Raw genomic sequence first — 226,741 nt, 5'->3', positions numbered from 1 at the left:
TGACACGACGAATGGCGGGGTCGAGGCCGCCAGCGCGGCGAGTGCTGAGCAGCCGCGGTCGAGGAGTCCGCCGCGGCGCATCCCGATCACCGCGCCGAGCACCAGGGAGATCGCAGCGGCGAGCAGGAGGGAGATCAGCGCCATGGAGAAGGTGAACGGCAGTCGTTCGGCGAGCACGGTGGTGACCGGCTGCGACTGCGTCGAGGAGAACCCCAGCCGGCCGTGGAACAGGTCGACCCACCACTGCCACCAGGCGGCGACCCAGCTCTGATCCGTGTGGTAGGCCGCGGTCATCATTTCCCGCTGCGCCACGGTGGCGTTCTGGTAGCGACCGCCCAGGTACGCGGTGAGCGGATCGAAAGGCGACGCCGCGGCCACCGCGAAGATCGCGAAAGAAATAGCGACAACGGAGGGGATCGCGAGGAGTGTGCGGCGCGCAAGTAACCAGCCCGTTCGCCGCGCCCGCCAGAAGCGGCTGCGCGGAGGCGCTACAGCGGCGGCTGTGGTCTCCTCGGTGTCGAACGGACCGCTGAGTGCGGGTGCGGACCGGACGGACGGGGTTGTCATGATCCGCTCGGGTGCCAGGACGGCAGGTTCCACCACGGTCCCCAGACGACTCCGTGCGCGTGCGGCTCGAGTATCGGTGCAGCGTGGGTCCAACCCGCGCTGCGGGCGGCGTAGGTGTGCCGCAGAAAGACCAGGAAGACCGAAGACGGCTGCTCGGCGTACAGGGTTTGAATACGCCGGTAGCGGGTATCGTTTGCCGGGCCGGCGGCGCTCCGGCGTGCCTGCTCCAGGAGCTCATCGAGCCCGGGAGCGGTGAAATCTCCCGGGTTGGAGTATCGCGAGCCGCCGGGCACCTGGGTGTGCAGCGCGTCGTAGATCTGCGAATCGATGCTGTACGGAGTCTCGCCGCCGCCGAGCATCACGGCGTCGTCGTTGAGACGAGTATCGATGGCATCCCAGCTGACGCCCTTGGGCTCTACCCGGATCCCGATCGGCTTCATCGCCGCGGCGAAGGCGACGGCGAGGTCCCGGCGCAGCGTGTCGTCGGCGTTATAGAGCAGGGTGAAGCGCGCCGCTGTGCCGTCCTTGGCCCGGATTCCGTCGCGGCCGGCGCGCCAGCCCGACTCATCGAGCAGCCTGGCGGCAGCCCCGGACTCGAATCCGAACTGTGCGCGCGGTTCGTAGGCCGGCCCATAAGCCGGCGAGATGGGCGTGCTCGCCGGGGCGCCGGCTCCAGCCAGAACCCCGTCGACCAGGGCCGCGCGGTCGACGCCAAGGTTCATCGCTCGTCGCGCCGCAGGATCGGCGGCGAAGGCGTTACCGCGGGGAAGGCTCACGCCGCGCCAGTCCGCGCTGTTGACCGAGACGACGTCGATGCCGGATCGCCCGCGCAAGCTCTGGGCGAGCCTGGGTGGCAGGCCGGCGCCGTCGATCTCCCCGGCCGCGACGCGTTGTGCGCGTGAATTGTCATCCGGCGCAGCGGTGTACACCACTCGGCGCAGCGTCGGCTTACCGCGCCAGTAGTCGTCGCGGGCGACGAGCACGGCCTGATCTGGACGCAGTGAATCGAGCCGGTACGGCCCGGTGCCGACCGGCGAGGTGTTGAGCGCCCATTGCGCGGCGGGTCGCTTCTCCACGCGTTCGGAGGGCACGATGCCGACCAGCAGGTAGGGAGAAGGGTCGGCCTCGGTATCCATTCGCACGATGACCGCATCGGGGCCGTCGGCCGTCACCTCGGAAACGGGTCCGGCCTGGGTCGAGATGTCCGCGGCGACCGCCGGGTCGGTCATCGCCGCGTAGGTCGCCACTACATCGGCGGAGTCGAAGGCCGTGCCATCGGAGAACCGGATCTTATCGCGCAGGCGCACCCGCCATGTACGCGGTGCGGTCTTGATCGGCTTCTGCGCGGCGAGTACCGGAACCAGGTCCGGGATGCGCTCGTCGTCGGACGCCGACGGTGCCAGCAATGATTCGTAGATCGGCGAAACGCCGAGCGACCCGTATCCGAGCATAGGGTTGTACCGGCCAAGGTCGTAGGCATCGGCGAGAGTCAGCTGGTCGTTGCGGCTTTCGGTGTCACCGGCGCAACCGGTGAGGATGAGCGCCGCCGCCATGAGGGTAGCCAGCAGCGGCTTGGTGGGGGGTTTGGTGATCCACACACGTATATGTCTACACGGACATATGTGCCTTCGGTCAGATATTGCGGAACCGGTCTCGATCCGGTCAGTATGAGGCGGACAAGAGGAGGTCTCATGGCGCACAGCGGCGCGGCCGACGCGGCTGAAACAGCCGACACGGCCGACACGGCGGCGGTGCGGTCTGCCGCGCAGCTGACTGCCGACGAAGTGGAGCATTGGGCTGCGCGATTTGCACTCCTGAGTGATCCGACCCGGCTGGCCCTACTGATCGAGATGCACGCACTCCCTGACTCCTCGGTGTCGGAGTTGGCGGCTCGTGTCGGGATCACCGAGAACGCCGCCTCCCAGTCCCTTCGGGCGCTGCGTGATCAGGGATGGGCCCTGGCCGACCGGGACGGCCGCACCATGCGCTACCGCATGCGGCCCGACGCCGTGGTACATCGGATCCTGCACGATGTGGTCGGCGTCGGACATCTGCCGCCGATGCAGTGAAATGAGCCGTAAGTCCGCGGCGGACGAGCGGTCGACGGTTGTTCTCGCACGCCCCGCATCTGCCGGTCTAGAGAGCTATGTCGTTCCCGTTGCCCTCTCGTCATGCCCTCTCGTGAGGCCGAGTCAGTCGCCGACGCGAGCGATCTTCATCTCGAAGACAATGGTGTCGCCCGGCTTGATCGAGCCGTCCGGCGTGCCCTGTGGGTAACCGTCCTCCGACGGGATGACCGCGCCGACGTGTGAACCGCCCTTCTGGCCGACGAGGGCCTTGACAAATCCGGGGATCACACCACTCTGCGTGGCGCTGGGCTGCTGAGCGGGAAAGCTGGTGGCCTCGCCGCGCCCGTAGCTGGAGTCGAAGACGTCGCCGGTGCGGCCGTTGACGCCCTCGTAGCAGACGTAGACGGTGTCGCCCTCCTTGACGACCGGGCCATCGCCGGTGGTGAGGGTCTGGACCTGGGTCTCGTTCACGGCGAACGGGGTGGTGACGTTGATGACGGGGCCGTGCTCGTCGGTGCCTGCGGCGATCCGCGCCTCGCCGGTGGTGCCCTTCACCGTCCACTGCGTCTTGGTGTTGTCCGGCGCGTCGGTGCTGGGGCACGACGTGTTGCTCGGGTCGTACGACTTGGCGTGATCCGAGGAACACCCGGTGAGCAGCAGTGCACAGGCGGCGGGAACCAGCAGGAGGGAGGTCTTTCTCATGGGAGGCCACCTTACCGGGCGGTCAGGGTGCGGCGTCGGTCGGCGAGGTGTTCGGTGCCGGAGCCGTCCGGTGTCACCGGGCAGGAGGTCGTTCGCAGCGTTCGGTGAAACTTATCGATCGCTGCCCACTCTGAGCGACAACGTGCCGCGGCGTTCGTGGTTGTCGCTCAGAGTGAGCAGTCGCTGTCTTTGATACCGGATCAGCCGCCGGCGCCCGGGCACGACCCGCCCGGCAGCAGGGTCAGGTTGTCGCCCAGCCAGTGGCCGACGGTGTTGAGGGCGATCGCCCCGGCGTCGAAGGTCATCTTCGGCTCGTGCGCGCTCATCGAGACCGCGACCCGCTTGCCGTCGTTCAGCGTGGTGAGGCCGATCTGACGGACCAGATAGCCCTCGTCGCCCTCGTCGACGCCCCAGCCGCCCTTGACAGCGGTGCGGTCGCCGGGAATCTTGTTCAGGCCCCAGTCCTGGGTGGGTGCGACATGCGCCATCAGGTCGAGGACGTGCTCGCTGCCCGGCATGCACGGAAGGTGCGCGGTCCAGACGGCGGAGTCGGTGAGGGTCCAGGTGGTCTCGCCCAGGTGCGGCCACTCGCCGTCGTCGGCGGCCGGCTGCACGACGGTGCCCCGGTCGCCGCCCTCCCGGAGGACGTCGGTGACGGCCGCGGTGGCCTCCGCCGGGGTGCCGAGCGAGCGGGTGAGGAGGCGCGCCGAGCGGTTGTCGGAGTCGATGACCGCCTTGGTCTCGGTGCGGTTCTCGCCGTTGCGGCGTTCGGCGGCGAGCGCCAGGGGCACCTTGATGGTCGACCACGCGTCCTGCGGTTCCTGGTCGCCTAGAAGGATCGGGATACCCCCGCCGCCGACCGGCACGATCGCGACGCCGACCGGGACCTTCAGGTCGAGGGCGGCGAATCCGGCCTGCAGTTGCCTGCGAGCCTCGGCGTCGGGCAGTGACGGGGCAGGGGCCGCCACGCGCGGCTTCTGCCGGGGCGGTTCGTGATGGACGAGGAAGACCGAGGCGGTCGCGATGATCGCGATGCCGGCGATACCGAGGGCCGCGCGGGCCCAGGGGAGTCGTGAGCGCCGGGGCCGGGCGGCCGGCGCGGGCCTCGGCGCGGGTGCCGACGGGTGGTCTGGATCGTTCGACCGCGCGTCGTCGCGGGCTGCGTCGCGCGAGTTCGGGGCGACGCCCCGCTCGACCGTCGTGGAGGCGGCCGGAGTGCGGGGTTGCTGGACCGTCGTGGAGGCGACCGGGCCGGGCGGTGGCTGCCGCATCCAGAAGGGTGGCTGGTCGTCGGGCCGGTCGCTCGCCCTGTGCTTAGCCATCGGTGTCCTGGTTAATCGGAATCGTCGCTCGGTGTCCTCCCCGCCGAGCTTCGGCCAGGCTACCAGTGCGCCGTACCAGGTCGTCGTCCCATACTCGTGCGCACACGCGCGTCGGCCCGCTCTCCGGGAAGGGGAGCGGGCCGACGCGGTGGACCGATGAGGTCAGCAGTCGTAGTAGAGGCTGAACTCGTAGGGGTGCGGGCGGATCTGGGTCGGGAGGATCTCGTTCTCCCGCTTGTAGGCGACCCAGGTCTCGATGAGGTCCTCGGTGAAGACGCCACCGGTGGTGAGGTAATCGTGGTCCTCTTCGAGGCGGTCGATGACGTCGGCCAGCGAGGTCGGGGCCTGCGGGATGCCCTTGGCCTCCTCCGGCGGAAGCTCGTAGAGATCCTTGTCGACCGGCTCGTGCGGCTCGATCTTGTTCTTGATGCCGTCCAGGCCGGCCATCATCATCGCGGCGAACGCCAGGTACGGGTTACCCGAGCTATCCGGGCAGCGGAACTCGATGCGCTTGGCCTTGGCGTTGTTGCCGGTGATCGGGATGCGCACACAGGCCGAACGGTTGCGCTGGCTGTACACCAGGTTGATCGGGGCCTCGTAGCCGGGCACCAGGCGCTTGTACGAGTTGATCGTCGGGTTGGTGAAGGCCAGCAGGCTCGGGGCGTGGTGCAGGATGCCGCCGATGTAGAAGCGGGCCAGGTCCGACAGACCGCCGTAGCCGGACTCGTCGTAGAACAGCGGCTTGCCGTCCTTCCAGAGCGACTGGTGCGCGTGCATGCCCGAGCCGTTGTCACCGAACAGCGGCTTCGGCATGAAGGTGACGGACTTGCCGTTCTGCCAGCCGGTGTTCTTGATGATGTACTTGAACAGCTGGACGTCGTCCGCGGCGTGCAGCAGCGTGTTGAACTTGTAGTTGATCTCGGCCTGGCCGCCGGTGCCCACCTCGTGGTGGCCGCGCTCCAGGGTGAAGCCCGAGTTGATCAGGTTGGTCGACATCTCATCGCGCAGGTCGACGTAGTGGTCGTACGGGGCGACGGGGAAGTAACCGCCCTTGGGGCGGACCTTGTAGCCGAGGTTCGGGGTGCCGTCGAGGTCGAACTCCTCCTTGGCGCGCCAGGCGCCCGACTCCGACTCCACCTTGTAGAAGGTGCCGTTCATGTCCGAGCCGTACGAGACGCCGTCGAAGATGTAGAACTCGGCCTCGGCGCCGAAGAAGCAGGTGTCGGCGATGCCGGTCGAGGTCAGGTAGTCCTGGGCCTTGCGGGCGACGTTGCGCGGGTCGCGCGAGTAGGCCTCACGGGTGAACGGGTCGTGCACGAAGAAGCTGACGTTCATCGTCTTGGCCTTGCGGAACGGGTCGATCCGCGCCGTCGCCGGGTCGGGCAGCAGCATCATGTCGGACTCGTCGATCGACTGGAAGCCGCGGACCGACGATCCGTCGAAGGCCAGTCCCTCTTCGAAGACGTCCTCGTTGAACGCCTCCGCGGGGATCGAGAAGTGCTGCATGGTGCCGGGGAGATCGCAGAACCGGATGTCGACGTACTCGACGCCCTCGGCCTTGATTCCTTCGAGCAGTTCTTCGTTCGTGGTGTACACGTGCGCCGTACTCCTTACTCGGGTGGGCCAGAACCTCTCTGGCCCGGCAACTCACACAGGCATTCTCTCGCGTGCCGGGTGCGAATCGTTGGTTTCGACGGTAAGGACATGACATTGCCCGACGATCAACCGAATGTTTCCCCCGTGTTACGCGGGTTCTCGATTGTGTCGATTTCGTCACGTCTGGGGAGGCGCGTCGTCCGGTTGCGGTCGGTTCGCGGAGTTCGGCGCGGCACGGTTGCCCGCCCGGAGGCCCAGCCGCTGGGTGGCCGTATGCCTGCCCGGTCGTCGAGCCGAGTTGGCGCCGCTGGCGTTCTTCCGTGAGTCTGTCGTATCGGGACTGCGCTGGCGCTACTTGAACCGCACTGTCCAGATTCGCCAGCACCGTCCAGAATCGGTAGTGCAGTGACGACGCGCAGTCGGAGGGCAGCGTGGTCTCGCCTTGGTGGGCTCGCCGGCCCCACCGAACTCCGCACCGCTCGTCGGGCTCCGGAGACCCGGAAATCACTCATCTAGGATGGGCGCATGGCTTCGAAGAACCGGTCCCGTCCCGATACCGGGTCGACGGGCTCGACGATGCGCGACGCCGCGGGCAGCTGGCTCACCGGCCCGTACGTCGCGAAGGGCGAGGTGGAGTACCGCGGCTCCGATCTCGGACTCCCCGAATCCGGGCCCGGCTCGATCGCCGGCGGCTGGCGACGGGTGCTGGCCCTGCTGGTCGACTGGCTCATCGCCGGTGGCCTCGCCTTCCTCGTCGTCGGGCCGCGGAACGCCATCGAGGTGAACGGTCATGTCTACAGCGCCTTCGAGGTGACCGTCCAGGCGATGGCGTGGTGGCAGATCGGCATCTGGTTCGTCCTCGGGCTGGCCACGGTGATGTTCTTCGGCTTCACTCCGGGCCAGTTCGCGGCCGGGACGCGCGTGGCGCGGGCAGACCTCGGCCCGGAGCGCGGCGCGGCGGAGGCGGCCGGCACCGAGCCTCGGGCTGCGGTCGGTCCGGTGCGCGCGTTCTTCCGGCAGCTGCTGATCCCGTTCGTAGTCCCGGCGCTGATCAACGACTACAACGGCCGCGCCATGCACGACCGCGCCACCGGCACCGCCATCGTTCGCACGAGATAATCGGTCCGCATCCACTCGTTGTGCCCGCGCCAGGCCGCGGCTGCGGGTCGGCGGATCCGGGCGCCTCATCGAGACAGCCGGTGCAAGCATCGCCGCGCCCGCGCCCCGGGGGTGCCGGGGTTGCAGCGGAGGACAGGTACACGATGCCTGGGGCGCCCGAAGGGGGGTCCCGGGCGCGCGCGACGAGTCGGACAGTCGTACATTGGCCCGATCAGCATCGACCGACGAGAGGAACCCGTGGCCGACCGGCAGCTCGATTACAGCACCGTTCCCGAGCGCGACGAGGGCTACCAGCGTGGCCTGAGTTCGCGCACCATCCAGATGATCGCCATCGGCGGCGCGATCGGCACGGGCCTGTTCTACGGGTCCGGCCGGGCCATCGAGAAGGCCGGTCCGGCGCTGCTGCTGGCCTACGCGCTGGCCGGCCTGGCGGTGTTCATCGTGATGCGGGCGCTCGGCGAGCTGCTGATCTACCGGCCCATCTCCGGCGGTATCAGCGAATACGCCGACGAGTTCCTCGGCCGGTTCGCCGGGTTCAGCCAGGGCTGGACGTACTGGGCGGTGTGGGTGACGACGTGCATGGCCGAGATCACCGTGGCCGGGCACTACATCAACTACTGGTGGCCGTCGGTGCCGATCTGGCTGACGGCGCTGGTGGCGCTCGTCGTGCTGTTCATGGCGAACCTGATCTCGGTCGGGCTGTTCGGCTGGGCCGAGTTCTGGTTCTCGGCGATCAAGGTGACCGCGATCATCGGCATGATCATCATCGGTATCGGTGTGCTCCTGCCGATCACCGGATTCGGTCCGGAGACCGGGCCGTCGGTCACCAACCTGTGGAACCAAGGCGGCTTCTTCGCCACCGGCTTCACCAACGCGCTGCTGAGCCTGCAGATCGTGATGTTCGCCTACGTCGGCGTGGAGCTGGTCGGCGTCACCGCCGGTGAGGCGGAGAACCCGCGCGTCACCCTGCGCAAGGCGATCAACTCGGTGCCGTTCCGTATCGGCATCTTCTACGTCGGCGCCATCTTCGTGATCCTCTGCATGCGCAGCTGGAAGGACTTCCACGAGGGGCAGAGCCCCTTCGTCACGGTCTTCCGCGACATCGGCATGCCGGGCGCGGCGGGCATCGTCAACTTCATCCTGCTGACCGCGGCGCTGTCGTCGTGCAACTCCGGGATCTACTCGACGGGCCGCATGCTGCGCTCGCTCGCCGGCCGCGGGGACGCGCCGCGGCGGCTCACCGCGCTGTCGTCGCGCAAGGTCCCGGTCGGCGGCATCGTGCTCAGCGCGCTGGTGATGGTGATCGGGGTGATCGTCAACGTCGTCGACCCGGACCACGCCTTCGCCTACATCACGTCGGTGTCGACGGTCGGCATCATCGTCGTCTGGTCTACGATCCTGCTCTGCCAGATGGTGTACCGGCGCCGGGTGAGCCGGGGGGAGCTGCCCGCCTCGGACTATCGCGTGCCCGGCGCCCCGTACACGACGGTCGCCGCGCTCGCCTTCATGGTGCTGGTCTTCGTGCTGCTGTTCTTCGACCACGACGGCCGGATCGCGCTGATCGTCGGCGCGGTCTGGTTCGCCCTGGTGATCATCGGCTACTTTGTCTGGTCACGGGCCGCGTCCCGGCTGGCGCTCGCGCGGTACGCCGAGATCACCGGCGACGACGAACGCTAGCGCCGTCTGCTTTTCACGCTGCGCCCCGGTCCCGAGGACCGGGGCGCAGTGCATCGTCGTCGGGCCGGCCCGGGAGTAGCGTCGGGGCATGTGCCGACACATCAAGACGCTTCACAACTTCGCCCCGCCGGCCACGGACGACGAGGTACACGCCGCCGCCCTGCAGTACGTGCGCAAGATCGCCGGGACCACCAAACCCTCGCAGGCCAACCAGGCCGCGTTCGACGAGGCCGTGGAAGCGGTGGCGCATGCGACGGTGCACCTGCTCGACCATCTGGTGACGACGGCGCCGCCGAAGGATCGCGCGGTGGAGGCGGCCAAGGCCAAGGCGCGGTCGGCGGCACGGTTCGGCACGGCCGCCGCCGGATAGCGCCGGAAAGCGATTCGTCCTCCGCCGTCTACTGTTTTCGGTACTCGGCGGAGGACGAAATGCCCTCAGTCTCCGGACGGGATCAGGCGGCGCCACCGCGGCGGCGCGCGGTGCGCGCCATGTTCTTCACCTTCGCGCCCTGCGGCATCGGGCCCTTCGGCATGGCCGGGCCGGACGCGCCCTTCGCCTTGAGTGCGGCGAGGCGGCCGTCCAGGGCCTCCATGCGGTCGCGGTCGATGTTCGACGGCAGCTTCTTGAGGTGGCGCTCCAGCTTCGACAGCGGGACCTCGCCCTCGCCGTTGCCGACCACGACCTCGTAGATCGGGGTGTCGCCGACCACGCGTGCGGCCTTCTTCTTCTCTTGCGCGATCAGCGGCTTCACGCGCGACGGCGTGCCCTCGCCGACCAGGATGATGCCCGGCTTACCGATCACCCGGTGCACGGCGTCGAGCTGGCTGGTGCCGCTGACCGCCTGCTGCACGCGCCACTGGCCGCGCATGTTGCTCAGCGCCCAGCCCGCCGCACCCGGCTGGCCCTCGGCCTTCTTGTAGACGCTGCGCGACACGCGGCGGGTGAACAGCACGAACGCGCCGAGCAGACCGATCGCGATGCCGATCACCACCATGAACCAGAGTCCGCCGACGAAGACGCCGATCAGCGTGAACACCAGCACCGACAGGGCCAGCACGCCGATCATCAGCGGGATGAGCGCCTTGTCGTCCTTGCGCTGCATGTTGAAGGCCTGCCAGATCTGCTGGCGCTGCTCTTTGGAAGCGGCCTTGCGGGCGGCTTTCGCGGCCTTCTTGGCCTCTTTGCTCGCGTCGTTCTTCGCCTGTGCCATGGTGTCCAGTCTAGTGGGGGTTCGATGTGCGTTTCGACACGGTCTCGTCTTGCGGCGCGACCGGCGGGGCGGGCTGTGGGGTCGGGGTGGCTCGGTGGGCTGATTGCGGTGGCTTCAGGCAGCTCGCTGAGCCGGTCGGGCCCCCGGGGCCCGGCCGCGTCGAAACGGCCTTCTGCAGTCGGGGGTGCGTTTCGACACGGTCTCGCCTGGCGGCTCGACCGGCTCAACGGGCTGGGGGCGACGGGCTCAATGGGCTGGGGGACGGCTCGACCGGCTCGACGGGCTGGGGGGCGGCTCGACGGGCTCAATAGGCGGTGGGGGTGTGTGGAGCGACCGGCTCAACGGGCGGTTGGAGTCGGGGAGCGAGGCAGTCGGGGGCGCGGACGTCAGCGGGCGCCGGTGGCCATGCGGGCGATCACCGACGACGCCTCCTGGGCGGTGCTGCCCTCGTTCGCCAGGTGCGCCATCGCCGGATCGAGGGGGCGGCCGTGGCGGGCCATCGCCTGCGCGTACAGGCGGCCGGCCCGGTACGACGACCGCACCAGCGGCCCGGCCAGCACCCCGGCGAAGCCGAGCTGCGTCGCGTAGTCCGAGTGCTCGACGAACTCCTCCGGCTTCACCCAGCGCTCCACCGGATGGTGGCGGGGGGAGGGGCGGAGGTACTGCGTGATGGTGACGATGTCGCAGCCCGCCTCGTGCAGGTCACGCAGCGACTCGCGGACCTCGTCGGGCGTCTCGCCCATGCCGAGGATCAGGTTCGATTTGGTCACCAGCCCGAAATCGCGGGCCTGGGTGAGGACGTCGAGCGACCGCTCGTAGCGGAAGGCCGGGCGGATCCGCTTGAAGATCCGCGGAACGGTCTCCAGGTTGTGGGCCAGCACCTCGGGCCGGGCGTCGAACACCTCGGCCAGCAGGTCGGGCTTGGCGTGGAAGTCCGGGATCAGGTTCTCCACGCCGGTGCCCGGGTTGTATTCGTGGATCTTGCGGACCGTCTCGGCGTACAGCCAGGCGCCCTCGTCGGGCAGGTCGTCTCGGGCGACGCCGGTGATCGTCGAATACCGCAGGCCCATCGACTGGACGGATTCGGCGACGCGTCGCGGCTCGTCGCGGTCGAGCGGAGCCGGCTTGCCGGTGTCGATCTGGCAGAAGTCGCAGCGCCGGGTGCACTGCTCACCGCCGATCAGGAAGGTGGCCTCGCGGTCTTCCCAGCACTCGTAGATGTTGGGGCAGCCGGCCTCCTCGCACACGGTGTGCAGGCCCTCGCTGCGGACCAGGCCCTTGAGTTCGGAATACTCCGGGCCCATCGTCGCCTTGGTCTTGATCCACTTCGGCTTGCGCTCGATCGGGGTCTGCGCGTTGCGGACCTCGAGGCGGAGGAGTTTGCGGCCCTCGGACTTGATTTCGGGAGCGGCCTTGGCAGCGGAGTCGGGCGAGGCGGTCACTGTGTCGATCCTACGCTTGTGCGATCGGCGTCCAGGCATTCCTGAACGCGGGCGGCGACGCCGTCGAGCGTCTCGTCGACCGTGATCGGCCGGCCGAGCTCGGCGGCGAGGGAGGTGACCCCGGCGTCGGCGATCCCGCACGGCACGATCGCGGAGAACACCGACATGTCGGGGTCGACGTTGAGGGCGAAGCCGTGCAGGGTCACCCCGCGGGACACGCGGATCCCGATCTGCCCGAGTTTGCGTTCGCCCTGGAGATTCGGCCCGCTCCCGGCGCCGGGCTGATCGACGACCCACACCCCGGAACGACCCGCCACCCGCGTCGTGACGAGTCCCTGGTCGGCGCAGAACCGGATCAGGGCCTCCTCGACGCGGCGGACGTAGTCGACCACGTCGAGCGGTTCGGCGAGTTTGACGATCGGATAGCCGACCAGCTGTCCGGGGCCGTGCCAGGTGATCCGGCCGCCGCGGTCGACGTCGATCACCCGGGCGCCGTTGACCGGCCGGTCGCCGTCCTCGGTGCGTTTGCCCGCGGTGTAGATCGACGGGTGCTCGAGCAGGAGGAGCAGGTCGTGATCGAGTTCACCGGACGCCCGCTGGGCGGCCAGCCGGTGCTGCAGGTCGTAGGCCGTCTCGTAGTCGACGAGACCGAGTCTGCGGACCTCGAGGCGGCCGGTATCGGCACGGGCGGAACCGTTACGCACGGGCGTACTCCAGGGCTTGCGGGAGGGTGGGATGCGCGAAGACGAAGCCGTGGTCGGTGAGGACCTTCGGTTCGACCCGTGAGGAGGTCAGGATCAGTTCGTCGACCAGTTCGCCGCCGACGGCGTGCGCGAGTGCGGCGGGCACGCGGAACCAGTCGGGACGGTGCACCTGCTGCGCGAGGAGCGCGCTGAAATCGCCGTACCGGACGGCCTGCGGGCTGGCGAGGTTCACCGGACCGGCGATATGCCGCTGTTCGAGGAGGAACTCGATCGCGGCGACCTCGTCGTGCAGTGAGATCCACGAGAAGAACTGCCGGCCGTCACCGATCGACCCGCCGGCGCCGAGCCGGTACAGGGGCCGGAGACGTCCGAGGAGACCGCCGGACGGGGCGAGGACCGGGGCGGTGCGCAGCGCGACGATGCGCGCGCCGGCGGCGGCCAGGGTGGCGGCCTCCCAGTCGACCGCCAAGTCCGCGAGGAAGCCGTCGCCGGGCGGGGAGTCCTCGGTGGCCGCGTCCTCCCCGGTGTCGCCGTAGAAGCCGGTCGCGCTGGCGCTGACGAAGACCGGCACCCCGGCGTCGGCGACGGCCTCGGCGAGAACCGAGGTGGGGGTGATCCGGGAGTCGCGGAGCCGCTGCTTCACCCAGCCGCTCCAGCGCCGGGTGCCCAGTCCCACGCCGCCGAGGCCGATCACCGCGTCGGCGCCGTTGAGCGCGCCGGGCGGGACGCCGAACGTCTCCGGATCCCAGCGCACCTGATCGGCTCCGGTCACCGGCGTGCGCACGAGGCGCACGACGTCATGACCGGAGCGCGTCAGCGCGTCGACCAGCGCCGACCCGATGAGCCCGTGGCTCCCGGCGACGGCGATTCGCATGGAGATCTGCTACCTGCTCTCGGTGGGTTACAGGCCGAGATCGGCGGCGAACTCGCCGCCTTCCAGGCGATGGCGCACCGTGGTGAGGAAACGGCCCGCGTCGGCGCCGTCGATCAGCCGGTGGTCGTAGGTCATCGGCAGGAAGGCCATCGACCGGGCGGCGATCGACTCGGTGCCGTCGGCGGCGGTGAGGACCACCGGACGCTTGACGATGGCACCGGTGCCGAGCATGGCGGCCTGCGGCGGCACCAGGATCGGGGTGTCGAACAGGGCGCCGGCGCTGCCGATGTTGGTGATGGTGAACGTGCCGCCGGCCAGCTCGTCGGGCTTGAGGTCGCCGGAGCGGGCGCGGGCGGCGATGTCGGCGATGGCCCGGGCCAGACCCGCCAGCGACAGGTCGTCGGCGTTGTGGATCACCGGCGAGAGGAGACCCTGCGGGGTGTCCACGGCGATACCGAGGTTCACCTTCCCGTGGTAGGTGATCTCCTTCTTGGCCTCGTCGATCGACGCGTTGATGTTCGGGTGGACCTTGAGCGCCTCGACGACGGCCTTCGCGTAGAACGGCAGGAACGTCAGGTTGACGCCCTCGGCCGCGGCGAAGCCGGCCTTCGCCTGCTTGCGCAGCTGGGCGATCTTGGTCATGTCGACCTCGTGCACCTGTGTGAGCTGGGCGGTGGTGGCGAGCGACTCGCGGGTCTTCGCGGCGGTGATCTGCCGGATCCGGGTGATCTTCTGCGTGGTGCCGATCAGGGCGGCCAGTTCCGAACTCGGCGCCGGGGCCGCGGCGGCCGGAGCGGCCGCCGGAGTCGCGGCGGGGGCGGCTGGAGCCGGTGCGGCGGGCGCCTTGGCAGCCTCGACGGCGGCGAGCACGTCCTGCTTGCGGATGCGTCCGCCGACGCCGGTACCGGTGACGGTGGCCAGGTCGATGCCGTTCTCGGCGGCGAGCTTGCGCACCAGCGGGGTCACGTAGGGCGTCGACTCGAGGTCGTTGCCGTCGGTCTGCGCGGCGGGTGCCGGTACGGCCGGGGCGGGCGCCGCCGGGGCCGGGGCGGCCGGAGCGGGAGCCGGGGGCGCCGCCGGAGCGGGTGTGGGCTCGGGAGCGGCGGCGGCCGGAGCCGGCTCGGGCTCCGCAGCCGGGGCGGCACCGGGCTCGCCGATCACCGCGAGACGGCCGCCGACGGCGACGACGTCGTCGGTGTCGGCCACGATCTCCAGCAGGACACCGGCGAACGGTGACGGGATCTCGGTGTCGACCTTGTCGGTGGACACCTCGACCAGCGGCTCGTCGACGGCGACGGTGTCGCCGACCTGCTTGAGCCAGTTGGTGACGGTGCCCTCGGTCACCGACTCGCCCAGCTCGGGCATGGTGACGTCGTTCCCGGACGACGCGGCGGCCGCGGGTGCCGGAGCGGCGGGCGCGGCGGGGGCCGGGGGAGCGGACGCGGCGGCGGGAGCGGCCGGTTCCGGCTCGGGGGTGGGCTCCGGCTCGGCCGGGGCGGCGGGCGCATCGCCGCCGGCCTCACCGGCCTCACCGATCAGACCGAGCTGGCCGCCGACCTCGACGACGTCGTCCTCCTGGGCGACGATCTTGATCAGCACGCCGGCCGCCGGCGACGGGATCTCGGTGTCGACCTTGTCGGTCGAGACCTCCAGCAGGGGCTCGTCGACGGCGACGGTGTCGCCCTCGTTCTTGAGCCATTGGGTGACGGTACCTTCGGTGACACTTTCACCCAGTGCGGGCATCTCGACGGAGAAGGCCATTGCGTGTTGCTCCCTAGTCAGTTCGCTCGATGAACTTTTTCACCCGAGACCCTACCCCTTGAATGACCGGCCTTCAGGGCGGTCCGGGGTACCCGTGGGTAGGGGCTCAGCCGGCCTCGGCGATGTCCTCCAGCACGGCGATCAGCGTGCGCACCGGGACACCGGTCCCGCCCTTCGGCGTGTAGCCCCACGGGCCGCCGGTGTTGAACGCCGGCCCGGCGACGTCGAGGTGGGCCCAGCCGACGCCGTCGCTCACGAATTCGCGCAGGAAGATGGCGGCGCTGAGCATGCCGCCCCAGCGGTGATTGGTGACATTCGCCAGGTCGGCGACGCGCGAGTTGAGGTCCGACCGGAGCTCGGCGGGCAGCGGCATCGCCCATCCGTTCTCGCCCACGGCGCGGGAGATCGCGGCGACCCGGTCGCGGAACTCGTCCGTGCCGAGCACGCCGGGGGTGCGGGTGCCCAGGGCGACCATCTGGGCGCCGGTCAGGGTGGCGGTGTCGATCAGGTAGTCGGGGTCGTCCTCGCAGGCCGCCGCGATGGCGTCGGCGAGGATCAGCCGGCCCTCCGCGTCGGTGTTGAGCACCTCGACGGTGGTGCCGCCGTACTGCGTCAGGACGTCGCCGGGCCGCTGCGCGGTGCCCGACGGCATGTTCTCGGCCATCGGCACGGTGGCGGTCACGGCCACGTCGAGCCCGAGCCGCGCGGCGGCGATGACCGTCGCGATCACCGCGGCCGCGCCGCCCATGTCGGAGGTCATGTGATCCATGCCGGCGGCCGGCTTGATGGAGATGCCGCCGGTGTCGAAGGTGACGCCCTTGCCGACCAGCGCGACCTTCTTGCGGGCGTCGTTCTTGGCCGACGGCGTGTAGGCGAGCCGCACGAGGCGCGGTGGCCGGGAACTGCCCTGTCCGACGCCGACGATGCCGCCGTAGCCGCCCGCCGCGAGCGCCTCCTCGTCGAGGATCTCCACGGTCAGGCCGGCCGCACCGCCCGCGCGTCGTGCGCGGTCGGCGAACTCACCGGGGTAGAGGTGGCTGGGCGGGGTGTTGACGAAGTCGCGGGCCAGCGCGACGGCGTCGGCGACGACGAGCGCGTGGTCGAGTTCGGCCCGCGCCTGCTTGGTCTTCTGGGGGACCAGGAGCGAGATCTCACCGGCCGGCTCCTTCGGCGATCGGGACGCCGCCGAACGGAACTCGTCGAACCGGTAGGCGCCGAGGTAGAAACCCTCCGCGGCGGCACCGAGACCGGCCGCGGACAGCGTCGACACCACCGGGCCGGCGCCGTCGAGGGTGCGGATCGCGTCACCGGCCGCCTGCCGCACGGTCTCGGCGTCCTCGGCGTCCTCGGCCGCACCGAGTCCGACCGCCACGACGAGCCGCACGGGCAGGGCCGCGGGGGCGGGAACGGTCACCACCTGGCCGGTCTTACCGCTGGCGCGCACGGCGCGGAGCGCCGCCGTGAGGGCCTCGGCGGCCTCGTCGTCGAGCAGGTCGTCGGTCAGGAGCAGGACCGGATCCGGGTCGGTCGGCGACGTCTTCGCGTCGTCGTCGGTGTCGCCGGTGAGGAGGCCGATCACCAGAACGTCGTCGTTCTTGGTCAGGCCGGTGGCGAGGTCGATGCGGGGTCCGCGGGCACGGTTCAGGATGTCGTTGCTGCTCACGCCGACCCACTGTAGCCCGCCCGGGCGGAGGTGATCGGGAGAGTCGCGCAGGTGGCGCGATACGGTGAGCGCATGACCGAACTCCTCGCCGGCCCGATCGCCGACCGCCACGCCGCCCTGGGCGCCAGCTTCGCCGAATTCGGCGGCTGGGACATGCCCGTCTCGTACTCCGGAACCTCCGCCGAGCACGCCGCCGTCCGCGAGGCCGTCGGTCTGTTCGACGTCAGCCACCTCGGCAAGGCGCTGGTCGCCGGCCCCGGCGCCGCGGCCCTCGTGAACGACACCCTCACCAACGACCTCGGCAAGATCACCCCCGGCAAGGCCCAGTACACGCTCTGCTGCAACGACCGCGGCGGCGTGATCGACGATCTGATCGCCTACCTGGTGTCCGACGACGAGGTCTTTCTGGTCCCCAACGCGGCCAACACCGCCGACGTGGTGGCGGCGCTCGCCGCCGTCGCCCCCGACGGGGTGGCGGTGACCGATCAGCACCGCGACTACGGCGTCTTCGCCGTGCAGGGACCGCGGGCGCCGGAGGTGCTGGCGGCGCTCGGCCTCCCGACCGAGATGGAGTACATGGCCTTCGCCGACGCGGAGCTGCGTGCCGGGGATGCCGTCTACCCGGTGCGCGTCTGCCGCAGCGGCTACACCGGCGAACGCGGCTACGAGATCCTGCCGCGCTGGGACGACGCCGGCCCCGTCTGGGACGCCCTGCTCGCCGAGGTGACCGCGCGTGACGGTCAGCCCTGCGGCCTCGGCGCCCGCGACACGCTGCGGACCGAGATGGGCTACGCGCTCCACGGCCACGAACTCACCGAGGACATCACCCCGGTGCAGGCGCGCAGCTCGTGGGCGGTGGGCTGGAACAAGCCGTCGTTCTTCGGGCGGGACGCCCTGCTCGCCGAGCGCGAGGCCGGCCCGGCGCGGCGCCTCGCCGGCCTGAAGGCGACCGGCCGCGGCGTGCTGCGCGCCGGCTGCACCGTGCACCTGATGCCGGGCGGCCCGGTGATCGGCGAATGCTCCTCGGGGACTTTCTCGCCGACCCTGAAGGCGGGCATCGCCCTGGCCTTCCTGGACACCCTCGCGGGGGTCAGTGCGGGCGACGAGGTGGTGGTCGACGTGCGCGGCCGCAGCGTGCCCGCCGTCGTGGTGAATCCGCCGTTCGTCGAGAGCCACGTCTGAGCGAATCGCGGCTCGGGCGCAGCGCTATTGTTGTCCCATGACGCTGGAGTTCATCCGTACCGACCACCCCCATCCCGTCTCGGAGGGCCGTCGCGCCGAGATCCTGGAGGCGCCCGGCTTCGGCAATCACTTCACCGATCACATGGTGACCATGGACTTCGACCGGGAGCGGGGCTGGCATCGGGCGAAGGTGACCCCCTACGGCCCGATCGCCCTGGATCCGGCGGCGATGGTCCTGCACTACGCGCAGGAGATCTTCGAGGGACTGAAGGCGTACCGCCAGCCCGACGGCTCCATCGCCGCCTTCCGTCCGGAGGCCAACGCGGCGCGGTTCGCGACCTCGGCCGAGCGCCTGGCGATGCCGCCGCTGCCGACCGGGCACTTCCTCGACTCGCTGCGCGAGTTGCTCGCCGTCGACCACGGCTGGGTCCCGGCCGCCGGTGGCGAGGAGTCGCTCTACCTGCGTCCCTTCATGTTCGCCACCGAGCCGAGTCTCGGTGTCCGGCCGTCCAACGAGTACCGCTACGTGCTGATCGCCTCGCCGGCCGGCGCCTACTTCTCCGGCGGGGTGAAGCCGGTCAGCGTGTACCTCTGTACCGAGTACGTCCGGGCCTCGCCCGGCGGTACCGGCGCCGCCAAGTTCGGCGGCAACTACGCCGCGTCGCTGCTCGCCCAGGCGCAGGCCGCCGAGCAGGGCTGCGACCAGGTGGTCTGGCTCGACGCGGTGGAGCGCACGTACATCGAAGAGATGGGCGGCATGAACCTGTTCTTCGTGTTCGGCAGCGGCTCCGACGCGCAGATCGTCACCCCTGAGCTCTCCGGTTCGCTGCTGCCCGGCATCACGCGCGACTCGCTGCTCACGCTGGCGGCCGACGCCGGCTACGGCGTGTCCGAGCGCAAGATCTCCACCCGGGAACTGCGCGAGGGCGTCGACTCCGGCGCCATCACCGAGGTCTTCGCCTGCGGCACCGCCGCGGTGATCACCCCGGTCGGCCGCGTCAAGAGCGATACCGACGACTACCTGGTGGGCGACGGCACCACCGGCCCGGTGACCCAGGCCCTGCGTGACACCCTCACCGGCCTGCAGCGCGGCACCTTCGCCGACCGCCACGGCTGGATGACGACGCTCTACCCGTAGCCGCGAGTCGTATGCCGGGACGAGTCTCCGTCGGCAGCGGTCAGGCGAGGAGCACGACGAGCGCGAGTGTCGTGGACAGCTCGATGGTCGCGCCGAGGACGTCGCCGGAGACGCCGCCGACCCGGCGCGCGCAGTGCCGGGTGAACGCGTAACCGAACGCGACGACGACGATCAGGGCGGTCGCCGCGCGGATCGGTACGCCGAGCTGGAAGGACGGTGCCGCGCCGGCGCCGAGCCACCCGGCCCCGGCCACCGCGATCGCCGCGACGACGAGCCACACCGCGATCGCCGCGCGCTGCGTACCGGCGACCAGCGCCCCGAAACCGTCCGGATTGGCCGACGGCAGACCCGAGCGGCACGCGATCACCACGGCCACCCGGCCGAGGAAGACCGCGAACGCGAGGTCGTACCAGCGACTCTCGGCCGCCAGACCGCCGACGGTGAGGGCCTGCAACAGGAGGACGAGCACCAGGGTGGCGGCGCCGAACGGTCCGACGTCGCCGCTGCGCATCACGGCACGGACGCGCTCGGGGTCGCCGTAGCAGCCGAGCCCGTCGGCGGTGTCGGCGAGGCCGTCGAGGTGCATGCCGCGGGTGGCGAGCGCCAAGAAGACCACGCACAGTGCGCCGATCACCGGCGCCGGGAGCGCCGTGTACCCGAGACCGAAGGCCAGTGCGGCCGTCGCGGCGCCGAGCAGTGCGCCGACGACCGGCACGGCCGCGATCACGCGGCGCCCGTCGGTGCGATCGGGTGCCGACCGCGGCTGGGGGACCGGGACGACGGTCAGCCAGCTCAGTGCCAGCCGCACCCCGCCCGGCCGCGCGGTCACGATCCGTCGTCGACGCCGGCCGAGGTGAACGTCGCCATGTCGATCAGGATGTCGACCGCGTCGGTGACGACGGGCAGCGCGGTCACCGCGCCGGAGCCCTCGCCGAGCCGCATCGAGAGGTCGAGGATCGGTTCCAGCCCGAGCTCGAGCAGTGCGAAGCCGTGCGCCGGTTCGGTGGACCGGTGTCCCGCGCACCACCAGGCGCTCGCGCCCGGTGCGAGCAGATTCGCGACCAGCGCGGCCGACGTCACGACCATGCCGTCCAGGATCGCCGGGGTACGACGGACCGCGGCCTGGGCGAGGAAGCCCGCCATGGCGGCGAGATCGGGCCCGGCGACGGCCGCGAGCAGATTCAGCGGGTCGTGCCGGTGAGGGCGGCCGAAGCGCATGCCGTCGCGGATCGCGGCGGTCTTGCGGATCCAGGCGGCGTCGTCGATGCCGGTGCCGCGGCCGACCACGACCACCGGCTCCTTGCCGGTGACGATCCCGGTCAGCACGGCGGCCGGGGTGGTGTTGCCGATGCCCATGTCCCCGGCGATCAGCAGATCGGCGCCCGCATCGACCAGTTCGTCGGCGACGGCCCGCCCGGCGGCGACGCTGCGGCGCGCCTCGTCCAGCGTCATCGCCTGCCCGCGCCGCAGGTCGCCGGTGCTGCGGCGCACCTTGTAGCGGGCCACGACGGGATCGGCGTCATCGGTGTCGACGGACATGTCCAGCACCTGGACCGCCGCGCCGGCGCGGCGCGCCAGCACGTTGACCGCGGCGCCGCCCGAGGCGATGTTGGCGACCATCTGCGCGGTGACCTCCGGCGGGAACGCGGACACCCCGTCGCGGGCCACCCCGTGGTCGCCGGCGAAGACCGCCACCTGCGGGGCGACGATCCGCCGCGGCGGACAGACGCCCTGGCACGACGAGACCCAGACGACGAGGTCCTCCAGGCGGCCGAGTGAGCCCGGCGGCTTGGTGAGCGTCAGCAGGCGCGCCCGGGCCTGTTCGGCGACGGTCTCGTCGGGCAGGTCGACCGGGGGGAAGTCGGCGTCGGTGGGGCCCGCCGCGGTTGCGGGGGGTCGTTTCGACCCTTCGGCCGCGGGCCGTCGCAGGCTCCGCCCCGCATGCTCAGGGCCAGGCTCGAGCTCGGCTCGCACCTCGCTCGGCGGGGCGGGCTGGTCAGGGGCGGCCTCGCTCGGCGGGGCGGGCCGGTGAGGGTCGGCCTCGGTCTGCCGGCGTGACAGCGGCCCGGTCGTGGCCACGGGCTGCAGGATCCGCCCGGCCACCACCAGCTCGACGTCGTCGCACGCCGCCGCGACGGCCAGATTCGCCGCGCCCAGGACGTCGGCGAAGCGGCGGCCGGCGTTGGTGGACGGCACCACGGACAGCCCGACCTCCGGGCTCACGATCACCAGGTCGCCGTCGTAGGCGGCGACCGCGGTCGCCAGCTCGGTGATCTCCGCGCCGAGATCGGCGCCGGGATCGTCCCAGCCGCCGGTGGCGTCGAGCAGGGCGGTGACCCAGTTCCCGAGGTCGTCGATCAGGGTCGGCACCCCGTCACCGTCGCGTAGCTGCCCGGCCAGATCGGTCGTCTCGACGGTGGTGAACCGGGTGTCGCGCCGGTCGCGGTGGGCCTGGACGCGGCGCGCCCACGACTCGTCGCCGCCGGGCACCGCACCCGTCGCGAGATAGCGGACGGCGGGCGGGCCGGCGAGGAGCGCCTCGGCCCGCGCCGACTTGCCCGACCGGGTGCCGCCGAGGATCAGTGTGCGCATGCGCGGCTAGACCTTGGCGCCGAGCGAGACCCGGGGCCGCGGCGCCCGCATCATGCGCAGCTGCATGGCCCGGGTGAACGCGTACAGACCGAGCCTGAAGCCGCCGTCGGTGCTGTCCGGGAACCGCTCGCGCACACGCTTGTTGACCAGGCGGCCCAGGATCAGCGAATCGATCACCATGAGCACCACGAACGCCAGCATCACCAGCGACATGTACTGGCTGACGCTCGGAATCATCATCGTCACAATCAGCACGACGGCGAACGGCATGAACAGCCCGGCGAAGTTGCGCCGCGAATCGACCAGATCGCGCGTGTAGGCACGCACCGGCCCGCGGTCGCGGGCGATCATGTACTTCTCGTCGCCCTCCATCATCTTCTCGCGCTGATCGGCGCGGGCCTTGTTCCGCTCGGCGCGCAGCTCCTTGCGCTCTTCCTTGGTCAGCGTCGACTTCTGGGCCTTCTTGCGGGCCCGGGCCTCGGCGCGCGTGGTCGGCGGCGGTGCGACCGGTCCGGTGCGGCGCCGCTGGGAATCGCGGCGTTTGGGGGTCGGGCGGCCCTTGCCGGGGGTGGTCGCGCCGGACTGCTTCGCGTCGTCGTCGGCGGCGGCATCACTCGCGTTCTCGGCGGTGTCGGCGGAACTGTCGGCGGCCGCATCCGCGCCGGATTTCCAGGGCATCTTCACGCCCACGAGCCTAAGCCATCGCCGAACCTCTCCGCGGAGCCGCCCGGCATAGCTAGAGTCGCTGATCATGACGGTGGGGGCGCGGGTGCTGGTGATGCCGGACTCGTTCGGCGGAACGCTCGACGCGGTGGAAGCCGCGGCGGCGATCGGGGCCGGCTGGCACGCCGGCCGCCCGCACGACGCCGTCGCGCTCGCCCCGCAATCCGACGGCGGCCCGGGTTTCGTCGAGGTGCTGGCCACCGCGTTCGGCGTCCGGGTCCGCATCCAGACGGTCGACGGCCCGCTGCGCACCCCGGTGCGGGCGTCGTGGCTGCTGCACGAGCGCACCGCCTACCTGGAGGTGGCCCAGGCGTGCGGCCTGAACCTGGTTCCCGACCCGGACCCGCGCACCGCCGTCGAGGCCGACACCGCGGGCGTCGGCGACCTGATCGCGGCGGCGCTGCTGGCCGGGAGCCGCCGCATCGTCGTCGGACTCGGCGGTTCGGCCAGCACCGACGGCGGGCGAGGGGCCTGCGAGAGGCTCGGCGGGCCGGCCGCCGCGGCCCGGCTGTGCCGCGACGTGGAACTCATCGTGGCCACCGACGTCGACAATCCGCTGCTCGGCGCCGACGGTGCGGCTGTCACCTTCGGGCCGCAGAAGGGTGCCGATCCGGCGGCCGTGGCGTTCCTCGAGGAGCGGATGACCCGCTGGGCGGACCGGCTGGCCGCGGCCGGTGGCCGCGATGTGCGCGATCTGCCGGGTGCCGGAGCGGCCGGTGGACTCGGCGCGGCGCTCCTGGCCGCCGGAGCCCGCCGGGTCTCCGGGGCCGGTCTCATCGCCGAGCTGACGCGGCGACCCGCGGCGATCGCCGACGCCGACCTGGTGATCACTGGGGAGGGCCGGATCGACGCGCAGACCGGTCACGGCAAGGTGGTCGACGCGATCGCGGCCGAGGCGACGGCCGCGGGCGTCCCGCTGATCGTGCTGGTCGGCGAGTCACGGTTGACCGACGCCGAGGCGGCGCGGTTCGGTGAGGTCCATTCGCTGACCCATCACGCCGGGTCGCGCGCCGCCGCACTCGCGAACGCCGGGCCGGAGCTGACCAGCCTCACCGCGGAGCTGGCCGCGGGGTGGACCGGCGCGCGTGGCGCTCGTTCCGGCTATTGACCGCCGGCCACCCGGACGGTCTGGCCGGTGATCCAGCCGGCCGCCGGTGAGGCGAGGAATTCGATGACCGAGGCGATCTCGGCCGGTTCGGCGAGGCGGCCGAACGGCAGATGGAACATCCGGGGATCGAGGTGCGCGCCGAAGCGCTGCGCGGTGTCCAGCGCGAGCCCGGTGTGGGTGCCGCCCGGTGCCACGGCGTTCACGGTGATCGATCGCGCGGCCAGGTCGACGGCCAGGCAGCCGACGAAGGCTTCGACCGCCGCCTTGCTCGCACTGTAGATCGCATGGTTGGCGAACGGCGTGCTGGCGCTGATCGACGACAGACACACGATGCGCCCGCCGTCGGGTATGAACGGCAGGGCACTCTGGATCGCGAAGTAGACGCCCCGGGTGTTGGTGCCGAAGACCGTGTCGTAGATCTCCGGGGTGGCCTCGTCGATGTGTTCGAGGTGCTCGATGCCGGCCGGAATGCAGAGCACGTCGATCGTGCCGCCGAGCCACTGCGCCGCAGCGCCGATCGCCTCTCGTGTGCGTGCGATGTCGGCGAGGTCGGCGCACACGCTCCGGACCCGGCGCCCGGATTCCGCGGCGATCGAGTCGGCGGCCTCGTCCGCGGCGGCGTGGTCGGAGCGGTAGCCGATCACCACATCCGAACCGGCGCCGGCGAGAGCGCGCGCGGCCGCGAGGCCGATGCCGCGGCTCCCGCCGAGGACGACGGCCCCGCGCTTCGTGTCTGCCTCCATACGTTCTCTCCTCACTCGTCGGCCCGGTAGCCGAGCATGCCGGTGGTCATCGCGATGATCGACCGCTGCCGATCGGGATCCATGGCGGCGGGGTCGCCCGCGTGGGTGGCTTCGTAGTCGGCGAGCAGGGCGAACAGCGCGCTCGTGGTCCCGGTCAGCCGGTGCACCCGCTCGTCGGGCGGAAGATCGCGCATCTCCGCGTGCAGGAGGCGCGCGAGCTTGTCGGTGGCGGGCCAGCGGTCGAGACGCTGGGCGGTGAGGACCTCCGGGTGGGTGCGTACCCGATCGAGGAACCGTGCGTAGTGCGTGGAGCCCTGCGCGTACGGCACCGTGAACATCGGTTCCACCAGCACGCGTACCAGCGCGGGCAGGCCGACCGGCTCCGTCTCGCCGGTCGCGATGTCGGCGAGCATCGACATGCGCTGCTGGTCGAGGCCGGCCTGCCGGCGTTCGACGATCCCGACGATCAGCCCGTCGCGGGAACCGAAGTGATAGTGCACCGCGGAGTTGTTGCGCTGGCCGGCGGCCAGGGCGATGTCGCGCAGAGCGACGTCCGGGCCGCGTTCGGCGATCAATCGTTCGCCCGCGAGCAGGAGCTGTTCGTGTCCGTGTCGGGTACCGCCGGAGGTCATGCCGCGAGCCTAGTATTAAGCGAAAGTATTTACAAGAATAATCATATGTGATTAAAGTCGGGGCCATGCGTCACGACCAGCACTGCGCGGACCCCGCCGTTCACCAGATCGAGGCCCTGGGAGCGGTGGTGCAGATCGCCTTCGTCGTCCCGGACCTCTCGCGTGCGACCGCCGGCCTCGGGGCCGGGCTCGGGGTGCCGCGATGGCTTCGACTCGACGACGTCGCGTTCACGCCGGGATCGTGCCGGTACCGGGGTGCGCCGGCGGACTTCACCGCGGCGGTGGCCTTCGGGATGTCGGGTGATCTGCAGATCGAGGTGATCGAACCGCGGGCGGGCGTCTCCGTCTACCACGAATTCCTCGAACGCGCGGATGCGGGCGGGCTGCATCACGTGGCGGTGCTGCCGGACGACCTGGATGCCGCGAAGGCCCGGCTCGCCGCCGCGGGGCACCCCATCGTGCAGGAGGGGGTGATGGCCGGCGGCGAACTGCGCTTCGCGTACGTCGAGCCCGACGGGCCGGCCGGGTTGCTCGTCGAACTCCTGGAGATGAGCACCGGTCTCCGCGAGTACCTGACCCAGGCGTGACCGACACCCGGAGCCGCGGCGACGACCGCGGCGGACGACAGGAGGAATGATCGATGGCGACAGACATCCGGGAGATCGACACCGGAACCGGCTTCGACAGATTCGCGCGGGGCTGGCACTGCCTCGGGCTCGCCGAGGACTTCCGGGACGGCAGGCCGCACGCGGTCGACGCCTTCGGGACCCGGCTGGTGGTGTTCGCCGACGCCGGGGGTGAGCTGCGCGTCCTCGACGGCTACTGCCGGCACATGGGCGCAGACCTGGGTGCGGGAACGCTGCGGGACGGTCGCGTGGCGTGCCCGTTCCACGGCTGGCAATGGGACGGCGGCACCGGCCGCTGCGCCGTCGTACCGTACGCCAAACGAACCCCGAAGCTGGCGCGCACCCGCACCTGGCGCACCGCGGAGATCAACGGGCAGTTGCTCGTCTGGCATGACCACGAGCAGGACCCGCCGCCGCCGGATCTGCTGCCGCCGGCGATCGACGGATTCGCCGAGGGCCGCTGGAGCGAGTGGGCCTGGCGCAGCGAACTCATCACCGGGTCGCACTGCCGGGAGATCGTCGACAACAACGTCGACATGGCGCACTTCTTCTACATCCATCACGCCTACCCGACGTACTTCAAGAACGTGCTCGACGGCCAGACGGCCACCCAGCTCATGCATTCGAAGGCGCGCGAGGACATCTTCGGGGATTCGCCGTACTACCACCCCGACTCGCTGCTGCGGTCGGAGGCGACCTACTTCGGCCCCGCGTACATGATCAACTGGCTGCACAACGACTTGGGCGAGGGCACGACCATCGAGGTGGTGCTGACCAACGCCCACTACCCGGTGACTCAGGACTCGTTCGTGCTGCAGTGGGGTGTCGCGGTGGCGGCCCTCCCCGGAGCCGGGCCCGGGCAGACCCGCGCGCTGGCCCGGGCCTTCTCCGCCAAGTTCTCCGAGGGCTTCCTCGAGGACGTCGAGGTCTGGCGGCACAAGACGAGGATCGACAACCCGCTGCTCACCGAGGAGGACGGGCCGGTATATCAGCAACGCCGCTGGTACGAGCAGTTCTATCTCGACAAGTCCGAGGTCACGGCGGACATGACCGCGCGGTATGAGAGCGAGATCGACGTGCGTCATGCGCGCCGGGAATGGGACGCGGAGATCCAGCGGAATCTGCTGGAGAGGCGGTGAGCCGGTCATGAAGATCGTCATGCACGATGCCGCCCGCTGTGCGAACAGCGGCCGCTGCGCGGCGCTCGCCCCCGATGTCTTCGCGCCGCGCGGTACTCCGGACCGGTTGCGCCGGATCGTCGTCGACGGTGACGACGAAGACTATCTCCGGCGCATCGTCGCGCCGCTGTGCCCGGCCCGGGCCATCGGGCTGGTCGACCCGCGCCTGCCGAGGGAGGCCTGACCGGGCACGGCGGTGGGGGAATATCCGATCGCGGAGTACCGTTATAGCCGACGGCTGCGCTTCACCGCCCGTGGTGGAGGCGCTGCCGGTAGATCGGAAGGCGTCACCGCCTTTGCCCGCAGACATGAGGGAGCACCCATGACCGTCCAGAACGAGACCGCACAGTCGGGTGTGGTCCTGACCGATTCCGCCGCCGCCAAGGCCAAGGCCCTGCTCGACCAGGAGGGCCGCGACGACATGGCCCTGCGCATCGAGGTGCAGCCCGGCGGCTGCGCCGGCCTGCGCTACCAGCTGTACTTCGACGACCGCACCCTCGACGGCGACATCGTCGACGTCTTCGGCGGCGTGAAGCTGGCCGTCGACCGGATGAGCGCCCCGTACATGAAGGGTGCGACCATCGACTTCGTCGATTCGATCGAGAAGCAGGGCTTCACCATCGACAACCCGAACGCCACCGGCAGCTGTGCCTGCGGCGATTCGTTCAACTGATCGCGCGCAGCGCAGCGACCCCGACGGCCGCCGTCCCCCGAACAGGGGGAGGCGGCCGTCGTCGTTCCGCCTCCGTTTAGGCTGAGCGAATGTTCATTGCCGTATGCGGGTCGCTCGCGACCGACCATCTGATGAAGTTCCCCGGAAAGTTCTCCGAACAGCTGGTCGCCGACCAGCTGGAGCACATCTCGCTGAGCTTCCTGGTGGAGGACCTGGTGGTCCGCCGCGGCGGCGTGGGCGGCAACATCGCCTTCGCGATCGGTGCGCTCGGCGGCAATCCGTTGCTGATCGGCGCGGCCGGCGAGGACTTCGGCGACTACCGCGACTGGCTCAGCGACCACGGCGTCGACTGCCGCGGTGTGCGCATCTCGGGCACCCAGCAGACCGCGCGATTCATGTGCACCACCGACGAGACGATGGCGCAGCTGGCCTCGTTCTACCCGGGCGCGATGTCCGAGGCCCGCCGCATCGACGTGACCGAGGTCTTCGACGAGACCGGCCGTCCCGACCTGGTCCTGATCGCCCCGGACGACCCCGAGGCCATGGTCCGGCACACCGAGCTGTGCCGCGACCACGGGATCGCCTTCGCGGCCGACCCGAGCCAGCAGCTCGCCCGGCTCGATGGAGACACCGCGCGGAACCTGATCGAGGGTGCCGAATACCTGTTCACCAACGACTACGAGTGGGGTCTGCTCCGGCAGAAGACGGGTCTGACCGACGACGACGTGGCCGCCCTGGTCAAGATCCGCATCACCACGCGTGGCGCCGATGGCATCGACATCGTGCCGACCGGCGGCGACGCGATCCACGTCCCGGTGGTTCCGGTGGCCGAAGCGGTCGATCCCACCGGCGTCGGCGACGGCTTCCGCGCCGGATTCCTCACCGGCCGGTCACGCGGCCTGAACTTCGAGCGCGCCGCGCAGCTCGGTGCGATGGTCGCCACCCTCGTCCTGGAATGCGAGTCGACGCAGGGCTGGGAGTGGGATCGCGACGGCGCCGTCGAGCGTATCCGCGGCGCGTACGGCGATCAGGCGGCCGCCGACATCCACGCGGTGCTCTGAGCCCGGCCGGACGGTCCCGGGGCCACCGCGGCCCCGGGACGTCCCGTCAGAGCCGGACCGGGTAGTCGCGCTCCTCGATCTGCGGATCGATGGAGCCGTCGACGAAGATCCCGTACCAGATCATGAAGCACAGCACCGTCCACAGCCGCCGGCTGTTGTCCACCACCCCGGCCCGGTGCTCGTCGAGCATCTGCAACACGAACCGCTTGTCGAAGAGGTGATCGGTGTCGGAGGCGACGATGGTCGACCGCGCCCAGTCGTACATCTCCGGCCCGGCCAGCCAGTGGCGCAGCGGGACCGGGAAACCGAGCTTCTTCCGATGCAGCACGTGCGCCGGCACGATCTGCTCCAGCGCCTTGCGCAGCGCGTACTTGGTGGTGCCGTGGCTGATCTTCTCGTCGAACGGGAGTCGTTCGGCGACGGCGAAGACCTCCTTGTCGAGGAACGGCACCCGCAGTTCCAGTGAGTTCGCCATCGTCATCTTGTCGGCCTTGACCAGGATGTCGCCGCGCAGCCAGGTGAACATGTCGAGGTGCTGCATGCGCGCCACCGGATCCATACCGGTGCTCGTGGCGTAGATCGGCGCGGTGACATCCATGTGCGTCCAGTCCGCGTGGTAGTTGCGGAGCACGCGGCGCAGCCGCTCGTCGTCGAAGCTGCGGGCGTTGCCGTAGTAGCGCTCCTCCAGGGTCTTCGATCCCCGGTCGAGCAGGCTCTTCCCGCGGGTGCCCTCGGGGATCTTCTGGCTGAGCTTGCCGGCGGCCCGGCGCATCCGCGGTCCCAGCTTCTCGAAAGACCGGAGCGAGAGCGGCTCCTTGTAGATGGTGTAGCCGCCGAAGAGTTCGTCCGCGCCCTCCCCGGACAGCACCACCTTCACGTGCTTGCGGGCTTCGGCGGCCACGTAGTACAGCGGGACCAGCGACGGATCGGCTACCGGATCGTCGAGGTACCAGATGATCTTCGGGATGGCCGCGATGTACTCCTCGGGACTGACCACCTTGATCACATGCCGCGCGCCGATCGCCTCGGCCGATTCGGCGGCGACGTCGATCTCCGAGTAGCCCTCGCGCTCGAAACCGGTGGTGAAGGTGATCAGATCCGGGTTGTGCTGGATGGCCAGCGCGGCGATCGCCGTCGAATCGATGCCGCCGGACAGGAACGACCCGACGGTGACGTCGGCCCGCATGTGCTTGGCGACAGAATCGCGCAGGACGTCGGCGATCTCGTCGTACCGGGCCGCCTCGCCCGGCCGGGCGAACGGCTGCACGGCGAACCGCGGCCGGAAGTAACGGGTGGTCGTCGGCGCCTCGCCGGGCCGCAGCGTCGCGTAGGTGCCCGATTCCAGACGCCGGATGTCGGCGTGCAGCGACTCCGGTTCCGGGACGTACTGCAGGACCGTGTAGTGCTCGACGGCACGCGGATCCAGCTCGGAGTCGAGTCGGAGGGCGTCGAGCAGTTGCAGCAGGCTCTTCTTCTCGCTGCCGAACGCGGTGCCGCCGGGGCCCGTCGCCAGGTAGAGCGGCTTGATACCGAACGGGTCGCGGGCCAGGAACAGCTCCCGGGTCACCGTGTCCCAGACCGCGAAGGCGAACATGCCGCGGAGCTTGCGCACCACGTCCGGGCCCCAGTGGTGGAAGCCGGCGACGATCGGCTCGCCGTCGCCGTCGGTGGCGAACTCCGCGCCGAACTCGCGCTGCAGCTCCTCGCGGAGCTCCAGGTAGTTGTAGATCTCCCCGTTGAAGGCGAGCGCGTAGCGTTCCGGCTCCTCCGGCGGCCCCCAGCGCAGCGGCTGAGCCGAATGCTCGATGTCGATGATCGAGAGCCGATTGAAACCGAAGACGACGTCCTGGTCGTTCCAGGTGAGCGCATCGTCCGGCCCGCGGTGGCGCATGCAGTGCGAGGCCTCCGCGATCAGGTCGACGAGCGACGGCGCCGAGCCGTCGGCGGTGAGCATTCCGAGCAAGCCGCACACGTCTGCCGCGCCCCTTACTGTTCGGTGTCGTGAAAAAGGCGCCCGATCCGGATCGGGTGCCAACCTCTCTACTATGCCGCAGAGCGGTGATCGGCGGCGAACCCGGCGCACCGCCGAAGACGCCGGACCGGTGCCTTCGCCCAGGTCGCCGGTGGTGGTGACACGACGGGGAGACCCAATCGCGACCAGTTCGCCGTGTTGGTCTACGCTGCGTAGTACATGGTGCGAGAATGTCCATCAGCGAGTGCTGCACGACGGACTCCTCGCGCGCAAACAGCTCCCTGTCAGCAGGAAGGCGTGACATTGACTCACGGTGGACGTAAGTCGGCCCGGCGCATCACTGCGTCGCGCACGGTGAAGCGAGTCGGCGGACTCGGCGCTTTGGCGGCTGCCGCGCTGTTCCTTACCGGTTGCAGTCCGGAAGAAGCGGTGCGTTTCGGCTGGCCTGCCGGTGTGACTCCGGAGAGCCACGACATGCTCCGGCTCTGGCAGTGGGCCTGCATCGCGGCCCTCGTGATGGGCATCCTGGTCTGGGGCCTGATCTTCTGGACCATCACCTTCCATCGCCGCAAGAAGAACCAGACCGAACTCGACGCGACCGATCCCGGCTCGGAGTTCCCGCGCCAGACCGGCTACAACGTGCCGCTGGAGCTGGCCTACACCGCGATCCCGTTCGTGCTGATCGCGATCCTGTTCTACTTCACCGTCATCACCCAGACGAAGGTGGAGAAGAAGGTCGACGATCCGGCCGTGGTGGTCGACGTCACCGCGTTCCAGTGGAACTGGAAGTTCGGCTACAACCAGGTGAAGACCTCGAACGGCGACACCCTGGTGTCCAAGGACCAGTCCCGCAAGGGCGGCCCCTTCGAGATCCAGCAGCAGCCGGACTACATCGAGTTCCACGGCAAGGAGATGGAGAAGCCGGGCCCCGCTGGTGGTCGCGACGACGACATCCGCAACTACCTGACCTTCGACAAGATCGAGACCCTGGGCACCTCCTCGGAGATCCCGATTCTGGTGCTGCCGACCAAGACCCGCATCCAGTTCGATCTGGCTTCCGCGGACGTCGTGCACTCGTTCTGGGTTCCGGAGTTCCTTTTCAAGCGCGACGTCATGCCGTTCCCCAAGGAGAACAAGCAGGAGTCGACCTTCCAAATCAGCGAAATCGAGCGTGAGGGCGCCTTCGTCGGTCGCTGCGCGGAGATGTGCGGCACCTATCACGCGATGATGAACTTCGAGGTCCGCGCCGTGCCGCGCGAGGTCTTCGACCAGTACATCAACTACCGCAAGAACAACCCCGACAAGACCAACGCCGAGGCGCTCACGGCCGTGTGCCAGGAGCCGGAGTCGGTGGTCACGGTGCCGTTCAACACCCGCCGGGTGGCGAACACCGATGTCCCGAAGAACCTGGGCAACAAGAACGACACGTCCATCCCGAACTGCACTCCGGCGAAGTAAGAGGAGCACGACTCGCTATGAAGATCGAATCTCGAATCTTTGAAGCCATCGCGGTGTTCTTCATCGTGATGGGCATCATCTACGCCGTGGCGACCTACTTCTACCGGACCGGCGTCGAATGGGCCGGCGTGGCCTGCCTGTTCTTCTCCGCCGCGCTCTCGCTCCTGGTCGGCAGCTACTTCCGGTTCGTGGCGCGCCGCGTGGAGATCCGCCCCGAGGACTACGACGAGGCCGAGATCGAAGACGGTGCCGGCGAGCTGGGCTTCTTCAGCCCGCACAGCTACTGGCCCATCATGATCGCCGGTGCCGCCGCGCTGTTCGCCATCGGCTTCGCCACCGGCAACTTCTGGTTCTCGATCGGCGTGGCCCTGTTCCTGGTGGCCGCCGTCGTCGGCCTGGTGATGGAGTACCACGTGGGGCCGGAGAAGCACTGACGTCGCTCCCGAGTCGTCGAGGCCGCACCCGGTTCGCCGGGTGCGGCCTTCGTCGTCTGGGGTATCAGCCGATGGGGGGGCTGAAGTCGCGGGTCGGGCCGTTGTCCGCGTGGCGACCGCACCCCGTGAGACGCCGCATGGGCAGCGGACGGGCACCCGTGGTTCTCGGTGACGGTGATCAGCCGCACCTCGGCCACGCCAGACGGGGCTGCCCGCGGCGTCGTGGTGGGGTGGTGGCGACGGGAGGAATCGGGACGGTCCTCGTCGCGTATTCGGCCCGCTGTCGTCGGATCGCTCCGTCGAGCCCACGCCTCGTGTCGACGCCGGCCGACGACAATACGACGACGGTGGCGCGGGCTGTCGGCGGCGGTCGAAACCTGAACGGTTTCGGCGGTCCAAAAGTGAACAGTCTCTAGTCTAGGTTTTCTTGTTCGGCCTTGATGCTGGGAAGTGTTTCCAGGCCTCTGTCGCGTAGTCGGTAGGACGCTCCTTTGAGGGCGATGACGTCGGCGTGGTGGACGATGCGGTCGATCATCGCGGCGGCGACGACTTGGTCGCCGAACACCGCACCCCAGGAGCTGAATGGCAGGTTGCTGGTGAGGATGAGTGAGGCGTGTTCGTAGCGGGATGAGACCAGTTGGAAGAACAGGTTCGCGGCGTCTTGTTCGAAGGGCAGGTAGCCGACTTCGTCGACGATGATCAGTCCGTATCGGCGCAGACGCGCCAGTTCAGCGGCGAGTCGTCCTCGCTCGTGTGCTTCGCTGAGCCGGGCTACCCATTCGGTGGCGGTGGCGAACAGGACGCGGTGTCCTTGGTGGCAGGCGGCCACTGCGAGGGCGGTGGCCAGGTGAGTCTTCCCGGTGCCCGGTGGCCCGAGGAGCACGACGTTGCGATGCTCGGCGAGGTAGGCCCCGGAGGCCAGTGCCTGGATCGGGCCTCGTGCTGTGGGCTGGTGGTCGAAGTCGAAGTCATCGAGCGTTTTGGTCGCGGGCATGCCGGCGGCGCGGATCCGTAGCCGGGCGCCCGAGGCGTTGCGGGCGGCGACTTCGCGTTCCAGGACCGCGGCCAGATAGGTTTCGTGGGTCCAGCCCGAATCGCGGGCGTGGTCGGCTAGGCGGGCGGCCGATTCGGTGATCCGCGGGGCTTTGAGGACCGCAGCGAGGTGAATGATCTGTTTGATCATCGCGGCGTTGTCGGAGACCGGTGGGTTCATGGGTGGCTCACTTGCTCGGGGTCCAGGCCGAAGGCCCGGTCGTAGTCGGCCAGATCACGCATCATCGTCTCGGCCTCGGGTCGGGTCACGGGTTGTTGAAACGTAGTGCGCAGGGTGCCGGCGATCCTCACGTGTTCGGGGTCGGTGACGACCATGCGCCGGGCCCACCGCCGCTGGTGGACAGCGACCACGCGGCCGCCGTGGCGGACCTTCACGGTCTCCAGATCAGCCGAAACGTCCACGCGGGCACCGATCGCGCGGGGATCGACGGAGTAGTCGTTGGTGTCCACGCGCACGTAGTAGTCCCGGCCCAGCCGGATCTGGTTGTGCCAGCCCACATGCAAGACCGCTGGCGGCAGCGCCAGCATCGCCGCCTTGTCGGCGGCCAGCAGATCAGCTGGGCGCGCCTTGAGAGTGCGCACCACAGGGCGTGTCAGATGGTCTGTGTAAGTCGGGAGGGTGAGTCCTGAAAGGAACTCTCACTGTGACCATCGATGATGTGACTGTGGATCAGTCACGAGAAGAGCGGCGTCGCCGCCAGAACGAGGCCACCGATGCGCTCATCGCCTCGGGTGCGCTCGATGATGTCCTTGCCAAGATCGATGGCGGCGAGCCGTTGACCGGCGAGGGCGGTCTGCTCGGGTCGCTGATGAAGGCGGCCCTGGAGCGTGGTTTGAACGCCGAGTTGAGCGATCACCTCGGGTACGAGGCCGGCGACCCGGAGGCGTCGTCGTTTCCCAACTCCCGTAACGGTTACGGCACCAAGACTGTCGCCACCGAGGTCGGGGACGTGGAGTTACGTATCCCGCGTGACCGCGACGGCTCGTTCATCCCGATGCTGGTCCGCAAGGGCCAGCGCCGTCTGGACGGTCTGGACGCGATGATCGTCTCGCTCTACGCCGGCGGGATGACGATCCGCGATATCCAGCACCATCTGGCCTCCACGATCGGCACGGACCTGTCGCACGAGACGATCTCGAAAATCACCGAAGAGGTCGCCGACGAGGTGATCAAGTGGCAGCAACGTGACCTCGAACCGCTGTACCCGGTGATGTACCTCGACGCGATCGTGGTCAAGGTCCGTGACGGCGGGCACGTGATCAACAAGTCCGCGCACCTGGCCGTCGGTGTCGACGTGGACGGTATCAAGCACGTCCTGGGGATCTGGATCGCGCAGACCGAGGGCGCCAAATTCTGGGCGTCGGTGTGCGCTGAACTCCGTAATCGCGGCGTGCAGGACGTGCTGATCGTGTGCTGTGACGGGCTGACCGGGTTCGCCGACGCGGTCGAGGCGACCTGGCCGCAGGCTACCGTGCAGACGTGCGTGGTCCACCTGATCCGGGCGTCGATGCGGTTCGTGTCCTACGGTGACCGCAAAGCCGTCGCCGCCGCCCTCAAACCGGTCTACCAGGCCTCCAGCGCCGACGCTGCTCTCCAGGCCCTGGAGGAGTTCGACGCCTCCGAACTCGGGCGCCGCTACCAGTCGACGGTGCGCAGTTTCCGCGACGCCTGGGAACGGTTCACCCCGTTCCTGGCGTTCCCGCCGGAGCTGCGCCGGGTGATCTACACGACCAACAGCATCGAATCGTTGAACTACCAGTTGCGCAAGGTCATCAAGAACCGCGGGCACTTCCCGAACGACGCAGCCGCCGTGAAGCTGCTGTGGATGGCGATCGGCAACATCGAGGACAAACGCGCCCGTGAACGCGAGAAGGAGAAAGGACTACCCGCCGATCAACGCCGAGCCCCCGGCCGACTCGTCGAAGGCCAAGTCACCACGAACTGGAAACGAGCATTGGAACAACTCTCCCTGATCTACCCCGAACGAATCAACCATCACCTCTAACCCGAACACCCGAACGACATACACAGAAAACTTGACAGGCTCCACCACACGCTGATTCGCCGTGGCGAGCCACTCGGTGAACTGGTCGTTGAAATCGGCTGGCGAACTGAACGTGCGGCCCGGCATGAACGAGGTCTCGAAGAACCCGTTACGGCGCTCGACAATCCCTTTGGACTCCGGATCACGTGGACGCAGCAACACGAACTTGGTCGCCAGCGACCCGGCGAACACCGCCGCGGCCTCAGTGGGGTTGCCACGCCCGATCCCGGGCTCGTTGTCCCAGATCAGGCGGCGCGGTACCCGACCGAGTTGACCCAGCAGCTCCCATGACCCCAACAGCAGATCAGTGCTGGTGCGAGTCGGAATCATCCGGCCATACATGTACCGGGAGAATGCCGGAACCATCACCAGCACCGGCAACAACGCCCGCGAACCATCCTCGAGCACGAACTTGTACGGCGGGAACCACAAATCGCACTGCGCAGCATCGCCGGCAGACCAGGACAGCCGATCAGCCGGATCGATCCGCGCGCCCTCGGCGCGAACCCGTTTGACGTTGTCGCGGAACCAGCGAATCGACCCGGTCCAGCCCACCCGCTCAGCCAGCACCGTCGCCGGCATATCCGGGGTCTGGGCCAGCAACTCACGCACCCGCGCCTGGAACGGCGTGAACGACGTCGGCGCCGCAGACCGCTGATACCTCGGCGGCTCATGTGACCCGACAGCCTTGATCACCGTCGTCCTGCTGATACCCAACTGCTCAGCAATCCGCTTGTTCGGCACACCATCAGCGGCCAGCCTGCGGATCAACGCCCAATCCTCCAAAGTGATCACCCTCCAATCGTCGGCAGAGTGTTCACTTTTCAAGCGCCGTTAGTGTTCAGTTTTCAAGCGCCGTCGACACGGGCAGAAGCTCCGGCCGCGTTCGTTGCTCGCCGTCACTACGCGGCAGCCCACAGGACCCGGTAGTGCTTCCGTGGCGCCGCAACGCGTAACCGAGGGGCTCGCGTGCCCGTGTGCGCTGCGCTCACTGTGGGCCTGTTCGCCGTGCTTTGAGAAGGTGGTCGTGGCTGCCGCCAAAACCCGTACCGTCAGCGGGTGGACGCTGACCGGGTGACCGGGATCAGGCCGTAGCGCGTGCCGTGGTGCGATTCACCGACGACGTGCTCGCGACCACTGATCGCGGGATACGCGAGAACGGTCACCGTCGACTCGATGCGTCGTAGTCAGGCGACCGGCCGGCGCGCCTGCTGATCGAGGCGCAGCGGGCCGGCCGCCGTGTTCTTGCGATGCCGGCCCCGGGCTGAAGCTAGCTCGGGCGCCGGAGGGTGCGGACTATCGCGATCAGGTACCCGGCCACCAATGGAGCGATGATCGCGTACCTGTTCCAGTCCGAACCGAAGAGCGCCACGGCGAGGAGCAAGAACATCGTCAGCACGGCGATCCGCCAGCCGACGCCGGAACGGTTCGCCGGAAAGTGCTTCTGAATGAAGCTCCGCTCAGATTCGGTGTCTGTCGTTCCCATTGCCGGGTCTCCTTCTCACTGGTCGGCACACACCCTCCGATCTGAACAGATACCCGCGGGGCGTGTGCGCGATGGTCAGCGGACCGGAATCAAACGCACTGGTAGCGGGACTTCCGAAGTATTCCGGTCCGGAAACGATGAAGGAGACATACAGCGCAAGGCTGACAGGGGCGAGCGCCCTCCCCGCCGATCGGTGCTTCGTCGGAGGGGAGAGAGCGAGCCGGAGCGATAAGTGAGCGGTTCACCGGCACGACGGAGATCGTCCCGCCGGACGTCGATCGTGCGGGCGATACCTGAACCGCGGCGTCCAGATACGCCGGCGTGGTCCGCATACGCCGGCGTCGTCGACGGAACCCGTACCGGAGGGGAGCGCCGATAGTCCCGAGAGTTCGCTCCGCCCTCGATAGTCAGCGCGTTTCAGCGCGCTGCGCCGCGCGGGACCCCCGAGGGAACGTCCGCGTCGCGCCCCGCACCGGTACGAGAGCGTTCGGCCCCCATTGCGGCCGTGAGGGGGGTTCGTGACGGGTTCCGGAGCCGGAGTCGACGAGGGGCGCGCCGCCGCGACAGCAGGCAGGGGCCGGATCGAGGCATCGCCGCCGCATGAGTCCCCGACAGGGATCAGCCCACCAGATTCGGATCGTGCTGGCGATACCTGAACAGCAGCGTCCAGATACGCCCGCACCGTCCAAGTACGCCAGCGCGTCCCTGCCCGACCTGCCCTCGGCCGCGCGTGCGTACGCGGCCGCCGGGTGGGGGAGGGGAGGGGCGGAGCGACCGGGAGTGCGCACGCCGCGACGACACGACGACGACACGACCAGGAACGACGAAGGCCACCTCGCGATCAGCGAGGCGGCCTTCGTCGTGTCGTGCGGTATGCGGCTACTTGAAGGGAGTACCGCCGCGAGACTGAAGCTCCAGGAGAGCCTCCTTCTCGGCTTCGTGCTGCTCGTGAGCGGCCTTCACGTTCTCCGCCTGCTCCTCGGCCGGGTCGGCGGCGAGCAGGGCGCCCGAGCCGGTCTGGCCGGCGAAGCCGAGCTTGTTCATCCGCTTCGGCAGCGCCGCACCCTCGTAGGGGAGCGGGATCGGGTGACCGTGATCGTCCACCGGGCCCAGCGGCTGGTGGATCTCGATGTACTCACCGGCCGGCTCGCGACGGATGATGCCCGTCTCGATGCCGTGGGCGAGGACGTCGCGGTCGCTGCGCTGCAGCGAGATGGCCCAGCGGTAGGTCACGAAGTACACGATCGGCGGAACCACCAGCAGACCGATGCGGCCCATCCACGTGGTCGCGTTCAGCGAGATGTGGAACTTCAGCGCGATGATGTCGTTCATGCAGCTCACCGTGAGGATGATGTAGAACGCCAATGCCATCGCGCCGATGGCCGTGCGGACCGGAGCGTCACGCGGCCGCTGCAGCAGGTTGTGGTGGACGTCGTCGCCGGTCAGGGCCTTCTCGATCCACGGGTAGCTGAAGAGCAGAGCGAAGATGATGCCGATCACCACGACCACCCAGAAGATGGCGGGGATGGTGTAGTGGCCCCAGTAGATCTCCCACGGCGGCATGAGGCGGGCGAAGCCGTCCGTCCACATCATGTAGATGTCGGGCTGCGAGCCGGCGGACACCTGTGCCGGGTTGTACGGGCCGATCTGCCAGACCGCGTTGATCTGGAAGATGCCGGCCATCAGCGCCAGAGCACCGGTGGTGATCGCCATGAAGGCGCCGCCCTTGGCCGCGAAGACCGGGAGGATCCGGACGCCGACGACGTTGTTCTCGGTGCGGCCGGGGCCGGGGAACTGGGTGTGTTTCTGATACCAGACCAGTGCCAGGTGCGCGCCGATCAGAGCCAGGATGATGGCCGGGAAGATCAGCACGTGCAGCACGTACATGCGCGGAATGATGATCTCGCCCGGGAAGTCGCCGTTGAACAGGGCGAACTGGATCCAGGTGCCGATCAGCGGGATGCTCAGCACGATACCGCTCATGGCGGCGCGGACACCGGTGCCGGACAGCAGATCGTCGGGCAGCGAGTAGCCGAAGAAGCCCTCGAACATCGCCAGCAGCAGCAGGAAGCAGCCGATCACCCAGTTGGCCTCGCGCGGCTTGCGGAAAGCGCCGGTGAAGAAGATGCGGCACATGTGCACGATGATCGACGCCGCGAACAGCAGGGCCGCCCAGTGGTGGATCTGCCGGACGAACAGGCCGCCGCGGACCTCGAACGAGAGATTCAGGGTGGTCTCGTACGCGCGGCTCATGGTGACGCCCTTGAGCGGCGTGTAGGCGCCGTCGTAGATCACATGTGCCATCGACGGATCGAAGAACAGGGTGAGGTAGACACCGGACAGCAGCAGGATGATGAAGCTGTACAGCGCGAGCTCACCCAGCAGGAACGACCAGTGGGTGGGGAACACCTTGTTGATCTGGCGGCGCATACCCGCGGCCATGCGGTACCGCTGGTCGGCCTCGTCTGCCTGCGTGGCGAGGCGGTCGGCGATCGTCATGACTTACGCTCCCAGAATGCCGGTCCGACGGGCTCGATGAAGTCGCCTGCGGCGACCATGTACCCCTGATTGTTCACCGTGATCGGCAGCTGAGCCAGGGCGCGCGCGGCCGGTCCGAAGACGGGCTTGGCGTACTCCAGGGCATTGAACTGCGACTGGTGGCACGGGCAGAGAATGCGGTTGGTCTGCTGCTCGTACAGCGAGGTCGGGCAGCCGAGGTGGCTGCAGACCTTGGTGTAGGCGTAGTAGTCGCCGTAGTTGAAGCTCTCCTGGCCGCGGCGCTTGATCACCTTCGCGTCGGGGCGCAGGCGGATCAGCATCACGGGGTTGCGCACCGCGCGCAGCCCTTCCAGCAGCTTGTGACGGGACTCCTCGGTGTCGCCGTAGCCGTCGGAGACGCGCCACGGGAAGACGGTCTCCATCGCGCCGGCGTCCAGATCCTCCGGCCGCACCAGGGCGACCTGGTACGGGTTACCGGTGTCGCGGCGCAGGAAGACGGTCTCGTTCTTGCTGACGTTGTGGATCGGCGACCAGCCGGTCTGCCACAGGTCGTCCTTCTTGTCCGCCCACGGGTTCTTGATGAAGCCGCCGATCGCGGCGATACCGCCCGCGAAGGCGAGTGCACCGAGGCCGAACGCTGCCGATCCGAGGATCATCTTGCGGCGGGGGAGGGTGGAGGTGTCCAGGGTGTCGTCGAGCTCGGCGACGATCGTCTGCCGGTCGGCCTCGGCCGACGGGCCGTCGTGCCGCTCCTGCACCGAGATCTCGGCCGGGATGAAGCGCTTGGTCAGCTGCACGACGCCGAAGCCGAAGCTCAGGATCGACAGGCCGAAGCAGACGCCCAGAGCCGGCGTGTAGAAGGTGTACCACCAGTAGTTCGGGTGGTCGGGCATGGTGAATTCCCAGTGGTTCCACACGAAGAATGCGAAACCGGCCAGGGCGAAGATGCCCGACACGACGAACCAGAAGGCGACGATGCGCTCGGACCGCTTCTCGGCCTTGGTGCCGGGCACCGGGAAGCGCGGTTCGCGGTAGATGATCTCGACGCCGTCGAGGTTGGTGCCGAGCTGGACCTTCTCGTCGCGGCTCATCGCGGCGAGCTGGTCGTCCGATGGGACGTCGTTACTCGTTGCGCTCAATTTCGTGATCCAATCCACATCGCACCGACAACAATCCCGACCACGCCGATGACCCACATGACCACGCCTTCGGAGACGGGGCCGAAGCCGCCGAGGCCGAAGCCGCCGATCGGGTTCGAGGAGTCCGCGTAGCGGATGAAGCCGATGATGTCCTTCTTCTCTTCCTGCGACAGCTGCCGGTTGGAGAACTTCGGCATGTTCTGCGGGCCGGTGAGCATGGCCGTGTAGAGCTGCTGCTCGTTGACGTTCGTCAGCGGCGGGGCGTACTTACCACCGGAGAGGGCACCGCCGCGGCCGGTGAAGTTGTGGCACGACGCGCAGTTGAGGCGGAACAGCTCCGAGCCGCGGCCCAGGTCGCGGTTCTGGCTGATCGACTCCATCGCGAGCTTCGGCAGCCCGGTCTTGGGGTCGGTGACCGGCTTGCCGTCCTTGTACTCGTAGAGCACGCTCGGGCCGCCGCCCATCGCCTGGATGTAGGCGCCGAGCTGATCGATCTGCGCCTGCGTGAACTTCTCGGTCTTGCGGGCGACCTGCGCCTCGCCGCGGGCGGCGGGCATGCGGCCGGTCGAGACCTGGAAGTAGACGGCGGCGTCGCCGACACCGAGGAGCGACGGACCGCGATCCGGCACGCCCTCGAGGTTCTTGCCGTGACACGTCACGCACGAGGTCTCGTACAGCTGCTTGCCCTGCTCGACCAGCACGGCGTTGTTGCTGTCGGCCGTGGCGACCTGCGGCTTGGGCGTGAGGAGACCGGCCAGCAGGCCGGTCGCGATCAGGCCGAACAGCAGAAAGGCGGTGGCGCCTGCGCGACGACGGAGCTTGCGGCGCGACTTGGCGCGACGCGCATCGGTCTTCGCGGTTCCGGCGGTCGCGCTCTCGGTCCGGTCGTCGCCGATCGGCTCGGACGAACTCGGTGGAGATGATCTCATCGGTGACTCTCTACTAAGCGATTGGACTGCTACTTCGGTGTGCGCGGGCTACTGCACGAAGTAGATGAGGACGAACAGGACGATCCAGACCACGTCGACGAAGTGCCAGTAATACGACACGACGATCGCCGCGGTGGCCTGTGCCGGAGTGAACTTCGACAGACGGGTGCGGACCAGCAGCAAAATGAAGGCGACGAGACCGCCGATCACGTGCAGTCCGTGGAAGCCGGTCGCCATGAAGAAGACCGAGCCGAAGGCCGACGACGAGAGGGTGACGCCCTCGTTGATCAGGGTGTAGTACTCGTACGACTGGCCGGCGATGAAGAACGCGCCCATCAGGAAGGTGAGCGTGTACCAGCGGCGCAGGCCGAAGACGTCGCCGCGCTCCGCGGCGAACACGCCGAGCTGGCAGGTGACCGAACTCGCGACCAGGACGATGGTGACCGGGATCGCGAGCGCCAGGTTCAGGTGGGCCGGAGGCTGCGGCCAGTCCGCTCTGGCATTGGCTCGCGCGACGAGATACATCGCGAAGAGTCCGGCGAAGAACATCAACTCGCTCGACAACCACACGATGGTGCCGACGCTGACCATGTTCGGACGGTTCAGCGAATGCACACGCGAGGTGATAGAGGTTCCTTGGGTACCCACGGCGCTAGTCACATGAGAAGTATGACGGGTCGTAGTAAGAGATGCCCACCCGGGTCCCAAATTCGCCGAAAATAGTTGTCCCATCGCAGGTCGCGGGCGGTGCGGTCGGGGCCGCCGGGCGTGTCCGGCGGGGTCTTCGGGGCGAAGATCGGGTGCGGGCGCCACCAGCTATCGTGCCCGGCGGGGCTGAGAGAGTCCTGAAGAACACGGCAAGGGTGAGGAGACGGACATGCGCAGGTGGTTCATGCGGCGCGCGGACGCGCCCCGGGATGTGTCCGAAGAGCTGACGCGGGCGGTGGTGATCGCGGAATCGCATGACGAGACCGCGGCGTCCTCGACGGTGCTGGCCGCGGCGGGACTGATCGATCCCGCGGAACGTCTGTTGCGGCTGCTGGTCTTTCTGCCCGCGGCGCAGGTGCCCGGCGTCATCGAACGGTGCGCGTCGGAGGATTACGTGCCGGCACCCGCCCTCGCCTCCGATCCGCCGGCGCCGGCCGGGCTGGTCGCGGTGGCGCTGGCCCGCGTCCAGCCGATCGACGCCCGGCGGGTCTCGCAGGAGCGGTCGCTGCTGAGTTCCATCGCGGCGCGGGTGGGCGGCACGGTCGGCGGGTGGGCGGTGCTCGACGTCGCGGATCCGGGGCGATGAACACTGTTTATCCTGTCGGGGTGAACACCTTCGCTCCGCTGTCCCCGTCCGCGCCGTCGCCGGAGTCGCTCACCTGGCCGCAGATCCTCGGCAAGGTGACCGACGGCCACGACCTGACGGTGGGCGAAGCCGGCTGGGCGATGCGCGAGATCATGTCGGACGCGGCGACCGGAGCACAGATCGCGGCGTTCGGGGTGGGCGTGAAGATGAAGGGCGCCGCCCCGTCGGAACTGCGCGGCCTCGCCGCCACCATGCTCGAGATGGCCAATCGGGTGGACCCGGGCGGGCCGGCGGTCGACATCGTCGGCACCGGCGGCGACCGCTCGCACACGGTGAACATCTCGACGATGACCTCGGTCGTGGTCGCCGCGGCGGGGGTGCCGGTGGTGAAGCACGGCAACCGCGCGGCGTCGTCCAAGAGCGGCGGCGCCGATGTGCTGGAAGCGCTCGGCGTCGCGATCTCCCTCGGCCCCGAAGCGGTGCAGCGCTGTCTGCACGAGGTGGGGATCGGCTTCTGCTTCGCCCCGGTCTTTCACCCGGCGTTCCGGTTCGCCGGCCCGCCGCGCAAGGAGATCGGCATCCCGACGGTGTTCAACGTCCTCGGCCCGCTGACCAATCCGGCCTCGCCGGAGGCCGGGCTGATCGGCTGCGCGTTCACCGATCTGGCTCCCGCGCTGGCGCAGACCTTCGCCGAGCGCGGCAACCGGGTGCTGGTGGTGCGCGGTGACGACGGCCTCGACGAGCTGACCACGACCACCACGTCGACGGTGTGGCAGGTGGTCGGCGGCGAGGTGGCCCGGCACACGCTCGATCCCCGCGACCTCGGCCTGGAGCTGGTGGAGCTGTCGGCACTGCAGGGCGGCGACGCTCAGGTGAACGCGGGGATCGCCCGGGATCTGTTCGCCGGGGCACGCGGACCGGTGCGTGACGCGGTGTCGCTGAACGCCGCGGCCACGCTGGTCGCCTTCGAGCAGGAGCGGCTGTTCGGCGAGGGCGAGCTGACCGCGGCCGTGCGCGAAGCCCTCGCCCGGATCGACGAGGTGCTCGACTCCGGGGCGGCGGCCGACCGGCTGGCGCGCTGGGCCGAGCTCAGTACCGCGCTGGCCGGGTAGCTCTCCTCTCCTTATTCCTCTCCGATGGAGAAGCCGCCCTCCACCTCCGAGCTCGAGTAGCTGCGGAAAGCGATGTGGGTGGCGCTGTGGCGCACTCCGGGGAGCCGGTTGATCCGGCCGGTGACGACATCGGCGATGTCGTCGTGGCTGCGGACACGCACCTTGGCGATCAGATCGACGTCCCCGGCGCACGAGTACACCTCGGTGACCCCCGGGATGTCGGCGACGGCCTGCGCGGTCTCCGGGATCTGGTGGATGTCGGCTCCGATGAGGACGATGGCGGTGATCATGCCCCGAGCCTAAACGAGCCGGCGGCCGGTGGAGCCTGGTGTTCCCGGGCGCGGCGGGCGACGTCGGAGAAGTCGAGACGGCGCTGCGCCGAACCGATCGGGAGCGACAGGTCGCCGGTCACCGAGACCACCCGGGTGCCCGGCTCGGCGATCCACCGCCAGAGCAGCGCCACCTCCTCGGGCGGCGCCCCGGACAGTGGACCGTCGCCGGGACCCGGCGGCCGGATCGACTGCGCCCCGGCGACGAGGAGTTCGACGACCGGCATCGGCGCCACACCGCGCGCCGCGCAGCCCGCGCCGGCGAGCCGGCCGTAGCGGATCACCGCGAAGTCCCAGCCGCCGGCCGGCGCGGAGGCCGGCCGGGCGAGAACCAGTTCGTCGAGCCGAGCGAGCGCGGAGAGGCGCTGGCAGCGGGCGAGGGCCTCGATGGTCGCGGCGAGCCGGTCGCGGGCGCGGGCGGCCGACTCGAAGCGACGCAGTTCGGCGAGCCGGGCCAGGCGCCCGGCGAGCTGGTCGAGCAGCGCGTCGGATCGGCCCTCGATCAGATCGGCGGCGGCCCGGACGCGGGGCAGATAGTCGGGCAGGGTCTGCGGACGGTCGCTCGCGGCACGACACGCCCCCGGCAGCGCCGCGACGAGCGGGTCGGGCATCGCCGCGGCCGCGGCGGTCCCCGGGCAGAAATGGTGGTCGGCGGTCGTCAGGGACGTCGTGCAGGTGCGCAGGCCGGCGGCACCGGCGATCACATCGGCGACGTCCGCGGCGGCCGCGCGGCCGCCGAACGGGCCGAGACAGAGCTCGCCGGGAGTACGGGTCACCCGCAGGCGTGGGAAGCGTTCGGCGGTGAGCACGACCCACCAGCCCTGTCGCGGATTGCGGGAGCGCCGGTTGTACGCGGGCTTGTGCACCGCCAGCAGGGTCAGTTCGCGCACGCCGGCTTCGAGGGCGTGCGCGCACTCCACGTGCTCCACCCGGCGGGCGAGGGCCACCATCTCGGCCATCCGGGCGCGCGGATCGGCGCCGGTGAAGTACTGGGAGACGCGCCGGTGCAGATCGACGGCCGTCCCGATGTAGAGGACCTCGTCACCGGGACCGCGAAAGAGGTACACGCCCGGCCGATGCGGCAGTCCGGCGGCGAGCGTGCGCTTGGCGCGCACCGCGGGCGTGGTGCGCGGCAGATAGCGGGTCAGGTCGCGATAGGTGCGGACACCCTGATTCCCGACGCGCTCGAGAAGACAGTGGAACACCTCGACGGTGGCGCGGGCGTCGTCGAGCGCCCGGTGGGTGGGCGTCACGGAGACGTCGAAGAGCTCGGCGAGCGCACTCAGCTTGACCGTGGGTGCTTCTTGCCGGGAGAGGATCCGCCGCGCCATCACCACGGTGCACAGCGTCGCCGGGAACGGCCAGGGCAGATGACGGCGGGCGGCGGCGCGTTTGAGGAAGCCGGTGTCGAACCGGGCGTTGTGGGCCACCAGGATCGCGCCGCGGGCGAACTCGAAGAACGCCGGCAGCACCTCGTCGATGGTGGGGGCGTCGTGCACCATCGCCGTGGTGATGCCGGTCAGCGAGACGATCTGCGGCGGAATCTCCCGACCCGGGTCGACCAGGGTGGCGAACTCGCCGAGCACCTCGCCGCCGCGGATCTTCACCGCGCCGATCTCGGTGATCGCATCCCGGTCGGCGCTGCCGCCGGTGGTCTCCAGATCGACGATCACCAGGGTGGTGTCGTACAGCGCGGCGGTGGCGAACTCCTCGTCGTCGGGGAGATCGGCGAAGCTCAGCTGCTGTTCGGGTCGGTGATCAGCCATACCCGGGAAGGTAGGCGGCACCTCCGACAATCCGTTCCGCCGCGGCGGTCCACGGCCCCGGTGTCGGAGGGTCGTCCTAGTCTCCACCTCGAGTCGAGTGTTCCCGTGCCGCCGGAGCGCCGTGGTCCGCCGGAAAACGGCGGTCACCACGCTCAACGCTACGAATGAGAGGTAGATCACAATGAAAATCGACTGCGCGACGTGCCCGGCCCGGCAGCGGGCCTGTGACGGATGTCTGATGCAGGTGCTCTTTTCCCCTGCCACCAGGGACTTCGGTCCCGAAAGCCAGTGGGCGGAGACCGATGACGACCTCCTCGATGCCATCGATGTGTTCGTTGACACAGCGCTGATTTCGCGGGCGGCCGCACGGGCCGCCAGAAGTGACATCGCAGCACGTCAAACGGGATTCACCGAGCGTTCGCACGGCCGTCTCCGGGCGGTCTGATCCGGTAGGCGGTCCCGACCGCCTCGCGCGTTCGGTGGACATCGGACCCGCGAGTTTCGTAATCTTTCTGAGACCTTCCAGGGCGGGGGTTCCCGCCAGGGGATTTCCGCTCCGAGGTCACCGCCTAATCGCGGCCCCCACCAAGGGCCGCGTACCGGGGAACCACCACTTCCTCATCGGACGCGCGGCGAGAGCCGGGTGCGCCGAGGGATCGGGGTGAATCGCGGGCAACCGCGTAGGGCCATCTCTTCCGGCCCGAACCCGACAGCTAACCCGGTCGGCGGTCAGGGAGAAACAACAAGGAGATACTTTCCGTGGCCAAACACCGTTTGGAACAGCCCCGCGTCGCCGCCAAGGTGGCCAAGACCGCCGTGGTCACCGGTTCGATCGCCGTCGGTGCCCTCGCGCTCGCGGCCGGTCCGGCCGACGCCGCCCCGGTGAACGTGCCGGGTGTCGGGACCTTCGAGGTCCCCGGCATCAACGACAACCAGGTGCCGCCGCAGTTCCAGCAGAACGGCAACAACGGCGGGGGTCTGCTCAACAGCCAGCCGGTGCGTGCCCAGAAGGCGCTGCGCGCCGCCGAGTCCAAGATCGGCTCGCCCTACGTGTACGGCGCCGCCGGCCCGAACGCCTTCGACTGCTCCGGCCTCGTCTACTGGTCGTACAAGCAGGCCGGTAAGACCATCCCGCGTGACAGCTACGGCCAGCTCGGCGGCGGCCAGCGAGTGTCTTCGCTCGCCGACGCCAAGCCCGGCGACGTGCTGATCTTCAACGGCGGCGGCCACGCCGGCATCTACGCTGGCCACGGCCAGTTCATCCACGCCTCGACCGAGGGTGTGCCGGTGAAGCGCGCGCCGGTCAAGGCCTGGGCGCTGACCGGCATCCGCCGCTACTGAGCGCACACGCCGCAAACATGCAGTACCGAGTCGAGCCGTGGGCCCCTCCGGGGAGCGCGGCTCGATTCGAGTATCGGTAGGGATGTCAGAAGTGATGCGTACGTGTGAATTCCGCCGTGCCACCCGGCGCGGCGTATCGATCGTCGCGGCGCTGAGCGTCGCGACCACGCTGGCGGTGGTCTCGCCCGAGTTGGCGATGGCCGAGCCGGCGCGCTCGGCGGACCAGTTGCTCACGCACTACCGCCAGTTGTCGGACCAGGCCGAGAAGTCGGCCGAGTCGATGAACAAGGCGCAGGCCGAGTACGACAAGCAGCGCAAGATCGCCGCCGGCGCGCGCAAGGACGCCGCCGCCGCGCAGAAGGACCTGGACGCGGCCGACCGCCGCCTCGACGAGGCGCGAGCCACGGTCGACGTGCTGGCCCGGGCGAGTTCGCGCGGAGTCCGCGCCAACCGGCTCTACGCCCTGCTGGTCAGCGACTCGCCGCAGAACGTCCTGGACAACATGTCCGACCTCGAGGTGATCTCCCGGCAGGTCGACGGCGACATCGCGAGTGTCAAGAAGTCGGTCGACCGGGCGACCAGCGCCAAGGCGGCCGCGCAGAAGACGTCGGCGACGGCCTCGGCCGCGATGACCGATGCGGTGCGCAAGCGCGGCGAACTGCAGGCCAAGCAGTCCGATCTGCAGCTGGAAGCGGTCACCATCCGCGCGGTCTACCAGTCGATGACCGGCAAGCAACTGGCCGCGCTGCGCGGCCCCAAGTACAACTTCGACCCGCGGGCGGTCCCGAAGGGCACCTCGCCCGAGGCGATCGCCGTGCAGGCCGCGATCAGCCGCATCGGCGATCCCTACGTCTGGGGTGCCACCGGACCGAACCAGTTCGACTGCTCGGGTCTGATGGTGTGGGCCTACAAGCAGGCGGGCAAGACCCTGCCGCGGACCAGCGAAGCGCAGATGGGCGGCGGCACCCCGGTGGCCCGGGGCGACCTCAAGCCGGGTGACCTGATCATCTACTACGGCGACGCCCACCACGTCGGCATGTACGTCGGCGACGGCTACGTGATCCACGCCTCCACGTTCGGTGTCCCGGTCGCCGTGGTGCCCATCGACAAGGCCGGCCCCTACAACTCGGCGCGACGGTACTGACTTGTCCCCAGCCTCCAGGGCCTCCCGGGCGGTGGCCTCGGCCACCGCCCTCGCCCTGCTCGCCGGGGGAGTGACCGCGTGCGGTTCCGGCGAGAAGGCGGCCGCGCCGTCGTCGTCGACGACACCGCTGTTCAGCACCCCGCCGAACGCCTTCGAGCAGCAGCGGGCCGACGGGGTCACCGCCCTGCTCGACGCCCTCACCAAGGCCCTCACCAGTGGCGATCGGGCCGGGCTCGATGCGTTGATCGACCCGCTGGCGACTCCCGCGTTCCGGCAGTCGCTCCACCGTGCGCAGGACGACCTTCGGCCGGCCCCGGCGCCTCGCGCCGCCACGTCCGTCGCGCCCACGGCCACCCCGTCCGCGGCGGCGCCACAGAGCCCGGCGCCGCAGCGCTCGGTGCCGCGGCGGTCGCCGCGCTCGGGGGACCGGCCGTCGTCGTCGGCCCCGGCCGCCCCGGTGCCGCGGGGCAGCAACCTGGTGCTGCGGACCCTGCAGTACCGGCTGGCCCCGTCGGCCGGGCCGGAGCGGCTGATCGGCGGCGAACTCGGCGTACGGCTGAACGACGCCGGCGCCTCCGACACGTGGGTCACCCCGATCACCGCGAGCTACGCGCTCGGCGGTGCGGCCCGGCCGGGCGTCGACGAGCCGGTGATCGATGTGCCGCAGGAACTGGCCGTCGCCCGTTACGGAGACGACTGGAAGCTGCTGGGCGACGGTTCGCTGGCCCCCGACGAGTCGGTCGACCCCACGCAGGAGGTGCGGCCGCCCGAACTGGTGCCGTGGGCGTTCGGCGGGCTCCTGGCCGACGACGTCCCGACGGCCGGCGGCACGTCGTCGATCCTGTCGTACCCGGGTACCGACCGCACCGTGGCGAAGGTGCGCGACCAGCTCGCGCCGGCCGTCGCCGCGGTGACCGCGTTCTGGGGTGACGCGTGGGTGCGCAAGGCCGTCATCCAGGTCACCGGCACCCCCGAACAGTTCGCCGGGTTCACCCGCACCGCGCCGGGGGAGACCAACGCGGCGGCCGCGGCGACCGTCTTCTCGCGGATCGACGGCGGGGCCAAGACGGTGATCGGCCAGCGCGTGGTGCTCGCGCCCGCCGCCGGCCAGCTGTCGGTGGCCGGCATCGGCGTGGTGCTGCGGCACGAGCTGACCCACGTCGCGACCAGGCTCGACACCGCCGACGACGCGCCGATGTGGCTCACCGAGGGGGTCGCCGAGTACGTCGGCCGCCGCGGCACCAAGGTCGACTTCACCGATGTGGCGCCGGAGCTGTCCGCGCAGATCGCCGCGGGCGACGTGCCGAAAGCGCTGCCGAGCGACAAGGACTTCTCCGTCGACACCGATGCCGCCCGGCTCGCCTACCAGAGCTCCTGGAGCTTCGCGACGTTCGTCGCGCAGAAGTACGGCGAGGACAAGCTCAAGCGGATGTATCTCGCCGTCGCCCAGGGCGGACCGGTCGCGAAGACCGACGCGGCCCTGGCCGGGGCGCTCGGCGTGGACCGGGCGACCGCCGTCGCGCAGTGGCGGACCTGGCTCGGCAAGCAGGTGCGCTGAATGCGGCGCACCCTGCTCGTCACCAACGACTTCCCGCCCCGCCCCGGGGGGATCCAGTCGTACCTGGAGAACCTGATCGCGCATCTGCCGGCCGACGAGGTGACGGTGTACGCGCCGCGCTGGAAGGGCTGCGAAGCGTACGACGCCGCCGCGCCCTACCGGATCGTGCGGCATCCGACGACGCTCATGCTGCCCACTCCGGCGGTCGCTCGTCGTGCGGCGAAGCTGGTGCGGGAGAACGACATTCACACGGTGTGGTTCGGCGCGGCGGCGCCGCTCGCGATCCTCGGCCCGGTGTTGCGGCGAGCGGGCGCGGACCGGATCGTGGCGAGCACGCACGGCCATGAGGTGGGCTGGTCGATGCTGCCGATCGCCCGGCAGGTGCTGCGGCTGATCGGCGACACGGCCGACGTGATCACCTTCGTCAGCAAGTACACGCGCGGACGGTTCGCCTCGGCCTTCGGCCGCTGGGCCGCGCTGGAATATCTGCCGTGCGGGGTCGACGTCGACCGCTTCGCACCGAACCCGATGGCGCGCGCGGAACTGCGCGACCGCTACGGACTCGGCGAGCGGCCCGTCGTCGTGTGTGTGTCGCGCCTGGTGCCGCGCAAGGGCCAGGACACCCTGATCAAGGCGCTTCCGCGGCTGCTCGACGCCGTGCCGGACGTGCACCTGATGATCGTCGGCGGCGGCCCCTACGCGGACCGGCTGAAGGCGCTCGCCCACAAGACGGGTGTCGCCGACCGGGTGACCTTCACCGGATCGGTGCCGTACGCGGAGCTGCCGGGCCACTACGCGATGGGCGACGTCTTCGCCATGCCCACCCGCACGCGCGGCGGCGGACTGGACGTCGAGGGTCTGGGCATCGTCTTCCTGGAGGCCTCCGCGACCGGCGTGCCGGTCGTGGCCGGCGATTCCGGCGGTGCCCCGGAGACGGTCGTCGACGGCGAGACCGGCCTGGTGGTCAACGGCCGTAGGCCGGCGGTCGTCGCCGACGCGATCGCGAGCATCCTGACCGATCCCGAGCGCGCCGCCGCGATGGGCGCGGCGGGTCGTCGCTGGACGGTGGAGCGCTGGCAGTGGCGCCACCAGGCCGCGAGACTCGACCAGCTGCTCTAGTGTCGCCCGTGGTGGGATCGGAAGACGGCCGCAGCGGTCCGGGCGGGCGGTCGACGGTCCTCAGAGCGTGCTGGCTGGGGCTCGCGGTTCTCGGCGTCGCGGCGGGTGTGTTCGTGGCGGCGATGCCGGTGGGTTCGGTGTCGCTCGGCTGCGCGAAAGGGGACAGCCTCTCCGGACCACTGGCGCACGCCGATGCGACGTGCGATGACTCGATTCGCTACGCGCTGGGTCTGTCTCCGCCGGTGCAGGTGGCGATGGTTCTCGCCATTCCCGCGGTGGTCGCCGCGCTCGTGCTGCGCACGTGGGTCGCAGCTCTCGTGGCGGGGTGCTACGCGGTCATCGCGGTGTTCGGCCTGATGAATTGGACCGACTGGCGGATCACATTTCTCGTGGCCGGCGTGGTCGGGACGATTCTGGCGGGCACCACGGCCCTCGTCCAGTTCGCTCTGCTCCGCTCGTCGCGGTGACGCGCAATTGATGTGAGGGCCCGCCCGGCCCACTCGAGCGGAGTTCATGTCGATCGAGCGGAGTTCATGTCGATCGAGCGGAGTTCATGTCGATCGAGCGGAGTTCATGTCGATCGAGCGGAGTCGAGATCAGCTCACCGGCCGCGGGCGTGGCTTCGACTCGTCCTCGGCTATCGCCTCGGACGGCTCAGCCGGCGGGTGGCGCGAGGACTTTGCCAGACGATCGCAGACGCACCCGCCCGCCCTCAATCGAAGAGGACGGGCGGGGAGAGTCACTTGCGGTAGATCTTGTCGATCTGGTGGTCGTAGTGATCGGCCACCACCTTGCGCTTCACCTTCATGGTCGGCGTCAGCATGCCGTTGTCCTCGGTGAAGTCGTCGTGCAGGATCCGGAACTTCTTGATCGCCTCGGCGTGCGAGACGGTGGCGTTGGCCTCGTCGATCGCGGTCTGCAGGTCGGCGTGCAGCTCGGGGTCCTTGACCAGCAGCCGGACCGGCGTGTTCGGGTCCTTGCCGTTACGCGACAGCCAGCCGGGGATCTCGTCGGCGTCGAGCGTGAGCAGGGTGCCGATGAACGGCTTCTGGTCGCCCACGACCATCGCCTGGGAGATCATCGGGTGCGCCCGCATGATGTCCTCCATCGGCGCCGGGGAGACGTTCTTGCCGCCGGCGGTGACGATGATCTCCTTCTTGCGGCCGGTGATCTTCAGGTAGCCGTCCTCGTCGAGCGACCCGAGGTCACCGGTGTGGAACCAGCCGTCGGTGATGGCCTCGGCGGTGGCATCGGGGTTGTCCCAGTAGCCGCCGAAGACGACGGCGCCGTTGAGCAGCACCTCGCCGTCCTCGGCGATGCGCACGGCGTTGCCGGGGATGGGCCGCCCGACGGTGCCCATCCGCGCGTGGCTCGGGGTGTTGACGGTGACGGCCGCGGTGGTCTCGGTGAGGCCGTAGCCCTCGTACACCGGGATGCCGACGCCGCGGAAGAAGTGGCCGAGACGAGCGCCGAGCGGCGCGCCGCCGGAGATGGCGAGCTCGCACTGACCGCCCAGCGCGGCGCGCAGCTTGGAGTAGACGAGCCGGTCGTACAGCTGGTGACGCAGGTCCAGGACCTTGCCGATCGAGCCGCTCTCGCCGGCCTTCGAGTAGGAGATGGCGGTCGACGCGGCGCGGTCGAAGATCACGCCCTTGACCTTGGACTCGTCGTACGCCTTCTGCCGGGCCGTGTTGTAGACCTTCTCGAAGACGCGCGGCACCGACAGGATCAGCGACGGGTGGAAGACCTCGAACGTCGGCAGCAGATTCTTCACGTCGGAGGTGAACCCGACCTCGACGCGGGCCTCGATGGCCACCAGGTTGATGGCGCGGGCCAGCACATGCGCCATCGGGAGGAAGAGCAGCAGCCGCTTGCCCTCGCCGAGGAGATCGCTGAGCGAGGTGTCCAGAACGCCGCCGATCTCGCCGAGCAGGTTCGAGTGGTAGAGCATGACGCCCTTGGGGCGGCCGGTGGTGCCGGAGGTGTAGATCAGGGTCGCCGGCGAGTCGGCGTGCAGCGACGTCCGGCGGGCCTCCAGTTCGGTGTCGGTGACGTCGGCGCCGGCCGCGGTGAGGGATTCGAGGATGCCGGGGCCGTCGTCCGGCGCGATGACGAAGACGCCGGTGGCCGCGGTGACGTGCGAGACGTCGTCGAGGAGGGCGCGCTTCTTGTCGTTCTCGACGACGATCGCGACGGCCCCCGAGTCCTCCATGATCCAGTCGATCTGCGGGGCCGACGACGAGTCGTAGATCGGCACCGGTGTGGCGCCGGCGGACCAGATGGCGAAGTCGATCAGCGTCCATTCCAGGCGGGTCGCCGACAGCAGGGCGACCCGGTCACCGGCGTTGACGCCCGACGCGATCAGGCCCTTGGCCAGTGCCCGGACCTTGTCGGCCGCCTCCTGCGCGCTGACCGGGAGCCACTGTCCGCCGGCCTCGTCGAGGAAGACGGTCCGGCCGGGTTCGGCCGCGGCGGCGTCGAACAGGACATCGGTCGCGTTCCGTTCCGGCGGGATCGTGTACTGGGCAGGAACGCGGCATTCGGCCATGGGTGGATACCTCTCTCATTCTGCTGCGGTCCGTGCGTCGGGAGGCGGCGCGGGAGGATCGCTATCGCTCTGCGCTGAACGAAAGAAGAGTCTATCGCCCCGTGTTCGGCGTTTGTGCGTGGTCGGCTTTCCCCGCCGAATACCGGTATGTGAAGCTAGGACGGTGACAACCATCCAGGTAGCCGACGAGACCTTCGTCGCCGCGGCCCCGAGCAGTGCCGGCGCCGTGGTGACCGATCGCGCGCGGTGGCGGCAGTGGTTCGGCGACCTGCGGCTCGAGGTGGTCGAGGACCGTGGCGACGCCGGTGTGCGCTGGCGGGTCGCCGGTCCCGTCGAGGGCACCATGGAGATCTGGTGCGAGGAAGTGCTCGACGGCTTCGTCCTGCACTACTACCTGCACGGCGAGCCGACGACCCCGTTGCCCGCCGATCCGGCCGCCGCGATGGCCGCGATCGCCGAGGCCAACAAGCAGCGGCGAGTGGCGGGCAAGGAGATGTCGTTCCAGGTGAAGGCGCTCTTGGAGGGCGACCGCGAGATCGGCGGCCCCGCCGCCCCGGACCGCGCGGTGCGTCGTGGCTGACCACACCGAGCAGTCCATCGTCATCGGCGCCGACGTCGACGCCGTCATGGGCGTGATCGCCGACTTCGCCGCGTACCCCGAGTGGGTCACCGCCGCGCGGGAGGTGACCGTGCTCGACAGTGACGACGCCGGGCGCGCCCGGCGGGTGCGCTTCGTGCTCGACGCCGGGGTGCTCACCGACACCTACGTGCTCGACTACGCGTGGGCGGCCGACGGCACCGAGGTGTCGTGGCGGCTGGAATCCAGTGACCTGCAGCGCGATCAGCTCGGCAGCTACCGGCTGACCCAGCAGGTCCCCGGCTCGACCAAGGTGACCTACTCGCTCACCGTCGACCTGAAGATCCCGATGATCAGCCAGCTGAAGCGTCGCGCCGAGAAGGCCATCACCGACGCCGCGCTGAACGACCTCAAGAAGAGGGTCGAAGGCTGATCGATCTGGCGCCTCTCCACCTGGTGCTGGGGCCCGGCGGCTCCGGCGTCTCGACGCTGGCCGCCGCCGGAGCCCTCGAGCTGGCGCGCGCGGCCGCGCCGGCCCGCGGCAGCGGACCTCTCGCGCGCGCCGACACCGGCGGGGTGCTGCTGGTGTCCGTCGATCCGCGCTCGGACCTGCCGCGCCGCCTCGGCGTCTTCCGGGTGCCGGGGCAGCCGGTGCCGGTGACCGGGGAACTCGATCTGCTCCATCTGGATCCGCTCGCCGTCACCGAGACGGCCTGGTCGGGGTTCACCGGGGCCCTGGCCGGGGTGGGCGCGGCCCGGAGCCTGCCGCTGGTGGGAACCCTCACCGGCGTCGACGCCGGGGAACTCACCGGATTGCCGGGGATCTCGGAGTTCCTGCTGTTGCGCGCGATCCGCGACGCCGCCACCTCCGGCCGCTGGCAGCGAGTCGTGGTCGACCTGTCCGGGGCGGGGGATCCGTTCGCCGTGTTGCGGTCGCCGACCGTGCTCGCCACCGCGATCGACCGGCTGTGGCCGCGGCACCGGCGGCTCGCCGAGGCCGCCGAGAAGCCGGCACTGGCCCAGATCGCCACCGCCGTGGAAGGCATCGACCGGGACTGCCAGGATCTGCGCGAACTGATCGCCGACTCGCACGAGGTGTCCGTGCACCTGGTCGGCACCGGCGGCCAACGCGGCCTGGCCCGGATCGGCGACGACGTGGCGGCCGCCGACGTGATGGGACTGCCGCTGCGATCGGTGCTGGTGAACGCCGGTTCCGGCGGTCTGCCCACCGAAGCGGTACTCGACCGGGCGAGGGGTCTCCTCGGACCCGATGCGGGATCGGCGGTCTCCATGGTGACGATCGGCCGCCGCGACGAGGAGCCGGTCCGCCTCTCCCGGCTGCGGAAGCTCCGCGTCGCGTTGCCCGCCCCGAACGGCCGGCCGCGGGCCGCGGCCGCCCCCGTCGTCGAACACGTCGGCGGCGAGGGTCTGGATGCGGAATACCGGCTGTCGTGGCGGCAGGCGCTGCCCGACCCCGAGCAGCTCGCGCTCGGCCGCTCCGGCGACGACCTGCTGGTGACGATCGCCGGGTTCCGGCAGCCGGTGCGCCTGCCGTCGGTACTGCGGCGCTGCCAGGTGACCGCGGCCGATTGGGACGGCGCACGGCTCAGCGTCGGATTCCGGCCGGATCCGGCGGTCTGGCCGCAGCGCTGACGACCGTCGGCGTAGCGTGTTTCCGCAGCACGCCGGACGCCGGATGCATCCGGAAGTGACCGGCGGGTAACCTTGACGATTCGCACCGTTCGAGAAGCGAGGAGACCGTCTTCCATGGCCGACGACACGCAGGAGACCGGAACCGGGGCCACCTCCGGTGATCCGGTCGGCACCCTGCTGCTCGGTGTCGCCGGACAGATCGAACAGCTGGCCGCGCTGATCACCGGTCCCGGCCTCGCCGGTCTGCCGGGGATCGACGACGAGGGGCTCGCCAGACTGGCCGGGCTGGTCGGGGAGGCCGGCGGCCTGGCCGCCGAGCTCGGGGATCTGGTCTCACGCCTGCTCGCGGCGTGCATCGCGGTGCTGGAGGCCGCCGCCGAACTGCTCCGCGCCGAGTCGGACACGGCCGCGCCGGGCTCGACCCGGTTCCAGTCGATTCCGGTCCGGATCACCGCGGCACCCGCGCATCCGTGAAAGGCTGAGGGACGATGAGCACCTCCGGCAACGACCTCACCATCGGCATCGACATCGGCGGCACCAGCGTGCGCGCCGCGGTGGTCGACGCCCGCGGCGGGATGCTCGACACCCTCCGGGCCGCGACACCGCCGACCGCCGGGGCCCTGGAACACTGCCTGGACCGGCTGGTGGGGGAACTCCGCGACCGCTGGACGGTGCACGCGGTGGGACTGGCGATCGCCGGATTCCTGTCACCGGACTGCCAGACCGTGCGGTTCGCGCCCCATCTCGCGTGGCGGGAGGCCGCGGTGCCGGCCGAGATGTCCGAGCGGCTCGGCCTGCCGGTGTTCGCCGAGCACGACGGCAACTCCGCGGCCCTGGCCGAGCTGCACTTCGGCGCGGCCTCGCGGGGACACAACACCCTGGTGCTGGCCCTGGGCACGGGCATCGGCGCGGGCATGCTGATGGGCGGTGAGATCTATCGCGGAAGCTTCGGCGTCGCCCCCGAGTTCGGGCACCTCACCGTCGTTCCCGACGGACGGCCGTGCAGCTGCGGTAAGCGCGGATGCCTCGAAAGATATTGCAGCGGAACCGCACTGGTCGATACGGCCGTCGAGCTGATGGCCGAGACCGATGCCCGGCATTCGGTGCTGGCCGCCGATTCCGCCGCCGATCCCGGATCACTCACCGGACGCCGGGTGGCGGCCGCCGCCGCGGAGGGGGATCCGGTGGCGGTGGCGGCGTTCGCGAGTCTGGCGCGCTGGCTGGGGCAGGGGATGGCGATGATCGCCGACGTCTTCGACCCGGACATGATCGTGATCGCCGGCGGCCTCGGCATGGCCTCCGGGCTGTACCTGGATGAGGCGCGCGAACACTACGCGGGTCTGGTGACGGGGGCCGGTCACCGCCAGCTGGCCCGGATCCGGGCGACGCAGCTGGGGGAGGCCGCGGGTCTGATCGGCGCCGCCCAGGTGGCGCGTCTCGGACTCGCCGGACGGCAGGAGCCGGGCGCGCCGCTCGTGGCCGTCGCACAGTAGAGTGAGTGACCGAACTCGGGCCCGCTGATCGCGTCGGGCCGCGGATGCCGGAAGGAAGCGGGTCGGGAGTATGTGGTACTACCTGTTCAAGTACATCCTCATGGGACCGTGGCTGTGGCTGATGGGCCGCCCCAAGGTGGAGGGCCTGGAGAACATTCCGGACGACGGCGCCGCGCTCCTGGCGAGCAATCACCTCGCCGTCGTCGACAGCTTCTACCTCCCGCTGACGGTGCCCCGGCGGATCTTCTTCCTCGCCAAGTCGGAATACTTCACCGGCACGGGTCTCAAAGGCCGTTTCCAGCGCTGGTTCTTCTCCTCGTCGGGCCAGATCCCGATCGACCGGTCCGGAGCGACGGCCGCCGCGGGCGCCCTCCTCGCCGGTAAGCGGGTCCTGGAGTCCGGGCGACTGCTCTGCCTGTACCCGGAGGGCACCCGCTCGCCGGACGGCCGCCTGTACAAGGGCAAGACGGGCCTGGCCCGGATGGCGCTGGAGACCGGGGTCCCGGTGATCCCCGTCGCGATGATCGGCACCGACCGGATCAACCCGCCCGGCACCGTGCTGCCGCGCCCGACCCGGCTCACCATCCGCGTCGGCGAGCCGCTCGACTTCTCCCGCTACGAGGGAATGGCCGGGAACCGCTTCATCGAGCGGGCCGTGACCGACGAGATCATGTACGCCCTGATGCGGCTCTCCGGCCAGCAGTACGTGGACGTCTACGCGGCCAGCCTGAAGAACCCGAAGCCGCCGGCCGCCGCGTAGTCGTCCTCGTCACTCGAGCGCGCGAAAAGGCTTGACGCACAGCAGGATCAGGAACAGCAGGCCCCACAGCAGGTAGGCGTTGCCGACGACCTGCTGCCACCACGACCACACGGTGACGTCCTTCGGCAGCAGCTGGAACGGGCCGATCAGGAAGATCGGCACCCCGATCACGCCGAGCCCGCCGTAGCACCGAGCCGTCCAGCGTTCCCGGGTGTCGACGGCCAGCACGAAGCACGCCATGATCGCCGGGAGCGCCCACACCCAGTGGTGCGACCACGTGGTCGGGGCGACCATCAGCCCCCACAGGGCGACGAGGCAGGCGGCGAGCAGGGCGTTCACGTCGTCGCGCGCGGTCGCGCCCGGGGCGAACGCCGCCACCGGGCGGGTGCGCCACAGCGCCGTACCGGCCAGCGCCGTCACCACCAGCGCCGACAACACCCAGGCGGCCGGGGCGGCCGGATTCTCGGCGCCGAGGATCCGCAGCCACGCGGCGTTGAGGTTCTGGTTGATCGGCCCCTCCGGCACCCCGATCCGGCTGGTGTGGAAGACCGTGTCGGTCCAGTAGGTGCGCGAGTCGGCGGGCAGCCAGGCCGCGGCGATCGCGGCGGCCAGCACGAAGGCCGCCACCCCGGTCCAGAACGCCCGCCATCTCGCGGCGGCGGCGAACACGCCGAGGAAGACCAGCGGCGTCAACTTGATCGCCGAGGCGAGGCCGACGAGGGTGCCGCGCAGCACCGCCACCGGGCCGGTCGGGGCGCGTCCGTCGTCGTCCGTGGCACGGGACCGGCCGACGGCGAACAGATCGATCACGATCATCGCCAGCAGGATGATGTTGATCTGGCCGAAGCCGAGCGTCATCCCGAAGGGGTTGGACCACACCGCGACCGCGGAGATCCACAGGGCGAGCACGGGCCGGCCGGCGGCAGCGCCGACGTGCAGCAGACGGAGGAAGACGGCCGTCACGTAGACCAGGCAGACGACGCTGAGCACCGAGATGAGAATCCCGCCGGCGGCGAGGGAGAGCGCGCCCAGCGGGGTGAACACCATGGCGGCGAACGGGGGATAGGTGAAGGGCAGCCAGATCCCGTCCTGGGTGAACGGCAGCGATCCGTCGGCGTACAGGCTGATGCCCTGGTGCCACAGCTGGCCGCCGAGCCGGTAGACGTCCAGGTCGAAGCGGCTCCGGGTGCCGTAGCTCGACGTGCCCGGAATACCGATGATCTGCAGGGTCGCCGAGGTGGCCAGCACCACGATCGCACTGACCCACGCGAACGGCCCGGGCCGCCACCGGCTCAGCCTGATCGCCGTCGTGCGGGCGTACGGAGACATGGCGTTAAAGGTACCGCCCGGCCGATCCGCGCGGTCGCCGTGTGGGCCCGCCGCCTCGCCACCGGGTGCGGCGGCGTGGATAATCGGTGCCCGTGCGCTACTTCTACGACTGCGAGTTCATCGAGGACGGCACCACGATCGAGCTCGTGTCCATCGGCGTCGTCGCCGAGGACGGTCGCGAGTTCTACGCCGTGTCCACCGAATTCGATCCCGGCCGAGCCGGGCCGTGGGTGCGGGCGAATGTGCTCGACAAGCTCCCGTCACCGGCCGACAAGGCCTGGCGCAGCCGCCGCCAGATCCGCGACGACCTGCTCGCCTTCCTGACCGCCGGACCGGGTGAGGTGGAGTTGTGGGCGTGGGTGGGCGCCTACGACCACGTGGTGCTGTGCCAGCTGTGGGGCGCCATGCCGGGGCTGCCGCGGGAGTTGCCGCGCTTCACGCGCGAGCTGCGCCAGCACTGGGAGGCGGCGGGCAGTCCGGAGCTTCCGGCCACCAGCCGCGACGCGCACAGCGCGCTCGTCGACGCCCGGCAGAACCTGCTGCGATGGAAGGCCATCGAGGCCGCACGCGGGTGAGTGGTTCGCCGGGTTCGGCGGGCACCGGATAAGTCCCGGCCTCCGGCGGGCCCGCGGCGACTCTCCGATACCCTGGACGCCGTGGTGAACTGGACCGTAGACGTACCGATCGACGAGCTCCCGGAGCTCCCCCCGCTGCCGGGGAAGTTGCAGGCCGAGTTCGAGGACATGCTGGCCCGGCCCGCGCTGCAGCAGCCGAGCTGGGCGCCCGACGAGGCGCGCAAGATGCGCACCGTGCTGGAGAGCGTGCCGCCGATCTGCATGCCGTCGGAGGTCGAGAATCTGCGCGCCCAGCTCGCCGAGGTCGCCGAGGGACGGGCCTTCCTGCTGCAGGGCGGCGACTGCGCCGAGACCTTCGCCGCCAACACCGAGCCGCACATCAAGGCCAACATCCGCACGCTGCTGCAGATGGCCGTGGTGCTCACCTACGGCGCCAGCACCCCGGTGGTGAAGGTGGCGCGCATCGCCGGCCAGTACGCCAAGCCGCGCTCGGCCAACACCGACTCGCTCGGGCTGCTCAGCTACCGCGGCGACATGGTCAACGGCCTCGACCCGAACGAGGACGCGCGCGTGCACGACCCGTCGCGCCTGGTGCGGGCGTACGCCAACGCCGCCGCCGCGATGAACCTGGTCCGCGCGCTCACCGGCAGTGAGGCGCGGCTGGCCCGCGTGCACGACTGGAATCGCGAGTTCGTCGCCGCGTCCCCGGCCGGTGCCCGCTACGAGGCGCTCGCCGCCGAGATCGACCGCGGATTGCGCTTCATGGACGCCTGCGGCGTCACCGACTCCAGCCTCGAGTCGGCGTCGATCTTCGCCTCGCACGAGGCGCTGGTGATGGACTACGAGCGCGCCATGCTGCGGCTGGCCGACGACCCGCGGGGCGGCGACGAGCCGGTCCTGTACGACCTGTCCGCGCACTTCCTCTGGATCGGCGAGCGGACCCGTCAGATCGACGGCGCCCACGTCGCGTTCGCCAAGCTGATCGCCAATCCGATCGGCATGAAGATCGGGCCCACCACCACCCCCGAGCAGGCCGTCGAGTACGTGGAGCTGCTCGACCCGGACAACAGTCCGGGCCGGCTCACGCTGGTCTCCCGGATGGGCAACGACAAGGTGCGCGAGGTGCTGCCGGGGATCGTCAAGGCCGTCGAGGAGACGGGCCATAAGGTGATCTGGCAGTGCGATCCCATGCACGGCAACACCCACACGGCGTCGAACGGTTTCAAGACCCGGCACTTCGATCGCGTCATCGATGAGGTCCAGGGCTTCTTCGAGGTGCATCGCGCGCTCGGCACCCACCCGGGCGGCATCCACATCGAGCTGACCGGCGAGGACGTCACCGAGTGCCTCGGCGGCGCCCAGGACATCTCCGATCTCGACCTGGAGAGCCGCTACGAGACGGCCTGCGATCCGCGTCTGAACACCCAGCAGTCGCTGGAACTGGCCTTCCTGGTCGCGGAGATGCTCCGCGGCTGACGCCGCTCCGGTCACGCCGGGAGCGCTGCGGCCTCGGCCGGCTCGCGTTCCGGCTCGGGTCCGGCGACGTGTCCGCGCGGAACGCCGCGCAGCGCGACGAAGCCGAGGACCGCGGCCGCGGCGGTCACCGCCACGGCGACCCAGACGGCGCTGTGCAGCCCGTCGACGAAGACGTCTTGTACGGTGACGGTCAGCGTCGTCACCGCGCCGGGCGGGGCGCGATGGGCCACCTCGACCCCGGCCATCACCGAACCGGCGGCGGTGTCGGTCGCCGCGTGCGGGACGCCGAGCGCGGCGAACCGGTCGGAGACGCCCGCGGCGTAGACCGAGGTGAGGACCGACCCGAGGACCGCGACGCCCAGTGCGCCGCCGATCTCCCGGGTGGTGTCGTTGACGGCCGAGCCCGCCCCGGCCTGTGCGGGGGTGAGCGCGTCCATGATCACCTGGGTGCATGGCCCGGAGATGAAGGCCAGGCCCACCGCCATCAGCGCCATCGACCAGACCACCAGCTGCCAGTAGCCGGAGGTCCGCGAGGCCGTCTCGACGAGGGCGAATCCGGCGGTCATGAACAGGGCCCCGGCGGTCGCGACCGGTCGCGGGCCGAAGCGGTGGGCCAGCGCCATGGCGACCGGTGAGAAGACGGCCATCACGGCGGCGAACGGCAGGGTGCGGACGCCGGCGGCGAGCGGTCCGTAGCCCTGGACCGCCTGGAAGAACTGAGTGATCAGGAAGATGAAGCCGAACAGTGCGAAGAACGCGACGGCGATCATCGTGGCCGCTGTAGCGAAGTAGCGGTTGGCGAACAGCCGGACGTCCAGGATCGGATGGGCGACGCGGAGCTGGCGCATCACGAACCCGGCGAGGATCACGACCGCGAGCACCAGACCGCCGATCGTGCGGGCGCTGGACCAGCCGTGATGGGGGCCTTCGATCACCGAGAAGGTCAGCAGTCCGAGGCCGGCGATGGACAGTGCCAGGCCGGGGACGTCGAACGGGTGAGCCGCTTCCGGCCGGGTGCCGGGCACCGTGAGCACGACCGCCGCGATCGCGAGGGCGCCGAACGGCAGATTGACCCAGAACACCGACGACCACGAGAAGTGTTCCAGCAGCCAGCCGCCGAGCACCGGGCCGATCGCGACCGCGATGCCGGACACCGCGGCCCAGATGCCGACGGCGACGGCCCGCTGCCGCCCCGGGAGGAACGTGGCCGTGATGATCGCAAGCGTGGCCGGGAAGACCAGGGCGGCGAAGACTCCGAGCAGCCCGCGGGTGGCGATCAGCTGGCCGAGTGAGCCCGCCGACGCGGCGAGGGCCGACGCCGCGGTGAATCCGGCGAGGCCGATCAGCAGGGTGCGACGGTGCCCGAACCGGTCGCCGAGGTAGCCGCCGGTCAGCAGCAGTCCGGCGAAGACCAGCGTGTACATGTCGACGATCCATTGCAGTCCGGAGATCCCGGCGTCCAGGTCGCGGCCCAGTGTAGGCAGGGCGACGTTGACGATCGTGTTGTCGATCATCACCAGTAGTTCGGCGAAGCACAGGGCGCCGAGCGTCCACCAGCGGTTTCTCATCGATCTCGCCTCTCTTGTTTTAGAACACCGTTCTTCTGGTGTGTAACAACGTTCTATTGAAGAAGAACACCGTTCCAGTAGGCTTGTCAACATGTCATCGGAGACTCCTCGTAGCCGGACGTCGGCGGGCGATGTCCGCCCACTGCTGGTCGCCGCCGGCCGGCGCATCCTCGAGCGGGACGGGGCGGCCGCGCTCACCGTGCGGGCAGTCGCGAAGGAGGCCGGTGTCGCGCCGATGGGGGTCTACAACCACTTCGACGGCAAGGAGGGGCTGCTCGACGCGGTGGTCACGGACGGGTTCGCCGAATTCGGTGCGGCCATCGCCACCACCGACGCCGAGGCGGCGGCGCGGCTGATCGCCAGCGGCATCGCCTATCGTGATTTCGCGCTGGCGAACCCGGTGCTCTACTCGCTGATGTTCTCCACGACCTGCGAGGCCGAAGGCACGACGGTGGCGCGGGCGTTCGACAATCTGGTGGACATCGTGCGGTACGCGCAGGTCGGTGGTGTGATCCGGGCCGGTGACCCGGTCGAGATCGCGGTACAGGTGTGGTCGTGCGCGCACGGTGCGGTCTCGCTGGAACTGGCCGGCGCCGAGCCCGCGCTGTCGCGGGCGGGCGCGGAATCGGGCGCGGAGGCCTTCGCCGATCACGGCGCGAAGAATTACGAGAACGTGCTGGCCCTGATCGTGCGGGGCCTGGCTCCGTAGGGATCGCCGAGCCGGCTGCCGGTTGAGCCGGTTGAGCCGGAACGGAGCGCTGGCGGAGTTCCGTGTCGAAACCCCGCGAGACGCGCTGGGACCCTGCGCGTTCCCGCCCCGGCACCGGCAGGTTTCGACACGGCTCCGCGCGGAGTTCATATTGAGCTCCGTCGAAATGCTCGTCACCGGCGGGGCCAGCGGCGAGGGCACACGCGGGGGTCGTCGGCAGTCTCCTAGAACGGTGGCGGTCCGTAGAGTTCGGCGGCGTGTTCGCGTTCGCGGCGGAGGCGGGCGCGTTCGGCGCGCCGCCAGGCGTGTTTGTGCGCGGTGACGGCTTGCAGGCCGCCCCTCGGGGTGCACGGGTCCCCGCGCGGCACGGCTGGTTCACCGGCCGGGGCGGGTTCCGGCGGCGCTTGGGCCTGATGGGCACACGTCGCCCCGGCGAGGTCGGGGAACAACCACTGATTCTCCGCCCGCGTCTCGAACGTCATGCCGTCGACGGTGATCGCGGTCCACACGGTGCCGTCCTCGTCGATCCACTGTTCATCGATCCACCCGTCTGCGGGGTTCGACGCGCCGAGATGGGTTTTGAGGAGGTGGTGCCGTTGGCATTTGGGGTTGATGTTGCACAGGCAGGTGGGGCCACCGGAGGCCGGGCAGATCTGGTTGAACTCCTCACAATGATCCAACTCGCAGTGCCAGGCGGGCTGATCGCAGCCGGGGATGGTGCAGGTGCCGAACAGGGCGCGGACGAGAACGTCAAGGGCGGCGGTCGGTCGGTACGGGTCGCCGGGCTGGGCGGTGTTGGTGAGGAACACCGGCGGCACGCGGCCGTCGTCGGTCCCGGTCTCGGCACTCGACCCGGTATCCCGGTCTCCGTCCCGGTCTCGGTCGCAGTTCTGGTGTTCGTTGCCGTCCTGGTGCTCGGTGCCGGGGCTGGATCCGGCAGGGGCGCGTTCGGGGCCGGTGTGATCGGTGGCCGGTTCGGTGGGACCGGTGCCGCCGCCGGTGGCCGGCCGGTACTCGGGGTGCGGGACCGCCCGGTCTCCGCCGCCATCGGCGACCGGGGGTTCGGGGACGCCGCCGGTGAGGTCGTGGCCGGTCGGGCGATCGCCTGCGAGGTCACTGTCGGCCTGACTGTCGGCGCTGGGGTCACCGGCTGGGAAGTCGCCGTCGTTGCCTTCGCTGTCGGGCGGTGTGGGTCCGGCTGCGGGTGCCGCGGGGGGCCTGAGGATTCTGCCGAGGTCGAGATCGCGGACCAGGGCGTCGGGGCGGCGCGCCAGATCGCGGACGTGACCGGCGCTGATCGGGCCGTGTCCGTCCAGGAACCCGGGCTCGTCATCGACACCGGCGAGGGTGGTCTTGCGGCACACGGCGTGCACGATGATCCGCGCCTGCCGCTCGGAGATATCCTCGTCCGACAGCGTTGCGGTGCAGGCTTCTTTGTCGGTGCAGGCGCAGGTGAAGGGGAGCCGGCGCAGCCGGGCGATCGCCGCGGCCGACCGTAGCGCCCCCTTGGTGCGGGGATCGTTCGGGCAGACTCCGGCGATCATCGCCCCGATCGCCTCATATGCCAGCCTGGTCTCCTCTGCGTCGGCGGTGATGTTGATCCCGCCGAGCCCGTCGGTGTAGTCCCGCTGGGTGACGTTCTTGCGGCGCTGGGCCCTGTCATGCCGTTTCCGGGAGGCGTCCCGATCGTGTTTTTCCACGATGCGGTCGGCGATCCGCTCGGCGGCCTTCTCCGAAACATGCCCCGCCGTCGCAAGGGCGGTGGCGAGATCGGTGTCGACCTGGGCGACGATCGCGGGGTCGTCGACGATGTCGGTGCGGTCGACGACCTTCTCGAACATCTCCGGACTGATCACTGTCTGCCGGAGCAGACCGGCGGTCCGGGGGAGTCGTTCGGAGGCGGCGACAGCGATGCCGACCAGCATTCGGGCTTTGCGCCGGTTCGCCGCGAACGGCATGGCCACCGCGGCTTCGGCGGCGCTGTACGGGTCCATCAGGTCTTTCTGATCGGCGCCCGCGCAGACCGCGTCGTCGAGTTCGGCGAGCGTCAGATCGAGGAAGTTGCTGATCGCGTCGATCTGCCGCCAATACAGGAATGCCTGTCCGCGCCACGCGGACTCGGCATAGACCATCCACGAATGCGCCTGCGCCCTCGGATCGTCATTCTCGTCGGCGGCGACCATCCCGGCGGGAGTGAAATCGACTCCCTCCCAGCGTGAGGTGAACTCGTCGGGCGGTCCGTCGGGCATCATGGCCGTCACCTCCTTCCCCCAAGAAGACATCCACAGCGTTCGAACTCTCTATGGTCCACGATACAGACACATCGTGGTGTGCGCCACCATCGTCTGCTGAACCGTTGAGATCACTGTATCGCCTGGGTATGACAATAATCTGTTGCCGAAAATGCTGAGATCTACGGCCGAGATTCAGCCGGTGGACGCGCCGGCTTTGACGTCACTGACAAGAGAGTGTTCGAATGATCGCCGTAGCAAACAGTCTCGTTCTGCGCGAGGATCCACTATCGATGTGGCCCGGCGGCGGAATTTGCGGCACGTCGCATCGCGACGAGATAGGTGCCGATGAGGACGGGGAGGACGAGGAGATCGGTGGCGTCGCGGTAGACGATGATCGGGGTGATCGGGCCACCGGAGAAGGTCGCCACCGCGCGGAGCAGGCCGACCATGTACTCGTAGGCGTCGCCGACCGGGGGCACGGTCTTCACCGCCGCGAAGCCGACACCCACGACGGCGATCGTCGTGATCACGGCCCGGCGACCGGTGATCCAGCGCACTCCGCATACCCGCGCCGCGAGTTCGGCGACCGTCAGCATCAGGAGCGGCAGCAGAAAGACGCCGGCGACATCCGAGAGCTTCCCGGTCACCGTGTTGCCGAAGATCCACTTGAGCACGTGATCGTTCAGCAGCAGGACCAGCACCGACAGGGCCACCCACGGGCTGAGGAGCAGGTCGCCCGGACCGCCGCGACGCGGGTGCGTCGCGGCGGGAGCCGGAGTGGTCGCCGTCACGACAGGTCGATCACGGCCGAGCCGGAACCGAACAGGTCGCACTTGAACTGCAGCTGCAGGTTCTTCGCCGAATCCGGAACCTCGAACGCCAGGTCGCCGCGCAGCGTGCCGCCCGGTGCCACCTCACCGTCGAGCGACGAGGTCTCGTCGCCGGTGATGGTGATGTCGTGCTTGCGGTTCGAGTCGTCCCGCAGGTCGAAGCACATCATCGACGAGACGGTCTGCGACTTCTTGCTGTCATTGGTGACCTCGGTGTCGACGAGCACGTAGCGATTGCCGGGGCTCGGCGTCACGAACTCGTTGCTCGGCACGTACGGATCGGTCACCTTGTTGACCTTGACCTTCCAGTCGCCGAGCTTGACGGTGTCGCCGACCTTGAACGTGTCGCCCTGCTGGGTCGACCCGTTGCCGTCGACCTTGGTCGCCTTGTCCTCGCTGCCGGACGCGATGGTCGCGCCCAGGGCCAGGCAGGCCATGACGGCGATGGCGGCGTTGCGGAGCTTGCTCATGGTGATTTCCTTTCAGGGGCGGGGCAGCTGACCCGGCGTGATTCGCCGGAGCTGCGGTGCGGAGCAGACTCTGTCACCGGGGTACGACAATTCGCCCGAACGGGCCGAAAAGTGAAAGAAAACCGCAGGCCGGAAGCCTGCGGCGGGGTGCGACCCTAGGTCGTCAGGGCGATACCGAGAGCCCAGCCGCCGCCGCCGAGAAGAGCGGCGATCAGCAGAACGACGACGAACCAGGCGATCACGACCAGGGTGCTGCCGGTGTGCACGGGGCGCTGGGCGACGTCGGGGTAGTCGTCGTCGTAGGGGTCGTCGTAGTCGGCGTCGTATCGGTCTCCGCCGAGATGCCGGTCGGGCGGAGCCGGGACCTCGCCCGGCCCGGGGTCGTAGGCGCCCGGCCCGGGGTCCCGGCCCTCGTAGTCCGGCCGGGGGTCGTAGTCGTCGTCCACGGGACCGTCGCCGGGGTAGTCGTCGTCCGCCTGGCCGTATCCGTCCGGCGAGGGGCCGCGGCCGACGGTGGGGGCGGGGCGCGCGGGGGCGACCGGGCGGGCGATCGCGGAGGTGACGCGGGCCGACGCCTGCCGCGGGGCGGGCACCGTGAACGGCGGAAGGACGAGGTCGTCGACGGCGTCGAGCAGGGCGTGCTGCATGGCGAAGGCGTCGGGGAAGCGGTGGGCCGGGTCGCGCTCGGTGGCGCGCAGCACGATGTCGTCGATCTGCGGCGGCACCCCGGCGATGATCTCGCTGGGTGCCGGGACGTCGTACGACAGGCGCTGGTAGGCGAGTGCGAGGGGAGTGGCGCCGTGGAACGGCTGGCGGCCGGTCAGCAACTCGTAGAAGAGCACGCCCGTGGAGTACACGTCGCTGCGGGCGTCGATGTCGGTGGAACTCACCTGCTCGGGGGACAGGTACGCGGCGGTGCCGAGGATGACGCTCGCCGATGTGACACCGGCCTCGGAGACGGCGCGGACCAGACCGAAGTCGGCGACCTTGATGTCGCCGGTGTCGGAGATCAGCACGTTCTCCGGCTTCACGTCCCGGTGCACCAGCCCCGCGCGGTGCGCGGTGCCCAGCCCACCGAGGACCGGGATACCGACGGCGGCGACCGCGTGCGGGGGCATCGGGCCGCGCTCGCGCAGCAGTTCCCGCAGGCTGCCGCCGCGGACCAGTTCCATCACCAGGAAGGCGATGTCGCCGTCGATGCTCTGGTCGTACACGGCGACCAGCCCCGGATGGCTCAGCCCGGCGACCGCGCGGGCCTCGAACTCGAAGCGCCGCAGGAACTGCGGGTCGCCGACATACCGTGCGTCCATCACCTTGACCGCGACGCGCCGCCCGAGCCGCAGATCGGTGCCGACGTACACCGCCGACATGCCGCCGCGCGCGATCGGCGCGTCGATCCGGTAGCGCCGCTCCAGGACGCGACCCAGCAGCGGATCCTCGGGGGAACTCACGGGAGTGAATCTACCGTGCGCGGTGGGCCGGATCCGTGAGCGCCGGAGCCGTTCGGGTGTCGGCCCTGTCGGGTATCGTCACCTCCCGTGAGTTCCCTTCCGCTGGCCATCGGCATTCTTCCGGACGACGCCGAGGTCTTCGACCTCGACCAGGCGGCCGATCACCTGCATGTCTCCCCGAACCGGGTGCGCACCCTGATCCGCGATCACAACCTGCTCGCCGCCTCGCGGAACGGGCAGCCGGTGATCCCGGCGCTCTTCTTCGGCGAGGAAGGTCACCTGGCCAAGCACTTCGAGGGTCTGGTGTCGGTGCTGCTCGACGGCGGCTACACCCGGGACCAGGCGATGGAGTGGTTCTTCACCGTGTACGACGACCTCGGGATGCACCCGGCGCAGGCACTGCACACGCATTCCGCGCGCGAGGTGATCCGCCGCGCTCAGGCGCAGGCCTTCTAGGCTTCGACGAGCTCAGCCGGCGGGTCTGGACAGACTCAGCCGGCGGGCTTCGACGAGCTCAGCCGGCGGGCGGGCTCAGCCGGCGGGCAGGAGAGCGCGGGCGGCGTGCACGACACGCCGCCGTTTCGGCACCACCGCGCGGCGGGAGAGCACGTCGTAGTCGCTGCGCTCGATCTCGGTGAGGATGTCGGCGTAGCTGCGCGCCGCGGCGGCGATCGCCGGACGGGTGCGGCCCGGGAGCGCCGCGATCGCCGGGGCGGTGCGCCGGTACTGGTCGCGGTTGATCGCGATCAGGTGGCGCAGCGCCGCGCGCAGGGCGCGGCCCGGCCGTCCGCGGTGGACGTCCGTGCGCAGCACCTCCTCGTCGACGCCGAACGCCGCGAGATGGTCGGCGGGCAGGTAGATCCGGTCGCGGTCGAGATCCTCGGCGACGTCGCGCAGGAAATTGGTCAGCTGGAACGCCTCGCCGAGGAGCGCCGCGCCGCCGGCGACGTCGTCGTACGACACGCCGCCGCTGCCGCCCGGCGACACCCCCAGGATGGGCAGCATCTGCAGGCCGATCACCGCCGCCGAGCCGTACGTGTAGTCGTGCAGCTCGGCGAAGGACCGATAGCGGCTGCGGAACTCGGCGGTGCCCGGGACGTCCATCCGCATCGAGCGCAGGAACGCCCCGAACGTCGCCGGGTCGATGCCGAACCGCTCGACCGTAGCGGCCAGTGAATGCAGCAGCGCCCACTGGTCGGCGGTCAGCGACGGATCGGGGAGAGATTCGCCGTCCAGGGCCGCGGTGAGTCCGGCCGCCAGCGCGTCGAGCGCGGCGACCTGCGCGGCCGGGGCCTGCGGCGACCGATCGACGATGTCGTCGGCCATCCGCGCGAAGCCATACAGCGCGTAGACGCCGCGCCGCCGGTCGGCCGGCAGCAATCCCGCGGCCAGGTAGTAGGTGCGCCCGGCGCGCGCGGTCATCGCCCGGCCGATGCGGTAGCCGCGCTCAGTCATGCTTCGGCGGGATCGCGAAGGCCCAGTCCCGCAGCCTGCGCAGGCGCAGCGGATCCCGGCGGTCGAGCGAGACCGCGGCGAGCACGGCGAGCAACAGCGCGACCAACGAGGGAATCGGCTTGTAGAAGGTGATCGAATCGTCGGGCTGGAAGGTGATGAGGAAGAACACGCTCACCCCGACCACCACCTGCCGGACCCACAGAGGCAGGTCGAATGCGACGGCCAGCACCAGCGTCCACACGTAGTACCAGGGCAGGGTCGACGGCTCCAGCAGCAGCACCGCCAGCATCGCCCACGCGGCCCCGGCGACGGCCGCCCGCGTATCGGTGCGCGAACGCCACCAGAACCAGACCAGGAGCACCGCCAGCACCACTTCGCCGATCGCCCGCGTCACCGGCAGCACCTGCTGCAGGTTCCAGACGTGGAACGGCGCGGCCGCATAGGTGACGAGGTGCCCGGCCAGCGTGGGGATGGTGAACGGATTGATGATGCGCGACGCCCACGACAGACCGTTCAGCCACCCGAGGCCGAGCCCCAGGGTCAGGGTGAACACGCCGAAGACCGCGGCCGGGATCAGGGCGGTGGCCGCGAAGACGCCGACGAAGCGACGTGCGCCGAGCGGCGCGGCCTCGCCGCGGGCGGCGCGCTGTCTCCGCAGCTGATCGAGCCACATCCACACCACGAAGGGGATCGCGACGGCCGCGGTGATCTTGATCGACGCGGCGACGCCGAGCAGAAGCAGGCCGTACACCGGGCGCCCGCGGACGTCGTCCGGCCCGCTCGCGGAGTTCATGCCGGGCTCCGTCGACGTGCTCCCGGCGCCGACCACCACGGCGACGCCCGCTGCGAGGAAGCCCATCATCAGCAGTTCCAGGTGCGGCCCGGCGACCAGATGCGCCAGCAGCATCGGGTTGAGCAGCACCAGCCACAGCGCGAGCCGCCGGGAGGCGCCGAACCGCTCGGCGAGCGCGGGCAGCGCCCACAGCGAGAGGGCGAGCCCGATCAGCAGCACCAGGCGCATCACGAAGACCCCGGCGATCACATTCTGCCCGGTCACCGCGACGACACCGCGTGCGATCAGCATGAACAGCGGGGTGTACGGGGACGTGGTGGGCGCCCAGATCTGCGCCATCGAGTCGACGATCGGGCCGGGCGCGTGTGCGGGGCCGTCGAGATAGGGGTTGTAGCCCTGCGCCAGCACCCAGGCCTGACCGAGATACGCGTAGACGTCGCGGCTGAACACCGGCACGGCGAACAGCATCGGCAGCGCCCAGGCGCACACGGTCCAGCGGGTGCCGCGCACGTCCAGATCGCTGGTGCCGGCGAGCACCGCGCGGCCGATCCGGATCCAGGCGATCACCATCAGCGTGACGCCGGTCCAGAACGCGATCCAGGCGAGCGCCTTGCCGCTGCCGTAGGTGATCGGGGCCAGCCCGAGGTTCTGCAGGGTCGTGTCGTTGCGCGGGATGTCGGCCACCCCGTAGGTGCCGACTGCGAACAGGACCGCGCCCACGAACCCGAGCAGTGCGTCGGGGTGGCTCAGCAGTCCTCGCAGCCGCGCGCTCATCGTGCCGCTCCCGTGAGGAGCGCGTCGGCGCGATCGGCCGCGAGGCCACCGGAGATCAGGACCGGCGGGATGCCGACACCGGGCACCGTGGCGCTGCCGGCCAGGAACAGATTGCGCAGGCCGGGCCACGTGTTGCGGGTACGCAGCGGACCGGTCTGCGTCACCGTGTGGGCCGCCGAGAACGGCGTGCCCGCGGGCAGTCCGGCACGCCGCCAGGTACCCGGATGGTCGACGCGCAACACCTTCAGCTCGTCGATCCCGCGATAGCCGCGGCCGGCGAGGGTGCCCAGTACCTCGGTCACATAGGGGCCGGCGACCGCGTCCCACGCCAGCGGTGCGCTGTCCAGGTTCGGGGTGGGGGCCAGGACCGAGACCGACTCCAGCCCGCCGGTGACGAAGGTGTCCGGGTCGCTGACCGCCGGCCGGGTGACCAGGAACGACCCGTCGGTCATCGGCTTGCCTCCACGGCCGGTGATCTCGGCGAAGGTCTGCGTCCACGCCGCACCGAAGTCGAGCGTGTGGTGCCCCGACGACCACTCCCGCGCGGTTCCGGCCGGCAGCAGACCGTGGGCGACGACGGCGCTGGGCGAGTAGCGGAGCCTGCGCCGCGGGGTCGCGCCGAGCAGATCGGCGACCTGGTCGCGCTCCAGCGTCGCGATCACCGCGTCGGCGGCGATCACGCCGTCGTCGGTCGCCGCGCCGCGGACCGTGTGCCCGTCCCGCAGCACCGCCCGGACCGGGGAGTCGTACGCGATGGTGACGCCGGCGTCGATCAGCGCTCCGGCGAGCACCTCGCCGATCCGGCCCATGCCGCCGGCCGGCGCCCAGAGGCCGCGGCCGATGTCCATGTCGGCGATGATCGCGTAGATGGCGCGCGCCCGGTGCGGAGGTACCCCGGCGTACAGTGACTGGAAGGTGAACGCCCGCTGGACGCGCTCGTCGGGGGCGAAGCGCGCGACGGCGCCGGTGAGCCCGCCGAGGGCGCGCAGCTTCACCAGTTGTGCTGCGGCCCTGCGTGTTTCGGGTCCGGTCAGGTCGCCGATACCGCCGAAGTTGCGGTCGATGAAGACCCCGTACTCGGCGTCGTACACCGCGCGCAGCCACTCGAGCAGGTCGGCGGTGCCGCGTGCGGTGTCCGGGCCGAAGGCGCGGGCGACGGCGGCGGGGATCGCGGCTGCGTCGTGCGGCAGCGCGAGGACGGACCCGTCCGCGTAGTTCATCACGTAGCCCGGATCGACGGGCGTCAGTGACAGCCTCGCCAGCGCCTCGGCGCGGTCGATGCCGAGCTCGGCGAGGGCGTCGACGATCAGGCCCGGCATGGTGAGCAGGGTGGCGCCGGTGTCGAAGCGGTGTCCGTCGATCTCCTCGGTGCGGACCAGCCCGCCCGGGACGGCGGCGGATTCGAGGACGGTCACCTGGTGGCCGCGGCCCCGCAGACGGGCGGCGGCGGCCAGCCCGGCGAGGCCGGCGCCGATGATGACGACGTGTCTGGTGGCGGTCATGGCTGCGTCTCAGGTCTGCCTGTGGGCGATGCGATGCGCGAGGGCCGTGAGATCGCCGCGCGCGGCGGCTCCGACCGGGAGGGCGTCGATCTCGGCCAGCGCCGCGGTGAGATGGTCGTCGATCTGCTGCTCGACGGCGGCGAGCGCACCGGAGCCGGTGAGGATCGTCCGGGCGGTGGCCAGTTCGGCGGCGTCGATCCGGCGGCCGAGCAGGCCGCGCAGCACGTCGGCGTCGGCCGCGGGCGCCCCGGCGAGGGCGAGGGCCACCAGCACCGTGCGTTTGCCTGCGACCAGATCGTCGCCGGAGGGCTTGCCGGTCTGGGCGGGATCGCCGAAGGCACCGAGGACGTCGTCGCGCAGCTGGAAGGCCAGACCCAGCCCGGTGCCGATCCGGCGCAACGCGGCGGCCGTCTCGCCGGTCGACCGTCCCAGAGCCGCGCCGATCTCCAGCGGCCGGGCGATGGTGTAGGCGGCGGTCTTGTACTCCATCACCCGGTACGCGGCGTCGACGCTCTCGTCGCCGGAGACCTCGTTGGTGATGTCGAGGAGCTGCCCGCCGAGCACCTCGGTGCGCATCAGCGACCACAGGCCGGCCGCGCGCGGCGGCAGGGGGTCCCCGGCGACGGCGCCGGGCACCGGACGGTATCCGTGCACCAGATCGTCGGCCCAGGCGAGCGCCAGGTCGCCGAGGAGGATCGCCGCGGAGGCGCCGTAGTGATCGTCGTCTCCCGACCAGGCCCGATCGCGGTGCCGCTCCGCGAAGCGGCGATGCACAGTCGGGCGTCCGCGCCGGGTGTCGCTGCGGTCGAGGATGTCGTCGTGCACCAGGGCGCACGCCTGGATCAGCTCGATCGCGGCGCCGGTGCGCACGACCAGCGGTTCGCTCTCCGCGCGCTGCCGATCCGGGGCGGGTCTGCCCGACGGCGGACATTCGGTGAGGCCGCAGTGCCAGCCCGCGTGCACGAACAGCGGCCGGATCCGCTTGCCGCCGCCGAGGACGAAGTCGGCCAGAACGCTCCCGGCATCGGCCACCACCGGCGAGATCTCGTCGAGAGCGGCGGCGGAGGTGGCGAAGAAGTCCCGCAGGACCTCCTCCACGGCGCCGGGCACCTGCTGCTGACTCAACACGCGGGTAAGCCTACCGGGGCGTCACCCGCGGTCCGGCCGCGGCGGGACCCGCTTGATACCTCAGCGGTCCGGGCAGGTCAAGACGGCCCCGGCCGGTGCGTAAAACCGGCGCTGGAAATCGGTCCACTGCGGTACCCGTCGGTAAGATCGGCCGGGTGAGTGACGTTTCCGCCGATGCCTTCGCGCCCTCGACCGTCGTCGAGCGGCTCGCCGCGCCGCACGACGGCCCGGTGCCCTTCTCCGTCGAGTTCTTCCCGCCGCGGACCGAGGCCGACGAGGCCCGGCTGTGGCACGCGGTGCGGGTGTTCGAGCGAATGGACCCGGCGTTCGTGTCGCTGACCTACGGCGCCGGCGGTTCCACCCGGGACCGCACGGTGCGCATCGCGGGGGATCTGGCCACGTCGACCACGCTGACCACCGTCGCGCATCTGACCGCGGTGAATCACAGCCTCGACGAGCTGCGCGGCCTGGTCGGCGCGTACGCCGACAAGGGCATCACCAATCTGCTCGCGCTGCGCGGCGATCCGCCGGGCGACCCGCTGGGCGAGTGGGTGCGGCATCCCGAGGGCGTGTCGTACGCCTCGGAGCTCGTGGAGCTGATCGGCTCGCTCGGTGACTTCCACATCGGCGTGGCGTCGTTCCCGGAGGGGCACCATCGGGCGCCGAATCTGGCGGCCGACACCGGGAACCTGATCCGCAAGCTGCGCTCGGGCGCCGAGTACTCGGTGACCCAGATCTTCTTCGACGTCGACGATTACCTGCGGCTGCGCGATCGCGTGGTGGCCGCCGATCCGGAGCAGGGCGCCAAGCCGATCATCCCCGGCATCATGCCGATCACCTCGCTGGCCACGGTGCGCCGCATGGTGGAGCTGTCCGGCAGCGTGCTGCCGCAGCGCGTGGCGGAGCGACTGGCCGCGGCGGCCGGCGACGGTCCGGAGGAGGATCGGGCCGCGGTCCGCGAAGTCGGTATCGACCTGTGCACCGAGATGGCGCAGCGGCTGGTGGCCGAGGGCGCGCCGTGCCTGCATTTCTGCAGCCTGAACTTCACCCGCGCGACCAGCGAGGTGCTGGAACGGATCGGGATCGACACCCGGGGCGCGCTGACCCCGGCCTGAACCGGGCCGCGGCCTCTGCGCCCTACCGGCCGGTGGGGGCGGCAGGCTCCTCGATCTCCTCGGCCTCCGTCTCGGAGGTGGCGGCCGCGTCGTCGTTCTTCTTCCGGCGCAGCCGTGTCAGGGCGCGCAGTGGATTCGGTCCGCCGCCCTGTCCGGCCGGCGGGGTGTACCGCGGCGTGCGATCACGGAAGCGGTAGGCGAGGGCGGCGACGGCGCCGACGATCGCCAGGCAGGCGATCACCATGAACCAGGTCCAGCTCGGCAGCGCCGCCGTGGCCGGATCCGGGTACTTCGCATCGGCGTTGAACTGGGCGTTCTGGCCCGGCTCGGGCACCCAGGTGACGGAGTTGTCGCCGGCCAGATGCCCGTTGGTGGCGACGACCTCGCCGCCGAAGTCGACGGTGATCGAGAGATACGAGGTCTTCGGCGACAGCCCGGCCAGAGCCGCCCCGCCGCGCATCCGGACCACGTCGCCACTGCGCGTGGCCGTCAGATCGACGGTCGCGCCGGAATCCAGCGCGCCGGAGATGATGTCGCCGAGCTGGGAGAACTGGCCCGCGGTGAGATCGGTGAAGGTCATCCGGGAGCCGACCTTCCCGGTGACCGCGTCCGTCTGCGCCGGTTCCGGTGACGTCTGCGTGTCGCCGTCCGCCGGGAACTTGGTCACCGACACCGATCCGGCCATCGAGGCGGGCACGTCGAAGGTGGGGGTGGCGCCGGCGTCCGGGGCGGCCGCGACCACCACGAATCCCGAATACTGGTCGCCGACGTTCTCCGACTTCGTCAGGCATCCGCTCAGCAGCGGGACCAGCGCGAGCAGGACCACGAGGCCCAGGGCGGGGTGACGGTGACGCGGGAGATGCTGGCGACGGGACACGGTGTCATCGTGCCAGAGTGGGCGGGTTCTCCCCCGCCGCGACGTCGCCGGGCGCGTCCGGCAGCGGCAGCGACCGGCCCAGGAAGGCGAACTGCCGGGGGTCACCGGCGAAGGTGAAACCGCGCAGCACGTCGTCGAATCCGAGCCGCCGGTACAGCGACCACGCCCGGTTCTCCTCACCCCGCACCTCCGGCGTGGACAGCAGGACCCGGGACTCGGGGCGCCCGGACAGCAGCCGGGTGAGCAGTGCCTGGCCGAGGCCGCGGCCCTGCGCTACCGGGTGGACGTGCAGCTCGGTGAGCTCGAAGTAGTCGGACGCGATCGCCGCCACCTGGTCCGGTGAGCAGCCGTGGCGGGCCAGGCCCGAGCGCAGTTGCCGGTTCCACCACTGGTCCGCGGCGCCGGTGTAGCCGTAGGCGATACCGACCAGGACCTCGCGGTCGGCGGTCCACGGCGCGGTGACCCGCAGCCGGGCGTATGTCGGCCGCAGCAGATCCATCGGCGACGCCGTGGCCAGCGCGGCCACCGCCGTCCAGCCCGGCCGATGCAGGTGATCGCGCCACAGTCCGGTGCGGCTCTGCTCGGTGCCGCGCGCGTACCGCATGGCGGTCACATAGGTGTGCACGGCCGGATCGATCCACTGATCGGCATCGGCGGCGGCCAGGGAGACGATCCGAACCGCCATGGGCGGACCCACCTGCCTTTCGCCGTCGTATCCGGGTGCGTTGCCAGTGAGATTAGCGGCACTTGCCGACGGCCCCGAGTGGGGGTTAGTCTTCCGGTATCGAACAAAGTTTCGATGAGCCGAGAGTCGGCGGACCGGTGGGGAAGACGCCGGGCCGCCGGCTCTCGCGCATCCGGCGAAGGCCCGCCGGCCCGGGATTGTCGTAGGCACGTGAGACGTTCTTGTCGACAGAAGGAGGCGAGGGGTTCATATGACCGGAAAGTCGACGACGAGCCGCATGACGGCGACGGCCGACCCGCGGGTGGTCCTGCGCAGCCGGGACCTGCTCGACCGGGCCGAGGTGCTGTTCGAGGACGCCGCGCGCGTCACCGACGACGGCGCCGAGCGGTTCCGGCAGTTCTATCTGGCCGCCATCCGGGCGGCCGGCGCGGTGCTGGCCGTCTACGAGCCGCCCGGCCCGGTGCGCAGGCGCCGCAACGCCCGCGACGCGTGGAGCCGGATCAAAGCGGCCGCGCCGCAGTACGCCGAACTGGCCGAATACTTCGGCGGCCTGTCCGCCATGCGAGAGAAGGTGGAGGTGGGCCTGGTCCGGCAGGTGGACGACACCCTCTGCGCCCGCGTCGAACGACGCGCCGCCGAGTTCCTCGACGCGGCCGATGCCAGCCTGCTCGCCTACGAGCAGGGGGCGCTGCCCGGCGCCGAGCGCCCGGCTCGCCGGATCGGCGCCTGATCCGGTGGGCCGCGGTGGGGGAGGGTGGCGGATCGTCCCGGAGGGAATAGTGGTCGCCGGAGGATTCTGCTCCTATCATGGAGTGAGAAACGGTCGCCGAATTCCGCGGTGCCCGTCGCGACGGAGTAAGGGAGGGCGCGGTGCCGCTTTCAGAGCATGAGCAGCGGATGCTCGATGAGATCGAGAGCGCGCTGTACGCCGAGGACCCGAAGTTCGTCTCGAACGTCAGTAAGCAGCGGGTCGGTCGTCCTTCCGCGCGCCGCCAGTGGCAGGCGGTCCTCCTCCTGCTGCTCGGTCTGGTGCTGCTGGTGGGCGGCATCATGGTGCGCGTCCGGATCGGCGACTTCCCGATCCTGAGCCTGGTCGGATTCTTCGTGATGTTCGGCGGCGGGCTGATCCTGGTGCTCGGTCCGCGTGGCGGTTCGGCGTCCGCGGACGGTTCCGGCAAGTCGTCGAAGAACGGCTCGAAGGGTTCGCTGAGTTCCCGCATGGAAGACCGGTTTAACCGGCGCTTCCACCAGGACGGTCACTGACCGCCTGAGAAGAGTTCCGCAGAAGCGGGGCCGCAGTCTCCACGGAGACCGCGGCCCCGCTTTTTTCGTCGTGCCGCCGGGGCCGGTGGCACGTGTTCGTGAGCGCTCCACCACGACTACCCACTTCGCCCCACCCCGATCACCCACTTCGCCCCACTGGGTTCTTTAGATGAGTCCCACCTGCCACTTTTATGCTGTTCAGCCTCGCTGGCATCCGTTGAGACGCGCCGGACGCCACGGGCCTTTCCTGAGAATCTCCTTCGTGTAAGACGCCATGACCTGCGTAAACAATGCTCAGTGGTGTGCGAGTGGGGCGCAGGGGGTGGAAAGTGGTGGAAAGTGGGGTAATGTGGTGGATGTCGATGAGGGGGAACCCGGAATCTCCTCACCGATACCCGGGCAGGAGGTGGCGATGTGGCTGGCTTCATCGGCACCTACTCGCCCAAGCTCGACGACAAAGGGCGGCTCACACTGCCCGCGAAGTTCCGGAACGCCTTGTCAGGAGGGGTCGTGGTCACCAAAGCCCTCGATCACAGCCTGGCGGTGTATCCGGCCGAGGAGTTCGGCGCCATCGCCCAGCGGGCGAACCAGGCGTCGCGCAACGATCCGGAAGCCCGCGCGTACGTCCGGCTGATGATGGCCAACGCCGACGAGCAGAGTCTCGACGGCCAGGGCCGGGTCAACCTGTCGGCGGGGCTTCGCGCATGGGCCGGCCTGCAGAAAGACTGCGTGGTCACCGGGCAGTTCGACCACCTGGAGATCTGGGATGCGGCCGCATGGGACGCCTACCAGGCTGCACACGAGGAGGCCTTCGCGGCCGGCGGCTCCGCCGCGCTGGACGCGATCCTCTAAGACAAGTGAAGAAATGGACCGCTGCGGTGAGGCGAGGCCTCGGCCCGGCCGACCCTGACGTACTTCCCCAACGCCAGGTGCGACTCGGGCGGGGACCCCGCCTCACCGCCGTTCCATTTCTCCACCGTCTTGACCACCACCGAGACAGGGGAGAGGCGATGACCGTATCCGGCGCCCCGGCCGACTCCCCGTCCCCGGGCGAGCACGGCCACGTCCCCGTGATGGCCGACCGCATGGTCGAACTGCTGACCCCGGCGCTCACCCGCGTGCACGACGACGGCACCGGCGCGGTCCTGATCGACGGCACCCTGGGTGCCGGCGGACACACCGAACTCTTCCTCACCCGGCTCCCCGGACTCACCGTCCACGGCATCGACCGGGACGAGAACGCGCTCGAGATCGCCCGCGAACGACTCGCACCGTTCGGTGATCGCGCGGTGTTCCATCACGCCCGATACGACGAGATCGCCGACGTCGCCCGCGATGCGGGTCTGGCGCAGGTCGACGGGATCCTGCTGGACCTGGGCGTCTCGTCCATGCAGCTCGACCAGGCCGACCGCGGCTTCGCCTACGCCGTCGACGCGCCGCTCGACATGCGGATGAACCCCGGCGACGAGCTGACCGCCGCCGACATCCTCAACACCTACGATCACGGTGCCCTGGCGCGGGTCCTCAGCGAATACGGCGAGGAGCGGTTCGCCGGGAAGATCGCCTCGGCGGTCCTCCGGGAACGCGAGATCGAGCCGTTCACGACCAGCGGACGGCTGGTGGAACTGCTGTACGCGACGATTCCGGCCGCGACCCGCCGCACCGGCGGGCACCCGGCCAAGCGGACCTTCCAAGCGCTGCGCATCGAGGTCAACCGCGAACTGGACTCGCTGCGGGCCGTCGTCCCGGCGTCGCTCGCGCTGCTCGCGGTCGGTGGCCGGCTGGCCGTGATGAGCTACCAGTCGCTGGAGGACCGGATCGTCAAGCGGGACTTCGCCCAGGCGGTGCGCAACACCACCCCGGCCGGCCTCCCCGTCGACCTGCCCGGCACATCGGCCCAGTTCGCCCTGGTCACCCGGGGCGCCGAACAGGCGGATGAGCAGCAGCGCCGGGACAACCCCCGAAGCGCCCCGGTCCGGGTGCGCGCCATCGAACGAATCGCCCCCGCACCCGAAGAGAGGAATCGGCGGTGACACTTCTCGACGACCGATCGACCACGCGTCCCGGGGCCGCTCGCCGCCGCCGTGAGCGCACCGCCGCGAGCCGCACCCCCCGGACCTCGTCGCCCGGGACCTCCACGCCCCGGGCGACGGCGAGTCCGGCCGCGCGGACCCCGCGGGCGCGCGCCGGTACGGCCGAGACCGTCCCGGCGCCGCCCCGTGTGCGCCGTCCGCGCCGCGCGGAGGCGCCGGTGGCCGGGCCGGGTGCGCGGGGGCCCTCCGGCGTGCTGTCCGGCCTGGCCGACATCCCGTTCATCATTCCGATCGTCCTGCTGGTGGTCGGCGCGCTCGGCCTCACGCTGTTCCTGACGACCAGATCCGCGCAGGACTCCTACGCGCTCACCACCGTCCGGAACCAGAATTCGGCGCTGCAGGACCAGCGCGACGGTCTCAAGCGCACCGTCGACGCCGGGGACTCGGCGCCCGAACTGGCCGACAAGGCGCAGAAGCTCGGCATGGTGCCGGCCGCCGACTCCGCCCACCTGGTGGTCGGGCCGGACGGCAAGGCGCGCCTGAAGGGCGAGCTCACCCCTGCCGAGGGGAAGCGCCTCGGTTCGCTGAACCCCGCCCCGGACCCGGTGTCGCAGATCGATCCGGGCAAGGTCGACGACTCCGGCGGCCTCGGTGGGCAGCCGGCCCCGTCGGCGGCACCCTCGGCCTCGCCGTCGACCACGACCCCCGCCCCGGCCGCGACCCCGTCCACCGGTTCGCAGCCGCCGGCCGCCACGACATCGCCGGCCACCGACGATCAGGGCCAGATCCCGGCCCCGAATGTTCTGCCGCGCGGCGCCACGCCGAGCCGCAATAACCCACCGCAACGCTGACCAGGGAGAGGATGGAACGATCATGAGCTCCCCTCACCCCCCGGCCCCGGACACCCGGCGTGACGCCGATGCGCCGACCCGCCGCTTCATCGGGCGTCAGCGTCTGCTCGGCATCTTCGCGCTGGTGCTCGCGTTCGCGGTCGGCGGCCGGCTGGTCTACCTCAACGTCATCGATGCGCCCGAACTGTCCGCGAAGGCGGCGCAGCAGCGTGAGGACGTCGTCACCCTCTACGCCAAGCGCGGCGCGATCGTCGACCGCAACGGCCGCCCGCTCGCGTACACCGGCGAGGCCCGGGCACTGACCTTCCTGCCGCAGGCCGTCCGCAAGTCGATCGACGCCGAGCACAAGAAGAATCCGCAGCTGCCCGACGTGAACACCCGGCTGCGGCAGATCGCCGACGGGGTCTCCACCGACCTCGGCGGATCCATCTCGTCCGACGACCTGCTGGCCAAGCTCACCTCCAACGACCAGTTCGTCTACCTGGCCCGCTCGGTCAGCCCGGAGACCGCCAACCGCATCACCACCGACTTCCCCGAGGTGGGGGCGGACCCGCAGTCGATCCGCGTCTACCCGGGCGGCTCGCTGGGCGCCAACGTGGTCGGCGACGTCAACTTCGACGGCAACGGCCTGATCGGGCTGGAGTCGTCGCTCGATCCGATCCTGGCCGGGATGAACGGCACCGAGACCATCGACCGCGGGTCCGACGGCGCGGTGATCCCGGGCAGCAAGCGCAACGTCCATCCGGCCATCGACGGCAAGACGGTCCGGCTCACGCTCGACTCCGACGTGCAGTGGTTCGTGCAGGCGCAGGTCAACGCGGCGAAGAAGAACTCCGGCGCCAAGAGCGCTTCCGCGGTGGTGCTCGACGCGCGCACCGGCGAGGTGCTGGCCATGGCCAACGACGACACCTTCAACGCCTCGCGCCCGCTCAGCGAACAGAGCGGCGCCGACCTGGGCAACCGGTCGGTCACCTCGCCGTTCGAGCCCGGCTCGGTGAACAAGCTGGTGGTGGCCTCGGCGGCCATCGAATACGGCCTCACCACCCCGGACGAGGTGCACCAGGTGCCCGGCTCCATCCGGATGGCCGGGATCACCGTCAACGACGCGTGGGTGCACGGGGTGACGCCGTACACCACCACCGGGATCTTCGGGAAGTCGTCGAACGTCGGCACCCTGATGCTGGCGCAGCGGGTGGGGGAGAAGCGCTTCGCCGACATGCTCGACGCCTACGGTCTCGGCCAGCGCACCGGTGTGGGCCTGCCCGCCGAATCGGCCGGCGACGTGCCCGCCCTCAGCCAGTGGTCGGGCGGCTCGTTCGCCAACCTGCCGATCGGCCAGGGCCTGTCGATGACGCTCCTGCAGATGACCTCGATGTACCAGGCGATCGCGAACAACGGCGTGCGCGTGCCGCCACGCATCCTGGTCCCGGCCGACGGGGAGCGCGGGGCCGGGTTCAGCAAGCCCGAGCCGGTGCGGGTGGTGAGCCCGGAGACCGCGAAGACGGTCCGCAACATGTTCCGCGCGGTGATGCAGGACGATCCGATGGGCGTCCAGAACGGCACCGGCGCCAAGGGCGCCATCGCCGGCTACCAGACCTCCGGCAAGACCGGTACCGCCCAGCAGGTGGACCCGTCGTGCAACTGCTACTCCAAGTCGAGCTACAACATCACCTTCGCCGGGATCGCCCCCGCCGACCACCCGCGCTACGTGATCGGCATCATGCTCGACAACCCGGTGCGCAGCTCGGACGGCAGCGGCGGTCAGTCGGCGGCGCCGCTGTTCAGCACCATCGGCGGATGGCTGCTGCAGCACGAGAAGGTGCCTTACTCGACGACCAGGGCACCGCGGCTCCGGCTGGAAGCATAGGCTTCTCCCCGGGGACGACAATCGGAGTGATCGGCGTCAAGACGGCGATCCGGGCGTGACGACGGTAAGGGTGTGAGCAGCAGGTGGCGGAGAACGCGCAGCGGGCGATGGTGCGCCCGGAGCGGCCGGTCGGCGCGGACCTGACCGAATTGGCCGGTGTGTCGGGGGCCGAACTGGTCGGTGACAATCGGCGCGTGCTCGGGGCCACGCTGCGCGCACAGCACGCCGCCCCCGGCGATCTGTTCGCGGCGCTCCCCGGCAGCCGGGCCCACGGTGCGCAGTACGCCGCGGACGCCGTCGCGGCCGGTGCCATCGCGGTGCTCACCGATCCGGCCGGGCTGACGCTGCTCCGCGCCGCCGAGGCCACGGCCGGTGTTCCGGTCCTGGTGCACGACGATCCGCGCGCGGTACTCGGCGTGATCTCGGCCCGCGTCTACGGCGACCCCTCGCGGAAGTTCACGCTGATCGGCGTCACCGGCACCTCCGGGAAGACGACGACGTCGTATCTGACCGAGGCGGCGCTGCGGGCCGCCGGACACCGGGTGGGGCTGATCGGGACCGTCGAGACCCGCATCGACGGGGTGCCGGAGCCGAGTTCACTGACCACCCCCGAGGCCCCCGACCTGCAGCGGCTGTTCGCCGTGATGGCCGAGCGCGGCGTCGACGCGGTGGTGATGGAGGTGTCCAGCCACGCCCTGTCGCTGGGCCGGGTGGACGGCTCGTGCTTCGCGGTCGGCGGTTTCACCAACCTGTCCCAGGATCACCTGGACTTCCACCGGACCATGGACGAGTACTTCGACGCCAAGGCGCGGCTGTTCGCCGGTGACTCGCCGGTGCGCGCCGCCGTCGCGGTGATCTGCGTCGACGATGCCGCGGGTGAGCGGATGGCCGGGCTCGCGCGGGAGAGCGCGGAGCGGGTCGCCACGGTCGCCACCACCGGCCCGGCCGGTGACGCGTCGTGGTCGGTGGCCGGTGAGGTGACCGCCGACGCCGGCTCGCAGACCGTCGTGGTGGCCGCACCGGGCGGCGCCGAGCATGTCATGACGGTGCCGCTGCCGGGTGCCTACAACATCGCCAACGCGCTGCTGGCGGTCGCGCTGGCGGACGCCGCCGGGGTGCCGGTGCCGACCGCGATCGGCGGTCTGGCGCAGGTCGCGGTTCCCGGCCGGCTGGAGAAGGTGGACCGCGGGCAGGACTTCCTGGCCGTCGTCGACTACGCGCACAAGCCGGCGGCCGTCGAGGCGGTGTTGGCGACGCTCGCCGCGCAGACCCCCGGGCGGATCGCCGTGGTGCTGGGCGCGGGTGGCGACCGAGACACCGAGAAACGCCCGCTGATGGGTGCCGCCGCCGCGCGCGGCGCGGACCTGGTGATCGTCACCGACGACAACCCGCGCAGCGAGGACCCGGCCGCGATCCGGGCCGCGGTGGCCGCCGGGGCGCGCGCCGTGCCGCCCGCGGAACGTCGTGCCGCGCAGATCCGGGAGACCGGTGACCGGGCGGCGGCGATCGCCGAGGCCGTGGCCTGGGCCGCCACCGGCGACACCGTGCTGATCGCGGGCAAAGGACACGAGACCGGCCAGGAGATCGCCGGGCACAAGTACCCCTTCGACGACCGCCGGGTGCTCGCCGACGCGCTGGACCAGCGGGCAGCCGGCGACCAGGTGCTGGCCGTGCACCTGCCGGCCGAGCCGGTGACCGTGGATACGGCACGCACCGCGCTGCGCGAGCTGGTCGCCGAGGCCGCCGACAGCGGGGTCGGCAGCGCGCACCGGGAGTCCGGTGACGACGAGGCCGCCCATCGTCGCACCTGGGCGATCTTCGGTGAACTCGCCGCCGGTGACGACGCGCCCGTCGACGACGAGAACGTGCGCTGCCTCGCCTACGACCTGCTCGGCCGCCAAGCCGTGCGCCTGGCCGTCGACCAGACGGTCGCCGTCGGCGGCTCGCGCGCCGTCCGGGCGCTGTACCAGGGCGCCATCATGGAGGGCTCGTGGGGCGACGAGGCCGGGTTCGCGGCCACCGTCGACGAGCTCGTCGCGCAGCTGACCGAGGCGGCGGGCACCGCGGGCGCCCCGCGGGCCGGCGACATCGTGCTGGTGTGCGGCGGACCGGACCTGCGCCGGGCGCTGCTCTCCCTGTGGGAGGCCGACCCCGCCCTCGACGTGCGGGTACGGACCTCATGACACCTCACCCGTGTCACACCGGCCACAATCACCCAGGTCGATACCCGTCGGTAGGACGGGTGCGCGCTAGGGTTTTCAACCGGCCCTCGCACACGGCGGCGGTCGATGACGAAGGACACTCGGCATGACTCAGATCCTGATCGCGGGGGCGATCGCGCTGGCCGTGGCGATTCTGCTGACGCCGGTACTGATCCGGGAGTTCTCGCGGCGGGCCTGGGGTCAGGAGATCCGCCAGGACGGCCCGGCCAGCCATCAGGCCAAGGCCGGTACCCCGTCGATGGGCGGCCTGGCGATCATCCTTGCGATGTGGGCCGGGTACCTGGGCTCGTACGTGTACAGCTGGGCGATGGGCGACGGCGGGCCGACCGCCTCCGGCCTGCTGGTCCTCGGGCTCGCCACCGGCCTGGGCTTCGTCGGCTTCCTCGACGACTTCATCAAACTCGCCAAGCATCGCAACCTGGGCCTGAACAAGACGCAGAAGACCATCGGCCAGCTGGTGGTCGCGGTGGTCTTCGGCGTCCTGCTCCTGCAGTTCCGCAACGATCGCGGGCGGACCCCGGCCAACGACCACCTGTCGTACGTGCGCGACATCGAGGCCATCACGCTGACCGGCGTCGGCTTCGTCATCTTCTGCTGGCTGGTGGTGTACGCCTGGTCCAACGCGGTCAACTTCACCGACGGCCTCGACGGCCTCGCCGCCGGGTCGACGGCCATGGTGATGGGCACCTATGTGCTGATCACCATCTGGCAGGAACAGCATGCCTGCGACATCGTGGACAAGAGCGATCAGCTCGCCACCTGCTACAACGTCCGCGACCCGCACGACCTGGCGCTCGTCGCGATGGTCGCGGCGGCGGCCTGCCTCGGCTTCCTCTGGTGGAACGCGGCCCCGGCCAAGATCTTCATGGGCGACACCGGCTCGCTGGCCCTCGGCGGCGTCGTCGCCGGTCTGTCGATGACCACCCACACCGAGCTGCTGATGATCGTGATCGGCGCGCTCTTCGTCGCCGAGATCGTATCGGTGATGATCCAGGTCGCGTCGTTCCGGACCACCGGCAAGCGACCCTTCCGGATGGCGCCCTTCCACCACCACTTCGAGCTCGGCGGGTGGGACCAGACCACGGTGATCATCCGGTTCTGGCTGCTCACCGCCATCTCGTGCGCGCTCGGCCTGGGACTCTTCTACGGCGAATGGGTGTCGGGCTGATCGTGGGATTCTCGACCGATCCGCTCGACCTGAGCGGTGCCCGCATCCTCGTCGCCGGCGCCGGGACCACCGGGGCCGCGGTGGTGCGCGCCGTGACCGGGCTGGGTGCCTCGGCCGTCGTCGTCGACCGCCGGTTCGCCGGCGCCGAGTCGGACGCCGAGCACGCACCGGAGCGCTATCTGACCGGGGCCGGGGCCTTCTCCGGCGTCGACCTGGTGGTCACCTCGCCCGGCTTCAGCCCGACGAACCCCTTCCTGCTCGCGGCCCAGGCCGCCGGGACCGGAGTGTGGGGCGACGTGGAGCTGGCCTGGCGGCTGGACCGTGCCGGTCTGACCGGTGCGCCCCGTACCTGGCTGGTGATCACCGGCACCAACGGGAAGACCACCACCACGGCGATGACCGAGTCCATCCTGCGGGCCGCCGGAATCAGTGCGCTGGCCTGCGGGAACATCGGTCTCACCGTGCTCGACGCGCTGTCTGCTGAGCCGCGGGCCGAGGTGCTGGCCGTGGAGCTCTCGTCCTTCCAGCTGCACTGGGCGCCGTCGGTGCGCCCGCGGGCCGGCGTGGTGCTCAACATCGCCGACGACCACCTCGACTGGCACGGCTCCTTCGAGGCGTACCGCGACGCCAAGGCGCAGGTGCTTCTCGGGGACGTCGCGGTGGTCGGCCTGGACGATCCGGTGGCCGGGGCACTCGCCACACCGGCGGGGAGCAGGCGGGTCGGTTTCACCCTCGCCGCGCCCGGCCCCGGGCAGCTCGGTCGCCAGCACGGGATGCTGGTCGACGCGGCCTTCGACGATGCCGGCGGCTCGCGGCCGATCACCCGGGCGCCCGCCGAACTGCTGCCGGCGGACCGGGTGCGCCCGGCCGGACCCTCCGGGATGGCCGACGCGCTCGCCGCGGCGGCGCTGACCCGGGCCATCGGGGTGTCCACGGCGGCCGTCGCCCGCGGACTCGCGACGTTCTCGCCTGCCGCGCATCGCGGGCAGGTGGTGGCCCGGATCGGTGAGGTCGACTTCATCGACGACTCCAAGGCCACCAACCCGCACGCGGCGCAGGCCGCGATCGTCGGGCACGACCGGGTGGTCCTGATCGCGGGCGGTCTGCTCAAGGGGGCGCCGGTCGACGACCTGGTGCGCACCTGCGCCGGACGGCTCACCGGAGTGGTCGCGATCGGCCGCGATCGGCAGGTGATTGTCGACGCGATCGCGCGACACGCCCCACAGGTCCCAGTAGTCACAGTGTTCACAGGAGACGATGGCGGGGTGACTCTTCAACGCATCGCCGGTCCCGACGTGACGGCTCCCGCGGACGGCGCTCTCGCCGCCGGGCGGCCGGACCTCAGCGACGCCGACGCCGTGATGGCGCAGGCCGTCGGCCAGGCCTGGGCGCTGGCCCAGGACGCGCCGGACACCCGCGCGGTGCTGCTGGCCCCGGCCGCCGCGTCGCTGGACATGTTCGCCTCCTACGGTGCCCGCGGCGACAGTTTCGCCGCCGCCGCCACGAGGCTGGCCGGCGCCGTCGCGGAGCGCTGACATGCCGGGCCCAGGCTCGCAGCGCGACGACGCGGACGCCGGGATCGAGGACACCGTCGCCGACGAGGCGGCGATCGGCGACGAGGCCGTCGACCACGCACCCGCCGACCACGCGCCCATCGACGACACGGACGTGCCCGACGCGGCCCCGGCCGACGACGTCCGGGAGGACGACGCCGGAGCGGACGACGCTCGGGAGGACGCCGCCGCGGGCGACGACACCGAACCCGCGGGTGACGACGTTCGTCCGCGGCGCCGCGCCGCGGCGGCGTCCGCGCGCCGCCGGCCGGGCCGCGCGCCGCGGCGGTCCGCCGCGCGCCCGCTGACCTTCGGTCTCCCCACCGTCGACCTGCGGACCTGGATCTCCACCGCCCGCGAGGGCATCCGCACCCTGATGGCGCGCCCGCTGACGTCGTTCCACCTGGTGGTCGGGCTGGCCGCCATCCTCACCGTGTTCGGCCTGATCATGGTGCAGTCCGCGTCGTCCGTGGAGGGCTACTCGGAGAGTCACTCGGCCTACGGCGCGTTCGCCATGCAGGTCGTGTTCGCGATCATCGGCTGGATCCTGTTCTACGTCGTGCTCCGGCTGCCGATCCGCTTCTTCCGCCGGTTCGCGACCTTCGGGTTGCTGGTCAGCCTGGCACTGCTGATCCTGGTGCTGGTGCCGCACCTGGGCGTCAAGGTGGACGGCGCGCGCCGCTGGTTCGAGGTGGCCGGCGTCTCGATCCAGCCATCCGAGCTGGCCAAACTGGCACTGTGCATCTGGGGCGCGCACCTGCTCGCCTCGCGCCGCACGGCCGGGGCGACCGGTAAGGAGCTGCTGTTCCCGCTGCTCCCGGTGGTGGTGTTCATGTGCGCGCTGATCATCCTCGAACCGAATCTCTCGACGACGATCATCGTCGTCCTCATCACGGCGGCGCTGCTGTGGTTCGCCGGGCTGCCCGGCCCGGTCTTCGCCGGGTTCGCGGGCTTCTTCGTGCTGGCCGGTGCCGTCGCCGCGTTCACCGCCGAATACCGCGCGGCGCGCGTGTTCAGCTTCCTCGGCTCGGCCGACCCGCTCGACGGGGGCTACCAGGCCATGCAGGCCAAGTACGCACTCGCCAACGGCGGCGTCTTCGGCGTGGGTCTCGGGCAGAGCACCGCGAAGTGGAACTACCTGCCGAACGCGCACAACGACTTCATCTTCGCCATCCTCGTCGAGGAGACCGGCCTGATCGGCGGGCTGATCGTGGTCGGCCTGTTCCTGCTGCTGGCGTACGTCGGCATGCGGATCGCCCGCCGGTCCGCCGACCCGTTCCTGCGGCTGCTCACCGGCTCCATCACGGTGCTGATCACCGCGCAGATGTTCATCAACGTCGGCTACGTGGTCGGACTGCTGCCGGTGACCGGTATCCAGCTGCCGCTGCTGTCCCAGGGCGGCACGTCGATGCTCACCATGCTCACCATGCTCGGCCTGATGGCGAGTGCGGCCCGGCACGAACCCGAGGCGGTCGTCGCGCTGTCCGGTGCCGGCCAGCGCGGCCTGTCCCGGCTGCTGCGGCTGCCCCGGCCGGCCGCCTATCGGGCCCAGGTGGTCGACGGCGCCCGCGACCGGCTCGACCGGCGCCGGACCGCCGGGCGTGCCCCCGAGCCCCGGCGCGAGCAGCGGCGTGCCCCGCACCGTGGCGGCCGTCCCGATGCCCGGTCGGCGCCGCGGACCCCGCCGCTCCGGACACCACCGCTGCGGACCCCACCGCTGCGGACCCCGGCCCCGCGCACGCCGATGTACAGGCCGTCGGCGCCGCGGCAGCAGGCCTCCCGCTCGCGGGCCGGCCGCGTCCCACCGCCGCGGACCTCGCTGCCGCCCCACGACGACCGGCGCCGCGCGCCGCGGGCGGCCGCACAGCGCAGCGACGAGATCCACTATCCTGATCGGCAGGCGAGCACCCGGATTCCGCCGGATCCGCGCCGGTCCGCGGCCCGCGACCGGGCGGCAGGCTCGCCGCGACGAACGGAGTACAGGCACCGGTGAGCAGCAATTCTGGCCTTTCGGTGGTCGTCGCCGGCGGGGGCACCGCGGGACACATCGAGCCGGCGCTGGCGGTGGCCGATGCCGTCCGGCGCCTCGACCCGCTCGCCCGCGTCACCGCGCTCGGCACGCCGAAGGGCCTGGAGACCACGCTGGTCCCGGCGCGCGGCTACGACCTGCGGCTGATTCCGCCCGCACCGCTGCCGCGCAAACCCGGCATGGATCTGCTGAAGACGCCGTACCGGCTCGACCGGTCGGTGCGTGCCGCCCGCCGGGTCCTCGCCGAGGTGGACGCCGACGTCGTCGTCGGTTTCGGCGGTTACGTCGCGCTGCCGGCCTACCTGGCGGCCCGCGGCCGGGCGGCCCGCCGCCGCCGGATTCCGGTGCTGATCCACGAGGCCAACGCCAGTGCGGGCATCGCCAACAAGGTGGGACAGCGGCTGGCCGACCAGGTGATGGCGGCGGTACCCGGTTCCGGTCTGGCCGGCGCCGAGGTGGTCGGTATCCCGGTCCGGCGCGCCATCGCCGACCTCGACCGCGCCGCCCTGCGAGACGAGGCGCGGGCCTTCTTCGGCCTGGACCCGCAGGCGCCGGTGCTGCTCGTCTTCGGCGGCTCGCAGGGTGCTCAGCAGCTCAACGAGGCCGTCGCCGGTGCGGCCGGCGCCCTCGGCGCCGCCGGGATCGGCGTCCTGCACGCACACGGGAAGAAGAACACCGTCTCGCCCGAGTCGCCCGCCGGGGCGCCGCGCTACGTCGCCGTGCCCTATGTGGACCGGATGGACCTGGCCTACGCGGCCGCCGACCTGGTGATCTGCCGATCGGGCGCGATGACGGTCGCCGAGGTCACTGCGGCGGGTCTGCCCGCGATCTACGTGCCGCTGCCGCACGGCAACGGCGAGCAGCGGCTCAACGCGCTGCCGGTCGTCGATGCCGGTGCCGCCCTGCTGGTCGACAACGCCGAGATGACGTCCGACTACGTGGCCCGCGAGGTGCCCGCCCTGCTCGGCGACCCGGCCCGGCTGGCCGCGATGACCGCCGCCGGCGTCGGCAGCGGACACCGCCATGCCGCGGACAAGGTCGCCGCGACCGCGCTGTCGCTGGCCGCCGAGCACCGCACCGGGCGGGCCGAACGATGAGCGACTCGCTGCCGCAGCAACTCGCCCGCGTCCACATGGTCGGTATCGGGGGAGCGGGCATGTCCGGTCTCGCCCGGATCCTGCTGGCCCGCGGCGGCCAGGTGTCCGGGTCGGACGGCCGCGACGGCCGGGCGCTGATCGACTTGCGGGCGCGCGGCGCGCAGGTGCGCATCGGGCACGACCCGTCGGCCCTCGATCTGCTCGACGGCGGCCCCACGGTCGTCGTCACCACCCAGGCCGCGATCCCGGCCGACAACATCGAACTGGTGGAAGCCCGCCGCCGCGGCATCCCCGTGCTGTACCGGCCGCAGGTGCTGGCCCAGCTCATGGACGGCTACCGGACGCTGCTGATCACCGGAACCCACGGTAAGACCTCGACCACGTCGATGGCGGTCGTCGCGCTGCAGCACTGCGGCACAGACCCGTCGTTCGCAATCGGCGGCGAACTCAACGAGTCGGGGACCAACGCACACCACGGCAGCGGCCGGATCTTCGTCGCCGAGGCCGACGAGAGCGACGGGTCGCTGCTGCAATACCGGCCGGACGTGGTGGTGGTGACCAACATCGAGGCCGACCATCTCGACTTCTTCGGCACCGAAGCGGCGTACGTCCAGGTCTTCGACGACTTCACCGGCCTCATCCGCCCCGGCGGCACGCTGGTGGTCTGCCTCGATGATCCCGGCGCGGCGGCGCTGGCCGGGCGGCAGACGGATGCGCTGGCGCAGTCCGGCGTCCGTGTGATCGGCTACGGCACCGGCCGGCACGCCGACCTGGCCCCGGGCGTGCCGCTCGCCGGACGGGTGTGGTCGATCACCCCGCGCGGCACCGGCAGCAGCGCCGAGGTGGAACTGACCCGCCCGGTGGTCCCGACGCCGGTGAAGCGGGGCATGCAAGTGACTCTCCCGGGCGATCACATGGCCCTCAACGCGCTCGGCGCGCTGCTCGGCTGCCTGTCGGTGGATCCCGGGGCACAGGCCGCCTCGGTCCTCGACGGGATCGAGAGCTTCGGCGGGGTGCATCGGCGCTTCGAGTTCCGCGGCACCGCGGGCCGGGTCGCGCTGTACGACGACTACGCGCACCATCCCACCGAGGTCCGCGCGGTGCTGACGGCGGCGCGCTCGGTGGTCGGCGACTCCGGCGGCCGGGTGATCGCGCTGTTCCAGCCGCATCTCTACTCGCGGACCGAGGAGTTCGCGCCGGAGTTCGCGCAGGCCCTGAGCCTGGCCGACGAGGTGATCGTCGCCGACGTGTACGGCGCCCGCGAGGAGCCGCGCCCCGGGGTGACCGGGCGGCTGATCTCCGATGCGGTGACCGTGCCCGCGGTCTTCGTCGCCTCGGTGTCCGACCTGCCCGCGGCGGTCGCCGACCGGGCCCGGCCCGGCGACCTGGTGCTCACCATCGGCGCCGGTGACATCACCATGCAGGCGCCGCCGATCCTGGCCGCACTCGAATCGTGAGACAGGCCCGCACGCACGACCCGCAGCGCGCCGAACGTGCCGAACTCCGGCGCGCCGGCCGCCGTCGGCTCTGGCGGGCACTCGGCATCCTGGCGCTGCTGGCGGTGCTCGGCGGTCTGGTGGCCGCGGCCTACTTCTCGCCGCTGATGTCGGTGCGGGAGGTCCAGGTGACCGGCACGGCCGGGGTGCCGCAGCAGGAGGTCCTGACCGTCGCCGAGGTGCCGATGGGCAAGCCGCTGCTCCAGGTCGACACCGCGGCGATCGCCCGGCGCGTCTCACGGATCCCGGCGGTGGAGGCGGTCCGGGTGGATCGCAGCTATCCCTCGGCGCTGCACATCGCGGTCACCGAGCGGACCCCGCGGGCGCTGATCAAGCAGGCGGACGGCCGGCTCGGCGTGATGGACCGGCTCGGGGTGGTCTACGTCGCGTACGCGTCGCGCGCGGCGATGGGCAAGACCGCGATCGGCGGTGTCGCGCTGCGCGACCTGCCGGTGCTCGACGTCAGCGATCCGGGCCCGCGCGACCCGACCACGCTCGCCGCGCTGGAGATGATCGGCGGGCTGCCCGGCTGGCTGCGGCCGCAGGTCGAGTCGGTGTCGGCGTCGTCGCCGGCCGACCTGACCTTGCATCTGACCAAGGGGCGCACGGTGATCTGGGGTGATGCCGAGCGCGGCGCGGACAAGGCCGACGCCCTCTCGCACATCCTCCCGATGGCGGGGAACACCTACAACGTCTCCGCGCCCGACTATCCGGCCGTGAGCTGAGCAGAAATTCCGGCGTCGTTCGGCGCGCCTCCGCGCGCAGCGCGGAGGGCTCGATACCGTCGTTCTCAACACCGGTACTTGACATAACTATAACCCTTTGGTTGAGCTTTAGGGTTCTGCAGCACAGGAAGGCATCATGACGCCACCCCACAACTACCTGGCCGTCATCAAGGTCGTCGGCATCGGCGGCGGCGGCGTCAACGCCGTCAACCGCATGATCGAGCAGGGCCTCAAGGGCGTCGAATTCATTGCCATCAACACCGATGCGCAGGCGCTGCTGATCAGCGATGCCGACGTGAAGCTCGACATCGGCCGTGAGTCCACCCGTGGACTCGGCGCCGGCGCCAATCCCGAGGTCGGCCGCAAGGCCGCCGAGGACGCCCGCGACGAGATCGAGGATCTGTTGCAGGGCGCCGACATGGTCTTCGTGACCGCGGGCGAGGGCGGCGGTACCGGCACCGGCGGCGCGCCCGTCGTCGCCGGAATCGCGCGCAAACTCGGTGCGCTCACCGTCGGCGTCGTGACCCGCCCGTTCTCCTTCGAGGGCAAGCGGCGCGGCAACCAGGCCGACGAGGGCATCGCGGCGCTGCGCGAGTCCTGCGACACGCTCATCGTCATCCCGAACGACCGTCTGCTGCAGCTGGGCGACTCCCAGGTCAGCCTGATGGACGCGTTCCGCAGCGCCGACGAGGTGCTTCTCAACGGCGTGCAGGGCATCACCGACCTGATCACCACCCCGGGTCTGATCAACGTCGACTTCGCCGACGTCAAGGGCGTGATGAGCGACGCGGGCAGCGCGCTGATGGGCATCGGCGCCGCACGCGGCGAGGACCGGGCGCGCAAGGCCGCCGAGTCGGCGATCAACTCGCCGCTGCTGGAGGCCTCGATGGAGGGCGCGCGCGGCGTGCTCATCTCGATCGCCGGTGGCAGCGACCTCGGCCTGTTCGAGATCAACAACGCCGCCACGCAGGTCCAGGAGGCCGCGCACGAGGACGCGAACATCATCTTCGGCACCGTGATCGACGACAACCTCGGCGACGAGGTGCGTGTCACGGTGATCGCCGCGGGCTTCGACGGCGGCACCCCGCGCAAGCGGGTCGAGAACCCGGCGGCCACCCGGGCCGCGGGCACCGTCGAGCAGGCGCAGGCCGGCCGCACGGCCACCCCGCCCGCCGACGACCCGCTGTTCGGCTCGCGGTCGTCCCGGCAGGCGGACCCGTTCGCCGACGCGCCGGCACCGCGCCGCAACACGGTCCGGCTCGACGACGACGAGGTCGACGTCCCCGACTTCATGAAGTGATGGCACCGCACACGCCCGCGCGGCGGGTGCGGCGCGTGGTCACCACCCGCGCCGGCGGTGTGTCGCGCCCGCCCTACGACTCGTTCAACCTGGGTGACCACGTCGGCGACGATCCGGCCGCCGTCGCGGCCAACCGGACACGACTGGCCACCGATCTCGGCCTCGCGCCGCGCGACGTGGTGTGGATGGAGCAGATCCACAGCCGCACCGTGACCGTGGTCGACGGCCCCGTCACCGAGCCGGTGCCGGCCACCGACGCCCTCGTCACCACCGCGGAAGGCCTCGCCCTGGCCGTCCTCACCGCCGACTGCGTCCCGCTGCTGCTCAGCGACGACGAGGCCGGCGTGATCGCCGCCGTGCACGCCGGGCGCGTGGGCGCGCGTATCGGTATCGTGCCGGCCGTCCTGGACACCATGATCGGTCTGGGCGCCCGGCCGGAGCGCATCGGTGTGCTGCTCGGCCCGGCGGCGTCCGGCGAGCGCTACGAGGTGCCGCCGGAGATGCAGCGCGACGTGGAGAAGCATCTTCCCGGCAGCGCCTGCCGCACCGCCAAGGGCACCGCCGGACTCGACCTTCGGGCCGGCATCGAGCGCCAGCTCCGCGCCGCGGGGGTCACCGGCATCGCCGTCGACCCGCGCTGCACCATCGCCGACCCGGACCTGTTCAGCCATCGCCGCGGCGCGCCCACCGGCCGTCTCGCGTCGGTGATCTGGATGGAGCGGGAGTGAGCGCTGACCCGCGGAGCGACGAGCTGGCGGCCGGGCTGGCCGCCACCCGGGAGCGGATCGCCGCGGCCGAGGCGGCCGCCGGGCGGGCACCCGGCAGCGCACGGCTGATGGTGGTCACCAAGTACTTTCCGGCCGACGATCTGGCTCGCCTGGTCCGGCTGGGCGCCACCGAGTTCGGCGAGAACCGTGAGCCCGAGGCCGGCCGGAAGGTGGCGCAGGTGCGCGCGGATCTGCCCGGCGCCGACTTCACCATGGACATGATCGGTTCGGTGCAGCGCAAGAAGGCCAAGACCATCGCCCGCTGGGCCCGGCGCGTCCAGTCCGTCGACTCGCCGGAACTGGTGGCGGCGCTGGCGACCGCCACGACGGCCGCGCTCGAGCGCGGCGAGCGCGATACGCCGCTCGGCGTCCTACTGCAGATCAGCCTCGACGGCGATCCGGCGCGCGGGGGAGTGGTCGAGGCCGATCTGCCCGCGCTGGCTGACGCGGTGACCGCGCACGGCGGCATCCTGAGCCTGGACGGCCTGATGGTCGTCGCGCCGCTCGACGGCGACCCGGATGCGCACCTGGCACATGCGGCCGCGATCGCCGAGCGCTTCCGCGCCGCGTATCCGGATGCCGCCGAACTGTCCGCGGGCATGTCCGGTGACCTGGAGGCGGCGATCGCACACGGATCGACGTGTGTGCGTGTCGGAACCGCAATCATGGGGCCGCGGCCGTTACTCTCGCCCTAGTCACATTGGTCACACGGGAACCAAAAAGATCATTCATCACCAGGAAGGCATCTCGATGACGACGATGCAGAAGTTCAAGGCATATTTCGGCATGGTGCCTCCGAGTGAATACGAGGACGACTACCTGACCGATCCGGCCGACCGCGCACCCGCGCCGATGGGCGACGCTTACGCTCCGGCGCCCGCCCGCCACGGCGAGGCGATGAGCGCCCGCGAGCGCCTGTACATGGAGCGCTACCGCGGTGCCGGTGCGCACGACGAGTACTACGACGAGCCCTACGAGGCCGACTACGCCGAGGTCGACTACGCCCGCCGCGGCGACGATCGGGTGTACGCCGCCCGCGCCGTGCACGTGGAGGCCGACCTGGGCCCGGCGCCGATGCGTGGCCGCCTGGAGCCGCTCTCGCGGAGCGCCAACGTCACCGCCCGCGGCGGTGTGATGGCCGTCCGCGGCGCCAACGCGCTCGCCCCCGAGGTACGGCCGGAGGTGGTCGCCGAGACCGCGAGCCGGATCACCACCCTGCGTCCGGCCGACTACTCGGAGGCCCGCACCATCGGCGAGCGCTTCCGCAGCGGCAGCCCGGTGATCATGGATCTGGTCGAGATGAACAACGACGATGCCAAGCGCATGGTCGACTTCGCGGCCGGCCTGGTCTTCGCGCTGCGCGGCTCGTTCGACAAGGTCGCGACCAAGGTGTTCCTGCTGTCGCCGGCCGGCGTCGAGGTGACCCCGGAAGATCGTCGCCGCCTCGCCGAAACCGGCTTCCACAGCCAGAGCTGAGAGGATCGCCACGCGGGGCGCCGGGGCTGACCCGGCGCCCCGTCTGGCACTGTAGACATCGTGGTGACTTTCCTCTGGATCCTCTACCTGGTCCTCTTCCTCTACTGGCTGCTGCTGATCGCCCGGCTGGTGGTCGAGTTCGTCCAGTCCATCGCGCGCCGGTGGCGCCCGCGAGGCTTCACCGTGGTGGTGGTCGAGACCGTCTTCACCCTCACCGACCCACCGCTGAAGGCCATCCGCCGCGTCCTCAAGCCGGTGGATTTGGGATCAGTGCGACTGGATTTGTCGTTGTTTCTGGTGTTGATTGTGGTATCGATCGGGATGAGCATCTCGCGCACCTACGCGACGGTCCTGTAGCGGCCCGCGCAGCGACACGCCCGGAGTAATCGCTGGTCAGGGGCATGTCGGTGAAGGCGACCGGGTCGGCCGACGGGACCGTCGTGGAACACGGCCGGGCGGAGTTTTGGTTGCGAACAGGACGCAGCCGAGCAACAGAACTTGGTCCGGATGTGACAAGATGACACGCTAGTTACGCAGTGCTACTGGTATTAATAGAACTGCGACCGGCCTGTCGCCGGCGATCGAGCGCGCAGCGGTGCGTGCTCGACGGACTCACTCGACGACCAAAGGGGAAACCGAAATGCGGCTGACACCAGCTGATGTGCACAATGTCGCGTTCAGCAAACCGCCGATCGGGAAGCGCGGCTACAACGAGGACGAGGTGGATCAGTTCCTCGACTTCGTCGAGGCCGAGCTGGCACGCCTGCTCGACGAGAACTCCGAGTTGCGTCAGCGCAACGCCGATCTGGAGTCCGAGCTGAACGCCGCGCGCGCCGGAGGCGCCGACCGCACCCAGGTCTTCGCCGCCGCCGCGCCGGCCGAGACCGCCGCGGTCCCGGTCCAGGCCGCGCCCGAGCCGGCCCCGCAGCAGGCGCCCGCGCCGCAGCCGGTGCTCGACGAGGACGCCAGCGTCCGCGCCGCCCGCGTGCTCGCGCTGGCCCAGGACACCGCCGACCGCGTCACCGGCAGCGCCCGCAGCGAGGCCGAGGCCCTGCTCGCCGACGCGCGCCACCGCAGCGACGCGATGGTCAACGAGGCGCAGGCCACCGCCGACGCCACCCTGGCCGACTCGCGCCAGCGCGCCGAGGCGCTGCTGGCCGATGCGCAGACCCGCGCCGAGACCCAGGTCCGTCAGGCGCAGGAGCGCGCCGACTTCCTGCAGCGCGACGCCGAGCAGAAGCACTCGGAGATCATGTCGACCATCAACCAGCAGCGCACCGTGCTGGAAGGTCGCATCGAGCAGCTGAAGACCTACGAGCGCGAGTACCGTACCCGCCTGAAGACCTACCTGGAGTCGCAGCTCGAGGAGCTGCAGCAGCGCGGCAGCGCGGCGCCGGTGGAGCAGGGCTACGGTCAGGAGACCGGCTACCCGCAGGGCTGATCTCACCCCGGGCGAGTCGTTGGACGAGTTGATAAGAGGCTGTCGATGCTGACCTTGGCACTGGCCGCGACGCTGGTCGGCTTCGGCCTCCTCGTGGTGGCCTTGATCACGAGTAATTTCTGGCTCGCGGTGGCCTGCATCGTCGTCTGCGCGATCGGTCTGCTGATCCTGCTGGCCGATGCGCTCCGTTCGGGCCGCCGCTCGGCCGCCGACGCCGACGAGCCGCTGTTCACGATCCGCGACGACGCGTCGCAGAGCCGTCCCGCGCCGCTCCTCGGCGACGAATCGCCGGCCGCCGAGGCCACGCCGCCCGCCGGCGGGGCGCCGGACACGGCGGTCGAGGAGTACGCGACGGTCGTGACCGCGGACACCGTGACCGATACCGGTCCGGCCGATGTCTCGGACACTGGCCTGGGTGGACTGGTCGTCCCCGGGGCCACCGCGCCCGAGGAGCCCGAGCCCGTCGGAGGCGACGAAATGGTGACCGGCGACGCGAACGACTACATCAAGTCGGTGACCGGCTCGTTCCCGGTTCAATCGGGCCCGATCCCGTCGGCGCCGCCGTCGTCGGGTTCCTGGCCGGTGGCCGCGAGCCCGTTCGCGCAAGACGCGGCGAGCGAGCCCGCCCCGGCCCCGGCACCGGTGCACGCCGACAGCGGCCCGGACACCGGTCCGATCCGCGCGCAGTCTCCCTACGTGGGACGGCGCCGCCGCCACGCCGACACGGAGAACGCCCCGGACACCGGCGAGATGCCCGTGGCGACCGGTCCGGAGCCGGCGGCGGCCGATCCCGAGCCCGCGGACACCGGTCGGGCCGATGCGGTCGCCGAGCAGGCGGGCGACGGCATCGTCGTGCACGACCACACCGGTCCGCTGCCCAAGATCAGCTACGCCGGTGACGAGGAGTAGACTCTCCACGCGACAGCGTTGATCCGGCCATCACCGGGGAGCTCCTGGAAGAACGGATAGCCGCCCTCGGGCCGCGATCCCAGTAGAACCGGGCGGGTGCGGCCCGTGACAGCCGCTGAGAAGTCACCTCCGGGGGCTTCCGCCGAGTGGCAGCGCCGCAGCGCTGCAAGCGGGGTGGTACCGCGCGTCCGCCGAGAACGACGAACGCGTCCCCGTGCCCGAAGTGAGTCAGCCGCGGCTGACGTGCAGGCACGAGGAGCACGCCGATGACCGAGAACCCCCCAGCACGCGCCTATCCGCTCGTCGACTTGACCGGTGGCACCGGTCCCGGTGCGCCGTCGTTCCCGGACGTCGAGGAGCGGGTCCTGGACTACTGGGCAGACGACGACACCTTCGCCGCCTCGATCGCCAATCGCGCCGATGCACCGGAATTCGTCTTCTACGACGGCCCGCCGTTCGCCAATGGCCTGCCGCACTACGGGCACCTGCTCACCGGCTACGTGAAGGACATCGTGCCGCGCTACCAGACGATGCGCGGCAAGAAGGTCGAGCGCCGTTTCGGCTGGGACACCCACGGTCTGCCGGCCGAGCTGGAGGCCGAGCGCCAGCTGGGGATCACCGACAAGTCGGAGATCGAGGTGATGGGCGTCGACAAGTTCAATGAGTACTGCCGTGATTCCGTGCTGCGCTACACCGGCGAGTGGCGCACCTATGTGACGCGCCAGGCTCGCTGGGTCGACTTCGACAACGACTACAAGACCCTCGATCTGGACTTCATGGAGTCGGTCATGTGGGCGTTCAAGCGCCTGTACGACAAGGGGCTGGTCTACCAGGGCTACCGCGTGCTGCCGTACTCCTGGTACGAGCAGACCCCGCTGAGCAATCAGGAGGCGAAGCTCGACGACGCCTACCGGATGCGTCAGGACCCGGCGCTGACCGTCACCATGCCGCTGGTGGCGCCCGGCTCGTCTCTCGACGGCGTCAACGCGCTGATCTGGACCACCACCCCGTGGACGCTGCCGTCGAACCTGGCGATCGCCGTGCACCCGGACACCGAATACGCGCACGTGCGCACCGCCGACGGGACCGAGTACCTGCTGGCGAGCGCCCTGGTCGGCGCGTACGCGAAGGAGCTGGGGGAGACCGAGACCGTCGGCACCCACCTGGGCCGCGATCTGGCCGGACTGAGCTACCGCCCGCCGTTCGACTACTTCCTCGGGCACCCGAACGCCCACGTGATCCTGACCGCCGATTACGTGACCACCGACAGTGGCACCGGTGTGGTCCACCTGGCCCCGGCCTTCGGTGAGGAGGACATGGACGTCGCGACCGCGCACGGCATCTCAACGGTGCAGCCGCTCGATCCGGGCGGCAAGTTCACCGAGCTGGTGCCCGATTATCAGGGTCAGATGGTGTTCGACGCCAATCCGAACATCATCCGGGACCTCAAGGCGAAGGGCCGTGTCCTGCGGCACGAGACCATCGAGCACTCCTACCCGCATTCGTGGCGATCGGGACAGCCGCTGATCTACATGGCGGTGCCGTCGTGGTTCGTCGCCGTGACCAAGATCAAGGACCGGATGCTGGAGCTGAACCAGGAGATCACCTGGTCGCCCGCGCACATCAAGGACGGCCAGTTCGGCAAGTGGCTGGAGGGCGCCAAGGACTGGAATATCAGCCGCAACCGCTACTGGGGTGCACCCATCCCGGTGTGGATGTCCGACGACCCCGCGTACCCGCGGATCGACGTCTACGGCGGCCTCGACGAGCTGGCGGCCGACTTCGGTGTGCGGCCCACCAACCTGCACCGGCCGGAGATCGACGATCTGGTGCGCCCGAACCCGGACGATCCGACCGGGCGTTCGATGATGCGGCGCGTACCCGAGGTGCTGGACTGCTGGTTCGAGTCCGGCTCCATGCCGTACGCGCAGGTGCACTACCCGTTCGAGAACACCTCGTGGTTCGACGGCGACTCCTCGACTGGCGAGATCGCGCACAATCCGGGCGACTTCATCGTCGAATACAACGGTCAGACGCGCGGCTGGTTCTACAACCTGCACGTCCTGGCGACGGCACTGTTCGACCGCCCGGCGTTCAAGACCGTCGCGGCGCACGGCATCGTGCTCGGCGACGACGGGCAGAAGATGAGCAAGTCCAAGCGCAACTACCCGGACGTGAACGAGGTCTTCGACCGCGACGGCTCCGATGCGATGCGCTGGTTCCTGATGGCCAGCCCGATCCTGCGCGGCGGCAACCTGGTGGTCACCGAGCGCGGCATCCGCGAGGGCGTGCGCCAGGCGCTGCTGCCGATGTGGAACGCCTACAGCTTCCTGCAGCTGTACGCCGAGCGTCCGGCCACGTGGCGGACCGACTCGGAGAACGTGCTGGACCGGTACATCCTGGCCAAGCTGGCGGTGACCCGCGACGACATCACCGCGGCCCTCGACGTCTACGACATCGCCGGTGCGTGCGACAGCTTCCGGACCTTCTGCGAGTCGCTGACCAACTGGTACGTGCGACGGTCCCGCGCCCGCTTCTGGGCCGGTCAGGACGCCGACCCGGACGCCTTCGACACCCTGTACACGGTGCTCGAGGTGGCCGGCCGGCTCGCCGCGCCGTTGCTGCCGCTGGCGACCGAGGCGATGTGGCGCGGTCTGACCGGTGAGCGCTCGGTGCATCTCACCGACTGGCCGGCTGCCGGCGACCTGCCTGCCGACCCCGAGCTGGTGGCGGCGATGGACGCCGTCCAGTCGGTGTGCTCGGTGGCCTCGAGTGTCCGCAAGGCCAACAAGCTGCGGGTGCGGCTGCCGCTGCCGAGCCTGACCGTCGCCGCACCGAACGCGGAGGCGCTGGCGCCGTTCGCGGGTCTGATCGCCGACGAGATGAACGTCAAGAACGTCGAACTGTCCACCGACGTCGACGCCTACGGAAAGGTGGAGGTCGCGGTCAACGCCCGCGCCGCCGGACCGCGCATCGGCAAGGACGTCCAGCGGGCGATCAAGGCGGTCAAGTCCGGGAACTACGAGCTGTCCACCGGCGCCGACGGGGAGCCCGTCGTGATCGCCGACGGCATCGAGCTGCGCGGCGAGGAGTTCACCCGCAAGCTCGTCGCGGTGGCCCCGGAGTCGACGGGCGAGCTGCCCGACGGCGGCGGCCTCGTGGTGCTGGACACCGCGGTGACACCGGAACTGGAGGCCGAGGGCTGGGCCAAGGACCGGATCCGCGAGCTGCAGGATGCGCGCCGGGGCGCCGGGCTCGACATCTCCGACCGGATCGTCGTGCGGCTGGTGGTGCCCGCCGACAAGGTGGCGACCGCCCAGACCCACGCCGGCCTGATCTCCGGGGAGGTCCTGGCGACCGAATTCAGCGTCGCCGAGGGGCCCGCGGGCGCGATCGAACTGGGTGACGGCGTCACGGCCGACCTCCGCAAGGCCTGAGTGGCCGCGGGGAGAGCCCGCTGGGCGGTGCTCGCCGTCGGCGCGCTGACTGTGCTGATCGGCGTGTACTGGGCGGCGGTGCGCACCTACACCGGGCAGCGGGTGGAGAACGCCGCCCTGCGCGGGTCGTACCAGATCAACGCCGATCAGGTGACCGCCGCCGACAACGCGCTGGCGACGCTGACGGTCGGCAGCCTGGCGGTCGCCGTGGTGATCCTCGCCGTGATCGGATGGGTGCGCGGTGGATTCCGGCTGGCGGTCGTCGCGGTGGCCGTGGTCGGTGGGGCATCCGCGGCGACGGAGGTGCTCAAACGCTACGTCCTGCGTCGGCCCGACCTGGTCGACGGCCCGCCGCAGTGGCTGCACAACAGCTTCCCGAGCGGTCACACCACGGTCGCGATGGCGGTGGCCTGCGCGACTCTGCTGGTGGTCTCCTGGCGGTGGCGGACCGTCGCGATGCTGATCGTGACGACGTGGACGGTCGGTGTCGGCGCGTACACGGTGATCGCGCGGTGGCATCGGCTGTCGGACACCCTCGGCGCCGATGCGATCGCACTGCTGGCGGCCTCGCTCGGTGCGCTCTATCTGGTGCGGCGGGGACTGGTGCGCCGGGTCCCGACCGATCGCCGCGCGCCCGTCCGGACCGTGCTGGTGGTGCTCGCGGCGGTGTACGTGTTCGGCGCCGGCGCGATCGGCGTCTACGTCGGCCTGGCCGGGGCCGGCCAGACACCCGGCGACGTCGCTGATTTCAACCTCTATCTGGCGGCACAGACGCTGGCGTCGGTGGGGTCGGTGCTGACCATCCTGCTGGCCTGGTGGTCGTGGCACCGCCTCGAATCGGCCTGACACGCGACGCGGTCGACGGCCACGGGTAGCCGCACCGGGCGGCCCGATCGGAGCAGGGGGAGGCGCCGATCGGGCCGACGACGCCCGGCCTGTCGTTCGGGCGACGTCTGGTGCGGCCACCCGAGGGTGTCGCAGGAGTATGGAATTCTCAAACAACACACCGCGCCGGATCGCTCCGGTATGGCCTCACGAAGGTGGGCCGCGACGGTGCGGGCACCGGCCGGATCACCTCCGTACCGATAAGCTACAGCTCACCACCGACAAGAACAAGTGTTCGGATAGGAGACCGGTTTCCTCGGGTGACGGCGCCGAGGTGACCGGGGTCGGTCAGCCCGTGGTGATCGTCGCGACCGCCGTCGGCTCGCCGTAACGCGGGGCGAGGGTGTCACCGGACGACACGCCGCGCAGGCGGCGGCCCAGCCAGGGCGCCAGGAAGCCGCGGGTCCACCGCAGGTCGTCGCGGCGGGACCGCGCCGGCACGTCCGGGAGTTCGAGCGGCGCGAGGTCGTGCGGGACGTCGAGGGCGTCGAGCACGGCGATCGCCATCCGCTGATGCCCGGCGGGCGACATGTGCAGCCGGTCGAACGCCCACATCCGCGGGTCGTCGTAGTCGCGGATCCGCCAGTAGTCGACCAGCACCGCGCCGCGCCGGTCGGCGATCTCGCGGATGCCCTCGGCGAAGATCGCGAATCGTCCGCGCAGGCGCCTGATGAGCGGCGCCTCGGCGGGGTCGTGCGGGGTGAAGAGCACCACCGTCGCGCCGGACTCGGTGAGGCGCGCGACCGCGTCGTCGTAGTAGGTGACGAGGTCGTCGAGGTCGACCCGCGGACGCAGGATGTCGTTGCCGCCGGCGTGGATCGACACCAGGTCCGGCTTCATCGCGAGGGCGGACGGCACCTGCCGGACCACGATTGGCCGCAGTTTCAGACCGCGGATCGCCAGGTTCGCGTACTCGACGCCGCCGTACGCATCATCGAGCGCTTCGGCGACCCGATCGGCCCAGCCGCGGACGCCGTTCGGCAGCTGCGGGGCGTCGTCGCCGACCCCTTCGGTGAACGAATCGCCCAGGGCCACATAGCGAGTGAACGTCATCGGATCAGGGTAGCCGTCCTACTCTGGAGGCATGTCCGACGACCTCGACCGGCTACGGCGCTGGGTGGAGTCCGGTGCGCTGTTCCGGGTGCTGGCCTCCCGCGGCGGTACGACGACCGTCGCGCTGCTGACGTGTGACGGCGGCGAGGAGATGGGGCGCCTGGTGAGCGACGACCCTCGCGTGGCGCAGTGGTGCGCGGCCAACCCGGACGCCGAGGCGTCGGGGTAGCGCCGGACCGGCCGGAAGGGTTCAGCGGACCGATACCGGGACCGGCATGTGCAGGGCCGCCTGCGCGCGGGTGGTCACCTCGAGGGCCAGGGCCCGTCGGGCGCCGAGCGCGCGCAGGTCCTCGGACATGCGCCCCTCGCCGAGGGTGAGGTCGTAGCCGCCGGGCAGTCGTGCGCGGCCGGTGGCGAGGACATTGGTCTGGTTGAGCGTCGCCAGCCAGGCACCGTCACGCTGCGTGTAGGAGGTGAGAGCCCCGACCCGCTCGCCGCTGCGATACGTGCGCTGCCGGGGCGTCGGCGCGGAGAACGCCAGGTCGACGCCGCCGGCGTCGTTCGCGATGCGAGCGGTGGTGCGCCGGGTATCGATCTCGACGTCGAGGTCGGTGACCCACTTCGGGAAGCCGTAGCCGTCGTGGCCGCGAACCTGCGCGATCGCCGTGTTGACCGGGAGGGACAGCACGTACGTGTGCAGATGGTCGTCGCCGAGGGCGGTGATCAGCTCGGCGGCGGCCGTGCTCCGTCCGCCGTGGCGAGCCGGCCGCACGGCGACACCGACGGCGGCCTCGGTGTAGAAGTCGATGTCACAGACGTCGTAGCGGAACAGCATCAGCGACGCCAGGCCTAGGCCGGGCGCCACATCGAGCGGTGTGAGCTCCGCCGGGATCCGGGCGCGGATGGCCTTCGACGGGGCGAGCATCGTGAGTCGGGCCGAGCTCATCGCGTAGTAGAAATTCGGGGTCGCGGTGGTGCCGACGGGCGACTGCACCTGCGTCTTCGGCAGCCGTTCGAAGAAGTCGACCCCGGGTACGCGGGGATCGCCGGCGACGGCGCTCAACGGTGCCCGCATGCGGTAGCGGTCGTACAGACCGCCGGCGGGAACCGGGACGGTTCGGCCGGCGAGATCGACGTCGACGGTGGTGGAAGTGGTCACGAGCGGGCTCCTCATCAATGTGGTCGATGTTTACATGAGGCTACGAGCGTGGTGTGAACATCGTCAACATCGAAGTGTCGGGAGTCACTCCCGGTGTGGATTCTCAGGCATCGAGGTGCAATGTGGTGACCACGACGGTGCGCACGGTCTCCGCGGCCTGGTCGGGCGACGACGCATCGAGCTTGCCGTCCAGGAAGAGGAATGCCAGTCCGTGGACCAGTGCCCAGGCGCCGGTGGCGGCGACCGCGGGGTCGTCCGTCGTCACCGTGCGGGCGATGATGTTCGTCAGATAGGTGTTGATCGCGGTGACGGCGGCGACCCGATCGGCGTTGTCGGTGTCGCAAAGTCCGCCGAACATCACCCGGAACAGGCCGGGCCGATCGAGGGCGAAGCGGACGTAGGCCACCGCGATCGCGGCCAGGTCGTCGGGTGTGCGCGCATCGGGTGCCGCGGCGGCCAGGCTGTCGGCGAGTTCGCGATAGCCGACGGCCGCGACGGCGGAGAGCAGTGCGTTACGGTCGGCGAAGTGCCGGTACGGGGCGCCGGCCGAGACGCCGGCGCGCCGGGCGACGGCGCGCAGCGACAGGTCGGCCTCGGCTCCGTCGGCATCGAGGAGTTCGAGAGCGGCCCGGACTAGTGCGGCGGGCAGGTCGCCGTGGTGGTACGCCGAACGCGGTTCCATGGTCGCGAATTTATCAAGGTGGGCGGGGTCGGCTGTTGATGGGACTCTCCGGCGCGGCCTAATGTAAGCGCTGTCTACACCGAAAGTCTCGGCGACCCTCCGGAAGGAATCCCATGGCCCCGCGAGTTCTGCACGTCGTCACGAACGTCGGCCACTACGACGACCCGTCGCATCCGACGGGGCTCTGGCTGTCCGAGCTGACCCACGCCTGGCAGGTGTTCGCCGAACGCGGGTGTGAGCAGGTGCTGGTCAGCCCGAGCGGCGGGCCGTCGCCGCTCGAGCCGCGCTCGCTGAAGTTTCCCAACTACGACAAGACGGCCAAAGCGTGGCACGGCGATCCGGCACGGATGGCGCTGCTGGAGACCACCGCCGAGCCCGGTGCCATCGACGCGGCGGAGTTCGACGCGATCTACTACACCGGCGGACACGGCGTGATGTTCGACTTCCGCCATAGTGCGGACCTGCAACGCATCACCCGGGAGATGTTCGAGCGCGGCGCCATCGTCTCGTCGGTCTGCCACGGCTACTGCGGCCTGCTCAACGTCACTCTGTCCGACGGCTCGTACCTGGTCGCCGGGCGTCGTCTCACCGGCTTCTCGTGGCGCGAGGAGGTCCTCGCGCGGGTCGACAAGCTGGTTCCGTACAACGTCGAGGCGGAGATGAAGGCGCGCGGTGCGCGCTACGAGAAGGCGTTGCTGCCGTTCGTCTCGAACGCGGTGGTCGACGGCAACCTCGTCACCGGGCAGAATCCGGGCTCGGCGAAGGAGACGGCCGAGCGGGTCGCCGCGCTGCTCTGAGTGCCGCCGACGCCTGCCGGTCGAGCTGGGCGTCGAAGATCGCGGCGGGGTCGGCGAAGGTGGTGTCGCCGAATCCGCCGGTCACCTCCTGGCCGACGGCACCGATCAGCCATGTCCACAGGGCGAGACCGGCGATCAGCGCCGCATCGTCGAGATCGGCGCCGAATTCGTCGGCGACGGCGCGCAGTTCGTCGTGCAGCGGCGCGGGCAGATCGGGGTCCGGGCCGTCGGCCGGGGCGGAGTCGGCGGCCTCGGACAGCAATCCGAGGAGCAGGCCGATCACCCGGATGCCGGGCGGCGTGGTCCGCTCGGCGGGTGCGTCGTAGCCGGGGACCGGGCTGCCGTAGAGCAGGGAGAAGTCGGCCGGGTGGGCGACGGCCCAGGCGCGATAGGCGCGCAGGGCGGTGCGCAGACGCTCGCCGGGCGGGCCGTCGTGCCCGGCGACCGCGGCCTCCACGGCGTCGGCGAGTTCGGTGTACGCGGCGACGACGAGCCGGGTGAGCAGTTCGTCGCGGCTGGCGACGTACCGGTAGACGGCCGACGAGGCGAGCCCGAGGTCGCGGGCGATCGCCCGGACCGACAGGGCGGCGGCGCCGACCTGTGCCAGCTGGGCCCGGCCGAGGCGCAGGACGTCGGTCTCGATCTCCTGCCTGCGCCGTGCGCGCGGAGTGGTCATGACGTGATTCTCGCACATTCGAGAGCGGTGCTCTTGATTTATCCGGGTGTCCGGCGCACACTCGAAAACGAGAGCAGTGCTCACAGAATGGAGAATCCGATGACCGAGCAGACCAGCCACGCGCCCGTCACCCGGGCGGACCGCGTCTTCAACGGTGCCGTCCGCTGGCTCACCGACCGCGGTGTAAATCTCGCCGGTGCGCAGACCTTGACCGTCACCGGACGGAAATCCGGTGTGCCGCACCGGGTTCCGGTGAATCCGGTGACCGTCGACGGGGTGCGCTACCTGGTCGCGCCGCGCGGCGTCACCGACTGGGTGCGTAACGTGCGCGTCCACCCGGAGGCGCAGCTGCGGCGCGGCCGGCGCGTCACCGACGTCGTGCTGGACGAGTGCGGCGACGCCGACCGGCACGTCGTCGTGCTGCAGCGGTACCTCGCCCGGTGGGGCTGGGAGGTCGGGCGGCTGCTGCCCGACGGGCTGACCCCGGACGCCGACGCGGACACCCTGCGCCGTCATCTCGACCTGGTGCCGGTCTTCCAGGTGCGCGCGGCCTGAGTCGTGTCCGGGTCCGCCGATACCATCGGGCGGTGGAGTTCCGCGCGGCCGAGACGAGTGCGCGCTGGGTGATGCACCTCGATATGGACGCCTTCTTCGCGTCCGTCGAGCAGCTCACTCGGCCGACGCTGGCCGGGCGGCCGGTGCTGGTCGGCGGGGCCGGCGGGCGCGGGGTGGTGGCCGGCGCGTCGTACGAGGCGCGGGCCTTCGGGGCCCGCTCGGCGATGCCGATGCACCAGGCACGGCGGATGGTCGGCCCGTCCGCGGTGGTCGTGCCGCCGCGCGGCGGCGTGTATCGCGAGGTCAGCGGCCGCGTCTTCGGGATCATCCGCCGGTATGTCCCGGTGATCGAGACGCTCTCGTTCGACGAGGCCTTCGGCGAGCCCGCCGAACTGGCCGGCGCCACCGCGGCGCAGGCCCGGGAGTTCGCCGAACGACTGCGGGCGGCCATCCGGGCGGAGGCCGGACTGCCGGCCTCGGTCGGCTTCGGCTCGGGCAAACAGATCGCCAAGATCGCCTCCGGTCAGGCCAAGCCCGACGGCGTCGCGGTGATCGCGCCGAGCGGTGAACTGGCCTTTCTGCAGGAGCTTCCGGTGCGGAAGCTGTGGGGGATCGGTCCGGTCTCCGGTGACCGGCTCGCCCGGCTCGGTGTCGAGACCATCGGCGACTTCGCCGCGATGGCGCCCACCGAGGTGGTGTCCGTGCTCGGCGCGACGGTGGGGCTGGCCCTGCACCGGCTCGCCCAAGGCATCGACGACCGGCCGGTCGCCGAACGCGCCGAGGCCAAACAGATCAGCGCCGAGTCGACCTTCGCCGTCGACATCATCGATCTGGTACGCCTGCGGGCGGCGGTCTCGTCGGCCGCCGCCGATGCCTACCGGCGGCTGACCGCCGACGGGCGCGGCGCGCGCACGGTGGTGGTGAAGCTGCGCCGCGCCGACATGTCGATCCTCACCCGGTCGATCACCATGCCGTCGGCCAGCACCGACCTCGACGTGCTGACCGCCGCCGCACAGCGGATCGTGCTCGACCCGCTCGAGGTCGGGCCGATCCGGCTGGTCGGGGTCGGCTACTCCGGCCTCACCGACACCGAGCAGTACAGCCTGTTCCCGGACCTCGGGGAGTTCGGCGATGCCGAATCGGAGGGCGGGGCGCCGGGCGACGACGCCGAGACCGCACCGGAGACGGTGGTGCCGCCACGTCATTCGGCGTCGTTCCAGGAGTGGCCGACGGGCACCGACGTGACGCATCCGGACTTCGGGCACGGCTGGGTCCAGGGCGGCGGACACGGCTTCGTGACCGTGCGCTTCGAGACGCGGGCGACCGGTCCCGGCCGCGCGCACACGTTCCGGCTGCCCGAGGACCGGCTGGCCCGGGCCGACCCGCTCGCGAGCCTGGCCTGGGAGGATGTCGTCTCGGAGTGACGGCTCGCGGCCGTGGGGGTCGTTTCGACAACCTCCTCGCCCTGGGGGCTCGGAGGTGCTCAACGGGCAAGGTGGGGTGGCTCGGAGGTGCTCGACGGGCAGGGGCGGGGTGGTTCGGGGTGCTCGACGGGCGGGGTGGGGTGGTTTCCGGCCAGGCGCTCAGTCGGGCTCGGAGGCGCGGAAGAAGTCGGCGATCTCCGAGCGCGCGGCGCCGGTCGTCAGGAGGGCGATCATCGCCATGCGGGCCTGCGGCGCACGGAGCCACGGGGAGATGACGGCGCCGGCGCGGGCCAGGTCGACGCCGCCGCCACCGCCGCCGTAGGTCGCCTCCACCTTGCCGTAGGGCACGCGAGTGGAGACGACGACCGGGACGTTCCGCTGCTGGGCGAGGGCCATTTCGGCGGTGATGTCCGGGTGCGTGTTCCCCGATCCGGTCGCCGACAGCACGATGCCGGCGGCGCGCTGTGCGACGGCCGCGGCGATCAGTCCCGGGGAGACACCCGGGTAGAGCGCGAGCAGATCCACGCGCGCGGGCACGCCGCCGGGGACCGGGGCGTCGAGCAGGGGCCGCGGCAGCTGAGGGTGCACCGTATCGAAGGCGTCGACCGAGGTCGTCGACACCTTGAACGTCCCGCGGGCGCCGAGGGCCTGGCCGCCGAGCGCGACTAGCACACCGCGCCCGCTGGTCTCGGAGGCGGCGGCGAGCGCGATGGCGGCCGCGATGTTCGCCGGGCCGTCGGACATCGGGTGATCGGTGGGGTACTGCGCGCCGGTGAAGACGACCGGCCGCGGGTCGTGCGCGAACAGATCGGCCAGGAACGCGGTCTCCTCCAGGGTGTCGGTGCCGTGTGTCACCACGACGCCGGTCACCTCGTCGTCCCGCAACGCCTCGGCGATCGCCGCGCAGACCGCGAACTGCTGGCGCACGGACATGGCCGACGAGTCCACGGCCATCAGGTCGACCGGCCGCACGACGACGTCGTCGAGCCCGGCCGGGATCAGGTCTGCGGCGTGCAGAACGGGAACGGCGCCGTCGTCGGTGGTGCGGGAGGCGGCGGTGCCGCCGGTGGTGATCATCACAACCTGGCGTGGGCTCATGTCCCGATTCTTGCACTTCGGCGGCGGGCGTGTGCGCTGGTCGCCGCCCTCGCGATGTGGCACATGTGATGACTGTTGCTTGTGGGAACCTGTGGGCGGCCTCAGCTTTCTTTGGCATAGTGGGGAAAGCTCGGATCCCGAACGGCCGAGCGGATTCTCAATGGAGGTTTGATTCGGTGAAGTTCCGTAAGTTCCTGCTGGTCGGTGTCGTCGCCGGCGCGGTGACCCTCACCGCGGCCTGTGGCTCGGACGACAAGTCGGACCAGCCGCCGGTGCCGCCGGCCACCACCACGACGTCCGCCGCGGCGACGAGCGCCGACAACAGCCTCGACGCCCAGCTGACCGATCCGAACAAGAAGCCGACGGTCGCCGCGCTGAACGACATGCTCGACAAGGCGCTGGATCCGAGCATTCCGGCCAAGGACAAGACCGACCTGGTCGAGGGCTCCGAGGTCGACCCGAGCCTCTTCAACCAGCTGGTGAAGGCGAAGAAGGAGAACCCGGGCGTCACCTACAAGATCAAGAACCCGATCACCAAGGACGGCCCGAAGCGCTACAGCGTCAAGGTCGAGGTGAAGCTCCCGGACAACCCGCCGCAGCCGCTGGACGCCGCGATCGTCTTCGACAACGGCCGCTGGAAGCTGTCGAAGACCACCGTCTGCCCGCTGCTGAAGATGGGTGAGGTCGCCACGCCGCTGTGCCCGGAGAACTCGATCGCGCCGAGCGCGTCGTCTCCGCACAAGAAGCCGGCGAAGACCACCACCAAGTCGGCCGGCTGACCGGCACGCTGTACCGAACGCCGCTCGCGCACCGCGCGGGCGGCGTTCGACTTAGGACGGCGACGTCCAGCGCAGCGTGAACGAGGTCTGCTGCACGATGGGCTTGGCGGGGTCGTCGCCGACCAGCTCGCGGGCCCCGGACAGGGCCACCTCGGCGGACACCGGCAGCGGCCGGGTCAGATCGACGACGACGGTGCCCGACCCCGCGTTGAGGAACCTGCTCAGATCGAGTGTCTTGTCCGATCCCGGGATCCGGAAGATCGGCTGGTCGGGCTCTTCCGAGACGTGCACGTCGAGGGTGAGCCGGTCGCCCGTCCACGACGTCATCGTGACGTCCATGGTCTGCGTGACGGTGGTCGCCGCGGTGACGGTCCGGGTGACCCGCCACGTGGCACCGGTCCCGATCGGTGTGGTGGGAAGCGGCACCGAATACGTGAAGGCGCTGGTCAGCGACTGCTCGATGGCACGACTGGCCGGAGCCTGCGCATCTTTCGGTGGCGCGATCTGCAGTTCGGTGGTCACCAGACCGTCGGCGTAGCGCACCCCGCCCTCGGCGCCGTCGAACGCGGCGAGGTCGGGCTTCAGCGCCGTATCGGGCGTGGTCGGGGTGCCGAAGGTGAAGTCGGCGAACTTCGGATCGGTGCACCCGGCGCGGGTGGTCAGCGGCAGCGTCACCGATTCCACGGTCGACGTCGGCGGCTGATTCTGGCCGCTGACCACGCTGGTCTCCTTCGACTCGGTGCTCAGCGTGACCTTCTGCGCGGCGTCGGTCCGCGGCACGGGCGCCGGGACCCGGAGGGCGCCGGTTCCGGGGCTGGTCACCGCGACGGTGGCCGGCGAGAGGTCGATGGTCGACGCGCCGGCCACCGACGTCTCCGCGGTGCACGGGCGGTCGGCGTCGGCGGCGGGCTTCGCATCGTCGCCGCAGCCGGTCAGTACCAGTGCGGTCGCACACGCGACGGGCAGCAGACCGATCCGGAACGGGGAGAGACGTGGGGCCGACACGCGTCCCACCCTAGGACATGTGGAGAATCGAAGGCATGAACGACGCCGCACCGCTCGGTGCACCCGGCACCCAGGACGATTCGCCGCCGGACACCGGCCGGTCGCGCACCCTGCTGATCGCCCTGGCCGCGGTCGCCGTCCTGGTGTACCTGGCCGATCTCGGCACCAAGACGCTCGCCGTCCGTCATCTGGACCCGGACGAGCCGACGCGGGTGATCGGCGACTTCTTCCGGCTGACGCTGCTCCGGAACAGCGGCGCCGCGTTCTCGATGGCGACCGGGTACACCTGGATCCTCACCATCATCGCGCTGGCGGTCGTGATCACGATCATCCGGTTCAGCAGGCGGCTGGGCTCGGCCGGCTGGGCGATCGGCCTCGGGCTGATCCTCGGCGGCGCACTCGGGAATCTCACCGACCGGTTCTTCCGGGAGCCCGGTCCGCTGCGCGGGCACGTCGTCGACTTCCTGTCGTTCGGCTTCTCCTGGGGCCGCTGGCCGGTGTTCAACGTCGCCGATTCGGCGGTGGTGTGCGGCGCAGTGCTGCTGGTGGCGCTCACCGTGCTCGGCTACGACTACGACGGCTCGCGGTCGGGCTGGGCGGCCCGCAACGACCCGCCGGCCGACGAGGACCTGACCGACGAGCGCGCGAATGACGAGGGGGACCGCGATGCGTGAGTCACGAGCGATGCCGGTGCCCGACGGACTGGACGGGCTGCGGGTCGACGCCGGCGTCGCCCGGCTGCTCGGGCTGTCCCGGACCGTCGCCGCCGCGCTGGCCGACGCGGGCGACGTCGCCGTCGACGGTGCGACCGTCCCCAAATCCCACAAGCTGCGCGCCGGGACGTGGCTCGAGGTCACGCTGCCCGAGCCGGAACGACCGCTGCGTGTCGAGCCGACCCCGGTGGAAGACCTCGACGTGCTCTATCACGACTCGGACATCATCGTCGTCGACAAGCCGCCCGGGGTGGCCGCGCATCCGTCGCAGGGCTGGACCGGGCCGACGGTCGTGGGCGCGCTGGCCGCCGCCGGATTCCGGATCTCCACCTCCGGGGCCGCCGAACGGCAGGGCATCGTGTCCCGGCTCGACGTCGGCACGTCCGGTGCGATGGTCGTCGCGGCGTCCGAGCACGCGTACACGATGCTCAAGCGGGCGTTCAAGCAGCGCGAGGTCGACAAGGTCTACCACGCGGTGGTGCAGGGACACCTGGATCCGCCGGTGGGCACCATCGACGCGCCGATCGGCCGCCATCCCGGCTCCGACTGGCGGTTCGCGGTGACGTCGAACGGCAAGGAATCGGTGACGCACTACGAGACGGTGGAGATGTTCGCCGCCGCCAGCCTTCTCGACATCGATCTGGAGACCGGGCGCACCCATCAGATCCGCGTGCACTTCTCGGCGCTGCACCACCCGTGCGTCGGCGACCCGACGTACGGCGCCGACCCGAAGCTGGCGGCCCGGCTGGGCCTGGACCGGCAGTGGCTGCACGCCCGTTCACTGGCCTTCGCGCACCCCGCCGACGGCCGCCGCGTCGAATTCACCGCGCCCTACCCGGACGATCTGACACACGCGCTGGACGTCTTGCGTGACGCGTGACCGTGCTCGGCGAGCCTCCCGCATCACCGGGCATATCGCGTGGTGGGTATATGTGATCGCCGCGGTATTCGGGCTGTGTATCGCCGACCGGTACGGCTCGACCATGCCGCGCCGCTACGCCGACTACCTGACGACGGACATCGGATGGACGGCCTACACACCGCTGGAAGACTTCACGCCCAGCGGTGCCGGCTCTTCGTCCACCGCCTTCTTCGGCGGCCTCGCCCTGGTCGCCGGGGCGGTCGTGCTGGTGGCCGCGGTCGCCGAGGCGGCGTGGGCGGACGGTGGGGAAGCGGGATCGTCACCGTCGCCGCTCCGGCCGTGGGCGGGGCGCTGGTGTCGATGGCGTCGTGCGGCGGTATCGGGGACGTGCTGCTGAGCCCGGAACTGCTGTTCGCGCTCGTCCTCGCCGGAGTCGCGATCAGGGAGATCTGGAGCCGGGCACTGGCGCCGACGAGGCGCTCGGCGCCGGAGCCCGGCGACGGCTGAACAGGCTCCGCCGGGATCCCCGGGGCCTCATTCGTCACACCCGGGCGAGCCGATCCAGGCTTGTCGGAGGGGCCGCCTACAGTGGGGTGGTCCAGTTCCGATAGGAGGCGTTGCCGCGTGGCCGGTTCGTTCGTTCACCTGCACAATCACACCGAGTACTCGATGCTCGACGGTGCGGCGAAGGTGTCTCCGCTGTTCGCGGAGGCGCAGCGCCTCGGAATGAACGCGATCGGGATGACCGACCACGGCAACATGTTCGGTGCGAGCGAGTTCTACAACGCCGCGATCAAGCACGACATCAAGCCGATCATCGGGATCGAGGCGTACATCGCGCCCGATTCGCGGTTCAACACCAAGCGCGTGCTGTGGGGCACCCGGGATCAGAAGAGCGACGACGTCTCCGGCTCGGGTGCGTACACGCACATGACGATGGTCGCCGAGAACGCGACCGGTCTGCGGAATCTGTTCCGGCTGTCGTCGCTGGCCTCGATCGAGGGCCAGCTCGGCAAGTGGTCGCGGATGGATGCCGAGATCATCGCCGAGCACGCGTCGGGCATCATCGCCACCACCGGCTGCCCCTCCGGCGAGGTGCAGACGCGTCTGCGGCTGGGGCACGACGCCGAGGCGCTCGAAGCGGCGGGCAAGTGGCAGGAGATCTTCGGCAAGGAGAACTTCTACCTGGAGCTGATGGAGCACGGGCTGGAGATCGAGAGCCGGGTGCGGGGCGGACTGCTCGACATCGGCCGCAAGCTCGGCATCAAGCCGATCGTCACCAACGACTGTCACTACGTGACGCGCGACCACGCGTCGGCGCACGAGGCGCTGCTGTGCGTGCAGACCGGTAAGACGCTCTCCGACCCGACGCGGTTCAAGTTCGACGGCGACGGCTACTACCTCAAGTCCGCCGAGGAGATGCGCGCGCTCTGGGACGACGTGGTGCCCGGGGCCTGCGACAACACCCTGGAGATCGGGGAGCGCGTCTCGTCGTACCAGGAGGTGTTCACCCACCGCGACCGGATGCCGATCTTCCCGGTGCCCGACGGCTACACCCAGGAGACCTGGCTGGAGCGGGAGGTCGACAAGGGCCTGGATCGCCGGTTCGAGGGCGGCCCGGTGCCCGAGGAGTACGTGACGCGCGCCGCCTACGAACTGGGCGTGATCAATCAGATGGGCTTCCCGGCGTACTTCCTGGTGGTCGGCGACCTCATCGCGCACGCCCTGGAAGTCGGGATCCGCGTCGGCCCGGGCCGCGGCTCGGCCGCCGGTTCGCTGGTCGCCTGGGCACTCGGCATCACCAACATCGACCCGATTCCGCACGGCCTGCTGTTCGAGCGCTTCCTCAACCCCGAGCGCGTGTCCATGCCCGACATCGACATCGACTTCGACGATCGTCGCCGCGGCGAGATGATCACCTACGCCAGCCAGAAGTGGGGCAACGACAAGGTGGCCCAGGTGATCACCTTCGGCACCATTAAGACCAAGGCCGCGCTGAAGGACTCGGCGCGCGTGCAGTTCGGGCAGCCCGGCTTCGCGATCGCCGACCGGATCGCCAAGGCACTGCCGCCGCCGGTCGCCGCCAAGGACATCACGGTCGCCGGCATCACCGATCCGTCCAATGAGCGCTACGCCGAGGCGGCCGAGGTCCGGACCCTGATCGAAACCGATCCGGACGTCAAGAAGATCTACGACACCGCGCTCGGTCTGGAAGGCCTGATCCGCAACGCCGGCGTGCACGCCTGCGCGGTGATCATGTCGTGCGACCCGCTGACCGACGCGATCCCGGTGTGGAAGCGCGCGCAGGACGGCGCGATCATCACCGGCTGGGACTACCCGTCGTGTGAGGCCATCGGCCTGCTGAAGATGGACTTCCTGGGTCTGCGCAACCTCACCGTCATCGGTGACGCGCTGGACAACATCAAGGCCAACCGCGGCATCGACCTCAACATGGACAAGCTGCCGCTGGAGGACACCGCGACCTACGAGCTGCTGGCGCGCGGCGACACGCTCGGCGTGTTCCAGCTCGACGGCGCGGGCATGCGCGAACTGCTGAAGATGATGCAGCCGACCGGCTTCGAGGACATCGTCGCCGTGCTCGCCCTGTACCGGCCCGGCCCGATGGACGTCGGGGCCCACCATTCGTACGCCCGGCGCAAGAACGGCCTGGAGGAGATCAAGCCGATCCACCCGGAGCTGGAGGAGCCGCTGCGCGACATCCTCGCCGAGACCTACGGCCTGATCGTGTATCAGGAGCAGATCATGGCGATCGCCCGGACGGTGGCCGGCTACTCGCTCGGTGAAGCCGACCTGCTTCGTCGTGCCATGGGTAAGAAGAAGAAGGCGATCCTCGACGAGGCCTACGGCGGATTCGCCGAGGGCATGAAGAAGAACGGCTTCTCCCAGGGCGCCATCACCGCGCTGTGGGACACCGTTCTCCCGTTCGCCGGGTACGCGTTCAACAAGTCGCACGCCGCCGGCTACGGCCTCGTGTCGTTCTGGACCGCGTATCTGAAGGCCAACTACCCGGCCGAATACATGGCGGGCCTGCTGACCTCGGTCGGCGACGACAAGGACAAGTCGGCGATCTACCTGGCCGACTGCCGGAAGATGGGCATCACGGTGCTCCCGCCCGACGTCAACGAGTCGCGCGCCGACTTCGCCGCCGTCGGCGAGGACATCCGCTTCGGGCTGGCGGCGATCCGCAACGTCGGCTCGGGCGTGGTCAGCTCGATCATCGCCTCCCGGGAAGAAAAGGGCGCGTTCACCAACTTCTCGGACTATCTGTCGAAGATCGACGTCACCGCCTGCAACAAGAAGGTCACCGAATCGCTGGTCAAGGCCGGCGCGTTCGACTCGCTCGAGCATCCGCGCAAGGGTCTGTTCCTGGTGCACGCCGACGCCGTCGACTCGGTGCTCGGCACCAAGAAGGCCGAGGCGATGGGGCAGTTCGACCTGTTCGGCGACATGGGCGGCGGCGACGAATCGCTGTCCGAGGTGTTCGCCGTCAAGGTGCCCGACGAGGAGTGGGAGTCCAAGCACAAACTGGCGCTCGAGCGCGACATGCTCGGCCTGTACGTCTCCGGGCACCCGCTCGCCGGGGTGGAGCACGCTCTCGCCGCGCAGACCGACACCTCGATCACCCAGCTGCTGGAGGACCAGGTGTCCGACGGCGCGCAGATCACCATCGGCGGCATCATCTCCTCGGTCACCCGGCGGGTGAACAAGAAGGGCGAGCCGTGGGCCGCGGTGACCGTGGAAGACATGGTCGGTGGCGTGGAGGTCTACTTCTTCCCGCGCGCCTATATGGCCTTCGGCATGGACCTGACGGTCGACAACATCGTGCTGGTCAAGGCGCGCGTCAACAAGCGCGACGACTCGATGATGATCAGCGCCAACGACCTCGCCGTCCCCGATCTGGCCGCGGCGGGCACCACCAAACCGCTGAGCCTCACCCTGCAGGCACGGGCCTGCACACCGTCGACCGTGGCCTCGCTCAAGCAGGTGCTGCAGCGGCACGCCGGGACGTCGGACGTCCACGTGACGCTGATCAGCGACAAGAAGGAGACCCGGCTGCGGCTGACCGAGTCGCTGCGCGTCGCCCCGTCCTCGGCCCTGATGGGCGACCTGAAGGCCCTCCTCGGTCCGAGCTGCCTGAGCTGAACGGACCGGACGAGCGGTGCTGGTTCTCGACAGGTCGTCCGGCGAGATCGTCACGGAGACGACGATCCGCAAGTCGCGGTTCGTCGCGACTCTCGCGGCGGTCTCCACCGAAGCCGAACTCGCCGCGCTGATCGCGCGCAAGCGCGACCCGTCGGCGAACCACGCCTGCTGGGGTGCGGTGATCGGCAGCGGCCCCGGACAGATCGCCCGGTGCAGCGACGACGGCGAGCCCGGCGGCACCGCAGGCCCGCCGATCCTCGCCGCACTGCAATCGCGTGAGGTGACCGGGGCCGCGATCGTCGTCGTCCGCTGGTTCGGCGGCATCAAGCTGGGTGCAGGGGGACTGGTCCGCGCCTACGGCGGTGCCGCCGGCGCCGTGCTCGACGCCGCTCCGCTCCGGGCGGCCCGCGAGCGTGCGACGCTCCGCCTCCGGGTGCCGATCGAGATGGCCGGCCGGGTCGAGAAGGTCCTCTACGCCGCCGGTGACGTCGGTGCGGTCGACTACGGAGCGGAGAGTGTGACCTTCACCGTCGACGTGGCCGCGGCCGCCGAAGCGGCACTCCGTGACCGTGTGCTGTCGGTGACCTCCGGCGCCGCGGAGGTGCTCGACGCGGTCCACCACCTCGCGTGACCGTCGTCGATCCGGCCGGCGGGCGTACCGCACCCATGAATTCGGTCACCCGAACAATATCTCTCCGGTTGGTGCTATCCTGAAGTTGTGACCACGCTGAACCACACTGTCACCCAGCCCGCAACGCGGATTCGGCACGCCGTGCCCGCGGCAGAGGTGTTCGGCGTCTCGTGGCCGCTGTACAAGCTGCACGCGCTCGCGGTCGCGGGTCTGGTGCTGGTGGTCGTTCTGGCCGCCGGTGGGTCCGGCGCCACCGCGATGTGGACGAGCGCGTCCGCGCTGCTGCTGGTCTGGTGGGGCGAGCGCGCCGCACTGGCGGCGCGGTGGGACGATGGTGGTCGTGACCACCGCACCCACTTCTGACGTCTCCACCCCCGACGACGCGGTCGTACCCGGCCTGAACCGGGCCAGCATCGAAGCCGCCGCCGACCGGCTCGACGGCGTCGTCGCCCGCACGCCCCTCGAAACCTGCCCGCGCCTCTCCGAGGCCACCGGCACGCAGGTGCGCCTCAAGCGGGAGGATCTGCAGACCGTCCGGAGCTACAAGATTCGCGGCGCGTACAACGTGATGGCGCAGCTGACGCCGGAGGAACTGTCTGCGGGTGTCGTCGCCGCGAGCGCCGGAAACCATGCCCAGGGCGTCGCGTACGCGTGTCGCACGATGGGTGTGAAGGGCCGCATCTACGTCCCGACCACGACGCCGAAGCAGAAGCGTGACCGGATCTCCTGGCACGGCCGAGAGTTCGTGGAACTGCTCGCCGTCGGCGACACGTACGACGCCGCCGCCTCCGCCGCCCAGACCGACGTGCTGCGCACCGGCGCCACCTGGATCCACGCCTTCGACGACGCCCGGACCGCGGCCGGTCAGGGCACCATCGGCAAGGAGATCGTCGAGCAACTCGGTACCGCCCCCGACGTGGTGATCCTGCCGGTCGGCGGCGGTGGCTGCCTGGCCGGCATCGTGACCTACCTGCGGGCGACGTGCCCGGACACCGCGATCGTCGGCGTCGAGCCCGCCGGGGCCGTCTCGCTGGCCGCCGCGCTGGTGGCGGGGGAGCCGTACACGCTCGACGACATCGACCCGTTCGTCGACGGTGCCGCGGTCAAGCGGATCGGCGGCCTCGGACACCGGGTGATGGCACAGGCCGGCGCCCGCGTCGTCGACCACCCGGTCTTCGCCACCATCACCGACGACCCCCAGGTTCCGGTGATCTCCCGCGATCAGATCGACCTCGCGCCGGGCAGTGTCACCGTGACCCATGTCGACGAGGGCGCGATCTGCTCGACGATGCTGGAGCTGTACCAGAACGAGGGCATCATCGCCGAACCCGCCGGTGCGCTGACCGCCACCGCGCTCGCCGAACTGGACCTGCCGGCCGGTGCGTCGGTGGTCGTGCTGGTCTCCGGTGGCAACAACGACGTGTCGCGCTACGGCGAGATCATCGAGCGCTCACTGGTGCACCGTGGACTGAAGCACTACTTCCTGGTCAACTTCCCGCAGGAGCCGGGTGCGTTGCGCCGCTTCCTCGACGACGTCCTCGGCCCCGACGACGACATCACCCTCTTCGAATACGTCAAGCGCAACAACCGGGAGACCGGCGCCGCGCTGGTCGGCGTGGAACTCGGCAGCCGGGAGTCGTTCGGCGCGCTGATGGACCGGATGGCGCACTCCCGCCTCGACGTCGAGCTGCTGGAACCGGGCACCCCCGCCTACGACTACCTCACCTGATCGGCGCGGTGAGCCGCGACGCCCGGCCCCGCATCGGCGGCGCCGGGGCACATCCGCGTCATCGGCGAGTGCCTCGGATGTGCCCGGCTGAATCGTTCGCGACGAGCGCCGCGGATGCCGAAAGGGGCCGTCGGCGACACGCGGGATCGCTCGTGCGACATCGCCCGGCCGGCGGCGTAACCAGGCTTATCGCACGTCCGGCGTAGTTTAGCGGAGCGGACCGAGGGTCGCTTAGGACACACTCGGCAAACATCGTGACCCCTGACACAAATGATTTTCTCAGGCTGTAGTATCCCTACTCACGGGTCAGGTCATCCGCTAACGGGGGTGTGAGGCCGCAGCGACGATCGTGAAGGCAGGGGAGTGAGCACAGACGCAGCCGATGCGGGCGTACCGCTCGCCCGGAGTCGCCGCCGGTTCTCGGACACCGGCTTCGGCAAGTGGTGGCGCGAGCACATCACCAAGTCGTTCGAGACCTTCGGCCGCCAGCTCGCGATGTTCGTCGAGGTCTTCAAGGTCCTCATCACCGACCTCGCGAAGGGCCGCTTCCCGTTCGCCGAGTTCGTCCGCCAGTGCGGGTTCATGGCCTCGACGTCGGTGTTCCCGACGCTGCTGGTCGCCATCCCGATCGGTGTGATCGTCTCGATCCAGGTGTCCAACATCGCCGGCCAGATCGGTGCGACGTCGTTCGCCGGCGCCGCGACCGGCCTCGGCGTGATCCGGCAGGGCGCCCCGCTGGTCACCGCGCTCATCATGGCCGGCGCCATCGGCTCGGCCATCGCGGCCGACCTCGGCTCGCGCACCATCCGCGACGAGATCGACGCCATGAAGGTGATGGGCGTCAACCCGGTCGAACGCCTCATCTCGCCGCGCCTGCTGGCGACCATGGTGGTCAGCTTCCTGCTCTGCGGCTTCGTCTGCTTCGTCGGCTTCATCACCGGCTACCTGTTCAACGTCTACTTCCAGGGCGGGACACCGGGCAGCTACACGGGCACGTTCGCGTCGTTCGCCGGCACGCCCGACCTGATCTTCGCGCTGGTCAAAGCCGTGATCTTCGGCGCGATCGTGGCGATCGTCGCCTGCGACCGCGGTCTCACCACCAGCGGTGGCCCGTCCGGTGTGGCCAACTCGGTCAACGCGGCCGTCGTCAATTCGGTGATCCTGCTGTTCACCGTCAACGTGGTGCTGACCCAGGTGTTCGCGCTCGTCGTTCCGGCGAAGGTGGTGTGACGTGACCGCATCCCGCTATACCGCGCCGATCCTGCGGCCCTTCGAATGGCTGAAGAAGCTCTGGGAGATCCCGCGCGACGGCATCGTCTCGATGGGCCACCTGATCACCTTCCTGATCAAGTCCATCGGCCTCGCGCCGATCACCTTCCGGCACTACCAGAAGGAGGTCTGGCGGCTGCTGTCCGACGTCGCCTGGGGCAACGGCGCCATCGTGGTCGGCGGCGGCACCGTCGGCGTCATGGTGATCCTCGGTGTGATGGGCGGCGCCACGGTCGGCATCGAGGGCTACACCGCCCTGAACCTGCTCGGCATGGAACCGCTGACCGGCGCGCTGTCGGCGTTCGCGACCACCCGCGAGATCGCCCCGCTGCTGGCGGCCACCGCCTTCGCCGCCCAGTCCGGCTGCCGCTTCACCGCGCAGCTCGGTTCCATGCGGATCAGCGAGGAGATCGACGCGCTCGAGGCCATCGCCATCCGCCCGCTGCCGTATCTGGTCACCACCCGGATGACCGCCGCCGTGCTGTCCATCGTCCCGCTGTACGCGGTGGCGCTCGCGGCCAACTACATCGCCTCCCAGCTGATCTTCCAGGTGCAGAGCGGTCAGGGTGCCGGCACCTACGTCCACTACTTCCAGCAGTTCATGCTGTCCACGGACGTGCTCTTCTCCTTCCTCAAGGTCGTGGTCTTCGTGCTGCTCACGACCTTCATCCAGTGCTACTACGGGTACTTCGCCTCCGGCGGCCCGGAGGGAGTGGGCGTGGCGGCCGGCCACGCGATCCGTCTGTCGATCATCACGATCGTCTTCGCCAACCTGATTCTGACGCTGGTGTTCTGGGGCACCACCGCCGGAATCCAGATCTCGGGGTAACTGACCATGGTGAGAGTCGATACCGGCGGCCGCGACCCCTCGGTCGCGCAGTACTTCTGGCGTGGCGTCGCCTTCCTGGCCGTCGCCGCAGTGGTCTTCGTGCTGCTGATGATGCGCTACGAGGGCAAGTTCGACAGCGTCACGCGCGTCACCGCGCAGATGACCGACGTCGGCGACGGCCTGATCAACGGCGCCGACGTCCGCTACAACGGTTTCATCGTCGGCGCGGTCCGCAGCGTGTCCGTGGTCAACGACGGCGACGCCGGCCCGCTCAAAGACGTCAGCATCGATCTGCTGCCGGCACAGGCGAAGGGCATCCCCCTCAACACGGAGGCCCGCACCGTCCCGGCCAACCTGTTCGGCGTGAACTCGGTGGAGCTGATCCAGCCGGCCAACCCGTCGTCGCAGCGGCTGCACAGCGGCGCCACCATCAAGGCGGCGACCGACGCCGACACCATCCGCCTGCAGGACGCCCAGAACGATCTGCGGCATCTGCTGCAGGCCGTGCCCGCCGAGGACCTCGGCATGGTGCTCGGCACCATCGCCGACGCCCTGCACGGCGGCGGCGCGACGTTCAAGACCTTCCTGCCGGTCCTCGACACCTACTTCCAGCAGATCAACGCGCAGTTCCCGGCGGGGGCACCGTCGGGTTTCGCCAACTTCAACGCCGCGGTCACCGGCATCTCGCAGTCGGCCCCGAAGCTGCTCGACACCCTCGGCAAGTCGGTGATCCCGGCCATGACGATCGCCGAGAAGCAGCGTGACCTGACCGCGCTGCTGTCGGCCGGACAGGGCCTGCTCGATCAGACGCAATCGCTGTTCGCCAAGAACGGCGACGGCGGCGAACGGATCGTCGGCGACCTGAACACCATGCTCGGCGCCACGATGGCCGATCCGCAGGCGATGCCCGAGGCGGTGCACGAGCTGTACGTCCTCGCCGGCCGCGTGCTCGGCGTGTTCACCGGCACCAACGGCAAGGTGCAGCTGAACCTCGGCATCAGTTTCAGCCCGTTCGAGATGTACACGCGGCAGAACTGCCCGGTCTACAACGGCGGCAAGTACGGCCAGCTCCGCGGTCCCGGATGCGTCGGACCGGGCACCGGCACCGGGCCGACCAGCTCCGGTCCGCTGGCCATCTATCCGGCCGAGGGCCTGCAGCGCCGCACCGTGTCGAAGCGGGTCACCACCGGGCACGACGGCCAGACGCTGGGTGCGGCACTGGGCCGTAAGCCCACCGCGGCGGACACCCTGATGCTCGGGCCGCTGGTCCAGGGTGTCACCCCGCAGGGAGGAGACAAGTGAGCCAGCCGGTATCGAGCATCCGCAAACCGCTCATCGGTTTCACGGCCTTCGCCCTGGTGGCGCTGTTCATGACCTATCTGATCTGGTCGACGCTGGAACGGACGCTCGACGGCCCCACCGGCGAGTACCACACCACCTTCAACGACGCCTCCGGCCTCGCGGTCGGCGACGACGTGCGCATGGCGGGCGTGCGAGTCGGCCGCGTCGAGTCGATCAAGCTGGAGAACGGCCGCGCCAAGGTCGGCTTCGACGTGCTGAACAGCCAGAACGTGTACGACAACACGCAGGCCGCGATCCGCTACCAGAACCTGATCGGCCAGCGTTACCTGGCGCTGAGCCTGGACGGTGGGGTCCCCGGCAAGCAGTTGCCGAAGGGCAGCTCGCTCAAGCTCGACGGCGTCGACTCGTTCGACGTCACCCGCCTGCTCGCCGGTTTCCAGCCCGTCTTCGACACGCTCACTCCCGACCAGGTGAACAGCCTCACGATGAGCCTGATCAACACCTTCCAGGTGGGCGACAAGATCTCGCTGACCAACACGATCACCCAGATCGGCACCGTCGCGAACGACATGGCCAACCGCGACGAGGTCCTCGGCGCCATCATCAACAACCTCTCCCTGGTGATGCGCGACCTCGCTCAGCAGGGCGATCAGGTGAAGGTGCTGATCGACAACACCGCGAAACTGGTGGAGGGCCTCAACAGCAACTCCGCCGCGTTCGGCAAGTCGGTCGATCTGATCGGCCGCACCGCCGCCGGCTTCGGCGACGTGATCGGCCAGAGTCAGGACGCGCTGGCCTCGGCGGGTTCCGCGGCCCGCAGCGCCACCACCACGCTCATCCGCAGCGGTGCCACCCTCGACCGGGCAGCCGTCGTGCTGCCGGACTTCCTGGTGCACTTCCCGATGGTGATGAGCCAGGGCGCCTACCTGAACATCTACGCCTGCGAACTCGACATCTCGATCGGCAACGTCCTCCTTCCGCCCGGCCTGCTGACCCAGATCGGCGGCTCCAATCACTCGGTGGTGTGCCGATGAAGAAGCGTCTCGCGCAGTCCTGGGGCGCCCGCCGCCTCCTCTGGTACGGCCTGATCGGCTCCGTGGTCCTGATCCTGATCCTGGTCGCGGTGGTGGGCTTCAGCAGCCTCGGCATCGGCAAGCACAACTACACCGCGAACTTCACCAACGCCGGCGGCATCCGCTCCGGTGACAAGGTCCGCGTCGCCGGTATCGACAAGGGTGAGGTGACCGGTACCGAACTGGTCGGCGACCACGTCAAGGTCACCATGCGCGTCGACAACGACGTCAAGGTGACCGACCAGGGCACCGCGACCATCAAGCTGTCGACCCTGCTCGGCCAGCGGTTCGTGGAGGTCGACCAGGGGTCGGGCGACCATCCCGCCAAGAACGACGTCATCCCGCACACCGAGGTGCCGTACGACCTGCAGAAGACCCTCGAGGCCGGGGTGCCGATCCTCGCCGGAATCGACGACAAGAGCCTCGCCGCATCGCTCGCCGGATTGAACACGCAGCTCAAGGGGGTGCCGGAGATCGCGGCGCCCACGCTCGACGCCCTCACCCGGATGTCGGCGGTGATCAACAATCGCAGCGACCAGATCAACCAGCTGATCAAGGACACCCAGAACGTGACCGATCAGGTGACCGGCAGCCAGACGCAGCTGTCGATCATCGTCGGACAGGGCGCTCAGCTGGCCGGCAAGATCCAGGCGCGCGAGCAACTCGTCACCCGGCTGCTCGACGGCCTGGCCGACCTGATGACGCAGTCGCAGGTCCTCGCCGAACAGAACCAGGGCCAGTTCGCCCCGCTGATGGCGAATCTGAACACGATCTCGCAGGGACTGGAGAAGAACCGTGACAACCTCCGCAAGATGCTCGACATCCTGCCGGTGACCGCGCGCGCCATCACCAACCTCACCGGCGACGGCCCGTACGCGAACGGCTACCTGCCGTGGGGCATCTTCCCCGACAACTGGCTCTGCCTGGCCCGGGTGGTGGACGGATGCTGACGATGAAGAAGCACGGATTCCGGCGCGGAATGGCCGCGGTCGCGGTCACGACCGCCGCCGCCCTCGGGCTGAGCGGCTGCTCGCTGGTCCCGGCCGGCTGGAAGACGGCGGTCGGCGCGGCGCAGACCTACACCGCCTACTTCACCAGCGCCGCCGGCCTGTACCCGGGCAACGACGTCGCCGTGCTCGGCATGCCGGTCGGCCGCATCACCAAGCTCGAGCCGCAGGGCACCCGGGTCAAGGTGGAGATGGCCGTCGACTCGAACATCTCGATCCCGCAGGACGCGACCGCGGCGATCGTCAACACCTCCATCGTCACCACCCGCCACATCGAGCTGACCCCGGCGTACACCGGCGGCGCCAAGATCCCGGCCGGCGGCACGGTGGCGCACACCGCGGCGCCGGTGGAGATCGGCACGCTCTTCGACTCGATCGACTCGCTGGTGGAGAATCTCAAGGGCACACCCGACGGGGACAAGCCGATCGCCGACCTGGTCGATATCGCCTCGGGGATCGCCGACGGCAACGGTGAACGCCTCCGCAACGCGCTGACCGCGCTGGAGAAGGCGGCACGGCTCGGCGCGGGCAACGCCGACGCGATCGGCTCGATCATCAAGAACATCGGTGAGCTGTCGAGCGCGCTGACCGCGAACTATCCGAAGATGCTGGCCTTCTCCAACTCGGTCACGCAGGTCTCGGAGATGCTCGGCGAACAGAGCCCCGGCCTGGACGCCACGCTGGCGAACGTCAACCAGACGCTGGCCAACACCTCGGCGTTCCTGCAGGACAACAAGGGCACCATGGGATCGGCGTTCACCCAGCTGGCGTCGCTGGCCTCGAACCTGTCGGACTACTCGCGCGAGCTGGTCGACACCGTGGACATGGGGCCGCTGCTGTTCCAGAACCTCTCGAACTCGGTCTCCGCCGAGCAGGGGGCCTGGCGCGCCCAGGTGCTGCTCGACAAGTCGCTGATCGACAACGAGATGCTGTCCCGGTTCTGCGAGGCGATCAACCTCCGCAAGAACGGCTGCCGCACCGGAAAGCTGAACGACTTCGGACCCGACCTGGGCGTCTTCTCCGGACTGTTGGAGTTGAGTAAGCGATGAACAGGATCAAGAAGGCCGCGCTCGGCGCCGTCGCGGTGCTGACGGCGGTGAGCCTCACCGCCTGCAGTTCGCTGCCCGGCATCACCGTCGAGCAGATCCCGCTGCCGTCGCCCGGCGGTCTGGGTTCGACGTATCAGCTCAAGGCCGTCTTCGACAACGCGCTCAACCTGCCGAGCCAGGCCAAGGTCCGGCTCAACGGCACGGATGTGGGGGAGGTGACCGGCATCGTGGCGAAGAACTACCAGGCCGAGGTCACCATGGACATCTCCGACACCACCAAGCTGCCCGTCGGCACCGGCGCGGAGCTGCGGCAGGCGACCCCGCTGGGTGACGTGTTCGTCGCACTGAATCCGCCGCGCAACGCCGACAAGGGCATGATGAGCCCGGGCCAGACGCTGAGCGGTGAGACGTCCGCGGCGGCCACCGTCGAGGATCTGCTCATCAGCATGACCGCGCAGGTCGACTCCGGTTCGGTCAGCGCGCTGCAGAACATCTTCACCGAACTGAGCACGGCGCTGTCCGGACAGGACAAGTACGTGGAGCTGCAGGGGGCCATCAACGGCTTCACCACGGCGATCACCAAGTTCAACAAGAACTCCGCCGAGGTCGACACGGCGATGGCGAACACCCAGAAGCTGACCGGGGAACTCGCCGACGGCCGCAATCAGATCACCGCGGCCGTCAACAAGCTGCCGCCGGCGATCGCCACCGTCAACGACGAGCTCGGCCTGATCCTGGACACCCTGGACAAGTCGAACACCGTCACCGCGGCGACCGCGAACTTCCTGAACACCCGGCAGAGCGACCTGATCGAACTCCTGGGACACCTCAACGAGGCGGCGATCGCCCTCAACCAGACGGCACCGCAGCTCACCCCGCTGATGCAGCGGCTCTTCGAGCTGAACCCGAAGTGGAAGGGTTCCACGCCGGGCAGCGCCGCTGCGGTCGCGGCCAAACTGTACTGGCTCACCCCGGGCGTCGGCTTCGACTCGCGGTCCCGGTTCCCCGAATTGCAAGACCTCCAGGGCGGACTGCAGAGCCTCCAGCAGACCCTGACGATCGTGCTGGCCCGGCTGACCGGACAGATGGGGGCGAACTAGATGACGGCCTTCCTGCGCAAGAACTCGATCCTGCTGGGCAACATCGCGCTCGCCGTGGTGATGGTGCTCGGCCTGGCCTACCTGGCGTTCGTCTCGCTCAACTGGCGGCCGTGGCAGAGCACCTACGACGTGATGGTCAAGTTCCCGATCTCCGGCGGCTTGCAGGAGACCTCCAAGGTGACCCTGCGCGGCGTCGAGATCGGCGACGTGGACAGCATCCAGGTGACCCCGCGGACGGTCGACGTGAAGCTGCGGCTGCGGAGCGACCACAAGATCAACCGCAACGCCAAGTTCTCCGCGCTGGGCCTCTCGGCGGCCGGTGAACAGTACGTCGACATCGTCCCGACCACCGACGACGGCCCGTTCCTGAAGAACGGCGACGTGATCGAGCCGGGCCAGACCGCGGTGACCGTGCCGTTCTCCACCGTGCTCGAATCGAGCCTCGATCTGATCAGCCAGGTCGACACCGAGAAGCTCAGCGGTGCGCTGCAAGAGCTGACGATCGCGCTCAACGACGATCAGCCGAATCAGCTCAAGTCGATCTTCCAGTCCGGCGGCACCATCTTCGCGCAGCTCTACAAGGTGATGCCGCAGACCACCAAGCTGATCCAGGACGCCGGCACCATCCTGAAGACCACCGCGGACATCCAGCCCGATCTCAGCCGCCTGATCGACGGCGGCGCCGGCCTGATCAACGCGGCGGTGGCCTCCGACCGGGAGCTGCGCACGCTGCTCGGCACCGGTCCCGGCCGCATCACCAGCCTGACCGGGTCGCTCGACACCATCACCGACCCGATCACCGACGTGCTCGGCCAATTCCTGTCGGTCGCCCAGCAGGGCGCGCTGCGGGCCCCGACCCTCGCCGTTCTGCTGCCGTCGATCCGCGACGGCTCCGCGCAGGCGCAGAAGATGTTCCACGACGGCGCCTGGTGGGCGATGGCCTCGATCTACCCGCGACCGTACTGCGACTACGCGGTGACCCCGACCCGGCCGACGGTGATCATGGCGGCGTCGGTGCCGACCAACCTGTACTGCGTCACCGAGGATCAGAACCAGCAGCGGCGGGGCAGCGTCAACGCGCCGCGCCCGAAGGGTGACGACACCGCGGGCCCGCCGCCCGGCTACGATCCCAACAGCCGCACAGTCCCCCTGAAGTGAAGGACGCATGACCTCCGAGCAGAGCCCTGACGAGCAGAACCCCGGCGGGCCGAGTCCCGACGATTCCACCGGCGGCGTCACGGACGCGGATCATGCCGCGCCGGACGACGCCGCGGTGACCGGGACCACCGACGACGCGGCGGAGCCGGACGAGGCGGAGCCCGATGAGGCGGAGCCGAAGGCCGCCGCGCGGAGCAAGATCGAGGCCAAGCGGGCCGCCCGCGAAGCCGACGCGGCCGCGGCGCCGTCGAGTGGGCGGCAGTTCACCATCACCGCGCGCGCCCTGATCCGCGCGGGTATCGGACTGCTGCTGATCTGCGCGCTGATCGTGATCGGCCTGCTGAGCTGGCAGTACGCGGAGAAGAGCCGGGCGCTGAGCGCGTTCGACGACGCCAAGGGCGCGTCGACGTCGTTCGTGCGGACCTACTTCGAGACGATGATGGCCCCGAACGCCACGCCGGATCAGATCAAGTCCAAGGTGGTCCCGCTGACCACCGGCGAGGCCCGGGACCGGGTCGAGGCCGACGCCGTGTCGAATTCGACGTGGACCAAGGAAGCACACATCGAGAACGCCACCGCCGAGGTCAATGCGGCGATGGTGGAGAGCTTCAGCACCTCGAAGGCGGTGACGGTCGTCGCGGTGACATTCTCGGCGACCAGCGCGGCGGCTCCAGCCGGAGCCAAGAGTGTCGTGCTGCTGCAGTTCGACATGGTCCACAAGGACGGTAAGTGGCTGGTCAGCAAGATGGTGCCGATGCCGGGTGTCTCCTCGCAGGACGCTCCGGGCAGCGTCGGCGGTCAGACCACATCGACCACCACGCCGCCGGCCGGTGACACGACACCGCCCGCCGGACAGACGCCCGCGCCGCAGCCGGCCGGCTGACGTCGCGAGCCCGGCGGCTCAGCGTCCGCCGGGTCAGAACACACGCGACACTAGTCGTCGGTGGCTTCCAGGATGGCGACGGGCCGGTCCCCGAGAATCCGATCGGCCCGGGTCCGTCCGGTCTGCACGACGCCGGTGCGGACGTCGCGCCACCGGCCGGGCGGCAGATCGACGGCCGCCTCTTCGCGGTCGGGGCCGGGACGGAAGGTCTGACTGAACCGTTCGGTGACCACCACGACCTGCGGCGCCCGATCGGCCGGTCCGCGGGCGAAGGCCAGGATGTGGCCGGCGCGTGCGCCGCGGGCGGTCACCTCGCGGTACTCGCCGCAGGTGCCGAACGCCTCGGGGTACCGCCGCCGGACGGCCAGCGCCTCGGTGATCAGGGTGAACTTCTGGTGGTCGGCAGGCTGGGTGTAGTCGACCGGCCGGCGGTTGTCCGGATCGGTGAGGGAGTGATCCCACCACTGCGAGCCCTGGTACACGTCGGGCACGCCGGGGCCGAGCAGGGCGACCGCGGTGCGGGCGAGCGCTTCGCAGCGGCCGGGGCCGTGGATGAGCCCGACGAACTCGGAGATCAGCGCGGCGGGGGTGCCGGTGAGCACGGCGGCGAGCCAGGTCTGGGTCTGCTCCTCGGCGTCGTCGTTCGGCGCCGGCCACGAGGTGATGAGGGCGGCGTCGCGCATCGCACGGGTCGCGTACCGGGCCAGGCGTTCCCGGAGGTCGGCGTCGGGAGATCCGTCGTCGGGCCAGACGCCGATCACGTTCTGCAGCAGCAGATACGCGGTGCGCGGGTGCGGTGGGGGAGCCTCCTGCCAGATGCGGCGGACCAGGAGGTTCCAGCGCTGCGGAACCTGTGCGATCAGCGCGATGCGAGCGCGGGCGTCGCCGCTGCGCTTGGTGTCGTGCGTGGAGACGGTGGTCAGCGCGAGCGGCCAGGTCCGGGCGCGCACCCGGTTGCGCTCGTGGAAGGCCACCGGGCTGATGGTCGGCACTCGCGGATTGCAGCCGAGTTCCTGAGTGGAGATCAGCCGCGCCGTCCGGTGGAAACCGACGTCCTCGATGGCTTTCGCGGCCACCGCGGTGGCCAGCTCGCTGACCCGGAACACGGCCTCGGGGTACTCGTCGGGTGCGAGGAAGACCGCGGCGACCGAGTCGAGTCCTACGCTCGCGGTGGGGAGTTCGCTGCGCGCCGCCTCGATGGTCGCCAGTACCCGGGGCAGTAACTGCGGATAGTCCGGCCGGCTGACGGTGAGGGCGACGACGAAGGCGGCGACCGCCTGCTCGATCTGGAAGAGCGGGACCGACGGGGTGGCCTCGGCGACCGCGGCGCTGGCCCAGCGCAGCCGGGTGGCGAAGACGGTGCGCATCGTCGAATCCCGGAGTGCGCGTGCCTGGGCCGCGAGCTGGTCGCCGTCGCCGGGCAGGCCGGTGATCCAGCGGAAGATCTCGTCGAGTTCGATGATCCCCGGTGGGGAGGTGAAGGCCGCCTCGATCAGCTGGAGCTGGTCGTACCCGGTGGTGCCGTCGATCGGGAGCGCGTCGTCGAGCTGTTCGTCGACGGCCAGTCCCTTCTCCACGTAGATCAGCCGGTGCGGCCCGAGGATCTCGCGCAGCGCGGTGGTGTAACCGAGCGGATCGCGCAGACCGTCGAGGTGATCCACGCGGACGCCGTCGATCAGGTCCTCGTTCGCCAGATAGCGCAGCCAGCCGTGCGTCGCCTCGAAGACCTCCGGAGCCTCGACACGCAGGGCCGCGAGCTCGCCGATGTCGAGGAAGCGGCGATAGCTCAGCAGCGGAGAGGTGGCCGCGACCAGTCGGTAATGCTGCCTGCCCAGGACCTCGACCGGGTCGTCGCCCGGCGCGGCGGTGTCCGGGGCGGTGGGCAGTACCCAGTCGTGCAGGCAGAGGTTGCCGTCGTCGTCGAGCCGCAACTCCTCGAGGTCCTGTCCGGCACCGAGGAAGGGGAGAAGGATGCGGCCGTCGACGCCGTCCGTCGAGGCCGGGTGCAGATCGAAGTACCCGGCGTACCGCGACTCCATGCCGAAGCGCAGGACGTCGGCCCACCAGGCGTTCCGTGCGGGGACGGCGATACCGACGTGATTGGGCACGATGTCGATGATCAGGCCGATGCCGACCGCGCGGGCGTGCGCGCGCAGCAGCCGGAAGCCGTCGATACCGCCCAGCTCTGCGGAGATCTGGGTCGGCGGCGTCCAGTCGTAGCCGTGGGTGGAGCCGGGCATGGCGCCGAGGATCGGTGAGAGATACAGATGGGAGATGCCGAGGTCGGCCAGCTGATCGAGGATCCCGACGACCTCGGCGAACGCGAACTCCGGGGTGAGCTGCACCCGGTAGGTCGCGATCGGCTCGATCGGGATGTCGCTCATCGGTGTCCTGTCGTGGGCTCGGCACCGCGGTGGCCAAGGCTCACAAATCGTACCGTCACCCGGGACCGCCGCGGCGCGTCTGCGGCGGCGATGGTCAGACGGCGGCGAGCGCGGCGCGGGCGCCGTCGAGGATCACGCCGAGGGCGGCGGTGAACTCGGCGTCGTAGTTCCGGCCGGACGGTCCGGTGACACCGAGCCGCTCCATCTGGGCCCGGGTCTGCTCCTCGATGGTGAGGCCGATGGTCAGCTGGCACAGGGCGGTCGCGACACCGTGCGCGGCGGTCTCGCTGAGGCCGCCGGTGGCGGCGAGTCCGGCGAGTCGTCCGGCCAGATCGCTGCCGGACAGTCCCGACGCCCACGCCGAGGACACCACCTCGGCGCTGTCCGGCACGGCGAGCAGCGCGGCGCGCATGCCGCGGGTCGTCTCGCGCAGCGCCGCATCCCAGGGCAGGTGATCGGGGACGGGCACCGCCGCCAGCAGGTCGTCGGCCAGTGCGGCGAGCATCGACTGCTTGTTGGGGAAGTGCCAGTACAGGGCGTTGGGCCGGACCCCGACCTCGGTGGCCAGGCGGCGCATGGTCAGGTCCGCCAGGCTGTGCTCGGCCAGGATGCCGCGGGCCGCCGCCAGGATGTCCGTCCGCGTATTGCCCACGCCGACGACACTAGGCCATGTCTCCCAAGTCTCGCTCCGGTCCTCGGCGGCCCGCGCAGCGCCTGGCGGCGTTGTCGTCGGTCGGCATAGCGCCGCTATGCCTCCCTCCTCCGCCTTGCCAGCCGCCCAGCGGATCCACCGATGCCTTCGGAGAAGACTTGGGAGACACGGCCTCGTCCTGTACGGCGTACAGGGCCACCTGTACAGTGTTCAGGAGTTGTGATGTCGCACGGGTCACGGTGTGGAGAGGAGGCGAGCGGTGGATACGGCGGAGGTCTCGCGGCTCGACGCCGCGCACGTCTGGCATCCGTACGGCGGCTTCCCGTCGACCACGGCGCCCCGCGTGGTCGCCTCAGCGCGTGGCGTCCGGCTCACCCTGGCCGACGGCACCGAGCTGATCGACGGCATGAGTTCCTGGTGGGCCGCGGTGCACGGCTACCGGAATCCGGTGCTCGACGCCGCCGCGACGGCGCAGCTCGGCGCGATGGCGCACGTGATGTTCGGCGGCCTCACCCACGAACCGGCCGTGACGCTCGCCGCCCGGCTGGTGGACATGACACCCGCACCGCTGACCAAGGTCTTCTTCGCCGATTCCGGCTCGGTCGGCGTCGAGGTCGCGGTCAAGATGGCGATCCAGTACCAGCGCAGCCTCGGCCGGCCCGGCAAGCGCCGCCTGCTGACCTGGCGCGGCGGCTACCACGGCGACACCTTTGCCCCGATGAGCGTCTGCGACCCCGAGGGCGGTATGCACGCGATGTGGCGGGGCGTCCTGGCCGAGCAGGTCTTCGTCGACGCGCCGCCGCGCGACTACGACCCGGCGTACACCGACATGCTCGACGCCGCCCTCGCCCGCCACGGCCGGGAGCTGGCTGCGGTGATCGTCGAACCCGTGGTGCAGGGTGCCGGCGGCATGCGCTTTCACGATCCGCGGCTGATCGCCGATCTGCGCCGGCTCTGCGATGCGCACGACGTGCTGCTGATCTGCGACGAGATCGCCACCGGCTTCGGCCGCACCGGCGAGCTGTTCGCCGTCGGCCACGCCGGGATCAGCCCGGACATCCTCTGCCTCGGCAAGGCGCTGACCGGCGGATACCTGACGCTCGCCGCGACGCTGACCACCGACATCGTGGCCGGCGTGATCAGCGCGGGCGAGGCCGGCGGCCTGGCGCACGGGCCCACCTTCATGGGCAATCCGCTGGCCTGCGCGATCGCGAACGCCTCGCTCGACCTGCTCGCCGACGGTTCGTGGCGCACCGCGGTCGCGATGATCTCGGAGCGGCTCGCCGCCGGGCTGGCCGCGGCGGACGGGGTCCCCGGCGTCACCGAGATCCGCACCCTGGGGGCCATCGGTGTGATCGAACTCGACGAGGACGTCGACATGGTCGCCGCCACCGATGCGGCGGTGGCGCACGGGATCTGGCTGCGGCCGTTCCGGAACCTGATCTACGCGATGCCGCCGTACATCTGCACCCCGGACGAGGTGGACGCGATCGCCGCGGGCATGGTGGCCGCCGCCCGGGCCAGTGTGGCCGCGCGGCCATGCCGATCGAGCGAAGTCGAGATCTCCGCATGACCGCCACCGTCCACGCCGACCCGCTCGCCTGGCTCACCGAGGAGGCCGCCGCGATCGAGCGCGCCGGGCTGCACCGCGCGCCGGTCGCCCGCCAGGCCGGCGCGAGCGAGGTGAACCTGGCCTCGAACGACTACCTCGGCCTCTCGATGCATCCGGCGGTGATCGCCGCCGCGCAGCGGGCGGCCGGCACCTGGGGCGGCGGGTCGACGTCGTCGCGGCTGGTCGTCGGCACCACGCAGGCGCACCTCGACTTCGAGGACGACCTCGCCGACTTCCTCGGCGTGCAGGCGGCCCTCGTCTTCTCCTCCGGATACCTCGCCAACATCGGAGCGATCACCGCGCTGGCCGGCCGCGGCGACCTGATCGTCAGTGACACCGGCACCCACGCCTCGCTGATCGACGGCTGCCGGCTGTCCCGGGCGCGGGTGGTCGTGGTCGAGCGCGGCGATGCCGCCGCCGCCGCGCGGGAACTGGCCGCGCGCACCGAGAAGCGGGCACTGGTGGTGACCGACTCGATCTACAGCATCGACGGCGAGCGCGCGCCGATCGCCGAGTTGTACGGTGCCGCAAGCGAATTCGGCGCCACGCTGCTGGTCGACGAGGCACACGCGCTCGGCGTCCGCGGGCCCGGCGGACGGGGTGTCGTCGCCGAATGCGGGCTGGCCGGCGCGCCCGGCCTGGTGGTGACCACGGTGGCGTCCAAGTCGCTCGGTGCGCAGGGCGGGATCGTCGCCGGTCCGGCGACGCTGCGCTCGCACCTCATCGACCGGGCACGGACGTTCATCTTCGACACCGGGCTCAATCCGGCGGCGGTGGGTGCGGCCCACGCGGCGCTCGGCCTACTCCGCGCGGATCCGGAACTGCCGGAACGGCTCCGGCGTTCGGCGGCGTCGTTCGCGGCGGCCGTCGGTGCGGCCGAACCCGCCTCGGCCGTGGTGTCGCTGATCGTCGGCGACCCGGTCGCGGCGGTCACCGCGGCCGGCTACTGCCGGGACCGCGGCCTGCTCGTCGGCTGCTTCCGGCCACCGTCGGTGCCCGCCGGCACCTCGCGGCTGCGCGTCACCGTCCGGGCCGACCTGGACGAGCAGACCCTCGCCGCCGTCGCCCGCATCGTCGACGATGCCCTGACCCACGTGGGTGCGCGATGACCTCCCACAGCCCGTCGAGCCCGCCCCGCCGACCGAGCCCCGACAGCCCGCCCCGCCGGACGAGCCCCCTTAGCCCGTTGAGCCGGACGAGCCCTGACAGCCCATCCCGCCGGACGAGTCCTGACAGCCCATCCCGCCGGACGAGTCCTGACAGCCCTGATAGCCCGTTGAGCCGGACGAGCCCCCCGGGGCTCGGCCGTGTCGAAACGACCACCAGTCCGGCCGAACACCCACGTCCCGGCGACGTGCTGGTCGTCACCGGCACCTCCACCGACGTCGGCAAGACCATCACCGTGGCCGCCCTCGCCGCGGCCGCGGCCGCCGACGGCCTGCGCGTCGCAGTGTGCAAACCGGCGCAGACCGGTGTCGCCCCGGGGGAGGACGGCGACCTCGCCGTCGTCACCGCGCTGGCCGGGGACCTGCCGACCGCCGAGATCGCGCGCTATCCCGAGCCGCTCGCCCCGGAGACCGCCGCCCGCCGCGCCGGACTGCCGTATCTGCGGCTCGACGAGGTGTGCGAGACCGTCGAGCATCTGCGCCGCGAGGCCGACCTGGTGCTGGTCGAGGGCGCGGGCGGCATCCTGGTGCGCCTGGCGCCCGACCTGACCCTGCTCGACGTCGCCCGCGCGCTGGACGCGCCGGTGGTCGTCGTGACCGATCCCGGTCTCGGCACCCTGAACCACTCCGAGCTCACCGTCGACGCGCTGCGCGCCGCGGACTGCGAGGTGGCCGGACTGGTGATCGGATCGTGGCCGGCCGCACCGGATCTGGCGATGACCTGCAATGCCGACGACCTGCCGCGGCTGTGTGGCACCGACATCGTGGCCGTCGTCCCGTCCGGCGCCGGCCGTCTCGATCCCGACGACTTCCAGGCGGCCGCGCCGTCCTGGGTCAGCCGACCGTGCTGGAGCCCCGTGTCCGGGGCCGACACATCCCATCAGAAGGAGATCCCATGACCACCACCGAAGCCCCGGTGGCCCCCGGCGAGACCGCCGACATCCTCGCCGTCGCCCGCGAGCAGGTCCTCGAGCGCGGCGAGGGGCTGCGCTACGAGCAGATCGTCGAGGTGTTGCGTCTCGGCGAAGACCGGCTCACCGAACTGCTGCAGCTGGCGCACGACGTCCGCATGCGCCACTGCGGCCCCGAGGTGGAGGTCGAGGGCATCATCTCGCTGAAGACCGGCGGCTGCCCGGAGGACTGCCACTTCTGCAGCCAGTCCGGCCTGTTCGCGTCGCCGGTCCGCAGCGCGTGGATCGACATCCCGTCGCTGGTGGAGGCCGCCAAGCAGACCGCCAAGACCGGTGCCACCGAGTTCTGCATCGTCGCCGCCGTCCGCGGCCCGGACAAGCGGCTGATGACGCAGGTCGCCGCCGGTATCGAGGCCATCCGCAACGAGGTCGACATCCAGATCGCGTGCAGCCTCGGCATGCTCACCCAGGAGCAGGTCGACGAGCTCGCCGCGATGGGTGTGCACCGCTACAACCACAACCTGGAGACCGCGCGCAGCCACTTCCCGAACGTCGTCACGACGCACACCTACGACGAGCGCTGGGACACCCTGACGATGGTTCGCGAAGCCGGCATGGAGGTGTGCTGCGGCGGCATCCTCGGCATGGGGGAGACCGTCGAGCAGCGCGCCGAGTTCGCCGCCGAACTCGCCACGCTCGACCCCGACGAGGTGCCGCTCAACTTCCTCAACCCGCGCCCCGGCACCCCGTTCGGCGACCTGGACGTGCTGCCCGCCTCGGAGGCGCTCAAGTCGGTGGCCGCGTTCCGCCTCGCGCTGCCGCGGACCATCCTGCGGTTCGCCGGCGGCCGGGAGATCACCCTCGGCGACCTCGGCGCCAAGCAGGGCATCCTCGGCGGGATCAACGCGGTCATCGTCGGCAACTACCTGACCACCCTCGGCCGCCCCGCCGAGGACGACCTCGACCTTCTCGACGACCTGAGCATGCCCATCAAGGTCCTGAACGACACCCTGTAGGTCGGGTGAGCGGAGCCACGCTGGTCGGGTGAGCGGAGCCATGCTGGTCGGGTGAGCGGAGCCATGCTGGTCGAGCGGAGTCGAGACCGTTTCCCTGGTGGTGTGGGTGATCTCGACTTCGCTCGATCGTCGTGGTGGTCATGCTGGTCGAGCGGAGTCGAGACCACACGCGTAGCGTCATGCGTATGCGAGAAGGAGATCTGATGACCGCCGTGGCGCGACCATTGGACGAGCCGCTGAAGTACGGCGTGTACACCGGCCTGGAACTGGAATTGCAGGCGCCCGACGCGATCCCGCGGGCCGCGCAGCTGGGGCTGGAACCGCCCCGGTTCTGCGGTCAGTGCGGCCGCCGCATGGTGGTGCAGGTGCGCCCGGACGGCTGGGACGCGCGCTGCTCGCGCCACGGCGTCGTCGACTCGGTGGAGCTGGGGCGCCGGTGACCGCGCCGCTGCCGCAGGCCACACGGACGTCGTCGTTCGATCCGACCGCGCTGATCACGGCCGTCGCGCTGCTGGTGCTCGGTGCGCTGGCGGGCGTGCTGTGGGCGTTCATCACGCCGTACGGCGAGGTGACCCTGACCGCGGACGGCAGCCTCGACTTCACCGCGGCCGACACCGCGAAGACCTTCGGCGCGGTCGCCGTGTTCGTGTTCCTGGCGTTCGGACTGGGCGCGATCTGCGGCGTGACCGTCTGGATCGCGCTGCGCGAGACCCGGGGACCGGCCGGACTGGGCTACGCGGCACTGCTGGCGACGGTCTCCGGCGGCATCGCGATGGCGGTGGCCCAGGGGATCGGCGAACAGCGGTTCCCCGGGATCGACGTCCACCATCCGGGGACCTACCGGATCGTCGGGAAACTGTGGATGCCCGACGCGACGTTCGGCGGCCTCGCCGTGCCGTGGCTGCTGGTCGTCTGCGCCACGGGTTTCGCCGTGCTCGGCTACTTCGTGTGCGCCGCCGCGTCCACCGACCGCGCGATCTCCCGGCTCACCGAACTGCCCGACGAGGACCGCTACGGCGGTGGGCGCAGCGTCGCGAACTCGTCGGTCACCACCAGCGCGTCGTCGGCGAACGTGTAGAGCGCCGGCGGCCGTCCTCCGCTGCGGCCGGTCCGCCCGACGGTGCCGGTCGCGACCACCACACCGCGCCGCGACAGCACGCGCAGCAGGTTGGTCGCGTCGACGTGATAGCCCAGCGCGGCGCCGTAGATCTCGGACAGCTCGGACATCGCGAAGCGTTCCGGGGCCAGCGCGAAGGCCAGATTGGTGTACGACAGTTTCGCGGCGAGTCGTCCGCGCGCCAGGGCGACCACGTCGGCGTGGTCGTAGGCGAGCGACGGGAGTTCGTCGACGTCGAACCATCCGGCGGTGACCGGCCCGGCCGGGTTCACGTCCACGCCGCTCGGATCGGCCGGCACGTCGCGGGGGACTAGACCGAGGTATGTCGAGGCGATGGTCCGCACCCCGGGCACCCGGTCGGGATCGGACAGCATCGACAGCTGCTCCAGGTGGGCGACGCGGGTGAGTCCGCACTGGGCGCCGAGGTGCCGCCGGGCGGAGGCGGCCAGCGTCTCCCGGTCGCCGAGGTCGCCGCCGGGGAGTGCCCAGGGCGCGTCGTCGGTGTCGTCGCGGTGCAGCAGGACGCACAGGACCGGCCGGCCCGAACCGGGTTCGCGCACCTGGAAGACCGCGCTGAGCACCTCGATCGGAGTGGGGGTCGCCATGGGTGTGAGTCTAAGGTGCGACGCGGCCGGGAATGAGCCGCGCCGACCCGGTGTTACGATGAGCAGGACAGTTTTCGACCAATGGTCGAAAACCCTCCCCGGGGCCAGCCCGCCGCCGGGGGAGCAGCGATGGAGGCTGGTAGCCATGACCGCGAATGTGATCACCCGGACCGAGACCGACCTGGGCATGCCCGACCCGCGCACCGGGATTCCGCCCGCCTACGGGGGCGTCGAGGCGACACCGGAGTGGGCCGACGAGATCAAGCGGCTGGCGAAGGCCCGCAACGCCGTGATCCTCGCGCACAACTATCAGCTCCCGGCCATCCAGGACATCGCCGATCACTGCGGTGATTCGCTGGCGCTGTCGCGGATCGCCGCCGAGGTCGACGCCGACGAGATCGTCTTCTGCGGCGTCCACTTCATGGCCGAGACCGCCAAGATCCTCTCACCGGAGAAGCGGGTGCTGATCCCGGACGAGCGGGCCGGCTGCTCGCTCGCCGACTCGATCACCGCCGACGAACTGCGCGCCTGGAAGGCCGAGTTCCCGGAGGCACTGGTGGTGTCGTACGTGAACACCACCGCCGAGGTGAAGGGCCTGACCGACATCTGCTGCACGTCGTCGAACGCCGTCGACGTGGTCGCGTCGATCGATCCCGGCCGGGAGGTGCTGTTCCTGCCGGATCAGTTCCTGGGCGCGCACGTCAAGCGCACGCTGCGGCGCGACAACATGCAGATCTGGGCCGGTGAGTGCCACGTGCACGCCGGCATCAACGGCGACGAACTGACCGCGCAGAGCGAGGGTCACCCGGACGCCGACCTGTTCATCCACCCCGAATGCGGGTGCGCGACGTCCGCGCTCTACCTGGCCGGAGAGGGGGCGGTACCGGCGGAGAAGGTGCACATCCTGTCCACCGGCGGCATGATCGACGCCGCGCGGGCCACCCACGCCAAGCAGGTGCTGGTCGCGACCGAGGTCGGGATGCTGCACCAGCTGCGCAAGGCGGCGCCGGACGTCGACTTCCAGCCGGTCAACTCGCGCGCGGCGTGCCCGTACATGAAGATGATCACCCCGGCCGCTCTGCTGCGGTGCCTCACCGAGGGCCGCGACGAGGTCTTCGTGGCGCCGGATGTCGCGCAGCGGGCGCGTCAGTCGGTGGAGCGGATGATCGCGATCGGTAACCCGGGCGGCGGCGAGTGAGCGAGGCGTTCATCGGGCAGGCGAGCGCCGCCGGCACGCTCGACTTCGAGGTCACCGAGGAGCTGGTGGCGCTGATCGCCACCGCGCTCGACGAGGATCTGCGCTACGGGCCCGACGTCACGACGCTGGCCACGGTGCCCGCCGACACCGTGGCGGACGCGCGCATCGTGAGTCGTGCGCACGGCGTGATCGCGGGCGTTCCCGTGGTGCGGGCCGTGTTCGACCTGGTGATCGGCTCGGCCAACTACGTGGTGACCTCCGAGCGCGGCGACGGTTCTCCGGTGGCGCCCGGTGACGTGGTGCTCGGTGTTCGCGCGCCGGCCGCGTCGTTGCTGACGGCCGAGCGCACCGCGCTGAATCTGCTCTGCCATCTGTCGGGTATCGCGACGGCCACCGCGCAGTGGGTGGCCGCCGTCGAGGGCACCTCCGCGCAGATCCGCGACTCCCGCAAGACCCTGCCGGGCCTGCGCTTTCTGCAGAAGTACGCCGTCCGCGCCGGTGGCGGCGTCAATCACCGGATGGGTCTGGGCGATGCCGCGCTGATCAAGGACAACCATGTGGTCGCCGCGGGTGGCGTCGCCGCGGCGTTGCAGGCCGTGCGCGCGTACGCCCGGGACGTGCCGGTGGAGGTCGAGGTCGACTCGCTGGCCCAGTTCGACGAGGTCCTCGCGCTGGAACCCGCGCTGATCCTGCTCGACAACTTCGAGCCCTGGGAGACCCAGATGGCCGTGCAGCGCCGCGACAAGCGGGCGCCGTCGACCAAGCTGGAATCGTCCGGAGGGCTGACCCTCGACATGGCGATGGACTACGCCCGCACCGGCGTCGACTACCTCGCGGTCGGGGCGCTGACCCATTCGGTCACGGTCCTCGACCTCGGCCTGGACTGGTAGCGGCGGGGACATCGGAGGGCGCGGATGGGCACCGTCGGGCCGTTTGGCATGTCCCGGGAGGAACTGATCGAGCTGGTGCGCCGGGTGATGAATCCCGAGCCCGCCGACACGGAGGCGGCGGGTGAAGCGCTCCTGCAGCGCGTGCAGGACGCCGTCTCCGATCCCCAGATCAGCGACTACATGTTCTGGCATCCCGCGCCCCTCACCCCGGAGCAGGTGGTGGACAAGGCGCTGTCGTACCGGCCGCTGGCCTTCTGAGCGGCGTGCCAACGCGCTCGTCCGGTGTGCGCACCCGTGTGGACGAGATCATCGCGGCGCCGGAATCTCGCCAAGCGCCCCGGGTCGCAGTGAGTGGGGTCGTCCGTCGAAGGTGATCCAGCCACGGTCACGAAGGGTCTCCATCAACAATCTGGTGGCCTGATCCTTCCAGTTGTCCGGGTTGCGGCCTTCGGGGACGTCGAACAGCCGGGTGACCGGGCCCTGCGGCCGATCGCGAAACGGACCGAGCGCCTCGCGCCAGGTGGGGCCCCGACCGTGCTCGTCGTGCCAGACGGCGAGGGCTCTCGACATCTCGATGCCGATCGCGGTGAGGACTTCGGGTGGGCAGCAGTCGGTGAACCGGGTTCGCACCCCGGCGCTGATGCCGCGTCGTCGATGAGGGCGCACGCCGGTGGTGTACGCCGACGCGCTGACCTGGCCTCGGCGCACGACCGTCGGCTGGTGCCCGAGGTGCACGCCGTTGCCGACCGGGCAGCGGTAGGTCGCGAGACCGTGCAGGTCGCGTGCACGCGCCGCCCGCCGCGCGAGCTTACGCGAGGGAAAGGCCACCTTTCCGCACGCTCCGCAGGAGTGTGGAGCGATCGGACGGTCGCCACCGCCATCGGACCGGTGCCGGTGCTGTCGATAGGTCGTCATGAGTCCCTCCCGCTGTCCGAGTCCGTGCTCTCGTGAAGGTATGCCGGAGGTACGACATCCCGGGGAGGACGAGACCGTCGCGCGAAGCCGCACGTGGGCCGCGGCGAACGTCTACGCTCGGACCGGCGTCGACTCCGGCAGTCGGCGTGTCGTCCGACTCCGCCAGGGGCCCCGGTCCCGATCTCGATAGGTGAACCATGCGTCTCTCCGTGCCCGCCCGCTGGATCGGCATCGTCGCCACCACCGGCGCTCTGACCTTCGGCGTCGCAGCCTGCGGCAACGACAGCGAGCACTCGGCATCTCCGTCGAGTTCAGCCGCGAGTGTGGCGCCGGTGCCCGCCGGATCGCTGCGCATCGACGGAGCGGTCGCCAAGCCCGAGACGCTGACCATCGGCGACCTGAAGAAGCTGCCCGCCCGGACCGAGTCGGTCAAGTTCGGCAGCAGTAAGGGCGAGCAGGAGCACACCTTCGTCGGACCGCTGCTCAGCGATGTCCTGGCCGGTGCGCAGCCCACGACCGACCCGGCGGCGAAGAACCCGGATCTGCGGCTCGCGGTGCTCGCGACCGGTGCCGACGGCTATCAGGCCGTGGTGTCGTGGGGTGAGTTCGACGCGAGCTTCGGCGCGACTCCGGTCCTGGTCGCCTACACAGAGGACGGCAAGGAACTATCCCGGCCCCGGCTCGTCGTTCCGGGAGACATCAAGGGTGGTCGCTACGTCAGCGACCTGACGACGCTGACCGTCGTCGACGCCGCCGCGAAGTAGCGGCGCGCTTTCTCGCTCCTCCGGGCGGCGGCTGTCAACCGTCCCGACACCGTCGTATCTGTTGGTCGCCGACCGACAGATACGACGGTGTCGCGATCACCGGTAGTCGATGACGATCCGGCCCTCGATGTCGCCGTTCTCCAGTCGCTCGAAGACGCCGTTGATGTCCTCCAGGCGGGCGGTGGCGACGGTCGGCTTGATCAGGCCGCGGGCGTAGAAGTCCAGGGCCTCGACCATGTCCTGCCGGGTGCCCACGATCGAGCCGCGGATGGTGAGCGCTTTGAGCACCACGTCGAAGATCGGGGTGGGGAAGTCGCCGGGCGGGAGTCCGACCAGGACGATGGTGCCGCGGCGGCGCGCCATGCCGATCGCCTGGGCGAACGCGGGCGGGCTGACCGCGGTGACGAGCACGCCGTGAGCGCCGCCGGTCTGCTCCTGGATCACCGCGACCGGGTCCTGGGTCGCCGCGTTGGCAGTCACCTCGGCGCCGAGTTCGCGGGCCAGATCGAGTTTGTCGTCGTGCACGTCGACGGCGGCGACCCGCATGCCCATCGCCCGGGCGTACTGGACGGCGACGTGGCCGAGGCCGCCGACGCCGGAGATCACCATCCACTGGCCGGGGCGGACGTCGGACATCTTCAGGCCCTTGTAGACGGTGACGCCGGCGCAGAGGATCGGCGCCACCTCGACCGGGTCGCAGCCGTCCGGGATCCGCGCCGCGAACCGCTCGTCGACCAGCATGTACTCGCCGAACGAGCCGTCGATGCCGTAGCCGCCGTTGACCTGCGACTCGCACAGCGTCTCCCAGCCGGAACGGCAGTACTCACAGTGGCCGCACGCCGACCAGAGCCAGGCGTTGCCGACCTTGTCGCCGACGTGAAGTTCGGTGACGCCCGGTCCGACGGCCACCACCGTGCCGTAGCCCTCGTGGCCGGGCACGAACGGTGGCGACGGTTTGACCGGCCAGTCGCCCTGCGCGGCGTGGAGGTCGGTGTGGCACACCCCGGACGTCTCCAGCTTGACCAGGGCCTGGCCCGGACCCGGTACCGGCCGTTCGATCTCGGTGATCTCCAGCGGTGCGCCGAGCCGCGTGACGACGGCGGCGGTGAACTTCTCTTCTGACATCTGGCCTCCCAGTGCGCGGCGCCGCGGCAGCGTCGCCGATCTATCGATGTCCTGCCGTGTCAGCTTGACGCGCAGGTCGGTGGGGCGCAGGGGAACGGCCGAGATTTCACCGCGGCGACGCCGCCGGCACGACGGCGGATGTGTTCCGTTTGTCTGTTCCCGCAGGCACCGGGACGGCCGGGCCGTCGGCGCCGACTTGCGCGATCGCGGGATCGGTGCCATTTTGGACCTGCAAGGTGCCAATCGTTAGCTGAGGCTCCTTCGCGGACACAAGCCAGCGACCCCAACCGTCGAGAGACGCTCCGGGTCAGGACAGAGCCATCCGGATTAAGGGTGGTTCCCGATTGGCTACCTGAGAGGGTTCACGCCGCGAAGTGCCGAAGGTCGAACGTGGAGGGGCATCCGCGGGCCGCATCGGGCGGCCGTCTCCTCCCGGCGCCGGCCGACTCGTCGGAGGTGAGCGATGCCCGAGGGAAACAGTCAGCAGCCGGGCGACGCGATCCGTCGTCGCCCGGCCGTGTGCGCCTGATCTGAACCGAACCCCCTTTTTCACCGCCGCCGAGGCCACGGCCGGCTCGTTCGCGAGTCCGCCGGGTCCATCCGGTCGTGTCCGATCGCCGGGCCTCGTCGCCCCGCGCGGGCGGCCCGGTGGTGCTCTCGAGAGGAATCTCCCATGGCACGTCAACTGTCCACTCTCGGACCCCGTGTGGGCCGGTCGCCGCTGCTCGCTGTCGGCGGCGGCGCGCGCCGCCGTACCCTACGCACCATCGCCGCCGACATCGTCGTGATCCTCGGTGCGATCGCGCTGATCTGGGTGCTCATCGAAGTCGGCAAGGGAATGAACGCCCACGTCGACCTGGGAAACGCCTCCGGCACCATCGACACCGACCCGGCGAAGCTGCCGTACTACGCGGCGCGATCGCTGCTCCGCATGTTCATCGGCCTGCTCGCCTCGCTGATCTTCACCTTCGTCTTCGCGGTGGCCGCGGCACGCTCACGCCGGGCGCGCGCCGTGTTGCTGCCGATCCTCGACATCCTGCAGTCGGTCCCGGTCCTCGGCTTCCTGTCGATCACCGTGACACCGTTCATCGCCCTGTTTCCCGGATCGGAGATGGGACTGGAGTGCGCGGCGATCTTCGCGATCTTCACGTCGCAGGCCTGGAACATGGCGTTCTCGCTCTACTACAGCCTGGCCAGTCAGCCTCGCGACCTCGCGGAGGCGGCGGTCGATCTGCGGCTGTCCAGGTGGCAGCGATTCTGGCGGCTCGACCTGCCCAGCGGAGCGATTCCCCTGGTCTGGAATTCGATGATGAGTTTCGGCGGCGCCTGGTTCTTCCTGACCGCATCCGAGGCGGTCACCGTCGCGGGGAAGAGCTACGCACTCCCCGGCGTCGGCGCATACGTGGCGTCGGCGGCACAGGCCGGCCTGCTCACCGACGTGTGGTGGGCCGTGCTGACCATGGTCGTCGTGGTGGCGGCGGTGAACGTCCTGTTCTGGAGTCCGCTCACGGCGTGGGCCGAGAAGTTCCGGGTCGAGGACTCCGAGTCGGGCCGTGAGCCGCGATCGCTGGTCTTGACCGTCCTGCGGCGCTCCCGCGTCTCCGCCGCGTTCGGCTGGGTGATGGCACCGGTCACCGCCGTGTGCGACAAGGTCTTCGGGGCCGTGTTCGGCCGCGCCGGAGGGCAGACCGTGGTGAGCACTCGGCGGCGGCGCAGCGGCGACGCCGTGTTCGCGCTCGCCGTCACGGCGACCCTGTCGTACGCCGTGTTCCGGGTCGTCCAGGTGGTGTTGCGCGGCACCGGTGGCGGTGAGGTGTGGCACGTCTTCCTCCTCGGCGCTGCGACGATGTCGCGCGTGGTGGTACTGATCATCGTCTGCACGCTGATCTGGGTGCCGGTCGGCGTGCTGATCGGGCTCGACCCCAGGATGAGCCGGTTCCTGTCGCCGATCCTGCAGATCGCCGCGAGCTTCCCCGCCAACTTCCTGTTTCCGATGGTCGGCGCGGTATTCCTCGCCTGGCATCTCAGCCTCGATGTCGGCGGCATCGTGCTGATGGCCCTCGGTACCCAGTGGTACATCCTGTTCAACGTGATCGCGGGCGCCTCCGCCATCCCGAACGACCTGCTCGAGGCCGCCCGCGACATGAACCTGACGCGGGCCCTGAGATGGCGGAAGGTGCTGCTGCCCGCGATCTTCGGGAGCGTCGTGACCGGGGGCATCACGGCGGCCGGCGGCGCGTGGAACGCCTCGATCGTCGCCGAGGTGCTCACCTACCACGGCCAGACCTACCACGCCTTCGGCCTGGGCGACTACATCGCGACCTGGACGGCGTCGGCCGCGCCCGGCCACGGCGCGCACCTGCTGCTGGGCATCGTGATGATGTGCGTGTTCGTCGTCGCCACGAACGCCGTCTTCTGGCGCCGCCTGTACGCGCTCGCCGCGCGCCGATTCTCCTACTGACCCTTCCCGACACCGACCTGCCCACCAGGAGCGAATCATGAACGACCACACCCTCACCCGCAACGCATTGATCGACGTCGTCGGTATCGAGAAGAACTTCGGCGGCGCCAAGGGTGACGCCCTGCCGGTTCTGGACGGCATCGACCTGCACATCGCCGAGAACGAGATCGTCGCACTGCTCGGCCGGTCCGGATCCGGAAAGTCGACGCTGCTGCGCATCCTCGCCGGGCTGATCCCCGCGAGCAGCGGGACCGTCGAGGTCGACGGGAAGCCGCTGACCGGTCCGAATCCCGGCGCCGCGATGGTCTTCCAGTCGTTCGCCCTGATGCCGTGGCTGACGGTGCAGGAGAACGTCGAATTGGGGCTGGCGGCGCGCGGCGTCGATCGGCGGGAGCGGCGCGATCGCGTGCTGCGCGCCATCGACACCATCGGCCTGGACGGATTCGAGTCCGCCTACCCGCGCGAACTGTCCGGCGGTATGCGGCAGCGTGTCGGCTTCGCCCGGGCCCTCGTCCGGCAACCGGACCTTCTCCTGATGGACGAGCCCTTCTCCGCGCTCGACGTGCTGACGGCCGAGAACCTGCGGAACGAGATCACCGAACTGTGGACCGCCGGCACCTTCCCGGCGAAGAGCGTGTGCATCGTGACCCACAACATCGAGGAGGCGGTGCTGCTGGCCGACCGGGTGGTGGTGCTGGGCAGCAAGCCGGGCCGGATCATTCACGAGGCGCGGATCCCGATGCCGCGACCACGGGACCGTTCGGATCCCGCGTTCGAGGCCCTGGTCGACGAGCTCTACGGCACGCTGACCGGCCGCGATAAGGCGCTGGAAGACGCGCTGCCGGCCGCCGACGCGACTCCGGTGAGCCGTCCACTGCCGAACGCCACGGTCGGCGGAATGGCCGGACTGGTCGAGATCCTGGCGTCCAAGGGCGGATCGGCGGACCTTCCCGAACTCGCTGCCGAACTCACCTTCGAGATCGACGACCTGATGCCGCTCGTCGACGCCGCCGCACTCCTCGGGTTCGTGACCGTCGACGGCAACGATCTGGAGATCAGTGCCGCCGGCCGCGACTTCGCCGCGGTGCCCCTCACCGAAGCCAAGGTGGTCTTCGCCGCACAGGCCGCGGAGCGTGCCCCGCTGGTCCGGACCATCGTCCGCGCGTTGCGTGTCAACGACCGGCACTGCCTGCGGCTGAGCTTCTTCCGGGACCTGCTGCGCCGTGGCTTCGCCGACGACGACGCCGATCGGCAACTGCGCACGGCGGTCGACTGGGGCCGCTATGCCGAGTTGTACGACTACGACGCCGACTCCGATCAACTCCGGTTGGACCCGGACGTGGCGCGGGGCTGACCTGGCGCGGCGATCACGCCGGGTGGTGGTTCGCCGTCCAGGCGCGCTCGATGAGTTCGCGGAGCGCGTCGTCGTCGACGTCGGACATCCGCTTGAGATAGAGACAGCCCTTGCCGGTGGTGTGCGGACCGAGGCGGCCGAGGAGGTCGGCGTGCGAGCCGTCGTAGGTGAGGCCGTACAGCGTCAGGGCCTGTTTGCGCGGGGCGAGGCCGATCGCGAACCACTCGTGTTCTCGGCCGTCGGCCGTGCGGTACGGCTGCCGGCCGAATCCGACGATCGACGGGCCCCACATCGCCGGTTCGACCCCGGACACCTCGCGCATCAGCGCGCAGACCGCCTGGGCGTCGGCGCGGCGCCGGTCGCCGTCGATCGACGCGAGGAAGTCTCCGACGGGTTCGGCCGTGGGTCGCGTCTGTGGCATGAGTTCAGGTTAGGTGCGCGAAGATGGACGCGTGAAGCCGATCGTGCACAGCGCCGCCACCGACCGACTCGATGCGGTCACCCTCTACCGGATTCTGCGGTTGCGGGTGGACGTCTTCGTCGTCGAGCAGGACTGCCCGTATCCCGAGCTGGACGGACGGGATCTGGAGCCGGCGACCCGGCAGTTCTGGTGTGCCGACGACGCGGGCGAGCCGATCGCGACGGCCCGGCTGCTCCGCGACGACATGCCCGGCGGCTGGGAATACCGGGTCGGGCGCCTCGCCACCGCGCCGTCGGCGCGGGGCACCGGCGTCACCACCGGCCTGATGGAGGCGGTGCTGGCCGAGATCGGGGAACGGCCGAGCGTGCTCGACGCGCAGTCGCACCTGACCGGGATGTACCAGCGGTTCGGGTATGCGATCGACGGGCCGGAGTTCATCGAGGACGGGATCCCGCACACGCCGATGCGGCGCGGCTGAACGCTATCGCCGATACCGCGAGGCGGTACCGGACCGCAGGGCGGCGGTGCCGTGCAGCGCGGCGCGCGCGAAGTCGGCGACGTGCGGCTCGGGCTCGGCGGGCCGCGGCCATCCGGCGTCGCCCCGGGTGGAGCCCAGCGAGTCGAGCACGTTCTGGACCGGCCGGACGATCTCGGCGACGGCGCACCGGTCGAACTCCCCGGAGCGATCGCCGGGCGCCCAGCCACACGCTTCGAGCGCGAAGGCGACCTCACGCCACCGCGGGTCGGGCCGGCCGGCACCGGGCTGCGCACGACCGTCGGCATAGCTGAGCAACAGGGCGGTCGCGGCGACCTGCGCGCCGGGGGAGAGCTTGGTGAGCAGTCGGGCGGTGAGCGCGTCCCACAGGTGCTCCGGGCCGGCCGCGGCGCGGGCGCCGTGCGCGGTACGGACGAGCCGTCCCTCCAGCACCCGGACCAGACCCAGCCGGACGGTCGCCTCGTGGAGCGCGCGGATCGGCACGGTCGACCGCTCCCGGGTGCTTGCGCCCAGCCGGGAGTCGTGCCGGCCCAGCGTCGTCATACCGTCGAGCATGACCGCGGGCGGCAGCCGTCCGGCCTCCGACAGCGCGATCCCGTCCGGTCCGACCGCGTCGAGCAACCAGGCGAACGGTGCCAGCAGCCGCGCCTGGACCTCCGGGTCCACCTCGACCGGTTCCAGCAGTCCCGTGCGTCGTGCGTATCGACGGAACTCCGAGCGCAGCGTTGCGGGAAGTCCGGCGGCGAAATCGACGAGCAGCGACTCGGGGGACAGGTCGCCGGGGCGGCGCAGGTCGTCGGCGGCCACCAGACCCGACACGTCGTGCGGATCGCGCTCGTCGGCGCCGAACCCGAAGAAGCCGTCCAACTCGGCCTGGATCGCCTCGGCGTCGAAACTCTCCGGCGTCGGTGGAAACCAGGGACCGGTGACCGCGGCCGCCCAGTCGGCGATCCGGTCGTGATCGGGATGATCGGGGTCGTCGAGCACCGCGAGTTTGTCGGTGTAGCCGGCCGGGCCGCCGGAGTCCTCGATCGGGCCGCGGCGGGAGCCGCCGATGAGGGTGACCGGGCGCGTGGTCCCGATCGCGGTGGTCGGGGCGCCGGCCGTGAGGCGGTGGCACCAGCCGTCGCCGAAGTCGTAGTCGTACCAGAGCGTGCCGCCGGCCAGGGCGTCGGCAACGGTCGTCGTGGATTCGGGTCGCAGCGCGACGACGTCGCGCTCGGTCAGCCGATGCGGATCACCCCAGTGCGCGGCGGTGGGGTCGTGCCGATCGCGGTCCCGGAAGAGATGCGCGTGGACGTCGCGCCAGCCGAAGGCGATCTGGAGTGCGTGGTGCAGGTCCGCCAGCGTCGATGATCCGTCGATCTGCAGGTCCCGGGTGACCGGTGGCTCCAGCTCCTCGAGCTCGGCATGCACGGTGATCAGTGAGGCGGGCATAGGGGCAGACTACGGTCCGGCGTCCAGGAGAACGCCGATCGTTCGAGGCCGGTATCGGAAGCAGCCGAAGCGACGCGCATTGTCAAGGCTCTCTCAGCGCGGTCTGTGGACAGCCGATGTCGTCCACAGGCAGCGGATTCCGGGGTTTCGGCGGTGTCAGGGTCGCGGGATCGTCGGGGCATGGGAATCCGCTACTACGCCTATCCGATCCGGCCCGATCAGGTCAGCGCCGCCCGGCTCGATCCCTGGCCCTTCTTGTCCGACGACCCGCTCATGGATGCCTGGGCGCGGGACGAGGATCGTCCGCGCATGCTGTACCTCGACAAATGCTGGTACGAGTTGCAGCGGCTGTTCGTGCCGGCCCGAGACGATCCGCATCCGCGGCCGCGGATGGCGTTCGAGCTGGTGCGCGGTGCGGTGAGCGAGACCGGGTGCGGTGCGCACAGTCCGTTCACCGCGGTACACGGCCCGGACGTGGTCGCGGCGATCGCCCTCGACCTGGCGCGCGTCGAGCCGATCGACGACGAGAAGGCTGCGCTGATCGGCCGGTGGAACTCGAGTGCCGACTATGTGAACCACTATTTGGCGGCCGCCCAGGAGTTCACGGCCGGACTGACCCGCGACGGCCTGGGTCTCGTGTATCTGATCGGCTGACCGATCCGGTCCGGACATCTGCCGCGGCGGTCGGCGGCGTTCGTCCGTTCGCGGACCCGGCGTCTCGGCCGTGCTGATTCGGTTCGTCGGTCTAGTGCATACGTGCGGCCTCGACTCGGGTGACCGGCTCACGAAGGTCGCGGAAGAAGGGAGCCCGATGAGTGCACTCGACGACGATGTCAGGCCTGCGGGCGCTCGCTCGCGATCGGCGGACGCGCTGCCGGCGCGCCGGGTTCCGGGCGCCACCGCGGCCCGCCGAGCCGGACGCAGTCCTGACCGGCGCCGATATTCGACGTCCCCGCGGTAGAGTCACCGCCCGTGGGCAGCTACTACGACAAGTACCCGGTGGAGACGCTCCGATTCCGCCCCGGCCCGCGCGTGATCGCGGCACTGGTTCTGTGGATCGGTGCGTTCGTGGCCGCCGGTGCGGCCGTGATGCTGCTTCTCTCGGGTTCGACGGTCGGCTACGGCAGTGCGGCGCTGACGTGCGGATCGGTGCTGTCGAGCCCGGGCGCGGACGGCCACGGCAGCGAATCGGCGATCGCAACCTGCGCCGAACAGCGCACGCGGCGCCTGGCGCTGTCCGGGATCTCCGCGGCCGTCGCGGTGGGACTCGGCGCGGGCGCGCGGAGGGTGCGGGCGAAGATCGTCTGACCGGCGTGCAGTCGCGCTGGGGTCGCGCGCGGCTTCTGTCCCGACTGTGACGTAGTGATCCGGAATCGGCCGGACCGAGCCTGGCGACATGGTCGAATACCCGCCCGCGGATTCGACCGGCCGGGAATACGTCACGGTCGGGTCAGGATCGGCCTGTCATGGATCTGGACGACCAGCTGCTGTGGAGCGTCGCCGGCTCGGACGGTACCGGGTTCTGGTCTCCACCCCGGACGGTCTTGCCGCCTTCGCCTCCCGGTGACAAGAACCCGATCTGGACTCTGTCGATGGATACCGCGACCCCGGTGGCTTACGAGGGACATGTCTACCGGCAGGACGAGCGCCTTCTATAGCCGACGCGATCGTTGCTCGGGGCGTGTGCCCGAACACAACACACCCCGAACAGCAAGGGCCGGCCCGCGCCGCTGTGGATGAACACGGCTGTCCACAGGCCGCAGTGGCGGGCACTTCCGCCGAAACGATCGGCGGGCGATCGTCGACGGTATGGACCTGTCGGGGGAGGGGCCTGATCCGCGATGGCTGGCGGTCAGTCGTGCGCATGTGCGCGGTCTGCGCGGGCGGTATCGGCAGCATGTCGTCGACTGCACCGGTGAGGGTCACGCGGTGATCAACGGGTGGCTGCGGGGCGCGACGCTGTCGCGTCGATCGGCGGACTACGCCCGTTCGCGCACGGCGAGTCTCGACGCGGTACTCGCGGCAATACCTCTGACGCGCGCTATGCACGTGACCCGGGTCGTCGGTATCCGGGCGACATTCGGACTCAACGACGGGCACGATCTGGATCGAATCGTCGGGCAGCCACGAATGGAAGCCGGCTTCTTGTCGACCAGTCGGATGCGGACATACCCGGTCAAGAATCGGGCCGATCCGATTCTGCTCGATGTCGACGTCCCGGCCGGAACCCGGCGGCGGCGCTGGAAGACGTGTCGCGCTATCCGGAACAGTGCGAAATTCTTCTCGGCAGAAACCTTGGCTACGTCATTCTGGCGCCGCAGTATGATCGAAATGTCGGCTGGTGGCGCGCGACGATGCTGGTCGGAGAGGAGTAGTGCGATGAGTGCACTCGACAGCGGCGAACTCGCACCCGATATCCTTACCGATATCGGGCGGATTGCGTCTCTACGGCAGTCGACCCTCCGCCGCGCGGGATATCGCATCGCTCTCCAGCCCGCCGAACGGGAGGCCGGTCTGACCGAGGCCGACATCTGGCGGTTCCTCGACGACGAATCGCCGGCGGCGTCGTAGATCGCGCCGGCCCGTCGGCGGTCACGGGACGTGGCCGCGTGTCGCGGGTCCACTTGCGCGTCGCGGGCCCCGAACGACAGGCGAGACGGAAGAAGACCCGCGACACGACCGGGGTGGGGAGGCCTCGAGCGCCACGGTTACGCTCAGCGCAGGACTGGTTGGAAAGAGTTTGCTGGCGGCGCATATCCTTAAAGGACATTCGAAGCCAACGCCAGAGGACAACCACTTCATGCTCGCCAGAACCGATCTGCGCGGCACCGACGTCACGCTGAGCCAGCTGCGTCGTGCCCTGCCGCGCGGAGGTACCGACATCAACTCCGTTCTTCCGGTGGTCACGCCGGTGGTGGAGGCGATCGCCGAGCATGGAGCGTCCGCGGCCCTCGACTACACCGAGCGGTTCGACAAGGTCCGGCCGGCGTCGGTGCGAGTGCCGGCCGAGGTGATCGCGCAGGCGCGTGACGCGCTCGATCCGGCGATCACCGCGGCGCTGGAGGAGTCGATCCGCCGCGCCCGGCTGGTGCACGCCGATCAGCGCCGGGCGACGGTCACCACCGATGTGGTCGCCGGTGGCAGCGTGACCGAGAAGTGGATCCCCGTCCGCCGCGTCGGTCTCTACGTGCCCGGTGGCAACGCCGTGTACCCGTCGTCGGTGGTCATGAACGTGGTGCCCGCGCAGGAAGCCGGCGTCGGTTCGCTGGTGGTCGCCTCGCCCGCACAGGCCGACTTCGGCGGCTGGCCGCACCCGACCATCCTCGCCGCCTGCGCGCTGCTCGGCGTCGACGAGGTCTGGGCCGTCGGCGGTGCCCAGGGCGTGGCCCTGCTCGCCTACGGCGGCACCGACACCGACGGCAGCGAATTGAACCCGGTCGACCTGATCACCGGTCCCGGGAACATCTATGTGACCGCTGCCAAGCGCCTCGTGCGCGGCGTGGTCGGCATCGACTCGGAGGCCGGCCCCACCGAGATCGCCATTCTGGCCGACGACTCCGCCGATCCGGCGCTGATCGCCGCCGACCTGATCAGCCAGGCCGAGCACGACGTGCTCGCCGCGTCGGTGCTGGTCACCGACAGCGAGGAGCTGGCCGGGGCGGTCGACGCCGAAGTGGCACGACAGGCCGCGGCCACCAAGCACACCGAGCGCGTCGGCGAGGCGCTGGGCGGGCCGCAGTCGGGCATCGTGCTGGTCGATGACCTGGAGGCCGGCCTGCGCGTGGTCGACGCCTACGCCGCCGAACACCTGGAGATCCAGACCCGCGATGCCCGCGACGTCGCCGAGCGGGTGACGAGCGCCGGGGCGATCTTCGTCGGCGCCTACTCTCCGGTGAGCCTCGGCGACTACTGCGCCGGGTCGAATCACGTGCTGCCGACGTCGGGTTCGGCGCGCTACGCGTCGGGTCTGTCGGTGCAGACCTTCCTGCGCGGCGTGCACCTGATCGACTACGACCGCGACGCGCTCGCCGGGGTCGCCGACCAGGTGGTCACCCTCGCCCAGGCCGAGGATCTGCCCGCGCACGGCGACGCGGTCACGGTGCGTTTCGGGGCCGGCCGGTGAGCGGCACGACCACCCTCGACGACCTGCCGCTGCGCGAGAACCTGCGCGGCAAGAGCCCGTACGGCGCGCCGCAACTGCAGGTCGCGGTGGTCCTGAACACCAACGAGAACCCGCACCCACCCAGCCCGGCGCTGGTCGAGGACCTCGCCGAGGCCGTCGCCGACTGCGGGACGGTCCTGCACCGTTACCCCGACCGCGATGCGGTCGCGCTGCGCACCGATCTCGCGGACTATCTGTCCGGCGCGACCGGTATCCCGCTGAGCGTGGCGAACATCTGGGCGGCGAACGGTTCCAACGAGATCCTGCAGCAGATCCTGCAGGCCTTCGGCGGGCCGGGCCGCACCGCGCTGGGTTTCACGCCGTCGTATTCGATGCACCCGATCATCGCCGACGGCACCCAGACCACCTGGCTCGACGCCAAGCGCACCGCCGACTTCGGTCTCGACATCGACTACGCGGTCGGCGAGATCGTCGCGCAGCGGCCCGATGTCGTCTTCGTGACGTCGCCGAACAACCCGACCGGCGGCTCCCTCGGCCTCGACGACCTGCGGCGCCTTCTCGATGCGGCACCGGGCATCGTGATCGTCGACGAGGCGTACGCGGAGTTCTCCGACCGGCGCAGCGCCGTCGCCCTGATCGACGAGTACCCCGCGAAGGTGATCGTCAGCCGCACCATGAGCAAGGCCTTCGCGTTCGCCGGTGGCCGTCTCGGCTACCTCGCCGCATCCCCCGCGGTGATCGACGCCCTGCAACTGGTGCGCCTGCCGTACCACCTGTCGGTGCTGACCCAGGCCGCCGCGCGGGTCGCGCTGCGGCACAGTAGCGAGACCCTCGCCGGGGTCGCCGCGATCGTCGCCGAGCGCAAGCGCGTGGCGCGGGAACTCACCGCGATGGGGTACGACGTGATCGACTCGGACGCCAACTTCCTGCTGTTCGGCGAGTTCGCCGACGCTCCCGCGACGTGGCAGCGATACCTCGACCACGGCGTGCTGATCCGCGACGTCGGCATTCCCGGCCGCCTGCGGGTGACGATCGGCCTGCCCGCCGAGAACGACGTCTTCCTGGACGTCAGTCGCGTTCTTGCCACTTCCGACCGAAAGGCCCGGCCATGAGCCGCATCGCACGGATCGAACGGACGACGCGCGAGTCGTCGATCACCGTCGAGATCGACCTGGACGGCACCGGGAAGACCGACATCTCCACCCGGGTGCCGTTCTTCGATCACATGCTGACCGCGTTCGGCGCGCACGGCGGGTTCGACCTGACCGTGCGGTCGGTGGGCGACATCGAGATCGAGGCGCACCACACGGTCGAGGACACGATGATCGTGCTCGGCCAGGCGATCGCCGACGCGCTCGGCGACAAGGCCGGTATCCGCCGGTTCGCCGACGCCTGGATCCCGATGGACGAGACGCTGGTGCAGGGCGTGGTCGACGTCTCCGGCCGTCCGTACTGCGTGTTCACCGGTGAGCCCGAACACATGCTGACCAGTGTCATCGGCGCGGGCTACAGCGGCGGTGACCAAGGCCCCGTGACCTCGTACGCGACCGTCATCAATCAGCACGTCTGGGAGTCGCTGGCGCTCAACGCCCGGATCGCGCTGCACGTGCGGGTGCTGTACGGCCGCGACCCGCATCACATCACCGAGGCCGAGTTCAAGGCCGTCGCCCGCGCGCTGCGCGCGGCCGTCGAACCCGACCCGCGGATCACCGGCATCCCGTCGACCAAGGGAACGCTGTGACCGACCCGACCGGCGCCGGGAGCACTTCGGCGGGGCTCAATATTAACTCCGCGAGCGGGCCGCTTCCCACAGTCGCGCTCCTCGACTACGGCTCCGGCAACGTCCGCTCCGCGCAGCGCGCGCTGGAGCGGGCCGGCGCCGTGGTCGAGGTGACCTCCGACTTCCAGACCGCCCTGGACGCCGACGGCCTGCTGGTTCCCGGCGTGGGCGCCTATGAGGCGTGCATGGCGGGGCTGCGCGCGGTGCGCGGCGACCGGATCATCGGCCGGCGGCTGGCCGGCGGCCGCCCGGTGCTCGGGATCTGCGTCGGTATGCAGATCCTGTTCGACGAGGGCGTCGAGTTCGGCGTCGAAACCGCCGGCTGCGGCGAGTGGCCGGGCGCGGTGACCCGACTGCCCGCGCCGGTGCTGCCGCACATGGGCTGGAACACCGTCGATGCCCCCGAGGACTCGATGATGTTCAACGGGATCGCTCCGGACGCGCGCTTCTACTTCGTGCACTCCTACGCCGCCCAGTCGTGGGAGATGGACAGCGGCGGGTCGCCGCTGACGGCGCCGAAGCTGACGTGGACGCAATACGGTGCGCCGTTCCTCGCCGCCGTCGAGAACGGTCCGCTGTGGGCCACCCAGTTCCACCCGGAGAAGTCCGGGGACGTCGGTGCGCGGCTGCTGGCCAACTGGGTGGCGACCCTGTGACACGGCAACCGCCGGGCCCCAGCGCCGCCGACGAGTTCTCGTTCGGCCGCATGGTCGCCCGCTCGCTCGGCGCGGCGGCCCTGGTGCTGCTGATCGCGATCCCGATCGTCTGGTGGATCTCGACCATGACGGTGACCGTCGCGCTGGCCGTCGCGATCGCGGCGGTGGTGCTGATGGTGGTCGTGCTGGCCGTCGTCGCCCGCCGCGAGCTGCGCGGAGTGCAGCGCGAGATCGACGAACTGCGCGCCCGTCGCGACGACCCGCCCGCCGGAACCACCCCCTCCCGAGAACCGAAAGAGAAGTGACCCACCCGATGGCCCAGATCCTCGAACTGCTGCCCGCCGTCGACATCGTCGACGGACAGGCCGTCCGGCTGGTGCAGGGCGCCGCGGGCTCGGAGACCCCGTACGGCTCGCCGCGCGACGCCGCCCTCGCCTGGGAGCGCGGCGGCGCCGAGTGGATTCACATGGTCGACCTCGACGCGGCGTTCGGCCGCGGTGACAACCGCGCGGTGATCAGCGAGGTCGCCGCCGAACTCAGCGTGAAGCTGGAACTCTCCGGCGGTATCCGTGACGACGCGTCGCTGGCCGCGGCCCTCGCGACCGGCTGTACCCGGGTCAACCTCGGCACGGCCGCGATCGAGAACCCGCAGTGGTGTGCGCGGGCGATCGCCGAGCACGGTGACCGCATCGCCGTCGGCCTGGACGTCCTGCGCGATGAACAGGGCAGCTATCGTGTCCGCGGCCGCGGCTGGGTCACCGAGGGCGGGGAGGTCTGGGAGGTCCTCGACCGGCTCAACGCCGACGGCTGCGCGCGGTACGTGGTGACCGATGTCAGCAAGGACGGCACGCTCACCGGCCCGAACCTGGAACTGCTCGAGCAGGTGGCCCGGCGCACGGATGCGCCGGTCGTCGCCTCCGGGGGCATCTCCGCGATCGAGGACCTGACCGCGATCGCCGGTCTGGTTCCGCTCGGTGTGGAAGGCGCGATCGTCGGCAAGGCGCTCTACGCCGGCCGCTTCACCCTGCCCGAGGCGCTCGCCGCCGTCGCCGCGGCGGCGCGGTAGGCGCTCGAGAAGTAGACGTTCGGAGCAAAGGACGATGAGCGACGTGACGGCCCCCGGCGACCTCGCGGGTCTCCTCGACGTCGCGACGACGGTGCTCGACGAGGCCGTCCCGGAATTCCTCGGCGGACTCGGCGCACCGAGCGCGCACTCGAAGGGCGGGACCGACTTCGCCACCGAACTCGATCTCGCGCTCGAACGCCGCATCACACGGGACCTGGTGGCGCGCACCGGAATCGAGGTGCACGGCGAGGAGTTCGGCGGCCCGGATCCGAGCCGCGGCGCGGTGTGGCTGCTCGACCCGATCGACGGCACCTTCAACTACTCCACCGGCCTGCCGCTCACCGCGATGCTGCTGGCTCTGGTGGTCGACGGCGAGCCGGTCATCGGCCTCACCTGGCTGCCCGGCCAGGACCAGCGCTTCGCCGCCCACCAGGGCGGGCCGCTGCTGATCGACGGCCGTCCCGCCCCGGATCTGGGCGCCGGGACGCTGCACTCCTCGGCGATCGGCTACGTGTCGTACTACGTCGACCAGGGCGGGATGTTCCCGGGAGCCGAGCGCGCCCGCGTGCAGGGCGAGATCACCCGCCGCCACGCGCGGATCCGGATGCACGGCTCCACCGGCACCGACATGGCGTACGTGGCGGCCGGGAAGCTGGCCGGTGCGGTGTCGTACGGCCGCCACCCGTGGGACCACGCCGCCGGGGTCGCGCTGGTGCGCGCCGCCGGGGGACTGGCCACCGACATCCACGGCCGGCCCTGGACGGTCAGCACGCCGTCGCTGGTCGCCGCCGCCCCCGGCGTCCACGCCGAACTGCTCGACGTGATCGCGGCCGGTGAGTGGCCGCCCCCGCAGACCCTGGCCTTCGGGCCGCAGGATTCGTCGCAGTACCCGACCGAGAGGCATGACAAGTGAGCCTGGCCGTACGAGTGATCCCGTGCCTGGACGTCGACGGCGGCCGGGTGGTCAAGGGTGTGAACTTCCAGAATCTGCGCGACGCGGGCGACCCCGTCGAGCTGGCCGCCCGGTACGACGCCGAGGGCGCCGACGAGTTGACCTTCCTCGACGTCACCGCGTCGAGCTCGGGCCGCTCGACGATGATCGATGTGGTGAAGCGCACGGCCGATCAGATCTTCATTCCGCTGACCGTCGGCGGTGGTATCCGCACCGTCGACGACGTCGACGCCATGCTGCGGGCCGGCGCGGACAAGGTCAGCGTCAACACCGCCGCGATCGCCCGGCCCGAGGTGCTCAGTGAGATGAGCCGCCGCTTCGGTTCGCAGTGCATCGTGCTGTCGGTCGATGCGCGGACACAGGCGGCGGAGGCGGAGCACGAGCCCACCGAGTCCGGCTGGGAGGTCACCACGCACGGCGGCCGCAAGGGCACCGGGATCGACGCCGTCGAATGGGCTCGCCGCGGCGAAGAACTCGGGGTGGGGGAGATCCTGCTCAACTCGATGGACGCCGACGGCACCAAGGAGGGCTTCGATCTGCGCATGATCGAGGCCGTTCGGGAGGCCGTCAGCATCCCGGTGATCGCCAGCGGGGGCGCAGGCACCGCCGCCCACTTCCCGCCGGCCGTGCACGCCGGCGCCGACGCCGTGCTCGCCGCCTCGGTGTTCCATTTCGGCGAGCTGACCATCGGCGACGTCAAGGCCGCGATGGCCGCCGACGGCATCGTCGTCCGCCACGCCCACGACTGACCAGGAGATCCCATGGCCCTCCCCGAAGAGCTCGCCGCGCGGCTCAAGCGCAACGACGACGGCCTGTTCGCCGCCATCGCCCAGGAACGCGGCACCGGTCAGGTGCTGATGATGGCGTGGATGGACGACGAGGCGCTCGAACGCACCCTCGCCACCCGCCGCGCCACCTACTACTCCCGGTCACGACAGGAGTACTGGGTCAAGGGCGAGACCAGCGGTCACACCCAGTACGTGCACGATGCGCGCCTGGACTGCGACGGCGATACCCTGCTGTTGACGGTCGATCAGACCGGCGCCGCGTGTCACACCGGCAACCACAGCTGTTTCGACACCGAGCCGCTGCGGTTCGCGGACTGACCCGCGCCGCCTGGTCGTGTTGCGAAAGTCTTCTGCGAGGCATTCGGCGAGTCCGATGGGCGGATGGCAAGGCGGAGGAGGGAGGGATACCGGCAGGTATCCTGACCGACGACAACGCAGCCAGCCGTTCATCGGGCCGACGAGGCCCGTAAAGGGATTTTCGCAACACGACCTAGACCTCCAGAACGCCACACCACAGAAGGGCCGAGCCATGCCGCTCATCCAGATCTCCCAGACCCCGGGCCTCTCGGACCGGGTCAAGAACGAGACCATCGCCGCGGTCACCGAGGCCTACGCGCGGGCCACCGGCAAGAATCCCGACTCGGTGTGGGTCACCATCACCGAGGTGCCGCGCACCCAGTGGGGAGTCGGCGGGGTGCCGCTGGGATGACCGGCGCCGCACACACCACCACCCGCGAGACCTTCCTCGATCTGGCCGCCGACCACCGCGTCGTCCCGGTCACCCGGAAGCTGCTCGCCGATTCGGAGACCCCGCTGTCGGCGTACCGCAAGCTGGCCGGCGACAAGGAGGGCACCTTCCTGCTGGAGTCCGCCCAGAACGGCCAGTCGTGGTCGCGATGGAGTTTCATCGGGGCCGGCTCGCCGTCCGCGCTGACCGTCGTCGACGGGCAGACGCACTGGTGGGGGACCGTGCCCGCCGGCGCCCCCGTCGACGGCGACCCGCTGGAAGCCCTGGACGCTTCGCTGCGCCTGCTGCACACCGATCGGCTCGCCGGCCTGCCACCGCTGACCGGTGGTTTCGTCGGGTTCATGGCCTACGACTTCGTCCGGCGCCTGGAACGACTCCCGTCGAGCACGGTCGACGATCTCGGACTCCCGGACATGTTCTGGCTGCTCGTCGCCGACCTGGCCGCGTTCGACCACCACGAGGGCACCATCACGCTCATCGCCAACGCCATCAACTTCGACGGCAGCGACGAGCGGGCGAACGACGCGTACGACGATGCCGTCGCCCGCCTCGATGCGATGACCGCGGCCCTGGCGGCCCCGGCACCGTCGACCGTGTCGACCTTCGACCGGCCCGCCCCCGATTACAACTGCCAGCGCACACTCGCCGAATTCACCCCGATCATCGACGGTCTCATCGACGCGATCGAGTCCGGTGAGGCGTTCCAGGTGGTGCCGTCGATGCGTTTCGAGATCGCTACCGATGCCGACCCGATCGACGTGTACCGGGTGCTGCGGGCGTCGAACCCGAGCCCGTACATGTATCTGCTGCGGCTGCCCGGGATCACCGCGAGCGGTGTCGGCGCCAAGCCCTTCAGCATCGTCGGTTCGTCGCCGGAGGCTCTGGTCACGGTGAGCGACGGCGTCGCGACGACGCATCCGATCGCGGGCACCCGCTGGCGCGGTGCCACCGAGGAGGAGGACGTCCTGCTGGCCAAGGGGCTGCTGGAGGACGAGAAGGAGAACTCCGAGCACCTGATGCTGGTCGATCTCGGGCGCAACGACCTGGGCCGGGTCTGCCGGCCGGGCACCGTCCGGGTCAACGACTACCGGCGCGTGGAACGCTACAGCCACGTGATGCACCTGGTGTCGACGGTCACCGGGCAGCTCCGCGAGGACAAGCGGGCGCTCGACGCGGTCACCGCCTGCTTCCCGGCCGGCACCCTCACCGGGGCGCCCAAGGTCCGGGCGATGGAACTGATCGAAGACAGCGAACTCACCCGGCGCGGACTCTACGGCGGCGTGGTCGGCTACCTCGACTTCGCCGGCGATGCCGACACCGCCATCGCGATCCGCACCGCGTTGATGACCCCGGGCCGGGCCTACGTCCAGGCCGGTGCGGGCGTGGTCGCCGACAGCAACGCCGAATACGAGTACACCGAGGCCCGCAACAAGGCGATGGCCGTCCTGGGGGCCGTCGCCGCGGCCGGCACGATGATGCCGGTCGCCGCCGAGGGAGCCGGCCGGTGAGCGGCCCGTCCGGCGCGGAGGTTCCCGCGACCGCGACCCGCGACAAGAAGGCCGCGCCGCCGGACCGACGCCGCCGGGCGATCGCCGCGATCCTGCTGATCGTCGCGGCGCTGCTGCTGTGGATCTCGTCCCGGATGCGGTGGGCGACGGTGGCCTCGGAGGATTTGCAGGGGGCGCCGCACTTCGACGCGGTCAAGGGCTCCAACTGGAGTCCCTGGCTGGTCGCGGTGGCGATCGTCCTGCTGGCCGCGCTCGCCGTGCAGTTCGTGCTGCACGGGATCGGGCTCCGCATCGTCGCCGTCGTCGTCGCGATCATCGGTGTCACCGTGTCGTACCCGGCGATCTCGTTGCTCGCCGGGGGAAAGAACAGCGCGTACGCGGCGCAGGCGATCGATCTACCCGCCTCTCGTGACGTCATCGCCGTCACCACCGCCACCTTCCCGGCCGTGGTGGTCCTCGTCGCCGTCGTGTGCACGGTGGTCGCCGCCGTGTTCATGATGCGGTCGGCCTCCGGGACGGGCGGGTCGTCGTCGAAGTACACGTCGCCGGCCGCGCGCCGGGACGAGCTGGAACGCCGGGTCTTCGCCGAGCGGGAGAAGCGGGAGCAGGTCCCGGCCAGCGAACGCGAGATGTGGGATGCGCTCGACAACGGGATGGATCTGACCGAGAACGGCGATTCCGGAGACGACGGGGACACCGACCGGCGAGCATGACCGGCGTGGACTTGCACAACACCGTCCGGGTGCGCGGCGCCCGCGAACACAATCTGCGCGACGTCGACGTCGACGTCCCCCGCGACGCGCTCGTCGTCTTCACCGGGGTCTCCGGGTCGGGGAAGTCGTCGCTGGCGTTCGGGACGCTCTTCGCCGAGTCGCAGCGCCGCTATCTCGAATCGGTGGCGCCGTTCGCCCGCAGGCTGATCGACCAGGCCGGCGTGCCCGACGTCGACGCCATCGAGGGCATGCCGCCCGCGGTGGCGCTGCAGCAGCAGCGCGGCGGCACCAGCGTCCGGTCGTCGGTCGGCAGTGTGACCACGCTGTCGAGTCTGCTGCGGATGCTCTATTCGCGGGCCGGCGACTATCCGGCCGACGCCCCGATGCTGTACGCCGAGGACTTCTCGCCGAACACCCCGCAGGGCGCCTGCCCGCGGTGTCACGGCATCGGCCGCGTCTACGAGGTGACCGAAGAACTCATGGTCCCCGACCCGAGCCTCACCATCCGTGAAGGCGCCATCGCGTCGTGGCCCCCGGCCTGGTACGGCAAGAGTCTGCGCGACGTGCTGGTCACCCTCGGGTACGACGTCGACGTGCCCTGGCGCGACCTGCCGCGCGCCGACCGCGACTGGATCCTCTTCACCGACGAACGCCCGACCGTCCACGTGTACCGGGACGCCACCCCGGAGAAGATCCGCCGGCTGCGGGAACAGGGCGTCGAACCGGCGTACAAGGGCACCTATGTCGGCGCGCAGCAGTACGTGCTGGAGACCTTCGCGAAGACCAAGAGCGGTTCGGTGAAGAAGTGCGTCGCCCAGTTCGTCGGGGCCGCGCTCTGCCCGTCGTGTCACGGCAAGCGCCTGAAGCCGGAGTCGCTGGCGGTCACCTTCGACGGACTCGACATCGCCGAACTGTCGCGCCTGCCGATGGCGCGCCTCGCCGAACTGTGCGCCCGCGTCGCCGATCCGGACTGGGCGCCCGCCGAGTCCGGGGCGGCGCTCGACGCGCGGGCCCGCGGCGAGGCGGTCGCCGAGCGGGTCGCGGCCGGCGGGGCGGCGCACGCCTCCGCCCCGGACGTCCGGCACACCCCGAACATGTCGGTGGAGAAGCGCGCGGCGGCGCAGCGCCTCGTGGCCGACCTCGGTGAGCGGCTGCGGCGGATGATCGAGCTGGGTCTGGGGTACCTGTCGCTCGCCCGCAGCACCCCGACGCTGTCCGGCGGCGAACTGCAACGGGTACGGCTGGCGACTCAGCTGTCATCGCAGCTCTTCGGCGTGGTGTACGTGCTCGACGAGCCGTCGGCCGGGTTGCACCCGCGCGACCGGGACGCGCTGCGCGGCATCCTCGCGGGCCTGAAGGAGCGCGGGAACACCGTCTTCGTCGTCGAACACTCGCTGGACGTGATCGAGGCGGCCGACTGGCTGGTCGACCTGGGGCCCGGTGCGGGCACCCGGGGTGGCCGGGTGCTGTACAGCGGTGAGCCCGCGGGCCTCGCCGAGGTGGCCGGGTCGGTGACCCGGCGCTACCTCTTCGGCGACGGCGCGCGCCCCGCGCCCCGGTCACCGCGCGACACCGGCGGCGAACTGGAACTGGTGGGGGTGACCCGCAACAACCTGCACGAGGAGACCGTGACCGTCCCGCTGCACCGTTTCACCGCGGTGACCGGGGTGTTCGGGGCGGGGAAGTCGAGCCTGGTCGCGCAGGCGATCCCGGAACTCGTCGGCGAGCGGCTGGGCAAGCCGGTGAGCGTGGCGGAGCCCGATGACGACGACATGCTCGCCGAGACCGCGGCGCCGGTCGGCGGCGAGGTGCGCGGCGATCTCGGCGACGTCAAACGCGTCGTGTGCATCGATCAGAAGCCGATCGGCCGCACCCCGCGCTCCAATGTCGCCACCTACACCGGCATGTTCGATCACATCCGCAAGTGCTTCGCCGCCACCCCCGAGGCGCGCAAGCGCGGCTACAAGCCAGGCCGGTTCTCGTTCAACGTCGCCGGCGGCCGCTGTCCCACCTGCGAGGGCGAGGGCTGGGTGATGGTGGAACTGCTGTTCCTGCCGAGCGTCTACAGCCCGTGCCCGGACTGCCACGGCAGCCGCTACAACCCGGAGACCCTGGAGATCGAGTGGGAGGGGCGGACCATCGCGCAGGTCCTCGACCTCACCGTCGAGGAGGCGCTGGAGGTCTTCGACGGCGAGCCCGCCGTGCGCCAGCCCATCCAGGCGCTGGTCGACGTCGGGCTCGGCTACCTCCGCCTCGGACAGCCCGCGACCTAGCTCTCCGGCGGCGAGGCGCAGCGCGTGAAACTCGCCAGCGAACTGCAGCGCGCCGCCCGCGGCGGCACCCTCTACGTGCTCGACGAGCCGACCGCCGGCCTGCATCCGGCCGACACCGACCGGCTGCTCGCGCACCTGTTCCGGCTGGTCGACGCCGGTAACACCGTGGTCGCCGCGGAGCTGGACATGCGGGTGGTGGCGCAGGCCGATCACGTGATCGACCTCGGCCCCGGCGCGGGCGGTGACGGCGGCGCCGTGGTGGCCGCGGGCACCCCGGCGCAGGTCGCCGCGGCGCCGGGCAGCGTCACCGCGCCCTACCTCGCCGCCGAGCTGGGCGTAGCAGACCCCGGGGGCCGGGTGGCCCGGCACGGTCTCTAGGCTGGACCCCACAGCCGGAGAGGTACGCGAGAAAGGGGCTGGTTCGGTGACTGGCGGCACAGTACTCGACTCGATCATCGAGGGCGTGAAGGCCGACGTCGCCGCGCGCGAATCCGTTCTCGATCTGGCCGCGGTGAAGCGGGCCGCCGAGCGCGCCCCCGAGCCCCGCGACGCGACCGCCGCGCTGCACCTTCCCGGGATCGGCGTGATCGCCGAGGTCAAGCGGGCGAGCCCGTCGAAGGGCGACCTCGCCAACATCCCCGACCCCGCGGACCTGGCCCAGGCCTACGAGGCCGGCGGCGCCCGGATCATCAGCGTCCTCACCGAGGAACGACGATTCCGCGGCAGCCTCGCCGATCTCGACGCCGTCCGCGCCGCGGTGAACATCCCCATCCTGCGCAAGGACTTCATCGTCGGGCCGTACCAGATCCACGAGGCGCGCGCGCACGGCGCGGACGTGATCCTGCTGATCGTGGCGGCCCTGGAGCAGCAGGCGCTGGCCTCGCTGCTCGACCGCACCGAATCGCTCGGGATGACCGCGCTGGTCGAGGTGCACACCGAAGAAGAGGCCGACCGCGCGCTGGAAGCCGGTGCGACGGTCGTCGGCGTCAACGCGCGCAATCTCAAGACGCTCGAGGTGGACCGCGACTGCTTCGGCCGGATCGCGCCGGGCCTGCCGTCGAACATCATCAAGATCGCCGAGTCGGGTGTCCGCGGCACCGCCGACCTGCTGGCCTACGCCGGCGCCGGAGCCGACGCCGTGCTGGTCGGCGAGGGCCTGGTCACCAGTGGCGACCCCCGCCAGGCGGTCTCCGACCTGGTGACCGCGGGCACGCATCCGTCGTGCCCCAAACCGTCGCACTGACCAGCCCACCACCTCCGCCGAGCACCGAACCCGCGGCACCGCCCGGGTCCGATTCGCGCATCCATCGAGACGACGAGGATACTGAGGAACCGTGACCGAACATTCCGCAGACGGCGGCTCGCCGCGTTTCCCCCGGGCCAGCGACGGTGTCGCGCAGCGCTCGCCGATTGGCCCCGATGAGAAGGGCCACTGGGGCGTGTTCGGCGGCCGGCACGTTCCCGAGGCGCTGATGGCGGTGATCGAGGAGGCCACCGCCACCTACGAGAAGCTCCGCACCGACGATGAGTTCTTCGCCGAGCTCGACGGTCTGCAGCGCGACTACACCGGGCGGCCGTCGCCGCTGTACGAGGCCACCCGGCTGTCCGAGGAGGCCGGGGGCGCGCGGCTCTTCCTCAAGCGGGAAGACCTCAACCACACCGGCTCGCACAAGATCAACAACGTTCTCGGCCAGGCGCTGCTCGCCAAGCGGATGGGCAAGACCCGGGTGATCGCCGAGACCGGCGCCGGTCAGCACGGCGTCGCCACCGCCACCGCGTGCGCGCTGCTTGGCCTGGAATGCGTGATCTACATGGGCCGCGTCGACACCGAGCGGCAGGCCCTCAACGTGGCCCGGATGCGGCTGCTGGGTGCGGACGTCGTCGCCGTCGAGACCGGTTCGGCGACGCTCAAGGACGCCATCAACGAGGCGCTGCGCGACTGGGTGAGCAATGCCGATGACACCTACTACTGCTTCGGCACCGCCGCCGGACCGCATCCGTTCCCGATGATGGTGCGCGACCTGCAGCGCATCGTCGGCATGGAGTCCCGCGTCCAGATCCTCGATCAGGCCGGCCGGCTGCCGGACGCCGTCGTCGCCTGCGTCGGCGGCGGCTCCAACGCCATCGGCATCTTCCACCCGTTCATCGACGACGCCGCCGTGCGCCTGGTCGGGTTCGAGGCCGCGGGCGACGGCGTGGAGACGGGCCGGCACGCGGCCACCTTCACCGGCGGCAGCCCCGGCGCCTTCCAGGGCGCCTACTCGTACCTGCTGCAGGACGAGGACGGGCAGACCATCGAATCGCACTCCATCTCGGCCGGCCTGGACTACCCGGGCGTCGGACCCGAACACGCCTACCTGCGGGAGACCGGCCGCGCGGAGTACCGGCCGATCACCGACACCGAGGCGATGGACGCGCTCGCGCTGCTCTCGCGCCGCGAGGGCATCATCCCGGCGATCGAGTCCGCGCACGCCGTCGCCGGCGCGCTGAAACTGGGCCGCGAACTGGGGGAGGGCGCGATCATCGTCGTCAGCCTGTCCGGGCGCGGCGACAAGGACGTCGACACCGCCGCGGAATGGTTCGGGCTGTTCGGCAAGCCGCCGTCGGAGTTCGAATACGCCGCCCAGCAGGCCGCGAAGGCCCAGGCGAATGAGGCACAGGAGAACCAGCAGTGAGCACGCCCGCACCCGAGTCCCGCCTCGGCGAGACCTTCGCCGCCTGCCGCGCCGAGGACCGCGCCGCCCTGATCGGCTACTTCCCGGTCGGTTACCCGACGGTCGACGACTCCCTCGCATCGCTGCGCATCATGGTCGAGTCCGGCTGCGACATCGTCGAAGTCGGCATCCCATACTCCGACCCGGTGATGGACGGCCCGACGATCGCCAAGGCCACGCAACTCGCCCTGGCGAACGGCAGCCGCGTGCGCGACGTCTTCCGGGCCGTGGAGACCGTGGCCGGCGCCGGGGCGGCCCCGGTCGTGATGGTCTACTGGAATCTGGTCCTCAAATACGGCGTCGACGCCTTCGCGCGGGACCTCGCCGCCGCCGGCGGCCTCGGCCTCATCACGCCGAATCTCATCCCCGACGAGGGGGCCGAGTGGGAGGTCGCCTCCGACGCGCATCACCTGGACCGCATCTACCTGGTGGCGCCGTCGTCGACGCCCGAGCGGCTGGCGATGACCCTCGATCACTGCCGCGGCTTCGTCTACGCGTCGTCGACGATGGGCGTGACCGGTGCGCGCGACGCCGTCGACAACCTCGCCCCCGAACTCTGCGCGCGGATCCGCGAGCACTCCGACATCCCGATCGGCGTCGGGCTGGGTGTGCGCGATGGGCGGCAGGCCGCCGAGATCGCCGAATACGCCGACGGCGTGATCGTCGGCTCAGCGCTGGTCTCGGCCGCGACGCAGGGCCCCGACGAGTTGTCCGGCCTGGTCGCCGAGCTAGCCGAAGGCGTCCGCAAGGAGTACTGAGCGGGAGCGCTGGGGAGGGTGCTCTAGGGTGGACCGCGTGAGTCACACGAGCGTTCTCGCGTACCTGCCCAGTCCTCCGCAGGGGGTCTGGTACCTCGGACCGGTACCCCTGCGCGCCTATGCGATCTGCATCATCATCGGCATCGTCGTCGCCGTCTGGTGGGGCGACCGGCGCTGGCAGGCCCGCGGCGGCCGGCCCGGTGATGTGCTCGACGTCGCCCTTTGGGCGGTGCCGTTCGGCCTGATCGGTGGCCGGCTCTACCACGTCGCCACCGACTGGTATCGGTACTTCGGTACCGACGGCCGCGGCATCTCCGGGGCGCTCGCCATCTGGGACGGTGGCCTCGGCATCTGGGGTGCGGTACTGGTCGGCGCCCTCGGCGCCTGGATCGGCTGCCGCTGGAAGGGCATCAAACTGCCGCCGTTCGGCGACGCGATCGCGCCGGCGATCCTGCTGGCGCAGGCCATCGGGCGCGTCGGCAACTACTTCAACCAGGAACTGTACGGCGGTCCGACCACGCTGCCGTGGGGCCTGGAACTGTATGTACGCCGCGACGGCGCCGAGACCGGGATCTCGCTGCCCGACGGGGTGTCGACCGGCGTCCTGCACAGCGTGGTGCACCCGACGTTCCTCTACGAGGCGCTGTGGAACGTGCTGGTGGTGATCGTCCTGGTGCTGCTCGACCGGCGCTTCCGGATCGGGCACGGCCGGCTGTTCGCGCTCTACGTCGCGGGCTACTGCGCGGGCCGCTTCGGGGTCGAGCTGCTGCGCACCGACGCCGCCACCCACATCCTCGGCATCCGGATCAACATCTTCACCGCGGCGATCGTGTTCCTGTGCGCGGCCCTCTACTTCGTGCTCGCCCCGCGCGGCCGGGAGACCGGGTTGTCGATGTACTGGCCGCGTCGCGCCGAAGAACTCGCCGCCGAGGGTGAACTGGGCTATGTCCCGCCCGCGCTGGACGACGATGAGCCGGAACACGTGCCGGTCGCCGTCGGTCCCGGCACCGCGGACCTCGACGCCGAGGATCTGGACGACGCCGAGGATCTGGACACTGAGGACCTGGACGCAGAAGACCTGGGGGCGGAAGACCTGGATACAGAAGACCTGGAGGCGGAAGACCTCGACCGGGAGGTCCTCGACGACGACATCCTGGCCGCCGAGGACCGGGCCGCCGACGAGGCCGACGGCGCCGGGTCCGGCGCCGATGCGACCGTCTACACGGTGGTCTCCGATCCGGCCTCGCAGGTCGGCGGCATCGAGATCCGCGAGGTGATCGCCAGCGCCGCGGACACCGGGATGGTCGTGCTCGCCCCGAAGACCGCCGCGGAATCCCTCGCCGAGTCCGCCGAGTCCGACGAGGACGCCGCGGCCGATCCGGGCGCCGCTGCCGACGAGACCTCCGACGAGGATGCGGCCGTCGCCGAGGACGAGATCGCTGCTGAGGACGAGGCTGGCGCTCAGGACGAGACTGCCGCTGAGGACGAGGCTGGCGCTCAGGACGGGACCGTTGATGAGGACGAGACCTCGGGCACGGATGAGTCCGAGACCGACGAGCCCGGCACCGACGAGCCCGGCACCGACGAGCCCGAGGCCGGCGAGTCCGCAGAGCCCGCCGACGATCAGCCCGGCACCGACGAGTCGGCGGACCCGGACGTGGACGACACCGACGAGCACGCCGACACCGAAGAGCACGCCGACACCGACGAGCACGCCGACGCCGACACCGATTCCGGACCCGCCGAGGCTGTCGACGGCGACGCCGAGACCGTCACGAATCCGGCCGGTGTGAGCGTCGTCGACGTCGACGACGAGGAACTCGCCGACGACGAATTCGGGCCACTGTCCGACTCTCGAACTGAAGAGGAAGGTTCGGGCACGAAGGACTAGCCTTGGTGACGTGACCCGTCGAACCAAGATCGTCTGCACCCTCGGACCCGCCACCAATACTCAGGAGCGCATCACAGAGCTCGTCGAATGCGGGATGAACGTCGCCCGCATGAACTTCAGCCACGGCACCCACGACGACCACCGGAAGGTCTACGAGCTGGTGCGCCGGGCCGCCGAGATCACCGGCAAGCCGGTCGGCATCCTCGCTGACCTGCAAGGACCGAAGATCCGCCTCGGCTGGTTCGAGGACAACGGTCGCCCCAACGGGGCCGTCGACTGGCTCAAGGGCGAGGTCGTCCGCATCACCGTCGACGACGTCATCGGCAACCACGACCGCGTGTCGACCACGTACAAGCAGCTCGCGGCCGATGCGCAGCCCGGCGACCGCCTGCTGGTCGACGACGGCAAGGTCGGTCTGACGGTCGAGGAGATCGACGGCAACGACGTGGTCTGCCTCGTCACCGAGGGCGGCACCGTCAGCAACCACAAGGGCCTGTCGCTGCCCGGTATGAACATCTCGGTCCCGGCGCTCAGCGAGAAGGACGTCGCCGACCTGGAGTTCGCCCTCGGGCTCGGCGTCGACTTCGTGGCGCTGTCGTTCGTGCGGAGCCCCGGTGACGTCGAACTGGTCCACGAGATCATGGACCGCGTCGGCCGCCGCGTGATGACCGTCGCGAAGCTGGAGAAGCCGGAGGCCATCGACAATCTGGAGGCCATCGTGCTGGCCTTCGACGCGATCATGGTCGCGCGCGGCGACCTGGGCGTCGAGATGCCGCTCGAGCAGGTCCCGCTGGTGCAGAAGCGCGCCATCCAGATCGCCCGCGAGAACGCGAAGCCGGTGATCGTCGCGACGCAGATGCTCGACTCGATGATCGAGAACTCGCGCCCGACGCGCGCCGAGGCGTCCGACGTCGCGAACGCGGTGCTCGACGGGGCCGACGCCGTGATGCTGTCCGGCGAGACCTCGGTGGGCGCGTTCCCGTTCGAGACGGTCCGCACCATGGGCAACATCGTGGTCGCCGCCGAGGAGAGCCGCCGCGAGGTGCCGCCGCTCAAGCACGTGCCGCGGACCCAGCGCGGAGTGCTCACGTACGCCGCCCGTGACATCGGCGAACGCCTCAACGTCACCTCGATCGCCGCGTTCACCGAGACCGGCGACACCGCGCGCCGCATCGCGCGGCTGCATTCGCGGCTGCGGCTGATGGTGTTCACCACGCAGGAACTCACCCGCAATCAGCTCACTCTGAGCTGGGGCGTCGCGCCGTTCCTGGTGCCCAAGGCCGGCAGCACCGACGCGATGATCGACCAGCTCGACGAGTTCTGCGAGGTCAACGGCGAACTCAAGCGCGGCTCCGTGGTGGTGGTCGTGGCCGGCGCCCCGCCGCAGGTGCCCGGCTCCACCAATCTGCTGCACCTGCATCGGATCGGCGAACAGGACCACTGACGCGCCTGGGCCCGGAGCGGGCCGGGCGTCGAATAGGGTTGTGGGATGACCCGCAACCTGAACGACCCGAGCCATCAGATCAAGGTGGAGACCGAGGGCGGCGATCTGGGCAAACTGATCGAGCTGCTCGACATCGAGCAGGTGTCCGACGACGTCTTCCTCGGACGGCATCCCGAGCAGAAGACCGCCCGTACCTTCGGCGGTCAGCTGCTGGGCCAGGGCGTGGTCGCCGCGGGCCGGACACTGGTCCGCGGCACCCCGCCGGTGCACGCGCTGCACGCCCACTTCATTCGCGGCGGCGACGTCAACAAGCCGATGGAGTATCACGTCGACCGGTTCCGCGACGGCAAGGCCTTCGCCAATCGGCAGGTCACGGCCAAGCAGGACGGTGAGGAGATCTTCACCATGCTGGTCGCCTTCCAGGACAACAACGTCGGTCTCGAGCACGCCGTGAAGATCCCGCTGGTGCCGTTCCCAGAGGAACTGCCGACGCTCGGCGAGCACTTCAAGGGGTACGAGGACCAGATCGCGCTGTTCGTCAACGCGCTGCACCCGATCGACATCCGGTTCGCCAACGACCCGACGTGGAAGGTGAAGGACGCGGGGGAGACCCTCACACACAACCGGGTCTGGATGAAGGCCGACGGCGCGATGCCCGACGATCCGCTGCTGCACGTCGCGGCCATGGCGTACGCCTCCGACACGACCGTGCTCGATTCGATCATCACCACCCACGGTCTGTCGTGGGGGATGGACCGGCTGTTCGCGGCGACGGTGAACCACTCGATGTGGTTCCACCGCGAGCCGCGATTCGACGAGTGGATGCTGTACGCCACCGAGTCGCCGGTGGCGGCGGGTTCGCGGGGCATCGGTTCGGGCCGGTTCTTCATGCGCGACGGCACCCTGGCGACCTCGGTGGTGCAGGAAGCCCTGATCAAGTACTTCCCGCCGCGTGACTGACCCGGGGCCGGGGATGCCGCAGATCCAGTACTTCCAGCCGCGCGGTGCGTTCCTGCCGCCGCGCGCCTGGCGCCGCCACGACCACGGCTGGGTCTGGGTGGTCAGCGTGCTCGCCGCGCTGCTGCTCGCCGCCGTCACCGCGGTGGTGCTGGTCTTCGGCATCGCGAGCACCACCAAGTTCACCGCCAGCGGCTACGTCCGGGTCGACTGCGCCACCAAGAAGGCGCTCGACGGCGGCCCGATCGGCCGCGGCTCGCGGGTGCGGCTGTACGACGCGCACAGCGGTTCCCTGATCGCGACCACGTCGCTCGACCGGGCCGTCGACGTCGAGGCCGGCAAGGGCGCCTGCTACGAGGGTTTCCGGATCCACGACGTCCGCGTCGTCTCCCGCGGCTATCTCGTCGAGATCGATGATCAGCCGGGTCAGCTGGTGTCCCGGGATGCACTGGAGGCCGGCACCGTTCTCGAATGAGAGCGGCACCGGCCTCCGGGCGCGGGGTCAGCGCAGCGGGCGGTCCACCGGAACCGAGACCCAGCTCGGGTTCTTCGGATCGATCTCCAGGTACTGCGGACCGAAGCGGCTCGCCCACATCTCCGGGCCGAGCGGCAGGGCCTTCGGCGCGTTCAGCGAGTAGACGTCGATCCGCAGCCGGTCACCCGGGTGCAGCGCCGCCTGCGTCGGCGTCATCGGGATGTTCACCGGGAGGATCTGTCCCGGCTTCACCGGCTTGTAGTGGTTCAGCGAGAGGTACAGGAACGGATCGACCAGGTCGCCGTTCGCCGCGAAACCGCTGCGGGAGCGATCCACCTCGCGGAGCGACACCACCAGCTGGCCCATCGAGATCACCTGGGAACGGCCGTCGGGGGAGACGACGTTCACCGTCACATGCCAGTAGCCGTCGGTGGCGCCCAGCCGCTGCAGCAGCTGTACGCCGGGCCAGCCGGAGATCCGGGTCAGCTGCTTCACCGGGGCGGTCGTGAAGGTCTGCGCCGCGACCTCGGCGAGCCGGTTGTCCCGGCCGCAGAAATCGAAGACCGCCGTCACGCCGGCGGCGCCCTGGGCGCCGTCCTTACCGCAGATGTTGCTCAGACCCGGCTGGACCAGGCGGGTGGTCCGGGTGACCGGAGCCGCCGACGACAGCGAGCCGTCACCCGCGACCGGGGTGCCCACCGATCCGGACGGCTTGCCGGTCAGGTACTGGCGCTGGTGCGTGTACCCGGGCAGCGGGAAGCTCGGCCCCTGAATGAAGTTGTCGCGCGGCATCGAGGCCAGCGTCGCCGGATCGTAGCGGTCGATGCCGTTGTCGATGCCCTTGAGCCACTTGTCGTACCAGGCGCGGGCCAGCACGTTCATCTTCGGCGGGTTGCCCGGCGTCCCGAACTGCGAGCCGACGGTCACGTGGTAGCCGTCGTCCATGATCAGCTTCTTCTGGCTGCTCGGCAGCTGCTTCAGGTTGGTCAGCAGCCGCGCCTCGCTGTTGGTGAACAGGTCGTTCCAGCCGCCGATCGCGAAGGTCGGGGTCGTGATCGCGCCGACGTCGGTGTTGAGCGCGGTGCGCCGGTCGGTGCCCTCGGTGAGCAGCGCGCGGGTGTCCCCGGTCGCCTGGCCCGGGCGTTGCATGCTCAGGGCCTGCGCCATCACATCGAAGAAGGTCAGCGGATCCTTGACGCGATCGGCCAGCCACTGCCAGTCGAAGGTGCCGTTCAGCATGGAGGCGACGTTCGGGATCAGCTTGGTGGTGTTCACCAGGGTGAGCCACAGGGACAGGAAGCCGAAGCCGACGCCACCGCCCGGTGCGACGACGTCGCGGACCAGATCGGCACCCGGCACGATCGGGAAGAGCGCGCCGATCTTGCCCGGCTGATCGGCCGCGGCCTGCAGCTGGTTGATACCCGAGTACGACGCGCCGGCCATGCCGATCTTGCCGTTCGACCACTTCTGCTTCGACGCCCAGTCCACCACCTCGACGGTGTCCTTGCGCTCCCGCGGACCGAACACCTGCCAGGTGCCCTGCGAGAAGCCGGTGCCGCGAACGTCGACGACCAGCATGTTGTATCCCGAGCGGATCAGCTTGGGATCGTAGGAGAAGCCGTCGACGAAGCCGCTGCGCAGCGAGCCGACGAGGTCGTTGTAGCCGGACAGCACGGTGCCCCGCAGATTGATCGCGTTGAGCAGGGCGATCAGCTCCGGCATCAGCACCGGGAAGTTCATCACCTCGGAGGCGAGCGCGCTCACCATCTTGGTGTACGGCGTCATGTTCACGATCGTCGGCATCTTCTTGTCGATCGCGTGACCGCGGGCATCCGCGGGACGGATCAGGTTGCCGCGCAGGACGGTGCCGTCACTCATCCGGATCGGGACGTCCGGGGTCACCGTGTAGCCCGGATACTTCTGCGGGCCCTCCGCCGTCTTGGTCCACTTGGCGCCGAGCGCCCCGAACACGGCGGCATCCGACCGTGGCGGGCTGACGACGAGCAGCGCGCCCGCGGCGATCAGGATGGGAACGAGTAGGAGGACCAGTAAACGGCGCAATCGCGCCGCGGTGACCTGAACCATGTGACAGACAACTCCCCGACTTAGAGATGTGAGACTTCCTGTGATGTTACTGAGACGTAACGTAGCGGACGTCTCTAACGATGTCTACGTCCCCCCGCCGCGGCAGCGGCGGATTTCCCGGTATGCCCGTTCCACCGTTTCCGGGGAGGTGACCTCCAGGTCGCCGGCCGTTCCGCCGCCCGGACCGGCGGCTCCCGGGTCCGGTTCGACGGTCTTGGCCGACAGGTGCACGGCGTCGACGCCGAGGGCGCACAGCGGGGCGATGTCGTCGATGGTGACGCCACCACCGGCCATGATCTGCACGCCGGTGCCGGCCTCGACCAGTCGCCCGAGTTCCGCCAGGCCGAGCCCGACGCGCGCGGCGCCGCCCGAGGTGAGCACCCGGTCGACACCGAGACCGGCGAGCGCCCGCAGCGCGGCCACCGGATCGGCGGCGACGTCCATGGCGCGGTGGAAGGTGACCTCGACGCGTCGCCCGGCGGCTCGTTCGGCGGTGCGGGCGGCGTCGACCAGCCGCCGGATGCCGCCCCGATCCAGTTCGGCGTCGGGAGTGAGCGCGCCGATCACCACCCCGGAGGCGCCGAGTTCGACGGCGAGCGCGACGTCGTCGACCAGCACGGAGATCTCGCCGGGGGAGTAGACGAACCCGCCCGGCCGGTTCCGGAGCAGGACGTGCACGGCGGGGAGCGGCGCGTCGTGCCAGACACCGGCGCAGGCGCGGAGGGTGCCCGGCGACGGGGTCAGTCCACCGGTGGCGCCCAGTGCGGCGCAGAGTTCGATGCGGTCGGCGCCGGCGGTCCGGGCGATCGCCGCGCCGGCGGGGTCCTGCACGGCGATCTCCAGAACCGGGCCGGCGGGGTGCGAGGGTGAGGACGACATGCTCCGATCCTGCCGCGTCACGGCGTGTCCGGGAGGGTGAATGTGTACGACGGCCGCCGGGTCCGTACACTGCACTACGCACGTTCACCAGCCCCGGTGGCGAAATTGGCAGACGCGCCGCACTCAAAATGCGGTCTCGAAAGGGGTGCCGGTTCGAGTCCGGCCCGGGGCACTGTCACCTTCCTCGCCGGTGTCCGGCGAGAACCGATCGAGAAGATGTGAGTCGATGAGCGAAGCCGGGTCCACACCGGACCAGCCGCGTACCCACCGGGTGGTCGTCGCCGAGGACGACTCCCTGATCCGCATGGACCTGTGCGAGATGCTGCGCGATGAGGGCTACGACGTCGCCGGAGAGGCGCCGAACGGGCAGGTCGCGGTCGATCTGACCGAGTCGCTGCACCCCGACGTCGTCATCATGGACATCAAGATGCCGGTGCGCGACGGGATCGACGCGGCCAGCGAGATCGCCCGGAAACGACTCGCCCCGGTCGTCATGCTGACCGCCTTCAGTCAGCGAGACTTCGTCGAGAAGGCCCGCGACGCCGGCGCCATGGCGTACCTCGTCAAGCCGTTCAACCAGTCCGATCTGGTGCCCGCCATCGAGGTCGCCCTCAGCCGCTTCCGTGAACTCAAGGCGCTCGAGGACGAGATCTCCGGGATGAACGAGCGCTTCGAGGCGCGCAAGCTCATCGAACGCGCCAAGGGCCTGCTGATGGAGAAGCAGGCGCTCACCGAGCCGGAGGCCTTCCGGTGGATCCAGACCAACGCCATGGACCGCCGCGTGACGATGAAGGCGGTGGCGCAGGTCGTCGTCGAGACCCTGGGCGGCGACACCGCTTCCTGAGCCCCGTCTGTTAACACTGGGAAAATCTCGATGCCGGCGACCAGTGAGTTCGTGGGAAAGCTCACACCCGACGCACAGATTCCGCTTATCTTTTGCCCAGGTCTTTCGAGCGGATGACCTCTCGGCGCCACGCCGGGTCACAGCAGAAGAGGTTTCGATATGCCGAGGTTGAATTCGCGGCGTCACGTCCGGACGGCCGCCGTCGCGGCGGCACTGGCCGGGGTCATGGCCCTGTCCGCGTGCGGCGACAAGTCCACCGACACGGCGTCCTCCGGCTCCGGCCTGGAGATCACGCCGCTGGCCCAGATCGACACGCAGGGCAACGAGCAGCAGGCCGTCGCCGAGAACCAGGCGCTGGATCCGGCGGGAGACGGCAAGGCGCAGTGTCCCGAGACGACGCTCGCGCAGATGGGTGCGCTGACCGGCGCGGACGCGGCGCTCGGCATCAACATGCGCGACGGCGCGCAGCTGGCCGTCGCGCAGCACAACGCGGCGAACCCGAACTGCAAGATCGTGCTCAAGACCTTCGACACCGAGGGCGATCCGCAGAAGGCGACGCAGGTGGCGCCGCAGATCGTGAACGACAAGTCGATCGTCGGACTCATCGGCCCCGGCTTCTCCGGAGAGACCAAGGCCACCGGCGGCGTCTTCAACCAGGCCGGTCTGGTCGCGGTCACCGCCTCGGCCACCAATCCGGCGCTGTCCGGTAACGGCTGGAAGACCTTCTTCCGCGGCCTCGCCAACGACGACGTCCAGGGTCCCGCCGTCGCCAGGTACCTGACCGGGAAGCTCGGCAAGACCAAGGTCTGCGTCGTCAAGGACGACACCGAGTACGGTGCCGGGCTCTCGCGGGCGATCGTGGCGACACTCGGCTCGGCGAACGTGGCGTCGTGCCAGGGCGAGGTGAAGAAGGGGGAGCGCGACTTCGCGGCCCTGATCTCGAAGATCACCGCCGCCAAGCCCGATGCGGTCTTCTTCGCCGGCTACTACGCCGAAGCCGCTCCGCTCGCGCAGCAGCTGAAGACGGCGGCGCCGGACATCACCTTCGTCTCGGGCGACGGCGCCAACGATCCGCAGTTCATCAAGCAGGCGGGCGACTCCGCGAAGGGCGCCTACCTGTCGTGCCCGTGCGGCCCGGCGCCGAGCAAGTTCAAGACCGAGTACACCGACAAGTTCAAGCAGGCGCCCGGCGTCTACTCGGTGGAGGCCTACGACCTCGCGTCGATCCTGATGAAGGGCATCGCCGAGGGCAAGCGCACCCGCGCGGAGCTGCTGGAATACGTCCGCACCTATTCCGGGGTCGGCCTGGCCCGCGCCTACGAGTGGCAGCCGAACGGTGAGCTGAAGTCGTCGCTCATCTGGATGTACGAGGTCAAGTAGCGCCGGAGACCCCGGTGCGCACGGACATCACCGCCCGGGCGCACCGGGGTCTGCCACCCGAGTCCGAAAGGGACGCATGATCGTGCATTCCCTGGCCGGCGCGACGACCTCGCTGGCCAACGCGACCATCGGCTTCGATCTCGGTTCCCTCCGCGAGGGATTCTGGAACCTGACGATCGAGGGCCTGGCCTACGGTTCGGTGTACGCGCTGGTGGCCTGCGGGTACACGCTGGTCTACGGCGTGCTCCGGCTGATCAACTTCGCGCACTCCGAGGTTTTCATGCTCGGCATGTTCGGCGTCTACGTCGGTCTGCTGGTCCTCGGCTTCACCCCGTCCGGCGACACCTACGACGTCGGGACCCTGGCGACCGTCGGCTTCCTCGCCGTCGCCGGGCTGATCGGCATGGCGGTCTCCGGCACGGTGGCGGTCGGCGTGGAGTTCATCGCTTACCGGCCGCTGCGACGGCGCAACGCCAAGCCGCTGGCGTTCCTGATCACCGCGATCGGCATGTCGTTCGTGCTCCAGGAACTGGTGCACTACGTGCTGCCGAAAGTGCCGTCGAATCCGCCGCTCGGTGGGTCGAGCGCGCAGCCGGCCATCCGGCTCGTCGCCCCGAAGGAGCAGTTCTCGGTGTTCGGCGCGTCCGTCTCGAACGTGACGCTGATCGTCATCGTGTCGGCGCTGGTCCTGGCGGCGGGCACCGACCTGCTGATCAACAAGACCCGGCTGGGCCGCGGCATCCGGTCGGTGGCGCAGGACCCGGACGCGGCGATGCTCATGGGTGTCTCACGGGGCCGGATCATCACCGTCACATTCCTTCTCGGCGGTCTGCTGGCCGGAGCGGCGGCGTTGCTCTACACCATGCGGTATCCCAACACGGTCATCTACTCCGGCGGCTTCATCCTCGGCATCAAGGCGTTCTGCGCGGCGGTGCTCGGCGGCATCGGCAATGTGCGCGGAGCCCTGCTGGGCGGCCTCCTGCTCGGTGTGATGGAGAACTATGGGTCGGTGGTCTTCGGCAACCAGTGGAAGGACGTGGTGGCGTTCGCGCTGCTGATCCTGGTGCTGATGTTCCGGCCGACGGGCATCCTCGGGGAGAAGCTCGGGAAGGCGCGAGTATGAACCAGCACAGCGGCCCGGCGGCCGATTCGCGCGGATGGGTGCGGGCGCTCGGCGCGCCCGGCGACCGGATCCGGGAGTGGTGGGACGCGCTGCCGCGGCCCGCCCAGTGGGCGGTGGGCGTGGTGGCCTTCGGACTGCTCGCCCTGCTGCCGGTGATCAAGCCGCCGCTGATCACCACCACGGCGACCGACTTCGGCGCGACGATGGCGCAGTTCGCGATGGTCGCCCTGATCGCGATCGGTCTCAACGTCGTCGTCGGGCAGACCGGACTCCTCGATCTGGGCTACGTCGGCTTCTACGCGGTCGGCGCCTACGTGGTCGCGCTGCTGACCAGCCCGGCGAGCCCGGTGTGGAACAGCCCCGACCACGGCATCTTCTCCGGACCGTGGGCGTGGCTCGCCTGCGTGCCGCTGGCCATCGTGATCACCGGTGTCACCGGCGTGATCCTCGGCAGCCCGACGCTGCGCGTCCGCGGCGACTACCTGGCGATCGTGACGCTCGGCTTCGGTGAGATCGTCCGATTGCTCGCCGACAACCTGAGCGACGTCACCAACGGCCCGGCCGGTCTGCAGGGGGTGCTGTTCCCCGAACTCGGCACCAGCGCCCGGCATCCCGACGGCGTGTTTGCCAGTTCCAACAACTCCGGGCTCCTCAGCTACGGCGTGTGGTGGTATTGGCTCGGTCTGGCACTGGTGGTGCTGGTACTGCTGATGATCGGCAATCTGGAACGCAGCCGGGTGGGCCGGTCGTGGGTGGCGATCCGGGAGGACGAGGACGCCGCGGAGATCATGGGCGTGCCGACCTTCAAGTACAAGCTGTGGGCCTTCGTGATCGGCGCCGGGATCGGCGGACTGTCCGGTGCCGTCTACGCCGGGCAGGTGCAGTACGTCGACCCGAAGGCGTTCACCGTGATCAACTCCATGCTCTTCCTCTGCGCGGTGGTCCTGGGCGGCCAGGGCAACAAGCTCGGGGTGATCGTGGGCGCGTTCATCATCGTGTACCTGCCGGCGCGGGTGCAGGGCGTGCAGGTGGGTGAGCAGTCGCTCGGCGACTACAAGTACCTGTTCTTCGGTCTCGCTCTGGTGATCCTGATGATCTTCCGGCCGCAGGGCCTGTTCCCGGTCCGGGCGCGGCTGATCACCTTCGGGCGGCGAGTGTATGCGGCGGTCCTCCGGGTGCCGCCGTCCCCGGAGAACCGGCCCGGTGGCGAGGAGGCGAACGCATGAGCAGGCACGCCGCGGACGACGACGCCGCTTCGTCCGTGCCGGGTATCGAGTCACCGGCCGAGCAGGTGGCCGAGGCGCTGGCCGATCCCGAGGCCACCGTCGTCCTCGACCCGGCCGCGGTCGACGCCGAGCTGGCCGATCCACGCGCGGTGGCGCGGGCCGTCGCCCCGCACCGCGACATCGCGGTCACCGAAGGCGCGGTCCTTCTGGAGGTGGCGGGTCTGACCGTCGAGTTCGGCGGACTCGCCGCCCTCGACGATGTCACGTTCGAGATCCGGCGCGGCGAGATCCTCGGTCTGATCGGCCCGAACGGCGCGGGCAAGACGACGTGCTTCAACGCGATCACCGGCGTGTACACCCCGACGCGCGGCACCGTCGTGTTCGACGGGGCGCCGCTGGGCAAGGTCAAACGGCACCAGATCACGCGCCGGGGAATCGCGCGGACCTTCCAGAACGTCCGGCTCTGGGGTGAGATGACGGCGCTGGAGAACGTGTGCGTCGGCACCGACGCCCGGCACAAGACGTCCGTGTGGGGTGCGATCTTCCGCTCGCCGCGGCTCTACCGCGAGGAACGTGACGCCGTCGACCGGGGCATGGCGCTGCTGGAATTCGTCGGGATCGGCGCGCGGGCCGCCGAGAAGGCGTCGAATCTGCCGTACGGCGATCAGCGGCGGCTGGAGATCGCGCGTGCCCTGGCGACCGAGCCGAAGCTGCTGTGCCTGGACGAGCCGGCGGCCGGCTTCAATCCGAGCGAGAAGTCGGCGCTGATGGACCTGATCATGAAGATCCGCGACGACGGCTACACCGTCCTGCTCATCGAGCACGACATGCGCCTGGTGATGGGCGTGACCGACCGGATCGTCGTGCTCGAGTTCGGCCGCAAGATCGCCGAGGGCACGCCGGCGCAGGTCCGCGAGAATCCCGCGGTGATCGCGGCCTACCTGGGGGTGCCCGATGACGAACTCGAATGAATCCGGCCGCGGCGCGTCGTACCCGGCCGCCGGTGCTTCGGACGGTCCGCCCGTGCTCGAGCTGCGCGACGTGGTGATCGGCTACGGCCGGATCACCGCCCTGCACGGTATCTCGCTGCGCGTCGACCGCGGCGAACTGGTGACCCTGCTCGGCGCGAACGGTGCGGGCAAGTCGACGACGATGCGCGGGATCTCCGGGCTCAACAAACTGACCAGCGGGGAGATCTACTTCGAGGGGGCGCGGATCGATGGGCTCTCGACGCACCAGCGCGTCGCGCGCGGCATCGTCCAGGTACCGGAGGGCAGGCACATCTTCCCGGGCATGACGGTGCTGGAGAACCTCGACATGGGTTGCTACGGCCGGAGATTCGAGTCCAAGGCCGCCTACGGTGAGGCGCTGGACCGGGTCTTCGAACTCTTCCCCCGGCTCGGTGAGCGGCGCAAGCAGTACGGCGGCACCATGTCCGGTGGGGAACAGCAGATGCTGGCCATCGGCCGGGCGCTGATGGCCAGGCCCCGGCTCCTGCTGCTCGACGAACCGTCGATGGGCCTGGCACCGATGGTGATCAAGCAGATCTTCTCGATCATCGCCGAGATCAATGCCGCCGGCACCACCATCCTGCTGGTCGAGCAGAACGCGCAGCAGGCGCTGAGCCGGTCCGATCGCGGCTACATCTTGGAGACCGGTTCGATCACCCTCGAAGGCCGCGGCCGCGACCTCCTGCACGACCCCGCCGTCCGGGAGGCGTACCTCGGCGTCGCCTGAATGTCGGCCGCAGGTGGCGAAGTCCGATCGAGTGCTCCGCGGGCGCGGTATGGAATTGTCAAAGAACACACACCCGCCCCGTCCTGAGGCGAGTCGATGCCGGTGTCTGTCGCCGGCCGACGAAGGTGCTGCGCGCACGACTTGGTGTCGTCGGGTCGATAGGCCGGGGTCAGGCCGCCTGGGCGGCGTGCGGGAGGTCGGTCAGCGTTCGTCGTGCATGCGATCGGAGCGGTGCGGGTCGTCGACCCGGGCTGCCCGGGTCGGCGGGCGGCCGGAACCACGGGTGGCGGTCCGGGCCGAGGAACACCTCCCATCCGGTGTGGTGGATCAGCACGTGGTGCATCCGGCAGAGCAGGACGCCGTTGTCGACGCTGGTCTCGCCGCCCTCTTTCCACTCGGTCATGTGGTGGGCATCGCACCAGGATGCCGGACGTCCGCAGCCTGGGAAGGCGCAACCGCGGTCGCGCGCCCCGAGCGCCTTACGCAGGCGTGGCGGGAAGAGCCGCCGCGTGCGTCCGACGTCGAGTGGGGCGCGCTCGTCGTCGACCGTGACGTCGGTGGCGGTGCAGTCGCACGAGATCAGGTCGGCAGTAGCCGCAGTGATCGGCCCGGCGAAACCCAGAATGTCGACGGAATCGCCCTCGGCGGTGTCGTCCGCTGAAGAGTAAACGATCGGGGTGTCGCCTCCGCTGAGAATTGGCCGGATGAGCGTGACGTGCGGGAGCACGCCGCCGGAGGTCGGGCGTTCACTGCCGGAGAGGTACGTGCGGAGGATCTGCCCGAAGGCGTCCGCGCGACGCCGGCTTGCCGAACGCGGGTCCGGTGAGCCGTCGGGCCGGGGGACCGGGCGGCACAGGGGGTCGAGGGCAGCATGGAGTTCCTCACCGGTGACGACGTCCACGTCGAGGGTTGCAGTGATGCGTCCTTCGTCGTTCTGGTGCAGGGTCATCTCATTGAGATCGTGGTTCTCGGCGACCGGGATCGCGGCGGGATCGGCCTCCCCGGCGGCCGGGGTGAGCGCGATCGCGATCTGGCGGGCGCGGGTCTCGATCTCGCGCGGCGTCGTCTGCACCATCAGGCTGGCGACGATCCGGCCGCGTTCGTCGTGGTCCACTGCTGATTGAACTGCGCCCGTGCGGCCGGCGATGTGCGCGATTCCCCTGACCACGGCGTCGGCGTGCTCGATACTCAGCGCGCCGTCGCGCAGAGCGTTGGCCACGGGGGCAAGGCCTGCGGCCGCGCGCCCGACGCGGGCGGCGCGACACGCCGCGGCCGGTGCGACACCGAGTTCGGTCAGCAGTTGGGCACCGTTCTTGAGCCGCTTGCGGGCCGGTATGGCCAACCGCTCGGCGGCTGCGCTGGTCTGGGCCAGCAGGTAGGCGGCGACATTGCCGAGCCGGACCGCCGCGACCATGACGGCGAGTATCGCGTCATCGTCGACGGTCATGCGCGTCTCCGAGAGCAGCCGGCCGAGCGAGTCGGTGCCGGGATCGGTGCCGACCGTGAGGTCGTCGATGAGGTGGTCGGCGAACTCGGTGAGTGTGGTGGAGTCCATGGTGTGTTTCCCTCCCTCGCTGGCAAGGTGGCTTTCTGGCTGGTGCCTGGTTCCATGATGACTCCACTGAGCATAGGAACATATGTACGAATTCTCTAAATATTCAGGATCTGCTTTGGAGGTCTCGGAAATGGTGTTTATGCAGGTAGATATGTAGAATTGAGTATTGCTTGGCCCTCGAGCGGAGGGTCCGAGCATTGCCGGGGCCACCGCGCGTCGGCGGAAGTGGCGGACGTCGATCGATGCCGTCACCGCCCTGGAGACGTGAGTGCTGACGGCTTTGTCGGAGGTGCGTGCTGAAATCAGTCATGGATGAGATCAGAGCGCCGGGGGAGTGATTCTCTACACGTGACGACGGTTCGCCCGCGGTGGAAGTGCGGTTTGGCGCGGAGACCGTCTGGCTAGGATCTGATGGTCGGCCTGCTGGTGCGAATGTCGGCGGAGGGAGTCGAATGAATCCCGTGGCTGCGCCCGTGGGGCGTCGTCGGACCCCCTCACTACACTTCAACACGTGACTCCTGCGCAGACGTCGACCAACGCCACCACCCGCGGAAAGAAGGAGCAGCGGCCCACGCTGATGCTGCTCGACGGCCATTCGCTGGCCTACCGGGCCTTCTTCGCGTTGCCCGCCGAGAACTTCAAGACCAACACCGGGCAGTCGACCAACGCGGTGTACGGGTTCACCTCGATGCTGATCAATCTGCTGCGCGACGAGGATCCGTCCCATATCGCGGCGGCCTTCGACGTCTCCCGGCAGACCTTCCGGTCGGAGATGTTCCCCGACTACAAGGCACAGCGGTCGTCGTCGCCGGATGAGTTCCGCGGCCAGGTCGACCTGACCAAGGACGTGCTCGACGCGATGGGCATCCCGGTGATGGCCATCGAGAACTACGAGGCCGACGACATCATCGCGACACTGGCGACACGCGCCGACCAGGAGGGTTACCGCGTGCTGGTGGTCACCGGTGACCGCGACTCGCTGCAGCTGGTCAACGACAACATCACCGTCCTCTACCCGAAGCGCGGTGTCTCCGAGCTCACCCGGTTCACGCCGGAGGAGGTCGAGAAGAAGTACGGTCTCACCCCGTCGCAGTACCCGGACTTCGCGGCGCTGCGCGGCGACCCGAGTGACAACCTGCCCGGCATCCCCGGCGTCGGCGAGAAGACGGCGGCCAAGTGGATCCGCGAGTACGGCTCGTTCGAGGAACTGGTGAACCGCGCGGACGAGGTGCGCGGCAAGGTCGGCGACTCGCTGCGGGAGAACCTCGCCGCGGTCATCATGAACCGCCGCCTCACCGAACTGGTCCGCGATATGGATCTGCCGGCCGGCCCCGACGACCTCGCTCTGCACGCCTGGGACCGCGACCGCATCCACCGGCTCTTCGACGACCTCGAATTCAAGGTCTTGCGCGACCGGCTGTTCTCCACCCTCAGCAGCGTCGAACCCGAGGCGGAATCCGGTTTCGAGGTGAGCGGCACGCGATTGGGTGCGGGGGAGGTCGCCGCCTGGCTCGACGCCCACGCGCGCACCGGCCGCAGCGGTCTCGCCGTGACCGGACCGCAGCGCGTCGTCGACTCCGAGCCCACCGGCATCGCGATCGCGGCCGCCGACGGCGAGGCCGCCTTCGTCGACCCGATCACGCTGACCCCGGAGGATGACGCCGCCCTCGGCGCCTGGCTCGCCGACCCGGAGCTCGGCAAGGCGGTCCACGAGGTCAAGTGGGCGTTCCACGCGCTCCGCGGCCGCGGCTGGACGCTGGCGGGCGTCACCTCCGACACCGCGCTCGCCGCCTACCTGGTGCGACCCGGGCAGCGGACCTTCAACCTCGACGATCTCGTCCTGCGCTACCTGCGGCGCGAACTCAAGGCCGATACCGCCACCGATGACGGCCAGCTGTCGCTGCTCGACAGCGAGGAAGACGACCTCGCGGCGTCGAACCAGCTCATGCTGTCGGCGCAGGCCGTCGCCGAACTCGCCGACACCCTCGACACCGAACTCGAACGCATCGAGTCGGTGCCGCTGCTGCGGGACATGGAGCTGCCGCTGGCGTTCGTGCTCGCCGAGCTGGAGGCCGCGGGCATCGCGGTCGACGTCGAGCACTTCCAGACGCTGGAGCGCGAGTTCGCGCAGCGCGTGCGCGACGCCGCGGAGTCGGCGTACGAGGTGATCGGGGAGCAGGTGAACCTCGGTTCGCCCAAGCAGCTCCAGGTGGTCCTCTTCGACAAGCTCGGCATGCCGAAGACCAAGAAGACCAAGACCGGCTACACCACCGACGCCGACGCCCTGGCCTCCCTGTACGAGAAGACCGAGCACCCATTCCTCAAGTACCTGCTGGAGCACCGCGACGCCACCCGGCTGAAGGTGACCGTCGACGGTCTGCTGAAGACGGTTGCCGACGACGGCCGCATCCACACCACCTTCAACCAGACGGTGGCGGCCACCGGCCGCCTCAGCTCTACCGAGCCCAATCTGCAAAACATCCCGGTCCGCACCGACGCTGGGCGCCAGATCCGCGGTGGGTTCGTGGTCGGCGCCGACCGCCCCCTGGGCTCCGTCGAAGGGTACGACTGCCTGATGACGGCCGACTACTCGCAGATCGAGATGCGGATCATGGCGCATCTGTCCGGCGACGAGGGCCTGATCGAGGCCTTCAACTCGGGCGAGGACCTGCACAATTTCGTCGGCTCCCGGGCGTTCGGGGTGTCGATCGACGACGTGGACCCGCAGATGCGCTCGCGGGTCAAAGCCATGTCGTACGGGCTGGCGTACGGTCTGTCCGCCTACGGGCTGGCCGCGCAGCTCGGGATCGGCCGCGAAGAGGCGCGCGACCAGATGGAGATGTACTTCGCCCGCTTCGGTGGCGTGCGCGACTACCTGCACGAGGTCGTCGTCGAGGCCCGGCGCAAGGAGTACACCGAGACGATGTTCGGCCGCCGCCGCTACCTGCCGGATCTGAACTCCGACAACTTCCAGCGCCGCCAGGCCGCCGAACGGATGGCGCTCAACGCCCCCATCCAGGGCACCGCCGCCGACATCATCAAGGTGGCGATGATCAACGTCGCCCGCCGGATCACCGCCGAACAGCTGACTTCCCGCATGCTGCTGCAGGTGCACGACGAGTTGGTGATCGAGGTGGCCGCCGGCGAGCGAGAGCGGATGGAACACCTGGTGCGCGAGGAGATGGGCAGCGCGATCGAACTGTCCGTCCCGCTCGACGTCTCCGTCGGTTTCGGTCGTTCCTGGGACGACGCCGCCCACTGACGCCGCCCCGCGCCCCGGGCGCGAAAGTGAAGCTCCGGGATCTGTTACCCGTGTCGGGTCACAGATCCCGGAGTTTCGCGTCTACCTTCTCGATGGACGGGGAACCGTCGCGTGTTCGGCGGCGCGCACCTGTCGGGCGCCGGCCCTCGGCGGCCCGGCTACGCTACCGCCATGCGCACCGACGACGTCCTGAACTGTGCCGTCCTGGTCGGCGACGGGATCGGGCCCGAGGTGGTCCCGGTCGCGCTCGACACCGCCGAGCGGGCACTGGCCGCGCAGGGGATCACCCTCGCACCGGAGTACCTGCCGTTCGGGCGCGACGCCATCGACAGCCACGGCGGTGCCCTGCCGGAGAGCACCCTGGCGGCGCTCGACGGCCACGAATTCATGGTCGTCGGACCGCACGACTCGGCGTCGTATCCGGGGGAGCACCGGGGCGGGCCGGCACCTGGTGCGGTGCTCCGTAAACGGCTCGGCTTGTACGCCAATCTCCGCCCGGCACAAGCGATTCCGGGAATCCCGGCGACGGCGCCCGACATCGATCTGTTGATCGTCCGGGAGAACAGCGAGGGCCTCTATGCCGATCGCAACATGGCCGTCGGCTCCGGCGAGTTCATGCCGACGCCCGACGTCGCGCTCGCGGTCGGGCTGATCACCCGGGAGGCCAGCGAGCGCATCGCCGAGCGGGCCTTCGAGGCGGCGCGTGCCCGTCGCGGGCACGTCACCGTCGTGCACAAGGCCAACGTCCTCAAGCTCACCACCGGACTGTTCCGGGACGCGTGCTACCAGGTGGCACGACGCTTTCCGGACGTGACGGTCGATCAGCAGCACGTCGACGCGATGGCCGCGCTCCTGGTGCGGCGCCCCGCCGACTTCGACGTCCTCGTCACCGAGAACCTCTTCGGCGACATCCTGTCCGACCTGGCCGCCGAACTCGCCGGATCGCTGGGTCTCGCGTCGTCGATCAACGCCTCCGACGCGCAGGTGATGGCGCAGGCCGCGCACGGTGCGGCGCCGGACATCGCCGGCCGGAACGTCGCCGATCCGATCGCGATGATCGGCTCGGTGGCCTCGGCGCTCGACTGGTACGCCGCCGCGCACCGCGACCGGCGATTCGCGGTGGCCGGCGCGTCGATGCGGGCGGCGATCTCGGCGACCGTCAGCGCGGGGGTGGCGACTCCTGACGTGGGCGGTACCGCGTCAACCGCCGAGTTCCATGAACGGCTGCGCGAGGTCCTGTAGTTTCACTTACCGGCCTGTAGTTTCACTTACCGGCAACGATCAAGAAACGTCCGGTACGGGAGACTGTCCGGACGGGACAACAGTGGGGCGCGGCCGCCGGTCGCCGGGAGAGGTGGTTCGATTGCTGCGCGAACGGCTCAGACGGGGCAGACGGCTCGGTGCGCTGGTCGCCCTTTCGGCGGTCCTGCTGGTCGCCGGCTGCACCAATGACGAATCGGCGCTCGACGTCAAACCGATCTCGGTGACGGTGGCCAAGCAGCCGGAGATCGCGGCGCTGGTGCCCGCGCCGATCGCCAAGAGCGGAGTCCTGCGCGTCGGCACCAATCCGCCGTACCAGCCGAACGAGTTCAAGGACCGCAACGGCAACATCATCGGCTACGACGTCGACCTGATGAAGGCGATCGCCCAGGTCCTCGGCTTGCGCGCCAAGTTCTTCGAGTCCGACTTCGACAAGATCATCCCCGCCCTCCAGTCGGGCACGTACGACGTGGGCATGTCGTCGTTCACCGACTCCAAGGAGCGCGAGAAGCAGGTCGACTTCGTCACCTACTACAGCGCGGGCGTGCAGTGGGCGCAGCGGACCGGCGGCAAGGTCGACCCGGACAACGCGTGCGGGCTGCGCGTGGGCGTGCAGTCGACGACGGTGCAGGACACCGACGAGGTGCCCGCCAAGAGTGCGGCATGTGTCAAGGCGGGTAAGCCCGCGATCATCAAGATGAAGTTCGACAGCCAGGATCAGGCGGTCAACGCGCTGCTCCTCGGCCAGGTCGATGCGATCTCCGCGGACTCACCGGTCACCGCGTACGCCATCAAGAAGACACAGGGCCAGCTCGAGGCGGTGGGGCCGATCTACGACGCCGCGCCGTACGGGTTCCCGGTCGCGAAGGGCTCGTCGCTGGGGCCCGCCCTGCAACAGGCCGTGCAGTACCTGATGGATCACGGCTACTACGAACAGATCTCGAAGCACTGGGGTGTGGAAGACGGAATGATCCAGACCTCGGTGATCAACGGAGCGGAGTCATGACCATGTCCACCTCGCGAGGGGAGCGCCGATGAGCGCAGAGAAGCCGGCCGGTGACGTCGCGGTGACCGGCGGCGATCCGGCCCCGATCAAGGCGGTGCCGCTGCGTCATCCCGGGCAGTGGATCGCCGCCGCGGTGATCCTGGTGCTGGTCGGGTTGTTCGTCTATGGTGCCGCCACCAACGACGCCTACAAGTGGCACACCTACGCGCGGTACCTGTTCGACACCCGGATCATCGAGGCCGCGGGCTGGACCCTGGCCCTGACGGTGTGCGCGATGGTGATCGGCGTGGTCCTGGGCGTGATCTTCGCCGTCATGCGACTCTCGCCGAACCCGGTGCTGCGGACGGTCGCGTGGGTGTACCTCTGGGTCTTCCGCGGCACCCCGGTGTACGTGCAGCTGGTGCTGTGGGGCCTGTTCGGCTCCATCTACAAGCAGATCGACCTGGGCGTTCCGTTCGGTCCGCAGTTCTTCCACATCGACGTGCAGTCGCTCAACGCGGCGTTCCTGTTCGCCATCATCGGCCTGGGCCTGAACGAGGCGGCCTACATGGCCGAGATCGTGCGCGCCGGCATCTCGTCGGTCGGCGAGGGGCAGATGGAGGCCTCGGTGGCGCTCGGCATGACCTGGTCGCAGACCATGCGCCGGGTGGTGCTGCCGCAGGCCATGCGGGTGATCATCCCGCCGACCGGCAACGAGCTGATCAGCATGCTCAAGACGACGTCGCTGGTCACCGCGGTGCCGTTCTCGCTGGAACTCTACGGCCGCTCGCGCGACATCTCCGGCGTCAACTTCCAGCCGATCCCGATGCTGCTCGTCGCGTCCACCTGGTACTTGGCCGTGACCAGCCTGCTGATGATCGGCCAGCACTATCTGGAGAAGCACTACTCGAAGGGCGCCAGCCGCATGCTCAGTGACCGTCAGCTCGAAGAGCTCGCGCAGGCCGAGACGTTGGAGGGCGGCCGATGAGCACCGCACACGACGCCGGCTCGGCGATGGTGTCCGCGGAGGGCGTCTGCAAGAGCTTCGGTGCGCTGCAGGTGCTGCGCGGCATCGATCTGCAAGTCGCCCACGGCGAGGTGGCGTGCCTCATCGGGCCGTCCGGTTCGGGCAAGTCGACGTTCCTGCGCTGCGTCAACCACCTGGAGAAGGTCAACGCCGGCCGGCTGCGGGTCGACGGCGAGCTGATCGGCTACCGCGAGCGCGCGGGCAAGCTGTACGAGATGAGCCCGAAGGACGCCGCCCGCCAGCGCCGCGACATCGGGATGGTCTTCCAGCACTTCAACCTCTTCCCGCACCGCACAGTGCTGGCGAACGTGATCGAGGCGCCGATGCTCGTCAAGGGCACGTCCCGCGATGAGGCCGTCGCCCGCGCCGAGGACCTGCTGTCCAAGGTCGGGCTGGCGACCAAGGCCGACGCCTACCCGGCGCAGCTGTCGGGTGGCCAGCAGCAGCGCGTCGCCATCGCCCGCGCGCTCGCCATGGACCCCAAGCTGATGCTGTTCGACGAGCCGACCTCCGCGCTCGACCCCGAACTCGTCGGCGACGTCCTCGCCGTCATGCGCGACCTCGCCAAGGCCGGCATGACGATGCTGGTCGTCACGCACGAGATGGGCTTCGCCCGCGAGGTCGCCGACCAGCTGGTGTTCATGGCCGACGGCAAGGTCGTCGAACGCGGTGACCCGCGCGAGATGCTGGAGAACCCCCGGCACGACCGCACCAAGACCTTCCTGTCCAAGCTCCTGTAGGCCGTCGCCGGACGCGACAACCGGCCATTGACCGCGACAGCCGGCGAGGAAGCGACATGCGCGGTCGTCGCGTCGACACGAGGTGTCGCGCCTGTCCGACGGCTGTCGCGAACTATGTCGGCGACGGTGCGACGATCAGCGAGCGCGCGTACCGGTCGGTGACCACTCGCTGCACGAACCGCGCGACCGGTGCGCCGAGGCGAGCCAGACGCGAGACGTGGCGGGAGAATCCGGTCAGCTCGAACCGGACGGTCCCGTCCTCGTCGAGGGCGACGGCGAAACGCTCCTCACCGCACTCGGGGTGGCCGGGCAGCGTGCCGTAGGAGAACGCCCGCAGCGACGGCGCCTCGGTCACGTCGAGCACCCGGACCGGTCCGGTCATTCGCAGCGGGCCCACCCCGACGCCGACGGTCGCGACCGCGCCGGGAGCGATACGCGGCGACGACGCGCACACCCGGATCCCGGAGCGCAACTGCACCTGCCAGGTCAGCAACGCCTCGCCGGCCGTCGCGAAGGCGTCGTCCCCGTGCCCGATCACCACGCAGCGGTACAGCCCGTGGAAACCGGTGGGAACCGCGCCGCCGCACGCGGCGCCCACCGCGGAGTAGGTGAACGGCGCGGCACCGAGGGCGCGGACCCGGTCCGGCCCGAGCGTTCCCGGGCGGCGGGTCGTCACCGCGGCGCCTCCGGCTTGTGGCAGCAGAAGATCGCGGTGCCGGGGAAGTACGACCCGCGCAGCGGAGACCACTGACCCCACTCGTCGTCGAGATCCTCCGGCCACTCCGGCTCGACGATGTCGTCGAGTACCAGCCCGGCGGCGACGATCTCCCGGACGCGGTCGCCCATGGTGCGGTGGTGCTCGACGTAGCTGACGCCGCCCGCGTCGTCGGTCTCGGAGTACGGCGTGCGGTCGAAGTACGACATCTTCACCACCAGCCCCTCCGGTCCGGGATCGTCGAGGAACATCCACCGCATCGGATGGTTGGTGGCGAAGACCCAACGACCGCCGGGCCGCAACACCCGCGCGACCTCGCGCATCACCCGCGCCGAATCGGCGACGAAGGGAACGGCACCGAACGCCGAGCAGGCGAGGTCGAACGACGCGTCGGCGAAGGGGAGTCGCTCGGCGCCGGCGAGGACCAACCGAACGCGGTGGGCGTCGCGGCTCATCGCCGTCACCGCGTGCGCCAGCATCCCCGTCGACACGTCCAGGCCGACGACGTCCGCGCCGCGGGCGGCCAGCCAGCGCGCGCAGGGTGCGGCGCCGCACCCGATCTCCAGCACCGCGCGCCCGGCGACGTCGCCCAGCAGGTGGACGTCGTCCTCGCGGAGTCGTTCGGGGCCCCACACGAAGTCGCCACCGGGGACGTCGTTGCCGAGGAAGACGCCGTGCTCGGCCTGGTAGTCGTCGGACTCGGCATCCCACCACGACCTGCTCGCCGATTCGCTGGTGGCCGAATCGATGGCGCCCAGGACACGCGGCGGGCGGGCGGGGGCGGGATCGGTACTCATCGGGACCGATCCTAGTGCCCGGCCCCATTTGTGCAGTTCATCCCGGGGGAGTAACCTTGCTGGGTGCGTGTGTTCGATTGCACGCACTCCATCCACTACTACATACCTGTCCGGAGCCACTCAACACATGTCGTCCCCCACGATCACCTCGCCGCAAGTAGCCGTCAACGATATCGGCTCGGCTGAGGACTTCCTCGCTGCCATCGACTCCACGATCAAGTACTTCAACGATGGCGACATCGTCGAAGGCACCATCGTCAAGGTCGACCGTGACGAGGTTCTGCTGGACATCGGCTACAAGACCGAGGGTGTCATCCCCTCGCGTGAGCTGTCCATCAAGCACGATGTCGACCCGAGCGAAGTCGTCGAGGTCGGCGACGAGGTCGAAGCACTTGTTCTCACCAAGGAGGACAAGGAAGGCCGCCTCATCCTGTCGAAGAAGCGCGCTCAGTACGAGCGTGCCTGGGGCACCATCGAGGAGCTCAAGGAGCGTGACGAGGCCGTCAAGGGCACCGTCATCGAGGTCGTCAAGGGCGGCCTGATCCTGGACATCGGCCTGCGTGGCTTCCTCCCGGCGTCGCTGGTGGAGATGCGCCGCGTGCGCGACCTGCAGCCGTACATCGGCAAGGAGGTCGAGGCCAAGATCATCGAGCTCGACAAGAACCGCAACAACGTGGTCCTGTCGCGCCGTGCCTGGCTGGAGCAGACCCAGTCCGAGGTCCGCAGCGAGTTCCTCAACAAGCTGGCCAAGGGTCAGGTCCGCAAGGGTGTCGTCAGCTCGATCGTCAACTTCGGCGCGTTCGTCGATCTCGGCGGCGTCGACGGCCTGGTGCACGTCTCCGAGCTGTCCTGGAAGCACATCGATCACCCGTCCGAGGTCGTCGCCGTGGGCGACGAGGTCACCGTCGAGGTGCTCGACGTCGACATGGACCGCGAGCGCGTGTCGCTGTCGCTCAAGGCGACGCAGGAAGACCCGTGGCGTCAGTTCGCCCGCACCCACGCGATCGGTCAGATCGTGCCGGGCAAGGTCACCAAGCTGGTGCCGTTCGGTGCCTTCGTCCGCGTCGAGGAGGGCATCGAGGGCCTGGTGCACATCTCGGAGCTGGCCGAGCGCCACGTCGAGGTGCCGGATCAGGTCGTCGCCGTGGGCGACGACGCGATGGTCAAGGTCATCGACATCGACCTGGATCGCCGCCGTATCTCGCTGTCGCTGAAGCAGGCCAACGAGGACTACACCGAGGAGTTCGACCCCTCGAAGTACGGCATGGCCGACAGCTACGACGAGCAGGGCAACTACATCTTCCCCGAGGGCTTCGATCCCGAGACCAACGAATGGCTCGAGGGCTTCGACGCGCAGCGTGAAGAGTGGGAAGGCCGCTACGCCGAGGCCGAGCGTCGCCACAAGATGCACACCGCTCAGATGGAGAAGTTCGCCGCCGCGGCCGCCGAGGCCGACAACGCGGGCGACTACTCCAGCTCGACCGGTTCGTCCTCGTCGTCCAGCAGCTCGGCTCCGGCCGGCGGCTCGCTGGCCAGCGACGAGCAGCTCGCCGCCCTGCGCGAGAAGCTGACCGGCGGCAACTGAGCGGTCCACAGCGCCCTGAGCCGTTGACCGCTCCCTGAGCTGTTAATCGCTCCCTGAGCCTGTCGAAGGGAGATCCCCCGCACCGAGAGATCGGTGCGGGGGATTTTCCGTCTCTCGTGCCAGTCGTCTCGTCGTCGCCCCACTCTGCTGAGTGAGCGACACCGAAGAAACCGGGCGACGCCCACTGAATCAGTGGGCAAGGAGCGACGCGAGGTCCGCTGGTCGGCTCAGTCCTCGACGCGCAGGTGGATCCGTACCGGGCGGCCCGGGTCGGCCGCGCCGTGCGTCCGCGCCGGGGTCACGCCGCCCTCGGCGTCGATCACCGGGAACCCGCCCGCGTGCAGCAGGCGCGCCGCCTCGTCCGCCGCCGCGTCGTCGGCGACGATCACCGCGACGTCGATCACCGGGGGAGCGGGGGTGCCGGGTTCGGCGGTCGGGCCGACGTGCTCGATCCGCTTCGCACCGGCCCCGAGGAGCGCCCACAGCCGGTTCACCACGCGCGTGCCGATCACCGCCCACGCCGGGTCGGCGTCGACCACGGCGGTCGGCAAGGGAGCGGCGACGCCGCGAGAGTGGTTCTCGCGCAAAGGAAGTACCCGATCGTTCCACACCTGTAGCGCCTGCTCGGCCAGTTCCTCCGGGGTGCCGGAGTTGTCGAGCCAGATGTCGGCGACGGCACGACGCTGCGCGTCGCTCGCCTGTGCCTCGATCCGCTTGCGGGCGTCGGCGTCGTCCATGCCCCGCAGCGACACCAACCGATGCAGCCGGGATTCGGCGTCCGCGTGCACGACGATCACCGCGTCGTAGAACGGGGCCATGTTGCCCTCGACGAGCAGCGGCACGTCGTGCAGGATCACCGCGTCCGCGGGGGCCGCCGCGGTCAGCTCCTGGGTGCGCGCGCCGATCAGCGGGTGGGTGATCGCGTTGAGCTTCTTCACGCCTTCCTCGTCGGCGAAGGCGCGGGCCGCCAGCGCCGGACGATTCAGCGCACCGTGTGAGTCCAGGATCTCCGGTCCGAAGGCGTCGACGAGGGCGGCCAGGCCGGGAGTTCCGGGCTCCACCACCTCTCGCGCGATGCGGTCGGCATCGATGTGGTGTGCCCCCTGGGCCACGAGAGTCTTGGCGACGGTCGATTTGCCGGCGCCGATGCCGCCGGTCAGTCCCACTCTGATCACACCTCCAGTGTGACAGGCAGCTCAGTCGCGCAGTGCGCGGCGCCGCGCCAGGGTGGCCGCGACCCCGCCGGCCGCGGCCCGGACCGCGTCGACGTGCTGCTCGGGGCGGAACCTGCGGAGCGGGCCGGTGGCACTGAGCGCGGCGATCACCGAGTTGTCCCGCACATCGAGGATCGGCGCGGATACGCAGGCGATCCCCGGCGTCGACTCCTCGTACTCGAACGCGACGCCGCGCTCGCGGACGGTGTCGAGCGCCGCGGACAGGAGTCCGGGGGCGACGATCGTCCGCGGCGTCCGCCGCTCCAGTGGCCCGGCGAGCACCTCCCGGCGCACTTCGGGTGTGGTGTGCGCCAGCAACGACTTGCCGATTCCGGTGCAGTGCAAGGGCATTCGGCCACCGGTGCGCGACGGCGCGTTCGCTTGGCGATGTCCGCCGATCTTCGCCACGTACATCACCTCGTGGCCGTCGAGGACGCCCAGATGCACGGTCTCGTGGGTGCGCTCGTAAAGGTCCTGAAGGAACGGCATGGCGATCTCCAGCAGGCCGCGTTCGACGGAGGCGCGCATGCCGAGTTCGAACAGCCCGCCGGACAGCCGGTAGCCGCCGTCCGTCCGGTCCAGCAGCCGGGCGTCGACCAGGTCACCGGCGAGACGGTGCGCGGTGGCCTTGTGCAGACCGGTGCGGCGCACGATCTCGGCGAGCGGCAGGTCGTGGTCGTCGACGTCGAACGCGTGCAGGATCAGCATCACCTTGCCGAGGACGCTGTCCGGAGTGCTCATCCGGTCCAGGATAGCGCCACGTCTCGCTGAACGAGACGGGATGCTTTCCCCGGGCGGCGGGGGAGAACACGATCGATACATGACGACAACCCACAGCGAGACGGCCGAGGCGCGAGCGGCCGACCGGCTGCTGACCGCACTGCGTACCGGGGTCGCGTGTACCCCGGTCCGTGACCTCATCGGCTCCGACGACCTGCCCGCCGCCTACCGGGTCCAGGAACGGCTCACCCGCGGCCGCACCGACGCCGGTGCGTCGATCGTCGGCCGCAAGATCGGGCTGACCAGCAAGGCCGTGCAGGAACAGATGGGCGTCGACCAGCCCGACTTCGGCGTGCTGTTCGACGACATGGCCTACGACGACGGTGCGCGGGTGCCGATCGGGCGGCTGCTACAGCCCAAGGCCGAAGCGGAGGTGGCGTTCGTGCTGAAGTCCGATCTCGCGGACGGGCCGCTCGACGTGGCGCAGATCGCCGCCGCCGTCGACTACGGCGTCGCCGCGATCGAGATCTGCGACTCCCGGATCGACGGCTGGGACATCGCCTTCGCCGACACCGTCGCCGACAACGCGTCGTCCGGCGTCTACGTGCTGGGGACCCGGCACCTGACCCTGGACGAGTTCACGCCGGTCGAGGTCGGCATGCGGATGCTGATCAACGGCGCGGAGGTCTCGACGGGCGACGGCGCCGCCTGCCTCGGCGACCCGCTCAACGCCGTCGCCTGGCTGGCCCGCGCCGCGCGTGATTTCGGCGAACCGCTCCGCGCCGGACAGGTGATCCTCTCCGGCGCCCTCGGCCCGATGCGGCCGCTGCGCCCCGGCGACGAGGTGGTCGTCGAGATCTCCGGCCTCGGCACCGTCCGCGCCACGTTCAACGAAGGAAATACCCATGACTGACAGAACCAAGGTCGCCATCATCGGCTCGGGCAACATCGGCACCGACCTGATGATCAAGGTGATCCGCACCGCCCAACACCTGGAGATGGGCGCGATGGTCGGCATCGATCCGGACTCGGACGGCCTGGCTCGTGCCCGTGACCTGGGCGTACCCACCACGCACGACGGCGTCGGGGGCCTGATCGCCATGCCGGAGTTCGCCGACATCGGCATTGTCTTCGACGCCACCTCGGCCTCCGCGCACGTCCGCAACGCGGCCGCGCTCGCCCCGCACGGCAAGCGGCTGATCGACCTCACGCCCGCCGCGATCGGCCCCTACGTGGTGCCCGCGGTGAACCTGAACGACCACCTGGACGCGCCGAATGTGAACATGGTGACCTGTGGCGGTCAGGCGACCATCCCGGTGGTCGCCGCCGTCTCGGCCGTGACGCCGGTGGTCTACGCCGAGATCGTCGCGTCGATCTCCTCCAAGTCCGCCGGTCCCGGTACGCGAGCCAACATCGACGAGTTCACCGAGACCACGTCGGGCGCCATCGAGCAGGTCGGCGGCGCGCGCAAGGGCAAGGCGGTGATCGTCCTCAACCCGGCCGAGCCGCCGCTGATGATGCGCGACACGGTCTACACGCTGGTCGAGGCACCCGACGAGGACACCCAGGAACAGATCCGGCTGTCCGTGGAGAAGATGATCGACGACGTCTCCGCGTACGTGCCCGGCTACCGGCTCAAGCAGAAGGTGCAGATCACCGAGATCCCCGAGTCGACCCCCATCGAGACGCTGCTCGCCGACGGAGAGGAGACCCGGCCAACACATCAGGTCTCGGTCTTCCTGGAAGTCGAGGGTGCCGCCCACTATCTGCCCGCCTACGCGGGGAATCTGGACATCATGACCGCGGCCGGTCTGCAGGTCGCCGAGCGGATCGCGGCCGGTGCCGCGGGCGAGGAGAACTGACATGGGAACCCCCATCTACGTGCAGGACGTGACGCTGCGCGACGGTATGCACGCCATCCGGCATCGGATCTCCACCGCCGACGTCGCGCGTATCGTCGCCGCCCTCGACGCGGCCGGTGTCGACGCGATCGAGGTGGCCCACGGTGACGGCATCTCCGGCGGCTCGGTGATCTACGGTCCCGGATCGCACACCGACTGGGAGTGGCTCGAGGCCGCGGCCGGCGCGATCCGTCACGCGCGCCTCACCACCCTCATGCTCCCCGGTGTCGGTACCGTCGCCGAACTCCGGCGCGCCTACGACCTCGGCGTACGGTCCGTCCGGGTCGCCACCCACTGCACCGAGGCCGACGTCTCGGCGCAGCACATCGGCGCGGCCAAGGAGATCGGCATGGACGTCTCCGGGTTCCTGATGCTCTCGCACATGAGTGATCCGGAGTCCCTGGCGCAGCAGGCGAAGCTGATGGAGTCGTACGGTGCGGACTGCGTGTACGTCACCGACTCCGGGGGGCGGCTCACCATGAACGACGTCGCCGCGCGCGTCCAGGCCTATCGTGACGTCCTCGACGAGAAGACGGAGATTGGCATCCACGCGCACGAGAACCTGTCGCTGTCGGTGGCGAACTCGGTGGTGGCCGTCGAGAACGGTGCCTTCCGCGTCGATGCCTCGCTGGCCGGGCACGGTGCGGGTGCGGGCAACTGCCCGATCGAGCCGTTCATCGCGGTGGCGAACCTGCTGGGGTTCGAGCATCGCTGCGATCTGAACGCCCTGGAGGACGCCGCCGACGACATCGTCCGCCCACTGCAGGACCGGCCGGTCCGGGTCGACCGGGAGACGCTGACTCTCGGTTACGTCGGCGCGTACTCGTCGTTCCTGCGGCACGCCGAGGCGGCCGCGGCCCGCTACGACCTCGACGTGCGCGACATCCTCACGATCTGCGGGGAGCGCCGACTGGTCGGTGGGCAGGAGGACATGATCGTCGACATCGCGCTCACCCTGGTGGCCGAGCGCGAGGCCGCACGGGAAGCGGAGCTGGAGAACGCCTGATCACCCGTAGAAGGACGCCGGGTCGAGGACGGTGAGCGGAGTCCAGCGCGGGACCGCGTCGCTGGGTGCTGCGCCGGGCCGGCCGGTCGCGGCGCTGTACCCGCGCAGTGACAGGGCCAGGCGCGGGTCCTCGTCGACCCGTCGCACGGTCTCGTAGAGGAGCGCGAGCACATGCACGCAGCGCGCCGACCGGGCGCGGCACGAGCAGTCGACGGCGGCCAGTTCCGGCGGGTCACCGGCGAGCGCCGCGTGCACCTCGTCGGTGAGGGCGGCCGTCGACGGGGCGCCGCCCACCCGCTCGGCCACCGCGCGCGCCGCGTCCCGGGGCATCGGTGCGAACTCGAGGTACGCGACGGAGGCAGCGCCGCCGCGGACGACGGTGCCGCGGACCAGCCGGTCCTCGCACTGCACCGCACTCATCGCGTTGCGCGCCAGGCTGCGGGCGCGCGGCAGCAGCGGCTCGGGCCGGGTGACCCGGGTGGGCTCAGCCAGTCGCAGGAAGTCGCGGCCCCAGCACGTGTACCCGAATTCGGCGGTCGTACCGGTCGTCATGCGGACTCCTCTCGATTTCGGCGCAGCGTCTCGAGGAGCCGTTCATCGGAGAGTCCGGTCAACGCGGCGAGTGCACTGGCGTCGGCGTCGAGGCTGAGCGCGGACTTGCGTCGGTGCATCGCCGCGATGTGTTCTTCGACGGTCCCGGCGGTGGTCAGCGTGGTGACGGTGACCACGCGATCCTGCCCGATCCGATGCACGCGGTCGGTGGCTTGCGCCTCGACCGCGGGGTTCCACCACCGGTCGAAGTGCACCACGTCCGCGGCGCGCGTCAGCGTGAGGCCGGTGCCGGCCGCCTGCAGGCCGGCGATCAGCACCCCGCAGCCGCCGCCGGCCTGGTAGTCGTCGACGATCTGGTCGCGCTCGGTGCGGGAGAGTCCGCCGTGCAGGAACGGCACCGGCGCGCCGAGCACCGCGCCGAGGTGGGCGCGCAGGAGTTCGCCGGTCTGCCGGTACTGGGTGAAGATCACCGTGGGGCAGTCGTTGTCGAGGTTCGTCACGATGATGTCGGTGCAGACGTCGAGTTTCCCGGAACGGCCCTCGATGGTGCCGCGGACCGGGCCGGCACCGAGCAGTGCGGGATGGTTGCACACCTGTTTCAGCCGGGTGAGGGCGGCGAGGATCGCGCCGCGGCGGGCGATGCCGGTACCGAATCCCGCGGCCTCGGCCTCGTCCAGGACGGCGTCGTAGAGCCGGGCCTGTTCGGGGGTGAGGTCGCATTCCACATCGCTCGCGATCTTGGGGCCGAGGCTGGCGGCGACGTCGGCCTTGGTGCGGCGAAGCACGTGGCTGGAGATCGCGTCGTGCATGCGCCGCTTGGCGTCCGCCGAACCGGCCGAGATCGGCTGCGCGTAGCGGCGCCGGAAGAGCGCACGATTGCCGAAGGCGGCCGGTGCGACCAGGTTGAGCAGCGCCCACAGCTCGTCGAGGTGGTTCTCCACCGGCGTACCGGTCAGCGCGATCCGTGCGTCGGCGGACAGTTCCCGCGCGGCCCGGGCCACCTGGGTCCGCGAGTTCTTGAGTGCCTGCGCCTCGTCGAAGACCACCCTGGCCCAGTGGTTCCCGGTGAGGGCGGCGGTGTGCCTCCGCAGCGCCGGATAGCCGGCGACGACGACGCCGGCCGGGCCGATCTCGGGCAGCGCCCCGCCGCGGTAGTCGACCGGTGCGAGACGGCCGGGCGCCCAGCGGCGAATCTCCCGCACCCAGTTGGTGACCAGGCCGGTCGGGCACACCACCAGCGCGGGTCCGCGCCCGGTGTGCGCCAAGTGCGCGATGGTCTGCAGTGTCTTGCCCAGTCCCATCTCGTCGGCGAGGACGCCGCCGCCCCTGTCGTCGGCGGTCACCTCGTCGAGCCAGGTGACGCCGCGCAACTGGTAGTCGCGCAGATCGGCGGTCACCAGATCGCGCAGCGCGAGTCCAGCGCTGCGGGTCGCGGTGAAGGTTGCGCGCGCGTACTCTGCGGAGACCACGGCGTCGCCGACGCTGTTGCACACCGCGTGGGCGGCGGTCGGCAGCGCGATCTCGGCGGCCGGGTCGTCACGCAGGGTGCGCCAGGCGATGATCGACGCGGTCGTGCCGTCCGGGAGTTCGTCGACGGAGACGACACGGCAGGGGAGCCGGCACGCTTCGAGTCGTGTGTTACGCCCGTGGCCGGCCGGCTGGGGCAGGTGCACCGTCGGTTGCTCGGCGCCGCCCGCTCCGGTGGCGGCGATCGGCGTCCACAGCGCGAAGGCGTGGCGCTCGGGCAGGTAGGTGGCGTGTTCGGGACCGGCGGATGCGGGGATGCGGCGCTCCTTCTCGACAGATACCGTAGGGTGTACGGCATTGATACCGTACACCCTACGGAGAGGACTGTCGAGAATGGCGGAGAGCGCCGACGACGTGCGGCGGATCGTCGATCTGCTGTGGGGTGCGGCCCGGGCGGACGAGACGCCGGCGCCCCGGCCGGGGCCGCGGCAGCGGTCGAGCGTGCGCGAGGTGGTCGCCGCGGCGATCGGTATCGCCGACGCGCACGGACTGGCGGAGCTGTCGATGCGGACCCTCGCCGCGCGGGTCGGGCTCCGTCCGATGGGGCTGTACACCTACGTGCCGAACCGCGAGGTGCTGCTGGCGCTGATGGTCGACGCGGTGGCCGCCGAGGACGGACCGATCCGTGCGGAGACGGGTCTGGCGGAGTGTCTGCGGGCGGTCGCCGGACAGTACCGGGACGAACTGCTGGCGCATCCGTGGCTGCTCGGAGTGCCGGCCTGGCGGCCGGTGCCCGGCCCCGGATCGTCGCGGCGCTACGAGCGGCAGCTGGTCGCGATCACGGAAGCCGCCGCGCGGGAGGGCATGGTCTTCGGCGACGTCGAACTGGACGCGGTGGTCGCCGCCCTGCGGGCGTTCGCGATGGGGAACGCCCGCTCACGGATCGATCAGCGTGCGGCGCACCGGGATTCGGGGATGACCGACGCGCAGTGGTGGGCCGTCGCCGGGCCACGGCTGGCTGAGTCGATGCCCGCGGGGGACTACCCGGTCTCATCCCGTGTGGGCAGCGTGGTCGGCGAACTCTTCGCCGGGCCGGGCGATGCCGACCATGCCTATGAGTTCGGGCTCGGCCGGCTGATCGACGGCATCGTCGCCGGTGCCCGCAGATCGGCGGAGACCGGTCCGGAGTAGACGGCGATGCGTGGCTTCCGTCAGCCGGCATCGGTGCGGTTCGGCACGTTCGCGGAGTCGACGTACGGGCGATCTTGTAGCGCACCGTCATGATCGACGACGCTTCCGCGCACGACACGGTCTTCGGATCGATGCCGACGGCGACCGTGGACTCCTCTTCGCAGGTGCCGGCCCGGTACACCTACTCGGAGACCGAGCAGGTGTATCGGGCGGCCTCGCACGCATCGCGCGAGGTGGAGAACGCCTGAGCGCCGCGGGTCAGCGCTGCCAGATGTAGTCGCCGAGGATCTCGGCGCAGAACCCGATGGGCCGGGCCGGATCGGTGTGGATCAGATGGCTGATCTTCTTCTGCTTGTCGGGATCGGAGCAGCGGGGAACCTGCTGGCTGTCGACACGTTCGGTGATCTGGTAGCGGATCGTCATCGCGCCGGAGCTCTGATCGCACGACACCTCCTTCAGGTCGATGCCGAGCCCCAGCGTGGACTCCTCGTAGCAGGTGCCGACGCGGTAGTTCGCGATCAGGCAGAGCGCCTTGTCGGTGCCCGAGCCTCCGTATTCGGTGTAGTAGTACTCGTAGCCGGCGGTCTTGCAGGCGTCGCTGGTGGGCTGCTTGTCGCCGACGATGAACGAGACGGCGCTGGTGTCGGCGCAGTCGATGGCGGTCACGTCGGTGTTCATCTCCGTGCCGTTGACGCGGACGCAGTCGCCGATCGCGGTCCGATCGACCGCCGACGACGGGGTGGCGGTCGCGGAGGTGATGGCGTCCGAGACCGAGTTCGCCGCGCGGCCGATGAAGGCGAGGGCGCCGATCGCGACGATCGCCACGACGAGGACGACGCCGACGACGAGCGCGACGATCAGCGGCGTGCGCGACTTCTTCGGCGGGGCCGGCGGCATCGGGGCGTACCCGGGTCCGGCCGGATACGCGTAGCCAGGTCCCGCCGGGGCGGCGCCGGGCGCGGCGATCGGCGGGTACGGCGCGGCCGGAACCTGGCCCGCCGGATACTGGCCCGCGGGACCGGCGCCCGCCGGACCGGGGTACGGCGCACCGGTCGCCGGGCCGGCGTCGTACTGACCGGGAGGCTGCTGCTGATCGAACTGCTGGGGCTGCTCGGGGGCCGAATCGTCGCCGATGGGTTCGGTCGGGGGTGTGGTCATCGGTGCTCCCGGTTTCCTGCATGTGTACGGATATTCGGGGAAAGTCTGTCATACCGGCGATGACGGGCACCCGGAGCCACCGGCGGCCGCCCGGTGTCAGGCGCGGTCGAGCCAGCGCATCCGTTCGCCCGCCTGCTCGTCGAGCCAGTCCTGGATCCCGCCGGTGCGGGCGGCGCCGGCCAGGGCCCGGACGGCGATCTCGGTGGCGGACGTCGCCTCGCCGGTGGTGACCAGGCCCGCGGCGTGGGCCTCGAAGAGTTCGTCGACGTCGATCAGCGCCAGGGGAGTGCCCGGCACGTCGACCAGATCGAGATACCAGTCGACGGCGTGCCACCGCCCGTCGTCGTCCGGTCCGGAGAATCGGCCGACGTCGAGGTAGAGGCGCTGGCCGGAGCGGTAACCCTCGGTGAAATGGAAGATGTTGGCGCGCAGCCCCAGTGACGGCAGCAGCCAGCTCTCCAGATGGCTGAACCGAGGATGGTCGGCGGTGCGGGACATGTAGAGGCCGTAGAGCGTCTCGCGGTAGTCGAGGACCGGGCGCACGAATCCCTTGTTGTCGGTGTTGGTCATCGCGGGCACGTCGAACACCTCCCGCTTGGGCGGGTGGACATGCGCCGGGGGCGCGGATTCAGACACCGGTGATCTCGCCGTCGGCGTCGACCGTGAACGCCGGGTTGTAGACGAAGTCCCAGCGGAAGCCGTCCGGGTCGGCGACGCACGCGCTCACCCCGCCCCACTCCTGCCGTTTCGGCGCGCCGATCGATGTGGCTCCGGCGTCGAGGGCGCGGTGATACAGCTTGTCCACGTGCTCGGCGGCGGAGACGTTGTGCCCCAGCGACATCGGTGGCGCGAGCGGCCCGTGCCCCACGTCGCCGTACTCGCCCGGCATCGACTCGATGTTCCAGAGAGCGAGGAGCAGTCCGTGCCCGGCCTGGACGAACGCGATCTCGTCGCCCATCCGGCTGACGGGCCGGAATCCGAGACCCTCGGTGTAGAAGCGGGTAGCGGTCTCGACGTCGCGCACGCCGAGTGTGACGGCCGTGACGTGGGGAATCGGGGTGCCGGTCATGGCCTCACCCTATGCCGCCGGTACGACGGTCGCGACCGATCGGAACGTCCGCCGAAGCATGCTCTCATGCTTTATTGACAATATTTTTCATTGAAGTGTTCACTGTGCGCCATGCGAAACACCTCAAAACTCATGATCGTCTCGTCCGCGGCGTTACTGGCACTCGTCGCTTGCTCCAGCGACGACGGGAAGGCCGACTCCGCGAGCCAGTCGGCGAGCAAGCCGGTCGAACAGCGAAAGGCCACGCCGCGCCTGGTGCTCACCTACGACGGCGGCCTCAACGTGATTGACGCCGACACCCTCGATTCGGTCTCCGACATCCCGGTCGACGGGTTCACCCGTGTCAACGACGCCGGCAATGGGCGCTACGTCTTCGTCTCGACCTCCAACGGGTTCCAGTTGCTCGACGCCGGCACCTGGAGCGAACCGCACGGCGATCACTCGCACTACTACACGGCCGCGCCGAAGATGACCGACCAGTCCTTCGGTGGCGAGAAGCCCGGTCATCTCGTGGTGCACGACGGCCGGACCACCCTGTTCAGCGACGGCACCGGCGAGGTCGAGATCCTCGACTCCGCCAAGATCGGTTCGGACGACGCCATGATCAGCAAGTTCACCGTGCCTGCGCACCACGGCGTGGCCGTCGCCCGCGCGGACGGATCGGTGATCGTGTCGCAGGGCGATGCGAAGACCCGCACCGGGGTCATCATCCGGGACGCCTCCGGCAAGACGATCGCGAGCAACGATCAGTGCCCGGGACTGCACGGTGAGGCGGCCGCGCAGGGCGGTGTGGTCAGCTTCGGCTGCGAGGACGGCATCCTGCTGGTGCAGGGTGAGCAGATCACCAAGGTGAAGGCCGCCGACCCGTACGCCCGCATCGGCAACCAGGCCGGCAGCGAGGTGTCGCCGATCGTCATGGGCGACTACAAGACCGAGAAGAACAACGAGCACGAGCACCCGAAGAAGTTCTCGCTGACCGACACCCGCAGCAAGACCATCAAGGTGGTTGACATCGACACCACCTACAGCTTCCGCTCGCTCGGCCGCGGTCCGGCCGGCGAGGCGCTGCTGCTCGGCGCGGACGGCAAGCTGCACGTCTTCGATGCCGAGAGCGGTCAGGAGAAGGCGGCCTACCCGGTGATCGATCCGTGGACCGAGCCGGAGAACTGGCAGGATCCGATGCCCGATCTGCACGTGATCGGCTCCACCGCTTACGTCAGTGATCCGGCCAAGAAGCGGGTGCTCGCGGTGAGCCTGCACGACGGTGCCGTGCTCGCCGAGCACTCCACCGGCAAGGAAAACTTGGAGATGACCGGCGTCACCGGCTGATCATCGGCCGCCGGGCAGCAACTCGAACACCGGGTGGCGCCCGGCTTCCGCCTCGAACTCGGCGAGGGGCGCCTCCGGAGCGGCGGTGAAATAGTCGCGCGGCGGACCGGTGATCGCGAGGTAGTCCTTCAGGATCGGCGCGGCCTCCGCGGGATCGGTGACCTCCCGGATCCTGAGTTCGCTGTTCTCCCCGCGCCGCCGGATACGGACCGTACCGGCGGCGCGGGCGTTGTGCACCCAGCCGACCGGGCCGTACGGGGCCACCAGCCAGCGGCGGCCGTCACGTTCGACGAGGGTGACCGGGTGACTCCGCGGCGTCCCGCTCTTCCGGCCGACGGTGGTGAGCATGTAGGTGTGCGGTATCAGACCGGTCCGGACGAGAGGCGGCATCACCTTCTCGCCGACCCGGCGGAGCGTGGTCATCTCGAACTCACGGAGTTGTCCGTCGGTCATGGTCCCATTGTCCGGGCGCGGGGCGGCCCGGGCCAGGGTCGCAGGTACCGCCTCGTCAAGCCCGGACGATGTCGGTGCCGTCGACCCGGATCGGCACCGAGGTGAGGTTCGACGCGGCCGGCCCCTGCGTCACCTCGCCGGACAGGTCGAATCGGCTGCCGTGGCACGGGCAGGCCAGCCCGGCGCCCTCGGCCGCGACGGCGCACCCCGCGTGCGGGCAGGTGCGGGCGAAGGCCTTGTACTGGCCGGCGACGGGCTGGGTCACCACGATGTCGCCGGTCACCACACCGCCACCGACCGGCACCTTGTCGGTGGTGGTGAGCGCGGTGCCCGGAGTCTCGGTGGTCTTGGGCTTGGTCGCGGCCTGCCGGGCGTCGCCGCAGGCGGCCGCGGTGAGGGCGACGGCGCCGACCGCGGTGCCGGTCAGAACGGTACGGCGGGCGACGGGTGTGGAGACGGGCTGATCCATGGTCGATCGTCCTTCGGTCGGTGCGGGGCTGTGCGCATCCATTGTCGCCGCCGAACCTGCCAGTCGCCTGGGAAGCGCTCACGGAGCGCTGGTCACCCGGCGTTGTCGGTACTGCCGGATACCCTGGTCTCATGGCATTTGCAGCGGAACAGCCGATCGTCGCGCATTCGGAATACCGCCCCATCGGGGAGGTGGAGCGCAGCGCCGCGGCCTTCGAGGTGATCAGCGAACTCGAGCCCGCGGGCGACCAGCCCACCGCGATCGCCGACCTGGAGCAGCGGCTCACCGCGGGCGAACGCGACGTGGTCCTGATGGGTGCCACCGGCACCGGCAAGTCGGCGACCACCGCGTGGCTCATCGAGAAGATGCAGCGGCCGACGCTGGTGATGGCGCCCAACAAGACTCTCGCGGCCCAGCTCGCCAACGAGCTGCGCGAGATGCTGCCGAACAACGCCGTCGAGTACTTCGTCTCGTACTACGACTACTACCAGCCCGAGGCGTACATCGCGCAGACCGACACCTACATCGAGAAGGACAGCTCGATCAACGACGATGTCGAGCGCTTGCGGCACTCGGCCACGTCGAGCCTGCTGTCCCGGCGCGACGTCGTGGTGGTGGCCTCGGTGTCATGCATCTACGGCCTGGGCACCCCGCAGAGCTATCTGGACCGGTCGGTGGAGCTGTCGGTGGGGGAGACCGTCGACCGCGACGCCCTGCTGCGGCTGCTGGTCGACATCCAGTACAACCGCAATGACGTCGCCTTCACCCGCGGCAGCTTCCGGGTCCGTGGCGACACCGTGGAGATCATCCCGTCGTACGAGGAGCTCGCGATCCGCATCGAGTTCTTCGGTGACGAGGTGGAGGCGCTCTACTACCTGCATCCGTTGACCGGCGACGTGATCCGCCGGGTCGACAGCCTGCGCATCTTCCCGGCGACGCACTACGTCGCGGGTCCCGAGCGGATGGCCCGGGCCATCGACGGCATCGAGAAGGAGCTGGAGGAGCGGCTGACCCAGTTCGAGGCGCAGGGCAAGCACCTGGAGGCGCAGCGACTGCGGATGCGCACCAACTACGACATCGAGATGATGCGCCAGGTCGGCTTCTGTTCGGGCATTGAGAACTACTCGCGGCACATCGACGGCCGCGGTGCGGGCAGCGCGCCGGCCACCCTCATCGACTACTTCCCGGACGACTTCCTCCTGGTGATCGACGAGTCCCACGTGACCGTGCCGCAGATCGGCGCGATGTACGAGGGCGACATGTCGCGCAAGCGGAATCTGGTCGAGTTCGGTTTCCGGCTGCCGTCGGCGGTCGACAACCGGCCGCTCACCTGGGATGAGTTCGTCGACCGCGTCGGCCAGACCGTGTACCTGTCGGCCACGCCCGGGCCGTACGAACTGGGGCAGTCCGGCGGCGAATTCGTCGAGCAGGTGATCCGGCCGACCGGTCTGCTCGACCCGAAGATCGTCGTCAAACCCACCAAGGGCCAGATCGACGACCTGGTCGGCGAGATCCGCGAACGGTCCGAGCGGAACGAGCGCGTGCTGGTCACCACGCTGACCAAGAAGATGGCCGAGGACCTCACCGACTACCTGCTCGAACTCGGTGTCCGCGTCCGCTACCTGCACTCCGAGGTCGACACCCTGCGGCGCGTCGAACTGCTGCGTCAGCTGCGCAGCGGCGAATACGACGTGCTGGTCGGCATCAACCTGCTGCGCGAGGGACTCGACCTTCCGGAGGTCTCGCTGGTCGCGATCCTGGACGCGGACAAGGAGGGCTTCCTGCGCAGCACCACGTCGCTGATCCAGACCATCGGCCGCGCGGCCCGCAACGTGTCCGGCGAAGTGCACATGTACGCCGACAAGGTGACCGACTCGATGCGCAACGCGATCGACGAGACCGATCGGCGACGCGCCAAGCAGATCGCCTACAACACCGAGAAGGGCGTCGACCCGCAGCCGCTGCGGAAGAAGATCAACGACATCCTCGACCAGGTGTACGCCGAAGCCGAGGACACCGTGGAGATCGGCGGCTCCGGCCGCAACGCCAGCCGCGGGCGGCGTGCCCAGGGCGAGGTGTCCAAGGCGGTCAGCGCCGGGGTCTACGAGCAGCGGGACACATCGTCGATGCCGCGCGCCGAGCTTGCCGATCTGGTGCAGGAACTGACCGAGCAGATGATGACCGCGGCCCGGGATCTGCAGTTCGAGCTGGCCGCGCGGCTGCGCGACGAGATCTCGGATCTGAAGAAGGAACTGCGCGGGATGGATGCGGCGGGGATCAAGTAGCCGTAAGTTACCGGCGTGGCAAGGTATCTTCTAGGACACTGCCCTTCAGGTCGGAGACGCCGGCCGGGAACACTCCGGAGGTAGAACCCAGAATGAGTGCTTACAAGACCATCGTCGTCGGTACGGACGGATCTGAGTCCTCGCTGCACGCCGTCGCGCGTGCCGGAGGCATCGCCGGTGACGGCGCCACCCTCGTGATCGCGTGCGCCTACTTCCCGAACGACGGTCGCTCGGCCAGCGCCGCGAGCGACGCGCTCGGTGCCGACGCCTACCAGGTGATGGGCAGCTCGCCGACCGAGGAGATCCTGCGCAGCGCCAAGGAGCGCGCGGCCGCCGCCGGTGCGTCGGTGATCCAGACCCGCTCGGTCAAGGGCGCCCCGGTCGACGCGCTGCTGCAGCTGGTCACCGATGTCCAGGCCGATCTCCTGGTGGTGGGCAACAAGGGGCTCAACTCGATCGCCGGCCGCCTCCTCGGCTCGGTCCCCGCCGACGTCGCCCGCAAGGCGGCCTGCGACGTCCTCATCGTCCACACCACGTAGTTCGCCCGGTCTCGACTCCGCTCGACCATCATGGTGGTCGGGCACGGTTCCATGTTGGTCGGGCACGGTTGCATGCCGGTCGAGCGAAGTCGAGACCACACCTTCTAGACGTCTTCCCCTGCCGGCAGATCCGCGAGATCTGCCGGCAGCGGTGCATCGTGCACCACGACCAGCCGCTGCGTCGCCCGGGTGAGCGCCACGTACAGGTCCGACAGTCCGCGCGGTGAGGTGCTGAGCATCTCGGCGGGTTCGGCGAGCACCACGTTGTCGAACTCCAGTCCCTTCGCCGAGGTCAGCGGCAGCACCCGGATACCGTCCGGATCGTCGGCGGCTCGCGCCGCGTCGGCCTCGACGTCGGCCACCAGCACCGCGGTGAGTCCCGGCCAGTCCGCCGCCCGCGCCGTGGCCAGCGCCGTGGCGAGCGCGCTCTCGTCCCAGGTCGGCACCGCGTACGGTTCGATCCCGTTGCTCCGCAACGACTCCGGCGGCGTCTGCGCCGGATCGATCCGCGCCAGCAGGCGATTCGCGTAGCGGGTGATCTCGGTCGGCGTGCGGTAGTTGACGGTCAGCTCCCGCAGCCGCCACCGATCGGCGACGTACGACGAGAAGATCCGCCCCCACGACGTGGTGCCCGCCGGATCGCCGGTCTGCGCGGTGTCCCCGATCACCGTCATCCACCGATTCGGGATGCGGCGCATGATCATCCGCCACGCCATCGTCGACAGCTCTTGGGCCTCATCGACGATCACGTGACCGAAGGTCCAGTTCCGGTCGGAGTAGGCGCGCTCGGCCGTCGTCCGGTACTCGGTCACCTCTTGGCGCTCGGCGAGTTGTTCGGCGTCGATCAGGTCGTACGCCATCAGCAGCTCGGGGTCCATCTCATCCTCGAGATCCTGGGGCGCCGAGCCGGTGAGGATGTCGAGGGCGTCCTGTGCCTCCGCGATCCGCCTGCGCCACTGAGCCTTCTGCTCGCGCTGTGCTTCGTCGGTGCGGTAGCCGATGAGCTCGGCCAATTCGTCGAGCAGCGGAACGTCGGCCGGGGAGAGGTCCGCGTCGTCGGGCAGCGGATGCGCCGGCCGGGCCAGGGCGGCGCGGTCGTCGTCGGTCCAGCCGCGCGTGGACCGGCGCCGGAAGGCGGTGTCCGAGTAGAACTCGCGGAGCAGTCGCTGGGGCGTGAGGGCCGGCCAGTACTCCAGGACGGTGCGGACCACGTCGTCGTCGGATTCCATCTCGTCGCGGATGTCGGTGAGATCGGCGGCGGTCAGCAGCGAGGATCCGTCGAGCGTGGACGAGCCGATCTTCCGCGCGTGGGCGGCGGCGAGCTCGTCGAGCGCGGTCCGCAGGAAGGTCCGCTGCGCCAGATTGTGCGGACGGCGGGTGGAACGCGCCGCCGCGCGGGCCTTCTTGATCACCTCGGCGTCGACCGCGACGGGATAGCCGTCGACCTGCACGGTCACTCCCCGCGGCGGCAGCGTCTGACGGCCCCGCACCGCGGCGCGCAGGACGGGGAGCATCCGCTCGGCGTCGCCCTTGAGCTCGGCGGCACGACGGCTGTCGGTGCCTTCCGCCCGGATTCCCGGGAACAGATTGCCGACGGTCGACAGCAGCACGCCGGTCTCGCCGAGGGAGGGGAGGACCTGCGCGATGTAGTCGAGGAAGGTCTCGTTGGGGCCGATGATCAGCACACCGCTGCGCGAGAGGGTGTCGCGATGGGTGTAGAGCAGGTAGGCGGCGCGGTGCAGGGCGACCGCCGTCTTACCGGTGCCGGGCCCGCCCTGCACCACCAGCACCCCGCGGTGCCGATAGCGGATGATCTCGTCCTGCTCGCGCTGGATGGTCTCGACGATGTCGGTCATCTCGCCGGTCCGGGCGGCGTTGAGCGCGGCGACCAGCGCGGTCTCGTTCACCACCGAGACCTCACCGGCGTCGGCGGCGTCGATCTCACCGGAGAGCAGGTACTCGTCCGACACCGAGCGCACGGCCCGGGTCCGGGTGCGCAGGTGGCGCCGCCGGTCCACGCCTTCCGGCGACGCCGGGGTGGCGAGGTAGAACGGCCGCGACAACGGGGCGCGCCAGTCGAGGAGCAGGGTGGTCACCTGATCGTCGTCGAGGATGCCCATGCGCCCGATCCGGCGCACCGGGTCGTCGTCCGGCTCGCCGTCGGACATGTCGAGCCGGCCGAAATACAGGTTGTGCTCGGCGGCGTCGATCCGGGTCAGCATCTGCTGGTAGTGCCGCTCGTACGACTCCCGCTCGGACAGCGCCTGCGGCGTCCCCGCCGATTCGAGCAGCGTGGCATCCAGGCGCCGGTTCGCGGTCGCGCGCATGCGGTCGAGCCGCCCGTAGACGGCATCGAGGTAGACCTGTTCTTCGGCGAGGCGGGGATCAGGGGTCACAGTCGTTCCAGTGTACTGATCCGCCGCGACATCGGCAGGAACGACGACGGCCGCCCGACGTGGTCGGGCGGCCGTCGTCGACAGCGACTGCGGTGCGTGTCAGCTCGCCTCGGCGACCTTCTTCGCGGCCTTCTCCTGCGCCTTGCGGACGCGGCGGGCCACCTTCTGGCCGGCCGCGGCGGCCTTCTCCTTCGCGTCCTCGGCCACCTCGGGTGCCCGGTCGGCCACCTTGCTCGCGAAGTCCGCGGCCAGGTCGCGGGCCTGCTCGGCACCGTCGCGGGCCTTCTCGGCGACCACCGGCGCGCGGTCGGCGACCTTGCCGGCCAGCTCGGCGGCCTTGTCCTTGGCGTCCTCGGCGACCACGGGGGCGCGGTCGGCGATCACCGCGGCGGCCTCCTCGGCCCGGTTACGGGCCTTCTCGGCGAGCACCGGCGCGTTGGCCTTGGCCTTCACCGCGGCGACCTCGGCACGGCCGCGTGCCTTGTCGGCCACGACCGCGGCCCGGTCGGTGAAGTCGGCGAAGTCGTCGCCGGCCTTGTCGTTCAGGTGCGAGACGGCCGACGATCCGGCCTTGACGGCGACCGGGAGGGCGAGGGCGGCGACCGGGTGGCCGTGCGACCGGAGGGCCTGACGGGCGGCCCGCTTCGCGGCGCGCTTGGCCGCCCGCTTGCCGACCTTGCCGGCCAGCTGGGCTTCCCTGGCAGCGACTTTGCCGGCGAACTCGGCCTCGGCGATGGCGTGCTGGGTGCGCCACGCGAGCGACGGCTGGCCCGCGGTGTCACCGGCGGCGATCAGGACACCGCCGAGGAGCCCGGCGTTCTTGATCAGGCCGACCTTGCGGGCCTCGCGGCGCACCGGGTCGGTCTCGGTCCAGAACGCGCTGTCGTAGACGGTGACCGGGACGATCGAGGCGGCCAGAATGCCGGACGCGAAGCGCGGCATCTTGCCGGTGGCGAGCAGCACGCCGCCGCCGATCTGCACCGCACCGGCGATCCGCATCGCCGTCGCGGCATTGGCGGGCAGTTTGCCCGCGACCGGGGCGGGCAGCGCATCGCGGCCGGTGTCGACCATCGGCTGCACCGTCTCGACGACGGGGGCCGGCGCGCGCAGCAACTCGGCGCCCGAGGCGATGAACGCGGAAGCGAGTAGGGGACGGGCGATCTTGCGGAGAATCACAGGGGAGAACACCTTCCGGCTTTCGGGGACTACAGCGTGCGGACGGCCCGCCGCCGTGAACGGGGGCTCCGCATCGAGAGTAAGCACATCCGCGCGGCGATGTGCGGGCCTCGACCCCCTTTGGCACTGATCGACCGCTTCCGGCCCGTCCCCGACGATCGTGCGGAGTCGAGACCGGTCCCGTCGTCGGGCGGTTGATCTCGACTCCGGTCGGTCGCCGGCCCTTCGCGCGGTCGAACGTCCACCGGGTCGCTACCAGCCCCGCTCGCGCCACTCCGGAAGGCTCGGGCGCTCGGCGCCCAGCGTGGTGTCCTTGCCGTGACCCGGGTAGACGACGGTGTCGTCGCCGTACCGCCCGAACAGCTTGGTCTCCACGTCGTTCAGCAGGATCTCGAAATCGCCCGGCTGCCAGGTCTTGCCGACGCCGCCGGGGAACAGCGAATCACCGGTGAACAGGTGGACGCGGCCGCTCTTCTCGGTGAGGGCGAGGACGATGGAGCCGGGGGTGTGGCCGACCACGTGGATCACGTCGAGCGTGAGGCCGCCGACCTCGATGGTGTCGCCGTCGTGCAGGAGCCGCGTCGGGGCGACGGGCAGTTCGGGGGCATCGGCCTCGCCGGCCGCGGTCGGGACGTGCGTCGCGCGGTCCACGTCTTCGAGGGCCTGCCAGTGGTCGAAGTGGCCGTGCGTGGTGACGATCTGGGTCAGCTCGCCGGGCAGTGCGTCGAGCAGGATGAGGATCGATTCGGGGTCGTTGGCGGCATCGATCAGCAGGCTCTTGCCGGTCGCGGCGTCGGTCACGACGTACACGTTGTTGTCCATCGGGCCGACCGACATCTTGACGATCGTCGCGTCGTCGAGGATCCGGCGCTGGGCGCGGACGCCGTGATGGTCCGGCGCGGGCGTCACGTCGCCGGTGTAGTCGTCGGAGATCGTCACTGGAATGCTCATACCGTTCAGGGTAGTGGCCGCGCTCACAGGTCTCGCGGTGTCCGCTACGGGCGAAGGCTTCCAGCGCGGATCTTGTCGGTACCCCCGCGTAGGCTTGATCAATGGGAAAACCGCTGCACCGGCAGCGGTGACGAACATGAATTCTGTGAGGTTTGAGCAGTGGTAGATCGCCTGATCGTCCGGGGTGCGCGTGAGCACAATCTGCGTGGCATCGACGTCGATCTGCCGCGTGATTCGCTGATCTGCTTCACCGGCCTGTCCGGGTCCGGGAAGTCGTCGCTCGCCTTCGACACGATCTTCGCCGAGGGACAGCGCCGCTACGTCGAGTCGCTGTCGGCGTACGCGCGCCAGTTCCTCGGGCAGATGGACAAGCCCGACGTCGACTTCATCGAGGGTCTCTCGCCCGCGGTCTCCATCGACCAGAAGTCGACCAACCGCAACCCGCGGTCGACGGTCGGCACCATCACCGAGGTGTACGACTACCTGCGCCTGCTCTACGCCCGCGCCGGTACCCCGCACTGCCCGGTGTGCGGGGAGAAGATCTCCCGGCAGACGCCGCAGCAGATCGTCGACCAGGTGCTCGACATGGAGGAGGGGACCCGGTTCCAGGTCCTCGCTCCGGTGGTCCGGACGCGCAAGGGCGAGTTCGTCGACCTGTTCGCCGAACTCCAGACCCAGGGTTTCGCGCGTGCCCGCGTCGACGGGGTGGTGCATCAGCTCGCCGATCCGCCGAAGCTCAAGAAGCAGGAGAAGCACGACATCGACGTCGTCGTCGACCGCCTGGTGGTGAAGCCGTCGGCCAAGCAGCGGCTCACCGATTCGGTGGAGACCGCGCTGCGGCTCGCCGACGGGATCGTCGTGCTCGACTTCGTCGACCGCGCTGAGGACGACCCGGAACGGACTCGCCGCTTCTCCGAGAAGATGGCCTGCCCCAATCACCATCCGATCGCGATCGACGACCTGGAACCGCGCAGCTTCTCGTTCAACTCGCCGTACGGTGCGTGCCCGGTGTGCGACGGCCTCGGCGTCCGCAAGGAAGTGGACGAGTCGCTGGTGGTTCCCGACCCGGACATGACCCTCGCCGAGGGGGCCATCGCCCCGTGGTCCACCGGCCACAACGCCGAATACTTCGGCCGGCTCATCGGCGGGCTCGCCGAACAGATGGGCTTCGATCTGGACACCCCGTGGAACAAACTGCCGCGCAACGCCCGCAAGGCGCTGCTCGACGGCTCCGACCATCAGGTGCACGTCAAGTTCCGCAACCGCTACGGCCGCACGCGCAGCTACTACACCGAGTTCGAGGGCGTGATGGCCTTCCTGACGCGCCGGGCCGACGCCACCGAATCCGAGCAGATGAAGGAGCGGTACGAGGGCTACATGCGCGACGTGCCGTGCCCGGCCTGCTCGGGGACGCGGCTGCGCCCGGAGATCCTGGCCGTCACGCTGCACAGCCCGGAGCACGGCGACAAGTCGATCGCCGAGGTCACCGCGCTGTCGGTGGCCGAGTGCGCCGAATACCTCGATTCGCTGGCGCTCGGCGAGCGCGAGGCCGCCATCGCCGGGCGCGTCCTCAAAGAGGTGCAGGCGCGCATCACCTTCCTGCTCGACGTCGGCCTGGAATACCTCTCGCTGGCGCGCGCCGCGGGCACACTGTCCGGTGGCGAGGCGCAGCGTATCCGGCTCGCGACGCAGATCGGCGCCGGCCTCGCCGGGGTGCTGTACGTGCTCGACGAGCCGTCGATCGGTCTCCACCAGCGCGACAACCGCCGCCTGATCGACACCCTGGTGCGCCTGCGCGACCTGGGCAACACGCTGATCGTCGTCGAGCACGACGAGGACACCATCCGCGCCGCCGACTGGATCGTCGACATCGGCCCGCGCGCCGGCGAGCACGGCGGGCAGGTCGTGCACAGCGGCAGTTACAAGGCGCTGCTGAAGAACAAGGAATCGCTGACCGGCGCCTACCTGTCGGGCCGCAAGACCCTCGAGGTGCCCGACCTGCGGCGGCCGATCGACCGCAAGCGCCAGCTGACCGTCGTCGGCGCCCGCGAGAACAATCTGCGCGGCATCGACGTGAAATTCCCGCTCGGGGTGCTGACCGCCGTCACCGGGGTGTCCGGGTCGGGCAAGTCGACCCTGGTCAACGACATTCTGGCCACCGTCCTCGCCAACAAGCTCAACGGTGCACGACAGGTTCCCGGCCACCACACCCGCATCACCGGGCTCGAGCACCTCGACAAGCTGGTCCAGGTGGACCAGTCGCCGATCGGCCGCACCCCGCGCTCCAACCCGGCCACCTACACCGGCGTCTTCGACAAGATCCGAACCCTGTTCGCGGCCACCACCGAGGCCAAGGTGCGCGGCTACCAGCCCGGACGGTTCTCGTTCAACGTCAAGGGCGGCCGCTGCGAGGCGTGCATGGGCGAGGGCACCATCAAGATCGAGATGAACTTCCTGCCCGACGTCTACGTCCCGTGCGAGGTCTGCCACGGTGCGCGATACAACCGCGAAACGCTGGAAGTCCACTACAAGGGCAAGACCATCGCCGAGGTGCTCGACATGCCGATCGAGGAGGCCGCCGAATTCTTCGAGCCGGTCAGCTCGATCCACCGCTACCTCAAGACGCTGGTCGACGTCGGCCTCGGCTACGTGCGCCTCGGGCAGCCCGCGCCGACGCTGTCCGGTGGCGAGGCGCAGCGCGTGAAGCTGGCCGCCGAACTGCAGAAGCGCTCGACGGGCCGCACCGTCTACGTGCTCGACGAGCCCACCACAGGCCTGCACTTCGAGGACATCCACAAGCTGCTGCTGGTGATCAACGGCCTGGTCGACAAGGGCAACACGGTGATCGTCATCGAGCACAACCTCGACGTGATCAAGACCGCCGACTGGGTGATCGACATGGGGCCGGAGGGTGGCAGCGGCGGCGGCACCGTCGTCGCGCAGGGCACCCCCGAACAGATCGCGGCCACCCCGGCGTCACACACCGGCGGCTTCCTGCGGCCCTTGCTCCCCGCCGAGGAGTCCGCCAGCTGATCGCGCGGGCGTCGTCGGACGGCGCTGGCGGACTTCCACGCCGCTGGTCAGGTATCGCCAGCGGCGTCCAGGTTCGGCTGGACCGTCCGGCGCCGCCAGCGGCGCCGCCACTAGGCTGGGGCCATGAGCGCCGACCAGCCGATCGATCCCGACACCATCCTCGACGCCGAGGTGGTCGAGATGCCCGGCGTCAGCGCCCCGTCGTACGAGGAGGTCACCGGCTACACGCGCGCCGGAGAACCGACCCTCGACCACGTCCGGGAGAAGATCGAGCAGCGCGCCGCGCTCGCCATCGGCACCGAGGAACTGCTCGCCGCGATGCCCGAGAGCATGTCGTTCGACGAGTTCTTCGCCGAGCGCGAGCAGGCCGCGAAAGCCAAGCTCGACGAGATCCGCAAGTCGATGGCCTCCGGCAACGCGGGGTAGCTCGCAGACCGTCGCAGAAGCGGGAATGATGACCGTCGATGCAACGGTCTGAGAACGAGAGACTAAGGCCGTCGCGTGGTGTAGGCGTCGATGGCGTCCTTCGCCTCGATCAATCCCGCGCCGGTGGCCACGCGGTAGGCGCGGATGGCGGCTACCGCGTCACCACGGTCGGCCAATCCGCGCACCTCAGAGGTGAGGCCGGGGTCGGCGTCGGCTTCGAGGGCGGCGAGTTCGCGCTGGTCCACTCCCGCCCTTTCGGCCAGAACCCCCGAAAGACCCGTGAGATTCCGCACGTGTGCCGCCAGGTGATCGATGTGTTGCTGCTGACGTCGTGCCTTACCGAACATGCCTGCAAGCTACCAGCGGGAACGACTATCCCTTGACCGGGCCGGTCAGCTTCTCGCCCGGGCCCTCGCCCGGGGCGTCGGGGTAGGCGCTGGCCTCCCGGAACGCGAGCTGCAGGGCCGTGAGGCCGTCGCGGATCGGCTTGCGGTGCAGGCCCAGGTCGCCCGCGGAGGCGGTGACGAGACCGGCGAGCGCGGTGATCAGGGCGCGGGCCTCCGGCAGGTCGCGGTACTGTTCGTCACCGCCGGCCTCGGGACCGATCTTCTCCGCCGCCGCGCTCATCAGCATGACGGCGGCGCGGGTGATCACCTCGATGGCCGGAATGGTGGCCAGCTCGCGGACCTGGTCGTCGGCGGAGGACTCCGGCGTGCCGGACGGATCGGTCGAGTGGGAATCTGCGCTCACGACTGTTAGACTGGCACAGCACGACCGCCCCGGCTCTGTCGGGGTAGCAAGAGGATCTTCGAATCCCACCGCCCGACGTGACGTTTCGACAAGCTCGATGAGCGAGAAACGCGCAGTTTTGCGGTTCCGGTCACGTCATCGTACGACGACGGTGCAGCGCGACCTTCCGTAGGGAAGGGCGCGGCCCGCGATCGATGGCGTCCACGGTTCGAAGCCCCCCTTGTTACTCCGCCACCGCCCAGCCCGGTCGGCGAGAGAGAAACATTGATCGAGGAGGCCACATCAGCACCGAGACCCGCATCAACGACCGCATCCGCGTCCCCGAGGTTCGACTTGTCGGCCCCGGCGGGGAGCAGGTGGGCATCGTGCGTGTTGAAAATGCGCTCCGCCTGGCTGAAGAAGCCGACTTGGACCTGGTGGAGGTCGCGCCCGACGCGCGCCCGCCGGTGTGCAAGATCATGGACTACGGCAAGTTCAAGTACGAGGCGGCGCAGAAGCAGCGCGAGTCCCGCCGTAACCAGCAGATGACCGTCATCAAGGAGCAGAAGCTCCGCCCGAAGATCGACGACCACGACTACGAGACCAAGAAGGGTCACGTGGTCCGGTTCCTCGAAGCGGGTTCCAAGGTGAAGGTCACCATCATGTTCCGCGGTCGCGAGCAGTCCCGCCCCGAGCTGGGCTTCCGGCTGCTCCAGCGGCTGGCCGGCGACGTCGCCGACTACGGCTTCGTCGAGACCTCGGCCAAGCAGGACGGCCGCAACATGACCATGGTCCTGGCCCCGCATAAGGGATCCAAGACCAGGGCGCAGGCCAAGCAGTCCGCTTCGGGCTCCTGAGCCGCACCCACCCCGAAACCCCCACTCACGCGGAGTCGATCCCGAGCCGGCCAGCCGGCCCGGGATCGGACTTCGCCCGAATGAAGGAAATTCATGCCTAAGAGCAAGACTCACAAGGGCACCGCGAAGCGATTCAAGGTGACCGGCAGCGGCAAGATCGTGCGCGAGAAGGCCGGCAAGCGCCACCTCCTGGAGCACAAGTCGTCGCGCGTCACCCGCCGGATGAGCGGCACCGAGGTGGTCAGCGAGGCCGACGCCCCGCGCATCAAGCGCCTGCTCAACAAGTGACTTTCAAGAATCGTTAGTGAAGGACTAGATACTCATGGCACGTGTGAAAAGGGCCGTCAACGCCCAGAAGAAGCGCCGCAGCACCCTCGAAGCGTCGAAGGGCTACCGCGGCCAGCGTTCGCGCCTCTACCGCAAGGCCAAGGAGCAGCAGCTCCACTCGCTGACCTACGCGTACCGCGATCGCCGCGCACGCAAGGGTGAGTTCCGCAAGCTGTGGATCCAGCGCATCAACGCCGCGGTCCGCGCCAACGACATGACCTACAACCGCTTCATCCAGGGCCTCAAGCTCGCGGGTGTCGAGGTGGACCGCAAGGTGCTGGCCGACCTGGCCGTCACCGACCCGACCGCCTTCACCGGCCTGGTCGAGGTCGCGCGCAAGGCGCTCCCGGCCGACGTCAACGCGCCGGCTGCCTGATCGTCGCCGATCAGCACCCACCGAAACGACCCGTGATGGACGTTCTCACCGAACGCTCGTCACGGGTCGTTTCGCTGTCCAAGCTTCATCGCGCCCCGGTACGACGTGCCGAGGGCCGTTTCCTCGCCGAGGGCGCCAACAGCGTCGACGCCGCCCTCGCCACCGGCCGGGCACAACAGTTGCTGGTCCGGTCCGACGACGCCGAGCGCTTCGCCGGGCTCATCGACCGCGCCGAAGCGGCCGGTCTTCCGGTGCACCTGCTCAACGCGCGCGCCGCGGACAAACTCGCCGAGACGACCACCGCGCCCGGCATCATCGCGGTCTGTGAACTCCTGACCGGACCGGTGGACGACGACGCCCTCGCGGGCGCCGGATTCCTCGTCGTGGCCGTCGAACCACGGGAGCCCGGGAACCTCGGCACCCTGATTCGCTGTGCCGACGCGATGGGCGCCGACGCGGTGGTGCTGCTGGGGGACTGCGTGGACCCGCACAACGGCAAATGCGTCCGGGCCAGCGCGGGCAGCGTCTTCCATGTCCCGCTGCTGACCGACCGTGACATCGCCGGGGCGCTCGACCGTATCCGTGCTGCCGGCCGCACCACCCTCGCCACCACGATGGACGGGGAGGTGCCGCTGCCCGCCGCGGGCGAGCTGCTGGCCCGGCCGCACGCGTGGCTCTTCGGCAACGAAGCGCACGGCCTGCCCGGCGACGTCCTTGCCGCCGCCGACCATCGGGTGTCGATCCCGATCCGCGGCCGCGCGGAGAGTCTCAACCTCGCGGCCGCGTCGGCGATCTGCCTTTACGCCTCAGCTCACGCCGGGAACTGAACCTTCTGCGGCGTCGCCGTCTTCTCGGTCTTGCTGCCGTTGCCGAGCTGACCGATCTCTCCGTCACCCCAGCAGTAGAGGTCGTCGCCGGAGCGGGCACAGCTGGTCAGCGTGCCGGTCATCACCGCGGTGACCTTGCTGAGGCCGTTGACCTGACGCGGTGAGTTCACGATCTTCGGATCACCGGAGCCGCCGGCCTGCGAGTAGCCGTCGCTGCCCCAGCAGTACACGTCGCCCGACGCCACCGTGCACACGGTGTTCAGGTCGGTGGTGACCGCTTCGACCTTCTCCACTCCGCTCACCAGCGCGGGCGTCGTCTGATCGCTGGAGCCGTCGCCGATCGGGGCGCCCCAGCAGTACAGCTGGTGGTCGGCGACGGCGCAGACCTGGCTGAACCGGCTGGTGCTCGACGACCCGCCGCCGACGGCGATCGAGGTCACCTTCTTGTCGAGGAGATTCCCGACGAGTTGCGGCTGGTACTCGTCGCTGGTGTTGCCGTTGCCGAGCTGGCCGTTGCGGTTATCGCCCCAGCAGTAGGCCTTGTGCTCGGTGGTCAGGGCACAGGTGGTGCCCAGCCGCATCGAGATCGACGCGACGCCGCCGATGCCGTCGACCTTGGTCGGGGTGTTGATCTGGCCGGCGCTGGAGCCGCGTCCGCCCTCGCCGTTGGCGTTCCAGCCCCAGCAGTAGACGTCGCCGTCGGAGACCGCGCAGGTCGTGTGGAAGTCGGTGGCGATCGCGGTGACCTTGCCGAGCCCCGGCACCTGGTAGGGGGTGCCGCGGTCGCCGTCGTCCTGGTCGCCGAGGACGCCGAACAGGCCGCTGCCCCAGCAGTACGCGTGGCCGTCGGCGACGGCGCACACCGAGATCGTCGCCGACGAATCACTGCTGCTCGGCAGGTATCCGCCGACCGAGACGGCGGTGACATTGGTCAGGCCGTTGATCTTGACCGGTGTCGCCCGGTCGTCCTTGGTGCCGTCGGCCAGCTGGCCGTCGCCGTTGTTGCCCCAGCAGTACAGCGCGTCGTGCTGGACGGCGCAGACGGTGCCGACGAACGACGCCAGCTGAGCCTGTGTGGCGGCGGACGCGGTCGGTGGCGCGTCGTCGTCGCCGCCCATGTTCGCGAGGAAGATCCCGAGGGGCACCGCGACGATGACCACCGCGGCGATCGCCGCCAGTGAGATCCACAGCGCCTTGCGGCTCTTCTTCGGCGGCACGGGCGCGCCGGGATAGCCGGGCTGGCCCGGGTACGACGCCATCGGCGACCACGCGGTCTGTCCGGCCGTGCCCGGCACGCTCGGATGGCTCTGCTGACCGGGGAATCCGGTGAAGCCGGGCGGCATCGCCGACGGCTGGCCGCCGGTGTTCGCGGTCGGATACGACGGCTGGGAGGGATGTGACGGCTGGGAGGGGTGCGACGGCTGACTCGGCGCGCCGGCCGGTGGCACCGGCGCCACCGCGGTCGCGGTGCCGCCCGGCGTCTGGCCGAGCGCGCGCTGCAGTTCCGCGGCGAAGGTGCGGCAGTCGGGGAAGCGGGCGGCCGGGGCCTTGGCCATGGCGCGCTCCAGCACCGGGGCGAGCGCGGCGAGGTCGGGACGGACCTGGGCGATCGACGGCGTCGGCTGCTGCAGGTGCGCCATCATGATCGCGGCCGAGGTGTCCCCGTGGAACGGCGTGGTGCCGGCCAGCAGCGTGTACGTGGTGCAGGCGAGCGCGTACTGATCGGACATCGCGTCGGCGGTCTGGCCGGAGATGATCTCGGGCGCCGTGTACGCCATGGTGCCGACCACCGAGTTCGCCGCGGTGAGCTGCGGCGAGTCGGCCAGCCGCGCGATGCCGAAGTCGAGCACCACGGCGCGGCGGAGCTTGCCGTGCTCGTCGCGGGTGATCACGATGTTCGCCGGCTTGATGTCGCGATGCACCACCTGCCGCGCGTGCGCGTAGTCGAGGGCGTCGGCGACCTGTGAGACGGCGTTGATCACGTCGGCGGTGGAGAGCCGCACCGACGCCAGGTCGGGGCCGTCGAGGTAGCTCATGGTGAACCACGGGGCGTCGTTCTCCACGCCGTACGCGTAGACGGTGATGATGCTCGGGTGATCGAGGGCGGCCGCGGTGCGGGCCTCGTTGGTGAAGCGCGTCTGGAAGTCGGGGTTCGAGGTCCCGCCGACCGAGATCACCTTCATCGCTTCCCGGCGCATCAGATGCGGGTTCTCGACCAGATAGACGTCGCCCATGGCGCCCGACCCGAGCTGGGCGACAACCCGGTAACCGGCGATGTCAGAACCTGGTGCGACGGGCACTATTCCTCCTGGGCGAGAGCGACGGGGGCAAAGCTTGGGACAAACCTACCGTGATCGGGGTCCCGCGAACGTGCTGCAGCGGCCCCAAGAGACAAGTCGAGTAGTCCTGCGGGGTGCCCGATGCGTAGATCTACCCGGTGCCGGGAGAGTGGATCGCGCCCTGGATGCGACCTTCGTGGCAAATCGGTCACCGGCTTGACCTGCGGCGATGTCGGGTGGTCGGCTTGAGAGGGTACGACGGCCAGCGGAACCCGGTGGGACTCCGGGACGGTGGCGCCACTGTGAGATCACCGGATGGCCGGGGATCGAGTCAGATACGCGGCCGTCATGCTCGATATCCGACGACGACGGGGCGCACCACCCCGAAGGAGGCCCTCCCGATGAGCACACATGTTTCGACCCACGACCCGCGCGCCGGCATCTCCGCCGAGGCGCTGTCGGCCGGACGCGTCGCCCTGATCCTGAGCATCACGGTGCTGCTCGCACTGCTGGCGTACTACTTCATCGGTGTCGACGAGGGCATGACGTCGGTCTTCGGCAAGACGATGGTCGTGCACGAATGGGTGCACGACTCCCGTCACTTCCTCGGCTTCCCCTGCCACTGAGCGGGGACCGACATCATGGAACTCCGTGTCATCGGGCGCGGAGCGCTCGCCGGTCTGATCGCGGGCGTGCTGGGCTTCGTCTTCGCCAAGGTCTTCGCCGAACCCGTCATCAACAAGGCCATCGACTACGAGTCGGGGCGCGACGACGCCCTGCACGCGCTGAATCAGGCGGCCGGCCGGGCGGTCGAACCGGACGGGCCGGAGATCTTCAGCCGGACCATCCAGTCGACCGTCGGGATCGCCACCGGCATCATCGGGTTCTCCATCGCCATGGGTGCGCTCGTGGCGGTCGCGTATGTGGTGCTGCACGGCCGGTTCTCGATCCGTCCGCGCACTCTGGCGTGGCTGATCGCCGGTTTCGGCTACCTCGGCGTATTCCTGCTGCCGTTCGTCAAGTACCCGGCCAACCCGCCGGCCATCGGTCACGACTTCACCATCCAGACCCGTGGACACCTGTACCTGGGCATGGTGGCCATCTCGCTGATCCTGCTCGGCCTGACCGTGTACGCGGCGGTCAAGCTGACGCCCCGGCTGGGGCGCGGCACGTCGATCATCGTCAGCGTCGTCGGGTTCCTGGTGGTCTTCGGGATCGCGCTCGCGGTGATGCCGTCGCTGGGCGATCTGTCGGCGAACGTGGCGCACAGCGGCCAGTTCGGTTTCGCCCGGGCCGCCACCGAGACCCCGCAGCCGATCACCAATATCCTGTCCACGCCGCTGACCATCGACGGCAGGACCGTCGCGCCCGGACAGATCGTCTATCCCGGGTTCGACGCCGACGTGCTGTGGAAGTTCCGGTGGTACTCGCTGCTCAACCAGACGCTGATCTGGCTCGTGATCGGACTCGTCTTCGGCGCGTTGGTGGACCGGCTGTTCGATCCGGCTCCGCGGCGGGCCGTTCGTGAAGAGGCGGCCCCCGTCGGGGTGTGACTCGACCCCGGCAGGGCGGTGCGGAGCATCCCGTGACGGTGCTGCCGACCTCCGTTCCCGCCGCGCCCGGCTCGTCGTGCAGAAGACCGCCCGCCGCCTGCCCCTTCGGGTCGCGGGCGGCGGGTCCGGGTGCGTCGACTAATCTTGTGGTGCATATTCGCCAGTCGAGCCCAGGGAGAACACGTCGGTGTCTGACGATGTCGTTGAGAGCAGTTTCCCGTCCGCGGAGGAGCTTTCCGCCGCGGTGACCGCCGCGGTCGCCGCCTTCGGCGATGCGCGGGACCTGGCGGCGCTCGCCGAGACCAAGGTGGCGCACGTCGGTGACAAGTCGCCGGTCGCCCTGGCACGACGCGCCCTCGGTGCGCTCCCCAAGCAGGAGCGTTCGGCGGCGGGCAAGCTGGTCAACGAGGTGCGGGGACAGATCGCCGCCGCCCTCGACGAGCGGACCGCCGAACTGACCGCCGAGCGGGATGCCGCGGTGCTGGTCGCCGAGACCCTCGATGTCACGCTGCCCGCGGCGCGACGCCGGGCCGGCGCCCGCCACCCGATCACGGTGATCGCCGACCAGGTCGCCGACGTCTTCATCGGCATGGGCTGGGAGATCGCCGAGGGCCCGGAGGTGGAGACCGAGCATCACAACTTCGACGCGCTCAACTTCCTGCCCGATCATCCGGCGCGCTCCATGCAGGACACCTTCTATATCGCTCCCGAGGGGTCGCGGCAGGTGCTGCGGACGCATACGTCTCCGGTCCAGGTGCGATCCATGCTGAGCCGCGAGGTGCCGATCTACGTCGCCTGCCCGGGCCGGACGTTCCGCACCGACGAACTCGACGCCACGCACACCCCGGTCTTCCACCAGATCGAGGGCCTGGCCGTCGACAAGGGGCTGACCTTGGCGAACCTGCGCGGCACCCTGGAGACCTTCGCGAAGGCGCTCTTCGGCCCGGACACCACCACCCGCATGCGCGCCAGCTACTTCCCGTTCACCGAGCCCTCCGCCGAGGTCGACGTGTGGTTCCCGGGGAAGAAGGGCGGCGCCGGCTGGGTCGAGTGGGGTGGCTGCGGCATGGTCAACCCGAACGTGTTGCGCGCCAGCGGCATCGACCCCGACGTGTACACCGGCTTCGCGTTCGGCATGGGTCTGGAACGCACCCTGCAGTTCCGCAACGACCTGCCCGACATGCGCGACATGGTGGAGGGCGACATCCGTTTCACCCTCCCGTTCGGCGCGGCGCTCTAAGCCCCGGCCCACCGCAGACACCGTCACACCCCGCACTCACGCGAAAGAAGTTCCCCGTGCGCCTCTCCCAGTCCTGGCTGACCGAAGCA

At 70.2% G+C, this 226,741-nt stretch carries 214 protein-coding genes, 1 tRNA gene, 2 pseudogenes and 3 riboswitches (2 of these 220 cut by a window edge); of the genes and pseudogenes, 144 read left to right on the top strand and 73 right to left on the bottom strand.

Features of this window, described 5'->3' with window-relative positions; translation table 11 throughout:
- Both MYK68_RS12990 and MYK68_RS12985 read right to left on the bottom strand, forming a co-directional pair.
- Window positions 1-567 carry the 5' portion of an ABC transporter permease gene (locus MYK68_RS12990; RefSeq protein WP_247864105.1) on the bottom strand. Its footprint begins 510 nt before the window's first position, so the window shows 567 of its 1,077 coding nt (coding positions 1-567); the start codon lies at window positions 565-567; its stop codon lies beyond the left edge, outside the window.
- A complete protein-coding gene (locus MYK68_RS12985) occupies window positions 564-2,120 on the bottom strand; it encodes an ABC transporter substrate-binding protein (RefSeq protein WP_247868050.1) in 1,557 nt (518 codons plus the stop codon). The genes MYK68_RS12990 and MYK68_RS12985 overlap by 4 nt, the downstream gene beginning before the upstream one ends.
- Window positions 2,121-2,336: 216 nt before the next feature.
- On the opposite strand from MYK68_RS12985, the gene MYK68_RS12980 reads away from it, so the two are divergent.
- Window positions 2,337-2,636 carry an ArsR/SmtB family transcription factor gene (locus MYK68_RS12980; RefSeq protein ID WP_247868049.1) on the top strand — a complete coding sequence of 100 codons (300 nt, stop codon included), beginning with the start codon at window positions 2,337-2,339 and terminating at the stop codon, window positions 2,634-2,636.
- A 123-nt stretch (window positions 2,637-2,759) separates the two neighbouring features.
- Here the strand turns inward: MYK68_RS12980 and MYK68_RS12975 are convergent, their stop codons facing one another.
- The 3 genes from MYK68_RS12975 to glnA all read right to left on the bottom strand — a co-directional run bounded on the left by MYK68_RS12975 (window position 2,760) and on the right by glnA (window position 6,256).
- A complete protein-coding gene (locus tag MYK68_RS12975) occupies window positions 2,760-3,338 on the bottom strand; it encodes an FKBP-type peptidyl-prolyl cis-trans isomerase (protein WP_247864104.1) in 579 nt (192 codons plus the stop codon).
- 200 nt (window positions 3,339-3,538) lie between these two features.
- Window positions 3,539-4,660, bottom strand: coding sequence for a serine hydrolase (locus MYK68_RS12970; protein ID WP_247864103.1), 1,122 nt, complete (start codon window positions 4,658-4,660; stop codon window positions 3,539-3,541).
- Window positions 4,661-4,822: 162 nt separating this feature from the next.
- Window positions 4,823-6,256, bottom strand: coding sequence for a type I glutamate--ammonia ligase (gene glnA, locus MYK68_RS12965; RefSeq protein WP_247864102.1), 1,434 nt, complete (start codon window positions 6,254-6,256; stop codon window positions 4,823-4,825).
- A gap of 576 nt (window positions 6,257-6,832) precedes the next feature.
- Here glnA and MYK68_RS12960 point away from each other — a divergent pair.
- From MYK68_RS12960 to MYK68_RS12950, 3 genes are all read left to right on the top strand, one after another.
- On the top strand, window positions 6,833-7,375 hold the full coding sequence (locus MYK68_RS12960) for an RDD family protein (protein ID WP_247868048.1): 543 nt from the start codon (window positions 6,833-6,835) through the stop codon (window positions 7,373-7,375).
- Window positions 7,376-7,612: 237 nt separating this feature from the next.
- A complete protein-coding gene (locus MYK68_RS12955) occupies window positions 7,613-9,052 on the top strand; it encodes an amino acid permease (RefSeq protein ID WP_247864101.1) in 1,440 nt (479 codons plus the stop codon).
- 88 nt (window positions 9,053-9,140) lie between these two features.
- Entirely contained in the window at window positions 9,141-9,422 is a 282-nt protein-coding gene (locus tag MYK68_RS12950) for a DUF2277 domain-containing protein (protein ID WP_247864100.1), read from the top strand.
- 82 nt (window positions 9,423-9,504) lie between these two features.
- On the opposite strand, the gene MYK68_RS12945 is transcribed toward MYK68_RS12950, so the two are convergent.
- From MYK68_RS12945 to MYK68_RS12920, 6 genes are all read right to left on the bottom strand, one after another.
- The gene (locus tag MYK68_RS12945) at window positions 9,505-10,263 is read right to left on the bottom strand and encodes a DUF4191 domain-containing protein (protein WP_247864099.1); all 759 of its coding nucleotides are present in this window, start codon (window positions 10,261-10,263) and stop codon (window positions 9,505-9,507) included.
- A gap of 386 nt (window positions 10,264-10,649) precedes the next feature.
- Window positions 10,650-11,744 carry a lipoyl synthase gene (gene lipA / locus MYK68_RS12940; RefSeq protein ID WP_502798251.1) on the bottom strand — a complete coding sequence of 365 codons (1,095 nt, stop codon included), beginning with the start codon at window positions 11,742-11,744 and terminating at the stop codon, window positions 10,650-10,652.
- Window positions 11,702-12,409 carry a lipoyl(octanoyl) transferase LipB gene (gene lipB / locus MYK68_RS12935; RefSeq protein ID WP_247864097.1) on the bottom strand — a complete coding sequence of 236 codons (708 nt, stop codon included), beginning with the start codon at window positions 12,407-12,409 and terminating at the stop codon, window positions 11,702-11,704. The genes lipA and lipB overlap by 43 nt, the downstream gene beginning before the upstream one ends.
- A complete protein-coding gene (locus MYK68_RS12930; protein WP_247864096.1) occupies window positions 12,402-13,283 on the bottom strand; it encodes a TIGR01777 family oxidoreductase in 882 nt (293 codons plus the stop codon). The genes lipB and MYK68_RS12930 overlap by 8 nt, the downstream gene beginning before the upstream one ends.
- A 27-nt stretch (window positions 13,284-13,310) precedes the next feature.
- Window positions 13,311-15,044, bottom strand: coding sequence for a 2-oxoglutarate dehydrogenase, E2 component, dihydrolipoamide succinyltransferase (gene sucB, locus MYK68_RS12925; RefSeq protein WP_247864095.1), 1,734 nt, complete (start codon window positions 15,042-15,044; stop codon window positions 13,311-13,313).
- A gap of 106 nt (window positions 15,045-15,150) precedes the next feature.
- The gene (locus MYK68_RS12920; RefSeq protein WP_247864094.1) at window positions 15,151-16,707 is read right to left on the bottom strand and encodes a leucyl aminopeptidase; all 1,557 of its coding nucleotides are present in this window, start codon (window positions 16,705-16,707) and stop codon (window positions 15,151-15,153) included.
- 72 nt (window positions 16,708-16,779) lie between these two features.
- Between MYK68_RS12920 and gcvT the strand changes: the two genes are divergently transcribed.
- Window positions 16,780-17,889: a glycine cleavage system aminomethyltransferase GcvT gene (gcvT, locus tag MYK68_RS12915; RefSeq protein WP_247864093.1), complete on the top strand. Its 1,110-nt coding sequence runs from the start codon at window positions 16,780-16,782 to the stop codon at window positions 17,887-17,889.
- A gap of 37 nt (window positions 17,890-17,926) precedes the next feature.
- A complete protein-coding gene (locus MYK68_RS12910; RefSeq protein WP_247864092.1) occupies window positions 17,927-19,027 on the top strand; it encodes a branched-chain amino acid aminotransferase in 1,101 nt (366 codons plus the stop codon).
- Between the two features lie 40 nt (window positions 19,028-19,067).
- Here the strand turns inward: MYK68_RS12910 and MYK68_RS12905 are convergent, their stop codons facing one another.
- From MYK68_RS12905 to MYK68_RS12895, 3 genes are read right to left on the bottom strand one after another with little or no spacing between them, the layout of a single operon-like run.
- On the bottom strand, window positions 19,068-19,856 hold the full coding sequence (locus tag MYK68_RS12905) for an adenosylcobinamide-GDP ribazoletransferase (protein ID WP_247864091.1): 789 nt from the start codon (window positions 19,854-19,856) through the stop codon (window positions 19,068-19,070).
- A complete protein-coding gene (cobT, locus tag MYK68_RS12900) occupies window positions 19,853-21,619 on the bottom strand; it encodes a nicotinate-nucleotide--dimethylbenzimidazole phosphoribosyltransferase (protein ID WP_247864090.1) in 1,767 nt (588 codons plus the stop codon). The genes MYK68_RS12905 and cobT overlap by 4 nt, the downstream gene beginning before the upstream one ends.
- A 6-nt stretch (window positions 21,620-21,625) precedes the next feature.
- Window positions 21,626-22,303 (bottom strand): DUF3043 domain-containing protein, encoded by a 678-nt coding sequence (locus MYK68_RS12895; protein ID WP_247864089.1) that lies wholly within the window; start codon window positions 22,301-22,303, stop codon window positions 21,626-21,628.
- Between the two features lie 67 nt (window positions 22,304-22,370).
- On the opposite strand from MYK68_RS12895, the gene MYK68_RS12890 reads away from it, so the two are divergent.
- Entirely contained in the window at window positions 22,371-23,450 is a 1,080-nt protein-coding gene (locus tag MYK68_RS12890) for a glycerate kinase family protein (protein ID WP_247864088.1), read from the top strand.
- Here MYK68_RS12890 and MYK68_RS12885 read toward each other — a convergent pair.
- Both MYK68_RS12885 and MYK68_RS12880 read right to left on the bottom strand, forming a co-directional pair.
- The gene (locus MYK68_RS12885; RefSeq protein ID WP_247864087.1) at window positions 23,444-24,193 is read right to left on the bottom strand and encodes an SDR family NAD(P)-dependent oxidoreductase; all 750 of its coding nucleotides are present in this window, start codon (window positions 24,191-24,193) and stop codon (window positions 23,444-23,446) included. The genes MYK68_RS12890 and MYK68_RS12885 overlap by 7 nt on opposite strands.
- 11 nt (window positions 24,194-24,204) lie before the next feature.
- The gene (locus tag MYK68_RS12880) at window positions 24,205-24,825 is read right to left on the bottom strand and encodes a TetR/AcrR family transcriptional regulator (protein WP_247864086.1); all 621 of its coding nucleotides are present in this window, start codon (window positions 24,823-24,825) and stop codon (window positions 24,205-24,207) included.
- 65 nt (window positions 24,826-24,890) lie between these two features.
- Here MYK68_RS12880 and MYK68_RS12875 point away from each other — a divergent pair, with 65 nt between their 5' ends.
- The 5 genes from MYK68_RS12875 (at window position 24,891) to MYK68_RS12855 (ending at window position 28,363) form a co-directional block, all read left to right on the top strand.
- Window positions 24,891-25,412 (top strand): VOC family protein, encoded by a 522-nt coding sequence (locus tag MYK68_RS12875; protein WP_247864085.1) that lies wholly within the window; start codon window positions 24,891-24,893, stop codon window positions 25,410-25,412.
- 53 nt (window positions 25,413-25,465) lie between these two features.
- A complete protein-coding gene (locus MYK68_RS12870; RefSeq protein ID WP_247864084.1) occupies window positions 25,466-26,590 on the top strand; it encodes a 3-ketosteroid-9-alpha-monooxygenase, oxygenase component in 1,125 nt (374 codons plus the stop codon).
- Between the two features lie 7 nt (window positions 26,591-26,597).
- Complete coding sequence (locus MYK68_RS12865) at window positions 26,598-26,813, top strand: ferredoxin (RefSeq protein WP_247864083.1); 216 nt, start codon at window positions 26,598-26,600, stop codon at window positions 26,811-26,813.
- A gap of 138 nt (window positions 26,814-26,951) precedes the next feature.
- Window positions 26,952-27,302 carry a HesB/IscA family protein gene (locus tag MYK68_RS12860; protein ID WP_247864082.1) on the top strand — a complete coding sequence of 117 codons (351 nt, stop codon included), beginning with the start codon at window positions 26,952-26,954 and terminating at the stop codon, window positions 27,300-27,302.
- 89 nt (window positions 27,303-27,391) lie between these two features.
- The gene (locus tag MYK68_RS12855) at window positions 27,392-28,363 is read left to right on the top strand and encodes a carbohydrate kinase family protein (protein WP_247864081.1); all 972 of its coding nucleotides are present in this window, start codon (window positions 27,392-27,394) and stop codon (window positions 28,361-28,363) included.
- Between the two features lie 46 nt (window positions 28,364-28,409).
- On the opposite strand, the gene asnB is transcribed toward MYK68_RS12855, so the two are convergent.
- Window positions 28,410-30,335 carry an asparagine synthase (glutamine-hydrolyzing) gene (gene asnB / locus MYK68_RS12850; protein ID WP_247864080.1) on the bottom strand — a complete coding sequence of 642 codons (1,926 nt, stop codon included), beginning with the start codon at window positions 30,333-30,335 and terminating at the stop codon, window positions 28,410-28,412.
- 297 nt (window positions 30,336-30,632) lie between these two features.
- Between asnB and ctaC the strand changes: the two genes are divergently transcribed.
- Window positions 30,633-31,793: an aa3-type cytochrome oxidase subunit II gene (ctaC, locus tag MYK68_RS12845; RefSeq protein ID WP_247864079.1), complete on the top strand. Its 1,161-nt coding sequence runs from the start codon at window positions 30,633-30,635 to the stop codon at window positions 31,791-31,793.
- Between the two features lie 17 nt (window positions 31,794-31,810).
- The gene (locus MYK68_RS12840) at window positions 31,811-32,227 is read left to right on the top strand and encodes a cytochrome c oxidase subunit 4 (RefSeq protein WP_247864078.1); all 417 of its coding nucleotides are present in this window, start codon (window positions 31,811-31,813) and stop codon (window positions 32,225-32,227) included.
- Window positions 32,228-32,639: 412 nt separating this feature from the next.
- On the opposite strand, the gene istB is transcribed toward MYK68_RS12840, so the two are convergent.
- Together istB and MYK68_RS12830 are read right to left on the bottom strand one after the other, a co-directional pair.
- The gene (gene istB / locus MYK68_RS12835) at window positions 32,640-33,440 is read right to left on the bottom strand and encodes an IS21-like element helper ATPase IstB (RefSeq protein WP_283255218.1); all 801 of its coding nucleotides are present in this window, start codon (window positions 33,438-33,440) and stop codon (window positions 32,640-32,642) included.
- A complete protein-coding gene (locus tag MYK68_RS12830; protein WP_247864077.1) occupies window positions 33,437-33,862 on the bottom strand; it encodes a Mu transposase domain-containing protein in 426 nt (141 codons plus the stop codon). The genes istB and MYK68_RS12830 overlap by 4 nt, the downstream gene beginning before the upstream one ends.
- An 83-nt stretch (window positions 33,863-33,945) precedes the next feature.
- On the opposite strand from MYK68_RS12830, the gene MYK68_RS12825 reads away from it, so the two are divergent.
- On the top strand, window positions 33,946-35,286 hold the full coding sequence (locus MYK68_RS12825) for an IS256 family transposase (RefSeq protein ID WP_247867961.1): 1,341 nt from the start codon (window positions 33,946-33,948) through the stop codon (window positions 35,284-35,286).
- Window positions 35,287-35,388: 102 nt separating this feature from the next.
- Here MYK68_RS12825 and MYK68_RS12820 read toward each other — a convergent pair.
- The 6 genes and pseudogenes from MYK68_RS12820 to ctaE all read right to left on the bottom strand — a co-directional run.
- Window positions 35,389-36,069, bottom strand: a pseudogene (locus tag MYK68_RS12820) (transposase); the annotation flags it as partial.
- A 526-nt stretch (window positions 36,070-36,595) separates the two neighbouring features.
- On the bottom strand, window positions 36,596-36,811 hold the full coding sequence (locus MYK68_RS12815; protein ID WP_247864076.1) for a hypothetical protein: 216 nt from the start codon (window positions 36,809-36,811) through the stop codon (window positions 36,596-36,598).
- An 879-nt stretch (window positions 36,812-37,690) separates the two neighbouring features.
- Window positions 37,691-39,310 carry a cytochrome bc1 complex cytochrome b subunit gene (qcrB, locus tag MYK68_RS12810; protein ID WP_247864075.1) on the bottom strand — a complete coding sequence of 540 codons (1,620 nt, stop codon included), beginning with the start codon at window positions 39,308-39,310 and terminating at the stop codon, window positions 37,691-37,693.
- Window positions 39,307-40,449: a cytochrome bc1 complex Rieske iron-sulfur subunit gene (qcrA, locus tag MYK68_RS12805; protein ID WP_247864074.1), complete on the bottom strand. Its 1,143-nt coding sequence runs from the start codon at window positions 40,447-40,449 to the stop codon at window positions 39,307-39,309. Before qcrA ends, qcrB begins: the two co-directional genes overlap by 4 nt.
- Window positions 40,446-41,378 (bottom strand): cytochrome bc1 complex diheme cytochrome c subunit, encoded by a 933-nt coding sequence (gene qcrC, locus MYK68_RS12800; protein WP_247864073.1) that lies wholly within the window; start codon window positions 41,376-41,378, stop codon window positions 40,446-40,448. The genes qcrA and qcrC overlap by 4 nt, the downstream gene beginning before the upstream one ends.
- Before the next feature lie 48 nt (window positions 41,379-41,426).
- The gene (gene ctaE, locus MYK68_RS12795) at window positions 41,427-42,038 is read right to left on the bottom strand and encodes an aa3-type cytochrome oxidase subunit III (protein ID WP_247864072.1); all 612 of its coding nucleotides are present in this window, start codon (window positions 42,036-42,038) and stop codon (window positions 41,427-41,429) included.
- 217 nt (window positions 42,039-42,255) lie between these two features.
- On the opposite strand from ctaE, the gene MYK68_RS12790 reads away from it, so the two are divergent.
- The gene (locus MYK68_RS12790) at window positions 42,256-42,672 is read left to right on the top strand and encodes a hypothetical protein (RefSeq protein WP_247864071.1); all 417 of its coding nucleotides are present in this window, start codon (window positions 42,256-42,258) and stop codon (window positions 42,670-42,672) included.
- The gene (gene trpD, locus MYK68_RS12785; RefSeq protein ID WP_502798250.1) at window positions 42,669-43,784 is read left to right on the top strand and encodes an anthranilate phosphoribosyltransferase; all 1,116 of its coding nucleotides are present in this window, start codon (window positions 42,669-42,671) and stop codon (window positions 43,782-43,784) included. The genes MYK68_RS12790 and trpD overlap by 4 nt, the downstream gene beginning before the upstream one ends.
- Window positions 43,785-43,795: 11 nt before the next feature.
- On the opposite strand, the gene MYK68_RS12780 is transcribed toward trpD, so the two are convergent.
- Both MYK68_RS12780 and MYK68_RS12775 read right to left on the bottom strand, forming a co-directional pair.
- Window positions 43,796-44,074: an Lrp/AsnC family transcriptional regulator gene (locus tag MYK68_RS12780; RefSeq protein ID WP_247864069.1), complete on the bottom strand. Its 279-nt coding sequence runs from the start codon at window positions 44,072-44,074 to the stop codon at window positions 43,796-43,798.
- Entirely contained in the window at window positions 44,071-45,879 is a 1,809-nt protein-coding gene (locus MYK68_RS12775) for a DEDD exonuclease domain-containing protein (protein ID WP_247864068.1), read from the bottom strand. Before MYK68_RS12775 ends, MYK68_RS12780 begins: the two co-directional genes overlap by 4 nt.
- A 238-nt stretch (window positions 45,880-46,117) precedes the next feature.
- On the opposite strand from MYK68_RS12775, the gene MYK68_RS12770 reads away from it, so the two are divergent.
- From MYK68_RS12770 to MYK68_RS12745, 6 genes are all read left to right on the top strand, one after another.
- On the top strand, window positions 46,118-46,324 hold the full coding sequence (locus MYK68_RS12770) for a hypothetical protein (RefSeq protein ID WP_247864067.1): 207 nt from the start codon (window positions 46,118-46,120) through the stop codon (window positions 46,322-46,324).
- Between the two features lie 111 nt (window positions 46,325-46,435).
- A riboswitch (cyclic di-AMP (ydaO/yuaA leader) is annotated at window positions 46,436-46,621 on the top strand.
- A 17-nt stretch (window positions 46,622-46,638) separates the two neighbouring features.
- The gene (locus tag MYK68_RS12765) at window positions 46,639-47,220 is read left to right on the top strand and encodes a C40 family peptidase (RefSeq protein ID WP_247864066.1); all 582 of its coding nucleotides are present in this window, start codon (window positions 46,639-46,641) and stop codon (window positions 47,218-47,220) included.
- Window positions 47,221-47,314: 94 nt separating this feature from the next.
- Window positions 47,315-48,364 carry a C40 family peptidase gene (locus MYK68_RS12760; RefSeq protein ID WP_247864065.1) on the top strand — a complete coding sequence of 350 codons (1,050 nt, stop codon included), beginning with the start codon at window positions 47,315-47,317 and terminating at the stop codon, window positions 48,362-48,364.
- Between the two features lies 1 nt (window position 48,365).
- Entirely contained in the window at window positions 48,366-49,922 is a 1,557-nt protein-coding gene (locus MYK68_RS12755) for a peptidase MA family metallohydrolase (protein WP_247864064.1), read from the top strand.
- Entirely contained in the window at window positions 49,923-51,041 is a 1,119-nt protein-coding gene (locus tag MYK68_RS12750) for a glycosyltransferase family 4 protein (protein ID WP_247864063.1), read from the top strand.
- A 113-nt stretch (window positions 51,042-51,154) separates the two neighbouring features.
- The gene (locus tag MYK68_RS12745; RefSeq protein ID WP_247864062.1) at window positions 51,155-51,508 is read left to right on the top strand and encodes a hypothetical protein; all 354 of its coding nucleotides are present in this window, start codon (window positions 51,155-51,157) and stop codon (window positions 51,506-51,508) included.
- 272 nt (window positions 51,509-51,780) lie between these two features.
- On the opposite strand, the gene MYK68_RS12740 is transcribed toward MYK68_RS12745, so the two are convergent.
- Window positions 51,781-53,589 carry an AMP-dependent synthetase/ligase gene (locus tag MYK68_RS12740; RefSeq protein WP_247864061.1) on the bottom strand — a complete coding sequence of 603 codons (1,809 nt, stop codon included), beginning with the start codon at window positions 53,587-53,589 and terminating at the stop codon, window positions 51,781-51,783.
- A 163-nt stretch (window positions 53,590-53,752) separates the two neighbouring features.
- On the opposite strand from MYK68_RS12740, the gene MYK68_RS12735 reads away from it, so the two are divergent.
- The 6 genes from MYK68_RS12735 (at window position 53,753) to MYK68_RS12710 (ending at window position 58,072) form a co-directional block, all read left to right on the top strand.
- A complete protein-coding gene (locus MYK68_RS12735; RefSeq protein WP_247864060.1) occupies window positions 53,753-54,169 on the top strand; it encodes a hypothetical protein in 417 nt (138 codons plus the stop codon).
- Window positions 54,162-54,599 carry an SRPBCC family protein gene (locus MYK68_RS12730; RefSeq protein ID WP_247864059.1) on the top strand — a complete coding sequence of 146 codons (438 nt, stop codon included), beginning with the start codon at window positions 54,162-54,164 and terminating at the stop codon, window positions 54,597-54,599. The genes MYK68_RS12735 and MYK68_RS12730 overlap by 8 nt, the downstream gene beginning before the upstream one ends.
- 20 nt (window positions 54,600-54,619) lie before the next feature.
- Window positions 54,620-55,819, top strand: a complete 1,200-nt coding sequence (locus MYK68_RS12725) for an ArsA family ATPase (protein ID WP_247868046.1) — start codon at window positions 54,620-54,622, stop codon at window positions 55,817-55,819.
- Window positions 55,820-55,933: 114 nt separating this feature from the next.
- On the top strand, window positions 55,934-56,293 hold the full coding sequence (locus tag MYK68_RS12720) for a hypothetical protein (protein ID WP_247864058.1): 360 nt from the start codon (window positions 55,934-55,936) through the stop codon (window positions 56,291-56,293).
- Window positions 56,294-56,307: 14 nt separating this feature from the next.
- Complete coding sequence (locus tag MYK68_RS12715) at window positions 56,308-57,312, top strand: ROK family protein (RefSeq protein ID WP_247864057.1); 1,005 nt, start codon at window positions 56,308-56,310, stop codon at window positions 57,310-57,312.
- Between the two features lie 70 nt (window positions 57,313-57,382).
- Window positions 57,383-58,072, top strand: coding sequence for a lysophospholipid acyltransferase family protein (locus MYK68_RS12710; RefSeq protein WP_247864056.1), 690 nt, complete (start codon window positions 57,383-57,385; stop codon window positions 58,070-58,072).
- A gap of 9 nt (window positions 58,073-58,081) precedes the next feature.
- On the opposite strand, the gene MYK68_RS12705 is transcribed toward MYK68_RS12710, so the two are convergent.
- On the bottom strand, window positions 58,082-59,401 hold the full coding sequence (locus MYK68_RS12705) for a glycosyltransferase 87 family protein (RefSeq protein ID WP_247864055.1): 1,320 nt from the start codon (window positions 59,399-59,401) through the stop codon (window positions 58,082-58,084).
- 92 nt (window positions 59,402-59,493) lie between these two features.
- Here MYK68_RS12705 and MYK68_RS12700 point away from each other — a divergent pair, with 92 nt between their 5' ends.
- Both MYK68_RS12700 and MYK68_RS12695 read left to right on the top strand, forming a co-directional pair.
- Window positions 59,494-59,976: a polyadenylate-specific 3'-exoribonuclease AS gene (locus MYK68_RS12700; protein WP_247868045.1), complete on the top strand. Its 483-nt coding sequence runs from the start codon at window positions 59,494-59,496 to the stop codon at window positions 59,974-59,976.
- A gap of 81 nt (window positions 59,977-60,057) precedes the next feature.
- Complete coding sequence (locus MYK68_RS12695; RefSeq protein ID WP_247864054.1) at window positions 60,058-61,452, top strand: class II 3-deoxy-7-phosphoheptulonate synthase; 1,395 nt, start codon at window positions 60,058-60,060, stop codon at window positions 61,450-61,452.
- Between the two features lie 11 nt (window positions 61,453-61,463).
- On the opposite strand, the gene MYK68_RS12690 is transcribed toward MYK68_RS12695, so the two are convergent.
- The gene (locus tag MYK68_RS12690) at window positions 61,464-63,020 is read right to left on the bottom strand and encodes a DHA2 family efflux MFS transporter permease subunit (RefSeq protein ID WP_247864053.1); all 1,557 of its coding nucleotides are present in this window, start codon (window positions 63,018-63,020) and stop codon (window positions 61,464-61,466) included.
- Between the two features lie 91 nt (window positions 63,021-63,111).
- On the opposite strand from MYK68_RS12690, the gene MYK68_RS12685 reads away from it, so the two are divergent.
- Window positions 63,112-63,729: a TetR/AcrR family transcriptional regulator gene (locus tag MYK68_RS12685; RefSeq protein ID WP_247864052.1), complete on the top strand. Its 618-nt coding sequence runs from the start codon at window positions 63,112-63,114 to the stop codon at window positions 63,727-63,729.
- A 224-nt stretch (window positions 63,730-63,953) separates the two neighbouring features.
- Here the strand turns inward: MYK68_RS12685 and MYK68_RS12680 are convergent, their stop codons facing one another.
- The 4 genes from MYK68_RS12680 to MYK68_RS12665 all read right to left on the bottom strand — a co-directional run bounded on the left by MYK68_RS12680 (window position 63,954) and on the right by MYK68_RS12665 (window position 68,714).
- Window positions 63,954-65,981 (bottom strand): HNH endonuclease signature motif containing protein, encoded by a 2,028-nt coding sequence (locus MYK68_RS12680; protein WP_247864051.1) that lies wholly within the window; start codon window positions 65,979-65,981, stop codon window positions 63,954-63,956.
- Window positions 65,982-66,247: 266 nt separating this feature from the next.
- Entirely contained in the window at window positions 66,248-66,754 is a 507-nt protein-coding gene (locus MYK68_RS12675) for a hypothetical protein (RefSeq protein ID WP_247864050.1), read from the bottom strand.
- Window positions 66,751-67,263 carry a DUF4352 domain-containing protein gene (locus MYK68_RS12670; RefSeq protein ID WP_247864049.1) on the bottom strand — a complete coding sequence of 171 codons (513 nt, stop codon included), beginning with the start codon at window positions 67,261-67,263 and terminating at the stop codon, window positions 66,751-66,753. Before MYK68_RS12670 ends, MYK68_RS12675 begins: the two co-directional genes overlap by 4 nt.
- 155 nt (window positions 67,264-67,418) lie before the next feature.
- Window positions 67,419-68,714 (bottom strand): protein kinase domain-containing protein, encoded by a 1,296-nt coding sequence (locus tag MYK68_RS12665; RefSeq protein WP_247864048.1) that lies wholly within the window; start codon window positions 68,712-68,714, stop codon window positions 67,419-67,421.
- A gap of 87 nt (window positions 68,715-68,801) precedes the next feature.
- Here MYK68_RS12665 and MYK68_RS12660 point away from each other — a divergent pair, with 87 nt between their 5' ends.
- Window positions 68,802-69,170 carry an Rv2175c family DNA-binding protein gene (locus MYK68_RS12660; RefSeq protein ID WP_247864047.1) on the top strand — a complete coding sequence of 123 codons (369 nt, stop codon included), beginning with the start codon at window positions 68,802-68,804 and terminating at the stop codon, window positions 69,168-69,170.
- 75 nt (window positions 69,171-69,245) lie between these two features.
- Here the strand turns inward: MYK68_RS12660 and MYK68_RS12655 are convergent, their stop codons facing one another.
- From MYK68_RS12655 to MYK68_RS12640, 4 genes are read right to left on the bottom strand one after another with little or no spacing between them, the layout of a single operon-like run.
- The gene (locus MYK68_RS12655; protein WP_247864046.1) at window positions 69,246-70,169 is read right to left on the bottom strand and encodes a phytoene/squalene synthase family protein; all 924 of its coding nucleotides are present in this window, start codon (window positions 70,167-70,169) and stop codon (window positions 69,246-69,248) included.
- Complete coding sequence (gene mptB / locus MYK68_RS12650) at window positions 70,162-71,736, bottom strand: polyprenol phosphomannose-dependent alpha 1,6 mannosyltransferase MptB (RefSeq protein ID WP_247864045.1); 1,575 nt, start codon at window positions 71,734-71,736, stop codon at window positions 70,162-70,164. The genes MYK68_RS12655 and mptB overlap by 8 nt, the downstream gene beginning before the upstream one ends.
- Window positions 71,733-73,238: a phytoene desaturase family protein gene (gene crtI / locus MYK68_RS12645; RefSeq protein WP_247864044.1), complete on the bottom strand. Its 1,506-nt coding sequence runs from the start codon at window positions 73,236-73,238 to the stop codon at window positions 71,733-71,735. Before crtI ends, mptB begins: the two co-directional genes overlap by 4 nt.
- A gap of 9 nt (window positions 73,239-73,247) precedes the next feature.
- Window positions 73,248-74,366, bottom strand: a complete 1,119-nt coding sequence (locus tag MYK68_RS12640; protein WP_247864043.1) for a polyprenyl synthetase family protein — start codon at window positions 74,364-74,366, stop codon at window positions 73,248-73,250.
- A 155-nt stretch (window positions 74,367-74,521) separates the two neighbouring features.
- On the opposite strand from MYK68_RS12640, the gene metF reads away from it, so the two are divergent.
- Window positions 74,522-75,481, top strand: a complete 960-nt coding sequence (gene metF / locus MYK68_RS12635) for a methylenetetrahydrofolate reductase [NAD(P)H] (protein WP_247864042.1) — start codon at window positions 74,522-74,524, stop codon at window positions 75,479-75,481.
- Between the two features lie 22 nt (window positions 75,482-75,503).
- On the opposite strand, the gene MYK68_RS12630 is transcribed toward metF, so the two are convergent.
- Both MYK68_RS12630 and MYK68_RS12625 read right to left on the bottom strand, forming a co-directional pair.
- Window positions 75,504-76,358 carry an LppM family (lipo)protein gene (locus MYK68_RS12630; protein ID WP_247864041.1) on the bottom strand — a complete coding sequence of 285 codons (855 nt, stop codon included), beginning with the start codon at window positions 76,356-76,358 and terminating at the stop codon, window positions 75,504-75,506.
- A gap of 4 nt (window positions 76,359-76,362) precedes the next feature.
- Complete coding sequence (locus MYK68_RS12625; RefSeq protein ID WP_247864040.1) at window positions 76,363-77,043, bottom strand: GNAT family N-acetyltransferase; 681 nt, start codon at window positions 77,041-77,043, stop codon at window positions 76,363-76,365.
- Window positions 77,044-77,293: 250 nt separating this feature from the next.
- Here MYK68_RS12625 and MYK68_RS12620 point away from each other — a divergent pair, with 250 nt between their 5' ends.
- From MYK68_RS12620 to MYK68_RS12515, 22 genes are all read left to right on the top strand, one after another.
- Window positions 77,294-77,773: an SAV_6107 family HEPN domain-containing protein gene (locus tag MYK68_RS12620; RefSeq protein ID WP_247864039.1), complete on the top strand. Its 480-nt coding sequence runs from the start codon at window positions 77,294-77,296 to the stop codon at window positions 77,771-77,773.
- Between the two features lie 140 nt (window positions 77,774-77,913).
- Window positions 77,914-78,306 (top strand): SCO2097 family morphological protein, encoded by a 393-nt coding sequence (locus MYK68_RS12615; RefSeq protein WP_247864038.1) that lies wholly within the window; start codon window positions 77,914-77,916, stop codon window positions 78,304-78,306.
- Window positions 78,307-78,720: 414 nt separating this feature from the next.
- Window positions 78,721-79,158: a division/cell wall cluster transcriptional repressor MraZ gene (gene mraZ, locus MYK68_RS12610; protein ID WP_247864037.1), complete on the top strand. Its 438-nt coding sequence runs from the start codon at window positions 78,721-78,723 to the stop codon at window positions 79,156-79,158.
- Window positions 79,159-79,316: 158 nt separating this feature from the next.
- Window positions 79,317-80,339: a 16S rRNA (cytosine(1402)-N(4))-methyltransferase RsmH gene (gene rsmH, locus MYK68_RS12605; RefSeq protein ID WP_247864036.1), complete on the top strand. Its 1,023-nt coding sequence runs from the start codon at window positions 79,317-79,319 to the stop codon at window positions 80,337-80,339.
- Window positions 80,336-81,190, top strand: coding sequence for a cell division protein FtsL (ftsL, locus tag MYK68_RS12600; protein WP_247864035.1), 855 nt, complete (start codon window positions 80,336-80,338; stop codon window positions 81,188-81,190). Before rsmH ends, ftsL begins: the two co-directional genes overlap by 4 nt.
- Before the next feature lie 22 nt (window positions 81,191-81,212).
- On the top strand, window positions 81,213-83,057 hold the full coding sequence (locus tag MYK68_RS12595) for a peptidoglycan D,D-transpeptidase FtsI family protein (RefSeq protein ID WP_247864034.1): 1,845 nt from the start codon (window positions 81,213-81,215) through the stop codon (window positions 83,055-83,057).
- A 107-nt stretch (window positions 83,058-83,164) separates the two neighbouring features.
- Window positions 83,165-85,240, top strand: coding sequence for a UDP-N-acetylmuramoyl-L-alanyl-D-glutamate--2,6-diaminopimelate ligase (locus MYK68_RS12590; protein WP_349306176.1), 2,076 nt, complete (start codon window positions 83,165-83,167; stop codon window positions 85,238-85,240).
- 124 nt (window positions 85,241-85,364) lie between these two features.
- Window positions 85,365-86,447, top strand: coding sequence for a phospho-N-acetylmuramoyl-pentapeptide-transferase (gene mraY / locus MYK68_RS12585; protein WP_247864032.1), 1,083 nt, complete (start codon window positions 85,365-85,367; stop codon window positions 86,445-86,447).
- Window positions 86,432-87,982 (top strand): UDP-N-acetylmuramoyl-L-alanine--D-glutamate ligase, encoded by a 1,551-nt coding sequence (gene murD, locus MYK68_RS12580; protein WP_247864031.1) that lies wholly within the window; start codon window positions 86,432-86,434, stop codon window positions 87,980-87,982. Before mraY ends, murD begins: the two co-directional genes overlap by 16 nt.
- A 1-nt stretch (window position 87,983) precedes the next feature.
- Window positions 87,984-89,993: a putative lipid II flippase FtsW gene (ftsW, locus tag MYK68_RS12575; RefSeq protein ID WP_247864030.1), complete on the top strand. Its 2,010-nt coding sequence runs from the start codon at window positions 87,984-87,986 to the stop codon at window positions 89,991-89,993.
- Complete coding sequence (murG, locus tag MYK68_RS12570) at window positions 89,990-91,126, top strand: undecaprenyldiphospho-muramoylpentapeptide beta-N-acetylglucosaminyltransferase (protein ID WP_247864029.1); 1,137 nt, start codon at window positions 89,990-89,992, stop codon at window positions 91,124-91,126. Before ftsW ends, murG begins: the two co-directional genes overlap by 4 nt.
- Window positions 91,123-92,583: a UDP-N-acetylmuramate--L-alanine ligase gene (gene murC / locus MYK68_RS12565; protein WP_247864028.1), complete on the top strand. Its 1,461-nt coding sequence runs from the start codon at window positions 91,123-91,125 to the stop codon at window positions 92,581-92,583. Before murG ends, murC begins: the two co-directional genes overlap by 4 nt.
- Window positions 92,580-93,347: a cell division protein FtsQ/DivIB gene (locus MYK68_RS12560; protein ID WP_247864027.1), complete on the top strand. Its 768-nt coding sequence runs from the start codon at window positions 92,580-92,582 to the stop codon at window positions 93,345-93,347. The genes murC and MYK68_RS12560 overlap by 4 nt, the downstream gene beginning before the upstream one ends.
- A gap of 136 nt (window positions 93,348-93,483) precedes the next feature.
- On the top strand, window positions 93,484-94,647 hold the full coding sequence (gene ftsZ, locus MYK68_RS12555) for a cell division protein FtsZ (protein WP_247864026.1): 1,164 nt from the start codon (window positions 93,484-93,486) through the stop codon (window positions 94,645-94,647).
- Complete coding sequence (gene pgeF, locus MYK68_RS12550; RefSeq protein ID WP_247864025.1) at window positions 94,647-95,375, top strand: peptidoglycan editing factor PgeF; 729 nt, start codon at window positions 94,647-94,649, stop codon at window positions 95,373-95,375. The genes ftsZ and pgeF overlap by 1 nt, the downstream gene beginning before the upstream one ends.
- Window positions 95,372-96,109 (top strand): YggS family pyridoxal phosphate enzyme, encoded by a 738-nt coding sequence (locus MYK68_RS12545; protein WP_247864024.1) that lies wholly within the window; start codon window positions 95,372-95,374, stop codon window positions 96,107-96,109. Before pgeF ends, MYK68_RS12545 begins: the two co-directional genes overlap by 4 nt.
- A gap of 55 nt (window positions 96,110-96,164) precedes the next feature.
- On the top strand, window positions 96,165-96,890 hold the full coding sequence (locus MYK68_RS12540; protein ID WP_247864023.1) for a cell division protein SepF: 726 nt from the start codon (window positions 96,165-96,167) through the stop codon (window positions 96,888-96,890).
- Between the two features lie 60 nt (window positions 96,891-96,950).
- A complete protein-coding gene (locus MYK68_RS12535; RefSeq protein WP_247864022.1) occupies window positions 96,951-97,247 on the top strand; it encodes a YggT family protein in 297 nt (98 codons plus the stop codon).
- 283 nt (window positions 97,248-97,530) lie between these two features.
- Window positions 97,531-98,331, top strand: coding sequence for a DivIVA-like cell division protein Wag31 (gene wag31, locus MYK68_RS12530; protein WP_247864021.1), 801 nt, complete (start codon window positions 97,531-97,533; stop codon window positions 98,329-98,331).
- Between the two features lie 45 nt (window positions 98,332-98,376).
- Window positions 98,377-99,240 (top strand): hypothetical protein, encoded by an 864-nt coding sequence (locus MYK68_RS12525; protein WP_247864020.1) that lies wholly within the window; start codon window positions 98,377-98,379, stop codon window positions 99,238-99,240.
- Window positions 99,241-99,506: 266 nt separating this feature from the next.
- On the top strand, window positions 99,507-102,677 hold the full coding sequence (gene ileS, locus MYK68_RS12520) for an isoleucine--tRNA ligase (RefSeq protein ID WP_247864019.1): 3,171 nt from the start codon (window positions 99,507-99,509) through the stop codon (window positions 102,675-102,677).
- Window positions 102,678-103,523, top strand: a complete 846-nt coding sequence (locus MYK68_RS12515) for a phosphatase PAP2 family protein (RefSeq protein ID WP_247864018.1) — start codon at window positions 102,678-102,680, stop codon at window positions 103,521-103,523. It begins immediately after the preceding gene.
- Window positions 103,524-103,850: 327 nt separating this feature from the next.
- Here the strand turns inward: MYK68_RS12515 and MYK68_RS12510 are convergent, their stop codons facing one another.
- Window positions 103,851-104,615, bottom strand: a complete 765-nt coding sequence (locus MYK68_RS12510) for an SGNH/GDSL hydrolase family protein (protein ID WP_247864017.1) — start codon at window positions 104,613-104,615, stop codon at window positions 103,851-103,853.
- A 31-nt stretch (window positions 104,616-104,646) separates the two neighbouring features.
- Here MYK68_RS12510 and MYK68_RS12505 point away from each other — a divergent pair, with 31 nt between their 5' ends.
- Window positions 104,647-104,844, top strand: a complete 198-nt coding sequence (locus MYK68_RS12505) for a hypothetical protein (protein WP_247864016.1) — start codon at window positions 104,647-104,649, stop codon at window positions 104,842-104,844.
- A 21-nt stretch (window positions 104,845-104,865) separates the two neighbouring features.
- Here MYK68_RS12505 and MYK68_RS12500 read toward each other — a convergent pair whose 3' ends face one another.
- Window positions 104,866-105,789, bottom strand: a complete 924-nt coding sequence (locus MYK68_RS12500) for an acetoacetate decarboxylase family protein (RefSeq protein WP_247864015.1) — start codon at window positions 105,787-105,789, stop codon at window positions 104,866-104,868.
- Window positions 105,790-105,877: 88 nt separating this feature from the next.
- Window positions 105,878-106,456 carry a TetR/AcrR family transcriptional regulator gene (locus MYK68_RS12495; RefSeq protein WP_247864014.1) on the bottom strand — a complete coding sequence of 193 codons (579 nt, stop codon included), beginning with the start codon at window positions 106,454-106,456 and terminating at the stop codon, window positions 105,878-105,880.
- Between the two features lie 113 nt (window positions 106,457-106,569).
- On the opposite strand from MYK68_RS12495, the gene MYK68_RS12490 reads away from it, so the two are divergent.
- A complete protein-coding gene (locus MYK68_RS12490; protein WP_247864013.1) occupies window positions 106,570-107,253 on the top strand; it encodes a type 1 glutamine amidotransferase domain-containing protein in 684 nt (227 codons plus the stop codon).
- On the opposite strand, the gene MYK68_RS12485 is transcribed toward MYK68_RS12490, so the two are convergent.
- On the bottom strand, window positions 107,192-107,929 hold the full coding sequence (locus tag MYK68_RS12485; protein ID WP_247864012.1) for a TetR/AcrR family transcriptional regulator: 738 nt from the start codon (window positions 107,927-107,929) through the stop codon (window positions 107,192-107,194). The genes MYK68_RS12490 and MYK68_RS12485 overlap by 62 nt on opposite strands.
- Window positions 107,930-108,028: 99 nt before the next feature.
- Between MYK68_RS12485 and MYK68_RS12480 the strand changes: the two genes are divergently transcribed.
- Together MYK68_RS12480 and MYK68_RS12475 are read left to right on the top strand one after the other, a co-directional pair.
- Window positions 108,029-108,484 (top strand): nitroreductase/quinone reductase family protein, encoded by a 456-nt coding sequence (locus tag MYK68_RS12480; protein WP_247864011.1) that lies wholly within the window; start codon window positions 108,029-108,031, stop codon window positions 108,482-108,484.
- Window positions 108,485-108,555: 71 nt separating this feature from the next.
- Complete coding sequence (locus tag MYK68_RS12475) at window positions 108,556-109,908, top strand: DNA polymerase IV (RefSeq protein ID WP_247868044.1); 1,353 nt, start codon at window positions 108,556-108,558, stop codon at window positions 109,906-109,908.
- A 159-nt stretch (window positions 109,909-110,067) separates the two neighbouring features.
- Here the strand turns inward: MYK68_RS12475 and MYK68_RS12470 are convergent, their stop codons facing one another.
- A complete protein-coding gene (locus tag MYK68_RS12470; RefSeq protein WP_247864010.1) occupies window positions 110,068-111,006 on the bottom strand; it encodes an asparaginase in 939 nt (312 codons plus the stop codon).
- Window positions 111,007-111,182: 176 nt separating this feature from the next.
- Here MYK68_RS12470 and MYK68_RS12465 point away from each other — a divergent pair, with 176 nt between their 5' ends.
- On the top strand, window positions 111,183-111,785 hold the full coding sequence (locus tag MYK68_RS12465; protein WP_247864009.1) for a WKL family lipoprotein: 603 nt from the start codon (window positions 111,183-111,185) through the stop codon (window positions 111,783-111,785).
- Window positions 111,786-111,836: 51 nt separating this feature from the next.
- On the opposite strand, the gene MYK68_RS12460 is transcribed toward MYK68_RS12465, so the two are convergent.
- A complete protein-coding gene (locus MYK68_RS12460; protein ID WP_247864008.1) occupies window positions 111,837-112,790 on the bottom strand; it encodes a hypothetical protein in 954 nt (317 codons plus the stop codon).
- A gap of 35 nt (window positions 112,791-112,825) precedes the next feature.
- Between MYK68_RS12460 and lspA the strand changes: the two genes are divergently transcribed.
- The 16 genes from lspA (at window position 112,826) to MYK68_RS12380 (ending at window position 130,559) form a co-directional block, all read left to right on the top strand.
- The gene (gene lspA, locus MYK68_RS12455) at window positions 112,826-113,464 is read left to right on the top strand and encodes a signal peptidase II (RefSeq protein ID WP_247864007.1); all 639 of its coding nucleotides are present in this window, start codon (window positions 112,826-112,828) and stop codon (window positions 113,462-113,464) included.
- Complete coding sequence (locus tag MYK68_RS12450; protein WP_247864006.1) at window positions 113,457-114,383, top strand: RluA family pseudouridine synthase; 927 nt, start codon at window positions 113,457-113,459, stop codon at window positions 114,381-114,383. The genes lspA and MYK68_RS12450 overlap by 8 nt, the downstream gene beginning before the upstream one ends.
- Window positions 114,373-114,762 carry a hypothetical protein gene (locus tag MYK68_RS12445; protein ID WP_247864005.1) on the top strand — a complete coding sequence of 130 codons (390 nt, stop codon included), beginning with the start codon at window positions 114,373-114,375 and terminating at the stop codon, window positions 114,760-114,762. Before MYK68_RS12450 ends, MYK68_RS12445 begins: the two co-directional genes overlap by 11 nt.
- 227 nt (window positions 114,763-114,989) lie before the next feature.
- Window positions 114,990-118,529 carry a DNA polymerase III subunit alpha gene (dnaE, locus tag MYK68_RS12440; protein WP_247864004.1) on the top strand — a complete coding sequence of 1,180 codons (3,540 nt, stop codon included), beginning with the start codon at window positions 114,990-114,992 and terminating at the stop codon, window positions 118,527-118,529.
- Window positions 118,530-118,545: 16 nt separating this feature from the next.
- Entirely contained in the window at window positions 118,546-119,160 is a 615-nt protein-coding gene (locus tag MYK68_RS12435) for an IMPACT family protein (RefSeq protein ID WP_247864003.1), read from the top strand.
- Window positions 119,161-119,247: 87 nt separating this feature from the next.
- The gene (locus MYK68_RS12430) at window positions 119,248-119,523 is read left to right on the top strand and encodes a hypothetical protein (protein WP_247864002.1); all 276 of its coding nucleotides are present in this window, start codon (window positions 119,248-119,250) and stop codon (window positions 119,521-119,523) included.
- Window positions 119,492-120,889 carry a threonine ammonia-lyase IlvA gene (gene ilvA / locus MYK68_RS12425; RefSeq protein ID WP_247864001.1) on the top strand — a complete coding sequence of 466 codons (1,398 nt, stop codon included), beginning with the start codon at window positions 119,492-119,494 and terminating at the stop codon, window positions 120,887-120,889. Before MYK68_RS12430 ends, ilvA begins: the two co-directional genes overlap by 32 nt.
- A gap of 363 nt (window positions 120,890-121,252) precedes the next feature.
- Window positions 121,253-122,119, top strand: coding sequence for an MlaE family ABC transporter permease (locus MYK68_RS12420; RefSeq protein ID WP_371308603.1), 867 nt, complete (start codon window positions 121,253-121,255; stop codon window positions 122,117-122,119).
- 1 nt (window position 122,120) lies between these two features.
- Complete coding sequence (locus MYK68_RS12415) at window positions 122,121-122,987, top strand: ABC transporter permease (RefSeq protein WP_247864000.1); 867 nt, start codon at window positions 122,121-122,123, stop codon at window positions 122,985-122,987.
- A 9-nt stretch (window positions 122,988-122,996) separates the two neighbouring features.
- Entirely contained in the window at window positions 122,997-124,289 is a 1,293-nt protein-coding gene (locus MYK68_RS12410) for an MCE family protein (RefSeq protein ID WP_247868042.1), read from the top strand.
- Window positions 124,286-125,323 (top strand): MCE family protein, encoded by a 1,038-nt coding sequence (locus MYK68_RS12405; RefSeq protein WP_247863999.1) that lies wholly within the window; start codon window positions 124,286-124,288, stop codon window positions 125,321-125,323. Before MYK68_RS12410 ends, MYK68_RS12405 begins: the two co-directional genes overlap by 4 nt.
- Window positions 125,320-126,312, top strand: coding sequence for an MCE family protein (locus MYK68_RS12400; protein ID WP_247863998.1), 993 nt, complete (start codon window positions 125,320-125,322; stop codon window positions 126,310-126,312). Before MYK68_RS12405 ends, MYK68_RS12400 begins: the two co-directional genes overlap by 4 nt.
- Window positions 126,306-127,418: an MCE family protein gene (locus MYK68_RS12395; RefSeq protein ID WP_371308601.1), complete on the top strand. Its 1,113-nt coding sequence runs from the start codon at window positions 126,306-126,308 to the stop codon at window positions 127,416-127,418. The genes MYK68_RS12400 and MYK68_RS12395 overlap by 7 nt, the downstream gene beginning before the upstream one ends.
- Window positions 127,415-128,518: an MlaD family protein gene (locus tag MYK68_RS12390; RefSeq protein ID WP_247863996.1), complete on the top strand. Its 1,104-nt coding sequence runs from the start codon at window positions 127,415-127,417 to the stop codon at window positions 128,516-128,518. The genes MYK68_RS12395 and MYK68_RS12390 overlap by 4 nt, the downstream gene beginning before the upstream one ends.
- Window positions 128,519-129,676, top strand: coding sequence for an MlaD family protein (locus MYK68_RS12385; RefSeq protein ID WP_247863995.1), 1,158 nt, complete (start codon window positions 128,519-128,521; stop codon window positions 129,674-129,676).
- Between the two features lie 7 nt (window positions 129,677-129,683).
- The gene (locus MYK68_RS12380) at window positions 129,684-130,559 is read left to right on the top strand and encodes a hypothetical protein (protein ID WP_247863994.1); all 876 of its coding nucleotides are present in this window, start codon (window positions 129,684-129,686) and stop codon (window positions 130,557-130,559) included.
- Between the two features lie 50 nt (window positions 130,560-130,609).
- Here the strand turns inward: MYK68_RS12380 and treY are convergent, their stop codons facing one another.
- Window positions 130,610-132,943, bottom strand: a complete 2,334-nt coding sequence (gene treY, locus MYK68_RS12375; RefSeq protein WP_247863993.1) for a malto-oligosyltrehalose synthase — start codon at window positions 132,941-132,943, stop codon at window positions 130,610-130,612.
- 94 nt (window positions 132,944-133,037) lie between these two features.
- The gene (locus MYK68_RS12370; protein ID WP_247863992.1) at window positions 133,038-133,595 is read right to left on the bottom strand and encodes a TetR/AcrR family transcriptional regulator; all 558 of its coding nucleotides are present in this window, start codon (window positions 133,593-133,595) and stop codon (window positions 133,038-133,040) included.
- Between the two features lie 259 nt (window positions 133,596-133,854).
- Here MYK68_RS12370 and MYK68_RS12365 point away from each other — a divergent pair, with 259 nt between their 5' ends.
- The 6 genes from MYK68_RS12365 to MYK68_RS12340 all read left to right on the top strand — a co-directional run bounded on the left by MYK68_RS12365 (window position 133,855) and on the right by MYK68_RS12340 (window position 139,378).
- Entirely contained in the window at window positions 133,855-135,168 is a 1,314-nt protein-coding gene (locus MYK68_RS12365; RefSeq protein ID WP_247863991.1) for an adenosylmethionine--8-amino-7-oxononanoate transaminase, read from the top strand.
- Window positions 135,165-136,316, top strand: coding sequence for an 8-amino-7-oxononanoate synthase (locus MYK68_RS12360; protein ID WP_247863990.1), 1,152 nt, complete (start codon window positions 135,165-135,167; stop codon window positions 136,314-136,316). Before MYK68_RS12365 ends, MYK68_RS12360 begins: the two co-directional genes overlap by 4 nt.
- 245 nt (window positions 136,317-136,561) lie before the next feature.
- Window positions 136,562-137,272 (top strand): dethiobiotin synthase, encoded by a 711-nt coding sequence (bioD, locus tag MYK68_RS12355; RefSeq protein WP_247863989.1) that lies wholly within the window; start codon window positions 136,562-136,564, stop codon window positions 137,270-137,272.
- Window positions 137,269-138,300, top strand: coding sequence for a biotin synthase BioB (gene bioB / locus MYK68_RS12350; RefSeq protein WP_247863988.1), 1,032 nt, complete (start codon window positions 137,269-137,271; stop codon window positions 138,298-138,300). The genes bioD and bioB overlap by 4 nt, the downstream gene beginning before the upstream one ends.
- Window positions 138,301-138,503: 203 nt before the next feature.
- On the top strand, window positions 138,504-138,740 hold the full coding sequence (gene bsaP / locus MYK68_RS12345; protein WP_247863987.1) for a biotin synthase auxiliary protein BsaP: 237 nt from the start codon (window positions 138,504-138,506) through the stop codon (window positions 138,738-138,740).
- The gene (locus tag MYK68_RS12340) at window positions 138,737-139,378 is read left to right on the top strand and encodes a DUF2567 domain-containing protein (RefSeq protein ID WP_247863986.1); all 642 of its coding nucleotides are present in this window, start codon (window positions 138,737-138,739) and stop codon (window positions 139,376-139,378) included. Before bsaP ends, MYK68_RS12340 begins: the two co-directional genes overlap by 4 nt.
- On the opposite strand, the gene MYK68_RS12335 is transcribed toward MYK68_RS12340, so the two are convergent.
- Window positions 139,312-140,022 (bottom strand): NUDIX hydrolase, encoded by a 711-nt coding sequence (locus MYK68_RS12335; RefSeq protein ID WP_247863985.1) that lies wholly within the window; start codon window positions 140,020-140,022, stop codon window positions 139,312-139,314. The genes MYK68_RS12340 and MYK68_RS12335 overlap by 67 nt on opposite strands.
- 187 nt (window positions 140,023-140,209) lie before the next feature.
- Between MYK68_RS12335 and nadA the strand changes: the two genes are divergently transcribed.
- Genes nadA through MYK68_RS12320 form a run of 3 tightly spaced genes read left to right on the top strand, consistent with a single transcriptional unit; the run spans window position 140,210 to window position 142,368 of the window.
- Complete coding sequence (gene nadA, locus MYK68_RS12330; protein WP_247868041.1) at window positions 140,210-141,220, top strand: quinolinate synthase NadA; 1,011 nt, start codon at window positions 140,210-140,212, stop codon at window positions 141,218-141,220.
- On the top strand, window positions 141,217-142,110 hold the full coding sequence (gene nadC / locus MYK68_RS12325; protein WP_247863984.1) for a carboxylating nicotinate-nucleotide diphosphorylase: 894 nt from the start codon (window positions 141,217-141,219) through the stop codon (window positions 142,108-142,110). Before nadA ends, nadC begins: the two co-directional genes overlap by 4 nt.
- Before the next feature lie 24 nt (window positions 142,111-142,134).
- Window positions 142,135-142,368 carry a bacteriocin immunity protein gene (locus MYK68_RS12320; RefSeq protein WP_247863983.1) on the top strand — a complete coding sequence of 78 codons (234 nt, stop codon included), beginning with the start codon at window positions 142,135-142,137 and terminating at the stop codon, window positions 142,366-142,368.
- A gap of 48 nt (window positions 142,369-142,416) precedes the next feature.
- Here MYK68_RS12320 and MYK68_RS12315 read toward each other — a convergent pair whose 3' ends face one another.
- On the bottom strand, window positions 142,417-142,938 hold the full coding sequence (locus MYK68_RS12315; protein WP_247863982.1) for a hypothetical protein: 522 nt from the start codon (window positions 142,936-142,938) through the stop codon (window positions 142,417-142,419).
- 284 nt (window positions 142,939-143,222) lie between these two features.
- Between MYK68_RS12315 and MYK68_RS12310 the strand changes: the two genes are divergently transcribed.
- On the top strand, window positions 143,223-143,789 hold the full coding sequence (locus tag MYK68_RS12310) for a molybdopterin-dependent oxidoreductase (protein WP_247863981.1): 567 nt from the start codon (window positions 143,223-143,225) through the stop codon (window positions 143,787-143,789).
- Window positions 143,790-143,885: 96 nt separating this feature from the next.
- On the opposite strand, the gene adhP is transcribed toward MYK68_RS12310, so the two are convergent.
- Window positions 143,886-144,914, bottom strand: a complete 1,029-nt coding sequence (gene adhP / locus MYK68_RS12305; RefSeq protein ID WP_247863980.1) for an alcohol dehydrogenase AdhP — start codon at window positions 144,912-144,914, stop codon at window positions 143,886-143,888.
- Window positions 144,915-145,149: 235 nt separating this feature from the next.
- Window positions 145,150-145,317: riboswitch (M-box (ykoK) riboswitch) on the top strand.
- A gap of 270 nt (window positions 145,318-145,587) precedes the next feature.
- On the opposite strand from adhP, the gene MYK68_RS12300 reads away from it, so the two are divergent.
- Together MYK68_RS12300 and MYK68_RS12295 are read left to right on the top strand one after the other, a co-directional pair.
- The gene (locus tag MYK68_RS12300) at window positions 145,588-147,375 is read left to right on the top strand and encodes an ABC transporter permease (protein ID WP_247863979.1); all 1,788 of its coding nucleotides are present in this window, start codon (window positions 145,588-145,590) and stop codon (window positions 147,373-147,375) included.
- Between the two features lie 37 nt (window positions 147,376-147,412).
- Window positions 147,413-148,729: an ABC transporter ATP-binding protein gene (locus tag MYK68_RS12295; RefSeq protein ID WP_247863978.1), complete on the top strand. Its 1,317-nt coding sequence runs from the start codon at window positions 147,413-147,415 to the stop codon at window positions 148,727-148,729.
- Window positions 148,730-148,742: 13 nt separating this feature from the next.
- Here the strand turns inward: MYK68_RS12295 and MYK68_RS12290 are convergent, their stop codons facing one another.
- Window positions 148,743-149,150 (bottom strand): DUF1801 domain-containing protein, encoded by a 408-nt coding sequence (locus MYK68_RS12290; protein ID WP_247863977.1) that lies wholly within the window; start codon window positions 149,148-149,150, stop codon window positions 148,743-148,745.
- A gap of 13 nt (window positions 149,151-149,163) precedes the next feature.
- Between MYK68_RS12290 and MYK68_RS12285 the strand changes: the two genes are divergently transcribed.
- Complete coding sequence (locus MYK68_RS12285) at window positions 149,164-149,628, top strand: GNAT family N-acetyltransferase (protein ID WP_247863976.1); 465 nt, start codon at window positions 149,164-149,166, stop codon at window positions 149,626-149,628.
- Between the two features lie 3 nt (window positions 149,629-149,631).
- Here MYK68_RS12285 and MYK68_RS12280 read toward each other — a convergent pair whose 3' ends face one another.
- Entirely contained in the window at window positions 149,632-151,083 is a 1,452-nt protein-coding gene (locus MYK68_RS12280; protein ID WP_247863975.1) for a plasmid pRiA4b ORF-3 family protein, read from the bottom strand.
- Between the two features lie 180 nt (window positions 151,084-151,263).
- On the opposite strand from MYK68_RS12280, the gene MYK68_RS12275 reads away from it, so the two are divergent.
- From MYK68_RS12275 to MYK68_RS12165, 23 genes and pseudogenes are all read left to right on the top strand, one after another.
- The gene (locus MYK68_RS12275) at window positions 151,264-151,737 is read left to right on the top strand and encodes a hypothetical protein (protein WP_247863974.1); all 474 of its coding nucleotides are present in this window, start codon (window positions 151,264-151,266) and stop codon (window positions 151,735-151,737) included.
- Between the two features lie 318 nt (window positions 151,738-152,055).
- Complete coding sequence (locus tag MYK68_RS12270) at window positions 152,056-152,391, top strand: hypothetical protein (protein WP_247863973.1); 336 nt, start codon at window positions 152,056-152,058, stop codon at window positions 152,389-152,391.
- A gap of 501 nt (window positions 152,392-152,892) precedes the next feature.
- Complete coding sequence (locus MYK68_RS12265; protein WP_247863972.1) at window positions 152,893-153,654, top strand: hypothetical protein; 762 nt, start codon at window positions 152,893-152,895, stop codon at window positions 153,652-153,654.
- Between the two features lie 229 nt (window positions 153,655-153,883).
- Window positions 153,884-155,206, top strand: coding sequence for a histidinol dehydrogenase (hisD, locus tag MYK68_RS12260; RefSeq protein WP_247863971.1), 1,323 nt, complete (start codon window positions 153,884-153,886; stop codon window positions 155,204-155,206).
- Entirely contained in the window at window positions 155,203-156,318 is a 1,116-nt protein-coding gene (locus MYK68_RS12255) for a histidinol-phosphate transaminase (protein WP_247863970.1), read from the top strand. Before hisD ends, MYK68_RS12255 begins: the two co-directional genes overlap by 4 nt.
- Window positions 156,315-156,947, top strand: a complete 633-nt coding sequence (gene hisB, locus MYK68_RS12250; protein WP_247863969.1) for an imidazoleglycerol-phosphate dehydratase HisB — start codon at window positions 156,315-156,317, stop codon at window positions 156,945-156,947. Before MYK68_RS12255 ends, hisB begins: the two co-directional genes overlap by 4 nt.
- A 41-nt stretch (window positions 156,948-156,988) precedes the next feature.
- A complete protein-coding gene (gene hisH, locus MYK68_RS12245) occupies window positions 156,989-157,642 on the top strand; it encodes an imidazole glycerol phosphate synthase subunit HisH (RefSeq protein WP_247868040.1) in 654 nt (217 codons plus the stop codon).
- Window positions 157,639-157,947: a hypothetical protein gene (locus MYK68_RS12240; RefSeq protein ID WP_247863968.1), complete on the top strand. Its 309-nt coding sequence runs from the start codon at window positions 157,639-157,641 to the stop codon at window positions 157,945-157,947. Before hisH ends, MYK68_RS12240 begins: the two co-directional genes overlap by 4 nt.
- An 8-nt stretch (window positions 157,948-157,955) precedes the next feature.
- Window positions 157,956-158,708 carry a bifunctional 1-(5-phosphoribosyl)-5-((5-phosphoribosylamino)methylideneamino)imidazole-4-carboxamide isomerase/phosphoribosylanthranilate isomerase PriA gene (gene priA, locus MYK68_RS12235; RefSeq protein WP_247868039.1) on the top strand — a complete coding sequence of 251 codons (753 nt, stop codon included), beginning with the start codon at window positions 157,956-157,958 and terminating at the stop codon, window positions 158,706-158,708.
- Window positions 158,709-158,742: 34 nt separating this feature from the next.
- Window positions 158,743-159,621, top strand: a complete 879-nt coding sequence (locus MYK68_RS12230) for an inositol monophosphatase family protein (RefSeq protein WP_247863967.1) — start codon at window positions 158,743-158,745, stop codon at window positions 159,619-159,621.
- Window positions 159,618-160,409 (top strand): imidazole glycerol phosphate synthase subunit HisF, encoded by a 792-nt coding sequence (gene hisF / locus MYK68_RS12225; protein ID WP_247863966.1) that lies wholly within the window; start codon window positions 159,618-159,620, stop codon window positions 160,407-160,409. Before MYK68_RS12230 ends, hisF begins: the two co-directional genes overlap by 4 nt.
- A 12-nt stretch (window positions 160,410-160,421) precedes the next feature.
- Window positions 160,422-160,766, top strand: a complete 345-nt coding sequence (gene hisI / locus MYK68_RS12220; RefSeq protein ID WP_247863965.1) for a phosphoribosyl-AMP cyclohydrolase — start codon at window positions 160,422-160,424, stop codon at window positions 160,764-160,766.
- 211 nt (window positions 160,767-160,977) lie between these two features.
- Window positions 160,978-161,157, top strand: a complete 180-nt coding sequence (locus tag MYK68_RS12215) for a tautomerase family protein (protein WP_005935191.1) — start codon at window positions 160,978-160,980, stop codon at window positions 161,155-161,157.
- Window positions 161,154-162,704, top strand: a complete 1,551-nt coding sequence (locus MYK68_RS12210; RefSeq protein WP_247863964.1) for an anthranilate synthase component I — start codon at window positions 161,154-161,156, stop codon at window positions 162,702-162,704. Before MYK68_RS12215 ends, MYK68_RS12210 begins: the two co-directional genes overlap by 4 nt.
- Window positions 162,701-163,417: a TIGR02234 family membrane protein gene (locus tag MYK68_RS12205; protein WP_247863963.1), complete on the top strand. Its 717-nt coding sequence runs from the start codon at window positions 162,701-162,703 to the stop codon at window positions 163,415-163,417. The genes MYK68_RS12210 and MYK68_RS12205 overlap by 4 nt, the downstream gene beginning before the upstream one ends.
- Window positions 163,414-166,068 (top strand): annotated as a pseudogene (locus MYK68_RS12200) (excinuclease ABC subunit UvrA). The gene MYK68_RS12205 and the pseudogene MYK68_RS12200 overlap by 4 nt, the downstream one beginning before the upstream one ends.
- Before the next feature lie 46 nt (window positions 166,069-166,114).
- On the top strand, window positions 166,115-166,933 hold the full coding sequence (gene trpC, locus MYK68_RS12195) for an indole-3-glycerol phosphate synthase TrpC (protein WP_247863962.1): 819 nt from the start codon (window positions 166,115-166,117) through the stop codon (window positions 166,931-166,933).
- 91 nt (window positions 166,934-167,024) lie between these two features.
- Window positions 167,025-168,365 carry a tryptophan synthase subunit beta gene (trpB, locus tag MYK68_RS12190; RefSeq protein ID WP_247863961.1) on the top strand — a complete coding sequence of 447 codons (1,341 nt, stop codon included), beginning with the start codon at window positions 167,025-167,027 and terminating at the stop codon, window positions 168,363-168,365.
- Window positions 168,362-169,162 carry a tryptophan synthase subunit alpha gene (trpA, locus tag MYK68_RS12185; RefSeq protein WP_247863960.1) on the top strand — a complete coding sequence of 267 codons (801 nt, stop codon included), beginning with the start codon at window positions 168,362-168,364 and terminating at the stop codon, window positions 169,160-169,162. Before trpB ends, trpA begins: the two co-directional genes overlap by 4 nt.
- Before the next feature lie 37 nt (window positions 169,163-169,199).
- Entirely contained in the window at window positions 169,200-171,053 is a 1,854-nt protein-coding gene (gene lgt, locus MYK68_RS12180) for a prolipoprotein diacylglyceryl transferase (RefSeq protein ID WP_247863959.1), read from the top strand.
- A 10-nt stretch (window positions 171,054-171,063) separates the two neighbouring features.
- Entirely contained in the window at window positions 171,064-172,497 is a 1,434-nt protein-coding gene (gene pyk, locus MYK68_RS12175; RefSeq protein ID WP_247863958.1) for a pyruvate kinase, read from the top strand.
- A gap of 45 nt (window positions 172,498-172,542) precedes the next feature.
- Entirely contained in the window at window positions 172,543-173,457 is a 915-nt protein-coding gene (locus tag MYK68_RS12170; protein ID WP_247863957.1) for an acyl-CoA thioesterase, read from the top strand.
- The gene (locus MYK68_RS12165; RefSeq protein WP_247863956.1) at window positions 173,450-173,929 is read left to right on the top strand and encodes a hypothetical protein; all 480 of its coding nucleotides are present in this window, start codon (window positions 173,450-173,452) and stop codon (window positions 173,927-173,929) included. The genes MYK68_RS12170 and MYK68_RS12165 overlap by 8 nt, the downstream gene beginning before the upstream one ends.
- A gap of 27 nt (window positions 173,930-173,956) precedes the next feature.
- Here MYK68_RS12165 and MYK68_RS12160 read toward each other — a convergent pair whose 3' ends face one another.
- Both MYK68_RS12160 and MYK68_RS12155 read right to left on the bottom strand, forming a co-directional pair.
- Window positions 173,957-176,014 carry a CocE/NonD family hydrolase gene (locus MYK68_RS12160; protein WP_247863955.1) on the bottom strand — a complete coding sequence of 686 codons (2,058 nt, stop codon included), beginning with the start codon at window positions 176,012-176,014 and terminating at the stop codon, window positions 173,957-173,959.
- Between the two features lie 84 nt (window positions 176,015-176,098).
- A complete protein-coding gene (locus MYK68_RS12155) occupies window positions 176,099-176,893 on the bottom strand; it encodes a copper homeostasis protein CutC (RefSeq protein WP_247863954.1) in 795 nt (264 codons plus the stop codon).
- Between the two features lie 90 nt (window positions 176,894-176,983).
- On the opposite strand from MYK68_RS12155, the gene MYK68_RS12150 reads away from it, so the two are divergent.
- From MYK68_RS12150 to MYK68_RS12120, 7 genes are all read left to right on the top strand, one after another.
- Window positions 176,984-177,065 (top strand) — tRNA-Leu (locus MYK68_RS12150).
- A gap of 54 nt (window positions 177,066-177,119) precedes the next feature.
- Complete coding sequence (locus MYK68_RS12145; protein WP_247863953.1) at window positions 177,120-177,737, top strand: ANTAR domain-containing response regulator; 618 nt, start codon at window positions 177,120-177,122, stop codon at window positions 177,735-177,737.
- 159 nt (window positions 177,738-177,896) lie between these two features.
- Window positions 177,897-179,117 carry a branched-chain amino acid ABC transporter substrate-binding protein gene (locus MYK68_RS12140; RefSeq protein WP_247863952.1) on the top strand — a complete coding sequence of 407 codons (1,221 nt, stop codon included), beginning with the start codon at window positions 177,897-177,899 and terminating at the stop codon, window positions 179,115-179,117.
- Between the two features lie 76 nt (window positions 179,118-179,193).
- Window positions 179,194-180,240: a branched-chain amino acid ABC transporter permease gene (locus tag MYK68_RS12135; protein ID WP_247863951.1), complete on the top strand. Its 1,047-nt coding sequence runs from the start codon at window positions 179,194-179,196 to the stop codon at window positions 180,238-180,240.
- Window positions 180,237-181,466 carry a branched-chain amino acid ABC transporter permease gene (locus tag MYK68_RS12130; RefSeq protein WP_247863950.1) on the top strand — a complete coding sequence of 410 codons (1,230 nt, stop codon included), beginning with the start codon at window positions 180,237-180,239 and terminating at the stop codon, window positions 181,464-181,466. The genes MYK68_RS12135 and MYK68_RS12130 overlap by 4 nt, the downstream gene beginning before the upstream one ends.
- Window positions 181,463-182,437: an ABC transporter ATP-binding protein gene (locus tag MYK68_RS12125; protein WP_247863949.1), complete on the top strand. Its 975-nt coding sequence runs from the start codon at window positions 181,463-181,465 to the stop codon at window positions 182,435-182,437. The genes MYK68_RS12130 and MYK68_RS12125 overlap by 4 nt, the downstream gene beginning before the upstream one ends.
- Window positions 182,421-183,203, top strand: coding sequence for an ABC transporter ATP-binding protein (locus MYK68_RS12120; RefSeq protein WP_247863948.1), 783 nt, complete (start codon window positions 182,421-182,423; stop codon window positions 183,201-183,203). The genes MYK68_RS12125 and MYK68_RS12120 overlap by 17 nt, the downstream gene beginning before the upstream one ends.
- A 169-nt stretch (window positions 183,204-183,372) precedes the next feature.
- Here MYK68_RS12120 and MYK68_RS12115 read toward each other — a convergent pair whose 3' ends face one another.
- Complete coding sequence (locus MYK68_RS12115) at window positions 183,373-185,010, bottom strand: HNH endonuclease signature motif containing protein (RefSeq protein WP_349306134.1); 1,638 nt, start codon at window positions 185,008-185,010, stop codon at window positions 183,373-183,375.
- A 259-nt stretch (window positions 185,011-185,269) separates the two neighbouring features.
- Here MYK68_RS12115 and polA point away from each other — a divergent pair, with 259 nt between their 5' ends.
- From polA to MYK68_RS12090, 5 genes are all read left to right on the top strand, one after another.
- A complete protein-coding gene (gene polA / locus MYK68_RS12110; RefSeq protein ID WP_247863947.1) occupies window positions 185,270-188,020 on the top strand; it encodes a DNA polymerase I in 2,751 nt (916 codons plus the stop codon).
- Between the two features lie 171 nt (window positions 188,021-188,191).
- Complete coding sequence (locus MYK68_RS12105) at window positions 188,192-189,262, top strand: isocitrate/isopropylmalate dehydrogenase family protein (RefSeq protein ID WP_247863946.1); 1,071 nt, start codon at window positions 188,192-188,194, stop codon at window positions 189,260-189,262.
- A 124-nt stretch (window positions 189,263-189,386) separates the two neighbouring features.
- A complete protein-coding gene (locus MYK68_RS12100) occupies window positions 189,387-190,286 on the top strand; it encodes an ABC transporter substrate-binding protein (protein WP_371308095.1) in 900 nt (299 codons plus the stop codon).
- Between the two features lie 28 nt (window positions 190,287-190,314).
- The gene (locus MYK68_RS12095; RefSeq protein WP_247863944.1) at window positions 190,315-191,253 is read left to right on the top strand and encodes an amino acid ABC transporter permease; all 939 of its coding nucleotides are present in this window, start codon (window positions 190,315-190,317) and stop codon (window positions 191,251-191,253) included.
- Between the two features lie 26 nt (window positions 191,254-191,279).
- Complete coding sequence (locus MYK68_RS12090; protein WP_247868037.1) at window positions 191,280-192,032, top strand: amino acid ABC transporter ATP-binding protein; 753 nt, start codon at window positions 191,280-191,282, stop codon at window positions 192,030-192,032.
- A gap of 112 nt (window positions 192,033-192,144) precedes the next feature.
- Here the strand turns inward: MYK68_RS12090 and MYK68_RS12085 are convergent, their stop codons facing one another.
- Entirely contained in the window at window positions 192,145-192,708 is a 564-nt protein-coding gene (locus tag MYK68_RS12085) for a DUF1990 domain-containing protein (RefSeq protein ID WP_247863943.1), read from the bottom strand.
- Window positions 192,705-193,544: a class I SAM-dependent methyltransferase gene (locus tag MYK68_RS12080; protein ID WP_247863942.1), complete on the bottom strand. Its 840-nt coding sequence runs from the start codon at window positions 193,542-193,544 to the stop codon at window positions 192,705-192,707. The genes MYK68_RS12085 and MYK68_RS12080 overlap by 4 nt, the downstream gene beginning before the upstream one ends.
- A 127-nt stretch (window positions 193,545-193,671) precedes the next feature.
- On the opposite strand from MYK68_RS12080, the gene rpsA reads away from it, so the two are divergent.
- Window positions 193,672-195,129: a 30S ribosomal protein S1 gene (gene rpsA / locus MYK68_RS12075; RefSeq protein ID WP_247863941.1), complete on the top strand. Its 1,458-nt coding sequence runs from the start codon at window positions 193,672-193,674 to the stop codon at window positions 195,127-195,129.
- 227 nt (window positions 195,130-195,356) lie between these two features.
- On the opposite strand, the gene coaE is transcribed toward rpsA, so the two are convergent.
- Window positions 195,357-196,304: a dephospho-CoA kinase gene (gene coaE, locus MYK68_RS12070; protein WP_247863940.1), complete on the bottom strand. Its 948-nt coding sequence runs from the start codon at window positions 196,302-196,304 to the stop codon at window positions 195,357-195,359.
- 21 nt (window positions 196,305-196,325) lie between these two features.
- Window positions 196,326-197,084 carry an IclR family transcriptional regulator gene (locus MYK68_RS12065; RefSeq protein ID WP_247863939.1) on the bottom strand — a complete coding sequence of 253 codons (759 nt, stop codon included), beginning with the start codon at window positions 197,082-197,084 and terminating at the stop codon, window positions 196,326-196,328.
- 79 nt (window positions 197,085-197,163) lie between these two features.
- On the opposite strand from MYK68_RS12065, the gene MYK68_RS12060 reads away from it, so the two are divergent.
- The 3 genes from MYK68_RS12060 to dmpG are packed head-to-tail and all read left to right on the top strand — an operon-like array spanning window position 197,164 to window position 199,970.
- Window positions 197,164-197,976 (top strand): 2-keto-4-pentenoate hydratase, encoded by an 813-nt coding sequence (locus MYK68_RS12060; RefSeq protein WP_247863938.1) that lies wholly within the window; start codon window positions 197,164-197,166, stop codon window positions 197,974-197,976.
- Window positions 197,969-198,925: an acetaldehyde dehydrogenase (acetylating) gene (locus MYK68_RS12055; RefSeq protein ID WP_247863937.1), complete on the top strand. Its 957-nt coding sequence runs from the start codon at window positions 197,969-197,971 to the stop codon at window positions 198,923-198,925. Before MYK68_RS12060 ends, MYK68_RS12055 begins: the two co-directional genes overlap by 8 nt.
- 1 nt (window position 198,926) lies before the next feature.
- Complete coding sequence (gene dmpG / locus MYK68_RS12050) at window positions 198,927-199,970, top strand: 4-hydroxy-2-oxovalerate aldolase (RefSeq protein WP_247863936.1); 1,044 nt, start codon at window positions 198,927-198,929, stop codon at window positions 199,968-199,970.
- On the opposite strand, the gene MYK68_RS12045 is transcribed toward dmpG, so the two are convergent.
- Window positions 199,971-200,522 carry an SWIM zinc finger family protein gene (locus tag MYK68_RS12045; RefSeq protein WP_247863935.1) on the bottom strand — a complete coding sequence of 184 codons (552 nt, stop codon included), beginning with the start codon at window positions 200,520-200,522 and terminating at the stop codon, window positions 199,971-199,973.
- Window positions 200,519-202,246, bottom strand: coding sequence for a DEAD/DEAH box helicase (locus MYK68_RS12040; RefSeq protein ID WP_502798332.1), 1,728 nt, complete (start codon window positions 202,244-202,246; stop codon window positions 200,519-200,521). The genes MYK68_RS12045 and MYK68_RS12040 overlap by 4 nt, the downstream gene beginning before the upstream one ends.
- Before the next feature lie 136 nt (window positions 202,247-202,382).
- Between MYK68_RS12040 and MYK68_RS12035 the strand changes: the two genes are divergently transcribed.
- Both MYK68_RS12035 and MYK68_RS12030 read left to right on the top strand, forming a co-directional pair.
- Complete coding sequence (locus MYK68_RS12035; protein WP_247863933.1) at window positions 202,383-203,180, top strand: TetR/AcrR family transcriptional regulator; 798 nt, start codon at window positions 202,383-202,385, stop codon at window positions 203,178-203,180.
- Between the two features lie 89 nt (window positions 203,181-203,269).
- On the top strand, window positions 203,270-203,428 hold the full coding sequence (locus MYK68_RS12030) for a hypothetical protein (RefSeq protein WP_247863932.1): 159 nt from the start codon (window positions 203,270-203,272) through the stop codon (window positions 203,426-203,428).
- 10 nt (window positions 203,429-203,438) lie between these two features.
- On the opposite strand, the gene MYK68_RS12025 is transcribed toward MYK68_RS12030, so the two are convergent.
- The 3 genes from MYK68_RS12025 to MYK68_RS12015 form a co-directional block, all read right to left on the bottom strand.
- Window positions 203,439-204,338, bottom strand: a complete 900-nt coding sequence (locus tag MYK68_RS12025; RefSeq protein ID WP_247863931.1) for an LppU/SCO3897 family protein — start codon at window positions 204,336-204,338, stop codon at window positions 203,439-203,441.
- Between the two features lie 96 nt (window positions 204,339-204,434).
- Window positions 204,435-204,908 (bottom strand): ribonuclease FAU-1 family protein, encoded by a 474-nt coding sequence (locus MYK68_RS12020; RefSeq protein ID WP_247868036.1) that lies wholly within the window; start codon window positions 204,906-204,908, stop codon window positions 204,435-204,437.
- Between the two features lie 58 nt (window positions 204,909-204,966).
- The gene (locus MYK68_RS12015) at window positions 204,967-205,407 is read right to left on the bottom strand and encodes a VOC family protein (RefSeq protein ID WP_247863930.1); all 441 of its coding nucleotides are present in this window, start codon (window positions 205,405-205,407) and stop codon (window positions 204,967-204,969) included.
- Window positions 205,408-205,518: 111 nt separating this feature from the next.
- Here MYK68_RS12015 and MYK68_RS12010 point away from each other — a divergent pair, with 111 nt between their 5' ends.
- Window positions 205,519-206,736, top strand: a complete 1,218-nt coding sequence (locus MYK68_RS12010; RefSeq protein WP_247863929.1) for a hypothetical protein — start codon at window positions 205,519-205,521, stop codon at window positions 206,734-206,736.
- Here MYK68_RS12010 and MYK68_RS12005 read toward each other — a convergent pair whose 3' ends face one another.
- Both MYK68_RS12005 and MYK68_RS12000 read right to left on the bottom strand, forming a co-directional pair.
- Window positions 206,737-207,189 carry a nitroreductase family deazaflavin-dependent oxidoreductase gene (locus tag MYK68_RS12005; RefSeq protein WP_247863928.1) on the bottom strand — a complete coding sequence of 151 codons (453 nt, stop codon included), beginning with the start codon at window positions 207,187-207,189 and terminating at the stop codon, window positions 206,737-206,739. It abuts the gene before it with no gap.
- A gap of 55 nt (window positions 207,190-207,244) precedes the next feature.
- Window positions 207,245-207,658, bottom strand: a complete 414-nt coding sequence (locus tag MYK68_RS12000; RefSeq protein ID WP_247863927.1) for a QcrA and Rieske domain-containing protein — start codon at window positions 207,656-207,658, stop codon at window positions 207,245-207,247.
- 131 nt (window positions 207,659-207,789) lie between these two features.
- Between MYK68_RS12000 and uvrB the strand changes: the two genes are divergently transcribed.
- Together uvrB and MYK68_RS11990 are read left to right on the top strand one after the other, a co-directional pair.
- A complete protein-coding gene (gene uvrB / locus MYK68_RS11995; RefSeq protein WP_247863926.1) occupies window positions 207,790-209,943 on the top strand; it encodes an excinuclease ABC subunit UvrB in 2,154 nt (717 codons plus the stop codon).
- 92 nt (window positions 209,944-210,035) lie between these two features.
- On the top strand, window positions 210,036-210,482 hold the full coding sequence (locus tag MYK68_RS11990; protein ID WP_247863925.1) for a universal stress protein: 447 nt from the start codon (window positions 210,036-210,038) through the stop codon (window positions 210,480-210,482).
- A gap of 104 nt (window positions 210,483-210,586) precedes the next feature.
- Here the strand turns inward: MYK68_RS11990 and MYK68_RS11985 are convergent, their stop codons facing one another.
- The 3 genes from MYK68_RS11985 to MYK68_RS11975 form a co-directional block, all read right to left on the bottom strand.
- Window positions 210,587-212,878 (bottom strand): HelD family protein, encoded by a 2,292-nt coding sequence (locus MYK68_RS11985; RefSeq protein ID WP_247863924.1) that lies wholly within the window; start codon window positions 212,876-212,878, stop codon window positions 210,587-210,589.
- Between the two features lie 99 nt (window positions 212,879-212,977).
- The gene (locus MYK68_RS11980; protein WP_247863923.1) at window positions 212,978-214,054 is read right to left on the bottom strand and encodes a DoxX family protein; all 1,077 of its coding nucleotides are present in this window, start codon (window positions 214,052-214,054) and stop codon (window positions 212,978-212,980) included.
- A gap of 252 nt (window positions 214,055-214,306) precedes the next feature.
- On the bottom strand, window positions 214,307-215,005 hold the full coding sequence (locus tag MYK68_RS11975) for an MBL fold metallo-hydrolase (protein WP_247863922.1): 699 nt from the start codon (window positions 215,003-215,005) through the stop codon (window positions 214,307-214,309).
- A gap of 159 nt (window positions 215,006-215,164) precedes the next feature.
- Here MYK68_RS11975 and uvrA point away from each other — a divergent pair, with 159 nt between their 5' ends.
- Together uvrA and MYK68_RS11965 are read left to right on the top strand one after the other, a co-directional pair.
- Entirely contained in the window at window positions 215,165-218,038 is a 2,874-nt protein-coding gene (gene uvrA, locus MYK68_RS11970; protein ID WP_247863921.1) for an excinuclease ABC subunit UvrA, read from the top strand.
- 123 nt (window positions 218,039-218,161) lie between these two features.
- Window positions 218,162-218,464, top strand: coding sequence for a hypothetical protein (locus MYK68_RS11965; RefSeq protein WP_247863920.1), 303 nt, complete (start codon window positions 218,162-218,164; stop codon window positions 218,462-218,464).
- Between the two features lie 62 nt (window positions 218,465-218,526).
- On the opposite strand, the gene MYK68_RS11960 is transcribed toward MYK68_RS11965, so the two are convergent.
- On the bottom strand, window positions 218,527-218,811 hold the full coding sequence (locus MYK68_RS11960) for a hypothetical protein (protein ID WP_247863919.1): 285 nt from the start codon (window positions 218,809-218,811) through the stop codon (window positions 218,527-218,529).
- 25 nt (window positions 218,812-218,836) lie between these two features.
- The gene (locus MYK68_RS11955; RefSeq protein WP_247863918.1) at window positions 218,837-219,214 is read right to left on the bottom strand and encodes a DUF1844 domain-containing protein; all 378 of its coding nucleotides are present in this window, start codon (window positions 219,212-219,214) and stop codon (window positions 218,837-218,839) included.
- Window positions 219,215-219,477: 263 nt separating this feature from the next.
- Between MYK68_RS11955 and infC the strand changes: the two genes are divergently transcribed.
- From infC to MYK68_RS11935, 4 genes are all read left to right on the top strand, one after another.
- Window positions 219,478-220,050, top strand: coding sequence for a translation initiation factor IF-3 (gene infC / locus MYK68_RS11950; RefSeq protein ID WP_247868035.1), 573 nt, complete (start codon window positions 219,478-219,480; stop codon window positions 220,048-220,050).
- A 93-nt stretch (window positions 220,051-220,143) separates the two neighbouring features.
- Window positions 220,144-220,338 carry a 50S ribosomal protein L35 gene (gene rpmI / locus MYK68_RS11945; protein WP_247863917.1) on the top strand — a complete coding sequence of 65 codons (195 nt, stop codon included), beginning with the start codon at window positions 220,144-220,146 and terminating at the stop codon, window positions 220,336-220,338.
- Between the two features lie 34 nt (window positions 220,339-220,372).
- Window positions 220,373-220,753, top strand: a complete 381-nt coding sequence (gene rplT / locus MYK68_RS11940) for a 50S ribosomal protein L20 (RefSeq protein ID WP_247863916.1) — start codon at window positions 220,373-220,375, stop codon at window positions 220,751-220,753.
- A gap of 35 nt (window positions 220,754-220,788) precedes the next feature.
- Window positions 220,789-221,580 carry a TrmH family RNA methyltransferase gene (locus MYK68_RS11935; RefSeq protein ID WP_247863915.1) on the top strand — a complete coding sequence of 264 codons (792 nt, stop codon included), beginning with the start codon at window positions 220,789-220,791 and terminating at the stop codon, window positions 221,578-221,580.
- Here the strand turns inward: MYK68_RS11935 and MYK68_RS11930 are convergent.
- A complete protein-coding gene (locus tag MYK68_RS11930; protein ID WP_247863914.1) occupies window positions 221,565-223,880 on the bottom strand; it encodes a protein kinase domain-containing protein in 2,316 nt (771 codons plus the stop codon). The genes MYK68_RS11935 and MYK68_RS11930 overlap by 16 nt on opposite strands.
- Window positions 223,881-224,075: 195 nt before the next feature.
- Window positions 224,076-224,221, top strand: a riboswitch (cobalamin riboswitch).
- A 39-nt stretch (window positions 224,222-224,260) separates the two neighbouring features.
- Here MYK68_RS11930 and MYK68_RS11925 point away from each other — a divergent pair.
- The 4 genes from MYK68_RS11925 to pheT form a co-directional block, all read left to right on the top strand.
- Entirely contained in the window at window positions 224,261-224,485 is a 225-nt protein-coding gene (locus MYK68_RS11925; protein WP_247863913.1) for a CbtB domain-containing protein, read from the top strand.
- Window positions 224,486-224,500: 15 nt separating this feature from the next.
- Window positions 224,501-225,412, top strand: a complete 912-nt coding sequence (locus MYK68_RS11920) for a CbtA family protein (protein ID WP_247863912.1) — start codon at window positions 224,501-224,503, stop codon at window positions 225,410-225,412.
- 187 nt (window positions 225,413-225,599) lie between these two features.
- Complete coding sequence (gene pheS, locus MYK68_RS11915; RefSeq protein ID WP_247863911.1) at window positions 225,600-226,652, top strand: phenylalanine--tRNA ligase subunit alpha; 1,053 nt, start codon at window positions 225,600-225,602, stop codon at window positions 226,650-226,652.
- Between the two features lie 56 nt (window positions 226,653-226,708).
- On the top strand, window positions 226,709-226,741 hold the start of the coding sequence (pheT, locus tag MYK68_RS11910) for a phenylalanine--tRNA ligase subunit beta (RefSeq protein WP_247863910.1). The gene runs 2,502 nt beyond the window's last position; the window shows 33 of its 2,535 coding nt (coding positions 1-33); the start codon lies at window positions 226,709-226,711; its stop codon lies beyond the right edge, outside the window.

The organism is Gordonia sp. PP30, assembly GCF_023100845.1.
In the GTDB taxonomy this organism is placed as follows: domain Bacteria; phylum Actinomycetota; class Actinomycetes; order Mycobacteriales; family Mycobacteriaceae; genus Gordonia.
Note: the sequence above shows the minus strand (reverse complement) of the source record. Positions and strands in the feature narration are given on the sequence as shown.

What these genes read in the sequence shown, in the direction of transcription:
- MYK68_RS12510 (WP_247864017.1), bottom strand. Translation starts at nt 104,615, where the DNA reads ATGACGTTCACTCGCTATGTGGCCCTGGGCGATTCGTTCACCGAAGGG.
- murC (WP_247864028.1), top strand. Translation starts at nt 91,123, where the DNA reads ATGAGCGACTCGCTGCCGCAGCAACTCGCCCGCGTCCACATGGTCGGT.
- MYK68_RS12090 (WP_247868037.1), top strand. Translation starts at nt 191,280, where the DNA reads ATGGTGTCCGCGGAGGGCGTCTGCAAGAGCTTCGGTGCGCTGCAGGTG.
- MYK68_RS12055 (WP_247863937.1), top strand. Translation starts at nt 197,969, where the DNA reads ATGACTGACAGAACCAAGGTCGCCATCATCGGCTCGGGCAACATCGGC.
- MYK68_RS12045 (WP_247863935.1), bottom strand. Translation starts at nt 200,522, where the DNA reads ATGACGACCGGTACGACCGCCGAATTCGGGTACACGTGCTGGGGCCGC.
- MYK68_RS12485 (WP_247864012.1), bottom strand. Translation starts at nt 107,929, where the DNA reads ATGACCACTCCGCGCGCACGGCGCAGGCAGGAGATCGAGACCGACGTC.
- MYK68_RS11960 (WP_247863919.1), bottom strand. Translation starts at nt 218,811, where the DNA reads ATGTTCGGTAAGGCACGACGTCAGCAGCAACACATCGATCACCTGGCG.
- MYK68_RS12030 (WP_247863932.1), top strand. Translation starts at nt 203,270, where the DNA reads ATGATCGACGACGCTTCCGCGCACGACACGGTCTTCGGATCGATGCCG.
- wag31 (WP_247864021.1), top strand. Translation starts at nt 97,531, where the DNA reads ATGCGGCTGACACCAGCTGATGTGCACAATGTCGCGTTCAGCAAACCG.
- dmpG (WP_247863936.1), top strand. Translation starts at nt 198,927, where the DNA reads ATGGGAACCCCCATCTACGTGCAGGACGTGACGCTGCGCGACGGTATG.
- MYK68_RS12960 (WP_247868048.1), top strand. Translation starts at nt 6,833, where the DNA reads ATGCGCGACGCCGCGGGCAGCTGGCTCACCGGCCCGTACGTCGCGAAG.
- MYK68_RS12885 (WP_247864087.1), bottom strand. Translation starts at nt 24,193, where the DNA reads ATGGAGGCAGACACGAAGCGCGGGGCCGTCGTCCTCGGCGGGAGCCGC.
- MYK68_RS12155 (WP_247863954.1), bottom strand. Translation starts at nt 176,893, where the DNA reads ATGTCGTCCTCACCCTCGCACCCCGCCGGCCCGGTTCTGGAGATCGCC.
- MYK68_RS12015 (WP_247863930.1), bottom strand. Translation starts at nt 205,407, where the DNA reads ATGACCGGCACCCCGATTCCCCACGTCACGGCCGTCACACTCGGCGTG.
- MYK68_RS12125 (WP_247863949.1), top strand. Translation starts at nt 181,463, where the DNA reads ATGAGCAGGCACGCCGCGGACGACGACGCCGCTTCGTCCGTGCCGGGT.
- MYK68_RS12035 (WP_247863933.1), top strand. Translation starts at nt 202,383, where the DNA reads ATGGCGGAGAGCGCCGACGACGTGCGGCGGATCGTCGATCTGCTGTGG.
- priA (WP_247868039.1), top strand. Translation starts at nt 157,956, where the DNA reads ATGGCCCAGATCCTCGAACTGCTGCCCGCCGTCGACATCGTCGACGGA.
- MYK68_RS11935 (WP_247863915.1), top strand. Translation starts at nt 220,789, where the DNA reads ATGGACGTTCTCACCGAACGCTCGTCACGGGTCGTTTCGCTGTCCAAG.
- MYK68_RS12840 (WP_247864078.1), top strand. Translation starts at nt 31,811, where the DNA reads ATGAAGATCGAATCTCGAATCTTTGAAGCCATCGCGGTGTTCTTCATC.
- istB (WP_283255218.1), bottom strand. Translation starts at nt 33,440, where the DNA reads ATGAACCCACCGGTCTCCGACAACGCCGCGATGATCAAACAGATCATT.
- MYK68_RS12985 (WP_247868050.1), bottom strand. Translation starts at nt 2,120, where the DNA reads ATGGCGGCGGCGCTCATCCTCACCGGTTGCGCCGGTGACACCGAAAGC.
- MYK68_RS12480 (WP_247864011.1), top strand. Translation starts at nt 108,029, where the DNA reads ATGACCGAGCAGACCAGCCACGCGCCCGTCACCCGGGCGGACCGCGTC.
- MYK68_RS12750 (WP_247864063.1), top strand. Translation starts at nt 49,923, where the DNA reads ATGCGGCGCACCCTGCTCGTCACCAACGACTTCCCGCCCCGCCCCGGG.
- MYK68_RS11965 (WP_247863920.1), top strand. Translation starts at nt 218,162, where the DNA reads ATGAGCGCCGACCAGCCGATCGATCCCGACACCATCCTCGACGCCGAG.
- MYK68_RS12890 (WP_247864088.1), top strand. Translation starts at nt 22,371, where the DNA reads ATGACGGTGGGGGCGCGGGTGCTGGTGATGCCGGACTCGTTCGGCGGA.
- MYK68_RS12005 (WP_247863928.1), bottom strand. Translation starts at nt 207,189, where the DNA reads ATGACCGACGGACAACTCCGTGAGTTCGAGATGACCACGCTCCGCCGG.
- MYK68_RS12500 (WP_247864015.1), bottom strand. Translation starts at nt 105,789, where the DNA reads ATGAGGAGCCCGCTCGTGACCACTTCCACCACCGTCGACGTCGATCTC.
- MYK68_RS12625 (WP_247864040.1), bottom strand. Translation starts at nt 77,043, where the DNA reads ATGGCGGTTCGGATCGTCTCCCTGGCCGCCGCCGATGCCGATCAGTGG.
- ileS (WP_247864019.1), top strand. Translation starts at nt 99,507, where the DNA reads ATGACCGAGAACCCCCCAGCACGCGCCTATCCGCTCGTCGACTTGACC.
- treY (WP_247863993.1), bottom strand. Translation starts at nt 132,943, where the DNA reads ATGAGCGACATCCCGATCGAGCCGATCGCGACCTACCGGGTGCAGCTC.
- rplT (WP_247863916.1), top strand. Translation starts at nt 220,373, where the DNA reads ATGGCACGTGTGAAAAGGGCCGTCAACGCCCAGAAGAAGCGCCGCAGC.
- MYK68_RS12680 (WP_247864051.1), bottom strand. Translation starts at nt 65,981, where the DNA reads ATGATGCCCGACGGACCGCCCGACGAGTTCACCTCACGCTGGGAGGGA.
- MYK68_RS12790 (WP_247864071.1), top strand. Translation starts at nt 42,256, where the DNA reads ATGCGCAGGTGGTTCATGCGGCGCGCGGACGCGCCCCGGGATGTGTCC.
- MYK68_RS12715 (WP_247864057.1), top strand. Translation starts at nt 56,308, where the DNA reads ATGAGCACCTCCGGCAACGACCTCACCATCGGCATCGACATCGGCGGC.
- MYK68_RS12775 (WP_247864068.1), bottom strand. Translation starts at nt 45,879, where the DNA reads ATGGCTGATCACCGACCCGAACAGCAGCTGAGCTTCGCCGATCTCCCC.
- gcvT (WP_247864093.1), top strand. Translation starts at nt 16,780, where the DNA reads ATGACCGAACTCCTCGCCGGCCCGATCGCCGACCGCCACGCCGCCCTG.
- murD (WP_247864031.1), top strand. Translation starts at nt 86,432, where the DNA reads ATGGGTGTCGGGCTGATCGTGGGATTCTCGACCGATCCGCTCGACCTG.
- MYK68_RS12145 (WP_247863953.1), top strand. Translation starts at nt 177,120, where the DNA reads ATGAGCGAAGCCGGGTCCACACCGGACCAGCCGCGTACCCACCGGGTG.
- nadA (WP_247868041.1), top strand. Translation starts at nt 140,210, where the DNA reads ATGCCCGACCCGCGCACCGGGATTCCGCCCGCCTACGGGGGCGTCGAG.
- MYK68_RS12025 (WP_247863931.1), bottom strand. Translation starts at nt 204,338, where the DNA reads ATGACCACACCCCCGACCGAACCCATCGGCGACGATTCGGCCCCCGAG.
- hisD (WP_247863971.1), top strand. Translation starts at nt 153,884, where the DNA reads ATGCTCGCCAGAACCGATCTGCGCGGCACCGACGTCACGCTGAGCCAG.
- trpD (WP_502798250.1), top strand. Translation starts at nt 42,669, where the DNA reads ATGAACACTGTTTATCCTGTCGGGGTGAACACCTTCGCTCCGCTGTCC.
- MYK68_RS12170 (WP_247863957.1), top strand. Translation starts at nt 172,543, where the DNA reads ATGACCCGCAACCTGAACGACCCGAGCCATCAGATCAAGGTGGAGACC.
- MYK68_RS12540 (WP_247864023.1), top strand. Translation starts at nt 96,165, where the DNA reads ATGACGACGATGCAGAAGTTCAAGGCATATTTCGGCATGGTGCCTCCG.
- MYK68_RS12065 (WP_247863939.1), bottom strand. Translation starts at nt 197,084, where the DNA reads ATGAGCACTCCGGACAGCGTCCTCGGCAAGGTGATGCTGATCCTGCAC.
- MYK68_RS12475 (WP_247868044.1), top strand. Translation starts at nt 108,556, where the DNA reads ATGCACCTCGATATGGACGCCTTCTTCGCGTCCGTCGAGCAGCTCACT.
- MYK68_RS11975 (WP_247863922.1), bottom strand. Translation starts at nt 215,005, where the DNA reads ATGAGCATTCCAGTGACGATCTCCGACGACTACACCGGCGACGTGACG.
- MYK68_RS12140 (WP_247863952.1), top strand. Translation starts at nt 177,897, where the DNA reads ATGCCGAGGTTGAATTCGCGGCGTCACGTCCGGACGGCCGCCGTCGCG.
- MYK68_RS12595 (WP_247864034.1), top strand. Translation starts at nt 81,213, where the DNA reads ATGAGCTCCCCTCACCCCCCGGCCCCGGACACCCGGCGTGACGCCGAT.
- MYK68_RS12975 (WP_247864104.1), bottom strand. Translation starts at nt 3,338, where the DNA reads ATGAGAAAGACCTCCCTCCTGCTGGTTCCCGCCGCCTGTGCACTGCTG.
- pgeF (WP_247864025.1), top strand. Translation starts at nt 94,647, where the DNA reads ATGGCACCGCACACGCCCGCGCGGCGGGTGCGGCGCGTGGTCACCACC.
- MYK68_RS12865 (WP_247864083.1), top strand. Translation starts at nt 26,598, where the DNA reads ATGAAGATCGTCATGCACGATGCCGCCCGCTGTGCGAACAGCGGCCGC.
- MYK68_RS12505 (WP_247864016.1), top strand. Translation starts at nt 104,647, where the DNA reads ATGTCCGACGACCTCGACCGGCTACGGCGCTGGGTGGAGTCCGGTGCG.
- MYK68_RS12855 (WP_247864081.1), top strand. Translation starts at nt 27,392, where the DNA reads ATGTTCATTGCCGTATGCGGGTCGCTCGCGACCGACCATCTGATGAAG.
- rsmH (WP_247864036.1), top strand. Translation starts at nt 79,317, where the DNA reads ATGACCGTATCCGGCGCCCCGGCCGACTCCCCGTCCCCGGGCGAGCAC.
- MYK68_RS12740 (WP_247864061.1), bottom strand. Translation starts at nt 53,589, where the DNA reads ATGGCCGAATGCCGCGTTCCTGCCCAGTACACGATCCCGCCGGAACGG.
- MYK68_RS12135 (WP_247863951.1), top strand. Translation starts at nt 179,194, where the DNA reads ATGATCGTGCATTCCCTGGCCGGCGCGACGACCTCGCTGGCCAACGCG.
- MYK68_RS12970 (WP_247864103.1), bottom strand. Translation starts at nt 4,660, where the DNA reads ATGGCTAAGCACAGGGCGAGCGACCGGCCCGACGACCAGCCACCCTTC.
- lipA (WP_502798251.1), bottom strand. Translation starts at nt 11,744, where the DNA reads ATGCCTGGACGCCGATCGCACAAGCGTAGGATCGACACAGTGACCGCC.
- MYK68_RS11925 (WP_247863913.1), top strand. Translation starts at nt 224,261, where the DNA reads ATGAGCACACATGTTTCGACCCACGACCCGCGCGCCGGCATCTCCGCC.
- MYK68_RS12495 (WP_247864014.1), bottom strand. Translation starts at nt 106,456, where the DNA reads ATGGAACCGCGTTCGGCGTACCACCACGGCGACCTGCCCGCCGCACTA.
- MYK68_RS12770 (WP_247864067.1), top strand. Translation starts at nt 46,118, where the DNA reads ATGCAGGTGCTCTTTTCCCCTGCCACCAGGGACTTCGGTCCCGAAAGC.
- MYK68_RS12880 (WP_247864086.1), bottom strand. Translation starts at nt 24,825, where the DNA reads ATGACCTCCGGCGGTACCCGACACGGACACGAACAGCTCCTGCTCGCG.
- MYK68_RS12160 (WP_247863955.1), bottom strand. Translation starts at nt 176,014, where the DNA reads ATGGTTCAGGTCACCGCGGCGCGATTGCGCCGTTTACTGGTCCTCCTA.
- MYK68_RS12290 (WP_247863977.1), bottom strand. Translation starts at nt 149,150, where the DNA reads ATGCCACAGACGCGACCCACGGCCGAACCCGTCGGAGACTTCCTCGCG.
- qcrC (WP_247864073.1), bottom strand. Translation starts at nt 41,378, where the DNA reads ATGAGATCATCTCCACCGAGTTCGTCCGAGCCGATCGGCGACGACCGG.
- ftsW (WP_247864030.1), top strand. Translation starts at nt 87,984, where the DNA reads ATGCCGGGCCCAGGCTCGCAGCGCGACGACGCGGACGCCGGGATCGAG.
- MYK68_RS12105 (WP_247863946.1), top strand. Translation starts at nt 188,192, where the DNA reads ATGCGCACCGACGACGTCCTGAACTGTGCCGTCCTGGTCGGCGACGGG.
- MYK68_RS12230 (WP_247863967.1), top strand. Translation starts at nt 158,743, where the DNA reads ATGAGCGACGTGACGGCCCCCGGCGACCTCGCGGGTCTCCTCGACGTC.
- MYK68_RS12310 (WP_247863981.1), top strand. Translation starts at nt 143,223, where the DNA reads ATGCGTCTCTCCGTGCCCGCCCGCTGGATCGGCATCGTCGCCACCACC.
- MYK68_RS11990 (WP_247863925.1), top strand. Translation starts at nt 210,036, where the DNA reads ATGAGTGCTTACAAGACCATCGTCGTCGGTACGGACGGATCTGAGTCC.
- hisI (WP_247863965.1), top strand. Translation starts at nt 160,422, where the DNA reads ATGGCCCTCCCCGAAGAGCTCGCCGCGCGGCTCAAGCGCAACGACGAC.
- rpmI (WP_247863917.1), top strand. Translation starts at nt 220,144, where the DNA reads ATGCCTAAGAGCAAGACTCACAAGGGCACCGCGAAGCGATTCAAGGTG.
- MYK68_RS12335 (WP_247863985.1), bottom strand. Translation starts at nt 140,022, where the DNA reads ATGGCGACCCCCACTCCGATCGAGGTGCTCAGCGCGGTCTTCCAGGTG.
- MYK68_RS12120 (WP_247863948.1), top strand. Translation starts at nt 182,421, where the DNA reads ATGACGAACTCGAATGAATCCGGCCGCGGCGCGTCGTACCCGGCCGCC.
- MYK68_RS12450 (WP_247864006.1), top strand. Translation starts at nt 113,457, where the DNA reads ATGCGTGAGTCACGAGCGATGCCGGTGCCCGACGGACTGGACGGGCTG.
- MYK68_RS12020 (WP_247868036.1), bottom strand. Translation starts at nt 204,908, where the DNA reads ATGACCAACACCGACAACAAGGGATTCGTGCGCCCGGTCCTCGACTAC.
- MYK68_RS12215 (WP_005935191.1), top strand. Translation starts at nt 160,978, where the DNA reads ATGCCGCTCATCCAGATCTCCCAGACCCCGGGCCTCTCGGACCGGGTC.
- MYK68_RS12395 (WP_371308601.1), top strand. Translation starts at nt 126,306, where the DNA reads ATGCTGACGATGAAGAAGCACGGATTCCGGCGCGGAATGGCCGCGGTC.
- MYK68_RS12860 (WP_247864082.1), top strand. Translation starts at nt 26,952, where the DNA reads ATGACCGTCCAGAACGAGACCGCACAGTCGGGTGTGGTCCTGACCGAT.
- MYK68_RS12875 (WP_247864085.1), top strand. Translation starts at nt 24,891, where the DNA reads ATGCGTCACGACCAGCACTGCGCGGACCCCGCCGTTCACCAGATCGAG.
- uvrB (WP_247863926.1), top strand. Translation starts at nt 207,790, where the DNA reads ATGGCATTTGCAGCGGAACAGCCGATCGTCGCGCATTCGGAATACCGC.
- MYK68_RS12470 (WP_247864010.1), bottom strand. Translation starts at nt 111,006, where the DNA reads ATGAGCCCACGCCAGGTTGTGATGATCACCACCGGCGGCACCGCCGCC.
- MYK68_RS12010 (WP_247863929.1), top strand. Translation starts at nt 205,519, where the DNA reads ATGCGAAACACCTCAAAACTCATGATCGTCTCGTCCGCGGCGTTACTG.
- ilvA (WP_247864001.1), top strand. Translation starts at nt 119,492, where the DNA reads ATGGTGGTCGTGACCACCGCACCCACTTCTGACGTCTCCACCCCCGAC.
- mraY (WP_247864032.1), top strand. Translation starts at nt 85,365, where the DNA reads ATGACTCAGATCCTGATCGCGGGGGCGATCGCGCTGGCCGTGGCGATT.
- MYK68_RS12095 (WP_247863944.1), top strand. Translation starts at nt 190,315, where the DNA reads ATGAGCGCAGAGAAGCCGGCCGGTGACGTCGCGGTGACCGGCGGCGAT.
- MYK68_RS12380 (WP_247863994.1), top strand. Translation starts at nt 129,684, where the DNA reads ATGACCTCCGAGCAGAGCCCTGACGAGCAGAACCCCGGCGGGCCGAGT.
- MYK68_RS12670 (WP_247864049.1), bottom strand. Translation starts at nt 67,263, where the DNA reads ATGAGCAAGCTCCGCAACGCCGCCATCGCCGTCATGGCCTGCCTGGCC.
- MYK68_RS12000 (WP_247863927.1), bottom strand. Translation starts at nt 207,658, where the DNA reads ATGGATCAGCCCGTCTCCACACCCGTCGCCCGCCGTACCGTTCTGACC.
- MYK68_RS12300 (WP_247863979.1), top strand. Translation starts at nt 145,588, where the DNA reads ATGGCACGTCAACTGTCCACTCTCGGACCCCGTGTGGGCCGGTCGCCG.
- MYK68_RS12525 (WP_247864020.1), top strand. Translation starts at nt 98,377, where the DNA reads ATGCTGACCTTGGCACTGGCCGCGACGCTGGTCGGCTTCGGCCTCCTC.
- rpsA (WP_247863941.1), top strand. Translation starts at nt 193,672, where the DNA reads ATGTCGTCCCCCACGATCACCTCGCCGCAAGTAGCCGTCAACGATATC.
- MYK68_RS12385 (WP_247863995.1), top strand. Translation starts at nt 128,519, where the DNA reads ATGACGGCCTTCCTGCGCAAGAACTCGATCCTGCTGGGCAACATCGCG.
- MYK68_RS12490 (WP_247864013.1), top strand. Translation starts at nt 106,570, where the DNA reads ATGGCCCCGCGAGTTCTGCACGTCGTCACGAACGTCGGCCACTACGAC.
- MYK68_RS12945 (WP_247864099.1), bottom strand. Translation starts at nt 10,263, where the DNA reads ATGGCACAGGCGAAGAACGACGCGAGCAAAGAGGCCAAGAAGGCCGCG.
- MYK68_RS12080 (WP_247863942.1), bottom strand. Translation starts at nt 193,544, where the DNA reads ATGAGTACCGATCCCGCCCCCGCCCGCCCGCCGCGTGTCCTGGGCGCC.
- MYK68_RS12590 (WP_349306176.1), top strand. Translation starts at nt 83,165, where the DNA reads ATGGTGCGCCCGGAGCGGCCGGTCGGCGCGGACCTGACCGAATTGGCC.
- MYK68_RS12295 (WP_247863978.1), top strand. Translation starts at nt 147,413, where the DNA reads ATGAACGACCACACCCTCACCCGCAACGCATTGATCGACGTCGTCGGT.
- MYK68_RS12705 (WP_247864055.1), bottom strand. Translation starts at nt 59,401, where the DNA reads ATGTCTCCGTACGCCCGCACGACGGCGATCAGGCTGAGCCGGTGGCGG.
- MYK68_RS12815 (WP_247864076.1), bottom strand. Translation starts at nt 36,811, where the DNA reads ATGGGAACGACAGACACCGAATCTGAGCGGAGCTTCATTCAGAAGCAC.
- MYK68_RS12655 (WP_247864046.1), bottom strand. Translation starts at nt 70,169, where the DNA reads ATGACTGAGCGCGGCTACCGCATCGGCCGGGCGATGACCGCGCGCGCC.
- MYK68_RS12280 (WP_247863975.1), bottom strand. Translation starts at nt 151,083, where the DNA reads ATGCCCGCCTCACTGATCACCGTGCATGCCGAGCTCGAGGAGCTGGAG.
- MYK68_RS12275 (WP_247863974.1), top strand. Translation starts at nt 151,264, where the DNA reads ATGGGAATCCGCTACTACGCCTATCCGATCCGGCCCGATCAGGTCAGC.
- MYK68_RS12720 (WP_247864058.1), top strand. Translation starts at nt 55,934, where the DNA reads ATGGCCGACGACACGCAGGAGACCGGAACCGGGGCCACCTCCGGTGAT.
- MYK68_RS12760 (WP_247864065.1), top strand. Translation starts at nt 47,315, where the DNA reads ATGCGTACGTGTGAATTCCGCCGTGCCACCCGGCGCGGCGTATCGATC.
- MYK68_RS12930 (WP_247864096.1), bottom strand. Translation starts at nt 13,283, where the DNA reads ATGCGAATCGCCGTCGCCGGGAGCCACGGGCTCATCGGGTCGGCGCTG.
- MYK68_RS12685 (WP_247864052.1), top strand. Translation starts at nt 63,112, where the DNA reads ATGTCATCGGAGACTCCTCGTAGCCGGACGTCGGCGGGCGATGTCCGC.
- MYK68_RS12130 (WP_247863950.1), top strand. Translation starts at nt 180,237, where the DNA reads ATGAACCAGCACAGCGGCCCGGCGGCCGATTCGCGCGGATGGGTGCGG.
- MYK68_RS12400 (WP_247863998.1), top strand. Translation starts at nt 125,320, where the DNA reads ATGAAGAAGCGTCTCGCGCAGTCCTGGGGCGCCCGCCGCCTCCTCTGG.
- bioB (WP_247863988.1), top strand. Translation starts at nt 137,269, where the DNA reads ATGACCACCACCGAAGCCCCGGTGGCCCCCGGCGAGACCGCCGACATC.
- MYK68_RS12710 (WP_247864056.1), top strand. Translation starts at nt 57,383, where the DNA reads ATGTGGTACTACCTGTTCAAGTACATCCTCATGGGACCGTGGCTGTGG.
- MYK68_RS12320 (WP_247863983.1), top strand. Translation starts at nt 142,135, where the DNA reads ATGGGCACCGTCGGGCCGTTTGGCATGTCCCGGGAGGAACTGATCGAG.
- MYK68_RS12620 (WP_247864039.1), top strand. Translation starts at nt 77,294, where the DNA reads ATGACCGGAAAGTCGACGACGAGCCGCATGACGGCGACGGCCGACCCG.
- MYK68_RS12870 (WP_247864084.1), top strand. Translation starts at nt 25,466, where the DNA reads ATGGCGACAGACATCCGGGAGATCGACACCGGAACCGGCTTCGACAGA.
- cobT (WP_247864090.1), bottom strand. Translation starts at nt 21,619, where the DNA reads ATGCGCACACTGATCCTCGGCGGCACCCGGTCGGGCAAGTCGGCGCGG.
- qcrB (WP_247864075.1), bottom strand. Translation starts at nt 39,310, where the DNA reads ATGACGATCGCCGACCGCCTCGCCACGCAGGCAGACGAGGCCGACCAG.
- MYK68_RS12265 (WP_247863972.1), top strand. Translation starts at nt 152,893, where the DNA reads ATGGACCTGTCGGGGGAGGGGCCTGATCCGCGATGGCTGGCGGTCAGT.
- MYK68_RS12210 (WP_247863964.1), top strand. Translation starts at nt 161,154, where the DNA reads ATGACCGGCGCCGCACACACCACCACCCGCGAGACCTTCCTCGATCTG.
- crtI (WP_247864044.1), bottom strand. Translation starts at nt 73,238, where the DNA reads ATGACCGCCACCAGACACGTCGTCATCATCGGCGCCGGCCTCGCCGGG.
- hisB (WP_247863969.1), top strand. Translation starts at nt 156,315, where the DNA reads ATGAGCCGCATCGCACGGATCGAACGGACGACGCGCGAGTCGTCGATC.
- MYK68_RS11920 (WP_247863912.1), top strand. Translation starts at nt 224,501, where the DNA reads ATGGAACTCCGTGTCATCGGGCGCGGAGCGCTCGCCGGTCTGATCGCG.
- lspA (WP_247864007.1), top strand. Translation starts at nt 112,826, where the DNA reads ATGAACGACGCCGCACCGCTCGGTGCACCCGGCACCCAGGACGATTCG.
- mptB (WP_247864045.1), bottom strand. Translation starts at nt 71,736, where the DNA reads ATGAGCGCGCGGCTGCGAGGACTGCTGAGCCACCCCGACGCACTGCTC.
- MYK68_RS12390 (WP_247863996.1), top strand. Translation starts at nt 127,415, where the DNA reads ATGAACAGGATCAAGAAGGCCGCGCTCGGCGCCGTCGCGGTGCTGACG.
- MYK68_RS12690 (WP_247864053.1), bottom strand. Translation starts at nt 63,020, where the DNA reads ATGAGAAACCGCTGGTGGACGCTCGGCGCCCTGTGCTTCGCCGAACTA.
- ftsZ (WP_247864026.1), top strand. Translation starts at nt 93,484, where the DNA reads ATGACGCCACCCCACAACTACCTGGCCGTCATCAAGGTCGTCGGCATC.
- sucB (WP_247864095.1), bottom strand. Translation starts at nt 15,044, where the DNA reads ATGGCCTTCTCCGTCGAGATGCCCGCACTGGGTGAAAGTGTCACCGAA.
- bsaP (WP_247863987.1), top strand. Translation starts at nt 138,504, where the DNA reads ATGACCGCCGTGGCGCGACCATTGGACGAGCCGCTGAAGTACGGCGTG.
- MYK68_RS12780 (WP_247864069.1), bottom strand. Translation starts at nt 44,074, where the DNA reads ATGATCACCGCCATCGTCCTCATCGGAGCCGACATCCACCAGATCCCG.
- adhP (WP_247863980.1), bottom strand. Translation starts at nt 144,914, where the DNA reads ATGTCAGAAGAGAAGTTCACCGCCGCCGTCGTCACGCGGCTCGGCGCA.
- MYK68_RS12910 (WP_247864092.1), top strand. Translation starts at nt 17,927, where the DNA reads ATGACGCTGGAGTTCATCCGTACCGACCACCCCCATCCCGTCTCGGAG.
- MYK68_RS12360 (WP_247863990.1), top strand. Translation starts at nt 135,165, where the DNA reads ATGACCGCCACCGTCCACGCCGACCCGCTCGCCTGGCTCACCGAGGAG.
- MYK68_RS12060 (WP_247863938.1), top strand. Translation starts at nt 197,164, where the DNA reads ATGACGACAACCCACAGCGAGACGGCCGAGGCGCGAGCGGCCGACCGG.
- MYK68_RS12950 (WP_247864100.1), top strand. Translation starts at nt 9,141, where the DNA reads ATGTGCCGACACATCAAGACGCTTCACAACTTCGCCCCGCCGGCCACG.